Consider the following 226,349-nt stretch of genomic DNA (forward strand, 5'->3'; position numbering starts at 1 on the left):
AAAAATGCAGTTCCAAGGTTAAGCCCTGGGATTTCACATCTTTCTTTCCGAACCGCCTGCGCACGCTTTACGCCCAGTAATTCCGATTAACGCTTGCACCCTACGTATTACCGCGGCTGCTGGCACGTAGTTAGCCGGTGCTTATTCTGCAGGTACCGTCAGTTGCCCCAGGTATTAGCCAGAGCCGTTTCTTTCCTGCCAAAAGTGCTTTACAACCCGAAGGCCTTCATCGCACACGCGGGATGGCTGGATCAGGGTTGCCCCCATTGTCCAAAATTCCCCACTGCTGCCTCCCGTAGGAGTCTGGGCCGTGTCTCAGTCCCAGTGTGGCTGGTCGTCCTCTCAAACCAGCTACGGATCGTCGCCTTGGTAGGCCTTTACCCCACCAACTAGCTAATCCGATATCGGCCGCTCCAATAGTGCGAGGCCCGAAGGTCCCCCGCTTTCCCCCGTAGGGCGTATGCGGTATTAGCTACGCTTTCGCGTAGTTATCCCCCGCTACTGGGCACGTTCCGATACATTACTCACCCGTTCGCCACTCGCCGCCAGACCGAAGTCCGCGCTGCCGTTCGACTTGCATGTGTAAAGCATCCCGCTAGCGTTCAATCTGAGCCAGGATCAAACTCTTCAGTTCAATCTCTGTAGTTCGCGCACCACTGCCGAAGCAGCGGCACTTCGCTCAAAGAAAATGAGGTTCCTTGAATGATCCAACATCTCTGTTTGACATTCTTGGTACTTCACTTCTATGTGAGCGCCTGATTTCTCTTTGGCTCGCAGCCTTTCGAAAAAGACCGCGCGGCCGCATCACTCAAGCGCCCACACTTATCGGTTGTTTTGTTGTTAAAGAACGAGATACTGCGCTTGCCGATCGCTGCGGTGCAGTTCGATCAGCACAGAAACGAGATTATGAGGCCTTTTTTTGACCCTGTCAAACCGGCTTGCGCCGCACCTGACTGACCCGCTCCTGCTTTGCTTCGTGGCCCGGCAGCTTGCTGCCCGAACCGCGAAAGAGCGAGACTATACACGAAATTCTTACCCTTTGCCCAGTGTTGCAATTCGCATGCCGCGGCGCGGCCGGAACCTGTGTCGCAGCGCCGCCCTGCCGCAATTGCGCCCCTTGCCAGGCACACGTCACCGTTTACTATTCGGCTTGGACCACGATGCCCTACTGCTGCCCATGACCGAAGACATCCTGATCAATATCACCCCTTTTGAAACGCGGGTCGCGCTGGTTGAACAGGGCGCGGTTCAGGAACTACACGTCGAGCGCAGCATACAGCGCGGACACGTGGGCAATATCTATCTGGGGCGCGTGGTGCGCGTGCTGCCCGGCATGCAGAGCGCTTTCATCGACATCGGCCTGGAGCGCGCCGCCTTCATTCACATTGCCGACCTGCGCGAGAACCGCAGCGAGCGCAGCCAGGGCCTGACGCCTACCGCCATCGAAAAGTTGCTGTTCGAAGGCCAGACGCTGATGGTGCAGGTGATTAAAGACCCGCTGGGCACCAAGGGCGCGCGGCTGTCTACCCAGATCAGCATCGCCGGGCGCATGCTGGTGTACCTGCCGCACGATCCTCATATTGGCATTTCGCAGAAAATCGACTCTGAAGCCGAGCGCACGCAGTTGCGCGAACGCCTGCAGGCGCTGATTCCGGAAGATGAGAAAGGCGGCCTGATCGTGCGCACGCAGGCCGAAGGCGCCACCGACGAAGAGCTGAGCGCCGACCTGGAGTATTTGCGCAAGCTGTGGAGCCGGGTGCAGGCAGCCGCCCGCAGCCAGCCCGCGCCGGCGCTGCTGCACCAGGATCTGACACTGGCGCAGCGCGTGCTGCGCGACATGGTGGGCCCGAACACCGGGGTGATCCAGGTCGACTCGCGCACCACCACCACTGCCTTGACCGAATGGGCGCGGGTCTATACGCCGTCGGTGGCCGATCGCATCCAGCATTACAGCGGCGAGCGCCCGCTGTTCGACACTGCCAATGTCGATGAAGAAATAGCACGCGCGCTGTCGCGCAGGGTGGACCTGAAATCGGGCGGATACCTGATCATTGACCAGACCGAGGCGCTGACCACGGTGGACGTCAATACCGGCGGGTTCGTGGGCGGGCGCAATTTCGACGACACGATTTTCAAGACCAACCTGGAAGCGGCCCAGGCGATTGCCCGGCAGTTGCGGCTACGCAACCTGGGGGGGATAGTGATCCTGGACTTCATCGACATGGAAGACCCTGAACACCGCGAAACCGTGCTGGCCGAACTGAAGAAAGCTTTGGCGCGCGACCGTACCCGCATGACGGTGAACGGTTTCACGCAGCTGGGCCTGGTCGAGATGACCCGCAAGCGCACGCGGGACTCGCTGGCGCATCAATTGTGCGAACCCTGCCCCATGTGCGAGGCGCGGGGGACGGTGCGCACGGCGCGCACTGTCTGCTATGAGATTCTGCGCGAGATTCTGCGCGAGGCGCGCCAGTTCAATCCGCGAGAATTCCGTATCCTGGCTTCGCAGAGCGTGGTGGACCTGTTTCTGGAAGAAGAAAGCCAGCACCTGGCCATGCTGGGCGATTTTGTCGGCAAGCCCGTGTCGCTGGAAGTGGAAACCGCGTATTCGCAGGAACAGTACGACATTATCCTGACCTGACGCGCGGCGCTGATTGGCGCCCATTGGCCCCGACCAGCGCCGTCCGCGGCCGGCGTCACCTGAAAGCGGAGTCGCGCGCGCGGCGGCGCTCGGCCTGCTTGTAGGCGGCCAGCCGCTTGCCGACGGCCACGACCACGAACGCTCCCGCCAGCTCGGCGGCCAGCTTGGCCAGCAGGGTGGGCTCGCCCAGCCGCTCGACGAAATAGACGTCGGTAATCAGCATGCCGCCGGCGATCCAGCCCAACAGGCCCGCGCCGAATGCCACCACCAAGGGGAAGCGGTCCATGAGCTTCAGCACCAGCGTGCTGCCCCACACGATGATGGGCACGCTGACCATCAGGCCGAAAATGACGTAGAAGATCTGATGATCGGCATGGGTGTTCTCGGCGGCGCCGGCGATGGCGATGACGTTGTCGAGGCTCATGGCGAAGTCGGCCACGATGATGGTTTTGATGGCGGTCAGCACCGAGGCCGTGCTTTTGATGCCATCGTGCCCATCAGGTTCGGGCGCCATCAGCTTGATGCCGATCCACAGCAGCAGCAGGCAACCCATGACTTTCAGAAATGGGACTTCGAGCAGCACCAGCGCGAAGCTGATGAGCACGACGCGCAATGCGATGGCTCCCGCCGTACCCCAGAGAATTCCCTGCATGCGCTTGCCGGGCGCCAGTCCCCGACAGGCCAGCGCGATGACCACCGCGTTGTCTCCGCCCAGGAGGATATCGATGAGAACAATCTGAACGACGGCGCCCCAGTGGAGCGCCTGCAAGAATTCGAGCATCCGCGTGTCCGGTAAGCACGGGGGCTTGCAGCGCGACCGGCAACAGAGGCGCGGGGAAGTCCTCGGAGTGAATGAACGCGGAAATTCTAATTCAGTTTGTTGTCAGGAACATCAATTCCGGCTGTGCAAGTAGGGGGATTCAATCTTCGCGGAACTGCATGTTGTACAGCGAGGCGTACAAGCCCTGCGCGGCGAGAAGCTCGGCGTGCGGCCCGTGTTCGACGATTTGGCCGGCGTCGAGCACGATGATGCGGTCGGCGTTCTGCACCGTGGACAGGCGGTGCGCGATGACCAGCGTGGTACGTCCGCGCATCAGGCGTTCGAGCGAAGCCTGCACCTGGCGTTCGGATTCGTTGTCGAGCGCCGAAGTGGCTTCGTCGAGGATGAGAATGGGCGCGTTCTTGATGAGCGCGCGGGCAATGGCCAGGCGCTGGCGCTGGCCGCCCGACAGGCGCGCCGCGTTTTCACCCACCAGCGTATGCATGCCCTGCGGCAGGCCGTCGACGAAGTCGAGCAGGTTGGCCGCCGCCAGGGCTTCGCGCACCTGGTCGTCGGAAGCCTGGCCCAGCGCGCCATAGCCGACGTTGGCGGCAATGGTGTCGTCGAACAGCACGACGTCCTGGCTGACCAGCGACAGATGCGAACGCAGGCTGCGCAGGCTGAGTTCCTGGATGGGCACGTCGTCGACCAGGATGCTGCCGGAATCGGGCAGCACGAAGCGCGGCAGCATGTTGACCAGCGTGGTCTTGCCGCTGCCCGAACGGCCCACCAGCGCCACCGTCTGGCCGGGCTCGACCTGGAATGACACCTGGCTGACGGTATCGCGGTCGGCGTCGGGAAAGCGATGGGTGACGCCGCGGAACTCGATCTTGCCCCGCACCGGCTCGGGCAGCGTGCGCGTGCCCGTGTCGACTTCCGGCGTTTCGTCGATGAGAGCGAAAACGCTTTCGGCGGCGACCAGCATCTTCTGCATTTTGCCGGCCAGATTGGTCAGGCGTTTGATGGGGTCGAAAATCTGCGCCAGCGCGGCCATGAACGAGGCAAAGCTGCCGACGGTGAGCGAGCCGCTGTTGGCCTGGCTTAGCGCCACCGCGATGATGGCGCCCACCGAGATGGAAATACACACCTGGGTGAGCGGGGTCATGGCGGCATCGGCCGTGGCGGTGCGCATGGCGAAGCGCCGCAGCCGCGCGTTGACGAAGGCAAAACGGCCGCTCTCGGCCTCGTAGCCGTCGAACAGCTTGATGACCCGCTGGCCGTTGATGCCCTCGCTGGCCACGCGGGTCAGCTCGGCGTTCATGTTGACGGTTTCGCGGTTGATGCGGCGCAGCCGCCGGATGAACGTGCGGGCGATCAGGACCGACACCGGCAGCATGACCAGGATGATCAGCGTGAGCATCCAGGACATGTACAGCAGCACGCAGATCAGGGCGATGACCACCAGGGTTTCGCGCACCAGCACCGTGATGACGTCGGTGGCGTAGCCCGTGACGTTGCCGGCGTCGATGGTGAAACGGTTGAGCAGGCGGCCGGTGTCTCCGCGCTTGAAGTGCGCGTCGGGCAGGCCCAGCAGGCGGTCGAACATGTCGCGGCGGATGCCGAGCAGCACGTTGTTGGCCACCCAGGCCAGCAGGTAGTCGCTGAAGAAGTTGCACAGGCCGCGCAGGAAGATCAGGCCGACCACGGCCAGCGGCAGCGCCCATACGAAATACGGTTTGGCCCCGGTGAAGCCGTCGTCGAGCAGCGGCTTCATGATGATGGCCAGGGTCGGCTGGGTGGCGGCCGCGCCGGCCATCAGCAGAATGGCCAGCAGCAGCCCTTTCCAGTAGGAACCCACGCGGCTGTATACGCGCTTCCAGAGCTCGGCCTTGACCGGTTGGGACCCGGCGGGTGCGTGGCGTGCGGCAGAATTCAAGGGGCGACTCGCTTTAATACAATTGTGCCGGAATTGTACCGTTCGACTGACCCACAGCCTGCCGCCACCCATGCCCGAGATTTCCTGCCTGTATGTGAGACTACCCAACTGGGTAGGCGATGTGTGCATGAGCCTGCCCAGCCTGGCCCTGCTGCAAGATGCCGGCCTGCCCCTGGTCGTGTGCGCCCGCCCCTGGGCGCGTGACCTGCTCGATGGCGTCGCCAAGCACGGTTTCATCCCCATGCAAGGCCGGGTGTGGGATGACGCCCGCGCCGTGCGCGAGCACCGCCGTGCCCTGGCAGGCGCCGGCCGCGCCGTGCGCGGGCTGGCCTTGCCCGATTCGCTGTCGAGCGCGGCCGTGTTCCGGCTGGCGGGCGTGCCCAGCGCCGGCTACCGCGACGATGGCCGCAGTCTGCTGCTGCGCTGGCCCATCGCCAAGCCCGACGCCGGCCTGCACGCAGTGCAATCGTGGTATTACCTGACCCGCGCCGCCCTGCAGCGCTGGGGCCTGCCGGCGGCTGCCGAACAGCCCGGCCCGCTGCTGAACCTGCCCATCACCGAGGCGCACCGGCAGGCCGCCGACGCGCTGCTGGCCGGCGCAGGCCTGGCCGACCAGCCATTCGTGCTGATCGCGCCCACGGCGACGGGCCTGCACAAAGGCAAGATCAAGGTCTGGCCAGGCTTCGACGCCCTGGCGCGGGCATTGCAGGCGCGCGGCCATACCGTGGTAATGTGCCCTCCTCCGGCCGAAGCCGATGAAGCGATGCGCAACGCTCCCACGGCCCGCCTGCTGCCCGCCGTGCCGCTGGGCGCCTTCGCCGCACTGACGGCGCGCGCCGCGCTGGTGGTGTGCAATGATTCAGGGGTGTCGCACGTGGCCGCTGCCGCCGGGGCGCGGCAATTGACGTTGTTCGGCGTTACGAACCCCGGCCGCACGGGGCCGTGGTCGCCGCGCGCGGTGTGCGTGGGCTCTGACCGGAACTGGCCGGACACTGCGGAGGTCGAACGCCAGGCGTGCGCCCTGCTGCAACCGGCTTCGTGACCGCATCATCCAAGGACCTATGACGAATTACCTGGCCAACCTGATCATTCCTCAGAATCTGTGCGTGACCCTGGTCGTGCTGGGCCTGGTGCTGGGCCTGTTCCGCCTGCGCCGCACCGGCGCCGCCCTGGCCGCCTTCGGACTGGCCTGGGTGCTGGCCTGGTCGCTGCCGGCTACGTCGCTGTGGCTGGGCGGCGCCCTGGAATCGCGTTATCCGCACCTGCCCGTGGCCGAGCTGCCCACGGCCGACGCCATTGTGGTACTGGGCGGCAACACGGCCAACGGGCGCGCCAACTGGTTCCTGCCCTATGACAAGGAAACCGCCGTGGTGCGGGTCGATACGGCGATCAAGCTGTACCAGGCTCACCGTGCGCCCAAGGTGGTGCTGTCCGGCGGCGCGCTGGAAGGCGACGTCAGCGAAGCGCGCGGCATGGCCTTCCTGATGAAGCAGCAAGGGGTGCCGGAAGATGCCCTGCTGCTGGAGAACTCCAGCCGCACGACCTACGAAAACGCCATGCTGACCGAGGAAGAGTTGAAAGAACATGGCTTCGGCAAGATCTTGCTGGTGACCTCGGCGCTGCACATGCCGCGTGCCATGGCCGCGTTTTCCAAGCAAGGGGTGGCCGCCATCCCCGCCTCGACGCCGCCGCAGATCGTGCTGCCGCCCGATGGCTCGGTGTCGCCGTGGCTGCCTCACATGCGTACCCTGGATGCCAGCCGCTCGATCATCAAGGAATACGCGGGCCTGCTGGTGTACTGGCTGCGAGGCTGGGTATGAACGCGGCGCCCGCGGCCCGCGCGAGCGCGCCAGCATGCCGGCCGGGCTGCGGGGCCTGCTGTATTGCGCCATCGATTACCCGCCCCATACCGGGCATGCCGGATGGCAAACCCGCCGGAGTGCCCTGCGTGCAGTTGCTGCCCGACATGCGCTGCGCGATTTTCGGCCAGCCGTCGCGGCCGGATTTCTGCGGCGGCCTGCAGCCGCAAGCGGAAATGTGCGGCAACGACCGCGACGCGGCTATTGCCTGGCTGGCCCGGCTGGAAGCCGACACGGCACCGGCACGCTGAGTCCGGGCGCCCTCCCCGCTAAAACGAGGTAAACATCCACACGGTACGGGCGCTACTCAGCCGCCCAGGGCGCCCCGATACGCGTCCAGGGTCGCCTGGGTGAACGCCGCCAGCCCGAATTCTTCCACTGCCTTGTGGCGCGCGGCCGCCCCCATCGCGGCCAGCCGGGCGTTGTCGGCGAGCATGCCACGCAACACCTCGGCGATGGCCGGCACGTCGCGTACCGGCACCACCCAACCGTCGGCGCCATCGGCCACGTTTTCGGGCAGCCCACCCGCGTTGCTGACCAACGCGGGCAGGCCCAGGGACATCATTTCGCGGCAGGCGTACGACAGCGCTTCGCGGTACGACAGCACGAAGCCGGCATGGCAGCACGCCAGCGCGTCGCGCACGTCGTCCAGCAGACCGGGAAACACCACCTGGCCCAGCATGCCGGCCGCGCGCACGCGCGCCAGCTTGTCGTCATTGGGGGGGTCTCCTGCCACCAGGATCAGGATGCGCTCGCGCTGCGCGGCTGGCAGGCTGCCGGCAGCGTCGACCAGGTCGAGCCAGCCCTTGTCGTAGTCGGTGCCGCCGGCGCTGCCCAGCAGCAGCTTCCCGCGCCACGCCGCGCCGAAATGACGATCGCGCAAGGCGTCCAGCGCCTGGGGCGCCTGGGGCGCGAAATAATCGGTATCGATGCCGTGGCGGATGGTGTCGATGGGCAAACCCCGGTAAGGCGAATGGTCGAGCAGCCCCCGCACGTAATCGCTGACGGCGATGACGCGGTCGGTGGCCAGCCGCGCGCGCAGCCAGTGGCCCAGTGTGTCGAGCGGATGGTCGTTGTGTTTGGTGAACACTACGCGCGGGCGCCGCCGCAGGCCAGCCAGTGCCAGCATGACCTGCTTGTGGTCGGCCGAGCCGTTGACGTGGACGATGTCGTACTGCTGCTGGATGATCAGTTGCCGCAGCGCGGCGCGCTCGCCGAACCACGACGAAGGACGGGTGGAAAAACGCATGTCCACCGCCTGCACGCCGGGCAGCGCCCCGGCATAGCGAAACAGCCGGCTGGTGCCCGGAGTGGCCACGGCCACGTCGTGCGCGCCGGCCAGGGCGCGCGCCAGGCTGGTGATGTACGTGGCGTGCCCTCCGCCGTTGCGCGGGTGGAAATTGGTGTAGAGAATCTTCACTTGCGGCTGTCGGACAGGAAACAGAGCTTGGCGTAGCGGAAGAAGCTGCCGGCGGCCGCCGTTACGGCCAGCACCAGCCCGTGGCGGCCGTCGAGAAAGCCGCGGCGGATCAGGTAGATGCGCACGAACGTCCAGAACCCGTGGCCCAGCGCGCTGAATACGGTGGCGCGCTTGCCGCGCGCATGCATCATGGCCGCGGCGTCCGACGAATAGCGGTTGACCTTGTTGATCAGCGCCGCGAGATCGGGGTACGGATAATGCAGGAAGTGCCCTTTCAGGCGCAGCGGCGGGCGCTCGGGCACCACGCGCTCGTGCACGGCCGCATCGGTAAAGCGCGCGGTACCGCGCTTGAAAAGCCGCAGCACGTAGTCGGGCCACCAGCCGCTATGGCGGATGAGGCGACCGCAGAAATCGGACAGCCGCGCGATTTCGTAGGCGTCAGCCTGCGGCGCGGCCAGCACGGCCTGGATTTCGAGCGCCAGTTCGGGCGTGACGCGCTCGTCGGCGTCGATGGACAGGACCCAGTCGCCGGTCGCCAGGTCCAGGGCGCGGTTCTTCTGCGGCCCGAAACCGGGCCAGTCGGGCGTGACGTGGACCTGCGCGCCGAAGTCGCGCGCCAGCGCCACGGTATTGTCGGTGCTGCCGGAGTCGACCACGATGAACTCATCGGCAAACGCCACGGACTCGAGACAGCCGAGGATGTGCGCGGCTTCGTTCTTGGCGATGATAATGACGGAAAGCTTCATGCGCGGTTCCTCAGGCGCCTTTTCCAGGCCTTCCAGGCGTGATAGCGCGGACCCACTACAGGGTGGCGCGACATCCAGATGCGGCGGTTGAGCCATGTGCCGCCCAGGTTGCGGACGGCGAAACGGTAGATATGGCCGGGATCGTTGCCGGGCAGGTTCTGGCCCAGCGCGTCGGTGGTGTACAGGTGCCGGAACCCGGCCTCGCGCGCGGCCCGGACGTAGTCGTCGTCGAAGTAGCCTTGCGGCCAGCACAGATGGTCGCTGGCCGCCCCCAGATACTCTGTGAGCGCCGCGCGGGAATCGGCAAGCTCGCGCGCGATGTGGTCGCGCTTGGCGGCGACGTCGGCGCCGCACTGCTTGTCCCAGCGAGTATGGGTATGGGTGTGCGAATGGATTTCGAAGGTGCCGGCGGCCACCATGGCCTGGGCCTCGCTCCAGCGCACGATGACGTCGTCGGTGCGCCCTTCGGCCACCAGCCGCTTGGTCTCGTGGTGCTCGGGCGAAGCGGGCAGCGCCACACCCTGGCCGGCATGCGGGCGCACCGGCCCCTGCCCCGCCCAGCCGGTTACGAGGAACAGCACCGCCTTCATGCCGTAGCGCTGCAACACCGGATGCGCGTAGGTCCAGTTGTTGAGATAGCCGTCGTCGAAAGTGATCAGCACCGATTTTTCCGGCACGCGCCCGCCCGCCAGGTAGGCGGCCAGCTGCTCGGTGCCCAGCGAGGTGTAGCCAGCCCGCGCCAGGCCGGCGATCTGCTGCTCGAAGACCTTGGGGGTGACCGCGATCATGCCGCCCGACGGGGTGACATGGTGGTACATCAGTACCGGCACATTGGGTGCATTGTTCATGATTGCCTTTCCGCCAGCCATTTCCGGTAGACAGCCTCGGTGTTCTCCGCCAGCCGGGCTGGCGAGAAGATGCCTTCGTCCCAGACCATGCGGCGGCCCGCGTCGCCCATGGCGCGGCGCAGCGGCGCGTCGTCGATCAGGCGCCGCAGCGCGGCCAATAGAGCGGCGTGGTCTTTGACCGGCACCAGGATGCCCGTCACGCCGTCGCGCATCATTTCGGGTACGCCGCCGACATTCGTGCCGATGACCGGCAGGCCGGCCGCCTGGGCCTCGACGTACACCGTGCCGGAGGCTTCCTGCTGGGTGGCCAGCGCGAAGATGTCGAACCCCGCCAGCAGGTTGGGCACATCGCGCCGGGTGCCCATGAGATGGATACGGTCTTGCAGGCCCAACTCCTGCACGTAGGCCTGGGTCTGCTCGAAGGTGGGCGAACCCGAGCCGACGAACACCATGTGCAGCTTCGGGCGCTCGGCCATCAGCGGCCGGATGGCGTCGATAAGGTCTTTGTGACCCTTGGCAGCGCGCATTACCGCCACGCAGCCCACCACGATGTCGTCGTCGGCCAGCCCAAGCTCGCCGCGCAGCGTGGAATGCTCGACCGGCGGCGGCAACACCACCGGGGAATACAGCGTGGCGATGTGGTCCGCCGGCACGCCGCGACTGATCAGGTAGCGGCGCACGTAGTCGCTGACCGTGGTGACGCGGTGCGGCAACCACGTGTACGACAACATCGACCCGACCTTGCTGGCCAGGTGACGGGTGCGCACAATGAGCGGCACGCCGGCCAGCCGCCCGGCTGTGCCGGCGATGAGGGTATCGATGCGGCTGTGGGTGTTGACCACGTCATAGCGGCCTTCGCGCAGAATGCTACGCATGGCGGCCACGCCCTTCAGGTAATTGGCCAGCCCGCCCATGGGGATGGTGTGCACCGTGAAACCGGCATCGCGCAGCCGCGGCACCAGTTGCGCCTGCGGCTGGCAAACGGCTTCGAGATGATGGCCGCGCGCCCGCATGGCATGCATTTCTTTGAAAATGCGGTGTTCTTGCCCGCCGAACGCGACGGCGGCCTCGGAATGAAGAATTCGTAGCGGCTGCATCAGTAAGTGACCTCGACCCCGTCGGGCTTGGCCCAGGCAGACAAATTTTCGAGCAAGGCATCGGCCATGCGCACGCGCCATTCTTCGCCCAGGCGCACCGTGCACAGGAAATTGTCGCGGCCGTACACGATATCGACCGGCACGCCGGGCACGCCGTTTTCAGGCTCGGCGCGGAACGGATTGAGCAGTTGGCGCAGCCTGCCGGCATCGGCCTGGCCGTTGAGCCGCACGCGCAGCGACCGGGCGCGCGCTTCGCGCGCCAATTGCAAATCGTAGAGCTGTTCGGCGACGATGCGCATGCCGCCGGAATAGTCGTCGTTGCTGACCTTGCCCTGCACGATAAGTAGCTGGTCTTCGCGCAAGCGTGCACGGTGTTTTTCGTACAGCTCGTTGAACACCGAGATTTCGACCTGGGCGGTGCCATCGTCGAGCACGGCGAACACCATCTTGCCGCGCCGCGTCATCATGGTGCGCACGCCGGCCAGCACCCCGCACATCCATTGCAGGTCGCGTTGCGGTTCGACGCGCGCCAGCGGCATGGGCACGATGCGGCGCACTTCGTCGCGCCAGTGATCGAACAAGTGGCCGCTGAAGTAAAAGCCCAGCGCCGACTTTTCTTCGGTGAGCTTGGTGTGCAGGTTCCAGGGCGCGACCTTGCTGAGTTCGCCGGCGACCACGTCGCCGCTGTCGTCGCCGAACAGCGAGACCTGGTTGGCGCTGCGCGCCGCTTGCTCGGCGGCTTCCATGGCGGTGCCCACCGACGCCAGCATGGCCGCGCGATTGGGCTCGATGGTGTCGAACGCGCCGGCCTTGATCAGGGCTTCGATGGTGCGCCGGTTGACCGCATGTTTGTTGACGCGGCGGCAGAAATCGAACAGGTTGGCGAACGGGCCATCGGCCTCGCGCGCGCGCAGAATTTCTTCGACCGCGCCCTGCCCCGTGCCCTTGACCGCGCCCAGGCCGTAGCGCATGGTGCGCGGCGGCCGGCCCTCGCGGGTGTGCTCGTCGGCCACCGGCTCGAAGCGATAGCCCGAGGCGTTGACGTCGGGCGGCAGCACCAGCACGCCGTTGTCTTGCGCATCGCGGCAGAAGACCTGCACCTTATCGGTGTCGTCCATGTCGGACGAGATGGTGGCCGCCAGGAATTCGGTGGGATGGTAGGCTTTCAGCCAGGCGGTCTGGTACGCGATGAGCGCGTAGGCCGCCGAGTGCGACTTGTTGAAGCCATAGCCGGCGAACTTCTCCATCAGGTCGAAGAGCTTGACCGCCAGATTGGGATCGTGGCCTTTTTCCTTGGCGCCTTTCTCGAAGAGCTCACGGTGCTTGGCCATTTCCTCGGGCTTTTTCTTGCCCATGGCGCGGCGCAGCAGGTCGGCGCCGCCCAGCGAATAGCCGCCGATGATCTGCGAGATCAGCATCACCTGTTCTTGGTAGACGATGACCCCGTAGGTGCTCTTCAGGGTGGCTTCCAGGTCGGGGTGGAAGTAATCGACCGTAGCGCGCCCGTGCTTACGGTTGACGAAATCGTCGACCATGCCGGACTCGAGCGGCCCCGGGCGATACAGGGCCAGCATGGCGATGATGTCTTCGAAGGTGTTGGGCCGCAGCTTTTTCAGCAGCTCTTTCATGCCGCGCGATTCGAGCTGGAACACCGCGGTGGTGTTGGCGTCGCACAGCACCTTGTAGGCTGCCGGGTCGTCCAGCGGCAGCGCCATGATGTCAAAGTCGCGCTTGGACTCATTGAAGCGGCGCACATAGCGCACCGCCCAGTCCAGGATGGTGAGGTTGCGCAGTCCCAGGAAGTCGAACTTGACCAGGCCGGCGGCTTCGACGTCATCTTTGTCGAACTGCGACACCGCGCTGTTTTCCTGGCCAGGCTGGCAATACAGCGGGCAGAAGTCGGTAAGCTTGCCCGGGGCGATCAGCACCCCGCCCGCGTGCATGCCGATGTTGCGCGTCAGGCCTTCGAGCGGGCGCGCCAAGTCGACCAGCGCCCGGACTTCTTCCTCTTGCTCGTAGCGTTCCTTGAAAGCTGGCTCGTCCTTTAGCGTTCGATCGAGCGACCAGGGATCGGCCGGGTTGAACGGAATGAGCTTGGACAACCCGTCGCAGAACAGGTAGGGCATGTCGAGCACCCGTCCGGCATCGCGCACGACCGCCTTGGCGCCCAGCGTGCCGAAAGTGGCGATCTGGCTGACGGCCTCGCGGCCGTATTTCATCTTGACGTAGTCGATGACGCGTTCGCGGTTGTCCTGGCAGAAGTCGATATCGAAGTCGGGCATGGATACCCGCTCGGGATTCAGGAAGCGTTCGAACAGCAGGTCGTAGCGGATGGGATCGAGGTCGGTGATGCCCAGCGCGTACGCCACCAGCGAACCCGCCCCCGAGCCGCGGCCCGGGCCCACCGGCACGCCGTTGTTCTTGCCCCAGTTGATGAAGTCCTGCACGATCAGGAAGTAGCCGGGAAAGCCCATCTGGATGATGGTCTTGCATTCCCAGCGCAGCCGCTCGTAGTACTGGGCGCGTTTGGCGTCGCGTTCGGCCGGATCGGGAAACAGGAACTCCAGGCGTTTCTCCAGCCCTTCTTCGGAAAGCTGGACCAGGTAGTCGTCGAGCGAAATGCCGTCAGGCGTGGGGAAGTTGGGCAGGCGCGGCTTGCCCAGCACCAGCGTCAGGTTGCAGCGTTTGGCGATTTCCACCGTATTGGCCAGGGCCGATGGCACGTCGGCAAAGCGGCGGGCCATTTCTTCGGTGCTGAGCAGGTACTGGTCTTTGGTGAAGCGGCGCACCCGGCGCGGGTCGGCCAGGATTTCTCCCTGGGCGATACACACGCGCGCCTCGTGCGCCTGGTATTCGGATGCGTCGAGGAACTGCACCGGGTGGGTGGCCACCACCGGCAGGCCGGCCTCGGCGGCCAGCCGCATGGCAGCCTGGGTATAGGCCTCGTCGCCGTCGGCGCCGGCGCGCTGCAATTCAATGTAGAACGCGCCAGGGAACAGCGCGCCCCACTGCCGCGCCAGGGCCAGAGCCGTGACGGCGTTGCCGGCGTCCAGCGCGTGGCCGATGTCGCCGGCGCGGCCGCCCGACAGCACGATGAGGCCCTGCCGGCCCTGCAGCCATTCGCGGCGGATTTCGGCGCGCCCGCGCCCCTGGTTTTCGAGAAACGACCGGGTCAGCAGCTCGCACAGGTTCAGGTAGCCCTGATGGTTGCGCACCAGCAACAGCAGGCGAAACGGTTTTTCGGGATCGTCGTCGTTGGTCAGCCAGACGTCGCAGCCGGCGATCGGCTTCACGCCGGCCCCGCGCGCGCCCTTGTAGAACTTGATCAGGCCGAAAATGTTGGAAAGATCGGTCAGCGCCACGGCGGGCTGGCCCAGCTGGGCGACGCGCTTGATCAGGTCGGGAATGCGGACGATGCCGTCCACCACCGAAAACTCGGAATGGACGCGCAAATGGACAAAGGCAGGCGTGGGATTGACGGCTTCGGACATGGCCCGAATTGTACCCAGTCGGCCGGGCCGCCGCCGGCTTTTTACCCGGGTAGCGGCACGCGGCGCCCGGCTATGTAACAATAACGATTTACACCGAACGCGCCCCCCGTGGGCCTGTCAGTACCATGAAATGGCTGATTCCTGGCATATGGCTCGCCTCCATACTGTTCGCGCATTTCCGAGGCCGCGTGCGGCTGCGCCTGTCGCGCCAATTACTGGATCAATCCGTGCTGCTGGCGCCGGTCAATGCCCTGATGGTGTTGTGTTCGCGCGTGCCCACCACGCCCTACCTGCCGGCTCGCGAAATCCCCGAGCTTCAGGTGCTGGACGACCACTGGGAAACCATACGCGACGAAGCCCTGAAAATGGCCGAGCTGCGGCGCATCAAGGCCGCCGAGCGCCATGACGACATCGGCTTCAATTCGTTTTTCAAGTACGGCTGGAAGCGCTTCTACCTGAAATGGTACGACGCGCGCCACCCGTCGGCCGAGGAGCTGTGCCCGCGCACCGTCGAAATTCTGAAGCGCCTGCCCAAGGTGAAGGCAGCCATGTTCGCGGAGCTGCCGCCGGGCGGCAAGCTGAACCGCCACCGAGACCCGTTTGCCGGCTCGCTGCGCTACCACCTGGGGCTGGCCACGCCGAACGACGACGGCTGCCACATCATCGTCGACGGCGAAACCTACAGCTGGCGCGACGGCGAGAGCGTGGTGTTCGACGAAACCTACGTGCACGAGGCCTATAACAAGACCGAAGCCAACCGCATCATCCTGTTCTGCGACGTGGAGCGCCCCTTGAAATGGCGCTGGGCCGAAGCGTTCAACCGCTGGTTTGGCCGGGTGGTGATGTCGGCGGCCAGTTCGCCCAACGACGGTGGCGACCAGACCGGCGCCATCAACAAGCTGACCCACGCGCATTGGGTCATCGACCAGAAGCGCAAGCAGTTCAAAGCCTGGAACCGCACGGTGTACAAGGCCACCAAGTGGGGGCTGATCGTGCTGGCGGTCGTGGCCTTCCTGGCCTGGTAGGCGGAGCGCGCCGAGGGCGGGCTTGCCCTTAGCACTCGACGATGTTCACGGCCAAACCGCCGCGGGCGGTTTCCTTGTATTTGGTTTTCATGTCGGCGCCGGTTTCCCGCATGGTCTTGATGACTGAATCCAGCGACACATAATGATGGCCGTCGCCGCGCAGCGCCATGCGGGCGGCGTTCACGGCCTTGACCGACGCCATGGCGTTGCGCTCGATGCAGGGTATTTGCACCAGCCCGCCCACGGGGTCGCAGGTCAGGCCCAGGTTGTGCTCCATGCCGATTTCGGCGGCATTTTCCACCTGCTCGACCGAGCCGCCCAGTACGGCGGCCAGCGCGCCGGCCGCCATGGAACAGGCCACGCCCACCTCGCCCTGGCAACCGACCTCGGCCCCGGACAGCGACGCGTTGTATTTGTACAGCAGGCCGATGGCCGCGGCCGTGAGCAGGAAATCGCGCACGCCCTGCGGGCCGGCGCCGGGCACGAAGCGGTCGTAGTAGTGCAGCACCGCCGGAATGATGCCCGCCGCCCCGTTGGTGGGCGCCGTTACCACCCGGCCCCCCGCGGCGTTTTCTTCGTTGACCGCCATGGCATATAGATTGACCCAGTCCATGACCGACAGCGGGTCGGATAACGTGCGCTCGGCCCGCAGCGTGAGGCTGCGATAGAGTTCGGGCGCGCGGCGGCGCACTTTGAGCGGACCGGGCAGATCGCCGTCGGCCTCGGGGTGGCCGATGCCGCACCCGCGGCTGACGCAGTCTTGCATGACCTGCCAGATGCGGTCGAGCGTGGTTTCGACCTCGGACTGGCTGCGCCAGGTGAGTTCATTCTGCATCATGACCTGGGCTACGGTGTAGCCCCCCGCCCGGCACATGTCGACCAGCTCGCGCGCCGTGCGGAACGCGAACGGCAACTGGTCGTGGGCGGCAATGATCTGGGTGTTGGCGGCGCCGGCGGTGACCACGAAGCCGCCACCCACCGACAGGTAGCGGGATTCGCGCAGGCTGGCGCCAGCGGCGTCGAAGGCATGGAATTTCATGCCGTTGGGATGTTCGGCCAGCGCTTCGCGCCGGTAAAACAGAATATGCTCTTTTTCGACGAACGGCACCGCGAAATGCCCCAGCACCGGCAGCGACTTGTTGGTGCGCACGGCCTGCAACAACCCGGGAATAGCGGCCGGATCGACCGTGTCAGGGGCCTGGCCCATGAGGCCGAGCAGCACGCCCTTGTCGGTGCCATGCCCTTTACCGGTGGCCCCCAGCGAGCCGTACAGCTCGACCCGCAAGCCGGCCACGCGGGGCAGCAGCCCGTCGCGCTCGAGGCCCTGGGCGAACAACAGGGCCGCCCGCATGGGCCCCACGGTGTGCGAGCTGGACGGCCCGATGCCGATTTTGAACAGATCGAAAGCAGATACGGCCACGGCCAGCCCCACGGAATCAACAATGCTCGAGGCATCATACGCGGGCCGGACGCCCCTTCCAAGCCGGCCGATTTCCCCATGAACCGCGACCGTGCGATGATTGCTTCATGACACGTCATTTACACACCGCCGGCCACGCCGGCTGATCTTACTTTGCCAGGTCAGTCATGTCGGGATTGATTCCTCTGCTCGATTTTGCCGGATACGTCGCCCTGCTGCTGTGGGGCGTGCATATGGTGCAGACCGGCGTGCAACGCGCCTTCGGCGCCGCCCTGGGCGCCGCGCTGGGGCGCGCCCTGGGTACCCGGTTGCGCGCCTTCGCCACCGGCCTGGGCATAACCGCAGCGCTGCAGAGCAGCACCGCCACCGGGCTGATGATCACCGGCTTCGCGGCCGGCGGCGTGGTGGCCCTGGTGCCGGCGCTGGCCGCCATGCTGGGCGCCAACGTGGGCACGACGCTGATCGTGCAGGTGCTGTCGTTCGACCTGACGTCACTGGCCCCGATACTGATCCTGGCCGGGGTCTGGATGTTCCGCCGCTACCCGCCAGGCCGCACGCGCGACCTCGGGCGCGTGTTCATCGGCCTGGGGCTGCTGCTGCTGTCGCTGCACCAGTTGGTAGAACTGTTCGCCCCCCTGCAGCACGCGCCGCTGCTGGCCCAGGTGCTCGAGGCCCTCGCCACCCAGCCGGTCGCGGCCGTGATACTGGCGGCGGCGCTGGCGTGGGCGGCGCATTCCAGCGTGGCCATCGTGGTGCTGGTGATGTCGCTGGCCGCCCACCACCTGGTGGAGCCGGCGCTGGCATTCGCGCTCGTCATGGGCGCGAACCTGGGCACGGCGGTCAACCCCATGCTCGAAGGCGTCAGCGGCGACGACCCGGCCGCCCGCCGCCTGCCGCTGGGCAACCTGTTGACGCGCGTGGCCGGCGTGCTGGCCGGCCTGATGCTGCTACCCTGGCTGCCCGACTGGATGGCCATGCTCGACAGCGACAATGCGCGCGGCGTGGCGAACTTCCACACGGTGTTCAACCTGGTGATCGCGCTGGTGTTCCTGCCGCTGCTGGCCCCCTACGCCGCCCTGCTGACGCGCTGGCTGCCCAAGCGCACCGACCCGAACGACCCGGCTCGTCCGCAATACCTCGACGAAGCCGCCCACGACGTGCCTGCCGTGGCGCTGGGCAATGCCGCGCGCGAGGCGCTGCGCATGGCCGACATGCTGCAAACCCTGCTGCTGTACGCACGCGCCGGTTTCAAGCGCGACAATCGCCACCGCATGGTGCAGGCGCGCCAGCTCGACAACGCGCTGGACAAGATCGAGAACGCCATCACCACCTACCTGGCCCTGCTCGACCGCGAAAACATGACCACCGACGACGTTCAGCGGCTGGACGACATCCTGGCATTCGCCAGCAACATCGGCCATGCGGCCGACATCGCCTACCACGGTCTGCTCAACCACGTGGGGCGGCTGCGCAAGCAGGGTTGGACGCTGCCGCCGGAACAGCGCCAGCGGCTGGACGAAACCCTGGCACGCCTGATCGCCAACCAGCGCGAAGCCGCCGCACTGCTGGTCAACGACGATGTGCGGCAGGCGCGTGAGCTGGCCGGCGAAAAGGCGCGCTTTCGCACGCTGGAAGCCGAAGAGGCCGAGTCGCACCTGCACAAGATCAAGGCCGGCGAGGTCGACGCGGCCGAAGTGGGCGCGCTGTACCTGGACATTCTGCGCGACATGAAGAGCATCAACTCGCACCTGGTGGGCGCCTCGGCCTACCCGCTGCTGGCGCGCCACGGCGAGCTGCTGCCCAGCCGCCTGCGCGAATCGGGCAGTTGAGCCCTCGCAGGCGCCCCCCCGGGCCGCACTTCGGGCGGCCGGAAGACCGGCTTAGGCAATAAAAAATAGGCGATCGCGCCGGCCGGCCAGCACACTATGGCTCATAACGAAGCCGACGCGACGCCTGTCCGCGGACGCGGCCATCTTCCCACTGGCAGGAGACAACCATGCCATCTATCCGCAGCGCCGCTTGCGCGGCTGCCCTGCTTCTGTGCGCCTCGGCGCCCGCCCTGGCCGCCTGGCCGGAACGCCCCGTAACCATCATTGTGCCGGCCGCGCCCGGCGGCACAACCGACATTGCTACCCGCATCATCGCCGACAAGCTCGCCGGCAAGCTGGGCCAGTCGGTAGTGGTCGAGAACCGGGCCGGCGCGGCGGGCATCATCGGCACACAGCAGTTGGTGCGGGCCAACCCCGACGGCTACACGCTGATCATGGGCAACATAGGCCCCAATGCCATCAACTACAGCATGTACCGCGAGCTGCCGTACAAGGCAACGGACTTCGCCCCCATTACGCGGGTGATTTCAGTGCCCAATGTGCTGGTCGTGAACGCGCAATCGCCGGCCCGCAGCGCCGGCGAGCTGATCGAGATACTGCGCAAAGATCCCGGCAAGTCTTCGTTCGGCTCGTCCGGCACCGGGCAGTCGCCGCACTTGTCCGGCGAGCTTTTCAAGCAGCGCGCGGGCGTGCAGGCCACGCACGTTCCCTACAAGGGCGCGGGGCCGGCCGTGGCCGCCCTGCTGGCCGACCAGTTCACCTTCATGATCGACAACCTGCCCAGTTCGCTGCCGCACATCCAGGCGGGCAAATTCCGCGCCCTGGCCGTCACGAGCGCCAAACGCGTACCCGAACTGCCCGACGTTCCCACCATGGCCGAAGCGGGCATCAAAGACATGGTGGTGACCGCCTGGTTCGGCCTGCTGGCGCCGGCCGGCACGCCGGCCCCTGTCATCGACCGCCTGTCCTCGGCTGCCCGCGAGGTGCTGGCCATGCCCGAGGTGCAGCAGCGCTTCCACGCCATGGGCGGCCAGGCCGGCGATGACTCGCCCGCCGAATTCGCCGCCTACATCGAGCAGGAACGCAGCCGCTGGCACGACACCGTGCAGGCAGCCGGACTGGCGCCGAAGTAAACGCCACAGCCTCCCACCGATACGCAGACGGCGCCGCAAGGCGGCACGCCAGGCGCCGCACGGTTTCATCACCAGGAGTCGCGTCATGCAGAAAAGTTTGTTTCGCTGGATCGCGGTGCTTTCGATGCTGTCGGGTTGTGTAGGCCTGCTGGCCGGCACGACGGCGACGGTGGCCGAGCCCGCCTATCCCAACCGGCCCATTACCCTGCTGATTCCCTATCCGCCCGGCGGCAGCGCCGACATGCTGGGCAGGCCACTATCGGCCGCGCTGCAACAGCGGCTGGGCCAGCCAGTGGTACTGGAATACAAGCCGGGCGCGGGCGGCTCGATCGCCACCGCGCAGCTGGCGCGTTCCAAGCCGGACGGCCATACTGTGTTGATGGTGCTGGCCGCGCACGCCATCAACCCCAGCTTGTACAAGTCGCTGCCCTACGACACGCGCAAGGATTTCGCGCCAGTGTCGCTGGCGGCCACCTTGCCGATGCTGGTGGCCGCTCCGTTGTCGACCCCGGCCAACAGCATTCCGGAACTGATCGCCTATGCCCGGAAGAACCCGGGCAAACTGACGTTTGCATCGGCCGGGCCTGGCAACACGAGCCACCTGTCAGCCGAAATGTTCAAGAAAGCCACCGGCATCGACATGCTGCACGTGCCGTACAAAGGCAGCGGCCCCGCAGTGGTGGCCCTGCTGGCGGGCGAAGTGTCGCTGATGTTCGACAGCATCTCGACTTCGCTGCCGCAGGTGAAGGCCGGCAAGCTGAAAGCCCTGGCGGTTACCAGCGACACCCGCTCGCCGCTGCTGCCCGACGTGCCGACCATCCAGGAGTCGGGCGTGCCCGGTTTCGTGGTGAACGGCTGGTACGGCATCCTGGCCCCGGCCGGTACCCCGCCCGCCGTGGTGGACAAGCTCAGCGCCGCCATTGCCGACTCGCTGCGCGAGCCCGCGCTGCGCGAGCAGCTGACCGGCTACGGCTACACGCCGATAGGCAGCACGCCGCAGGCGTTCGGCGAGCTCATCGACAGCGAGCTCGAGCGCTGGAGCCAGGCGGTGAAAGACTCGGGCGCGACCATACAGCAGTAGCCGCGAGGCCGCGCTCCGCCGGGCGCGCCCGGCGGATCAGCCCAGGTAGCGCTGGAACCAGGCCAGCATGCGCTGCCAGCCGTCGCGGGCCTCGGCCTCGCAATACATGGGACGGTAATCGGCCAGGAAGCCGTGTCCGGCCTCCGGGTAGACCACGATTTCGGAAGCGCGCGCCGCGGCGTTGCCTTGGGCCAGCTTGGCCTTCAAGGCTTCCACATCGGCCAGCGGAATGCTGGCGTCCTTCGCGCCGTACAGGCCCAGTACCGGCGCGTGCAGGTCGCCCGCGACATCCAGCACCACCTTCTTGATGAGCGGGCCATGCCCGGCGCTGAGCTTGCCGTACCAGGCCACGCCGGCCTTGATGGCAGGGTTGTGGGCAGCGTACATCCAGGTCAGGCGGCCGCCCCAGCAGAAACCGGTGATGCCGGCGCGGGCGGTGTCTCCGCCATGCTGCGCGGCCCACTCCAGGCACGCGTCGAGGTCGGCATAGACCTGCTCGTCGGGCACCTTGGCTACGATTTCCTGGATCAGCTTGGGCACGTCGGTATAGGCGGCGGCATCGCCCTGACGTTGATACAGCTCGGGCGCGATCGCCAGGTAGCCGGCTTTAGCCAGGCGACGGCAGAGGTCCTTGATATGCTCGTGCACGCCGAAGATTTCCTGCACCACCAGCACCACGGGCAGCCCCGTCTTGCCTTGCGGCGCCGCATAATACGCGGCAATGGCGCCATCGTGCACGGGCAGGTCGAAATCGCCGTGGGCCAGGCCTTCGGTGTCGGTGTGGATAGCGGTGGCGGCGGGCTGGCCTGCGGCGGGGGCAAAACTCATGACGGGCTCTCCTGTGCGTGCGGGCCCGCGCGAGGGGCCCCTAGTGCGAATGAACGGTTGGCGCTGTCATTTCGTGCGCCGCTTCCTGGCTGTGCGCGGCGGCATGGCCATGCTCGTGCGCGGGGCCATGGTGCAGGAATGACGTGACGCCATAAATGACAATAACTCCCGCGCCCACCAGCAGCAACTGGGGGACGGCTTCGGCCAGCGAGCCCCGCTCATGCATTTGCGGGATCAGGTCGGCCACCGATATGTACAGGAAGCTGCTGGCGGCGATGACCAGCACGTACGGCACCCATTGCTGCGCCTGCTGCAGCACGAAGTAACCCGCCAGGCCGCCCAGCGCCGTGCACAGGCTGGTGAACAGGATCAGCATGAACGCCCGGCGGCGCGCCAGGCCGGCATTGATCAGCACGACGAAGTCGCCCAGCTTGTGGGGCACTTCGTGCACGATGATGGAGGCCGCGGTCAGCAAGCCCAGCAGGGGGTCGGCCAGGAATGCCGCAGCCACCAGCACCCCGTCGCAGAGGTTGTGCAGCGAGCTGCCCACCAGGATCAGCACGCCGCCGCGGCCGGCTTCGTGGCGGTCGTGGCCTTTGTGGTGATGATGGCCGTCGCCCTCATGGTGATGACTGTGGCGCAGCAGCGCGATTTTTTCCAGCACGAAAAAGCCCAGCAGGCCCGCCAGCATCAGCGCGAACAGCGTATGCGCATCGGCCTCGGCGTTCTCGAATGCCTCGGGCAGCAGGTGCAGCAGCGCCACCGACAGCAGCACCCCCACCGACAGGCTGACCATGTGGTGCAGGTATTTGCTGAAGACGCGAAACGCCAGCCAGCTGGCGATGGACACGGCGATCAGGCCGCCGGCCACCGTGGCCAGCAAGATCGAAAGGAGCAACATGGAGGTGCGACGGAAGGGGCGAAAGCAATATTATATCGTTACAGACCTGCCCTGCCCCGGGGTGTCAGTGCGCCTGTTCCCAGTTGGGCCCCACGCCTACCTCGGCCACCAGCGGCACCCGCAACCGCGCCACGCCGCACATGAGTTCCGGCAGGCGCGCGCGCACGGCGTCGAGTTCGCCGTCGGGCACTTCGAGTATCAGCTCATCGTGCACCTGCATGATCATGCGGGTGGCCAGGCGCTCGGCATCGAGCCAGTCTTGCACGGCGACCATGGCCATCTTGATGAGATCGGCCGCCGTGCCCTGCATGGGCGCGTTGATGGCGGCACGTTCAGCGCCCTGCCGGCGCGGCCCTGAAGCGGCACGGATGTCGGGCAGCTGCAGGCGGCGGCCGAACACGGTTTCCACGTACCCTTGCTGGCGCGCCAGCTGCCGGGTGTGTTCCATGTACTGCGCCACGCCCGGATAGCGGGCGAAGTAACGGTCGATATAGGCCTGCGCGGCGTCGCGCGTGATGCCCAGGTTCGAGGCCAGGCCGAACACCCCCATGCCGTAGATCAGACCAAAATTGATGGCCTTGGCGGCGCGGCGCTGGTCTGCCCCGACCTCGTCGAGTGCCACGCCGAAGATCTCGGACGCCGTGGCGCGGTGAATGTCTTTGCCGGCGGCAAAGGCCTGCTGCAAGTTGGCGTCATCGGACACATGCGCCATGATGCGCAGCTCGATCTGGGAGTAATCGGCCGACACCAGCACGCCATGTTCGGCCACGAAGGCTTCGCGCACGCGCCGCCCCGCCTCGGTGCGCACCGGGATGTTCTGCAGGTTCGGGTCGGACGAGGCCAGCCGCCCCGTGACGACCGCCGCCTGCGAATAATGCGTGTGCACGCGGCCTGTGCGCGCGTTGATCATGCGCGGCAGCTTGTCGGTGTACGTGGACTTGAGCTTGGACAGGCCGCGGTATTCCAGCAACACTTGCGGCAACGGGTAGTCTTGCGCCAGCCGCGTCAGCACTTCTTCGTCGGTGGACGGCGCGCCGCCGGCGGTCTTGCGCACCACCGGCAATTGCATGCGGCCGAACAGGATCTCGCCCAGTTGCTTGGGGGAATTCAGGTTGAAGGGCTGGCCCGCCAGTTCGTAGGCGCGCTGTTCGAGCTGCAGCATTTCCTGGCCCAGCCGGTGGCTCTGACGGCCCAGTTCGGCGGCGTCGACCTTGACCCCGTTGCGCTCGACCACGGTAAGCACGCGCGACACCTGGATCTCGAGCTGGTAAATGCGCTCAAGGCCCGCGTCCGCAGCCACGCGCGGACGCAGCGCGTGGTGCAGCTGCAGGGTGAAGTCGGCGTCTTCGCAGGCATAGTGGCCAGCCTGCTCGACCGCCACTTCGTCGAAGCCAATCTGCTTGGCGCCCTTGCCGCACAGCTCTTCGTAGGTGATGCCGCCACGCCCCAGGTAGCGCTGCGCCAGGTCGTTCAGGCCCACGCCGCGGTGCGATTCGAGCACGTAGGCCTGCAGCATGGTGTCGTCCTGGATGCCCGCGAGCGCGACGCCTTCGTTGGCGAACACATGGGCATCGTACTTGGCATGGTGCAGCAGCTTGGGGCGCGCCGGGTCTTGCAGCCAGGCGCGCATGCGTTCGAGCACTTCGCGCTTGGGTAGTTGCTCGGCGCTGTCGGGACCGCGGTGGGCCAACGGGATGTAGCAAGCCACGCCCGGCGCCAGCGCCATCGAAATGCCGACCAGGCTGGCCTGCATTTCGTCGAGTGAGGTGGTTTCGGTGTCGAGCGCCACCAGCGGCGTGTCTGCCGCCTGGGCCATCCATTCGTCGAACGCCGGCCAGCTCGAGATGATCAGGTAGCGCAGCTCGGCCGGCGCGGCGGGCGCCTCGGCAATGACCCGGGCATCGCCCTGCGGCACGCGTTGGGAATCGCCCGTGAGCTCGCGCAGCCAGGTGCGGAAACCGTAGCGCTCGTAGAGTGCCTGCAGCGTATCGGTATCGGGTTGGCGCGGCGCCAGGTCGTCGATGCCGCCGATGTGACCAGCCAGGTCGCAATCGCACTTCACGGTCAGCAACTGGCGCGTCAGGGGAAACTGGCCGATGGCCTCGCGCAGGTTGTTGCCGGCCACGCCCTTGATGCCATCGGCCTGTTCAACCAGCGAGTCGATCGAGCCGAATTCGGCCAGCCACTTGGCGGCCGTCTTGGGCCCTACCTTGGCCACGCCCGGCACGTTGTCGATGGCGTCGCCCACCAGCATGAGGTAGTCGACGATGCGATCGGGCGGCACGCCGAACTTGTTGCGTACGCCGGTCTCGTCGAGCACTTCGCCGCTCATGGTATTGACCAGCGTGACGTTCGCATCCACCAGCTGGGCAAGGTCTTTGTCGCCGGTAGACACGATGGTGCGTATGCCCATTCCCGACGCCTGGCATGCCAGGGTGCCGATGATGTCGTCGGCCTCGACTCCCTCGATGGCCAGCACCTGCCAGCCCAGCGCCCGCACCGCCTGGTGGATGGGCTCGATCTGGGCCGCCAAGTCTTCCGGCATGGGCGGCCGGTGCGATTTATAGTCAGGATACAGGTCGTCGCGGAAAGTCTTGCCGCGCGCGTCGAAAATACACGCTGCGTAATCTGCTTTGTGGTCCGAGACCAGCTTGCGCAGCATATTGACGACGCCGTACAGCGCGCCCGTAGGTTCACCTTGCGCATTGCGCAAATCGGGCATAGCGTGGAAGGCGCGGTACAAGTAGCTCGAACCGTCTACCAGCAATAAGGTTTTATTCATGGTTACAAAAGCAGAACAAGAAACGCCCGCCGGCAAGCAAATACCGGTGATTATGTCAGAGATACGGGCGGCGGCAGAGAAACTGGCCGATATCGGCCCCGCCGTCAGCGTGTTCGGCAGTGCGCGCATCAGCCGCGACTCGCCCCACTATGAAACCTGCGAAGCCATTGCGGCGGCCTTGGCCGAAGCGGGCTTCGCGGTCATCGCCGGCGGCGGCCCCGGCATCATGGAAGCCGCCAACAAGGGCGCCTTCGAGGCCGGAGGCACCAGCGTCGGGCTGAACATCAGCCTGCCCCACGAGGCGCACAACAACGAATACCAGACCATCAGCCTGTCGTTCGAGTATTTTTACTCGCGCAAGGCCACGTTCTTCATGCACAGTTTCGCCTACGTGTCGTTGCCGGGCGGCTTCGGCACCATGGACGAGCTGTTCGAGGCGCTGACGCTGATCCAGACCGGCAAGGTGCCGCCGGCGCCCATCATTCTGGTGGGCAGCGAATACTGGCACGGCCTGGTCGAATGGCTGGCCGACCAGATGCTGCCCAACGGCATGATCGCCGCGCACGACCTGGAACTGTTCACGGTGGAAGACGACCCGCGCAAAGTGGTGCGGCGAGTGGTTGAGTTTCATGCCCAGCGGCGCAGCGGCGCGCGGTACGCGCCGTCGCTGCCGGGTTGAGCGGGCGCCTCAGAGGCCGCGCGCCGGACGAGTCCGCGGCGTGGCGGCGTGCCCGGCCTGGCCAAGCGCCAGGCCGATGGCCGTGCGCGCCCGTTCGATGAACTCGTCTTCGCCGGGCCGGGGCGGCAGGATGCGGAATTCGACCTCGGGCAAGGCAGGCAAGCGCGCATCGGCCAGTCGCGCGATGCCGGGCGCCAGCGCTGATTCATTCAGGCAGGCCACGCCCAGCCCGGCAGCCAGGGCCGACTGCAGGCCGGCCACGCCAGACGCGACGTGCGCGGCCGAATAAGCCACGCCGGCGCGCGACAGCACGCGTTCGGTGAACTGGCGCAACGCGCAGGTCTCGGGCAAAGACAGCAGCGGCAACGGGCCGCCGGGCATGCAATAGCCTTCGGCGGCCATCCAGGCCAGCCGCTCCCGGCGCAACAGGGTGCCCTGCGCGCGGCCGCGCGCCACGCCGCGCTCTTTCACGACCATGGACACGCCAACATCGGCCTCGCCGCGCTGGTAGGCCTGCTCGATGGCGCCGCTTTTCATGATGGTGACATGCAGGCCCACTTGCGGATATTGCTCGCCCAGGCGGCGCAGCATATAAGCCAGGTCGCCTGGCCGGAAGTAGTCCGTAATGCACAACCTGAGCTCGCCCCGTAAAGCCACGCCGCGCAGATCGCGATAGGCCTCGTCGGCCAATGCCAGAATCGCGCCGGCGTGGGCACGCAGCCGCTCGCCAGCCGGGGTGGCCGTCACCCCGTGCTTGCCGCGCACCAGCAGCGCCTGCCCTGCCCGCTCTTCGAGCTTGCGCATCTGCTCGCTGACCGACGACTGCGACAGGAATACCCTGGGCGCCGCGGCAGTGAAACTGCCGGCATCGAGCACGGCAACCAGCGTGCGGAGTTGGTCGAGGTCGAATCCTGGCATTTTATCCAACGGTTTTTCCGATTGATCAGATCGTAAATTCCCGCTTTTCCGATGTCAACGGGGGGCCTAGACTGGCCGTACAGTCACTCACCAGGAGCCTCTCCATGCCGCATATCGTCGTTCATGTGTCCGGCGCGCCCAATGCCGCCACCAGTCGCCGGGTAGTCGATTCGGTTGCCCAATTGACCCAGTCGGTGTTGGGCAAGCAGCTGCCGGTCATCGCCATCACGCTGCAGTACATTCCTCACGACCAATGGTTCATTGGCGGGCAGGCGCTGTCCGAGCTGGGGCGCAACGCCTTCCACCTGGACATCAGCGTTACGGACGAAACCAATACCAAGGCCGAGAAGGCGCGCTTCATTCGCGAGACCTACCGCGCCTTCGAAGACATTCTGGGCGAACTGCACCCGTGCTGCTACGTGCACGTCATCGACGCGCGCGCGGCGGCCTACGGTTACGGCGGCGCCACACAGGAATACCGGCACCAGCACGGCTGAGCCCGACTCGCGCGCGCTGCCCATAAAACAGCAAAGCCCCGGATGGGGTTTTGCTGTTTCGCGGCGTTGCCGACGCGGCTGTAGCGGCCGGGCGCCCTGTGCGCCCGAAACCGGCGGACGCTTACGCGCCGCCTTCGCGGGCCGCGCGGCGGCGCTCGTGTTCCTGCAAGTGGCGCTTGCGCAGGCGGATCGACTTCGGCGTGATCTCGACCAGCTCATCATCGTCGATGAATTCCACCGCGTATTCCAGCGACAGCTGGATGGGCGGCACCAGGCGCACCGCTTCGTCGGTGCCCGAGGCGCGGATGTTGGTGAGCTGCTTGCCCTTGATGGGGTTGACCACCAGGTCGTTGTCGCGGCTGTGGATGCCGATGATCATGCCTTCGTACAGCGCCTCGCCAGGGCTGACGAACATGCGGCCGCGGTCTTGCAGCTTCCACAGCGCGTAGGCCACGGCCTCGCCGTTATCCTGGCTGATCAGCACACCGTTGCGGCGCTCGCCGATCGAGCCTTCGCGCACCGGCGCGTACTCGTGGAAAATGTGGCTCATCAGGCCCGTGCCGCGCGTGAGCGTCAGGAATTCGTTCTGGAAGCCGATCAGGCCGCGCGCGGGAATCAGGTATTCCAGGCGGGTACGGCCGCGGCCATCGGGTTGCATGTCCTGCAGGTCGCCCTTGCGGCGGCCCAGCTCTTCCATGACGCCGCCCTGGTGGGCGTCTTCGACGTCGATGGTCAGCGCCTCGAAAGGCTCGCACTTGACGCCGTCAATGTCCTTGAACACCACGCGCGGGCGCGACACGGCCAGTTCGTAGCCTTCGCGCCGCATGGTTTCCAGCAAGATGGTCAGGTGCAGCTCGCCGCGGCCCGACACTTCGAACACCGTGTCGTCGCCGGTATCGCGCACGCGCAGGGCCACGTTGGACTTCAGTTCACGATCGAGGCGGTCGCGCAGCTGGCGGCTGGTGACGAACTTGCCTTCGCGGCCGGCCAGCGGCGAGGTGTTCACCATGAAATTCATGGTGAGCGTGGGTTCGTCGATGCGCAGCATGGGGAAGGCTTCGGGCTGGGCCGGATCCATCACCGTGCAGCCAATGCCGATTTCTTCGATGCCGTTGATCAGCACGATGTCGCCTGCTTCGGCTTCGGACACGACTTCGCGTTCCAGGCCCTTGAATTTCAGCACCTGGTTGATGCGGCCCTTGCCCGACGCGCCCTCCGGCCCGAACTGGTACACCACGTCCATGCCGGGGCGAATGCGGCCGCGGTTGATGCGGCCCACGCCGATCTTGCCCACGTAGCTGTTGTAGTCCAGCGAGATGATCTGCATCTGCAGCGGGCCATTGGGATCGTCTTCGCGCTGCGGCACGTGCTGCAGGATGGCTTCGAACAGGGGCCGCATGTCGCCCTCGCGCACCTCGGCCGTCAGGCCCGCATAGCCCGACAGGCCCGAGGCGTACACCACCGGGAAATCCAGCTGTTCTTCGGTGGCGCCCAGCTTGTCGAAAAGATCGAACGTGGCGTTGATGACGTAGTCGGGGCGCGCGCCCGGACGGTCGATTTTGTTGACGACCACGATCGGCTTCAAGCCCAGCGCCAGCGCTTTGCGCGTCACGAAGATGGTCTGCGGCATGGGGCCTTCGACCGCGTCGACCAGCAGCAGCACGCCGTCTACCATGGACAGCACGCGCTCGACTTCGCCGCCGAAGTCGGCGTGTCCCGGGGTGTCGACGATGTTGATGTGGGTGCCCTGGTATTCGACGGCGCAGTTCTTGGCCAGGATGGTGATGCCGCGCTCTTTTTCCAGGTCGTTCGAGTCCATGACCCGTTCCGAGACCGCCTGGTTCTCGCGGAAGGTGCCGGATTGGCGCAGCAACTGGTCGACCAGGGTGGTCTTGCCGTGGTCGACGTGGGCGATGATGGCGACGTTGCGCAGGGCGCGAGTCATAGCGGGTCCTTTAAGGTCTGTTTGGCGGGCAGCAAGCCCGCCGGCAATTCGTTCAAAGCAAGCAGCGCCTGCTTGGGGTCTGTCATGGCCTGCAAGGCCTCCAGCGTGACGGCGCGGTCCAGCGAAAACGGCCCGACGTGCGTGCGCCTCAGCGCCGCCAGGTGGGCATAGCAGCCCAGCGCCCGCCCGATGTCCTGGGCCAGGGTGCGTATGTAGGTGCCCTTGCTGCAGGCCACGTCGATCTCGGCACGCGTGCCCGACAGCGACAGCAGGTCGATGCGGTGGATCGTGACCTGGCGGGGCGGGCGTTCGAGCTCGATGCCCTGGCGCGCGTATTCGTACAAGGGCTTGCCGTCGCGCTTGAGCGCCGAGTACATCGGCGGCACCTGCTCGATGACGCCCTGGAAACGCGCCAGCACCTCGCGCAGCGCGTCTTCGGTAACACTGTAACCCTCGGCCGCGCGCGCCACGACATGGCCCGTGAGATCGCCGGAGTCGGTTTCTTCACCGAACTGCAGCGTGGCGCGGTAGGCCTTGTCGGCATCGAGCATGGCCCCCGAGATTTTCGTGGCCCGGCCCATGCAGCAAACCAGCAGGCCGGTAGCGAACGGGTCCAGTGTACCCGTATGCCCCGCCTTGGCGGCATCCATGCTGCGCCGCGCGCGCTGCAGGGCGTGGTTACTGGACAAGCCCACGGGCTTATCCAGCAACAGGACACCGTCGAGCGCAAGCCCGCGTCGTTTGGCCATCGTCGAATCCGGGAAAGAAATTTGCAGCAGAGACGACAGCCGGTCAGCGTCGGTCTTCGGGCTCGTCAGGTTCGTCGGGCTCGTCCGCCGCGGGGCCAGGCCGGTTGGCGCGATCGATGAGGGCCGACATTTCGATGCCGCGCGCGATCTGTGCATCGTGCACGAAGCGCAGCGTGGGCACGGTATGGATGTGCAGCAACTTGTACAGCTGGGAATGCAGCCAGCCGGCCTTTTCGTTGAGCAACGCGGCGGCGGCGTCGGGCTCGGCGCCCAACACCGTGAAGTACACCTTCGCGTGCGCGTAGTCGGCCGACAGCTCCACTCCGGACAAGGTGATCAATCCGGCGCGGGACATGTCGAGCTCGCGCTGGATGAGGCCGGCCAGATCCTTCTGGATCTGGTCGGCCAGCCGCAGGTTGCGGCCGGGGATGGATTTGGACTTGTGACGGCTCATGAAAAATCCGGGATGCGTCGCGCCCTTACAGGGTGCGGGCGATCTCCTTGATTTCGAAGACTTCGAGCTGGTCGCCAACCTGGATGTCGTTGCTGCCGCGCAGCGTCAGGCCGCAATCGAAGCCCGACTTGACTTCCTTGACGTCGTCCTTGAAGCGGCGCAGCGAATCGAGATGGCCGGTCCAGTGAACGACGTTGTTGCGCAGCAGGCGGATTTGCGAATCGCGGCGCACCAGGCCGTCGAGCACCATGCAGCCGGCCACGTTGCCAATACGCGAGATGGAATAGACCTCGCGCACCTCGACCAGGCCGATGACCTCTTCTTTTTTCTCGGGCGCCAGCATGCCCGACATGGCTGCCTTCACTTCGTCTACGGCGTCGTAGATGATGTTGTAGTAGCGCACGTCGATGCCGTTGGACTCGGCCAGCTTCTTGGCGCTTTGCTCGGCGCGCACGTTGAAGCCGATGACGACCGCATTCGAGGCAATGGCCAGGTTGATGTCGCTTTCGGAAATACCGCCCACGGCCGCATGCACCACCTGTACCCGCACTTCGTCGGTGGACAGCTTGGTAAGGGAAGCCACCAGGGCTTCCTGCGAACCCTGCACGTCGGTCTTGACGATAAGCGGCAGCGTTTGCGTGCCTTCGCCCAGGTTGTCGAACATGGATTCGAGCTTGGCGGCCTGCTGGCGGGCCAGCTTGACGTCGCGGAACTTGCCTTGGCGGAACAGCGCGATTTCGCGCGCCTTGCGTTCGTCGGCCAGGGCGATGAGTTCGTCGCCGGCGGCGGGCACTTCGGTGAGGCCCTGGATTTCGACCGGAATGGACGGGCCGGCTTCCTGGATCTGCTTGCCGTTTTCGTCGACCATGGCGCGCACGCGGCCAAAGCTGGCGCCGGCCAGCACCACGTCGCCGCGCTTGAGCGTGCCGCTTTGCACCAGGATGGTGGCGACGGGGCCGCGCCCCTTGTCGAGACGGGCTTCGATGACCAGGCCCTTGGCCGGGGCCTCGACGGGCGCTGTCAGTTCGAGGATCTCGGCCTGCAGCAGCACGTTTTCGAGCAGGTCGTCGATGCCGGCGCCGGTCTTGGCGGACACCGGCACGAACGGCACGTCGCCGCCATACTCTTCAGGCACGACTTCTTCGGCCACGAGTTCCTGTTTGACGCGCTCGGGGTTGGCCTCGGGCTTGTCGATCTTGTTGACCGCCACAACCAGCGGCACGCCGCCCGCCTTGGCATGGTGGATGGCTTCGCGCGTTTGCGGCATGACGCCGTCGTCGGCCGCCACCACCAGGATGACGATGTCGGTGGCCTTGGCGCCGCGGGCACGCATGGCGGTAAACGCCTCGTGGCCCGGGGTGTCGAGGAAGGTGACCACGCCACGCGCGGTTTCGACGTGGTAGGCGCCAATGTGCTGCGTGATGCCGCCGGCTTCGCCCGACGCGACCTTGGCGCGGCGGATGTAGTCAAGCAGCGAGGTCTTGCCGTGGTCGACGTGGCCCATGACGGTAACCACCGGCGCGCGCGGCAGCGCTTCGGCCTCGCTGGCCACCGGGGTTTCGTCCAGGAAGGCTTCCGGGTCGTCGAGCTTGGCGGCGATGGCCACGTGGCCCAGTTCCTCGACCACGATCATGGCGGTTTCCTGGTCCAGCACCTGGTTGATGGTGACCATCTGGCCCAGTTTCATCAGTTGCTTGATGACTTCAGCGGCCTTGACGGACATCTTGTGGGCCAGGTCGGCCACGCTGATGGTTTCGGGCACGTGCACTTCGCGCGCGATGAATTCTTGCGGCGCGGGCTCGTGGCGGCGTTCGGCCTGCTGGTTGCGGCTGTTGCGCCCACCCTTGCCGCCCTTGCCGCCGGCACGCCAGCCGTCGCGGCTGGGCGCCGCCGACTTGGTATCGGCCGGCTTCTTGCGCGAGGCGTCGTCGCTCCAGGTGGAGGCGACTTCGGCGGTCTTGATGGTTTTCTTGGACCCGCCCGCCCCCGGCTTGGCGTCTTTCTTGGCGCCAGGCGCGGCGGCCTTGCCGGCCGGCTTGTGCAACGTGCCCGACAAGGCGCCAGCCTCGGGTTCGGGCGCGCGCAGCACCTTGCGCGGACGATTGAGCATTTCGCGCAGCGCGGCGGCTTCGGCTTCGGCGGCGCGGCGCGCTTCTTCGCGGCCGGCGGAGTCGACCGCGGGCGCGGCGACCGGGACGGGCGCGCCGCGGCGCCCTTCGGCGCGGGCCGGTTTGGAGGCGGCGGGCGCGGGCTCGGCCTTGGGAGTAACGGGCTCGGGACGGGCCGCCTGGGCGGACTCGGCGGCGGGCGCGGGAGCAGTTTCGATTTCAGCTTGCACAGCAGGTTCCGGCGGGGCCTGTTCGGCCTCGCGCTCGGCGTGGGCTTCGACTGCGGCAGGCGCGGCCGGCTCGGCGGGCGCTTCTGCCGGCTTGGCCACCGGTTCAGGTTGGGGTTCAGGCTCGGCCTGGGCCACGGGAGCGGGCTGCGGCTCGACGGCCGGCGGCTGGGACGGCGTCTCGGCGGCCGGCGCAGCCGTGTCGGGCGCGGCCGTGGCCGGCGCCTGAGGCGCGTCGGCGGCGGGCGCGTTAACAGGCGCGGTCACCGGTGCGCTCGCGGACGGCTCGGCGGCGGCGGGCGCGGGTTCGGCCGGCGCGGCGTCGGACGCGGCGGCATCGGCGCGTGCCTGCTCGAGGGCGATCTCGGACGGGTCGCGCTTGACGAACACGCGCTTCTTGCGGACTTCGACCTGGATAGTGCGCGAACGGCCGGTGGCATCGGCCTGGCGGATTTCGGAGGTCTGGCGACGCGTCAAGGTGATCTTCTTGCCCTCGGTCGCGCCATGGGCGCGGCGCAGCGAGTCGAGCAGCTTCGCCTTGTCGCTGTCGGTAACCGCGTCGTCCACCGAGTTGAGGTCAACACCGGCCGAACGCAGCTGCTCGAGCAGCACGTTGGCTGGCATTTTCAGCTCGGTGGCGAACTGGGCGACAGTATTACTCGACATTAGGCTATCTTCCCTCTATATGCAGCGATTACAACAACGGTGGACAAGCGGCGCCTGCCGTGAGCCCACCGGGTTCGGCATCCGCCTGGTCATTCTTCATCGAACCAGTGGGCCCGGGCACGCATGATCAGTTCGCTGGCCTGTTGTTCGTCGAGTCCGGAAATTTCCGCAAGCTCGTCGGTGGCCAGCTCGGCCAGATCGTCGCGCGTGAGCACTTGCCGTTCGGCCAGCTTGGCGGCCAGCTCCGGCGTCATGCCTTCGAGTTCGAGCAGGTCTTGCGCCGTTTCAAGGCGCTCTTCCTGGGCGATGGCCTCGGTCAGGAGCGCATTGCGGGCGCGAGCGCGCAGCTCGTTGATGGTGTCTTCGTCGAAAGCCTCGATTTCCAGCAGTTCCTGCATGGGCACGTAGGCGATTTCTTCGATGCCGGTGAACCCTTCATCGATGAGGATGTCGGCGACTTCTTCATCGACGTCGAGCTTGCTCATGAACGCCGCGCGCAGGCCGGCGCGTTCGGTTTCCTGGCGGCTGAGGCTTTCTTCCGGCGTCATGATGTTGATCTGCCAGCCGGTAAGCTCGGAAGCCAGGCGCACGTTCTGGCCCTTGGCGCCGATGGCCTTGGGCAGGTTTTCTTCGTCGACCACCACGTCCATGGCGTGCTTGTCTTCGTCGACCACGATCGACTCGACATTGGCCGGCGCCAGCGCGCCGATGACGAACTGGGCCGGGTCCTCGGACCACAGCACGATGTCGACTTGCTCGCCGCCCAGCTCGTTGCGCACGGCCGTGACGCGGGAACCGCGCATGCCCACGCAGGTGCCGATGGGATCGATGCGCTTGTCGTAGGCAACCACGGCAATCTTGGCGCGCACGCCCGGGTCGCGGGCGGCAGCCTTGATTTCGAGCAGCCCCTGCTCGATTTCGGGCACTTCGTTTTCGAACAGCTGGCGGATGAATTCGGGCGAGGTGCGCGACAGGATGACCTGCTGGCCCCGCGCGGCATGGTCGACGCGCAGCACGAACGCACGCAGGCGGTCGCCGACCCGGAAGTTTTCCTTCGGGATCATTTCGGAACGCGGCAGCCGGGCTTCGATCTTGCCGGTTTCGACGATGATGTCGCCCTTGTCCATGCGCTTGATCGTGCCCGAGATGATGGTCTCGCCACGATCGAGGAAGTCGTTCAGGACCTGCTCGCGCTCGGCGTCGCGGATTTTCTGCAAGATGGCCTGCTTGGCGGCCTGGGCGCCAATGCGGCCGAACTCGATGGGCTCAAGGGGTTCTTCGATGTATTCGCCAACCTGGATATTGGGCACCAGCTCGAGCGCATCGGACAGCATTTCTTGCTTGTCGGGCTCTTGCAGGCCTGCCTCGTCGGGCACCACCAGCCACCGGCGGAAGCCTTCATGGCTGCCGGTTTCGCGATCGATGGCAACACGGATTTCAGCGTCTTCCTTGAAACGCTTTTTCATGGCGGAAGCCAGCGCGCTTTCGAGCGCCCCGAAAACCACTTCGCGCGTGACATTCTTTTCGCGCGCCAAGGCATCGACCAACAGAAGAATTTCGCGACTCATCGCTTTTTGCCCTTGAAATCCAGAACGGGATCCAGTTTGGCACGCTCGACATCGCCGAGCGTGAAGTTCAACACCTGGATGTCGTCCTTCTTTGCCTCAAATTCGAGACCGAACACGGCCGGTTGCGCATCGGCCGCCGCGCCATCGTTGGCCGGAGCGGACAGGATGCCCGAGAAAACCTTGCGGCCGTCCAGCGGCTGCCGCAGCTTGATTTCGATGCGCTCGCCCGCGAAACGGCGCAGCTCGGCCTCGGTGCGCAACGGGCGATCGACGCCCGGCGAACCGACTTCGAGCCGCTTGTAGTCGATATTCTCGACTTCGTAGACGCGCGACAACTGCCGCGATACCTGTTCGCAGTCTTCGATGCGCACGCCGCCGGCCTTGTCGATGGTGACGCGCAGCAAACCCAGCGCGGCACGTTCGACGTCGACCAGTTCGACGTCCATGCCGGCAAGCGCCTGTTGGGTCAATGCGTATAAATCAGCCATACACTCAAAAAAAATGGGCTGCAAACCCAGCCCACCGTATTGCCCGGCCCCCGGGAAGGGCTTCAGGAGGGTGGCCCGCCTGGAAGCTCAACACCGGGCCCGAGCCCAAATATTGCGACCTTGTGTTCCCGCCCGGCAAGGCCGGACCCTGGGATTGCCACTGGGAACCCTGCGGCTGGCAACCTGCCAACCGCCCTGCCCCGCGGCACCTGGCGCGTGCGAAATTACCCGCATGTTTACCCATGTGCCACCCGCATGCGCCACCAACGCCCTGCATTGGCCTGCCCACGCGCGAACACCCGCGCCATGAAAACCAACAATTTTACCAGATAACCGGGAAAATTGCCTGATACGTCGCGGGTTTACGGCCAGGGCGCCACGCCGGCGCGGCGCGCATGCCAGCGCCGCCGCTCAGCGGCCGCCGCGCCCCCTGCCGCCACCGAGGAATCCCAGGCGGGACTCGTGGGCCGAAGCGCTCTTTGGCTGCCAGTCGTCGCCGCGCGGACCGCTGCGCTGGGAGCGCGACTTGCCGCCCTGGGATTTGGGGCCGGAACGTGCCGCCTGGCCGCCACGCGCGCCGCCTGGTGCGCCGGGAACGCCTGGTTTACCCGGCCGGCCGGAGCCTGCCTTGCGCGGCGCGCCCGTGCCCGGCGTGCCGGGTGTGCCTGCCGCGGCCCCGCCCGCAACCCCGGGCTTGGGACGGCGCGCCTTGGCATTCTTGGCTGGCTTGGCGCCACCCGGCTTGGCGCCCCCGGCCTTGGCGCCAGCGGCCTTGAACCCGCCCGGCTTGCCACCGCTTTTACCACCGGGCTTGCCGCCGCCCTTGCCTCGCCCGGCATCCTTGCCCAGCGGGTGGCCGTTGGCGTAACCGCCCGCGAACATCAGTCCGGTGCCGAACGGATCGGACGGAGAAGAAGCCACATGCCCCGCGCTGCCCGGGCCGCCACCCTGCAGCTTGCCACGACGGCCGATGCGCGCGCCGTTCATGCCATTGCGATCCATGGTGCCAAAGCCCGGCGGCAACGCGCTATCGTGAGAGCGGGGCTGGCGGGCATTGCGTCCGCCGTCGGCATCGTCGTCGTCGCGCAGCAAGCCAAGCTGCACCATCAGCGCGGTAACCAGGGACGAGTCGAGCTCTTCCCAACGGCCGCGACGCAGCGTGCGCGGCAACACCAGGTCGCCGAAACGGGTGCGGATGAGCCGGCTGACGGTAACGCCCACCGATTCGAACATGCGGCGCACTTCGCGGTTGCGGCCTTCTTGCAAGGTAACGCGATACCAGCGGTTGCTGCCATCGCCGCCCAGATAATCGAGCGCGCCGAAGGCGGCCTGCCCGTCTTCGAGCTCGATGCCCTCTACCAGCGACTTGCGGGTGGCGTCGTCCATTTCACCGAGCACGCGCACCGCGTATTCACGCTCGGTGCCGTAGCGAGGGTGCATGATGCGGTTGGCCATGTCGCCCGAGGTGGTGAAGATCAGCAGGCCTTCGGTATTGAGATCCAGGCGCCCCACCGACAGCCACTTGCCGGTGCGCAGCTTGGGCAGGCGGGCGAATACGCTGGCCCGGCCGCCCGGGTCGTCGTGGCTGACGATCTCGCCAGCCGGTTTGTGGTACAGGATGACGCGCGGAGGCTTCTTGGTGTTGGGGCGGGCGACCGGCTTGCCGTTGACACGCACCTGGTCGGACGGCGCGACGCGCTGCCCGATATGGGCCGGCTCGCCGTTAACTGACACGCGCCCGGCAGTGATCAATTCTTCCATTTCGCGGCGCGAGCCGATGCCGGCATCGGCCAGCACCTTATGCAGCTTGGGCATGGCCGCGTCGCTGTTCAGGTACTTGCCCAGGCGCTGCTCGCTGCGGGCGGCCTGGTCCAGGTAGGAGAGCGCCTGCTCGGCCTCCCGCTCGGCGCCGCGCGCATCGGCCGGCTCGGCGGCCGGCGCGGCGGATTCGCCCGCGGCCGCCTCGCCCGAACCGGCGGAACCGGCGGCGGCATCGCCGCGCCGCCGGCGAAACGGGGTGCGCAGCTTGCGGCCTCGGCCGCGGCCATTGCCAGGTTCGGCGCCCTCGCCCGCGGCGGCTTGCGCGGCGGGCGCCGCGCCGGCGGCTTCATCGGCCGCCGGCGCGGCCTCGGAGGCGCGAACCGCGACCTCGGGAACAGGAAATTCTTCTTCTTGCATCTTTGTATTCGTTGTCACGGAGACAGCTCCAGATTTCAAGCTTGCGACAAGCCGCCCTTGGCAGGCTGGTCTTCATCAGGGGTAGGCGGAACTTCGGGCGCGGGCGGCTCGACATCAGGGTCGGGCAGCCGGGGCTCGACCTCGGGTTCCGGAGTGGGCGGCTCGATCTCGGGCTGGGGATCGGCCGGCGTAATTTCAGGTTCGGGCGCCACCGGTTCAACTTCAGGTTGCGCCCCCGGTTGGGGGATGTGGTCGGGCGCAGGCGGCGGCATGTCGGGCTCGGCCGGCAGATCGCCGGTCTGGGCCACGGGCGCCGGGTCTTCCGCGACCGCGACGGCGTCCGCTTCTGCGGCAACGCCTTCCACTGCAGCGGCATCCGGTGCTGCGACGGCCTCTTCTACGACGGCTTCTTGTATTGCGGCTTCTTCTGCCGCTTCTGTTTCTGCGGCAGCATTCGCTTCTACTGAGACGCCTGCTTCTGCGGCGGCATCAGTGCCGTTGACGCCGCCGTCGGGCGTCAGGGTGACTTCGGAACCGCCCAGATCCAGGCCTTCCAGGGCAGCCGCAGCCTGCGCGGTATCGAGCGGCGGCAGTTCGTCGAGCGCGCGCAGCCCCAGGTCGTCGAGGAACTGGCGCGTGGTGCCGAACAGGGCCGGCCGGCCAGGCGCGTCGCGGTGACCGATGGTTTCGATCCAGCCACGGTCTTCGAGTGTCTTGACGATCTGGGACGACACCGTCACGCCGCGGATGTCTTCGATGTCGCCGCGCGTCACGGGTTGGCGCCAGGCCACGATAGCCAGCGTTTCCATGACGGCCCGCGAATATTTAGGAGGTTTTTCCGGATTCAGGCGCTCGAGATAGCGCTGCATCTGTGGCCGGCTCTGGAAGCGCCAGCCGGAAGCCAGCTGCACCAGATCCATGCCCCGGTCGGCCCAGTGGCCTTGCAGGTCTTGCAGCAGCGTGCGCAGCTTGTCGTTGTCGAACTCCGCATCATCGCCGAACAGCTTACGCATCTCGGCCAGTTGCATCGGCTGGCTCGCGCATAGCAGCGCGGTTTCCAGCACGCATGTTGCCTCGCTATCGTTCATCGATTTTCTGTCTGTAAAAAGGGGTCAATTTGCGTTAATTCTGAAAAAAGGATACGATCTTTCTTCTCAGACGCGGGGTGGAGCAGTCTGGCAGCTCGTCGGGCTCATAACCCGAAGGTCGTAGGTTCAAATCCTGCCCCCGCAACCAATATCCGAAGGCCTGGCGCATTGCCGGGCCTTTTTGCTGGGCGCCGCCGGCGCCGCTCGACACACCCAAAACACCCGAAGCTCCGTCTGCCGCCATAGCATGCGCGCGGCACGCCCCGGCCTGCCCGATAAGCGGGAAGGTCCATGCGGCAACACGGGCTTGCATAGCGTTCACGGTTTTCCTGCAGGCGCGGCGCCGTGCGGCATGCGCCATGATGCTGGCGCGTGGGACTCGCACAATGCCGCGCGTATCAGTGCGCAGCGCCGCCGTAGCGGCATTTGCTTAAAAATGAACCTGAACCGCCCGGCATCGGGACATAGGACGGAGACGCAGGATACCCCTTGCCCCGAAGCAGCAACCGCACCAAGCCGGAAAAGAGCCAAGCTGGCTTTGCGGCAACGCTGCGCCGACGATTCTTAGACGTATGGGACGACCATGCTGCCTTCACGAACGGCCGGCGCACAGGCGGCCTGCCAACTTCGCACGGCAACCCCTCGGCAAGCCCTGAAGCCGCTGTAGCGACCCCCGCTGCCGGGAAACCCGCCGCGGCGATACCCGCTGCGGTGTTGCCCGCGCCCCTGCCTGCTGGTGTGGCACATTGTGCCGCTGGCACCATGGCTGCCTGCGTAGGCTGCACTGGCTGGAGCGATGTTGGTCTTCATGAAGACAGTCAGCGGATTATACCCGCTAAACCCCAGGGGACAAAGCACCGGGCCGCCGCGCGGGCCGGATCATTGCCGCGACCAGGCGTCCCAGGGAGCCGGGCCGAAACGCTCGGCCAGGAAATCCAGCATGGTCCGCAAGATCAGCGGCATCTGGCGCCGCGACACGTACACCCCATAGATACCCAGCTCTTCGGGCGGCGTCGCCTGCAACAGCGCGGTCAGCCGTCCGGCGGCCAGCTCGGGCCCCGCCAGATAAGAGGGCAACAAGGCAATGCCGCTGCCTTGCGCGGCTGCCCGCGCCAGCAGCAGGGCATCGTTGGCGGTGATATTGCCGCTGACCGGCACGTCCACCCAGGCGTTGTCACGCCGGAAGCGCCACAGGCTCTTGCCGTAGTGCGAGTGCGTCAGGCAGTTGTGCTTGGCCAGGTCTTCTGGCCGGGAAGGCGAGCCGTACGCCTGCAAGTAGGACGGCGCGGCGCATACGACCGACCGGCAGGGCGCCAGCTTGCGTGCAATGAGATTCGGGTCGAGCTCGTTGGTAATGCGCACCGCCAGGTCAACACGCTCTTGCACCAGGTTGACCGTGCGGTCGATAAGTTGCAGGTCGATTGACGTGCCGGGATAGCGGACCACGAAATCGGCCACGGCGCAGCCAAGCTGGGCGGCGCCGAATGACAGACTGACCGTCATGCGCAACTCGCCGCGCGGCTCGGTATCGGGCGTGGCTACCGATTCATGCATTTCGCCCACCAGGTCAAGCATGCGGCGGCAGCGCGGCAGCGTTTCCGCGCCTGCCGGAGTCAGGCTCAGGCGCCGCGTGGTGCGATGCAACAGGCGCACGCCCACCCATTCTTCGAGTTCGGCAAGATAGCGCGACACCATCGCGCGGGACATGTCCAGCCGTTGCGCCGCGGCCGACAGGCTGCCGCGGTCGACGACTTCGACGAACACCTGCATGGCTTTCAGGCGATCCATAGTCCCCTTCTTGTTGTATGGCGGCGCGTATCGCGCGCCGTGCATGTTTTATACCGTATTTCCCGCCAGCCGCCGACCCCGGCGGGCAAGCTCAGGCGGGCTGGCGCAGGGCATGGCGCACCGCCGCGGCCACGACAGCGGGATCCGGGCCACGCACGATGAACACCAGACGCGATTGCCCTTCGCCGTCGGGCCAGGCCGCCAGCCGCTCGGGCGGGTACAGGTCGCGATGCACGCCATGCAACGCGCATGGCGCGTCTTCGCCCTGGAACTGCACCAGCCCCTTGATGCGCAGCAGACCCTGGTGATGAGCCTCTTGCACGCGCGCCATGCCGGCCAGGAAGGCGCCGCGGCTGATGGGCGCGGGCAGATCGACCACCACTTGCCGCACGCCCCCGTGGCGCCCGCCCGCAGAAAGCCCCCCGCGCGCGCCCAGCCAACTGCCCCAGCCTGCGCCCGCCACGCGGGCCGGCAGGGGCTCGCGCAATAGCAGCCGGCGATCGAGCGGCGCATCCTGGCGCTGCACGCACACCGTGGCGCCTGGGTTGACCTGCGCCACCGCGTCCAGCGCCTGAGCCAATGCGCCGGCCGTCACGAGATCGGATTTGGCGCATACGATGAGATCGGCCTGCGCGACCTGCTGCGCCGCTTCCGGCTGGGCAGGCAATTGCGTCACCACGTGGCTGGCATCCACGACGGTGATGGTGCCGTGGTGCACATAGCGCTCCGCCAGGAAATGTTCGTGGCGCAAGGTGAACAGGATGGCGGCGGGCGTGGCCAGGCCCGTGGTTTCGACCAGGACGCGGCGAAACGGCTTGATCTGCCGGCGCAGCGCCAGCATGAACAAATCGCGCAGCGTGTCGACCAGCCCTCCATTGACCGTACAGCAGATGCAACCGCCTTCGAGCAGCGCGATGCGGGCGTCGGCGTACCGCAGCAGATGATGGTCCACGCCCACGGCGCCGAACTCATTGACGACAACGGCGGCGTCGGCATAGGCCGGGTCTTGCACCAGCCGGTTCAGCAGCGTGGTCTTGCCGCTGCCCAGGAAGCCGGTCAGCACGACCACGCCGATGCGCCGGTCGGCGCCGCTGTCTGGGACGGAAGCATTCTGCATACAAGAAGCCGCTGGCGAACGCGGCGGTCAGGCGTAATATTGGCTGCGGCGGGCGGCCAGGCCGCCGCCGCGATTCTGACCAAGGAAACCTTATGGCGCTGCATCATGCCCGTTCGGGCGAGCTCATCGACATCAGGCCCCTGGGGCCGGCCCTGAAGGATACGCCTTCGCGGGCGCTAGTGCGATCCGACCAGCTGGAAATACTGCGTCTGACGCTGCCGGCGGGGCAAACGCTGCCTCCGCACGGCATCGACGCCAGCGCCATCACGCTGCAATGCCTGGAAGGCGTGGCCGAGCTGGGCGCCCACGGCACGACGCAGACGCTGGAACCCGGCACGCTGGTGTACCTGGCGCCGGGCGTGCAGCATGACGTGAAGGCCCTGCAAGACTGTTCGATACTGGTGACGCTGTTCCTGGACCGCGCGTAGACCGCCGACGCCGCATGCATGCCGCGCCGGCCCGGCTCAAGACTGGGGCACCCGGTAAGGAGCGCCGCGCAGCCGGCTCAGGCTGAGCCCGACCGCAAGCGCGGTGACCGCCACCGCGATCCACAGGCTCATCTGCACCGCCTGCCGCTCGTGCACGATGGCATCGCCTCGCGCATACACGGCCAGCAACAGGCCCACCAACGCCGTACCCAGGCATTGCCCCAACGTGCGCATGATGGCCAGCACCCCCGAGGCATAGCCGCTGTTTTCGCGCGAGACATTCGACAGCATTTCACGGTTGTTGGGACTCTGGAAGCAGCCGAAGCCGATCCCGCACAGCAAGCAGCGCATGCCTATCTGCCATACCTGGGGCTGCTCCGGCAGGAAGGCGAGCGACACCAGGCCGGCGGTCAGCAGGAACAGGCCGACGGTGGAGATCAGGGCGGGCGAATACCGGTCCGCAAGCCGCCCGGCATGAGGAGCCGCCAGCACGATGCCGACCGGCCATGGCGTGAACAACAGCGCCGTTTCAAACGCGTTGTATCCGTAGATGTTCTGGAACAGGAATGGCAACGCGACGAACGTCATGCCCTGCCCGACGAACGAGGCCATCGACGTCAGCGCCGCCAGCGTAAACCGGGCCGACGCAAAGATGACGGGCGGCAGCAGCGGCTGGCTGGCGCGCCGCATGCGCCAGATGAATCCCGCGCCCGCCAGCAGCGCGGCCAAGGCATACCAGCGCCCGTCCGGCATGGCGGCATGGGTAGCGGCCATGACCAGCGCGCCCACCAGCGCCGCGGACAATACCGCTCCGAGAGTATCGAAGGTTTCACGCGCGGCGGCCGGCCCCGCTGGAATGGCCCGCATGGCTATCGCCAGCGCCATCGCGCCCGGAACGATGTTCAGCGCGAACAGCCATCGCCAGCCCCAGGCGTCGAGCAGCGTGCCGCCGACAATGGGAGCAATGGCGGTGCTGGCGGCGATGAGCAACGCGTTCAGGCCCAGGATGCGCCCCAGCAGGCGGCTGGGAAACGCCGACCGCAGGATGGCCGGCCCGATGCTGACCACGGCCGCGCCGCCCAGGCCCTGCAGCACTCGCATCGCGATCAACGCGCCGGCATTGGGCGCCAGCGCGCAGCCGGCCGACGCCAGGGTGAACAGCGCCAGCCCTGACAGGAACACGCGCCGGAACCCCAGCCGGCGGGACAGCGCCGCGAAAATGGCCAGGGTCATGGCCACCGACAGCAAATAAGCATTGGCGAACCAGACCGCCACGGCCGCAGGCACTTGCAAGGCGCCGGACATTTTCGGCAATGCGATATTGATCACCGACCCGTCGAACACCACCATGACGGTTGCCGTCATCAGGGCAGCCATGACGGCGGCGCGCTCGCGCCCCGGTAAACCGTCGTCGCCCTGGCGGTCTGTAAACAATTCCATGAAATTTCACCTTGCTGTTGTTTAACCCGTCAAAAAAATATAATCACGGCAACAACAAGGCGGAAGACGCACCGATTGCACTCATATGTTGCACAAGACGCCTTATCTTGGTTTCATGGCATGGCCGACCCGGATTTCAACCTGCTGACAATGCTCGACATGCTGCTGGCCGAAGGCAGCGTGGCCGGCGCGGCGCGCCGCGCCGGCCTGAGCACATCGGCCATGAGCCGCACGCTAGGGCGGCTACGCGAAGTCACCGGCGACCCCCTGCTGGTGCGGGCAGGCCGCCGCATGGTGCTGACGCCGCATGCGCAGGCGATTCGCGAGCGCACCCGTAATGCGGTGCTTGAAACCCGCGCGCTATTGCAGCCCGCGGTTTCCGAACTGGAACTGGCGACCCTGGAACGGGTCTTCACCATTCGGGCCAACGAAGGCTTCGTCGAAGCGTTCGGCCCGACACTCATTGCCGCCGTGGCCGACATCGCGCCGCGCGTATGCCTGCGCTTCGCGCCCAAAATAGACAAGCATTCCCGCTATCTGCGCGAAGGGCTGGTCGACCTGGAAATCGGCGTGGTCGCCGACATGGGGCCGGAGATCCGCTTGCAGGCGCTGTTTCGCGACCGTTACGTGGGCGTGGTCAGGGCCGGCCATCCGCTGTTGTCCCTGCCGGCGATCACAGCCAGGGATTACGTTTCGTACGGACATGTGGCGACCTCGCGCGGCGGGAGCTCACGCGGGCCGGTCGACGAGGCGCTGGCCGATATTGGCCTGGCCCGCAACGTGGCCTGCATCGTGCCCGGTTTTCCAGCCGCGCTGGCGGTGGCCGTGGCATCGGACCTGATCGCGCTGCTTCCGGCGTCGTACCTGCCCGCTCGTGTTGCGGGCAGGCATGAAGCCGGCTTCCAGATGTTCGAGCTGCCGGTGCCGGTTCAGGTGATCACGATTTCACTGATGTGGCACCCGCGCCTGGACGCAGAGCCCGCGCATCGCTGGTTGCGGCAACTGATACGAAGCACGTGCCGGGAACGGACCGCCGCCCATGAGAGCCCGGCGTTGCGGGCACGGTAACGACAAAAGATAAAGGCCAGCCCGAAGGCTGGCCTTTACAAGAAAGATTCTGGTGCCGGCAAGAGGAGTCGAACCCCCGACCTTCGCATTACGAATGCGCTGCTCTACCAACTGAGCTATGCCGGCTTGCGCAGACATGCTTATGGCTGATGGCCTAAGCGTGCCTGGCACTGACGCCGCGCGCCTGAACGCGCCGCGACGAAAGACCGAGATAATATCAGAGTTTCCTACCGCACGCATGTAGCAGCGAGGCACCCACTGCCAGACAAAAAATTCTGAGGCCGACTTGCACAAGAAAAAAAGATGCGTCATAATCTCGCTTCTTTAGCAGATCCCCGATAGCTCAGTCGGTAGAGCGACGGACTGTTAATCCGCAGGTCGCTGGTTCGAGCCCAGCTCGGGGAGCCAAAGCTAAAGAAAAAAGAAACCGCCCATGTGGCGGTTTTTTTGTTTGCGGACGATTTCGTTTGCGGGCATTTTTTCGGCTTCAGCCGCGAAACCCACGCACAGCGAAACGGCTCTGGCCAGCGCGCCTGGCGGCTTCGATCAGGGCCGCGCTAACCGGGTTTTCATTGCCGGCAAACGCGTAGAAGCGCGCCGCCGGCAGTTCGGGCAGCCCGTCTTCGCCATCCAGCACGCGCAAGCCCGCGCCGCGCTGGCTGTCGGCAACAACCGTGACGGCAAAGCCCGCGCGGGCCGCCGCAAGGCACCCGGCCATGCTGCTGCTTTCGAAAACGATACGCCAGGCGCGATCGGTGCGGCCCAGTGCCGCGACGGCCGACTCTCGATAGACGCAAGGCTCGGGAAAGACGGCCAGCGGCAGGGGCTCGCCTGCCACCAGGAGCCGATCCGCCGCATAAGCCCACACCAGGGGTTCGTTCCATAGCAGCGTACCGCTGCGCTCGACGCGGCTGCATTGCTTGCCAAAGACCAGATCCAGATGACCGCGCTCTTGTTGGCGCAGCAGGTCGGCGGTAATGCCGACCTTCAGTTCGACCGTGGCGGCGGGATGCGATTGCCGGAAGCGCTGCAGCACCTGGGGCAACCAGGCGCCGGCAAAGTCTTCCGAGGCGCCAATGCGCAGCCGTCCGCGCAACGGCGTGCCCCGCAGCTTGGCGCGCGCCTCGCGCTCGAGGTCGAGAATGTTGCGGCCGTAGGCGTACAGGGTGTCGCCGGCCTGGGTGAGTTCCAGGCGGCGCGTGGTGCGCGCCAGCAGGCTGGCGCCGACGAGCTGTTCCAGCCGCCGCATGTGCCCGCTAACAGCAGATGGCGTCAAGGCCAGTCGCTCGGCGGCGGTAGCAAAGCTGCCGCTGTCCACGATTTCGAGGAAGGTGCGCAGCAGCACGGTATCTAGCGGCGGGCCATCGGCGGCGGAGTAATCATCCATAACCCATTCAACACGAAAAATCATCAATATGGCTCGATTATTCTTTAATTGAATAGAGTCGTCCAGCTACGCTAGAGCATCTTTACTTACTAAGAGGCCAGCGTATGCGCCGCTATCTTTTTGCCGCAACCGAACGGCTCGACATCGCCTACCTTGAATGGAACCCGCGGGGCGGCAAGACAGCCATCCTGCTGCACGGTTGGCCGGACAGCCCCGAGTGCTGGAAAACGGTGGCTCCTGTCCTGGCCGAGTCCGGCTACCGGGTGCTTGCCCCGGCGCTGCGCGGCTTTGCGCCCACGCGCTTGCGCAGCGCCGCCCTGCCCCGCAGCGGGCAGCTGTCCGCGTTGGGGCGCGATCTGCTCGAGTTCATCGACGCGCTCGGCGTGGAACGCCCTGCACTGATCGGCCACGACTGGGGCGCGCGCGCCGCCGCGAATGCGTGCGGCCTGCGCAATGGCGTGGCCTCGCACCTGGTGATGCTGTCAGTGGGTTACGGCACCAACGACCCGAACCAGGCACTGACGTTGCCGCAGGCGCGCAACTACTGGTACCACTGGTATATGGCCACGCCACGCGGCGCGCGAGTGGTGCGCGAGGAACGCGAGGCGTTCGCCCGCATGATGTGGGATACATGGGCGCCGCCGGGCTGGTATGACGACGCCGACTTCCACGAGGCGGCGCAGGCATTCCAGGGCGAGGACTGGGCCGAGATCGTGTTGCATTCCTATCGCCATCGCTGGGGCTACGCCGAGGGCGACCCAGCCTATGCCGAGGATGAGGCGCGCCTGAATCCGGCGCCGACGCTGTCGGTGCCGACACTGGTGCTGCATGGCGGCGCCGATACCTGCAACCATCCCGACAGTTCCAAGGGCCGGGAGGCATTTTTCAAGGGTGACTACGAACGGCAGGTGCTCGATGGCATCGGCCACTTTCCGCAGCGCGAAGCACCACGGCTTGTCGCGCAGGCGATCCTGAGGTTCTGCCGGCAATAAGTTGCAGGTTCCTTGGGCGCGCGGGACGCTGAGCGCGCGGCAACGCGGGCGCCACGCAACAGACTCCGCGGAAAACGGCCCGGACAGCACAAAGTGCTAAAGCATTGGCCAGCCGGCAAGGCATGCTGGCCAGGCGCCGGACATATACCCGTAGGCGCTGGCGCGGGAGAGCACAGCATGGCCTGGAATTTTTCTACCGTCATGGCGCACGCCGGCGCCGCGCGCGCACGATCGGACGACGAAGTGCAACGCGCGCCGGAATCGATGCGCATGCGGCTGGCGGCCGCGAAAATTGCCCTGCAGTATCCGGAACGCGTGGAACGGCTGGAGAACGGCCTGGGTTGGCGGGTCAAGCCTGCGGCCAGCCACGCCGGGCCTGGCTACCCGCCCGGCCCTGGCTAAGCGAGGCTGCGACGCGCCGTATCGTCCTGTTGCCCCCCCTTGCCCTATTGCTCTATTCCGCGTCGGGTTGCTTGTCGGGTTCGGCCAGGTCGAAGGCCGGCAGTTCGCGGCAAGCCGCATCGATACGTGCCAGCGTGGGCATGGCGGAAAGATCGCAGTCGAAGCGACGGGCGTTGTAGACCTGCGGCACCAGGCAGAGGTCGGCCAGGGTGGGCGTGTCGCCATGGCAGTAGCGGCCGGTGGCGGGCGAATTGGCCAGCATGGACTCGACCGCGGACAGGCCCAGCTGGACCCAGTGGCGGTACCACTCGTTCTTGGCGTCGTCGCTGACCTGCAGCGTGCGCTTCAGGTACTTGAGCACGCGCAGGTTGTTCAGCGGATGGGTATCGCAGGCGATGGCCTGGGCGATGGCGCGCACGCGCGCGCGGCCGGCGGGATCGGCCGGCAGCAGTGGCGGTTGCGGATGGGTTTCGTCGAGATATTCGATGATGGCCAGCGACTGCCCGATAGTGACGTCGCCATCGATCAGGGTGGGTACCAGCGCGGCAGGATTAAGCGCGCGATAGGAATCGGACAGCTGCTGCCCGCCGTCTTTCAGCAGGTGCACCCCCAGGTATTCGTAGGATATGCCCTTGAGATTCAGGGCAATGCGCACGCGATAGGCGGCCGAACTGCGGAAGTAGCTGTACAACTGCATGAGGTCTCCTTGGGGAATGGCGGCGCGCCCGATCGCGACTAGCGCGCCGCGTCGGCGTCGGGCGCGGACTTGCGCGACAAGCCCTTGGGCAGGGGGAACGCCACGCTTTCTTCGAGGCCGGGCATGGTGCGAACCGACACGGCGCCGAGTTCTTTCAAGCGCTGCACGACCTGCTCGACCAGGATTTCGGGCGCCGACGCGCCGGCCGTGATGCCGATACGCTGGCGGCCGACCAGCCAGGCCGGGTCGATGGCGTCGGCGCCGTCGACCAGGTGAGCATCGGTGCCGATGCGCTCGGCGACTTCACGCAGGCGGTTGGAATTGGAACTGTTGGGGCTGCCCACCACCAGCACCAGGTCGCAATCGGGGGCCAGCACCTTGACCGCGTCCTGGCGGTTTTGCGTGGCGTAGCAGATGTCGCTTTTCTTGGGTTCGACGATGCCGGGGAAACGCGCGCGCAACGCCGCCGAGACGGCGGCGGCGTCGTCGACCGACAGCGTGGTCTGGGTGACGAAGGCCAGGTTGGACGGGTCGGCCACTTGCAGGCTGGCGACGTCGTCGACGGTTTCGACCAGATACATGCCACCCTGGGCCTGGCCCAGCGTGCCTTCGACTTCCGGGTGGCCCTTGTGGCCGATCATGATGATTTCGCGGCCGGCGGCGCGCATGCGCGCGACTTCGATGTGCACCTTGGTGACGAGCGGGCAAGTGGCATCGAAGACTTGCAAGCCGCGCGCTTCGGCTTCCTGGCGCACCGCCTTGGACACGCCGTGCGCCGAGAACACCACGATGGCGCCGGACGGCGCCTGGTCGAGTTCGTCGATGAAGATGGCGCCCTTGCCGCGCAGGTCTTCGACCACGTAGCGGTTATGGACGATTTCGTGGCGCACGTAGATGGGCGCGCCGTGCAGTTCGAGGGCGCGTTCGACGATGTCGATGGCCCGGTCGACGCCGGCACAGAAGCCGCGCGGCTGGGCCAGCACGACTTCGGCATCGGCGGCGGTGACCGGGCGAACCATTACAGCACCCCCAGGATGTGGACGTCGACGCGCAGGCTCGTGCCCGCCAGCGGATGATTGAAATCGAACAGCGCCCAGTCGGGTTCGAGCTGCTTCAGCACGCCCGAATAACGGGCCCCGTTGGGCGCGGTGAATTCGACCAGGTCGCCGGGTTCGAAGGTGGCGTCGGCGCCGGCGTGCTCGGCCAGCATGGCGCGGGTGATTTTCTGGACGAGATCGGGGTTGCGGTCGCCGTAGGCCTGGGCGGGTTCGAGGGCGACGCTGAAATGCTCGCCTTCGGTGTGGCCCAGCAGCGCGGCCTCGAGGCCGGGCGCCCATTGGCCCAGCCCCAGCTGCAACGTGGCGGGGCGGCCGTCGAAGGTGTCGGCGAAGACCGAGCCTTGCCCGGGGCCGGAGGCCAGCACGATGCGATAGTGCAGGGTAAGGTAGGAATCGGCGCGGATGGGAGTGGCGGCCTGTTCGGCGGCGGTGCTGCTCAAGATGGATCACCGTGGAAAAAGTGGCGGTAGAACCTGATTTTAGAACGTCTTGGCCGGCGCCGCCGCGAGCGCGCCCGGACCCGGGCCGGCGTACATCTACATATAGACAAAACGGTTCACAGGCGGGCCGCTGGAAACCGGCCTGCGGCATCGTTGATAGCCCGCCATTTCCGCCCCCGCCCCGATGCCGCTGCCCGCTGACCTGCCGCCCCATGAACGCCCGCGCGAACGCCTGCTGCGCCACGGCCCGGCATCGCTGCGCGATGCCGAGCTGCTGGCCCTGGCCCTGCGCACCGGCACGCGGGGCCGCACCGCCATCGACATGGGCAGCCAGCTGCTGCACCGCTACGGCGGCCTGCGCGGCCTGTTCGCGGCCTCGCCCCAGGAACTGATGTCGCTGCCCGGACTAGGGGCGGCAAAAGCGGGCACGCTGGCGGCCATTCTGGAGCTGGCGCGCCGCGCCGCCGAAGAGCGGCTGATGCGGCAGCAAGCCATGTCCGAGCCGGGCAGTGTCAAGCGCTACTTCAAGACAGCACTGGCGAATTGCGCCGTCGAGCACTGCCTGGCCCTGTACCTGGACAGCCAGCTCAACCTCATCACCAGCGGCGAGCTGGCCCGCGGCACCCTGGCGCGCGCCTCGGTGTATCCGCGCGAAGTCGTGCGCGAGGCCCTGCGCCACCATGCGGCCGCCCTGATCCTGGCCCACAATCACCCGTCGGGCTCGGCCCAACCCAGCCAGGCCGACCGCGATTTCACCCGCCACATGCAACAGGCGCTGGCGCTGGTGGAAATCCGGCTGCTGGATCACTTGATCGTGGCGGGCGACACCGTGGTGTCCATGGCCGAACTGGGGTTGCTGTAGCCGCCGCCCGGCAGCGAACCGCGCGCAATTTCGTTAGACTGGAAGCCTGAACCGACCAACCGCCGCCCGACCGCCCCATCGATGAAGCGCCTGTGGGATATTTCTCCGCCAGTATCGGCCGCCTCGCCAGTGTTTCCGGGCGACACGCCATACCAGCAGCACTGGAAGTGGTCGCTGACGCCGGATTGCCCGGTCAATGTCAGCGAAATCCGCCTGTCGCCTCATATTGGCGCGCACGCCGATGCGCCGCTGCACTATAGCAACGGCGCCCCCGCCATCGGGGCGGTGCCGCTCGAACCGTTCCTGGGCCCATGCCGCGTCATTCACGCCCTGGACTGTGGCCCGCTGATTCTGCCCGAACACCTGCGGCACGCGGCCGACGGGCTGCCCCCGCGCGTGCTGGTGCGCACCGCCGAGCACGCCGCGCTGGACTGGTGGACCGACGACTTCAGCGCCTACGCGCCGCACACCATCGAATGGCTGGCCGAACGCGGCGTCGTGCTGATCGGGCTGGATACGCCCAGCATCGACCCCGCATCCAGCAAGACCCTGGACAGCCACCACGTCATCCTGCGGCGCGACATGCGCGTATTGGAAAACCTGCTGCTCGATGACGTCGCCGAAGGCGACTATGAACTGATCGCCCTGCCGCTGGCGCTGGCCCAGGCCGATGCCAGCCCGGTGCGCGCCATCCTGCGCGAACTGGGCTGATCCGCCCAAATAGGGCCGTTCGCTGCCGCGGCGGCCCGCCATCAGGCAAGACTGTCGATGAATACCTCACACCGCCCCGAAGACATCGTCCGCGACGAACAGGCGCAGCTGGACTACGCCAGCGACATGACCTACGGCGACTATCTGCACCTGGATGAGCTGCTGGGCGCGCAGCATCCGCTGTCGCCCGAACACAACGAAATGCTGTTCATCGTGCAGCACCAGACCAGCGAGCTCTGGATGAAGCTGATGCTGCACGAGCTGCGCGCCGCCATCGCCAACGTGGCGCAGGACCGGCTGCCGCCGGCCTTCAAGATGCTGGCGCGCGTCAGCAAGATCATGGAACAACTGGTGCACGCCTGGGACGTGCTGGCTACCATGACGCCGCCCGAGTATTCGGCGCTGCGCCCGTACCTGGCGCGCTCAAGCGGCTTCCAGAGCTACCAGTACCGCCAGATCGAGTTTCTGCTGGGCAACAAGAACGCCGCCATGCTGCGGCCGCACGCGCACCGCGCCGAACTGCTGGCCGAAGTGCAGGCCGCCTTCCAGGCGCCCTCGCTGTACGACGAGTCGCTGCGCCTGCTGGCGCGCAACGGCCTGGACGTGCCGGCCAGCCACCTGGAGCGCGACTGGACCCTGCCCTACCAGGCTGATCCGGCCGTCGAGGCGGCCTGGCTGCAGGTGTACCGCCAGCCAGAGCGCTACTGGGACCTGTATCAGCTCGGCGAGAAGCTCACCGACCTGGAAGACGCCTTCCGGCTGTGGCGCTTTCGCCACGTGACGACGGTGGAGCGCATCATCGGCTTCAAGCGCGGCACCGGCGGCACCTCCGGCGTGGCCTATCTGCGCAAGATGCTGGATGTCGTACTGTTTCCGGAAATCTGGGCGCTGCGCACCGACCTGTAGCCATGCGGCTCGCCAGGTCCGCCCACCCCGCCCGGCGCGCCAGCCGATGGGCAAGGCCTGGCAAAACACGGAAACCATGCTAGAATGCGGGGTTACTTCCTGGATACGTGGCTGCCAGGTTCGCTGCAAGGCAATTGCAAGCGGAACTGTTCGGCTGGCGACCCGCAAACCCCCGGCCAGACCGGAAGAACCGGAATTCATCATGAAAGAAGGCATTCACCCCGAATACCGCGAAGTGGTGTTCATGGACGTGCAAACGGGCAACAAGTTCGTAACGCGTTCCACCATCAACACCCGCGAAACCATCGACCTCGACGGCAAGACGTACCCGCTCTTCAAGTGCGACGTCACGTCTGAATCGCACCCCTTCTACACGGGCGCGCAGACCCGCATCGTCGAAACCGGCCGCGTCGAGAAATTCCGCGCCCGCTTCGCCCGCACGGCCGGCACGGTCAAGTCGGCGTCGTAAACTTGCTCCTCGGCGAGGCGCAGCAAAAAAGCAGCCTTCGGGCTGCTTTTTTTTCCGCGCCGGCCTCATCCCTCCCCGTTTCTGGGCCCCCGGCCCGCGCTGCTCGGTTACATTAGCCACGTGCCTTCTACAACGCGTTCCACCCCGGCCCGGCTGACTATCTCGGCCACCGCCAAATTGCCCCGTCTGGTGCTGCTGGGGCTGTCGCTGGCCTATATTCTGGCCGGTCTGTTCATGCGCGACCCCTGGAAGACCGACGACGCCGTGGGCCTGGCCACGATGATCACGGCCGTGCGCGAAGGCGGCTCGACCTGGCTGCTGCCGCAGGTAGGGCAACTGGCCTTCGCCGAGGAAGGCCCACTGATCACCTGGGCCGGCGCGCTATGCATGTGGCTGTTCGGGCCGCTGATCGGCGATATTCCCGCCGGCCGGCTGCCTAACCTGGCGTGGTTCGGTATTACCACCGTCAGCGTCTGGTACGGCACGTACTTGCTTGGGCGGCGCGCCGAGGCCCAACCGCTGGCCCTGCCGTTCGGCGGCGAGCCGGCCGCGCGCGATTACGGCCGCATGCTGGCCGACGCCGCCTTGCTGCTGCTGCTGGCCACGGTGGGCATTCTGCAGCGTACCCACGAAACCTCCGTCGTGCCGGCGATCATGGCGTGGCAGGCGCTGGCGTTCTATTCGCTGGCGCGCACGCTCGACCGCCCTGCCACCGGCGCCGCCACCCTGGGTGTCGCGCTGGCGGCCAGTTTTCTCACGCGCGGCTGGGTCGGGGCGCTGCCCATCATGCTGGGGGCCGCGCTGGCGTTTCATCCGCGCAGCGCCCTATGGGCGCGGCGCCGCTGGCTGCCCCTGGCCGCGGGCGTGGCCGCGGCGCTGATGCTGGCCTGGTGGATACCCGCCGCCCAGGGCAGCGATTACTGGATCAGCAACTGGAAAACCTGGAACGCAGCCTCGTTCGACTGGCCTGACCTGGCCGACGCCGGGCGCACGCTGCGCGACCTGCCCTGGTACCTGTGGCCCACCTGGCCGCTGGCCCTGCTGGCCGTGTGGCGCTGGCGCGACTGGCTGTACGCGCCGCACATCTGGCTGCCGCTGGTGCTGGCGGCGTTCGCCGGCGTGCAATTGTTCTTCCTGGAAGAGCCCACCGATTCCGAATTCATCCTGCTGGCGGTGCCTTGCTCCATCCTGGCCGCTTTCTCGCTGCCAACCTTGCGGCGCGGCGTGGTCAATACGCTGGACTGGTTCGCGGTCATGTGTTTTTCATTGACGGTTGCCACGGCCTGGCTGGGCTGGGTCGCGCTGCATTTCGGCTGGCCGGCGCAGATTGCCCGCAATATCGCCCGCCAGACCGCAGGCTACGAGCCGGTAATTTCCTGGATCGCGTTCGCGCTGGCGCTGCTGGTGACGGCGGCCTGGGTGGCGCTGGTGGCGTGGCGGCTGCGCTCTCACCCGGCCGCGCTGTGGCGCGGCACGGTCCTGTCGGCCAGCGGCCTGACCGCCACGTGGATACTGCTGGTGCTGCTGTGGCAGCCCGCCGTCAATTACGCGCGCAGCTATCGCGACATGTCGAGCGAACTGGCGGCCGCGCTGGCCCAGTACCGCCAGCCGGGCGAATGTGTTCGCGGGCTGAGCGTGGGCAGCGGCCAGCGCGCGTCGCTGCTGATTTTCGACAATCTCACGCTCAGCTACGACTCGAAATGCCCGCTGGTATTGCAGCAGACTACCCGCGAGCGCCTGCGCGAGGGCGCGGCCGCCTATAGCGAAGGCGCGCAAGAGCTGTGGCGCGGCGGCCGCCGCGCCGACCGGCACGAGATTTTCCGGCTGCTGCGCATCTCGCCGGCGCGATGAGCCCCCCCGCCCCACAGGCACGCGGCTTCGGCGCCGCGATGCTGGATATTGCCCGCCAGGCCTGGCCAGTGCTGGTCAGCCAATGGGCCGGCATCGCATTCGGCGTGCTCGACACCGCCATGACCGGCCACGCCAGCGCGGCCGACCTGGCAGCCATGTCGCTGTCCATGTCCGTCTACATCACGATCTTCGTCGGGCTGATGGGCGTGGTGCATGCCCTGATCCCCATTCTTGCCCAGCATTTCGGCGCCGGCCGCCTGGGCGACGTGGGCCGCACCTGGGGCCAGGGCGTGTGGCTGGCGCTGGGCCTGGCCGCGCTGGGCGCGGTACTGATGATGTTTCCCGACGTCTGGCTGTCGTTGTCGGGCGACGTGGCGCCAGAGGTGCGCGAACGGGTCACGGGCTATCTGCGGGCGCTCGCGCTGGCGCTGCCGGCCGCGCTGATGTTTCGCACCATCTATGCTTTGGGCACCGCCGTGTCGCGCCCCAAGGTAGTGATGACGATCAACCTGGCCGGCGTGGGCTTCAAGGCGTTCTTCAACTGGCTGCTGATCTACGGTCACTTTGGCCTGCCCGCCTTGGGCGCGACGGGCGCCGGGCTGGCCACCGCCATCGTGTCGTGGACGAGCCTGGCGGTGGGCCTGTGGTTCATTATGCGCCACCGCTATTTCCGCCGCTTCGGCCTGACGCTGGGGCGTCCGTCGTGGCACGCCCAGAAAGAACTGCTGCGGCTGGGCCTGCCCATGGGAGGCTCATACCTGGTGGAGGTGTCCGCATTCACGTTCATGGCCCTGCTGGTGGCGCGCGAGGGCACGTATGTCAGCGGCGGCCACCAGATCATGTCTAACCTGGCTGCCCTGTGCTACATGATGCCGATGGCGCTGGGGGTGGCCACGGCCTCGCTGACCGCGCAGGCTATTGGCGCCGGGCAGTTGGGCCTGGCGCAACGCACCGGCCTGGCCGGCATGGCGCTGGGCCTGCTGGGCGCGCTGCTGACGGCGTTAGCGCTGCTGGCCGGCCGCGACCTGATCCTGGCCGCCTATACCGACGACGCACAGGTGGCGGCGGTGGCCGGCGCGCTGTTGGCGATGATCCCGCTGTTCCACTTGTGCGATTCGATGCAGTGCATTAATTCGTACGTGCTGCGCGCCTACAAGGTGGCGGTGGTGCCGCTGCTGCTGCAGATTGTGGCGCTGGCCGGGGTGGGCCTGCTGGGCGGCTGGTGGCTGGGCTTCGGGCCCGGCCGCGGCGGGCTGGACTGGCTGCGCATGCTGGTGATTCCCGATTCGCCCGTGGGCGCCGGCACCATGTGGCTGATGGCCATGACCGGCCTGGCGTTATCGGCCCTGCTGCTGCACGTGTGGTACAGGAAGATCGTGCGCGACTACCGCTTGCGGGACCGCTGACCGGCCTGCGCGGCTTGCGCGGCCGGACGGGTGGCCTCGATGGTATCGGAGGACTCGCGCGCGGCGGGTTCGCGATCGCGCGTGAGCGTGTGCGCTTCGCGCTGGCCTTCGGCGTCGCGTCGCTCGGCGTGAGCTGGACCGCTGGCCAGCCCCAGGCACAGCGCCGACGTGGAAAGAAAGGCGGCGATACGGGCGGGTGTGGTCATGGGGTGCTCCTGAAACAAGCCGGGCAGAATGCCCGGTTCTATTGGAAAGCACTACGCCAGGAAGGTTCAACCGTACCGGAAAGTTTTGCGTGCGCTAACGAACGGTCATGAATGACCGGACACGGCCTTGTCATGCAGCCGAGTGAGGTTTTGGGGTCGTCCCGCGACGGCCACCCGACGCGGGACCGCGGCACAGTGCAATCACTCGATCGTCACAACACCCGCCTCTGCCTCAGGCTTCAAAGATCAGCAACAACACCGTGGCGAACAGCATGGCCGCGAAACAGGCGCGCAGCTTGCGCTCGGGCAGGCGGTAGGCCACGCGCACGCCCACCGGCACGAATAGCAGGCTGCCGGCCGCCAGCGGCAGGCCGATCCACCAGTTGGCCTGGCCTGCCCAGCTGTAGGTGGCCAGGGCGATGGTCGAGCCGGGAATGACCATGGTAAGCGCCAGCGCCTGGGCGGAAGTTTGAGGCAGCCGGAACACCGACGTCAGGATGGGCACGGCCATGACGGCGCCGCCCACGCCGAAGAACCCGCCCAGGGTGCCGCTGGCCACACCCAGCAGGGCGGCGCGCCCGCGTGTGAACGCCGGCGCGGGCCGGGCCTGGCGCGCCCGGCCCTTGGCCGCCGGGCGCGGCGCACGCGCGATTTTGTAAACGTAGAACACGGCCACGAAGAACAAGAACACCGCGAAACTCAGGCGCAGCGTGCCGGAGGGAATGCCCAGCGCCAGCCGCGCGCCCACCCAGGTGAACAGCACCGCGCCGATCGCGCCGGCAATGGCCGCCGGCCGATCGATGCGGGTGTGTTGGTTGTACTTGCGCACCGCCATGACGATGGTGGGCAGCACCATGATCAGGGCCGTGCCCTGGGCCAATTGCTGCGACATATCCATCAAGAGCACGAGCGCCGGAATGGCGATGAGGCCCCCGCCTATGCCCAGCACTCCGCCCAGGAATCCAATCAACGCGCCACATGCCAGGCAGATGCCCGTGACAATCCACAGGCTCATGCCTGATGCTCCTTGGTGATGATCATGTTCTGGAAAAACGTGCCCGGATGCCCTTGTCGCGGCTCATCGCAGCTTGTCCAGCGCGGCGTCCAGGCGGTCGACCGCCCAGATCTCCAGGCCCTCGATGGGCTGCCGCGGGGCATTGGCCTTGGGAATGAGCGCCGTGCTGAAGCCCAGCTTGGCGGCTTCGCGCAAGCGCTCCTGCCCGCGCGGCGCCGGACGGATCTCGCCGGCCAGGCCGACTTCGCCGAACGCGATCAATCCGCGCGGCAGGGGCCGGTCGCGCAGCGACGACATGATGGCCAGCAATACCGGCAGGTCGGCCGCGGGTTCGGTGATGCGCACCCCACCCACCGCGTTGACGAAGACATCCTGGTCGTAGGTGGATACGCCCGCGTGCCGGTGCAGCACGGCCAGCAGCATGGCCAGGCGATTGCCCTCCAGGCCCACCGTCAGGCGCTTGGGATTGGGCGCGTGCGAACTGTCGACCAGTGCTTGGATCTCGACCAGCAGCGGGCGCGTGCCTTCTTGCGTGGCCATGACACACGACCCCGCCACCTGTTGATCGTGCTGCGACAGGAACAGCGCCGACGGGTTGGCCACGCCGCGCAGGCCGCGATCGGTCATGGCGAACACGCCCAGTTCGTTGACGGCCCCGAAGCGGTTCTTGAAGGCCCGCACCAGGCGGAACGACGAATGGGTATCGCCCTCGAAATACAGCACGGTGTCGACGATGTGCTCGAGCACGCGCGGCCCGGCCAGCGCGCCGTCTTTGGTGACGTGCCCGATCATCACGATGGCGATGCCGGTCTGCTTGGCCAGGCGGGTGAGCTGGGCCGCGCATTCGCGCACCTGCGAGACCGAGCCGGGCGCGGCGGTGAGCTCGCCGCTGTACAGCGTCTGGATGGAATCGATGACCGCCACGGCCGGCTGTTGTTCGGACACCGCGGCCTGGATGGCTTCCAGGCGGATCTCGGCCAGCAGGTTCACATTGCCGGTCTGCAGGCCCAGGCGGCGAGCGCGCAGCGCCACCTGCTCGGCGGATTCTTCGCCGGTGACATACAGCACGCGGCTGTGGGCCGACATGGTGGCCAGGGCCTGCAGCAGCAGCGTGGACTTGCCGATGCCGGGGTCGCCGCCGATGAGAACCACGGCGCCGGCCACCAGGCCGCCGCCCAGCACGCGGTCGAACTCGTCGAGCCCCGTGGGCTGGCGCGGCGTTTCGCGGGCCTCGATGTCGGCCAGGCTGCGCACCGGGCTGGAGCTGGCCAGCGGCGCGTAGCGGTGCGCGGCGGCGGCCGGGCTGGCGGATTCAACGGTTTCTTCCAGGGTGTTCCAGGCGGCGCAATGCGGGCATTTGCCCTGCCATTTGGGGGTGGTGCCGCCGCATTCGGCGCAGACGTAGACGGTTCGAGGCTTGGCCATGGCGCAAGTTTACCGGCATTGGGCAGGCGGCCGCGGACGGCGCGCGCCCTCGCGGCGCGGATACGTTTCCTTGCAAAGCCACCAACAGATTTCAACCCCGTTTTACGTGGCGGTGCGTTTAACCGGAACGATCCCCAGACAAGGACCTGTTCCATGAGCCCGAACCAACGCCCTGCCCGCCTGATCTGCACCGCCCTGACCGCCGCCCTGCTGGCGGCGTGCTCGCCCCCCGCGCAAGACAGCGCGGCCGACGCCGCCCGCGCCCTGACTGGCGCCGGCAAGGCCGGCAATCCCGGCACTGTGCCGCCCGCGGTCCCCTCGGCCCCCCCGGCTCCACCGGCCGCCGAGGCCGATGCTGGGGCGCCGCGGGCGCGCCCGGGCGCCGCACTGACCCGGCAATACGCCCCCCAGGCCTACAGTGCGCAGCCTGCCGCGGTTTCGCTGCTGCCGGCGCCCTCGGGCTATTACGCGCCGCCGCAAGCCGAGGAACGCGAGAACTACGCGCGCTATCGCGACAACCCGGTGGTGGCCGCGCAAGAGCAGCCGGTGTCGACCTTCGGCGCGGATGTCGACACGGGGTCGTACACCAACGTGCGGCGCCTGCTCAACGAGGGCAGGCTGCCGCCGCCCGATGCGGTGCGCGCGGAAGAATTCATCAATTACTTCGACTACGGCTACGCCACGCCCGACTCGCGACAGCAACCGTTCAGCATCATCACCGAAGTGTCTGCCGCGCCGTGGAACCCACAACGCCAGCTGCTGAAGATCGGCATACAAGGCTACCGGGTGGCGCCACAAGACATACCGGCGGCCAACCTGGTGTTCCTGGTGGACACGTCGGGTTCGATGGCCGAGCGCGACAAGCTGCCGCTGATCAAGGGCGCGCTCAAGCAACTGGTGGCCCAGCTGCGTCCGCAGGACCGGGTGGCCATCGTGACCTATGCGGGTCAGGCGTCGATGACGCTGGATTCGACGCCCGGCGACCAGAAGGCCCGCATCAACGCCGCCATCGACGAGCTGCGCGCCGCGGGTTCGACCAATGGCGGCGCCGGCCTTGACCTGGCGTACGCGCAAGCCGCCAAAGGCTTCGTGAAGGGTGGCGTGAACCGCATCTTGCTGGCCAGCGACGGCGACTTCAACGTGGGCGCCACCGATCTCGAAGACCTGAAAGACAAGATTGCCCGCCAGCGCCAGGGCGGCATCGCGCTGACGACGCTGGGGGTGGGCGGCGGCAACTTTAATGACGCCCTGGCCATGCAACTGGCCGATGCGGGCAACGGCAGCTATCACTACCTGGACAGCTTGCGCGAAGCGCGCAAAGTGCTGGCCGCGCAGATGTCGTCCACCCTGCTGACCATTGCCCGCGACGTGAAAATACAGGTGGAATTCAACCCCGCCGTGGTGGCCGAGTACCGCCTGATCGGCTATGAAAAGCGCGCCCTGGCGCGCGAGGACTTCAACAACGACCGCGTCGATGCCGGCGAAATCGGCGCGGGCGCCAACGTGACGGCGCTGTACGAAATCACGCCGTTGGCGGCCGGCGGCGCCCGGCTCGATCCGCTGCGCTACGGTAAGCCGGCCGCGGACGCCGGACCCGCGGATGAACTGGCGTTCGTGCGCGTGCGCTACAAGCTGCCCGGCGCCAGCGACAGCCAGCTGGTGGAGCAGGCAGTGCCGCGCGCGGACGCGCGGGCCGCCGGCACGGACGGCATGCGGCGCGCGGCGGCGGCGGCGGCCTTCGCGCAATGGCTGCGCGGCGGCAAATACCTGGATGACTACTCCCCTGCCCAGATCGCCGCTCTGGCGCGCGGCGCCCGGGGCGACGACCCCCATGGGCTCAATGCCGAACTGGCGGCGCTGGTAGAAATGGCCGCCGGCCTGGGCACGCCTGCCGCACCATGAACATGACGGCCCCCTGGCCGGCGGCCGCGCCGCCGGCCAACAGGTGCGCGGGCGCAGCCGAAGGGATACACTCGGCCGCCATGGACATCCCGGGCGCCGACGACGAAACCCTGATGCAGGCCTACGGCGCCGGCAACCTGGCGGCATTCGACGCCCTGTATGCGCGCCATCGCGCCGGCCTGTATCGCTACATTCTGCGCAGCACGCGCAACCCGCACCAGGCCGACGACATTTTCCAGGAAACCTGGAGCCGGGTAATCGACGCCCGCGCCCGCTGGCAGCCGCGCGCCCGCTTCACCACCTGGCTGCTGCAGATCGCGCATAATCTGATCGTCGACGCCTACCGGCGCCAGCCCGCGCAGGCCGGTCCGCAAGAAACCGAGGCCGCGCTGGCCATGCTGGCAGCGGCCGAGCATGAGCAGCCCGAACAGCAGCTATCCGATTTCCAGACCCGGCGGCGCCTGCAGCTTGCCATCGAAAGCCTGCCGGACGAACAGCGTCATGCCATACTGCTGCGGCTGGAGCATGATCTGAGCCTGGAAGATATTGCCGACATTACCGGCGCGCCGCGCGAAACCGTGAAATCGCGCCTGCGCTATGCCACGCAGCGTATCCGTGAGGCCCTGAACGCATGACGGCCCATCCCCGCCCCCCACACGACGAAGACGACGACCTGGACTTGCGCGCCCTGTATCGCACGTTGCCGCGCGCCGAGCCTGGCCCGGCCCTGGATGCGTCGGTGCGCGACGCGGCCGCGCGCGCCACGGCGGCCGATCGCCGGGTGCAGCGCGAACGCCGGCTTTGGCATCCCGGCTGGGGCGTGGCGGCCTCGATCGTGCTGACCGCCTGCTTGTTTTTGTTGACTGATTTCGGCGACCAGGATGTGGCCGGCCTGGCCGATGCGCCGCCGGTGGATGCCGAACTGGCGCGGCCGCCACAGGCCATGCCGCCTAGGGCCGCGGCGCCCGTCCGGCCCGAGGCGCCAGCGGCGCTGCGCCGCTATGCCCCGGCCCGCCAAGCGGAACAAGCCGAGCCGGCCGCGCCGCCGGCGCCGGCTTATCGCGCACCGCCTGATGCCGCCGCGGGGGCCGCGCTGGCACCCGTGCCGCCCGCCCCCGATGTCCCGGCCGATGCCAACGCTGGCGCCGCGGGCGAAACCGAGGCGCGCATCGCGCATATTCGTGAACTGCTGCAGGATGGCCGGCGCGATGCCGCCCTGCGGGCCCTGCAAGACCTGCAGCGCGATGCGCCGGGCCTGGCCCTGCCGCCTGACCTGCAGGCGTTGCTGCCGCCGGCCCCCTAGGGCGGCCGCGCGCCACACTGGCCTTAGCGGCCCGCCAGGCTGCCGCCGCCGTCTACGCCCAGTACCTGGCCGGTGATGAAACCGGCTTCGTCGGACAGCAGGAAGGCGATGGCGGCCGCCACTTCGGCCGGCGTGCCCAGGCGCTTCATGGGAATGGAAGCCAGCGCGCGCTTTTCGCCATCGCTGCCGGCCGGCTGGGCCACGCGGAACAACTCGGTTTCGATCGGGCCGGGCGCCACGGCATTGACCGTGACGCCGTATTCGGCGAGCTCGAGCGCCCAGGTGCGCGTGCAGCCGATGAGGGCGCTCTTGGCGGCGGAGTAGCTGGTGCGATCGAGCCCGCCGTGGATGGCGCGGCTGGACACGTTGACGATGCGCCCGGTGCGCCGCACTTTCATGGACTCGACGAAGGCCTGGGTTACCTGCACCGCCACCCGCACGTTCAGGTCCATGACGTTATAGAGCGAGGCGAGGTCGATTTCGCCCAGCGGCTGGGGTCGCACGACGCCGACGTTGTTGACAATGGCGTCGACCGGGAATTTTTCGCGGATTTCACGCAGCACCTCTTCGGTGCGGCCAGCGTCGGCCAGGTCGCAGGCGTACAGGTAGCCCGGGAAATCGATGTGATCGGTATTGCGAGCGATACCCACGACATGACAGCCGAGGTCGGCCAGCTTCTGGGTCAGCGCCCAGCCGATGCCCTTGGTGGCGCCCGTCACCAGCACGCATTTGTCTTTCATGGAATTCCTCGCTTAAGAATGATCAGGAGTCGCGCTTGACCGGCACCCGGGGAGCCAGCGCGCACAGCAATTCATAGCCGATGGTGCCCGCCGCCTGGGCGACTTCGTCGACCGATGGGCCATCCTGGCCCCACAACGACACCGGGGTACCGATGCCCGCGGCAGGAACGGGGTCGAGATCGACCATGAGCATGTCCATGGACACGCGCCCCACCAGGCGGGTGCGCACGCCCCCCACCACGACGGGCGTGCCGGTGCCGGCGTGGCGCGGATAACCATCGGCATAGCCGCAGGCCACCACGCCGACCCGCATGGGGCGTTCGGCGCGGAAGGTGGCGCCATAACCGACTTCGGCGCCGGCGGGCAGGTCTTGCACGCCGATGATCTGCGAACGCAGCGACATGGCGGGCCGAAGGCCGAAACTGGCGGCATCGGCGTCGGCGAAAGGCGACGCGCCGTACAGGCAGATGCCCGGCCGCACCCAGTGCGCCTGCGCACCATGCGCCACGGCGATTTCGGGGTAGCGCAGCGTGGCCGCCGAGTTGCACACGCTGACCGGGCCGTCGGCCAGGCCCTGGGTGACGGACTGGAACACGCGCAGCTGCCCGGCCACGCCCGGCGTGCCGTCGGCGCAAGCGAAGTGAGTCATCCTGCCGACGGCCCCCACCACGCCCTGTTCGCGCAACTGCAGGGCGCGCGCATGCGCGCTGCCGTAGGCGTCGGGGTCGAAGCCCAGGCGGTTCATGCCGCTATTGAGCTTGAGCATGATGTCGACGCGCCGCGACAACCGGGCCTGCGCCAGCATGTCGAGCTGTTCGCGCGTGTGCACGGTGGCGCTGAGATGATAGCGGTCGATGAGGTCGAGATCGGCGGGCTGGAAGAAGCCTTCGAGCAGGAGAATGGGACCGCCCCACCCGGCCTCGCGGCAGCGCACGGCTTCGGCCAGGTCGAGCATGGCCAGGCCTTGCGCGGCCGAGAAGCCCGCCACGGCGGCTTCGATGCCATGGCCGTAGGCATTGGCCTTGATGACGGCCCAGATAGAGGGCGGCGCGCCACCGGCCGCCTGGGCGGCCTGGTCGAGATGACGGCGCACGACATCCAGATTGTGGGCCAGCGCGGCAAGCGAAATCGAAGCGTGAATGGGGCGTGGCATGGCAGCGATCCTGTGGCGCCTAGTCTAACTGATCTGCCCGCGAGCCGGCGACGCCGCCGCGCGCCGATACGGCGCGGGGACAAAGCGCCACTAAAATACCCGCACCGCGGCCATGGGGCCGCCGCCCGCATTTGTATGGCTGTCGATCATTACGAGAACTTTCCAGTTGCCTCGCTGTTGCTGCCTCGCCGGCTGCGCGGCCCGGTGACCGATATTTACCGCTATGCGCGCGCCGCCGACGATATCGCCGACGAAGGCGATGCCAGCGATGCCCAGCGCCTGGCCGGCCTGGCCGCCTTTCGCGCCGAACTGCATCGCATCGGCGCCGAGCCTGGCAGCGCGCCGGACGCCGCGCCCGAGCTGGCGCACATCTTCGCGCCGCTGGCGCGCACCATTGCGCGCCACCAATTGCCCATCACGCCGTTCTACGACCTGCTGTCGGCCTTCGAGCAGGACGTGACGGTCAAGCGCTATGATGACTACGCGGCGCTGCTCGATTACTGCACGCGGTCGGCCAACCCCGTGGGCCGCCTGATGCTGCATCTTTACGATGCCGCCACGCCAGATAACCTGGCCGAGTCCGACGCCATCTGCACCGGCCTGCAGCTCGTCAATTTCTGGCAAGACGTGCGGGTGGACTGGCGCAAGCAGCGCATTTACCTGCCACGCGCCGACATGCAACGCCACGGCGTCACCGAAGACGACCTGGCTGCCTGCCGGCTGACGCCCCAATGGCGCGCGCTGATGGCCTGCCAGGTCGAGCGCGCGCGGGCGCTGCTACACTCTGGCGCTCCACTGGCGCGCCGCCTGCCCGGCCGCATCGGCCTGGAATTGCGCATGGTCGTGCAGGGCGGACTGCGTATCCTGGAACGCATCGAGCACAACGGCTACGACGTCTTCCTGAATCGCCCCGAACTGCGCGCGCGCGACTGGCCCATCATTTTGTGGCGAGCCATCTAGGCCCCGACGGAACCACCAAGGAATACTCACCCCATTTATGACGCCTGACGATTACTGCCAGGAAAAGGCCGCCAAAAGCGGTTCGAGTTTCTATTATTCGTTCCTGTTCCTGCCACCCGAGCGCCGCCGCGCCATCACCGCGCTGTACGCCTTCTGCCGCGAGGTCGACGACGTGGTCGACGAATGCTCCGACCCGTCGGTGGCGCGCATCAAGCTGGCCTGGTGGCGCACGCAGGTCGACCACCTGTTTGCCGGCCAGGTGGAACACCCCGTGATGCGCGCGCTGCAGCCTCACCTGGAGTCCTGTGGCATTTCGCGCGAACGCATGCAGGCGGTGATCGACGGCATGGAAATGGACCTCGACCAGACCCGCTACCTGGACTGGCCGGGGTTGCGCAAGTACTGCTGGCATGCCGCCGGCGTGGTGGGCGAACTGTCGGCCGGCGTGTTCGGCTATGCCGATCCGCGCACCCTGGAATACGCCGGCAAGCTGGGGCTGGCGTTCCAGCTGACCAACATCATCCGCGACGTCGGCGACGACGCGCGGCGCGGCCGCATCTATTTGCCTGTAGACGACCTGCAGCGGTTCGACGTCAAGGCCGCCGAGATCCTGAACGGCACCTATTCCGACCGTTTCACCGCGCTGATGCGCTTTCAGACCGAGCGCGCCCGCCAGCTGTATGGCGAAGCCATGGCCAGCCTGCCCGAGACCGACCGCCGCGCGCAGCGCCCGGGCCTGATGATGGCGGCCATTTACCACGCCCTGCTCGATGAGATCGAACGCGACGAATGGCAGGTGCTGCATCAACGCATTTCGCTCACGCCCCTGCGCAAGCTGTGGCTGGCCTGGAAAACCTGGGTGGGCGGCGGCCGCGGCCTGGTGCGCCGCCTGGCACGATGAAAAAGGTCGCCGTCATCGGCGCCGGCTGGGCCGGCCTGGCCGCCTGCGCCGCCTTGCGCGAAGCCGATGCCCAGGTCACGGTCTTCGAAGCCGGGCGTACGCCGGGCGGACGGGCGCGGCGCGTGGTGCACCCCGAGTTCGGCGCACAGCTCGACAACGGCCAGCACATACTGCTGGGCGCCTATGACCAGACCCTGGACCTGATGCGGCGCGTGGGCCGCAATCCGGCCATGTTGCTGATGCGGCGATCGCTGCGGCTGGCCAGCCTGGACGGCACGTTCCGCCTGTCCGCGCCGGCCCTGCCCGCCCCGTGGCACGCGCTGGCGGCGCTGGCCACCGCGCGCGGGTTGCCATGGCGCGAACGCATGGATGCCCTGCGCATGATGCGGGGACTGAAAAACACCGGATGGCAGCCGCCGCGCGACTGGACCGTGGCGCAGTTGCTGGCCCATTACCGCCAGCCCGCCACCCTGACCCGCCTGGTCTGGGAACCGCTGTGCCTGGCCGCGCTGAACACGCCGCCGGCCGAGGCCAGCGCCGTCCTGTATGTCCGCATCCTGCGTGACAGCCTGGCGGGCAGCCGCCACGCCAGCGATCTGCTGCTGCCCTGCGTCGACCTGTCGGCGCTGTGGCCCGACGCGGTGGCCCTGCGGGCCAACATGCGCTATGGCGATACCGTGCGGCAACTGGTGCCGTCGGCCCGCGGCGTGGATGTGAATCGCGAACGCTTCGATGCCGCCGTGCTGGCGGTGCCTCCGTCAGTGGCCGCCCGGCTGCTGGGCAATGCCTTGCGCGAGGCCGGCTCACCCGGCCTGCTGAAGGCGCTGCAGGCGTTCGACTACCTGCCGATCGGCACGCTGAACCTGCGCCTGGCGGCCCCCTGGCCGCTGCCCGAGGCCATGATGCTGCTGCGCGAAGATGCGGCGCGCGGCCACGTGGGCCAATGGGTGTTCGATCGGTCGCGCCTGTCCGGGCGCGGCCCCGGCAGCGAACTGGCGGTCGTGACGAGCGCCGCGCGCGGCCTGGCCGAGGCCGACCGCGCCGCCGCCATCGCGGCGCTCACCGCCCAGGTAGCCGAGCAGGCGGCGCGTCATCCGGCGCGGCTGCCGCCCATGCCGGCCGTGCAGGCCGCTGAACTGTTCATCGAAAAACGCGCCACATTCGCCGCCGTGCCCGGGCTGGTGCGCCCGCTGAATACCACGCCATGGCCCACGCTGGCGCTCGCCGGCGACTGGACCGACACCGGGTATCCGGGCGTGCTCGAAGGCGCGGTGCGCAGCGGCCTGCAGGCCGCGCGCGTGCTGCTGGCGCGGCAAGGCCGCCAGGGCTGAACGCGGCGCGCAGCGCCTCGTTCAGCGCAGCGCGTGCGCGCTGGCCAGGCCCAGCGCCGTCAGCGCCAGCGACCCCACCAGGCTGAGCGCCGCATATCCCAAGGCAGTGGCGTAGGCGCCGCGTTCGAGCATGCCCACCGTTTCGGCGGAAAACGTGGAAAACGTGGTGAGTCCGCCCAGAAAACCCGTAACGGCCGCCAGGCGTATCCATTGCGGCCATTCAGGATGCGCCAGCAACACAGCCAGGGCCAGCCCGATCAGGTAGCCCCCCGCCAGGTTGACCAGCAAGGTGCCCCACGGCCACGCCGACGAATTCAGCCAGAGCCCGGCCAGCCAGCGCGCGCAGGCGCCCAGCGCGGCGCCGATCGCCACGGCGAGAAAGTTGAGCGGGATGAGTGTCTGCGTCATATTTTTTTGAGACTCATTCTCATTTAAGTGATAGAATCCGCAGCCTTGACCCGTAATGTCTCATGGACGGCAAACATTCCTCGCGTCGGCGGGCCTATTGGCTCAAGACACTGAGCTTGCCCGCAAAAAATGGATCCCTTGCTGAGTGTGTAAAACTCACGCAAGGAGGGAGGAAAGATGGGTAATCCGAGAGCTCGATATACGCAGGAATTCATGCTGGAAGCCGTGCGCATGGTCCGCGGCGGCCAGAGCATGGCGGCGGTGGCGAAGATACTGGGCATCAGCCCGAAGACGCTGCACAACTGGGTGAAGGCCGATGCCGCTGGGAAGCTGAACGGCGCAGGCAAACAGGTTTCTCCAGAACAGATGGAGATTGCCCGGCTGCGCGCGGAGTTGGCACGCGTGAAGATGGAGCGCGACATATTGGGAAAAGCCACGGCGTACTTTGCGAAGGTGTCGGCATGAAGTACGCCTGGATCGAGCTTCACAGCCGACAATGGCCGGTGTCCCTGAGCTGCCAGGTGCTGGGTGTCAGCCCCAGCGGTTACCACGCGCGCAAGGTGCGGGATGTCGATACTGACCGACCGCGCCGACGCATCAGCAACGACGCTCTGCTGGTGCACATCAAGGCCGTGCACGCTGAATCCAAAGGCGAGTACGGCTGGCCGCGCGTGTGGAAGCAACTGCTGGTCCAGGGCATTCGCGTCAGCAAGGATCGTGTCCAGCGGCTCATGAAGCTGCACGGCATCAAGGCGAAGACCAAACGCCGGTTCAAGGTCACGACCGACAGCAAACACAGCCTGCCGGTCGCACCGGACCTGCTGCAACGAGACTTCTCTCCCGCGCGTCCCGACCAGGTCTGGACTACGGACATCACGTACATCTGGACGGACGAGGGTTGGCTGTTTCTGACCGTCATTCTCGACCTGTTCAGCCGTCAGGTGGTGGGCTGGTCGATGCAGCCGCACATGCGCACGGAGCTGGTGTCTGATGCGCTGCGTATGGCGTGGTTTCGCCGCCGTCCGCAAGCGGGCCTGATCCTCCACAGTGACCGTGGCAGCCAGTATTGCAGTCATGACTTCCAGGACCTGCTCAAGGGCTACGGCATGCGCAGTTCGATGAGCCGTCGAGGCAATTGCTGGGACAACGCACCGACCGAGAGCCTGTGGGGATCGCTCAAGCGTGCACGCATCCTCGGCCAGCGCTTTGCAACGCGTCGCGAAGCGATGGACGAGGTAATCGACTGGTTGAGCTTCTACAATCATTCGCGCTTGCACTCGACGTTGGGCTACGTCAGCCCGATGCAATTCGAGCGGGACTGGTACGCCGCCCAGAACCAACGGGTGGCATAATCTCGCTCAGTTAAGGGATCCGAAATTCGCGGGCAACGTCACACTGCATCAATGGCACTGGATCAGTTCGGCATTATGCCTGCTGGGCATGCTGTTGTTCGCCGTTACCGGCCTGACTCTCAACAATGCCTCGCTGATCGAGGCGCGCCCCACGGTGACCAACCGCCAGGCGCAATTGCCGCCTGCGCTGCTCGGCCAGCTCAAGGCCGCCAATACCGGCGCCAGGCAAGCCGCCGTGCCAGCGCCCGTGGCCCAGTGGCTGGACAGTGAACTGGACGCGCAGGTGGCCGGCCGCGCGCCCGAGTGGTCGCCCGACGAACTGTATATCTCGCTGCCGCGCCCCGGCGGCGACGCCTGGCTGTCCATCGGCCTGGCCGACGGCGCCGTGGAATACGAGCGCACCGAACGCGGCTGGATCGCCTACTTGAACGACCTGCACAAGGGCCGCCACACAGGCACGGCGTGGAGCTGGTTCCTGGACGTATTCGCCGTGGCCTGTCTGGTGTTTTCGCTGACGGGCCTGGTGCTGCTGCAAATGCACGCCGGCCAGCGCGCCGCCACCTGGCCCATGGTCGGGTTGGGGCTGCTGATCCCGCTGGTGCTGGCCCTGCTGTACATCCACTGAAAACCGCGAGCCTGGAGATTCCATGCGCAAACTGCTGCTGTCGGCCCTGCTGGCCGGCCTGATCGCCCGGACGGCGCAGGCCGCCGACCTGGCCGTCAATATTGAAATACCCCGCCTGGACGTGGCCGAATACCACCGCCCGTATGTGGCCATCTGGCTCGAGCATTCCGACCAGAGCGTCGTGGCCGACCTGGCCGTGTGGTACGACGTTGCCAAGAAGAACAACGAAGGCGCGGAATGGTTGAAGGACATGCGCCAATGGTGGCGCCGCAGCGGCCGCAACCAGCAGTTTCCGGTGGATGGCGTCAGCGGCGCCACCCGCCCCGCCGGCAAGCACGAACTGGCTTTTGCCGGCGGCGGCAAGCCCTTGGCCAACCTGAAGCCCGGCCGCTATGCCGTGGTGGTGGAAGCCGCCCGCGAAGTAGGCGGGCGCGAGCTGGTGCGCGTGCCCTTCGCCTGGCCGCCCGAGCGGGCCGAACAACTGTCGGCCAGCGGCGAGCACGAGCTCGGCGCCATCGCCCTGACCCTGAAACCCTGACAGCCACCGATCTACCGGAGCCCCGATGAAACCTGCCGCCCGACTCGTTGCCACCCTGGCGCTCGCCCTGCCCGCCGTGGCCCATGCCCACGATGTGTGGATCGTGCCGTCTTCCACCGTGCTGTCCGGCACCGACAACTGGATCACGGTGGACGCCGCCGTCGGCAACGACAAGTTCTATTTCAACCACGCGCCGCTGCGCCTGGACAATCTCGTGATCCAGGCGCCGGACGGCAAGCCGGCGGAGGCCCGGAACCTCAACAAGGGCAAGCTGCGCAGCACCTTCGACGTGCAGCTCAATGAAGCCGGCACGTATCGCATCGCCGTGGTCAACGACGGCGTGTTCGCACGCTGGAAACAGGACGGCGCGCCGAAACGCTATTTTGGCAAGCCCGAGGGCCTGGCGGCAGCCGTGCCCGGCGATGCGCAAGACTTGGAAATCTCGCAGAGCCTGGGTCGGGTGGAAACCTTCGCCACGGCCGGCAAGCCCAGCGCGCTGCAACCGGCGGGCAAGGGCCTGGAGCTGGCGCCCGTCACGCACCCGAACGACCTGTACGCGGGTGAGACCGCCACGTTCCAGATGCTGCTCGACGGCAAGCCGGCGGCCGGGCTGGACGTGACCATCGTGCCTGGCGGCAGCCGCTATCGCGACAAGGTCGGCGAAATCGAAGCCAAGACGGGCCCGGACGGCAAGTTCCAGGTGCAATGGCCGCAGCCCGGCCTGTACTGGGTCGAAGCGCGCGCCGAAGACGACCAGACCAGCGTGCCGAAAGCCGCCAAGCGCCGCCTGTCGTATGCGGCAACCCTGGAAGTGCTGCAGCCGTAAGGCCGGCACGCAGGCGGTTTCATGGCGGTTTCTTCTACGTATGCGCCGGCCGGCGCGCCGCGCCCGGTTGCGCTGCCGCCCGGCTACGGCGCGATGCCGGCGCCGGCGGCGAGCGCCGTGCCGGCCGCGCTGGCCGGCGCCACCATGGGCACCACGTGGTCCGCGCGGCTGGCCTTGCCGCCCGGACTCGCGCCCGCGGTGGCGCGCGCCGCCATCCAGCAAGCGCTGGACGGCGTGGTCGCGCAGATGAGCACCTGGGACGACGCTTCGGATCTGTCGCGCTATAACCGCGCGGCGCAGGGCTGGCAGACGCTGCCGGCCGACTGTTTCCACGTGCTGCGGCACGCATTGCGGCTGGCCGCCGACACCGGCGGCGCCTACGATCCCACCGTGGGCCCGCTGGTGAACGCCTGGGGCTTCGGCCCGCCTCCGCACGCAAGCGAGCCGCCCGCCGCATCGGCCATTGACGCCTTGCGCCAACGCTGCGGCTGGCAGCGCATCCGCCTGGACGAACCCGCACGCCGCGCGTGGCAGCCCGGCGGCGCCTACCTGGATCTGTCGGCCATCGCCAAAGGCTACGGCGTCGACCGCGCGGCTCGCGCCCTGGACGACGCGGGCGTGACCCGTTACCTGGTAGAGGTGGGCGGCGAGCTGCGCGCGCGCGGCTGGCGACCCGACGGCCGGCCCTGGCGGGTCGCCATCGAAGTGCCCGACGGCAGCGATGACCATGCGCTGGCCCTGGCCTTGCAGGGCGGCGGCATCGCCACCTCGGGCGACTACCGGCGCTACCGGCACGCCGCCGGCGGCCGCTATGCGCACACGCTCGACCCGCGCACGGGCCGGCCCGTTGATAACGGCGTGGCCTCGGTCACCGTGGTGCATGACGAGGGCTGCATGCAGGCCGACGCGCTGGCCACCGCGCTGACCGTGCTGGGCGAGCGCGAGGGCCTGGCCTACGCGCGCCAGCACCGGCTGGCCGCGCTATTCATCGTGCGCGACGGAACGCGCCTGCGGCTCGCCGCCAGCGAGGCCTTCGCGGCCCTGGCCGCGGCCTGATCACCTTCATGGCACCCCGCCCGCTCGCCGCCTGCTGCGCCATTGTCCTGTGGCTGCTGCTGTGCCTGTGGGCATGGCGTCGGGCGCGGCGCCACGCGGCAATCCAGGCCCAGGCCGCGCGCGACCTGCGCGCGCCCGCCGACAGCCAGGCCATACTCGTGGCCCACGCCAGCCAGACAGGCCAGGCCGAGGCGCTGGCCCGCCAGACCGCCGAATCGCTGCGGCTGGGGGGCTTGCAAGCCCGCGTGGCGGCGCTGGGCCAACTGGACCTGGCCGCGTTGCGCGCCCACCCGCGCCTGCTGGTGGTGGCCAGCACCTACGGCGAAGGCGACCCACCCGACAATGCCGCCGCCTTCGCCGACCGGCTGATGGCCCTGGATGGCGCTGCCGCCCCGCTGCTGGGCGGCCTGACCTATGCGGTGCTGGCGCTGGGCGACAGCAGCTACCGGCACTTCTGCGGCTTCGGCCGCCGGCTCGATGCCTGGCTGCTCGAGCGCGGCGCCACGCCGCTATTTGATCGGGTCGAGGCGGACGACGCCGACCCGGCCGCCTTGCGCCACTGGCAGCATCACCTGGGCCTGCTGGCCGGGCGCGCGGACCTGCCCGACTGGGAAACGCCCGCCTACCAGCCATGGCGGCTGGCGCAGCGTACCCTGCTGAATCCGGGCAGCCAGGGCGGCCCATGCTTTCACCTGGTGCTGCAAGCGCCCGATGGCGGCGCGCCCGCCTGGCAGGCCGGCGATGTCGCCGAGATCGGCCCGCGCGAGCGGCGCGGCGGCGCGCTGCTGCCGCATCGCGAATACTCGGTGGCCTCGCTGCCCGCGGACGGCGGCGTGCATCTGCTGGTGCGGCAGATGCGTGGCGCCGACGGCAGCCTGGGCCTGGGCAGCGGCTGGCTGACCCACACCGCGCAAATCGGCGACCCGATCGACCTGCGTCTGCGCGCCAACTCCAATTTTCATCCACCGGCCGACGCGCGGCCACTGCTGCTCGTGGGCAACGGCACCGGGCTGGCCGGGCTGCGCGCCCTGCTCAAGGCGCGCATAACCGCGGGCCACTTCCGCAACTGGCTGGTGTTCGGCGAACGCCAGGCAGCGCACGATTGGTTTCTGCGCGAAGAAATCGCCGGCTGGCTGGCCCAGGGCCGCCTGCAGCGGCTGGACGCCGTGTTCTCGCGCGACACACCGGCACGGCGCTACGTGCAGCATGCGCTGCTGGACGCCGCCGACAGCGTGCGCGGCTGGGTGGACGAAGGCGCGAGCATTTATGTTTGCGGCAGCCTGCAAGGCATGGCCAGCGGCGTGGACGACGCGCTGGCGCAGATACTGGGCGCCGAACCACTGGCCGCGCTGCGCCGCGCCGGACGCTACCGGCGCGACGTGTATTGAACGCTGAACGCAACAAGTGTCAGGTTCCCGAAGATGTGCCAGGCGCCAGGCTCGCGAAGATTTAGCAGGTGTCAGGTTCCCGAAGATTTACCAGGTGTCAGGCTCCCGAAGATTTACCAGGTGTCAGGCTCCCAAAGGGTGCCTGACACCGTACAGCTGAGATCGGCTCTGCACACCTCGGTGTCTGACACCTTCGGAGTCAGACACCTGGCCTGATGCCGTTGCCAGGCTTGGGCCAGGCGGCAGGCTCGCCAACATATGCGAGGCGGCAGGCTCGCGAACATATGACAGGTGTCAGACTCCCGCAGATTTACCACGTGTCAGGCTCCCGCAGATTTGCCAGGTGTCAGGCTCCCGAAGGGTGCCTGACACCGTACTGCTGAGATCGGCTCTGCACACCTCGGTGTCTGACACCTTCGGAGTCAGACACCTGGCCTGATGCCGTTGCCGGGCTTGGGCCAGGCGGCAGGCTCGCGAACATATGACAGGCGTCAGGCTCCCGCAGATTTGCCAGGTGTCAGGCTCCCGAAGGGTGCCTGACACCGTACTGCTGAGATCGGCTCTGCACACCTCGGAGTCTGACACCTTCGGAGTCAGACACCTGACATGGCCTGACACCTGACATGAGCTGGCACCTGACATGGCCTGACACCTGACATGAGCTGGCACCTGACATGGTCTGACATCTGGCATGACCAAATACCAGGCATGCGAGACACCGTTACTGCAGCGTGCGGGTGAACACGAACTTGCCGTCGCGCCAATCCACCGGCACCACGTCGCGCGGCCCGAATTCGCCTTCCAGGATCAGCTTGGCGACCGGGTTCTCGATCTGCTGCTGGATGGCGCGCTTCAGCGGCCGGGCGCCGAACACCGGGTCGAACCCCGCGCGGGCCAGCTCGGCCAGCGCCGCGTCGGACACCTCGAGTCGCATTTCCTGGCGCTCGAGCCGCTCGGCCAGGCGCTTGAGTTGAATGCGCGCGATCGACTCGATGTGCTGCGCTTCCAGCCCGTGGAACACCACCACTTCGTCGATGCGGTTCAGGAATTCGGGGCGGAACGACTGCTTCAGCTCGTCCCACACCACTTCCTTGATCACCTCGTACGGCTGGCCCGCCATGCTCTGGATATGCTGCGACCCCAGGTTCGACGTCATCACGATGACCGTGTTGCGGAAGTCGACCGTGCGGCCCTGCCCGTCGGTCAGGCGGCCGTCGTCGAGCACCTGCAGCAGCACGTTGAAGACGTCGGGGTGGGCTTTCTCGACCTCGTCGAGCAGCACCACGCTGTACGGCTTGCGCCGCACCGCTTCGGTCAGGTAGCCGCCCTCTTCGTAGCCCACATATCCGGGCGGCGCGCCGATCAGGCGGGCCACCGAGTGCTTTTCCATGAACTCGCTCATGTCGATGCGGATCATGTGCTCTTCGGAATCGAACAGGAAATCGGCCAGCGCGCGGGTGAGTTCGGTCTTGCCCACGCCCGTGGGGCCCAGGAACAGGAACGACCCGTAAGGCCGCGACGGATCGGCCAGCCCGGCGCGCGAGCGCCGGATGGCGTCCGACACCAGCCGCACGGCTTCGTCCTGACCCACCACGCGCTTGTGCAGGTGGTCTTCCATCTGCAGCAGCTTTTCGCGTTCGCCCTGCATCATCTTGGCCACCGGAATGCCCGTGGCCCGCGACACGACTTCGGCGATTTCTTCTGCGCCGACCTGGGTACGCAACAGGCGCGGCTGGCCATCGGCCTTCTCGCCTTGCTGCTCCGCGGTGTCGGCCGCCTTCAGGCGTGCCTCGAGTTCGGGCAGCTTGCCGTATTGCAGCTCGGCCAGCTTGTCGAACTGGCCCTTGCGCTGCAGCTCGGCCATGTCGGCGCGCACGCGGTCGATTTCTTCCTTGATGGCCTGGGTGCCCTGCACCGACGCCTTCTCGGCCTTCCAGATTTCCTCGTAGTCGTTGTACTCGCGCTGCAGCTTCTCGAGCTCTTCCTCGATGACAGCCAGGCGGCGCTTGGACGCATCGTCAGACTCCTTGCGCACGGCCTCGCGCTCAATCTTGAGCTGGATGATGCGGCGGTCGAGCTTGTCCATCACTTCCGGCTTGGAATCGATTTCCATGCGGATACGCGCCGCGGCCTCGTCGATGAGGTCGATGGCCTTGTCGGGCAGGAAGCGGTCGGTAATGTAGCGATGCGACAGCTCGGCCGCCGCCACGATAGCCGGGTCGGTGATTTCCACGCCGTGGTGGATTTCATAGCGTTCCTGCAGCCCGCGCAGGATCGCGATGGTGGACTCGACATCGGGCTCGTTGACCAGCACCTTCTGGAAGCGGCGTTCGAGCGCCGCGTCTTTCTCGATGTACTTGCGGTATTCGTCGAGCGTGGTGGCGCCGATGCAGTGCAGCTCGCCACGTGCCAGCGCGGGCTTGAGCATGTTGCCCGCGTCCATGGCGCCTTCGGCCTTGCCGGCGCCCACCATGGTGTGCAGCTCGTCGATGAACACGATGTTCTGGCCGTCATCCTGCGCCAGTTCTTTCAGCACGGCCTTCAGGCGCTCTTCGAACTCGCCGCGGAACTTGGCGCCGGCCAGCAATGCCGCCAGGTCGAGCGACAGCACGCGCTTGCCGCGCAGGGTCTCGGGGACTTCATCGTTGACGATGCGCTGCGCCAAACCTTCCACGATGGCGGTCTTGCCCACGCCGGGCTCGCCGATCAGCACCGGGTTGTTCTTGGTGCGGCGCTGCAAAATCTGGATAGTGCGGCGAATTTCGTCGTCGCGGCCGATGACCGGATCGAGCTTGCCCTGGCGGGCGCGGTCAGTGAGGTCGAGCGTGTACTTGGCCAGCGCCTCGCGGTTGGACTCGCCTTCGGCGGCCGATACATTTTCGCCGCCGCGCACGGCGTCGATGGCCGCTTCCAGGGCCTTTTTCTGCAGGCCCGCGTCGCGCAGGATGATGCCGGCCGGGCCCTTATCGTCGGCCAGCGCCAGCAGAAACAGTTCGCTCGCGATGTAGGTGTCGCCGCGGCGGGCGGCTTCCTTGTCGGTGCGGGTCAGCACGGCCTGCAGGTCGCGGCCCACCTGAACGGTGTCAGTGCCCTGCACCTGCGGCAGGGCCTTCAGGGCCGCTTCGAGCGGCCCCCCGACACGGTTGACGGCCACGCCGGCGCGCGCCAGCAGGCTGGACGCGCCGCTGTCCGGGTCGGACAGCAACGCCGAGAGCACGTGCACGGGTTCAATGTAGGGGTGGTCGTTGCGGCCGGCCAAGCTTTGCGCGTCGGCCAGGGCTTGCTGGAACTTGGTGGTGAGTTTGTCGAATCGCATGGTGGTCGTTAGGCTGGATGGGGAGCCTGACCGGCGAGACGTCGCGGCTGGCTCGATGACTTGCATGTGCGGGCACAGCAGAGTTTTTCAAGACCTTGGCGCCATCAGGGGGATGCGTGGCGCGCGAGCAACAGTAGTATCACAACGAATGGCGCGATGCCATTACGGCAGCATAGCCCTATCGAACCTGCGGTGCTACCACAAACCGGGCGGCGCTACCACAAACCGTGGAAAAATGGGAAAACGGCTACAACGCACCTTATCTTCCAAGGAATACAATAGGGATTCATCATTATTTGTCGCCAAGCGCTGGCTCGCGTATAGGGCTTGAGCGGCATCAAGGTAAATCATGCAAAAACGTGTCCCCTTACCGCCGGAAGCCCCGAATTGCTCTACATGCATGCTGGGCCATGTATGCATTCCGGTGGGCATGGCGGCCGCCGACGTCGAACAGCTGGACGAACTCGTGCAAGAGCGCGTCCGGGTCGAAAAAGGCAAGCCGCTCTATACCCTGCAAGACCCGCTCGATGCGGTGTACAGCGTGCGTTATGGCAGTATGAAAACGCAAATCGAAGACGCCGCTGGCCATGTGCAGATCACCGGCTTTCACCTGCCCGGCGAAGTGGTGGGTCTGGACGGCATGCTCGAGGGCAAGCACGTATCCACCGCGCTGGCCATGGAAGACTCCGAAGTCTGTGTCATCCGCCTGTCGCAAATCGACCAGGTCGCCAGTCACCTGCCCTCGCTGCAGCACCAGATGCGCCGCCTGATGAGCCGCGAACTGGGACGGTCGTACCAGATGCTGGCTTCGCTGGGCGGCATGCGCTCCGAACAACGGCTGGCCGCGTTCCTGCTGAACCTGTCGCAGCGCTATGCGGCGCTGGGCTATTCGTCTACCGAATTCGTGCTGCGCATGAGCCGCGAAGAAATCGGCAATTACCTGGGTCTGACGCTGGAAACCGCCAGCCGGCTGTTTTCAAGATTTGCACGCGAAGGTTTGATTCGCATCAACCAACGTGAAGTTCGTTTGCTCGACCTGCCGGCCCTGAAGCAACTGCTGGGCCAAGAGAACTGCTGAGCGCTTCGCCGCCCATGCCGATGCGCCGTTCCTGCCTGCGTCCGCCCTGCCGCGCCGCAGCTGGCCTGGCGCTGGCCTGGGCGCTGTCGGCGGGCTGCGCGCGCGCACAGACGCCGTTGCCGCCCCCCTATAATTACGACGAACCGCTGCCCGCGGCGCCTCGCCCGGCCCCACCCTGGCAAGACCTGGCCCTGGGCGATGCCCGGCACGCCTACCGCATGCCGGTGTACGCCAACCGCAAGCTCGCCGGCCCGCTGGACGATATCCGGCGCGTCATTGTCGTGCTGCATGGCAGCCGTCGCGACGCGCGCCGCTCGTACCAGGACATCGACGCCGTCGTGCAGCGCGACGCCGCGCGCCGGGCCGACACCCTGATCCTGGCGCTGGAGTTCCCCACCCCCATCGACGCCGCCTACGCCGGACGGCCCGCGTGGCGCAAGGCCAGTTGGGAAAGCGGCGCCGCCAGCGTGCGGGCATCGGGCCGGCCGGCGCCGGTCAGCGCCTTCCAGGTGCTGGACGATGTGCTGCGCGTGCTGGCCGACCGCAAGCGCCTGCCGGCGCTGGCCGACATCGTGCTGGCCGGGCATTCCGGCGGGGCCCAGCTGCTGCAACGCTATGCCGTGCTCAACGACGTGGACGGCGCCATCCGGCGCGGCGGGCTGACGCTGCGCTACGTCATCGCCAACGCCCCCTCGTACCTGTACCTGACCAACGAGCGGCCACGCCGCCGCGGCGCGGGCTTCGAGCCCTACGAACGGGGCATCTGCCCCACCTACAACCAGTATCCGTACGGCCCCCAGAACCTGCCCGCCTACGCCGCCGATTCCGATCCGGCCAGCCTGTATGTGCGCTACGCGGCGCGCGAGGTGGTCTATCTGCTGGGCAGCGCCGACAACAACCCGGAAGACCACGGCCTGGACAAGCATTGCGGCGCCGAGGCCGAGGGCGCCACGCGGTTATCGCGCGGCATGGGCTATCTGCGCTACGACCGGCTGCTGGCCGGCCGCGGCGCCCGGCCGGTAACGCTGCGCCATGAGCGCCAGCAAGTCATGGGCGTGGGGCACGAAGCCGCCGCCATGTTCGGCTCGCTGTGCGGTGCGCGCGCATTGCTGGGCGACGGCGCCAGCACCGCCGTCGGCGCGGCGGCCTGCCAACTTATCGAGTAAGCAACGCTCAGGCCCCGCCTTGCCGCAGGGGCAGCAACAGGCTCGCCAGCCCGTTGTGATCCAGCTCGTGCATCAGGGCCAGCAGCCGGCCTATTTCGCCGGGAGGAAAGCCCTTGCGCGCGAACCATGCCAGGTACGGCCCCGGCAGGTCGGCAATCAGGCGGCCCTGGTACTTGCCAAACGGCATCTCGCGCGTCACCAGTCGTTCAAGGTCTTGCGGGTTCATCCCGCGTTCTGCCATTCGAGCGGCCATTGGCCAGCCAGCACGTTCTGCAGCCACAGCGTGCAGGTCAGCGTCTTGGCGTCGGTGACGAGACCGCCGCGGCAGGCTTCGGCCAGCTCTTGCGGCGTGGCGCTGCGCACTTCCAGGAATTCGTCCTGGTCGAGCCGGGCCTGGCCCGCCACCAGTTGGCGCGCGAAGAAAATATGGATGATCTCGGTGGAATACGCGATGGCGAGATGCATGGCGCCGGCGTAAGCCCATTGTCCGGCGGTATATCCGGTTTCTTCGAGCAGTTCGCGCTGCGCGCAGCCCAGCGGGTCTTCGCCCGGATCGAGCTTGCCGGCCGGAAATTCGGTCATGACGCGGCCGACCGGATAGCGGAACTGGCGCTCGAGCAGCACGCGCCCGTCGTCCAGCATGGGAATGATGACCACCGCGCCCGGATGCACGATGTACTCGCGCCGGGCCTGGCGGCCGTCGGGCAGGCGCACGGTGTCACAGCGCGCCTTCAGGAAACTGCCATCGCACAGCGCCTGGCTGTCGATCCGGGTTTCGGTCAGGTGGGCATCGTCGGAAGCATTCATGGCGGCAGCGGCGGGCGTGTCGAAACAGCCAGGCAGCTTACCATTCGCCGCCTGCAGGCCTATTGGCCGCGCCGTGCCTCGAGCTCTTTCAGGCATCCGGCCACGCCGGCCTGCAGCTCGGTGTTGCTGACGGCCTCGCGGTCGACCTTGTTGCGGCAACGCTGGTATTGCGCCACGCTTTCCGGCGTGTCGCGCACCACGGGCGCGGGCGCCGCGCTCCCCTGCTCGGTGATGCGCAACGTGGAAGGCGGCGACTTGCTGCCGTCGTGCGACGGGAAGCTGTATTCGCGGGCCTGTTGCGCCTGGGCGGTGCCCAATGCGCCCAGCAGGCACGCCAGGACAGCCAGGCTGGAAAGCGCGGTCTTTTTCATGGGGTGCATCCTTGCAATGGCTGGCGGACCGCCGGACAGGCGGCCCGCGAGCGGTTATCGTAACGTCGCCCGTGGGACCGCGGCACAGCGCGATGGTTCCAAACGGCAACAAAAGCTACCATCCGGCCCGCCCCAAGGACTGCCATGATCTTGCTGGACACCACCTTCGAACGCACCCTGCACGCCTGGGAACGCCAATACGGCGGCGCCGACTGGCGCGGGGCCACGCTGGAAGGCTGGTTGTTCGAGGGATGCGCCGCGCGCCGCGCCGCCGAAGCCCGGCTGGCGAGCGCCGGTATTTCGGCGCGGCTGCGCAGCGCCTACAAGCCCCTGCTGCACTTCTTCCTGGAAGAGGCCGACCTGGACGGCCTTGCGGCGGCAACGGTGCGCTACCCAGTACACCCGCTGACGCGGCCCAACCGCTACACACTGGAAGCATATCCGTTGGCCGACCTGCTGGGTGCGGCGGCGCTGCGCTTCGAGGCCGGCACGGCCGAGCTGCACTACCAGGTCGAACTGCAGTACAGCGACGGCCGGCAGCGGCAGGCCCGGGTGTTCGCGCCCAACGCCACCGTTCGCGCCGAAGACGGTACGCCGCTGCTGGCGCCCACCGGCTGGTTGCGCGTGCGCGATGCCGCGGGCGCGCTGGCAGCCGACGCGCCATGCCGCACCGAATACCAGGCAGCCTTCGAAGCCGCCGTGCAGACCGTGCGCGACCACGACTGGGGCGAACGGACCCCGCATTTCGAGCGCCTGGACATCCGCGTCGACCTGCCCGGCATGGAATTCGACGCTGGCGGCGACGCGGGCCTGGTAAGCACCTACGAAGCCCTGCACGAAGATCTGTACTTCACCCTGATCGAATTTTTTCAGCGCCATGCCGGGCTGCCGCCGGGCGACCGCCGCCTGCAGCCCGGCCAGATCGTGCCCGACGTGCGCCCGGCCGACGGGCCTGCGCGCGTACGTGTCGCGACCCGGGCGTTCGACGCGCCGCAACCCGTGCCTGCCGAACCGCCGCTGCCGCTGGACAACGTCGAGGCGCCGCTCGCGCCGGCGCAAATCGCCGCCCACCTGTTGGCGCTGGGCGGCGAACCGCTGCAAGCCGAGTCGCGCCAGGGCCGGCCAGTGCAGGGCGCGTATCTGCAAGGTCCGGGTCCGGCAGTGTTCATTTCGGGCGGACAGCATGCCAACGAAACCTCGGGCGTGGTGGGCGCGCTGCGCGCGGCGCAGACCCTGCGCGCGGCGGGCAGCGCGCATTTCGCGCTGGTGGCCTGCGAGAACCCCGATGGCTACGCCCTGCACCGCGAGCTGTGCGCCCACCATCCCCGCCACATGCACCATGCCGCGCGCTACAGCGCCCTGGGCGACGACGTGGCCTACCGCGCCGGCGAGCCGATGCTCGAGCAGCAGGCCCGCCGCGCGGCGCTGGCCCGCAGCGGCGCGCGGCTGCACATCAACCTGCATGGCTATCCCGCGCACGAATGGACGCGCCCTTTGTCCGGCTACCTGCCGCGCCAGTTCGAATCGTGGACGCTACCCAAGGGCTTTTTCCTGCTGCTGCGCCATCACCCCGGTTGGAGCGATGCCGCGGGGCAGTTGATCGACGGCGTCAGCGCGCGGCTGGCACGGGTGCCGGGCCTGGCGGACTTCCATGCGCGCCAGGCCGCCAGCTACGAGGCGCACGCGCTGGAAAAAGGTTTCGACACGCGGCATGGCATTGCCTGCGTCGTGGCCGAAAGCGAGCAGGAAATGGCGCCGCTGTCGTTGATATCCGAGTTTCCCGACGAAACCCTGTACGGCCCCGCATTCCGCTACGCGCATACGGTGCAGATGGAAACCGTGCTGGCGGCCGTGGCCGTGTATCGCGAGATGGTTCGCGAGCGCCCGGATCTGGCGGCGGCGCCGTACGCCCGGTAACACCTGGATCGCGGCGATCGCGCTATTTTTGAAGGCGCCTTTTGCGTTCAGGAACCCGCATGAAATCCATCGCGCCGCTTTCTCTGCTTGTCGCCACCCTGCTGGCCGGCTGTGCCGCCACCGACGCCTGCGGGCCCTCTCCCGCCAAAGAAGGCCCCGCCCTGACCGACGCGCACAATGCGCGCAATTCGCTAGACTGGGCCGGCGCCTACGAAGGCACGCTGCCGTGCGCCGACTGTCCCGGCATCCAGACTCGCCTGGTGCTGACGGCGCATGGCGGCTACGAACTGCAAACCCGCTACCTGGATCGCCAGCCGCATCCCAATGTGGTGCGCGGCACGTTCAGTTGGCAGCCCGACGGCAGCACCATCCGCCTGGACAAGGCCGGGGACGGGCAGCGGTACTTCGTGGCCGAGGGCCGGTTGATCCAGCTGTACCAGGACGGCTCGCGCCCCACCGGGCCATTGGCGCCGCATTACGAACTGACGCAGGTACGCTAGCGGCCCGCGCGGCCTCATTGCCCCTGAGGCGGCAGGCCGTGGCGCGCGCGCCACGCGCGCAATTGTTCGCGATAGCGCTCCATGGCCTCGTCGTACACGTCGTAGACGCACGGAATACACCCGCTCTGGCAGCAGTCGCCCGGCGCTGGCGCCTCGGGCGGCACGGGTTCGGGGTCGGCTGCCGCTGGCGTGCCGGAAGGTTTCTTGGCGGAAGTCATCAGCCCTATTATCGCGCCGCCCCCCGGTGGTAATCTGCCTACCGGTTTCCACTCAGCCCTGTTCCATGCCCGACACCGAGTTCTGGCGCGACGCGCGATTGCCCTACGCGGAAAGCCGCCGCGCCGTGCACAGCCGCGCTTGCTACGTATCGCACACGCACGACACCGTGTCGATCGGCGCCGTGGACGCCGGCGGCAGCGTGTTCTGCAGCGGCGGCCAGCGGCGCCGGCTGCGGCCCGGCAGCCTGGTCATGGTGCCGGCGCATTGCGCGCACGCCTGCAACCCGGATGCCGACGCCGCCTGGAGCTACCAGATGCTGCACCTGGACGCCGGCTGGACCGCCGAGCTGCTGCGCGAAACCGCGCCCAGCGCAGGCCTGCCCGAACAGGCCTGCATCAGCGCCGCGCCCTCGGCCTATCACCGCTTCTGCCAGTTGAACGCGCTGCTGTTCTCCGACGCCGCTCCCGCCGACAAAGAAGCGGCGCTGGTGCTGTATATCGGCGGCCGCTCGTGGCTGGGCCGGCCGCCACGCACCGCGGCGCCGCGCCTGCCCGCGGCGCGCCTGCAGCACATCTTGGCCGTGTTGCGCGAGCCCGGCAGCCAGGCGCTGCCCCTGGCCGACCTGGCGGCCAGGGCCGGCATGAGCCGCTATCAGTTCATACGCGCCTGCCGCCAGGCCACCGGCATGACGCCGCACGCCTACCAGCTCGACCTGCGTATCGTGCAGGCCCGCCGCCTGCTGCGCGCTGGCCATAGCCTGAGCCGCATCGCGCAAGACCTGGGCTTCGCGGACCAAAGCCACTTCCAGCGCGCCTTCAAAGAGCGCGTGGCGGCAACGCCGGGCGCCTACCGGCGCGCCGGCGGCTGACGCGCGGCCCCCGGCACACCCGGTCGTTACATCCCATTCGCACTTTTCTTCAATACGCGCCGCCCGCCAGCGGCCAGAATGCCTGCCGACATTCAGAGAGGCAGCATGGCGTTTTCGTGGCAACAATTCATTCTGGTGGCGGGCGCGCACTTCCTGGCGCTGCTCAGCCCTGGCCCGGATTTTTTCCTGGTCGTGCGCGGCGCGCTGCTGCACGGCTGGCGCAAGGCGGCCGCGCTATGCCTGGGCATTGCCGCCGCCAATGGCGTCTTCATCGCCCTGGCCATCGGCGGGTTCTCCGCGCTGCGGCCCCACAGCCCACTCTTTTACGCGCTGCAGGCGGGCGGCTGTGTGTACCTGGCCTACCTGGGCGTATTGCTGATCCGCCACGCCCGACCGGCGGATACGGCCTTGCGCGCCGCCAGCCGCCCCGGCACAGCGGCCGCGCCCGCGTGGCACCGGCGCTTTGCCACCGGCTTCGCGTCGGGAATACTGAATCCCAAGAACGCCCTGTTCTATGCCAGCCTGTTTTCGCTGCTGGCCGGTGAGCACACCGGGATTGGCGCGCAGCTGGCCTACGGCCTGTGGATGTTCGGCGTGGTGCTGGGCTGGGACCTGCTGGTGGCGGCCGGCGTCGGCCACCCCGCCGCCGTGGCCTGGTTCGCCCGCTACAATGCCGCCGTGGAACGAGTCACCGGCGCCGTGCTGCTGCTGATCGCGGCGGGCGGCTGGTGGTTGCTGGCCGATGCCGCCATGTCGTCCTGGGCGGGGTTGGTCACCCAGTAGCCGCTGACCAGCACCGCCGGCGGGACGCTGGCGCTGACCCGCGCCGAGACTTCCCAGGCATCCATGCGCACACGCAGCCCGGCATATACGCCATGCCCGGGGCCGGCCAAAATGCGGCCGCCGGCCTCGATGCCCTCGCCCACCCGGATGGCCCCGTCCGCGATCACGTCGCCGCCGGCCTTGATGCCCCAGCCTGCCTCAAGGTGATCGCCGCACACGATCTCGCCAGCCGCCTGGATGCCGCGCGCGGCCATGACCGCGGCCTGCGCGCGCAGGTCGCCGCCGGTCTTGATGCCCTGCCCGCCGCGCAGCGCACCGCCGATGTCCAGCCCTTGCCCGGCCAGCACCGCCCCGGCGGCATGCGCGTCTTGCCCGGTGCGGATGTCCCAGGCGGCGCGCAGCACGCCGCCGCAATCCAGCCTGGCGCCGGCGGCGATGCCCCAACCGGCCTGGACGTCGCCGCCAGCGCGGATGTCGCCATCGCAGACGATACTGCCCTGCGCTTCGATGTTGCCGCCGGCCACGATGGCGCCGCCAGCCCGCACGCCTGCGCCGCTGACAATGCGCGCGCCCGCGCGCACCACCGTATCGACGCAGATGCCGCGCCGCGCCACCAGGGTGCCGGCGAACACGATGGCGGCGGCGTCGATGGAATCCAGCACCAGCACGTTGTCGGTAGGGCCGAATTGGTCGAGCAGCCAGCAGGCGTCGTCGACGCGCCCGTCGGCCACCAGGGCATCCAGCACGGCCTGGTAATCGCCCTGGCCGTGGTGGTCGCGCAGGAACCACTTATAACCGCTGGCGCAGGGATTCTTGGCTTTGACGAAATTCTTGGTAAGTTGCATGACACTACGCGTGAAAAATGGCTATGGACCCTGTGCCGCGACGCCGCCGGCGGCAGTGTGGCCAGGCCCGCGCGCGTGCAGCGGGCGGGCCTGGAAGACCGAAAACAGGGAATCGAGAGAGAGGCTGCGGCCGGAAGGGCCGCGCCGATTAGCCGGGTTTGGCTCGCGCGTAGGCCGAGCGCACGGCCACGTCGTGCGAGCCCACCGGCGTGGGCCGCAACGCGGCAATCGCTGCGCGCAATGCAAAAGAAGTAGAAACGAGCCTGATCATGACGCCGGCATCCTACCATCCACGCAGCCCGCGTCAAGCCGCGGCTGGCGCGCAGCCACGGCTATTACAGCAGCCAGCGGAACGCGCGGCGCAACTCCGCCGCTCCGTTGTCGGTGTACCAGCGGCCATGCGCCAGAATGACGCGCCGTGGATCCCATTCGATCATCTGCCGCACGGCGGCGCGCAGTTCGGCGCGGCCCCGGGCGAAGGTCAGCCGCAAATCGCGCGGCATCTGGCCGTCGGGGTCCTGCACGCCGCCCAGGCGGGTCAGCCAGCGGGCGAAGGCCGAGCCCAGGCGGTCCGGCTCGAAATTCTCGATCAGGTCGGTCAGAATCAAGGTGCGGCTGCGGTAGTGAAAGAACTCCACCTCCGTCAGGTAGCTGCCGGCGACGGGCAGCGTGGCCAGTTCAGCATCCCACGGATAGCCGCCCGCCTCGCACAGCGGCCTCACAGGAAAATCGATGCGCCCGGCGGCTTGTTCGCGCACGCGCGGCGCGGCATACACCACGGCCTGTCCGAACGCGCGATGCCAGTCGGGCACCCACCAGTAATGAATGCGGCTGGGGGCCACGATCCAGCGCGGCTCGCCCAGGCGCTCGATGGCGCTGCGCAGCTCGGGGGTGAGCGTCGTGGGCGAATGAATGAACAGGCCGCCGCTTTCGAGCCGCAGCACCGTCATGCGCGTGGGAAAGCGCATTTTGGGCCAGGCCGGCCCATAGCGGATGAGCGGGCCGTCCACCACCCACACATCGGCGTCGACCGGCTTCAGCGTATTGAGGGGGGCATACTGCAGGCGGCTATCGTCCACGCCAGGCTCCCTGCCCGGCGCGGCAAGCCGCGCCGGGTTGCGCGAGGCGGATCAGACCACCGTGAGCGTCACGTCGATATTGTTGCGCGTGGCATTCGAGTACGGGCACACGATGTGGGCGCGCTGGACCAGGTCTTCGGCCTGTTCGCGCGCCATGCCGGGCAGCGAGATCTTCAGTTCGACTTCAATGCCGAAGCCATTGGGGATGGGGCCGATGCCCACCGAGCCGTCCACCGACACATCGGCCGGAATGGCGATCTTGTCGCGGTTGGCCACGAATTTCATGGCGCCCAGGAAGCACGCCGAATAGCCGGCGGCAAACAGTTGTTCGGGGTTGGTGCCGTTGCCGCCGGCCCCACCCAGCTCGCGCGGGGTGGTCAGTTTGACGTCGAGCACGTTGTCGGACGACACGGCACGGCCGTCGCGGCCGCCGGTGGCCTTGGCATAAGCACGATAAGCAACTTTTTCGAGAGACATGGCAATTCCTTTCAAGAGAGGTTCAGAGACAACGGCGATTCCACCAAAGTACGGCTCGCCGGGGCCGGATACAAGTTGCAAGCGATTAAATAGTGCACTACTTATTTGGCAGCATCAAAAACTCCACAAACATTCAACCGTTCGCCATCAGGCGGCCGCGCAGGTGATCCAGCTGCGCCTTGAGCGCGGCAAGATCGTCGGGCGCGCATTCCGTGGCACACAGCACCGACACCGGCACTTGCGCGGCCTTTTGCTTCAGGTCGCGCCCGGCGCGCGTCAGGCTGACGATGACCTGGCGCTCGTCCTGCTCGGCCCGCAGCCGCGTCACCAGCCCCGCGGCCTCCATGCGCTTGAGCAGCGGCGTGAGCGTGGCCGAATCAAGGAACAGCTTGCGGCCGATGTCCGACAACGTGAGCTGGTCTTGTTCCCACAGCACCATCATCACCAGGTACTGAGGGTACGTCAGGCCCAGCGAACGCAGCAGCTTGCGGTATACCTTGTTCATGGCCAGGGTGGTGGAATGCAAGGCAAAGCAGAGCTGCTCGTCGAGCAGCAGCGACGGGGCAGTGGCGGAGGAAGAACGTCGGCGAGTCATGATGGAAGCCATAATACATAGCGCACTATTTAATTGCAAGCGATTTTTTAAGCTACCCTGCTACCTCCCACCGCCCGCCGCACCCAAGCGCCTGCCTCAGGCGGGCGGCGTATCGAAGGCCCGGTGATATCGCACGGTGCCGCGCGCGCGGCCGCGCCAGGCTTGCACCAGGAAGTACTCGGGCGGCACGTCCGGCAGCACCAGCGCCGCCTCCGGCTGGAAACCGAAGCGGCTGTAGTAATGCGGCCGGCCCAGCACCACGCAGCCCGCCGCGCCGCGCCCGCGCAGGCGCGCCAACCCTTCGATGACCAGCATCGAACCGATACCGCGCCCCTGGCAGTCGGGCGCCACAGCGATAGGGCCAAGACCGTACCAGCCGGCCGTGGTGCCGCCTGGCCCCGCGATGCTGACCGGCGAGAAGGCCACGTGGCCCACCACCCGGCCTTGCGCTTCGGCCACCAGCGACAGGGCCAGCGCGCCAGCGGCGCGCAGGGCGTCGATGACCGGGCCTTCGGTGTGCTCGCTGTAAGGCTCGTGGCGGAAAGCGTCTTGGGTGACGGAGAAAATGGCGGCGACATCGGCGTCGGTTTCGGGGCGTAGCAGCATGGCATGGACCTTAGCATGACGCGGCAGTCCGTAGAATGGGCGCCTTTACCCCTCTTTTACCCTACAGGCACCGCATGGAAACCGAACTCGACGGCCGTTTGCTGGCGCTGCGCCAGACCGTGGCATTGGCCCTGGCGCTGTCCACGCGCAGCAACCCGCAAGCGACTGAACTGGCGCTGGATATCCTGGCCGACCTGAAGGCCCACGCCGCGCCGGCGCCCGCCGACAGCCCGTTCGAAACGCCGCCCTGGGCCAGCGGCGCGCAATCGGAGCTGGACGACATTGCCCGGCTGGTGCGCGTATTCACCCAGCAGCCCGGCGACGATTCAGGCCAGTAGCGCTTCGCGCGCCGCGCGGCGCAGGGCCTGCGGCGGCTGCCCGTAGCGCCGCACGAACGCTCGACGCATGCGCTCGGCATCGGCGAAGCCGGTGACGCGGGCTATGGCGTCGATGCTCATGCCGCCGGCCTCGACGTGCGCGCGCGCCGCTTCGGCGCGGATGCGCTCGACCGCCTTGGCCGGCGTCTGGCCGGTCTCGGCCTTGAAACTGCGAATGAACTGGCGCGGGCTCAGGCAGGCCGCCGTGGCGAGCTCTTCAATACTGAGCGGCGCGGTAAGGTGCTGCCTGATGTAGCCCAGCACCCGGCGCATGCGCTCGCTTTGAGGCGCCAGGTCTTGCAGCGCCGAAAACTGCGATTGCCCGCCCGCGCGCCGGTGGTACACCACCATATCGCGCGCGACCTGGCGCGCGACGTCGGCGCCCAGGTCCTCTTCCACCATGGCCAGGGCCAGGTCGATGCCGGCGGTAATACCGGCCGACGTCCATACGTGTTCATCGCGCAGATAGATTCTGTCGCTGTCGACCTTGATATCCGGGTAGCGGCGCTGCAGCTCGGCCGCATGGCGCCAATGGGTGGTGGCGCGGCGGCCGTCCAGCAGCCCCGCCGCGGCCAGCACGAATGCGCCGGTGCACACGCTGGCCAGGCGCGCGCGACGCGCCTGCGCGTCCATGAGAAATGCGCGCGCGCCCGGCGTGGCGCCGGTCTGGCGCGGGCCTGTGCCGCCCGGCACCAGCACAATGTCGGGGCGCACATCGCGCCACGGGCGGGTAAGCACCTCGACGCCGGCCGAGCTGGCCACCCGCCCGCCGCGCGCCGACACCAGCAGCGGCGCATACGCCGGGCCGCGCGGCCCGGCCGCCACTTCGGCGGCAACCTGGAACACTGACAGCGGGCCGGCCATGTCAAGCAGCTGGAAGCCGGGGGTCATCACGAAAGCGATCTGGATAGGCATGGCAATTTTCAAGGGAAATACGTCATTCATGCCATAGCATCGTTCGCTACAGTGAGGCCTGTCAACCTCTGCACCTGTTTCCATGACTGCTCTTGCCCGCCTGCATGCCGGCCGCCGCAACGCCCGTGTCCTGGCCATCTGCCAGGGCCTGTACATTGCCGCCATCTCCATTGACCTGACCCTGACCGCGCTGACCGGCCACATGCTGGCGCCGGACAAGGCGCTGGCCACGCTGCCGTTTGCCCTGATCACCGTGGCCGGCGCGGCCGTGACCTGGTTTGCCTCGCTGCTGATGCAGCGCATCGGACGGCGCGCCGGCTTCGCGCTGGGCGGCCTGGCGGGCACCGCGGGCGGCCTGCTGTCGGTGTGGGCGGTTTTCCATGCCGATTTCTGGCTGTTCTGCGCCGGCACCGCGCTGGTGGGCGTGTTCCAGGCCTTTGCCCAGTATTACCGCCTGGCCGCGGCCGACGCCGTAGAGGCAGCGGCCAAGGCGCGGGCAATCGCCGTGGTGATGGCCGGCGGCGTCATCGCCGCCGTGGCCGGCCCCGCGCTGGCGGCCTGGAGCCGTGACCTGTTCCCGCTTGCCACCTTCGCCGGCGCCTACCTGATGGTGGCCTTGCTGGGCGCGGCCACCGTCGCGCTGCTGCTGGCGGCCTACCGCGACCTGCCCGACGTGCCGGCCGACCCCGCCAGCCCGCGGGAAGCATCCGCGCCGGCCCGGCCCTTGCGCGTCGTGGCGCGCCAGCCCATTTTCGTGGCGGCGCTGGCCAACAACGTGGTCGGGTCGGTATCGATGATGTTCGTGATGACCGCCGCGCCGCTGGCGGCGGTTGCCTGCCACCACAGCATCGACGACGGCGCCAACATCATGCAGTGGCACCTGATCGGCATGTACGGCCCCGCATTCTTCGCCGGCGCACTGGTCAAGCGCTGGGGCCTGCCCACCATGCTGGGCCTGGGCATGGCCATCAACGTCGCCTCGGCAGGGGTGGCCATCGCCTCGACCAGCCTGCCCGCGTTCTACGCCGCGCTGTTCTTCCTGGGCGTGGGTTGGAACTTCATGTTCGTGGGCGGCACCACCCTGCTGGCCCAATCGTACCGGCCCGCCGAACGCGGCCGGGCGCAGGGCGCCGCCGAGATGCTGCGCTACGCCGCCACCGCGCTGGCCACACTGGCCGCCGGCCCCGCGCTGGACCGGTACGGCTGGCAGGCGGTCAACACCGCCATGCTGCCGGTGGTGGGCCTGGCCGCCCTGATGACGGCCTGGTGGGTGCGCAGCGAACGGCGCGGGCGCGGCAACCCGGCGCGCGCCGCGGCATGACACGCTGGCCGTGGGCGCCGCGGGCCTTGAAGGCGTGCTGCCCGCGCCGCGCCCTGCGCCAACCGCACAGGTAAGGCTCGCGTCGCCCGGCAGCAATGCGGCTTATTGCGCTGCAATCTGTCGTTTAGAATTGCAACATCATGCGTTTCTCCGCTCGCGCCCTCTCGCCGATACGCTGCCGCGCCGCCATCTGGGTGGCGCTGTGCGTATTCGCGCTGAAAGCGCTGGTGCCGCAGGGCTTCATGCCCAGCACCGACCCGGGCGCCACCCTGATCCAGTTGTGTTCGGCGGCGGGCCCCATCTGGGTGGAAGGCCCCCACAAGACCGGCCACCATCAAGACGCCCAGCACGCTGAGCAATCCGCCGTCTGCCCGGTGGGCGCGGCGCTGGCCGCGCTGCCGCTGCTGGCGGCGCCGGCCGCGGTCGTGCCGGTGGCCACCATCACCCTGCGCATCGCCGCGCGCGCTCCGCCCGCGCCGGCCGTCCGCACCCCGCCTGGCGCCCCGCTCGGGGCGCGCGCCCCACCCCTCCTGCTCGGTTAGCGACTGCCATCCCGTCGCCCATGGCGACGGCCATGCCTTTCTACCGAGAGATTCCATGCCTACCCTTTCCGCCAGGACATCCGTCCTGTCGCGGCGCACGGCCGTTTCCACGGCGCTGGCCCTGTTGCTGGCGCCCGCGGCCGCGCGCGCACAAAACACCGGCAGCCCGCCCGTGGCCACCCTGCCCGCCGTCTCTGTTTCCGGCGACACGCCGCCCTCGAGCCTGCTCGACACCGCGGCCACCGGCTCGTTTCTGCGCCTGACGCCATTCGAAACGCCCGCCAGCCTCGACATCATCACCAATGAACAACTGCGCGAACGCGGCGACGTAAGCGTCATGGACGCCATCACGCAGGCGCCGGGCATCAGCGCTTTCCGCCATCCCGGCAACGGCGGCTCGTCGCTGTCGTCGCGCGGCTTTACCGATTCGAACTCAGTGGCCATTCTGTACGACGGCCTGCGTCAATACGGCGGCCTGGGCCAGACATTCGTGTACGACCCCTGGGCGGTGGACCGCATCGAAGTGCTGCGCGGACCCGCCTCGGTACTGTATGGCGAAGGCGCCATCGGCGGCGTGGTCAACGTGATTCCCAAGAAGCCCACGCGCGGCCCCATCGAAAACGAGATCCAGGCCACCGTGGGCACGCACGACACCCAGCGCCTGGGCTTCGGCAGCGGCGGCGCGCTGGACGACCGCTGGTCGTACCGGCTGGACGTCAGCGGCAACCGCAGCAACGCCGACATGAGCCTGGGCGACTCGCAAAACGCCGCCGTCACGGCCGCGCTGCGGCTGGACGTGTCGCCTGAACTGAACTTCACGCTGACGCAGGCCTATGCCTGGCAAGAGCCTGCCCGCTACTTCGGCACCCCGCTGATCGACGGCGAAATCGATTATTCGCTGCGGCACAAGAACTACAACGTGGCCGACAGCAAGATCATCTATCGCGACAGCCGCAGCGAACTGCAGGCCGAATGGACGCCGAACGCGGCCACGACCGTGCGCGGCCGCGTGTACTACATAGGCAGCGACCGCGACTACCGCAACGTCGAGAACTACATCTGGCAGCCCGCCAGCGGCCTGATCGAGCGCAGCGCGTACACCGCCATCCAGCACGACCAGTCACAGGTGGGCGCGCGCACCGACGCGGCGTTCGACGGCCACCTGTTCGGCCTGCGCAACCAGGTGTCGGTGGGAGCCGAAGTGAACCGCAGCAAGCTCAAGCACACCAACAACTCGCCGTATGGCGGCGTCTCGCTGGTGGATCCGTACGATTTCGGCCACGGCGAATTCATCAACGAAGCCGGCACCACGCCGCGCTACCGCAACACCGCCGACCAGTACGCCCTGTTCGCCGAAGACCGCCTGTCGCTGACAGAGCGTTGGTCGGTGCTGGGCGGCGTGCGCTACGACCACATCGACCTCGAGCGCGAAGACCTGGTGGCCGGCACCACGGCGTACCGGCGCACCTACACCAACGTGGGCTGGCGCATCGGCACGGTGTACGACCTGCTGCCCACGCTGGCGGTGTACGGCCAGTATTCGCAGGCCGCCGATCCGGTCGGCAGCCTGCTGCTGCTGTCGCCGGCCAACAAAGACTTCGACCTGTCGCAGGGCCGCCAGGTCGAGGTGGGCATCAAGCAGACCTTCTGGGGCGACAAGGGCGAATGGACCCTGGCGGCTTATCACATCCGCAAGAAGAACCTGGTCACGCGCGACCCCGACGATCCGTCGCTGCGCGAGCAGGTGGGCAGCCAATCCAGCCGCGGCTTGGAACTGACTGTGGGCGTGGAGCTGGCGCGCGACTGGCGGGTGGATTTCAACGGCGCCATCCTGGATGCCCGCTACGACGACTACACCGACAGCTCGGGCGGCGCCGCCGTATCGCGGCGCGGCAACGTGCCGCCCGACGTGCCCGAACGCCTGGCCAACCTGTGGATCAGCTGGAAATTCGCGCCGCGCTGGACCGCCAGCGCCGGCCTGCGCTACGTGGGCAAGCGCTATGCGGACAGCGCCAACGAACTGGAAATGGCGGCTTACACCACCACCAACCTGGCCCTGCAATGGGAAGCCCGGCCCGACTTGAGCCTGGCGCTGCGCGCCTACAACGTGTTCGACAAGCAGTACGCCGAAACCGCCTACTACAACCAGACGCAATGGCTGCTGGGCGCGGGGCGTCGCGTCGAGCTGTCGGCCAACTACCGGTTCTGACGGCCGGCTTGCAACCATCGAGACACCATGAGCCAAGACAACACTTCCGAACCCGACATCGCGCGCCGCGCCGACGTGTACCGCGCCGTGTGGCGGTGGCACTTCTATGCCGGCCTGCTGGTATTGCCTTTCATGATCCTGCTGGCCGTCACCGGCGGCCTGTATCTGTTCCACAATGAAATCGAGAATGCGTGGTACCGCGACCTGCGCCACGTAGAGCCCGTCGCCGCACCCGCCCTGGCGCCCTCGGCGCTGGCCGGCGCCGCGCTGCGCGCCCATCCGGGCACGCTGGCAAAATACCTGCCGCCCGCCGCGCCCGACGCCGCCGCGCAAGTGGTGATCAAGCCGCCCGGCGGCGACAGCCTGAGCGTGTACGTCAACCCGTACAGCGGCCAGGTGCTGGGCGCGCTGCCCGAGCGCGGCACGCTGATGTGGACGATCCGGCGCCTGCACAGCCTGGACTACTTCGGACCCATCGCCAACGGCGCCATCGAAATCGCCGCCGGCTGGTCCATCCTGCTGGTGCTCACCGGCATTTACCTGTGGTGGCCGCGCGGGCGCAAACAAGGCGTGGTCAGCGTGCGCGGCACGCCGCGCAAGCGCGTATTCTGGCGCGACATCCATGCCGTGACCGGCGCCGCCGTGGGGCTGTTCATCCTGTTCCTGGCCGTGACCGGCATGCCCTGGTCGGTCGTCTGGGGCGCCAAGGTCAACCAATGGGCCAATGGCAGCAACTTCGGCTACCCGCCCGGCGTGCGGGTGGCACTGCCGATGTCGGACGAGCACCTGGGCCACACGGGCCCCACCACCTGGTCGCTGGAGCAGGCGCGCATGCCCGAATCCGCGTATGCGCATGCCATGGGCCAGCCGAGCCAGCCCATCGGGCTGGACGCGGCCGTGGCCGCCTTCGATCGCCTGGGCCTGGCGCCGGGCTACGCCATCAACGTCCCGCATGGCGCGGCCGGCGTCTACACCGGATCGGTATACCCGTCCGACCTGGCGCGCCAGCGCGTGGTGCACCTGGACCAGTACAGCGGCAAGCCGCTGCTCGACATGAGCTACGCCGATTACGGCCCGCTCGGCAAGACGCTGGAGTGGGGCATCAACGTGCACATGGGACAGGAATTCGGGCTGGCCAACCAGTTGATACTGCTGGCCGCCTGCCTGGGCATCGTGCTGCTCAGCGTGGCCGGCGGCGTCATGTGGTGGAAGCGGCGGCCCGCCGGCGGACTGGGTATCCCGCCCATGCCGGCGGCGCGCGGCGCGCTGCGCGGCGTGCTCGCCTTGATGATCGTGGGCGGCATCATCTTCCCGTTGGTGGGTGCGTCGCTGCTGGTCATGCTGCTGCTCGACCAGCTGGCGCTGCGCTGGACGCGCGTTGACACTGCCCCGGGCCGCGTGTAATTTCTATACCCATCATGCCACGACGCGCACCGCAACCTTCCCGCCACCATGCCCCGGCTCTCGCCGGCACGGCGCGCGCGTCGCGTCTCATCGCCACCCCCGTCGCCCCGCCGCCGGGCGTCGTCGCGGGCCGGGCGGCCCCGCCGCCGCCCTCCGCCGCCGTCCTGGGCTGATCCCAGCCCTTCCCTGGCGGTTCCAGCACTTTCCCAACCGGGTCCTCCGGCGCTCTGCGCGCCGGCCGCTGGAGCCTGTGCGTTTCCCTGACGGGTGAAATCCGATGAATCAAGCAAGAACGGCCTATACGGCCTATGGCGCCACGGCGCTGTTCGTGCTGCTGTGGAGCAGCGGCGCGATCTTCTCGAAATGGGGGCTGGCGCACGCCACGCCCTTTGCCTTCCTGGTGCTGCGCTTCGCGCTCGCGCTGGCGGCGCTGCTGGCGCTGGCCGGCGCGGCCCGGCAACCCTGGCTGCCGCCGCATGGCGCGCGCGGACGCGTGGCGGCCACCGGCCTGACGATGATAGGCGGCTATTCCATCTGCTATTTCCTGGCGCTGGACCACGGCATCACGCCGGGCGTGCTGGCCACCACGCTTGGCGCCCAGCCCCTGCTGACCCTGGCGTTGCTGGAACGCCGCTACCCGCTGCCGCGCGTAATGGGGCTGGCGCTGGCGCTGGGCGGCCTGGCGCTGGTGGTGTGGGACAGCATCGGGCTGGCGCGCTATTCGGCCGCGGGCATGCTGTATGCGCTGGGCGCGTTGCTGTGCATGACGGGCGGCGCCATCCTGCAAAAAAGCCTGCGCCAGCCGCCGCTACAGGCCCTGCCGCTGCAGTACGCCACGGCCCTGCTGCTGTGCGTGGCCTGCGTGCCGCTGCAACCCTGGCAGCTGTCTGGCGGCATGGCGCTATGGGCGCCGTTGCTATGGCTGGGCCTGGTCATTTCAGTGGGCGCCACGCTGCTGCTGTACCGGCTGATCCAGGCCGGCAACCTGGTCAACGTCACCAGTCTGTTCTACCTGGTGCCAGGCGTGACCGCGCTGCTGGACTACCTGCTGCTGGGCAACCGCCTGGCCCCGCTCAGCCTGGCGGGCATGGCGGCCATCCTGGCCGGCCTGGCGCTGGTGTTCCGCGCCGCGCCGCGCGCCTAGCCCCTCGCGCTACGAAGGTGAAAAACGCGTCCGACCGCAGCAACGGGCCGCTTTCAGCGATTCGTACGCCGCATTGCGTTACCCTATTAAGCAGGCACGACGCCGCAGCCCTTGCAAGGGGGCTGCGGCGTTGTGTCTTGTACCCCTTCAACTCAACGGAGATCCCATCCATGAAAAAGACGCTGCTCGCCGCTGCCCTGCTGGCCGGTTTCGCAGGTGCTGCCCAGGCTGAGACGTCGGTCACTCTCTATGGTGTCATTGACACCGGCATCGGCTACAACAAAATCAAGGGCGATGGATACGACGGCAGCCGCATCGGCATGATCAACGGCATCCAGGCCGGCTCGCGCTGGGGCCTGCGTGGCTCGGAAGACCTGGGCGACGGCCTGCGCGCGGTGTTCCAGCTCGAAAGCGGCTTCGACTCCGGCAACGGCAATCGCGCCCAGGGCGGCCGCCTGTTCGGCCGGCAAGCCACCATCGGCCTGGCCAACGACAGCTGGGGCATTCTGGAATTCGGCCGCCAGACCAACATGGCCTCGAAGTACCTGGCCGACATCGATCCTTTCTACACCAGCTACACGCAGGCCAACCTGGGCCTGGGCGCGAGTTCGGCCAACACCAGCCGCTGGGACAACATGGTGATGTACCGCACGCCCTCGGTGAACGGTTTCGAACTGGGCGTAGGCTATTCGTTCAATGTGGATGACGGCAATGCCGACCAGACCGGCTTTCGCACCGCCGACAACACCCGCGGCATCACCGCCGGCCTGCGTTACCTGAACGGCCCGTTGAACATCACGCTGACCTACGACCAGCTCAACGGCAGCAACAGCAGCTCGCAGATCGATCACGACGCCACGCCGCGCCAATACGCCGCCGGCGTGTCGTACGACTTCGAAGTGGTGAAGCTGGCGGCCGCCTACGCGCGCACCACCGACGGCTGGTTCACCGGCCAGGACCTGCCGTCCGGCACGCCCTACAGCAATGAATTCGGCAGCAACCGCTTCGTGGACGGCTTCAAGGCCAACGCCTACATGGTGGGCGGCACCGTGCCCATCGGCGGCGCCAGCAGCGTGTTCGCCTCGTGGCAGCGCGTCGACCCCTCCAACGACCGGCTGACTGGCGGCGATTCCACCATGAACGTCTGGAGCCTCGGCTACACCTACGACCTGTCCAAGCGCACCAACCTGTACGCTTACGGCTCGTACGGTAAAGACTATGCCTTCATCGATGGCCTGAAGAGCACGGCCGCAGGCGTGGGCATCCGCCACCAGTTCTAAAGGCGGCCCGGCCGGCGGCGGACCGCCGCCGGCCGGGGCTTCAATACTGGTATTTCAACGTCAGCATCGCATTGCGCGGCGCGCCGTAGAAGCCCTGGTTGTAGAAGCCCATCTGCGTGTAGTACTTCTTGTCGGCCAGGTTGTTGATATGCAACGTGGCCGACAACTGCCGGTCGAACTCATAGCGCGCCATCAGGTTGATCAGCGCATACGAGCCCTGCCCCACTTCGGTCTCGCCTTGGGGGCCGATCGCGTCCGAGAACGTGCGGCTCTGCCAGCTCACGCCGCCCCCCACCATCAGGCGCCGCCATGCGCCGGGCAGCCGGTAGGTGGTGAACAGCTTGAACATCGAGCGCGGCGCGGTAGTGTTCACAGGCTTGCCGTCGGCGTCTTCGGCAATGTAATGGGTATAGCCGGCGAACATGTTCCAGCCGCGCGCCACCTCGCCCGCCAGCTCGAGCTCGAAACCGCGGGTGCGGGTGCCCTGCGCGGCATAGTAGGCCTGCGAGCCATCGGGCAACAGCCGGCCCACGTCCACCTGCGCCAGGTTGTCCTGCTTCACCTCGAACACGGCGGCCGATGCGTTCAGGCGTCCCTGCATGAACTCGCCCTTCAAGCCCACCTCGTAGTTCTTGCCCTCGACCGGGTCCAGGTACTTGCCGCTCGCGTCGCGGTAGCTTTGCGGCTTGAAGATCTCGGTATAGCTTGCGTAGACTGAGTATGTGTCGTTCAGGTCGTAGATCAGGCCCACATACGGCGTGACCACGTTGTCGTGGTCGTAGCTGTATTCGGCGCCCCATGAATATTGGTCTGTCTTCCAGTTGCTCACGCGCGCGCCGGCAATCAACGTCAGGGGGTCGGCCAGCGAAAAGCGCGCCGCCGCGTAAGCCCCGGTCTGGCGGGTCTTGGCGCGGTCGCCGCCGGTGGCGGTGTCCGACCAGCGCGGCTCGGGGTAAGAGCCGTTCCAATCGTAAAAGTTGCCCACCGGCACGGCCGCGTCCAGCGGCGGGTAATTGTCGTTAACCACGCGCTGGTGGTTGCCGGTAAAGCCCAGCACCAGTTCATGACGCCGCCCCGCCAACTGGAACGGGCCGGTGGCGTACAGGTCGACCGTGTTCTGCTGGCGGTTGCCCACATAATGCGCCAGCGCGCCGCCCTTCATGCCCAGGCCGGTGGCGCGGTCGGGATACCCGGTCAGCCACAGCAGCCTGGCGTCGTAGTCGTTCTCCGCATGAGAAAACGTGCCGCGTGCCATCCAGCCGTTGGCGAAGCGGTGCTCCAGCGTGGCGAACAGGGTCCTGGATTCGGTTTCCCACTCCGACCAGTCGGCCGCCGTGGTGACCGACCGCCGGAAATCGGTGCGCGAGCCATCGCTGTAGAACAACGGGAAGCCGCCCCAGGTCGTGCCGGTGGGCCGGGTTTGCTGGTAGTCCGTACCCAGCGTCAGCAGCGTGTTAGACGTAATGTCGGCCTCGATCACGCCATAGAACACATTGCGCTTTTGCTGGTACAGGTCGATATACGATTTCTTGTCTTGATAGGCGGCCGACACCCGGCCGCGGATACGGCCATCCGCCGTCAGCGGCGTGGATATGTCGGCCTCGCCACGGTAGAAATCCCACGAGCCCACCGTGACGCCGGCCGAGGCCGCAAACCCCTGCAAGGGCCGCTTGCGCACGAGATTGATGGCGGCCGACGGTTCGCCCGCACCGGTCATCAGGCCCGTGGCGCCGCGAACCACTTCGACGCGATCGTAAATTGCCGTGTCCAGAGCGCTGTCGCCAAAAGCGTAAGCGCCCTCGATATTGGTGGGCACGCCGTCATACATGAAATTGTCGATCGCGAATCCGCGCGCCGAAAAGCTGACGCGGTCGCTGTCCAGCTGGCGCGACGAAATCCCCGGCGTGGCATCCAGCACATCGCGCACCGACAGCAGGGCCTGGTCGTCCATGTGCTGGCGTGTGATCACCGAGAACGACTGTGGCGTCTCGCGCGGGGACAGCCGCAGTTTGGTGGCGGTGCTGGTCACGCCGACGGTGTACGAGTCAGTGCCTTCGGTGACGCTACTCAGCCCCTCACCGGTGACAGTGACTGCCGGCAGGGCTTGCACCGGCTCGTTGTTTGGCGTGGCGTCAGCCGGCGCCTCGGCGGCGAGCGCCGCCGCAGGCAGGTTGCCCAGAGCCAGGGCCAGCGCGGCGGCCGGCAGGCGGGCGCGGCCCGTGGCCCGGCCAGCGGGAAAAGCTTGCAACATGATGACGGGTTCCTCGTTCTTTGAGCGTTGTTCTGGGCGCGGGCAGGCCCGCGCCTACAGAAAAACGCCCGGCGCGCAGCCCGGCCAGGAGGGGCCGGCAGGCGGGTTCCGGTCATCGTGGAGGTTGTCATCTACTGATACGGCAACCATTAAATGATAATGGTTTTCATTATATGTTGAAACAATAGCGCCCGCACATTATTGACAATGTTATTGACGATATAAGCCGGGCAGGCGTAACCTCGCCCCACTCAACGACCAAGCGAGCCCGCCCCCATGACGCAACCCACGGAAACCCCGCCGATCGACCACACGCTCTGCCTGGGCCCCCTGCCCGACGTCGCTGCCGCCACGTTTAAGGTGCCGGACGGCGCCTGCGATACGCATGCCCACGTCATCGGCGACGGCGTGCGCTATCCGTACGTGGAAAACCGCAGCTACACGCCGCCGCCCGCGCCCGAAGAAAAATACCTGGCGATGCTGGCCGCCTGCGGCATGAGCCGCGGCGTGCTGGTGCAGGTCAGCGTGCACGGCACCGACAACCGCTACATGCTGGACGTACTGGGCCGGCACCCCGACACTTTGCGCGGCGTGGCGGTGGTGAACCCGGACGTCACCGACCGCGAGCTGGGCGCCATGCATGCCGCCGGCGTGCGCGGCGTGCGCTTTAACGTGCTGTTTGGCGGCGGTGTCGGCCTGGACGCGCTCGACCATCTGGCCCCGCGCATCGCGCGGCTGGGCTGGCATGCGCAGTTCCTGATGGACGTGCGTCAACTGCCCGCCCTGATGCCGCGCCTGGCCAGGCTGCCCGTGCCCTGCGTGTTCGATCACATGGGGCACATGCCCGTGGCCGAAGGCCAGCAGCATCCCGGCTTCCAGGCCCTGCTGCATGGCGTCAAGGAATACGGATGGTGGGCCAAGCTGTCCGGCGCCTACCGCATCAGCGACCAGTTCGACCATTTCGACGACGTCACGCCGTGGGCGCAGGCGCTGATCGAAGCCGCGCCGGACCGCATGGTGTGGGGCAGCGACTGGCCCCACGTCGCCATTTCCCGCATGCCCGACACCGGCGTGCTGCGCAACCTGCTGCCCAAATGGGCGCCCACCGAGGCCATGCGCCGGCGCATCCTGGTAGACAACCCGCAAGCCCTGTACGACTTCCCCAAGTGAAACGTTACCCCCGCGGCGCCGCGCGCGCCCGCGCGGCAAAACACTGACAACAACATCGTCAACGGAGACACGACATGAGCTGGTTCCGCGAGCTTACGCCTACGGGCAAGCGCACTTTCTACGCCTCGTTCCTGGGCTGGACCATCGATGCACTGGACTACATGGTGTTCACCTTCGTGATCTCCACGCTGGTGACGCTGTGGGGCATAGACCGGGGCCAGGCCGGCATGCTGGGCACCGTCACGCTGCTGTTCTCGGCCATCGGGGGCTGGGGCGCCGGCATTCTGGCCGACCGCTACGGCCGCGTGCGCATCCTGCAGATCACCATTCTGTGGTTCTCGGTGTGCACGGTTGGCATTGGCTTCACCCAGAACTTCGAGCAGATATTCATTCTGCGCGCGTTGCAGGGCCTGGGTTTCGGCGGCGAATGGGCGGTGGGCTCGGTGCTGATGGGCGAAATCATCAAGTCGCAGCATCGCGCCCGCGCCGTGGGCACTGTGCAGAGCGGCTGGGCGGTGGGCTGGGGCGTCGCCGCCCTGCTGTACACCATTGCCTTCTCGGTGCTGCCCGAGCAATGGGCCTGGCGCAGCCTGTTCTGGGTGGGCGTGCTGCCCGCGCTGCTGGTGCTGTATATCCGCAAGCACGTGCCTGAACCCGAAGTGTTCTCGCACGCGCGCAAACAGCCAACCGCCGACCGGCCCAAGGTATCGCCCTGGCTGATTTTCTCGCCCGCGCTGCTCAAGACCACGCTGCTGTCGGCCCTGCTGTGCACCGGCATCCAGGGTGGCTACTACGCGGTCACCACGTGGCTGCCCACCTACCTGAAAGTGGAACGGCACCTGTCGGTGCTGAACACCGGCGGCTACCTGCTGGTGATCATCCTGGGGTCATTCTGCGGCTATATCGCCGGCGCGCACATGGCTGACCGCCTGGGGCGACGCATCAATTTCGTTATTTATTCGGTGCTGTCGGGCGTGTGCGTGTACGTGTACACCCAGGTGCCGCTGACTGATGAACAGATGCTGTTTCTGGGCTTTCCGCTGGGCTTTGCCGCCTCGGGGATTTTCGGCGGCCTGGGCGCCTACCTGACCGAACTGTTCCCGTCGGAGATCCGCGCCAACGGCCAGGGCTTTGCCTACAACTTCGGCCGCGGCATCGGCGCGCTGTTTCCCAGCCTGGTGGGCTACCTGAGCAACAGCATGGGCCTGGCCATGGCTATTGGCATCTTCGCGGGCGGCGCCTATACGGTCGTGCTGATCGCCACCCTGCTGCTGCCCGAGACCCGCGGCCGTGAACTGGCGAACCTGGCCACGGCCGACTGAAAACGCGCTCCCGACCCGCGCGCGCTCAGCCGCGCGGGTACAGGTGGCGGTTCATGGCCAGGTAGGCATCGCGCGACGGCGCCAGGTGCTCGCGGCACAGGCGGATCAGCGCGTCGCGCTCGCCGGCTTCCAGCGCCGCGATCATGGCCCAGTGTTCTTGCCGCGCGCGCTCACGGTACGAAGCATCGACCAGCGAGCTGAAACGGATGGCGTGCGTCTGGCGCGCATATTCCTGGATGGCTTTCTGCAACACGCCGTTCGCGCAGAAACCGAACAGCGCCTGGTGAAAGCGCTGGTTGGCATGGAACACCTCGCGCGGGTCGCCGGCCGCCACGGCGCGGTCGTGTTCGCGCTGGATATCGACCAGCTCGCGCAGCGACTGCGCCGGCAACGGGCACGGCAGCGTGCGCGCGGCCTCGGCTTCGAGCAGTTCGCGCAATTGATATAGCTCGGCCACTTCACGCGGCTCGAAGGCCCTGACCTCGCAGCCGATGTTCTTGCGCCGCTCGACCAGGCCCCGTCGCGCCAGTTCTGCCAGCACCTCGCGCGCCGCATGGCGCTTGAAGCCGAAACGGCGGATCAGGTCGTCTTCGATCAGGCGTTCGCGCGGATGCAGGCTGCCCAGGACGATGTCTTCTTCGAGCACGCGCACGGCGTCCGCGATGCCGGAGGCTTCGGCGGGCATGGTGGGCGGCGGATCGGACAAGACCTGGGACATCGATGGCAAATAGGGCGGCAGGCCCGCGGCGGGGCCGAGACAGCCACTATATCAACAATCGATTCAGCGTTGGGCCAGGGCCGCGGCGGCTGGCGCAGGCACGGTGGCGCGATCGTCGATGGGAAAATGCAGCAGCGCCGCCACCAGGCCGGCCAGCGCCGTGGCCGCCCATACCGGGGTATACGAGCCGGTCAGGTCGAACACCAGGCCGCCCAGCCAGGCGCCCAGGAACGAGCCCACCTGGTGACTGAGAAAGCAGACGCCGAACAACGTGCCCAGGTGGCGCGTGCCGAACACCTTGGCCACCAGGCCGCTGGTCAAGGGCACCGTGCCCAGCCAGGTCAGCCCCATGACCGCCGCAAACAGCACTACCGACAGCGTGCTCTTGGGCAGCAGGAAAAAGGCCGCGATGGCCGCGCCGCGTATCAGGTACAACCAGCCCAGCACGAACTGCTGGCGATACTGCCCGCCCAGCCAGCCGCAGGCCCAACTGCCCGCCATGTTGAACAGGCCGATCAGCGCCAGGGCAGTCGCCCCCAGCCCGACCGGCATATGGCAAAGCAGCAGGTAGCCCGGCAGGTGCGTGGCAATGAATGCCAGTTGGAACCCGCACGTAAAAAAGCCCAGCGTCAACAGGCAATAACCACGGTGCCGGCAGGCATGCAGCACAGCCTGCTTCAACGATAATGCCGGCTCTTGCGCGGTCGGCGCGCCCCCTTGCGCGGCCGGCCGGTCTAGCAGCATGCCCAGCGGCGCCACCAGCAGCATCAGCGCGGCCAGCCCCAACAACGAGGCCGACACGCCCGCGCTTTCGCGCAGCACTTGCGCAAAGGGCACCAGCGCCACCTGCCCCACCGAACCGCCCGCGCTGGCCAGGCCCAGCGCCATGCTGCGCCGCTGCGGCGTGGCGGCGCGCCCCACCGCGGCCAGCACCACGCCGAAGCTGGTGCAGCTGATACCTATGCCCACCAGCACGCCCATGCCGATGACCAGCAATACCGGCGATTGCGCGGCCGTGGCCAGCGCCAGCCCCGCCGCGAAGGCCGCGGCGCCGAAGGCCACCACCGGCGCCGATCCGTAGCGGTCGGCCGCCGCGCCGGCAAAGGGCTGCGCCGCGCCCCACACCAGGTTGTGCACGGCGATGGCGAATGCGATCTGCGTCACCGGCAGGCCGCGGTCGAACGAAAAGGGATTGATGAACAGCCCGAATGTCTGCCGCGCGCCCATCGCGGCACTCAGTATCAGCGCCGCCGCGATGACCACCCCGACGACAGGGCGCGCCAGCGGATGCGCGGGATTTGCGGTTTGCATGATGAGGCGACCTCCTTTGCCGGCATGGTGGCAGCGCGCGCCCGCGCCGGCAAAGGAAAAGATTTTGACGGCAGGTGAAATTGCTTCACCTGCCGCCTACCCCGCGAACGCCCTCGCCTCATCCACCACCCAATCGCGAAACGCCAGCAGCTCGCTGCGCCGCGCCACGCTTTCCGAGCCCACCAGCCAGTAGGCCGTCTCCGCCGGGATTGCCGGCAGATCCAACGCCACCAGCGTACCGGCCGCCAGATCGCGGTTTACCAGCGGACGCCGGCCCAGCGCCACGCCCAGGCCCGCGGCCGCGGCTTCGAACGCCAGCTGGATCGTGTCAAAGCGCAGCCCGCCCGCCAGCGCAAGATCGTGCGGCGCCGCCGCGCCCGCCGCGTCCAGCCAGGCCTGCCAGTCTTCACTGGCCAGATCGACGTGGATCAGCGTGGCCTGGCGCAAATCGATGCGCCCGTCCGCCTGCGGCAGGGCGGCGCGGTACGCCGGGCTGCACACCGGCACCAGCTCTTCGCTGAACAAGCGCGTCCAGCTTGCCGACGGCACCACGCCGCGCGCCATGCGGATGGCGAAATCGAAGCCATCCACCGGAAAACCCACGTGCCGCTGGGACGTATCAAGCGAGATATGCACGTCGGGCCACCGCGCGCGAAACCCGTGCAGGCGCGGCAGCAGCCAGCGCGAGGCCAGCGTCGGCGCGCAGCTCACGGAAATGCCGCGGCCGTCCGGCCCGCCCGGCAGGCGCTGCGTGGCCGTGGCGATCAGCGACAACGCCTCGGATACGTACAGCAGGTAATCGGCGCCTTCGGGCGTCAGCGACAACCCGCGCGGCCCGCGCACGAACAGGTCGACCCCCAGCGTCTGCTCCAGCCCCACGATGCCATGGCTGACCGCGCTGGGCGTCACGTTAAGTTCGGCGGCAGCCAGCTTGAAGCTGCACAGCCGGCCGGCAGCTTCGAAAAAACGCAGGGCGGACAAAGGAGGAAGACGGCGCGGCATGGCGTAGCCTTTGAACGAAGCCGGCGTCACTGACCGGCAATGGCGCTTAATGTAGCGGACCCGGACAAACGCCGCGCGGCGGACGCGGCGGCGCCGGCCTCAATAACTGACCCCCGCTGCCCGCAATTGCGAGGCGGTGTGCCGCAACTCGGGCAGGAACTGACGCAATGCCGTGGCTTCGTCGAACGCGCCCGCCGGCAGGCTGACGTTGATGGCGGCCACGATGGCGCCGTCTTTGTCGCGCACCGGCACGCCCAACCCGGCGATGGACTCGTCCAGTTCGCCGTCGACCCAGGCATAGCCTTGTTCGCGCACCTGCTCGACCGCCGCCTTCAGGCGCGCCCGGTCTACCACGGTAGCGCCGGTCAGTTTCTTCAGGGTGGCGGTTTGCAGGTAAGCATCCAGCGCCGCATCGTCCAGCCCCGACAGCAACACCCGCCCCATCGACACCGCGTGCGCGGGCAGCCGGCTGCCCAGCGACGGACTCATGGGCAGGATGCGGCGCGTGTGCAGGCGCTGCACGTACACGATGTCTTCTTCATCGAGCACCGACACCGCGCACGACTGCCCGATGCGCGCGCATAGTTCTTCCAGCGCCAATTGCGCCTGCCGCCAGTACGGCAGCGAATACAGGTACGACAGCCCCAGGCGCAACACCTTGGGCGTCAGCCAGTAGTACTTGCCGTCGGTCTTTACGAACGACAGGTCGATCAGGGTGAGCAGAAAACGGCGCACCGCGGTGCGCGGCAGGTCGACTGCTTCAGCCACGTCGCCCAGGGTCTGGCGTTCGGCGCCCTGCCCCATGGCCTCGATGATTTTCAGCCCGCGCGCAAAGGTGCGAACGAACGATTCGCTTTCTGGTGTAGCCATGCGTATCTCCGCCATGTGCTTGACACAGCAAATTTCGGCCCGCAAAATGACCGTATAGCGGATTGCAATATCCGCTAAGCGGTCATTGTAGCACAATGCCCAGGCCAATCAACCCTTCTACCCAGCCGCAGCCATGACAGAACCCAGCTTCGAAACCGATTTCTGGAAAGACGCGCAGGCGCGCAAAATCTGGGACGACATCGTCCCCGGCGAGCCGCGCAAGACCATTCCCTACACCCTGACGCTGGACGCCATCCAGAAGTACTGCCGCGTGGTGGGCGACATGCACCCGCTGTATTTCGACGAGGAATACGCGCGCAACTCGCCCTACAAGGGCCTGATCGCCCCGCCCGCCATCCACATCCTGCTGATGTTCGCCTGCACGCCCGCCGACGACTGGATGCGCAGCCCCGGCACGGTCAATGCAGGCCAGTCCTGGAGCTACAACATCCCGGCCCGGCCCGGCGACGTCATCCGCCTGCAGGCGCGCGCGCTCGACAAGTTCATCAAGAAAGACCGCCTGTTCGCCGTGCACGACAACGTGTTCTTCAACCAGCACGACGAAGTGATCTGCTCCGGCCGCGGCTGGACCATCCGCCCCATGTAATCGCGCCGCGCCCAAGGAACCGCCCCCATGACCCACGCATTCGACACCCTGAAAACCGGCCAGCAGATCGACGGCACGCCGTTTTCCCCCACCCGCGAATCGATCCGCGAGTTCTGCGAAGCCTCGCTCGACTTCAACCCCCTGCACCTGGATGACAACTACATGCAGGGCAATTTCGGCAAGACCCACTTCGGCGGAATCATCATGCACGGCATGAATAATTTCGGCGTCATCAGCAAGATGCTGACCGACTGGCTGTACCCGCAAGGCGGCGTGCAGCGGCGCCTGGAAACGCGCTGGAAAGCCCCGGTGAAGCCGGGCGACACCATCACGCCGCGCGCCACCGTCACCGCCACCCGCAAAACCGAAAAAAGCCGTTGGGCCACGCTGGACGTGCAAGTCACCAACCAGCGCGGCGAAACCGTGGCCACCGGCGAAGCCATGGTCGAGTTCCCCGCCTGACCGTTCTTTGCCAGGCGTGGCCAGGCGCCAGGCTCCCGCAGGGGGCCTGACGCCGAACACCAGAGACTGCCGACAACAACAAGCATCGGAGACAAATCATGAAAGCATGGACCCAGGCGGCCGCGGCCGCCACCCTGGCCCTGGCCACCGTGCTGGCGCCGCCCGCCAGCCAGGCTCAACCCGCCTATCCCACGCGCAGCGTCACCCTGGTCGTGCCCTTTCCACCCGGCGGCACCACCGACATCCTGGCGCGCCTGCTGGCCAACGAACTCGGCCAGCAATGGAAGCAGACCGTTGTCGTCGAAAACAAGCCCGGCGCCAGCGGCACCATTTTTTCCGAGCAGCTGGCCCGTGCCGAACCCGACGGCTACACGTTGATGCTGACCGCCACGCATCACGTCATCAATCCCAGCCTGTACAAGAATCTGCGCTACGACACCCGCAAAGACTTCACTCCTATTGCCGAAGTGGCCGCGGTGCCCAATGTCCTGGTTGTGAACCCCTCGTTTCCCGCCCAGGACGCGCAGCAGCTGATCGCCTATGCCAAGGCGCACCCGGGCCAGGTGAACTTCGGCTCGGCCGGCACGGGCGGCGCCAATCACCTGTCGGGCGAGCTGTTCAAATCCATGACCGGCATCGACATGGTCCACATCCCGTATAAAGGCGCGGCGCCAGCCCTGAATGATCTGCTGGGCGGGCAGATTCCGGTGATGTTCGACTCCGTGCCCGGCGTGCTGCAGCACATCCAGGCGGGTAAGCTGCGCGCCCTGGGCGTTACTTCGCTGAAGCGCTCGGCGGCCCTGCCCGACGTGCCCACGCTGGATGAAGCCGGCGTCAAGGGCTTCGAAGCCATGGCTTGGTTCGGCCTGTATGCGCCCGGCAACATGCCGCCCGCTTTGTCAAAACAGATTTCCACCGCCGTGCTGGCCGCCCTGCAAAGCCCGCAGATCAAGCAGCAATTCGCAAAACAGGGCGCCGAGCCCGGCACCATGAGCCAACCGGAATTCGCCGGGTTCGTGAATGCCGAAATCGACAAATGGGCCAAGGTCATTGCCGACGCCCACATCAGCATCCAGTAAGAAGGGACGCCGCATCATGCCGGACGCAGCAACCGCCGCCACCGCCGGCGCCCTGTCGCACATCAGGGTGCTGGACCTCTCGCGCATTCTGGCAGGGCCCTGGTGCACCCAGAACCTGGCCGACCTGGGCGCCGAAGTCATCAAGGTCGAACGCCCCGGCAGCGGCGACGACACCCGCGCCTGGGGGCCGCCCTGGACCAAGGACGCCCACGGCAACGACGCCGCCGACTCCACCTACTATGCAGCCGCCAACCGCGGCAAGAAGTCGGTCACCATCGACATTGCCAGCGCCGATGGCCAGCGCCTGGTGCGCGAACTGGCGGCGCGCAGCGACGTGGTGGTGGAAAACTACAAAATCGGCGACCTCAAGCGCTACGGCCTCGACTACGACAGCCTGCGCGCCGTGAACCCAGGCCTGGTGTATTGCTCCATCACGGGCTACGGGCAAAGCGGCCCCAGCGCCCGCAAGCCCGGCTACGACTTCGTGTTCCAGGCCATCGGCGGCCTGATGAGCATCACCGGCGAGCACGACAGCCTGCCGGGCGGCGGCCCCCAGAAAACCGGCATCGCCATCGCCGACGTCATCACCGGCATGTACGCCACGATCGCCATCCTGGCTGCCCTGAACCACCGCACCGAGTCCGGCCGGGGCCAGTACATCGACATGGCTCTGCTCGACTGCATCGTGGCCCTGGGCGGCAACCAGGTCACCGGCTACTTCGCCAACGGCAAGATCCCGCACCGCTACGGCAATGCGCACGCCAGCCTGGTGCCCTACCAGGTATTCGCCGTGGCCGACGGCGAAATCGTCGTGGCGGTGGGCAACGACGTGCAATGGCAACGCTATTGCCAGGCCATCGATCGCCCCGACCTGGCGGCCGACGACCGCTGGGCCAAGGTCAAGGGCCGCATCGTCGGCCGCGGCGAGCTTGTGCCCGAACTGGCGCGCACCATGCTCACGCGCGGAGCCGATGACTGGATCGCCCGCCTGGAAGCCGCGGACGTGCCCTGCGGGCGCATCAACAACTACGAACAGGTGTTCCAAGACCCGCAAGTGCAATACCGTGGCCTGCGGGTCGACATGCCCAAGCCCGACGGCGGCGTCGTCTCCACCATCGCCAGCCCGCTGCGCCTGTGCGGCACCCCGGTCAAGTACGAACTGCCCCCGCCGTCCGTGGGCGACAGCACCGACTACGTACTGCAACAATTGCTGGGCTATGGGCCGGAAGAAATCCAGGCGCTCAAGCAGAGCAAGGTGGTCTGAGCAGCATTCGAGTGATGACGCCTGTGTCTGACACCCCAACCCCATACCCAGGTGTCTGACTCCCGAAGGGTGTCAGACACCGCACCCCGCAATAACTTCATCCCCAGGTGTCTGACTCCCAAAGGGTGTCAGACACCGAAACCCGCAATGACTTCCGCAGGATATGATGTGCCATCCCCATCCGGCACGCCTTCCATGTCCCGCATCCGCCAGCTTCCCGCCCTGCTCCTGGCCTGCGCCGCCCTGCTGCATCCCGATGCCGACGCCGCCCCCCGGCTGCTGCACAGCGAGCCTTCCCAATTCGGCACGATTCTGGTCTTTGAAGAAAACGGCGAGCGCTGCATGAATTTCAACAGCATGGTCGACTTCGGCCGCCAGACTTGCATGAGCCTGGAGCAGCCCGGCGCGTTGGTGTTTTCCTACACGCGCATGATGATCGGCGCGCTGTATGCCAGGCCCGAGCCCAAGACCATCCTGATCGTCGGGCTGGGCGGCGCGACCTTACAGAAGACCCTGGCCGGGTTGCTGCCCGGCGCAAGCATCGACACGGTAGAGATCGACCCCGCGGTCGGCACGGTCGCACGCGAGTACTTCGGCTACCAACCAGGCCCGACGCAGCGCCTGTTCATCGAAGACGGCCGCGCCTACATCGAGCGCGCCCATCGCGCAGGCCTGCAGTACGACATGGTAATGCTGGATGCCTTCGACGTGGACTACATCCCGGAACACCTGATGACGCTGGAATTCCTGCAGCATGTAAAAGGAATACTCGCGCCCGGCGGCATCGTGGTGGCCAACACATTTACGAACAGCCAGCTGTACCAGCGCGAGTCGGCCACCTATGCGGCCGTGTTCGGCGCGTTTTTCAATCTGAAAGAAGGCAACCGGGTCATCATCGCCGCAAACGGCGCCTTGCCCGACGACGAAACATTGGCCCGCAACAGCAAAGCGCTGGCCGGCAAGCTGAAGCCGCTGGGCATCGATCGCGAACATACCCTGGACCAGTTCGTGCGCATTGACGGCGTCGGCAGCGATATTGCCGTCTTGAAAGACTGAGCGTTCACGTCATCTACAATGCCTGGCCATATCGATTGCCTGAAAACGCAGCCGATCAGCAGCCACAGGTAGCATGACACGCGCGAAGAAACCCGTTTCCCGAAAAAGAAAACCCGCGGCAAGAAGCCGCAGCCAGCCGGCCCACAGCCTGACACGATTCCTGCGGGCATTCGTGGTTTCATCCCTGGCCAGCTTTGGCGCCGCCACCCACATGCTGAATCCGCAATGGCGGATTCCCGTCCCGGTAGAAAATATTCTTGCGCGGTTGCAATGGCCGCCGCGCGAACAAGCCGCCCCGGTAGCCGTGCCCACCGGGGCAAGCATCCAGACCCGGTTCGCGGCCTGCCCCCAGTTCTTTCCGGGCGGACAATCGCCCGCCGTGCCCGCCGCCCCAAAACTGCGCGAAATATGCTTTTCCAGCTTCGCAGTGCTGCATAACGGGCAAACCAAAACGCCGGTATTCGTGGCGGAACGCCTGAACCGCAAGATGCTGATCCAGGCCCAGGGGCTGCAGCGCACCGACCGCTTCTATGCCGAGGGCAGGATTCCGCGCGCCGAGCGCGCCGAACTGCAAGACTATCAGGGGTCGGGCTATTCGCGCGGGCACATGGCGCCGGCGGCGGATATGGCCACGCCCGAAGCCATGGCGCAGAGTTTTTCACTGGCGAATATGGTGCCGCAGGATCAGCGCCAGAATGCCGGGCCCTGGAGCCGCATTGAGCAGGACACGCGGAAATACGTCATGCGGGCCGCGGGAGATGTGTATGTCTTTACCGGCCCGGTGTATGGCGAGCGGCCGGAAACCATTGGCAACGGCGTCGCGGTGCCCAGCTATGTTTACAAACTCGTGTATGACGCGACGACCGGGCGGTCCTGGGTGCATTGGCAGGCGAACAGCGGCAACGCCAGAGTTGGCGCGCCAATAGGATACGGGGAGTTCGTGAACAGGACGGGGATCAGGATGTTGCCCAGCGAGCCGTGACAGGGTCCGGGGGGCAGGCGTGCAAAGCTTCAATGTCCGGCGCAACCGCCGCGACAGCCTGCCGGAAGGGGCGATTTTGTCTGGCACGCGGATAGGGATACCGACGAAGCCGTCATCGTGCTGGAAGGCGAATCGCGCAGCGACGTGCGCGGCGTGGCCGGCAGCCAAGATCCGATCATCCTGCGCGCGGGCCAGATGGGCGTCGTGCCGAAAGGCGTGGAACACAAACCCCGTGCGGATGGCGAGGTGAAGCTTCTGCTCTCCTGCAACAAATACTCCCCGCCCTCGCTTGCCCCGTTAAACAAGCCTATCATTAATCCACACGTCCCCGTGGGAGGCTCACCATGCGCCCCACCCTAGCCATTGCCTCCACTACCCTGCTAGGCACTTTCTTCTACCTGGCCCTGGCGGTCATTGCCTACGGCGGTATTACCCCCTTCTTTTCCCACCCCGCCCGCATCGCCCTCACCGTCGTCCTCTTCGCTCTGTCCATCGCCGCCCTCTTCAGCGGCGGCAACCTGAATCCCGGCGTGCGCGAAGACCGCGACAACCGCTGGGTGCTGACCGCTTTCGCGATCATCGGCCTGCTGAGCGGCACCCTTCCCCCGTATACCGACCGGGCCGGCCTCTGGACCATCGATGGCGACACGGCGCGCTGGCTCGGCGTGCTGCTGTTTGCCATGGGTGGCGCACTGCGGCTGTGGCCGGCCTACGTGCTGGGCAGCCGCTTCAGCGGGCTGGTGGCCATTCAGGCGGGCCACGAGCTCGTCACCACCGGCATCTACGCGAAGATCCGCAACCCCAGCTACCTGGGCCTGTTGATCAGCATGCTGGGGTGGGCGCTGGCGTTTCGGTCGGTCGTGGGAGTGCTGCTGACGCTATGCATGTTGCCGCCCCTGATCGCCCGGATGCGCAGCGAAGAAAAACTGCTGCGCGCGTACTTCGGCGTGCAGTACGAGGCTTATCGCAAGCGGACCTGGCGGTTGGTGCCGGGGGTGTACTAGGGGGAAGGCCCGGCGTCAGACACGCCAGGTGTCTGCCGCCTGACGAAAGTTGGCGCCGCGGACTTACTCTGGTTCATCCAGCGTGTACAAGAAGGCGGCGATGTCGCGGGCATCCTGTTCACTGATTCCCAGGTTCGGCATGGCCGTCGCGGGATCGATGGCGGGGGGGTCGCGCAGCCACCGCACCATATTGGCGGGCGTATTCGGCAGTATCCCGGCAATGTACCGTTGCTGGGCAACGCCGCCCAACGGCGGGCCGACATGGTAATTGGCGCCGACCACGCCCGGGATGGCGTGGCAGGTAACGCACAGGTACTGCTGCAGGGCCTGCCGGCCGGCCTGGGCGTCGCCCAGCCTTGGCTCAGCGGCAGGTGATGCCGCTGCAGGGGCAGGAGCAGAAGCAACCGCAGGCGCGGGCTCTGACGATGCCTCCGGCCGGACATAGCGGCTGTCCCACACCTGGTAATCCGCGGGCGACAAGGTCGGCAGCACCCGCATGAAGGCCACCACGTTCCAGATGTCTTCGTCGCTGATGCGGTATTGCCATGCAGGCATGCCCGTCATTTTGATGCCCTGCCGCACCACCCAATAGACCTCGGCCGCGGGCCAATGCCGGGCGGTGTCCACCAGCGACGCGGGCGGCGGCATGAGGCCCATGGCGAAAGGCTCGGGCGGCACGCCGGGCGCGCCGTGACATTGCACGCAATGCGCGCGGAACAACCGGAAGCCATCGATGGCCTGCTGCGGATCGTCCAGGGGCGGCACGCTCACCCGGGCCGCGCGCACGCTGATCGAGCGCTGCAGCGCGACGTCCATTACGCTGTTCATCGGCGCGGTGTGCGGGTGCGTGGCGCTGCTGTCGTACCAGCCGCTGTAGACCAGCGCCAGCGCGCCCGCCAGCGCCGCCGCGGCTGCCGTTGCCAGGGTGATGCCGGCGGTGCGCATCCAGGGTTTCATGGCAACGTTCCGTCAATGCAAGGTAAGTAGATACGCGGCGATGTCGCGGGCGTCGGCCTCGCTCAACCCCATATCGGGCATGGCAGTGCGGGGCGCGATGGCCGGCGGGTCGCGCAGCCAGCGCACCAGGTTGGCTGGCGTATTGGGCAGCACGCCGGCCAGGTAGGCACGGCTGGCCAGGTGGCGCAAGGGAGGGCCCACGCGCGCACCCGGCCCGCGCACGCCGGGAATGGCGTGGCAACTGACACAACCATATTCCGCAATGCGCTCGCGGCCGCGTCCCGCGTCGGCCCCGGGCAGCGCATCGCCTCGCGCTGGGGCGGCGAGCGGCTCGGCCGGCTCGCCGCATCCGGTCAACAAGGCCAGGGCCAGGGCCGCCAGGCCAGGGAATATCCCCGCATAGCATGATCGAGGCATGGGCATCCTTTTTCCAGAACGCCCAGCAATTTCTTTGCCAGGCCCGTGCCGGCAGACGTCGCGCGCACGCCGGGCACGGGGCTTGCGTCCTGCTGGCGCGCTTTCCGGTAAATTTTTCCGATCCTTTCCCATATGGCCGCTTCCTCCGCCTGTGCAACCCTGGCCGCGCTGCTCGCAACGGTGTGGGCCGACCGGCAATCGGCGCTGCACCCGCAGGCCGATCAGGCGGGCTTCAGCGCGGAAGTCAGCTGGGTGCTGTTTGCGGGCGGCGCCGCGATTTTCGTGCTGGTGCTGGCAATCCTGGCGCTGGCCCTGTATGGCCCCGCGGGTGTCCGCCGCCATTTCGCCAGCCGCGCCTGGCTGCTGGGCGCCGGCGCCGTATTCCCGGTGATTGTCTTGTCGGCCCTGCTTGTGTACGGCCTGGTAGTGGCGGCGGCCATGCAGCGCGCTGCCGAGCCCGCCGCCGCGCGCATCGAGGTCATGGGCGAGATGTGGTGGTGGCGCGTGCGCTACCTGGACGAGCACGGCCGGACGCTGTTCGAGACGGCCAACGAGATCCGCATTCCGGCGGGCCAGCCGGTGGACTTGCTGCTGGGGTCGCGCAACGTGGTGCACAGCTTCTGGGTGCCCAACCTGGCCGGCAAGCTCGACATGGTGCCCGGCCATATCAACCGCCTGCGCATCCAAGCGCGGCAACCCGGCGTGCTGCGCGGGCAGTGCGCGGAATACTGCGGCGCGCAGCATGCCAACATGATGTTCGACGTGCAGGTGCTGGCCCCGCCGCAATTCCAGGACTGGCTGCGGGCGCAGCAGCAGCCGGCCGCCACGCCTGGCGGCAATGCCTGGCTGCTGGCGGGCCGCCAGGCCTTTCTGCAAGCCTGCGCGCAATGCCACACGGTGCGCGGCACGCCGGCCGCCGGCACGCTGGGCCCCGACCTGACGCACGTGGGCAGCCGTCCGTCGCTGGCGGCGGGCATGTTGCGCAACAACCCGGGCTCGCTCGCCGGCTGGATCGCCGGCAGCCAGCACATCAAGCCGGGCAACGGCATGCCGTCGTTCGATCGATTGTCCGGCGAACAGTTGCGCGCCGTCACCCATTACCTGGAAAGCCTGCAATGACGCCAGACACGCCAACGGATACCCTGCCCAGCGCGCTGCCTCGCCCCGCTGGCGAACGCGAGCAACTGGAACGCGTCTGGCAGCGCCCCCGTGGGTGGCGCGCCATCACGGTAGTCAACAACAACTATGTCGGGCTGCTTTATATCGGAACCGCGCTGCTGTTCTTTCTGCTGGCCGGCATCCTGGCGCTGCTGATGCGCGCCCAACTGGCGGTTCCCGACAACGACCTGATCGGCCACGCGCTCTACAACCAGTTGTTCACCATGCACGGCACGGTAATGATGTTCCTGTTCGCGGTGCCGGCGGTGGAAGCAATGGCGGTGCTGCTGCTGCCCAACATGCTGGGCGCGCGCGACCTGCCGTTTCCGCGCCTGTCTTCTTACGCCTACTGGGCCTACGCCATTGGCGGCCTGGTGTTCTTCTGCAGCATCTTCGTGGGCCTGGCGCCGGATGGCGGCTGGTTCATGTATCCGCCGCTGACCAGTTCGGCCTATTCGCCCGCGCTCAACGCCGATCTGTGGCTGCTGGGCATAGGCTTCATCGAAATCTCCGCGATTGCCGGGGCCATCGAGCTGGCGGTGGGCATCCTGCGCACCCGTGCGCCCGGCATGTCGCTGGACAAACTGCCGGTCTTTGCCTGGATCATGCTGGCGTTCTCGGGCATGGTCATCGTGGCCTTTCCGGCGGTCATCGTGGCCACCGCGCTGCTGGAACTGGAGCGGGCCTTCGGGCTGCCTTTCTTCATTGCCGACAAGGGCGGCGACTCATTGCTGTGGCAGCACCTGTTCTGGCTGTTCGGCCATCCCGAGGTCTACATCATCTTCCTGCCGGCGGCTGGCATGGTGTCGATGATCATTCCCGCCATGGCGGGGCGTCCGCTGGTGGGCTACCGGGCGGTGGTGGCCGCCATTGTGGCCACCAGCTTCGTCAGCTTCGGCCTGTGGGTGCACCATATGTTCGCCACCGGCATTCCGCAGTTGTCGTTGAGCTTTGCCTCGGCGGCCAGCATGGCGGTGTCGATTCCCACCGGCATACAAGTGTTCGCGTGGATCGCCACGATCGCGGCGGCGCCGCGCCTGCGGCCACTGAAAACGCCCATGCTGTTCATCCTGGGCTTCTTCTTTATTTTCGTGCTGGGCGGGCTGACGGGCGTGATGGTGGCCGTGATTCCCTTCGACTGGCAGGCGCACGACACCTACTTCATCGTGGCGCACCTGCATTACGTGCTGGTGGGCGGCATGGTGTTCCCGCTCTTTGCCGCGTTTTATTACTGGATGCCCTTTGTCAGCAGCCGGCCACTGTCCGAACGCCTGGGGCGCTGGGCATTCTGGCTGATGTTCATCGGCTTCAATGCGGGCTTCTTCCCCATGCACCTGACCGGGCTGGCAGGCATGCCGCGCCGCGTGTACACCTACGCCGACGGCTACGGGTGGGGCGCGCTGAATATGCTGTCGACCGTGGGCGCGTATGTATTGGCGGCCGGCGTGCTGGTGTTCCTGGTCGACCTGGCGCGCAATTTCCGGCCGTCGGTGGCGCGCAACGCCGGCAACGTATGGCGGGCCGGCACGCTGGAATGGCTGCCGGCCGGTGTCTCGGGCCCCCGCAGCGTGCCGCACGTGCACAGCCGCGAACCGCTGTGGGACCAGCCCGGCCTGGCCGACGATGTCGACGCGGGGCGCTATTACCTGCCGGGCGCGCCCACTGGCGAACGCACCACGCTGGTGACCAGCGCCCTCGACGCGCGGCCGCAGTATGTGCTGCGCCTGCCGGGCCCCGGCTGGCCGCCGGTGCTGGCCGCGCTGGGCACGGCCGGCTTCTTTTTGCTGCTGACCGTCAAACTGATGGTGCCGGCCGCGTTGTTCGGCGTGCTTGCCATCGGCATGATCCTGCGCTGGCTCTGGGATGCCGACCCCGCGCCTCTGGGCGCGCCGGTCGAGATAGGCGGCGGACTGCGGCTGCCCGCGTCATGCCAGGGCAGCGCCTCGCATTCATGGTGGGCAATGGTCATGCTGCTCATGGTGTGCGCCAGCATATTCAGCGCGATGCTGTTCGCCTACCTGTTCCTGTGGACCACCTCGCCCGGGCAATGGCCGGCCGCAGCGCTGCTTGCACCTTTGCGGTGGCCGCTGGCCTGCGTGGCGCTGTTGCTGGCCAGCAGCGTGCTGGCATGGATCGCTGGCCGCGCGCTGCGGCGCGAGCGGCAGGCGTGGCTGCGCGCCGCCCTGCCGCTGGGCTGCGTGATGTTGTTCGCGGCCCTGGGGCTGGAGGCCGCCGCGCAATGGCGCAGTGGCCTGCGCCCGCAAGACAGCGCCTATGCCGCGGCCGTCTGCGCGGTGGTCGGCCTGCAGGCGCTGCTGGTGGTGGCGGTAGGTTTCATGGGCCTATTCACCACGGCACGCTCATGGGCCGGCCGGCTGAAGGCCAGCCGGCGCGCGTGTTTCGACAACACGGCCCTGCTGTGGCACTACACCGTGGCGCAAGGCGTAGCGGGCGCATGCGTGTTGCATGGCTTTCCCCGCTGGGTGGGCTAGCCCGTTCACGCCCAAGGAGCCGCGCATGAACCGACGAATGCATTCTGTCTCGGTATTCCTGCCCCTCTTGGCCGGCCCGCTGGCCTGGGCGGCGCACTTCGTCATCATCTACGCAGCCAACGGCGTGTTCTGCGCGCGCCCGGCACTGCATCGCCTGTGGGTGGACGACGGCCTGGCGGCCGGCGTAATGATTGCCGCCGCATTGCTGGCGGTGGGCGCCATCGCCCTGGTCTACTGGCGCCAATGGCGGCACTGGCCGCGCGCAGGCAATGCAGGCTTTCTACGCTGGGTGGCGGGCGCGCTGGGCCTGTTGGCCAGCATCGCCATCGTGTGGCAGACCCTGCCCGTCGTGCTGGTGCCGGCCTGCCCGGGCGCATGATCCCGCGGCAGACAGCCTGCCGCCAGGTATGCCATACTGCGCGACAGCACACGCATCGGCAGACCTATCCTCATGGCCAGTTCCCTGCTTCGTCTTGCGCTATGGCTCTTGCTCTGGGCGGCTCTCTACGCCGCCAGCGGTTACGTGTCGCTACAGCTCGATGATCCCATCACCCGCGTCGCCTTCATATGGCTGGCCGCCGGCGTGGCCGTGTCGGCCTTCCTGCTGACGCCCCTGCGCCGCTGGCCGGCGCTGTTCATTGCCTTCATGGCCGCGCGCCTGCTGCTCGACGCCTGGGAACACCACGACTTCCTGCATTCGGTGGGCATCGGCTGCATTTCATTGGCCAGCGACGCGGGCGTGGCCTGGCTGATACGCCGCTACGCGCGCCGCGGCGATGACCTGCACGGCGTCATGGTGCTGATCGGCGCAACAGTGCTGGTCAGCGCATCGGCCGCGACGCTGGGCGTGGGTTGGCTGGCCTACGAAAAGGGGCTGCCGTTCTGGAACACGGTATGGATCTGGTGGGCGGCCAATGTCACCGGCGTGCTGCTGCCCGCCATTGCGATACTCAGCTGGACGGATGTGGCCGGCAAGGCGCGCCGCCCGGGCGGCGCCGCGCTGCTGTGCGGGCTGGCGGCCTGGGCGCTGCTGTGCGCAAGCGCCTGGTACGTGTTCGCCGAAATCACGCCGCACCCACATCGGCCCTCAGTGGTGTTTCCGCTGGCCTGCGCGCCCATCCTGCTGGCCGCGGTGATGTCGATGGCCTGGGGCAGCCGTGGCGGGGCGCTGGGGCTGGTCAGCCTGAGCGCCATCGCCCTGTATTACGCGGCCGCCGAAAGCGGGCCGTTCTTTCCGCGAGGCCTGCGACCGGGCGAATCACTGCTGCTGGCGCAATGCTATCTGTGCGTGACGGCGCTGCTGCTGGCGTTTCTATGGGTGTACACCAACGGACGCCGGCCCGGCGGCGCAATGGCCAGCGTGGATGCGGGCATCATGTACCAATACGATCCGGCCACCGGGCGGCTGGCCTGGGACGGCGACCCGCGGGCCGTGCTCGGCGTGGACGCGGGGTGCCTAGACACGCTGGACGAACTACTGCAACGCGTACACCCGGATGACCGCGGCGCGCTGAAGGCGCGCTGGGCGGCCGCGGCGGCGGGGCCGGTGGACGCGGCGCTGGCGCTGCGCGTAGCGGCGGGCGACCGCTGGGTGCGCGTGACCGACCACAGCCCCACCGCCATCGGCGGAGCGGCGGGCGTGGCCGTGGTGGGAACATGGCAGGCCCAAGCGCGGTGGGCCTGGCGATGAAGGCGGCGCGCGGAACTTTCTCAGCCATGGCGGTGTCTGGCACCTGCGGAGCCAGCCTCCTGGCCATGCAGCACCGCAACCCGCGTCAGATGTCTGGCTCCTGCGGGGCCAGCCTCCTGGCCATGCAGCATCGCAACCCGCCTCAGGTGTCTGGCTCCTGCGGGGCCACGCGCCTGGCCGTGGCGCATCGCAAACTCCCCCAGGTGTCTGGCTCCGCAGGTGCCAGACACCGAATGCAGGGCAAGGGCCGCGCGCACCGGAGGCACCGATGATCCAGATCGCGCTGCTGTTGTTCGGCGCAGATTTCGTGCGGCGCCAGGCGGGAATCCTGGCCTGGCTAGGCGCCGGCTGGGCAGCCCTGGGCCTGTTCATCCTGGCCGACGGAATGGACGGGGTACGCTATTTCCCGGCGCATGTGTTCGGCGCCTTCCTGCTGCTGGAAAGTCTGGTCACGCTCGCCGTGGCGTCCGGCGGGATAGGCGCGCAGAAGGCCGTGCTGTATTTCAAGGGCGGGCTGTTCCTGTTCATTGCGGTGCTGATCCTGTCCGGCCGCCACACCAGCAACCTGATGCTGGCCATTGTGTTCGGGCTGGCGTACTTCGTCATGGGCACGCTGCAGATGGCCTCGTCCTGGGTCGTGCGGTTTCCGCACTGGAAGCAGGCCTTCCTGGGCGGGCTGGCGCAGATGGCGTTCGCCATTTTCCTGTTCCAGCCCTACCCTACGCACTACCGCGGCACGCTGTCCGCTTTCGTGGGCGTGACCCTGCTGGTGGGCGGCATCAACACCTGGCGCATTGCCCGGCGCGCGCGCAAAATGCCCGATGGCCGCTCGGTGTTCGACCTGCTTGCCCCGCGCGACCTCCTCCCGCACCGGCATCGCGAATCCGCGCGCGATGCCGCCGCCGCCGCCCCCGCGCCAGCGGCCACGGACGCGGTGCAGTCGCCGCTGGTAGTGCATGTATGGACGCCGGAAGGCTCCTCCAAGCACGAGCCGGTGCCGCGGCCGCTCATCAACCGCTACATCGCGGCCGTGGACGCCAAGGGAGTGATCTCGACCGGACACGCGGCGCTGGAGCTGCCGCCAGCCACCTACATCAGCCTGTACCCGGCGGTGGAAATCGACCGCTCTCCGTCGGAATTCTTCCGCCTGCTCAAAGCCACGCGCGACAATGACGTGCCGGGCGAATTCCAGCCCGACTACCCCACCGAATCGGCCGCATGGTGCCCGTCCACCCGGCAGGTGCTGTTCCACAGCTACAACGCGGCCGGCCTGCAGCGTTTCTGGCAGGCTTACCGGCAGCGTGAAATCTACAACCTGACGTACCGCAACTGCTCCAGCACCGTTTCGTTCGCCCTCGAGGCGGCGCTGGATGGCGCACTGCAACACGAAGCCGGCGCCTGGCGGCGCGTGCTGCGCACGCTGCTGATGCCGGAACTGTGGATCGCCGCCCAGGTGCGCAAGCGCGCCACCACCATGGCCTGGACGCCAGGGCTGGTGCTGGACTACGCCCGCGCGCTGCGCGCTATCGTGCATCCGGCTCAGGCGTCATGGCTGCACAGCCTGCGCTGGGCCGCGCGCCAGCAATCGCGCGCGGCGCCGCCCGATTTGGTAGATTGACGCCATTGCGGCTTGTTGCCGCGCCGCCCGCATTCCCCCATTCAACTGCCTGAAAGGAATTTCTGCCATGCGACCCATGCGTAGCCTATGCCTCGCCCTGGCCGCGGCCGGCCTGCTTGCCAGCGCCGCCGCCGCCGCGCAATCCACCATGCGTATCGGGCTGCAGGACGACCCCGACGTGCTCGACCCGGCGCGCGCCCGCACGTTCGTGGGCCGCATCGTGTTCGCCTCGCTGTGCGACAAGCTGGTGGACATCTCGCCCGACCTGAAGTTCGTGCCGCAACTGGCGGAAACCTGGAAAACCAGCGACGATGGCCTGGCCCTGACGTTCACGCTGCGCTCGGGCGCCTTCTACCACGACGGCACCCCCATCGACGCCGCCTCGGTGAAAGCCAACCTCGATCGCGCCATTACGCTGCCCGACAGCAACCGCAAGAGCGAGCTGGCGTCCGTGGCCAGCGTGGAAGCGCCCGACGCGCGCACGGTGGTGCTGCACCTGAAGCAGCCCGACGCTTCGCTGCTGTCGCAGCTGTCCGACCGCGCCGGCATGATGCTGTCGCCGGCCACATTCGACCAGGATCCCGGCCGCAACCCGGTATGCTCCGGCCCGTACAAATTCAAGGAACGGGTGCAGAACGACCGCATCGTGCTGGAAAAGTTCGACAAGTACTGGGACAAGGACAACTACCACTTCGACCAGGTCGTCTTCACGCCCATGCCCGACACCACGGTGCGCCTGAATAACCTGCGCTCGGGCGGACTGGACATCATCGAGCGCGTGGCCCCCAGCGACGTCAAGACGGTGAAAGAAGATTCGAATCTCAGACTAGCGCCCGTCACTGGCCTGGGCTACCAGGCCATCTCGGTCAATATCGCCAACGGCGCGCGCGCCGACAACCCGCTGGCCAAGGACAAACGCGTGCGCCAGGCGCTCGACCTGGCCATCGACCGCGACGTGATCAACCAGGTGGTGGGCGAAGGCATGTACCAGCCGGCCTACCAGCCCTTCCCGCCAGCCAGCTTCGCGTACGACAAGAGCGTCGAACGCACCGGCCGCGACCCGAAAAAGGCGCAGGAACTCCTGAAGCAGGCGGGCTACGACCGCGTGAAATTCGAGCTGACCTTCGGCAACAACACCACCATGCAACAGGTGTTCGAACTGGTCCAGGCCATGGGCGCGGAAGCCGGATTCGACATCTCGCTGCGGCCCATGGAATTCGCCGCCCTGCAATCGGCGCTGCCGCGCGGCGACTTCGTGGTGGGCCAGACCGGTTGGTCGGGCCGGGTGGACCCCAGCGGCAATATTTACCAGTACATCACCTGCAAAGGCAGCCTGAATGACGGCAAGTACTGCGACGCCGAGATGGACAAGCTGATGAACGAGGCGCGCAGCGTGGCCGACGAAGGCAAGCGCCGAGCGCTGTACGCCCAGGCCATGCAGAAAATGCAGGAAGACGATCCGCGCATCTACCTGTTCTACCTGCCGTGGATCTTCGGCACCCAGGCCAAGGTGCAGGGTTTCGTGCCGTATCCCGATGGCCTGATCCGCCTGAAGGGCGTCACGGTGGCCAAACAATGAGCATCGATTCCGGCTACCGCATGTTCACCACCCGGCCCGAGATCCTGGGCACTTTCGGGGTGGTGACCTCGACCCACTGGCTGGCCAGCAGCGCCGGCATGTCGCTGCTGGAACGCGGCGGCAACGCGTTCGACGCCGCCGTCGCCGCGGGCTTCGTGCTGCAGGTCGTCGAGCCGCACCTAGTGGGCCCGGCCGGCGAAGTGCCGGTGGTGTTCCATTCGGTGCGCACCGGCCGCACCGAAGTGCTGTGCGGGCAAGGCCCCACGCCGGCCGGCGCCACACTGGAACATTACCGTTCGCTGGGCCTCTCCCTGATCCCGGGCAATGGCTTGCTGCCGGCGGTGATTCCCGGCGCGTTCGACGCGTGGATGCTGCTGCTGCGCGACCACGGCACCCTGCGCGTGCGCGACGTGCTCGAACCCGCCATTTATTACGCCGACCACGGGCACGCGCTGATGCCGCGTATCGCCAACACCATTGCCGGCCTGAAAGACTTCTTCACCACGCACTGGCCCACGACGGCCCAGGTATACCTGCCCGGCGGCACGGCCCCGCAGGCCCGCAAGCTGTTCCGCAACCCGTGGCTGGCCGAAACCTGGCGCCGCGTGCTGCGCGAGGCCGAAGCGGTGGGCGGCGACCGCGAGCGCCAGATCGACGCGGCGCGCGATGCCTTCTACCGGGGCTTCGTGGCGCAGGCCATCGACCAGTACACGCGCAACACCGAAGTCATGGACGAAAGCGGCGCCCCGCACCGCGGCGTGCTCACCGCGCACGACATGGCCGGCTGGTCGGCCAGCTACGACGGGCCCGCCACTTATGACTACCACGGCTACACCGTAGCCAAGGCCGGCGCCTGGAGCCAGGGGCCCGTATTCCTGCAGACCCTGGCGCTGCTCAAGGGCCTGGACCTGCAAAGCCCCGGCCCCAATGGCGCCGAATTCGTGCACCTGGTCACCGAGGCCATGAAGCTGGCTTTCGCCGACCGCGAGGCCTACTACGGCGACCCGTCCTTCGTGCGTGTGCCGCTGCAGCACCTGCTGTCGGACGCCTACAGCGACGAGCGCCGCGCCCTCATCGGCCGGCTGGCCTCGCATGACCTGCAGCCCGGCCGGGTGCCGGGCTTCGAGGCGCAAGTCGACCGCGTCATGGACGTGCTGGCGCGGCTGTCCAAGGTCACGCCAGTGGGCGCGGCCGGCAGCGAGCCCACGCTGGCCGACATGCGCGCTTCGGCCAAGCGGGGCGACACCACGCACGTGGACGTGATCGACCGTTGGGGCAACATGGTTTCGGCCACGCCCTCGGGCGGCTGGCTGCAATCGTCGCCGGTCATTCCCGGCCTGGGCTTCCCGCTGAATACGCGTGCCCAGATGTTCTGGCTGGAACCCGGCCTGCCCGGCACCCTGGCGCCCGGCAAGCGGCCCCGCACCACGCTCACGCCATCGCTGGCGCTGCGCGACGGGCAACCCTATATGGTGTTCGGCACGCCCGGCGGCGACCAACAGGAACAATGGCAGCTGCTGCTGTTCCTGCGCCACGTGCATCATAGACTGAATCTGCAGGAAGCCATCGACCAGCCCATGTCGCACACCATGCACTTCCCTTCGTCGTTCTACCCGCGCGACCGCAAACCGGGGCACCTGGCGCTTGAGGCTTCATTCGGCCCCGACGTCATTGCCGATCTACGCGCGCGCGGCCACGTGATCGAAGAAGAGCCCGAATGGTCTACTGGTCGCCTGACCGCCGCCGCCCGCGACCCCGACGGCCTGCTGCACGCCGCGGCCACGCCCAGGTTGATGCAGGCGTACGCGGTGGGAAGGTAGCAGCCATGCGCGTCGAGATCTCCCGCGTGACGCACGCCGACGATGTGCTGGCGCAGGCCTTCGCGCGCCTGCTGCAGCAACTGTCGCGCACGGCGCCCGTCCTGACGCGGGCCGACCTGCAGGCCATCGTCGATGCTCCCGGCACCGAAGTATTCATTGCAAAATCCCTGGCGGATGGCCGTGTCGTGGGCACCCTGACCCTGGTGCACTTCCGCATTCCCACCGGAGTGCGCGCCTGGATCGAAGATGTCGTGGTGGACGGCGAAGCGCGCGGGCTGGGCGCGGGCGCGGCGCTGACGCACGCCGCGATCACCCGCAGCCGGGAGCTGGGCGCCAAAACGCTGGACCTCACCTCCAACCCCAGCCGGCAGGCCGCGCACCGACTGTATGAATCCTGCGGCTTTGCGCTACGCGACACGCGGGTGTACCGCCATCAGGGGCGTGCCTGAAAATCTCATCCACGCGCCGGCCACACGGGCCGGCTCACCCTTTGCGCACGTAATCCGGATAGCACTCGCAGATCTCGTCCACCTGGCTCAGCGTGCCCGACAGGTGTTCGCGCAGCGCTTCCTGCGCGCCGGCGGCGTCTTGCCGCGCGATTGCATCCACGATCCGCTGGTGGTCGCGCAAGATGCGGTCCGCCTTGCCCGCTTCGGGCAGGTGCAGCCTGCGCAGCCGGTCTACATGGCCACTGTAGCGCTGTTCCAGTTCCCATAGTCCCGCCACGCCGGCCGCCTCGTGCATCTCGCGGTGAAAGGCCCGGTCGGCATCCAGGAAGCCCTGGTAGCGGTCGGCGCCACGGTTGGCGCGCTGCCTGTCGATGTGGGCGCGCAGCCGCTCGACCAATGCCGGGTCGTGTCGCCCGGCCAGCACTCGCACGATTTCCAGCTCGAGCGAGCGGCGCAGAAAATGCGCCTGGCGCGCCGCCGCGATGTCGATGCGGCTCACCGCCGTCGTGTGCTGGGGGTAGATATCCACCAGCCCTTCGTCGCGCAACTGGCTCAGCGCGTCGCGAATGGGCGTCTGGCTGAGTCCGAAGGCTTCGGCCAGCTCGCCGCGCGCCAGGGGCTCGCCGGGCTTGAGATCCAGCGACACGATCAGGTCGCGCAGTTTTTCAAAGACCTGGGGCGCGGCATGGCGCGAACGGTCCAGGCGCAGGTCGACAGGCAGGGCTTGCAGCGTAGACATAGGCGAATCGGACAACAGCGATGACCCCCGATTGTACCGGCCACCGCGCCATTGACGTACTAATATATTAGTGTTTTAATCCTTCAACCCTGTCACGAATAGCGCTTATGACCCGCTCTTACAACGACCTGCGCAGCGCCCGCTGGATGGCGCATGACGACCTGCGCTCTTTCGGCCATCGCTCGCGCATGATGCAAATGGGCTATGGCCCGCAAGACTGGGCAGGCCGTCCGGTAATCGCCATCATCAACACGTGGTCCGACCTGAACCCCTGCCATAGCCACTTCAAGCAGCGGGTCGACGACGTCAAGCGCGGCGTCTTGCAAGCGGGCGGCTTTCCGGTGGAACTGCCGGCCATTTCGGTGTCGGAGTCGTTCGTCAAGCCCACCACCATGCTGTACCGCAACTTCCTGGCGATGGAAACCGAAGAGCTGCTGCGCAGCCACCCGGTCGATGGCGCGGTGCTGATGGGCGGCTGCGACAAGACCACGCCCGGCCTGATCATGGGCGCCATCAGCGCCAACCTGCCCTGCATCTACCTGCCCGCCGGCCCCATGCTGCGCGGCAACTGGAAAGGCAAGGTGCTGGGCTCGGGCTCCGATGCCTGGAAGCTGTGGGACGAACGCCGCGCCGGCAACATCACCAAACAAGACTGGACCGAAGTCGAAGGCGGCATCGCGCGCAGCTACGGCACCTGCATGACCATGGGCACGGCCAGCACCATGACCGCCATCGCCGAAGCCATCGGCCTGACGCTGCCAGGCGCCTCGTCGATCCCGGCGGCCGACGTCAACCACATGCGCATGTCGGCAGAATGCGGCCGGCGCGTGGTCGAGATGGTCTGGGAAAACCTCGCCCCCCAAAAGATACTGACGCACGCCTCGTTCAAGAACGCCATCAACGTAGCCATGGCCATGGGCTGTTCCACCAATGCCATCGTGCACCTGGTGGCCATGTCGCGCCGCGCCGGTTGCGCCGTGGACCTGGAAGACTTCGACGCGGCCAGCCGCGAAGTGCCCGTTATCGCCAACATCCGGCCCAGCGGCGACACCTACCTGATGGAAGACTTCTATTACGCCGGCGGCCTGCCCGGCCTCATGTCGCGGTTGGCCGGCAGCCACCTGGACCTGTCGGCGGCCACGGTCACCGGTCGCAGCTTGGGCGAGAACATCGCCGGCGCCCAGGTCTACAACGACGATGTGATCCGCCCGCTGGAGCAGGCCATATACCAGGAAGGCGCGCTCGCGGTATTGAAAGGCAACCTGGCGCCCGATGGCTGCGTGATCAAGCCCAGCGCCTGTGCGCCGCGCTACCTGCGGCACACTGGCCCGGCGCTGGTGTTCGACGACTACCCCAGCATGAAAGCCGCCGTCGAAGACGAGAGCCTCGACGTCACGGCCGACCACATCCTGATCCTGCGCAACGCCGGCCCGCAAGGCGGGCCCGGCATGCCCGAATGGGGCATGCTGCCAATTCCAGTGAAGCTGGTGAAACAGGGCGTGCGCGACATGCTGCGCCTGTCCGACGCCCGCATGAGCGGCACCAGCTATGGCGCCTGCATTCTGCACGCCGCCCCCGAGGCATATGTGGGCGGACCGCTGGCGCTGGTGCGCACCGGCGACCTCATCACCGTCGATGTACCCGCGCGCCGCATCCACCTGAACGTCAGCGACGCCGAGCTGGCCGAGCGCCGCGCCGCCTGGGTGGCGCCGCCCAGGCGCTACGAGCGCGGCTACGGATGGATGTATGCCCAGCACATCCTGCAGGCCAACGAAGGCTGCGACTTCGATTTCCTGGGAACCGGCTTCGGCGCGCCTGTGGCCGAGCCCGACATTTTTTGAACCGCGACATCGCCCGTCTCCACCACGACATCGCCATGACCACCCTGTCCGACACCACCCGCGCCCGCCTGGCCGCGGTCAGCACCGCCACGCTGTGCACCGCCCTGTTCAAGCGCGGCCTGCGCAACCAGTTCATCCAGGACGTGCGTCCGCTGCGCCCCGGCGTGCCCAACATGGTGGGCCCCGCCTATACGCTGCGCTACATTCCGGCCCGCGAAGACCTGAATCCCATCCAGGTTTTCGAAAACCCGCGGCACCCTCAGCGCGTGGCGGTCGAATCCTGCCCTGCCGGCGCGGTGCTGGTAATGGACAGCCGCAAAGACGCCCGCGCGGCGTCGGCCGGCTCGATCCTGGTGACGCGCCTGATGAAGCGTGGCGTGGCCGGCGTGGTTACCGACGGCGGTTTTCGCGATTCGCCCGAGATCGCCCAGCTGGACATCCCCGCCTATCACCAGCGCCCCTCGGCGCCCACCAACCTGACGCTGCACCAGGCCCTGGACCTGAACGTGCCCATTGGGTGCGGCGACGTGGCGGTGTTCCCGGGTGACATCGTGGTAGGCGACAGCGAAGGCGTGGTGGTGATTCCCGCCGGCATCGCCGACGACGTCGCGCGCGAGGCCGAGGAAATGACCGCATTCGAAGACTTCGTCACCAGCGAAGTACTGGCCGGCCGCAGCATCGTCGGCCTGTACCCGCCCACCGATCCCGTTACGCGCGAACGCTATGCCGCGTGGCGCGCACAGCACGGGCGCTGAGACGCGCCGTCATCGTTCCATACCTACACCCACAACACGGAGACAACTCATGAACCTGATCCGACGCCGCCGTCTGGCGCTGACCCTGGCGGCGGCCGCGCTGGCCGCCGCCGGGCTGCCCGCCCACGCCGCCGATTGGCCCAACGACAAAGCCATTTCGTATGTCGTGCCGTTTACGGTGGGCGGCTCCACCGACGTGGTGGGCCGCCTGCTGGCGCAGAAGCTGGGCGAACGCCTGCACCAGAGCGTGGTGGTGGAAAACAAGCCGGGCGCGGCCGGCGCCATTGGCGCGGCCTATGTGGCCAAGGCGCCGGCCGACGGCTATACCCTGTTCGGCGGCACCATCAGCACCCACGCCATCAACGCCAGCCTGTACAAAAACCTGCGGTACGACCCGGTCAAGGATTTCGAGCCGATCGCGCTGGTGGCCACGCTGCCCAACGTGCTACTGGTGGATCCAAACCTGGGCGTGAATTCAGTGGCCGAGCTGATCGCATTGCTCAAGCGCGAGCCGGCCAAGCGCACGTTCGCCTCGTCCGGCCCGGGCACCTCCACGCACCTGGCCGGCGAACTCTTCGCCGACACTATCGGCGTGCCGCTGACACACGTGCCTTACAAGGGCACCCCGCCCGCCATGGTGGATGTCTCGTCAGGCGCCGTGACCTTCATGTTCGACCAGATGACGGCCGCCCTACCCTTACTGCAGAACGGCAAACTGAAACTGCTGGCCGTGACCACGCCCAGGCGCATCGCGCTGTCCCCCGATACGCCCACCATGGAAGAAGCCGGCGTGGCGGGCTTCCAGATGGCGTCGTGGCAGGCGGTGTACGCCCCCAAAGGCACGCCCAAGCCCATCGTCGACCGCCTGTCGAAAGAAATCGCCGCCATCCTGAAAGAACCCGACGTGCAGGAAAAACTGGGCAAGACCATGGGAATGGAACTGGTGGGCAGCACACCCGAACAACTGCGCGACCTGATGGCCAGCGAGATTCCCCGCTGGGCCGAAGTGGTGAAGAAGTCGGGCGCGAGCGTGGATTGAAGCGCGCAACCGAAGACGCCCACCTTTACAGGTACCGCTCCCGATACCCCACGGGCGACATTCCGCAGTATTTGCTGAAAATATCGCGGAACGCCTTGGTGTCGCTGTAGCCGACTTCGTACATGACCTCGGCCACGGTTTTCCGGGAGCTTTCCAGCTGTTTCTTCGCCGCCTCGACGCGTATGCGCTGCAGGTACTCGACGATGCTGTTGCCGGTAGCCTGGCGGAACCGCCGTTCCAGCGTGCGGCGCCCCAACGCGTAGCGTTCGGCCAGCGCCTCGACCGTCAGGCGCTCGGCATAGCGGGTTTCGATATGCTGCTGCACAGCCAGCACGGTGTCGTCGGCATGCGCCTTGTGGCCCACGAACACTGAAAACGGCAACTGGCTCTGGCGGCTCCAGTCCAGCTGGAAAAACTTGGCGCACCAGATGGCGGTATCTCGGTCGGTGTGCTTTTCTATCAGGTGCAGCACCAGGTGCGCGGCCGAGAATGCGCCGCCGCTGGTGTACAGTCCCTGCTCGGCCATGACGATGCGATCGCAAACCCATTGCACCGCCGGAAACCATTGGGCATACAGCGACTGCGCCGCCCAGTGCACCACCGCGCGGCGGCCGTCCAGCAGGCCCGCCGCCGCCGGCAACGCTGCGCCCAGGCACAGGCAGGCCAGCTCGCCCCCGTTCTTGTAATACTGCGCCACCCAGTCGACCAGTTCCTGGTTGTCGGCCACGGCGCCCGGCCCGGGAGCCAGCAGCGGCGGCACGATGCAGATGTCCACCGCCCCCGCGTCGGCCAGCGTGGCGTCGGCCCGCACCTGGATGCGGCCCTCGTCCAGCAGCACCTGCGGCGCGGCCGCCACCAGGCGCACGGCAAAGCGCGGCTCGCGCCCTTGCGCCCGCAGGTACTCGTTCGCCGCCATGAAACCATGGCGGGCAGTTTCCAGCGACGCAATATTGGCCCCGGCGGGCAACAGGAAGGCGACGTTTTTCATGGCGCCAGCATACTGCCGCATGGCTGTCGCAATCCACCCGCAAGATTGTCGCAATTCCCCATCTGCGGCGGCCCGTTTTCCCGATACAGTACTCATTCGGCCTCGCGGGCCTAACCAGAACCAGGAGCATTGCCATGCAAGAACAGTACGTCGACGGTTTCCTGCTTGCTATCCCGAAAGACAAGCTGGATACCTATCAGGCCATGGCCTCGACCGCAGGCGCCGTCTGGAAAGAACACGGCGCGCTCGATTACCGCGAATGCGTGGGCGACGAGCTGCACGCAGACCCGAATTGCGCGTCGTTCGCCCAGGCCGCCGGCGCGGGCGAAGACGAGGTCGTCGTCTTTGCCTGGATTCTGTACCCCAGCAAAGCCGACCGCGACCGCACCAACGCCGCCGTCATGGCCGACCCGCGCCTGGCCCATTGCGAAGAAGGCGTGTTCGACATGAAACGCATGGCCTGGGGCGGCTTTCGCACGCTGGTCGCGGCATAGCGCCGCGGTTAAAAAAAAAGGCCCGGCTGTCGATCCGGCGCCGCGCCAATCGTCGTACTCACACAAGCGGCCTGCCATCCCGGCGCCGCCCCCTCTGGAGCCCAACATGGCCACCGTGAAACCCATTCCCGCCGATATGCACGCCGTGACGCCGCACCTGATTTGCGACGGCGCCGCCCGCGCCATCGATTTCTACGTCCAGGCCTTCGACGCAATCGAACTGGCGCGCCTGCCCGGCCCCGAAGGCAAGATCATGCACGCCAGCGTGCGCATCGGCGACTCCACGCTGATGCTGGCCGATGCCTTTCCCAATTGTGGCCCGAACGACCCCACCGCCCTGAACGGCTCGCCGGTGATCCTGCACCTGTACGTCGAAGACGTCGACGCCACCATGGCCCGCGCCCAGGCAGCCGGCGCCACCATCACCATGCCGGCGCAAGATATGTTCTGGGGCGACCGCTACGGCCAGCTGACCGACCCGCTGGGGCACCGGTGGTCGGTGGCCACGCACCAGCACGACTACACGCCCGAGCAGATCCAGGAAAACATGCGCGCCGCGTTTCCTGACGGTTGCGGCCAATCGTAATCGCGACGGCCGCGGGGCCGCGCAGCGGCAGTCCCGCGGCCCTATGGCCAGCCTAGAACACCTTGCGGTAAACAATAAAGCCCGACTGCTCGGCCACTTGGTCGTACAGGCGGCGCGCCGTGGCATTGCCTTCCTGGGTCTGCCAGTACACTCGTCCGCAATGCGCGGCGCGCGCCTGCTCGTAGACGGCTTCGATCAGCGCCCGTCCCACGCCACGGCCGCGCGCGGCTGGCAGGGTGTACAGATCCTGCAGGTAGCAATTGGGGCCCAGCGCGGTGGTGCTGCGGTGAAACAGGTAATGCACCAGCCCCAGCAGCGAACCTTCCGCCTCGGCCACCAGGGCATGCATGGGTTCGTAGCCATCGAAGAAGCGCGCCCATGTCGTGCGCGTGATCTCGTCGGGCAGCGCGGTGACGCCGGTACGGCCGTAAAAGGCGTTGTAGCCGTCCCAGAGCGGCTTCCAGGCAGCGAAGTCGTCTTGACGCACAGGGCGGATGGATACAGCGGCAGGCATGTCCGGCCTCCGGGCAAAGTGGCGGATAAAGGGAATTCTACAAGCCGCCCGCTATCCACCCCAACTACCCACCCCACCACCCGCCGCACCACCTGCCGCACCACCCGCTCCCCCATCGCGCGGCATTGTGCGCAATCAAGCGCGCCGCGCGAGTCTTCTTGAACTGCCAGGCGCAAACGCCTAAGGTGTGTTAATTGCACACCCCGTGCGTCCTGCCGCGCAACCTGCCTTCACATGTCCCGCACCGACCGCCCCCAGACTTTCGGCGAAGAAATCGCCAACAGCGTCAGCCACGGCCTGGGCGCGCTGGGCGCCCTGCTGGCGGCGCCGCTACTGATCGTGGGCGCCACCCGCCAGGGCGACGCCGCCCTGATCGCCGGCACGGCGGTCTTTGCCGCCTCCATGTGCCTGCTGTATCTGGCCTCCGCGCTGTACCATGCCCTGCCGCGCGGCCGCGCCAAGCGGCTGTTCAACGTGCTCGATCACTCCGCCATCTATCTGCTCATCGCCGGCACCTACACGCCGTTCACCCTGGGGCCGCTGCGCGGCCCGTGGGGCTGGACCTTGCTGGCGCTGGTGTGGGGCCTGGCGGCGCTGGGCGTCACGCTGAAGGCCAGCCGGCGGCTCGACCGTCCGCTGCTGTCCACCGGCCTGTACCTGGCCATGGGCTGGCTGGTGGCCATCGCGGTCGACCCCGTGCTCGAACACGTGCCCGCCGGCGGGCTGTGGCTGCTGCTGGCCGGCGGCCTGGCCTACACGGCAGGGGTCGTGTTCTTCGTGCTCGATTCGCGCTGGCGCTACGCCCACTTTGTTTGGCACTTGTTCGTGCTGGCGGGCACGGCATGCCATTTTTTTGCCGCGCTCTGGTACGCCATGCCGGTGGCGGCGTAGCCCTGGCGCCGGTCCGGTTTCAACTACGGTCCGGCACGAACGGATACGCCTGCACCCGGCCGCCGCCAGCCACGATGGCGGTGGCCTCGGGCACGTCTTCCCACGCGCCGGGCAACTCCACCAAAGGCTCGGACAGCAGCATGTAGGCGTCGTCGTCCAGCGCCGCGATGCGCGGCTCGTCGGGATACAACTGCTTCAGGTGCCGCACGTCGGTGCTATGGAACAGCGAGCGCGAATTCGCCTCGCTAGAGTACCGCACCGCGATCAGGCGCTGCCCGTCCAGCGCGCACACCGTCATGTTCAGCGGATGCTCGATGCCATGCCGGTGCCCGACATCTTCCACTACGGCCACCATGCGCTGCAGGGCCGGCACGGGGTCGGACTCCAGGCCCAGGCTCAGCGCCAGCAGGAACATCACTTCTGAATCGGTAGAGCCCTCGAGCGACGCGAAGTACCGCGGCGCGATCTGCATCATCAGTTCGCGCCGCAGCAACGGATAGCCGCGGATCAGGCCGTTGTGCACGAACAGCCAGCGGCCATGACGAAACGGGTGGCAGTTGGTTTCCTGGGCTGGCGTGTCGGTGGCGGCGCGGATGTGCGCCACGAACAGCGGCGCCCGGATGGCGCGCGCCGCCTCGCGCAGGTTGCGGTCGTTCCAGGCCGGATGAATGCTGCGGTAGCGGTATGGAAGCTCGTCCGGATCGGCGCCATACCAGCCCAGCCCGAAGCCGTCGCCATTGGTGGTGGTGGCGCCCAGCCGCGAGTGCAGGCTCTGGTCGATAAGCGAGTGCCGAGCCTTGAAAATGACAGTCTCGAGTTGCAGGGGACTACCGGTATAAGCCATCCAACGGCACATGGAAACGCTCCTCGAATTCGGGTCGACAGGGTTTTATACGCTTTTTGATAAAAGCCGCCGCATTCTTACAACCCGTTGACATATAGACAGGCATTGCCGATCATGACAGCCAGCCGTTGCCAAGGCGGCAAGGCCGCCGCCTGGCGGCCAACCACAAGCACCATAAACACAATACCGCGCCTGCCCTCGGCAATGCGCGGCAACCGGAGAGGCTTGTCATGGAGACTACACCCCTTAATCCCGCGCGCCGCCGCCTGCTGGCGGGCAGCGCCGGCGCACTGACCGTGGCCGGGCTCGCCACCTCTGGCGTGGCGCGCGCCAGCGAACAGGCGGGCAGCAAGGCCGCCGCCGCTCCGGCGGCCTCCGCGGCCAAGCCGCTGCCGGCCTACGCCGCCTGGAAAGACCCCGACAGCGTCATCGTGCACAGCGCCAATACCATCGAAACCCGGCGCGGCGCTTTCGGCGACGGCGTCATCACGCCGGCGCGCGAACTGTACGTGCGTAACAACCTGCCGCCGCCCGATGCATCGATTCTCGACGACCGCGATGCGTGGGCGGTCGAGATCCAGGGCGTGAAGCAACCCCGCACGCTGACGCTGGGCGAACTCAAGACCCTGGGCGTGGAGACCATGGCCACCGTGCTGCAATGCTCCGGCAATGGCCGGGGGTTCTTCCCGCACCAGCCCAGCGGCACGAAATGGCAGGTCGGCGCGGCCGGCTGCGTCATGTGGACCGGCATCCCGGTGCGCACGCTGGTCGAATACCTGGGCGGCCTGGAAGGCGACCCTGCCTACATGACCGGCACCGGTGGCGAGAAGCTGCCCGACGGCCTGGACCCGAAAACCCTCATGGTCGAACGCTCGGTGCCGCGCGACACCATGCAGGACGCCATGCTGGCCTGGGAAATGAACAATGAGCCGCTGTCGCTGGCGCACGGCGGCCCGCTGAGGCTGATCGTTCCGGGCTATACGGGCGTGAACAACGTCAAGTACATCAAGCGCCTGGCGTTCACCACCGAGCAAAGCCCCGTGAAAATCCAGCAGACCAGCTACCGGCTGGCGCCGCTGGACGCCAAGCCCGGCCCCGAACACCCCTCTGCCTGGGCCATGACGCCGAAGTCGTGGGTAACCGCGCCCGGCGCCGACGGCGAGCCCGTCAAGGCCGGACGGCAACTGGTGCGCGGCGTGGCGTTTTGCGGCATCCATGCCGTCAAGCGCGTGGACGTATCGCTCGATGGCGGCAAGACTTGGAAACAGGCCACGCTGGTGGGCCCTGACCTGGGCAAATACGCCTGGCGCCAGTTTGCCCTGGCGGTCGAGCTGCCCGCCGGCGAACACGTGCTGGCCAGCCGGGTCGAAGACACCGAAGGCAACGTGCAAGTGGAAGAGCGCGTCGAGAACGTACGTGGCTACTTGAACGCCAGCTGGCGCGACCATGCCTTGAAGATCACCGTGTCATGACCATGGTGGCATCGATGCATCGTCATACGCTGTTGCGCCGCCGCGCCGGCGGCTTGCGCCTGGGCCTGGCCGCGCTGGCGGCAGGCCTGTGCGCGGCGGCCGCGCCCGCGGCGGCCGATCCGGCCAACGCCGAGGCCGGCCGCGCCCTTTTCACCAAGACGGCCGCGCCAGCCTGCGCCGTGTGCCACACCCTGGCCGATGCCGGCGCGGCCGGGGCCATCGGGCCGAATCTGGACGAACTCAAGCCCGATGCCCATCGGGTTGCACAGGCGGTGCGCAATGGCATCGGCGTGATGCCGGCATTTGAATCCCTCAGCGACGCCGAGGTGCAGATACTGGCCGAATACGTCTCCAGCGCCACCGGCGCCGCGCAATAGCGCCACTGAAATAGGCGCCCCAGGGCTGCCCCGGCCTTGGGCTCCACAGTGGCTGGCCCACAGCGGCTGCCCCATAGCGGCTACACAGTGGCTGCCCTATAGCGGCTACCCATAGCGGCTACCCACAGCGGCTGGCCCCACAGGTGTCTGGCTCCGCAGGTGCCAGACACCACAACGAGCATCACCGGCGCCGCGCGCCAGCCCTGATTTTTAATCGGCAGGCAGCATGTTCGGATTCCATGCCACTTCCCACAGGTGCCCGTCCGGGTCCTGGAAATACCCCGCGTAGCCGCCCCAGAACGTGTCCGCGGCGGGCTTGGTGATGGTAGCGCCCGCCGCGCGCGCTTGCTGCATGACGAAGTCGACTTCGTTCTTATCGGCCACATTGTGCGCCAGCGAGCATTCGGTGGCGCTGCGGGGCCCGGCCGGCAGGCCGCTGTCGTGCGCCAGGCTGGCGCGCGGCCACAGCGCCAGTTTCAAGCCGGGCTGCAAGTCGAAGAACGCCACGGCGCCATGCTCGAACTCGGTGCCGATGATGCCGGGCGTTGCCAGGCCCAGGCCATCGCGGTAGAACTCCACGGCGCGCGCCAGGTCGTCCACGCCAAGCGTGATCAGGGTAATGCGGGGCTTCATGTCGGGCTCCAGGCAGGCGGGTGACGGGCGGTTATTGAATCATCGCCCCGGGCCGGTAGTAACATCAACCCCGAATTTCATTTCTACCGGAGTCTCACCCTTGAAATACCGCAAACTCGGCCGCACCGATACCGAAGTCAGCCTGATCGGCCTGGGCACCATGACCTGGGGCGAACAGAATTCCGAAGCCGATGCCCATCGGCAGCTCGACTACGCGCTGTCGCGCGGGGTGAACCTGGTCGACACCGCGGAAATGTACCCAGTGCCGCCCAAGCCCGACACGCAAGGCCGCACCGAAACCTACATCGGCACCTGGCTGGCCAAGACCGGCCGCCGCCACGACATTGTGCTGGCCAGCAAGGCCGCCGGGCCGGTGCGCGATGCCAAGCGCCCCAGCCACATCCGCGACGGCAAGACGTTCCTTGACCGCAAAAACCTCACCGCCGCGCTGGACGCCAGCCTCAAGCGCCTGCAAACCGACTACCTGGACCTGTACCAGCTGCACTGGCCCGACCGCAGCACGGCCACCTTCGGCCGCGAGTACCCGTGGATCGACGACGACTACACCGTTCCCGTGCAGGAAACCCTGGAAGTGCTGCAAGACTTCGTGCGCGCCGGCAAGGTGCGGCACATCGGGGTCTCGAATGAAACCCCGTGGGGGGTGGCGCAGTTCCTCAAGCACGCTGACACGCTGGGTCTGCCGCGCATCGACACCATCCAGAACCCGTACAGCCTGCTCAACCGCACCTACGAAAGCGGCCTGTCCGAATTCAGCCACCGCGAACAGGTCAGCCTGCTGGCCTACTCGCCGCTCGCGATGGGCGTGCTGTCGGGCAAGTACCTGGACGGCGCCCGCCCCGAAGGCGCGCGCCTGACGTTGTTCACGCGCTTTACCCGCTACAGTAACGAACGCACCGAGGCCGCCACCCGGCAATACGTACAACTGGCGCGCGACCATGGGTTGTCGCCCACCCACCTTGCGCTGGCCTGGGTGAACCAGCAGCCTTCGGTGGCCAGCAACCTGATCGGCGCCACTACGCTCGACCAGTTGAAAGAAGACATCGACAGCGTCGATGTGAGCTTGCCGCCGGAACTGCTGGAGCAGATCGACAAAATCCACGCCGGCAACCCGAACCCGGCGCCATAGCGGCGGGCCGCGCGGGGTGCCGGGGACAGGTAGCCCTAGCCTCTAGCCCAGCAGCTGCTCGGCCAGGCCGTTGAAATCGTCGGCCACCGCATCCCAGTCTTGCTCGGGGTGCAGGTCGATGGCCTGACCCGGCCCGTGCTCGGTGGGCCGGCGCACGAAGGCTGTCTTGAGCCCGCACTGGCGCGCGGCCGCCAGGTCGCCATTGTGCGCCGCCACCATGCACACCTGCGATGGGCTCAGCCCCAGCACCTCGGCGGTGCGCAAATAGGCTTGCGGCATGGGTTTGTAGGCCTGCGCCACCTCGGCGCCCAGAATGGCATCCCAGGGCAGGCCCGCGCGCTTGGCCATGTCCAGCATCAGACGGATATTGCCGTTTGACAGCGGCGCGATGATGTAGCGGGTTTTCAGGCGGGCCAGCCCGGCCACCGAATCGGGCCAGGGGTCCAGGCGATGCCAGGCCAGGTTCAGCGCATCCAGCTCGGCGGCGGGCACGCCCGCCAGGTCGATACCGGCATCGCGCAGGGCGGCTTCCAGGTTTTCGCGGTGCAGGACATCCAGCCGCACAAAGGGCCGCTGCCCGCTGCGCACCGCCTGCATCGACGGGCCGTAATGGCTGCGCCACGCATCGGCGAAGGCCAACGGCTCGATCCTGCCCTGGCCGTGCCGGGCCAGGAATGGCTCGGCCTCGCGGGCCACGCCGGTGCGCCAGTCGACCACCGTGCCGAACACATCAAATACCAGTGCCTGCACCTCGTTCCACGCCATGACCGCCTCCGTTTGCGAACCGGCTAGGTCTTGAGCCGGTAACCCGTCTTGAAGATCCAGCGAACGCCCACCAGGCATGCCGCCAGGAACGCCAGTGTCATGCCCAGGCTGATGGCCACACTGACATCCGATACGCCATAGAAGCTCCAGCGAAAACCGCTGACCAGATACACCACCGGATTGAACAGGGTGACGCCCTGCCAGAACGGCGGCAGCATCTTGATGGAATAAAAAGTGCCGCCCAGGAAGGTCAGCGGCGTGATGATCATCAGGGGGATGATCTGCAGCTTCTCGAAGCCGTCGGCCCACACACCGATAATGAACCCGAACAGGCTGAACGTGACCGAGGTGAGCACCAGGAAACCGATCATCCAGAACGGATGCGCGATCTGGAAGTCGACGAACAGGCGCGCGGTGGCCAGCGTGATGAGCCCCAGAATGATGGATTTGCTGGCCGCGGCGCCCACGTAGCCGGTGACGATCTCGATGTACGAGATCGGCGCCGAATGGATTTCGTAGATGGTGCCCGAAAAGCGCGGCATGTAGATGCCGAATGAAGCATTGGCCACGCTCTGCGTCAGCAGCGACAGCATGATCATGCCGGGCACGATGAACGCCCCGTAGCTGACGCCTTCGATCTCGACCATGTGCGACCCGATGGCCGAGCCGAACACCACGAAGTACAGCGCCGTGGACACCACCGGCGAGGCCACGCTCTGCATCAGCGTGCGCCAGGCACGGGCCATTTCAAACAGGTAGATGGCGCGGATGGCATAGAAATTCATGATTGGGCACTCACCAGGCTGACGAAGATTTCCTCCAGCGAGCTCTCGGAGGAACTGAGGTCGGTGAATTCGATACCCGCCTCGTCCAGTTGGCGCAGCAGGCGCGCGACCTCGCCCCCGCCCTGTTCGTTGTCGTACGAATACACCAGCCGGTGGCCATCGTCGGCCAGCTCCAGGCCGTACCCGCCCAGCGCCGCCGGCACGGCCGGCAGGGCCGTTTTCAAGGTAAGCGCGAGCTGGCGCTTGCCCAGTTTTTTCATCAGGGCGTGCTTTTCTTCCACCAGGATGATCTCGCCCTTGCGGATCACGCCGATGCGGTCGGCCATTTCCTGGGCTTCTTCAATGTAGTGGGTGGTAAGAATGATGGTGACGCCGCTTTCGCGCAGGCGCCGCACCATGTCCCACATGCCGCGGCGCAGTTCGACGTCGACGCCGGCCGTGGGTTCGTCCAGGAACAGGATCTGCGGCTCGTGCGACAGCGCCTTGGCGATCATCACGCGGCGCTTCATGCCGCCCGACAGAGCCATAATGCGCGAATCTTTCTTGTCCCATAGCGACAGGTCGCGCAGCACCTTTTCCACGTACGCCGGATCGGCCGGCTTGCCGAACAGCCCGCGGCTGAAGGTAACCGTGTTCCAGACGCTTTCGAAGGCGTCGGTGGAGATTTCCTGCGGCACCAGGCCGATACGCGAGCGCGCCTTCCGGTAATCGGCCACGATGTCGTAGCCATCGGCCAGCACCCGGCCCTGGCCGGGGTTGACGATGCCACAGATGATGCTGATCAGGGTGGTCTTGCCGGCCCCGTTGGGGCCCAGCAGCGCGAATATCTCGCCGCGCTGAATGTCGAGATTGATGTTCTTCAAGGCCTGATGTCCGGACGCGTACGTCTTGGACAGGCCTTGTACGGAAATGACGGGCTGCACGCGGACCTCGGTTTGGCGGTTTAAGCCATTGATTCTACTTGGTCAGCTCGCGGGTATCGTTCCGCTGGGACTACAACATTGTTCCACCCGGCCACCGCCCGGCGCCCCGCTGCCCCGCCCTCCCAGCGCTATCCAGGTGCGTGCGATGGCGTCCTGGAAGCGCTCGCCCCCTCCAGGTGTCTGACTCCCGGAGGGTGTCAGACACCGTTCGCTTGAGACGCAGACTGCCCGCTTCGGGGTCAGGCACCTGCGGCGCTTGAGACGCAAACTGCCCGCTTCGGGGTCAGGCACCTGCGGAGCCTGACCCCTGCAAGAACAACGCCGGCACGAACAGCAGCTGCACGAACGACAGCTGCAAGAACAACAGCGGCAAGAACGACATCAACAAGGGCGCCACCTGCGAAGGTGTCCCGCAAGCGCTCGCCCCGTCCAGGTGTCTGACTCCCGGAGGGTGTCAGACACCGTCCGCTTGAGACACAGACTGCCCGCTTCGGGGTCAGGCACCTGCGGAGCCTGACCCCTGCAAGAACCACGCCGGCACGAACAGCAGCTGCAAGAACAGCAGCGGCAAGAACGACAGCGGCAAGAACGACAGCGGCAAATACAACAGCGGCAAGAACGACATCAACAAGGGCGCCACCTGCGAAGGTGTCCCGCAAGCGCTCGCCCCGTCCAGGTGTCTGACTCCCGGAGGGTGTCAGACACCGTCCGCTTGAGACACAGACTGCACACTTCGGGGTCAGGCACCTGCGGCGCTTGACCCCTGCAAGAACAACGCCGGCACGAACAGCACTTGCAGGTACAACATCGGCACGGAAGACTCCCGCAAGCGCGGCGCCGGCAAGGGCGTCGCCCGTAATGGCGCCTAGAAGCTGTCGCCGCCGTCCGGGGTGTCGCGCGGCACCAGCCAGGCCGTCAGGGCACTGGCAAATGCGGCGATCAGCCACAGCACGAAGAACGACACCGTGTAGAAACCCAGGCGGCTGGGCTGCCAGCGGCCCAGCACCAGCACGTCCAGCGGATCGATCAGGGCGAAGATCAGCGCGCTGCCCACGCCAGCCGCCAGAAACGACGGCCACAGTACTCCCATCAGCAGGCGCCAGTGCATAGACGGCTCCATCAGGGCCGCGCGGCGGTTTGGCCCGCTGCACCGGCGGCCGGGGCGGCGTTTACCACAGCGGGCGCGGCGGCGGGCGCGCGTTCAACCACGAGGCCGCGCTTGACCGCGCCATCGGCGATGGGCTGGTCGGCAAAGCGCGTGACGGCCAGGTAGATGGTGATGATGCAGCCCATCATGGCCAGCAGCGGGCCTGCCATCAGGAACCACGGCCACGGTTCGCGATACCAGGGATCGGACGTTGCGGATTTCGTCATGGGTGGGCTCCAAAGCGGGGGTCAGTCGGGCACATAAAAACTCGAGGCCTCGTCACGAGCCAGCGCCTGGCCATCGCGTCCTTGGGCGCGGGCCTGCACGGTGATGGGGTGCGAGCCCGGCCCGGCAGCGCCGGCCGGCGCCCGGATGACGACCGGCACCAGCTTGTTGGCGTAGGGCTCCAGCGCGATGGCCTGATCATCCTGGCGCTCGATGCGCAGGTTCAGCCCTGGCAGACCGGTGGCCTGCAGCTGCAGCACCATGGGAGATTCGGAGGTGTTGATGAGCTGCAGGCGGTAGACGTTCTCGATCATGCCGCCCGGCGCCTCGCGGGCCAGTACGCCGCGGTCGCGAATCACGTCGAGCCGCAGCGGGTTGCGCAGCGCCAGCGTGGCCACGAAGGCCGCCGCCAGCGCCAGGATGACGCCACCATACACCAGCACCCGCGGGCGCAGCAGCCGCGCCCGCGCCTGGGGCGCCGTCCAGCCCTGCTCGACCGCGCGCTGCGACGCATAGCGGATGAGGCCGGTGGGATACTGCATTTTGTCCATGACCTGGTCGCAGGCATCGATACAGGCGCCGCAGCCAATGCACATGTATTGCAGCCCGTCGCGGATGTCGATACCCGTGGGGCACACCTGCACGCACAGGCTGCAATCGACGCAGTCGCCCATTCCAGCGGCCTTGTGGTCGATTTTGCGCGAACGCCCGCCGCGCGGGTCGCCACGCCCCTTGTCGTAAGTGACCACGAAGGTGTCCGGGTCTACCATCACGCTCTGGAAGCGCGCGTACGGGCACATGTACTTGCACACCGACTCGCGCATGAACCCGGCGTTGCCCCAGGTGGCGAACCCGTAGAACAGCATCCAGAACCACTGCCACGGCCCCAGCTGCAAGGCCAGCAAGTCATGGCCCAGGCCGCGGATGGGCGCGAAATAGCCGATGAAGGTGTAGCCGGTCCAGCCAGCCACGATGATCCACAGCGCGTGCTTGGCCGCTTTCAGGCGTAGTTTGCGCAGCGTCCAGGGCGATTCGTCGAGGCGGATGCGCGCCAGGCGGTCGCCTTCGACCTTGCGCTCGATCCACATGAAGATCTCGGTGTAGACGGTCTGCGGACAGGCGTAGCCGCAGAACAACCGCCCGGCCACCGCGGTAAACAGGAACAGCGCCAGGGCCGAAATTACCAGCAGCACGGCCAGGTACACGACGTCTTGCGGCCACAGCACCAGCCCGAACAGATAGAACTTGCGCGCCCCCAGGTCGAACAGCACGGCCTGCCGGCCGTTCCATTGCAGCCATGGCAGGCCATAGAACACCAGCTGGGTCAGGAAAACGAACACCACACGCCAGCTCGCGAAGACGCCATTGACCGAACGCGGGTAGATCTTGCCGCGCACGTCGGCCAGGGTCTGTTCCAGGGTTTCGGTGGCCGCGCCCGGCCGCGCGGGGCCGGGGTGCGGGCGCCACCCGGGCGCCGCGTCCGCCGCGCCGCTCGGGCCGGCGGCCACCGGCCCTCGTTGCCCGGGTATGTCAGGCTGCTCCATTACTGCTCATCCTCATTGCGGCGCTCCGGCGCCAGCCTGCGTCGAGTTTGACAACCCCCAGACCCAGGCCGTCAGAATCCGGATCTGCTCCGGCGTCAGCACCGCGTCGTGCGCGGGCATGCGGTTGTCGCGCCCTTCCAGGATGGTCTGCACGATGGTGGCCTCGGAGCTGCCGTACAGCCAGGTGCCGTCGGTCAGGTTGGGCGCGCCCAGCGCCTGGTTGCCCTTGCCGTCCACGCCGTGGCAGGCCACACAGTAGGTCTCGAAGGTGCGCTGGCCGCGCAAGACCTTCAGAGGATCTGCCGCCAGCTTCGACAGCGAACGCACATAGTGCGCCGTATCGCTCGCGGCGGCCGGGTCGATGCTGCCTTTCCAGGGCGGCATGATGCCGTGCCGGCCGTGTGTGATGGTCTGTTCGATGGTTTCGGGCGAACCGCCGTAGAGCCAGTCGCCATCGGTCAGGTTGGGAAAGCTGCGGCCGCCACGGGCGTCGGAGCCATGGCACTGCGCGCAGGTGTTCAGGAACAGGCGCTCGCCGATCTGGCGCGCGGCCGCGTCGGCGGCGATTTCGGGCACCGACATGGCGGCGTAGCGCGCGTATACCGGCTTGACCTGCTCGGCCTGCTGAGCCTGGTGGCGCTGCACTTCGTCGGCAGTGGTGTAGCCCAGCACGCCCTTGAACATGCCCAGGCCCGGCATCAGCACCAGGTAGCCCAGCGCGAACAGGCACAGCAGCAGGTACATCCAGGTCCACCAGCGCGGCACCGGATTGTTCAGTTCGGTAAGGTCTTCATCCCATACGTGGCCGGTGTCGTCGACCGGGCCGGCGGACGGCTGGTTGCCCAGCCAGCGCCGCTGCGTGTACAGCAGCCACAGACACCAGGCGATGCCGCCCAGGGCGATGAAGGCGATGAAGTAGCCGAAGAAAGAATAGCTGAAATCGCTCATGGCCGCGTTGCTCCTTGTGCGATTCCGTCTTCGTCGGGCAGCGCGAACGGCAACAGGGCCGATTCAAGGTTGGCGCGCTGGCGGCCGCGCGAATACGCCCACCAGACAATGCCCAGAAAAGTAGCCAGCGAAATGGCTGTCATGATTCCCGTGAATATCAACATGTTCAGTTTCCTTGTGCCGCCGCCGCGCCCTGCCCGGCCGCCTGGCGGGCCTGCTCGGCCTCGGCCTGGCGCGCCTTGCGCAGACCTACGCCCAGGCCCTGCAAGTAGGCCACCAGCGCGTCTTCTTCGGTCTTGCCAGCGATTTCCTGCGGCGCCGCCTGGATCTGCGCGTCGGCGTAAGGCACGCCCAGCTTGCGCAGCGCGCGCATGCGTTCCTGCACGTTCTGGCCGTCGAGCAGCGCATGCTGCAGCCAGGGGTAGGAAGGCATGTTCGACTCGGGCACCACCAGGCGCGGGTCGCGCAGGTGGATGCGATGCCACTCGTCGGAATAGCGTTCGCCCACGCGGGCCAGGTCGGGACCGGTACGCTTGGAACCCCACAGGAAGGGGTGGTCGTACACCGACTCGGTGGCTTCGGAATACAAGCCGTAGCGCTGCACCTCGGCCTGCAGCATGCGCACCTGCTGCGAATGACAGCCCACGCAGCCTTCGCGGATGTACACGTCGCGGCCCATCAGGCGCAGCGCGCTGTAGGGCTCGATGCCAGGCGCGGCCTGGGTGGTGGAATGCTGGAAGAACAAGGGGATGATCTGGACCAGCCCCGCGAACGACACCACCAGGATGCTGGCGATGATCATCAGGCCGATGTTCTTTTCAAGGGTCTGATGCGAGAAAAAACCGTGTTGCTTGTTGGCCATGAAAACCTCGTCAGACAGTAGCGGGCGTGGCGATGGCGGCGCGCGGCTGCGGCTCGCCGGACGGAATCGCCGGGTTGACGGCGCGTTGACCGCGCAGCGTCATCCAGACGTTCCAGGCCATGATGAACACGCCCGCCAGGTACATGGCGCCCCCCGTGAACCGGATCACGTAGTACGGCAGGCGCGTCTTGAGTTCTTCGACGAAGCTGTAGACCAGCGTGCCGTCGGTTGCCGTGTCGCGCCACATCAGGCCCTGCTGGACGCCGGCGATCCACATCGAGGCGATGTACAACACCACGCCGATGGTGGCCACCCAGAAATGCAGCTCGACGGCCCGCATGCTGTGCATGGCCGTGCGGCCGTACAACCGCGGGATCAGGTAGTACAGCGAACCGAAGGTGATCATTGCCACCCAACCCAGCGCGCCGGAATGCACGTGGCCGATCGTCCAGTCGGTGTAGTGCGACAGGGCGTTGACCGTGCGGATCGACATCATCGAGCCTTCGAAGGTGGACATGCCGTAGAACGACAGCGCGGTCACCATGAATTTCAGAATAGGGTCGGTGCGCAGGCGGTGCCAGGCGCCCTGCAGGGTCATGATGCCGTTGATCATGCCGCCCCACGACGGCGCCAACAGGATCAGCGAGAAGGTCATGCCCAGCGACTGTGTCCAGTCGGGCAGCGAGGTGTACAGCAGGTGGTGCGGCCCGGCCCACATGTAGGTAAAGGCCAGCGCCCAGAAGTGCACGATGGACAGGCGGTACGAGTAAATGGGCCGGCCCGCCTGCTTGGGCACGAAGTAATACATCATGCCCAGGAAGCTGGTGGTCAGGAAGAAGCCCACGGCGTTGTGGCCGTACCACCATTGCACCATGGCGTCCTGTACACCGGCGTAGGCCGAGTACGACTTCCACAGCGACACCGGCATCTCAATGTTGTTAAAGATATGCAGGATGGCGATGGTGAGGATGTACGAGCCGAAGAACCAGTTGGCCACGTAAATGTGCCGCACCCGGCGCTTGACGATAGTGCCGAAGAACACCACGGCATAGGCCACCCACACCAGCGTGATGAGGATGTCGATGGGCCATTCGAGCTCGGCGTACTCTTTGCTGCTGGTGTAGCCCAGCGGCAGCGTGATGGCGGCCGCCACAATGACCGCCTGCCAGCCCCAGAAGGTGAACGCCGCCAGCTTGTCGCTGAACAGGCGCGCCTGACAGGTGCGCTGCACCACATAGTAAGACGTGGCGAACAGGCCGCTGCCGCCGAAGGCGAAGATCACGGCATTGGTGTGCAACGGCCTTAGGCGGCCGTAGCTGAGCCATGGAATATCGAAGTTGAGCTGCGGCCAGATGAGTTGCGCGGCGATCAGTACGCCGACCGCCATGCCCACAATGCCCCAGACGACCGTCATGACAGCAAACTGCCTGACGACCTTGTAATTAAATGTTGCTTGTCGATCGGCAGTTGTACTGCTATCAATCATGGTCTGTCCCCCAGTTGATACGGAGATAGGATGATCGACCGAGCAGCATTAGTCCGTCTTGATTTTGATCAAGACTAGGACAAGTCTTAGGTATCGGGCTCCTGAAAAATGGAACTTCCGGCGTCGTCGGGGTCGTCGAACTGGCCATTGAACACCGCCCAACCCAGCGCCAACCCGATAACCAGCACGAACAGCAGCGATAGCGGCAACAGCAGGTACAGGATGTTCATGGCGCCACCGAGGCCCCGTTGACGACGACCAGGGCTGGAGGGGCCAGCGCCCGGTAGCGGCGGTACAGGTGCCAGGCATTAGCCGCCACCGCCAGCGACGACAACAGCATGGTGATGGCCGCCAGCCACGGCGCCACCCAGCCGGCCAGGGCCAGCGGCACCATGAGCAGGTGCCAGGCCAGCGAGCCATACAGGCTCAGGCGCGCCGTCTTGCGCGTGGCGGCCAGCAGATCGTGGAACCGCGGGGCATCCAGGCCCGGCGCGGCGGCGTGCGCGGCAGCCAGGGCGGTGGGCACCGCCATGGCCATGGCGCAGGGGCAACTGATGACCAGAAGCGCCACCATGACCGGTACGGCGTGGCCCGGGGCCAGCCAGGCCCAGACCGCGCCGGCAGCCAGCGCCAAGCCCACCTGGGCCGCCGCGAAACGGGTGGCCACGCGGTCGGCGGCCGCACCGAGCGCGCGGCGGCGGATTTCCAGGCGCGCATGTCGCCGGGCGGCGGCCGGCCCGGCCTGCGGCGCGACCGACTGGCGCGCGCACAGCGCCAGGTAACGCGCGGTGAGCAGGAAGGCCACGAACATGGTGACCGAATCGAAATAGACTTCGCCCTGGCGCGTCCAGGTGGCGTGGACGCTGGGCAGGAAGGCCGCGACTATACCCAGCGCCACGGGCACGTCCATGCCGCCCCGGCCGCGCCGCAGGCTGCGCGCCGCGCCTTGCCAGACGGGCCAGGCCGAATACAGCACTACCGGCACGGTCAGGACCAGGCTGGCCCAGTTCATGAGCACGATGGCCCAGTCGAGCGTGGCCAGGGCATCGGCCGGGATGCCGTCGTGGCGCACGTAGCCCGGCCAGGCGAACATCATTACCTGCATCATGGCCAGCCAGGCCCAGCCCAGGCGCAACAAGGCGTGCCGCCGCGCCTGCCGGGCAGCGAGCGGCAAGGAAGCAGGCACCGAGAAAATAGAGGAGGGCATGCGGCCGATCGTAGCCAGGGGCCGCCGCAGCAGATTTGATAAAAATCAAACCAATAGCAAACCGGACCGTTTAACGGACTACGGCGTCGCCTTGGCTTTTTGCCCGCCGCCGCAGCGCGCAACATGGCAGGTTCATGAGTTTTATCAAACAAGCGGCCGGGCACCTATATTAGGATTTTCTAAATTAGATTTTCCTTATATAGACGGCTCCCCGCCCTGCCCCCGACCATATGGCCCCGCCCCGGAAAGATCAACTATTCATGCAGCAAGGCGCGGCCAAAGCGGCTGCCATGCTGCGCGCGGTCGGCAACCCGAACCGGCTGCTGATTCTGTGCCTGCTGATCGAGCACCAGGAACTCACCGTCGGAACGCTGCGGGAATACGTCGGACTGAGCCAGTCGGCCCTGTCCCAGCACCTGGCCAGAATGCGCGACGAGGGCCTGGTGGCTTTCCGGCGTGAATCGCAGGCCCTGCACTACCGCATTGCCAACCCCGACGTCGCCAGACTCATCGCCACCCTGAAGTCCATTTACTGCCCCTGACCCTTGCAGCCATCACACTCATGACACTGCTTTCTCTGTCGCCGCAGGCGGCGCACAGCCTGGTTGCCCAGGGCGCCCTGCTCATCGATATCCGCAGCGCCGCCGAATACGCCGGCGAACGCATTGAACAGGCCCGGCACATACCGCTGGACCAGCTGGCCGGCGTCCGCCTCGATGCGAGCGGCGCCGCCGTGATCTTTCACTGCCGCTCAGGCCACCGTACCCAGGCAAACGCCGCCGCCCTTGTCGCATGCGTGGGCGGCGAGGCCTACGTGCTGGACGGCGGGCTGGCTGCCTGGAAAAAAGCCGGGCTGCCCACCCTGCGCACCGCCGGCCCACGCCTGGACGTGCAGCGCCAGACAATGATCGCAGCCGGCTCGCTGGTATTACTGGGCGCCCTGCTGGGCGCCGCCGTGTCACCCTGGTTCTATCTCGTGCCGGGCGTCGTCGGCACGGGCCTGGTGCTGGCCGGTCTGTCGGGTTTCTGCGGTCTGGCCCGGCTACTGATGAAAATGCCCTGGAACCGGCCCGCCCCCTGAGCACGCAGGTTTCCCACGATTTCGCTCACCATAGGAGAAAACCATGAAATTCAACGTAGGAGGCCTGGACCGCGCGCTGCGGATCGTCATTGGCCTGGCGCTCATGGCGCTGGCGGCCACCGGCGTGGTCGGCTGGTGGGGCTGGCTGGGCGCATTGCCGCTGCTTACGGGCCTGTTCCGCTTCTGCCCGGCCTATTCGCTGCTGGGGCTAAACAGTTGCCCGCTGCGCGCCAAAGGCAGGTCCTGACCCGCCTGGCAAAAAAAAAGTGGGGTGCCCACAGGCACCCCGAACCACCCTACAGCAACAACCCTTTACTCATTCATATAGTTGGGCGCGGCCGGCCAGCGGCCGTGCCCGCACCCATCAGGCGGCGCACGCCTGCGCTTTTTCGCCTTGCTCGAACTGCGCCTCTTCGGTCGAGCCGGTCAACGCCGTGGTGGACGACTGTCCGCCTTCGATGGTCTGGGTGACCGCATCGAAATAACCCGTGCCGACTTCGCGCTGGTGCTTGACCGCGGTGAAGCCCAGTTCGGCCGCCGCGAATTCCTTCTGCTGCAGTTCGACGAACGCGCTCATCTGGCGGCGCGCGTAGCCGTGCGCCAGTTCGAACATGCCGTAGTTCAGCGCGTGGAAGCCTGCCAGCGTGATGAACTGGAACTTGTAGCCCATGGCGCCCAGCTCGCGCTGGAACTTGGCCACCGTGGCGTCGTCCAGGTTCTTCTTCCAGTTGAACGACGGCGAGCAGTTATAGGCCAGCAGCTTGCCGGGAAACTGGCGATGAATGGCTTCGGCGAACTTGCGCGCGTATTCCAGGTTGGGCGTCGAGGTTTCGCACCAGATCAGGTCGGCATAAGGCGCGTAGGCCAGACCGCGCGAGATGGCCTGGTCGATGCCGGCCCGGGTGCGGAAGAAGCCCTCGACCGTGCGCTCGCCCGTGATGAAGGGGCGGTCGTTGGCGTCGACGTCGCTGGTGACCAGGTCGGCCGCGTCGGCGTCGGTGCGCGCCAGCAGCACGGTGGGCGTACCCATGACGTCGGCCGCCAGGCGCGCCGACACCAGCTTAGACACGGCTTCCCGGGTGGGCACCAGCACTTTGCCGCCCATGTGGCCGCACTTCTTCACAGACGCCAGCTGGTCTTCGAAATGCACGCCGGCCGCGCCCGCCTCGATCATGGCTTTCATGAGCTCGAAGGCGTTGAGCACGCCGCCGAAGCCGGCCTCGGCATCGGCCACGATGGGCGCGTAGTAATCGATGTAGCCTTCGTCGCCCGGATTCTTGCCTTCCATCCATTGGATCTGGTCGCAGCGCGACAGGGCGTTGTTGATGCGGCGGACCACCTGCGGCACCGAATTGGCCGGGTACAGCGACTGGTCGGGGTACATTTCGCCCGCCAGGTTGGCGTCGCCCGCCACCTGCCAGCCCGACAGGTAGATGGCCTTCAGGCCGGCCTTGACCTGCTGCATGGCCTGGTTGCCGGTCAGCGCACCCAGCGAATTGACGAAGGGTTCGCTGTGCATCAGTTCCCACAGACGAGTGGCGCCGCGGCGCGCCAGGGTGTGCTCGACGGCGACCGAACCGCGCAGGCGGATCACGTCTTCGGCGCTGTAGGCGCGCTTGATGCCCTGCCACCGGGTGTTTTCAGCCCAGTCTTTCTGCAGATTGCGGATTTCGGTTTCGCGATTGCTCATGAAGTGCTCCTGTAAGTGAGGAAAAGACGGTGATCCGGTTGCTGGCGCGAGGGGCGCCGCGTTGGATAAAAGTCTATGCCTGTGTTGCGGAGCAATGAGGCCACTTCTCTTATATAAGACTAAAAAATTTCTTCTTTAATTTCATATATTTATGAAATTCATTTTGTATTGTGGAATGAAATTTCCATTTATGAAATGGGCGGACATTGCTGTGCAGCACCCGCTTTCATATGGCGACCACTGGCTTTCACCATGTGGAATTATGGGCCCGGCTCAAGCCCTACAATGCAAGGCTTGAATCCTGCCTGTCATGTGTGCGCCATGTCTTTGTCGAATGCCCCGCTGGGCCAGAACGTTGCCTATCCCGCCCATTACGACCCCAGCCTGCTGTTTCCCATTGCCCGTGCCCAGAACCGCGCCAGCCTGAACCTGTCCGGCCCCCTGCCTTTCGTGGGCGTGGATATCTGGAACGCCTATGAGCTGTCCTGGCTCGACCGCAAGGGCAAGCCCCAGGTTGCCATGGCGCGCTTCACGGTGCGGGCCGACAGCCCCAACATCATCGAATCGAAGTCGTTCAAGCTGTACTTGAATTCGTACAACCAGACGCGCCTGGACAACGCAGAGGTACTGGGCGAACGGCTGGCTAACGACTTGTCGGCGGCGGCCGGCGCGCCGGTAGAGGTAGACCTGATTCTGCCCGCGCGCTTCGGCACACTGGCCATGGCTGAACTGGACGGCATCGATCTCGATAGCCTGGACATTGCCATCGACACCTACTTGCCGGATGCCGGGCTGCTGCGCTGCGCGGCGGGCGAACCGGTAGCCGAAACACTGGCCTCGCGCCTGCTGAAGTCGAATTGCCCGGTTACCGGTCAACCTGACTGGGCCAGCGTGCAGATCAGCTATCGCGGCCGGCCGCTGGACCGCGCCGCGCTGCTGCGCTACCTGGTGTCGTTCCGCGACCATGCGGAATTCCACGAGCACTGCGTGGAGCGCATCTACACCGACATCATGGCGGCCTGCCGGCCCGAGCAACTGACTGTCTATGCCCGCTACACGCGGCGCGGCGGCCTGGACATCAACCCCTGGCGCAGCAACTTCGAGGCAGCACCGCCCGCCGACGTGCGCACGGCCAGACAATAGGGCCGTGCGCGCGGCGGCCCGCGCCGCTACGGATTGAAGGGCTGCGGCCGCGGGGTGGCGTCCGAGGAAGGCGGCAACGCGGGCAGCTTGATGACGGGCTGTTCGCCGGTAAGGGTCTTCAGGAATGCCACGATCTGGCCGTTTTCTTCGGGCAAAAAGGTGCGCCCGAGCTGCAGCCGGCCCATGACGTCGACGGCCTCGGCCAGGGTGGCGGCCTCGCCATCGTGGAAGTACGGATAAGTCAGCGCCACGTTGCGCAGCGTGGGCACCTTGAACATGAAACGGTCGGCGTCCTGGCCCGTGACGGCCGCGCGGCCTTCGGCCGGGTTGGCCGTCTGGTAAGGCGTGACCAGCCCCATTTTCTGGAACGAGTTGCCGCCGGCCGCGGGGCCATTGTGACAGGCCACGCAGCCGCTGCTCTTGAACAGGTTGTATCCGGCCAATTCTTGCACGGTAAGAGCCTTGGCGTCGCCACGCAGCCATTGGTCGAAACGCGCGTTGGGCGTGACCAGGGTTTCTTCGAAGGCGGCCAGCGCTTGCGTGACTTCGTCGATGGTGATGGCATCGGTGCCGAAGGCCTGTTTGAATTCAGCCCGGTAGCCAGGAATGGAGCTCAGCACCTGGATGGCCAGTTCGTGCGACGATGCCATTTCGGCAGGGTTGGCGATGGGGCCGCCGGCCTGCTCGCGCAGGTCTTTGGCGCGGCCGTCCCAGAATTGCGCGATGTTCAGGCTGGAATTGAGCACTGTGGGTGAATTGATGCCGCCCTGCTGCCAGTTGTGTCCGATGGATGCCTTGAGGTTGTCGGCCCCCCCCATGCTGAGGTTGTGGCACGAGTTGCACGAGATGGCGCCAGACTTCGACAGGCGCGGATCGAAAAACAGCTTCTTGCCCAACTCGACCTTGGCGGGCTCGGTAATGACGGCCGGCTCGATAGGCTGGATGGGCTCCTGCTGCTGCGCCGGCGCCGGTTGCGCCCACAATCCAGCCATGATCGCGGTAACCCAAAGAATTTGCTGCTTGCTCATGTTGCTTTCCTGACGTATGACCACTTGGTCTTCATGGTTATTACAACGTAGCGGCGCTCCGCGAGCGTTGCTCGGCATCAAACGGTCGAGCGGTGGGAATGAACTACAGGGCAACGGCGCGGGGGGCGTCCCGCGCCGGGCGTCATTTGTGCGTACCGTACTGTGCGGCGGCTGAGGCCGGCGCCAGGCGCGCCTGCACGGCAATCCATTGCGCCAGCAGCGCGGCCACGGCGAACGCCACGCCGGCGCCCACCCACGGCCCCTGGCTGATGCCGGCGTCAAGCAACAGGCCGAAGGCCAGCGGCCCCAGGGCCGAGCCGACGTCCATGCCGGAATACACCAGGCCGTACACCGAGCCGATAGTGCCCTTGGGCGTGACGCGCCGGATCAGCATGTCGCGCGACGGAGCCGCCACGCCGGAGCAGAACCCGGCCAGCCCCACCACCGCGGCCGCCAGGCCTGCGGGCACGAGGCCCAGCGCCAGCACCACCAGCGTCAGGCCAGCCAGGATCAGGGCGACGGTGACCGTGCGTTCGGTGCGGGGGTTGGCCGACACCAGGAAGCCGCCCGCCGCCATGCCCACGGCCGAAGCCACCATGTAGCCCGACAGCGCCGAGCTGGCGGCCACCTTGGACAGGTCATAGAGCTGGCCGAGCAGCGGAATGGTGTAGTTCTGCACGGACGACAGCGCGATGGACGTGCAGGCAAAGAAGAGGAAAGCGCCCCACAGGGCCGGTTTGGCCAGCAGCGCCGACAACGTGGCCAGCACGCCGTCCTGGGCGGGCGCGGCAACGGGAGCGGGAGCGCCGCCCGCCACGGGTTCGGGAAGATGCGCGGCGCCGCCAATCAGGTGGCGGCCCAGGATGGTCAGCAACAGCACCAGCGCCACCAGGCCGGCCGCGCTGAAGGCGGCCACGCGCCAGTCGGACAGCAAGGTAATGGACGTGATGAATACCGGCGTCAAGGCCCAGCCCAGGTTGCCTGTCAGGCCATGGGTGCTGAACGCATGCCCCAGGCGCGGGGCGCTGACGCGGTTGTTCATGATGGAATAGTCGGCCGGATGGAACACGGAATTGCCTACGCCGCCCACCACGGCCGCCAGCATCAGCATGGCGTAGCCGTTGGCCGACCCGATCAGTATGCCCGAGAGCACGAAGCTGGACAGGCCGAACCATAGCACCGGACGCGCGCCGATGCGGTCCACCACGAAGCCGGACGAAGCCTGGCCCACGCCGGACACCACATAGAAGGTGGACACCAGCAGGCCCAGCCGCGCGAAATCGAGATCGAACGCCGTGCCCAGCGATACATACAGCGACGGCAACACCAGCTGGAAGAAGTGCGACGAGGCGTGGGCAATGCCGATCAGCAGGATGGTGAGCCAGTCGCGGCGGCGCAAGTCGGGGGAATCCAGCGTGGCGGTATCTGCGGCAGAAGACATGTCAGCGACGGCCGGTGGGGCCGCGGAAAGCGCGGGCGCGGCAGGCCCGCGTGGGTATGCAGGGTTCGGACGTGCGGGCCTATTGAGATTTCTCGCGGATGGCGGGCCAGGCTCGCCGCAGGTAATAAAACATGGACCAGACCGTGAGCACGGCCGCGATGATGATCAGCACATCGCCGAGCAGGCGGCTGGACAGCCCGAACAACTGCTGGTTGTACAGCAGGCAGGGAATGGCGACCATCTGGGCGGCGGTCTTGAACTTGCCCAGCCGGTGCACCGCGACGCTGGCGCTGGCGCCGATCTTGGCCATCCATTCGCGCAGGGCCGAAATGGTGATTTCACGCCCGATGATGATCAGCGAGATGAAGGCGTCGACCCGCCCCAGGTCGAGCAGCACGATCAGGGCGGCGCACACCATGAGCTTGTCGGCCACCGGATCGAGAAATGCGCCGAAGGCCGAAGTCTGGTTCCAGCGGCGGGCCAGCCAGCCATCGAACCAATCGGTCAGGGCGGCAATGATGAACGCCCAGGCAGCCAGGGTGTCGCGAGCGGGCTCGGCCATCCAGGTGCCGGGGATGTAGAACAGCCCCACCACCAGCGGGATCATGGCGATGCGCAGCCACGTCAGGATAATAGGCACGTTGATTGGCATAATGCTCGTATGCTACATCACTGAGTAGAAAAGAACCCTCAGTTGTGCAGCGCGTCATAGATGCGCTCGGCCAGGTCGTGCGAAATGCCGTCGACGGACGCCAGGTCTTCGATGCTGGCGGACGCCACCCCGGAAAATCCGCCGAAGCGCGCCAGCAGGCGCTGGCGGCGGCGGGCGCCGACGCCTTCGATTTCTTCCAGGCGCGATACGTTGCGGGCCTTGGCGCGGCGCGCGCGCATACCGGTGATGGCGAAGCGGTGGGCCTCGTCGCGCACCTGGGCGATCAGCATCAGGGCGGCCGACTCGCCCCCCAGGGCCACCGGCGGACGCCCATCGGCGAACACCAGGGTTTCCAGGCCGACCTTGCGCCCTTCCCCCTTGGCCACCCCTACCAGTGTCTGGATGTCGAGCCCCAGTTCGGCGAACACCTGCCGCGCCACCTCGACCTGGCCCTTGCCCCCGTCGATGAGCACCAGCCCCGGCATGGGCGCTTCGCCGTCGGCGACCTTGCCGAAGCGGCGCGTCAGCACCTGGCGCATGGCGGCGTAGTCGTCGCCCGGCGTGATGCCGGCGATGTTGTACCGGCGATACTGCGCCGGCTGCATGTCGTGATGCAGGAATACCACGCACGAAGCCTGGGTGGCCTCGCCGGCGGTATGGCTGATGTCGAAGCACTCGATGCGCAGCGCGTCAAGCGCGGCCTCGTCGGTATCGAGGTCGAGCGCCTCGGCCAGCGCCAGCGTGCGCGCGGCGCGCGCGCCGGACTCGGTCAGGGCCCGGGCCAGCGCCATGTCGGCATTCTTGGCTGCTTGTTCGAGCCAGGCCCGGCGCACCCCTTGCGGACGGGTCAACACACGCGCTGGACGCGCGTTGGCCTGTTCGGCCAGCAAGGCCATCAGCCCGGCGTCAGGCAAGGCGTGCGAACACACCAGCACGGGCGGCAGCGGATTGTCGGTGTAGTGCTGCGCGATGAAGGCTTCGAGCACCTGCGGCGCATCCTGGCCGTCGACGTGCACCGGAAAGAACGGTTTGTCGCCCAGATGGCGGCCAGCCCGCACCATTGCCAGGTTGACGCAGGTTTTGCCGCCCGCGGCGGCCACGGCGATGATGTCGGTGTCTTCGCCGCTTGTATCTTCCATGGTCTGCTGGTGCAGCACGCGCGCCAGCGAGCCCATCTGGTCGCGCAGCGCGGCGGCTTCTTCGAAGCGCAGCTCGCTGGATGCCTGCAGCATGCGTTGTTCGATTTCACCCATGACTTCGCGCGCCTCGCCATTCAAGAAGCGGGCGGCCCGGGCGACGTCGCGCGCGTAGTCATCGGCTCCGATGGCGCCGACACAGGGCGCCGAGCAACGGCCGATCTGGTGCAGCAGACAGGGCCGCGAGCGGTTGGCGAACACGGTGTCTTCGCAGGTGCGCAGGCGGAATACCTTCTGCAGGATCTGGATGGTCTCGCGCACCGCCCAGGCATTGGGAAACGGCCCGAAGAACTGGCCGCGCTTGTTGGTGGCGCCGCGGTAGTAGGCAATGCGCGGCCACTCGTGGCCGGTGATCAGCAGGTACGGATACGACTTGTCGTCGCGGAACAGGATGTTGTAGCGCGGCCGCAGGCTCTTGATGAGGTTGTTTTCGAGCAGCAGCGCCTCGGCCTCGGAACGCGTAACCGTGACCTCGACGCGCGCCACCTTCGCCACCATCTGGGCGATGCGCGGGCTGGCCAGATTTTTCTGGAAGTACGACGAGACGCGCTTTTTCAGGTCGCGCGCCTTGCCCACGTACATGACGACGCCTTCGGCATCGACATGGCGGTAGACACCGGGCAGGTGCGGCAGGTCAGCCAGGAACGATTTGAGATTGAATTCGTCGGGCATGCTGGTAGCGGGTCTCGGCTTGCAAGGCGTCCCAGTCGGGCGCGGCGAAGCGCGGCATCAGGCGGCGGATGCGGGCCACGGATTCGGGCGGATGCGCCACGTCCAGGCGCTGCAGCAGGTCGTCGGCCAGGTCGGGCCGGTTGCATACCAGCACCATGTCGCAGCCAGCGCCCAGCGCGGCCTGGGCTCGCGCCAGGATGTCGCCAGCCACCGTCGCGCCTTCCATGGTGAGATCGTCGGAAAACACCACGCCGTCGTAGCCCAGCTTGCCGCGCAGGATGTCCTGCACCCAGCGGCGCGAGAATCCCGCCGGTTGCTTGTCGACTTTGGGATAGATCACGTGGGCCGGCATTACCGCCGGCAGCACCGCATCGCCCAGCCAGGCGTAGGGCGCGGCGTCGTCTTTCAGGATGCGTTCGAGCGGGCGCGGGTCGACCGGTATTTCGTGATGCGAGTCGGCGCCTACGAAGCCGTGGCCGGGGAAATGCTTGCCGCAGGCCGCCATGCCCGCCTGCGCCAGGCCTTGCGCCAAGGCACGGGCCAGCATGGCCACCACGCGCGGGTCGCGATGGAAGGCGCGGTTGCCAATGACCTTGCTGACGCCGTAGTCCAGATCGAGCACGGGCGTGAAGCTGAGGTCGACGCCGCAGGCGCGCAGCTCGGCCGCCAGCACATAGCCGGCCTCGGTGGCCAGGCGCATGGCGGCCAGCGGGTCGCGGTCCCAGGCCTTGCCCAGATCTTGCATGGCGGGCAGCGGCGTGAAGCCGTCGTCGCGAAAGCGCTGCACGCGGCCGCCCTCGTGGTCGACCGCGATCAGCAGCGGTTCGCCGCGGGCGCGGTGAATTTTGCGGGTAAGCGCGCACAGCTGCTTGCGGCTTTCAAAATTGCGGGCAAACAGAATCACCCCGCCCACCAGCGGATGCCGCAGACGGCGCTTTTCTTCTTTGGTGAGCGTGGCGCCGGCCACATCGACCATGACCGGGCCGGGCGGCAGCGGGGCTTTGCTTTTCTTGGCCATATGGGGCTTGTCCTTCGATAAACGGAACGGGCGAACCGGCCTCAGGGCTTGCGCTCGACCACCACATAGGCGGCGGCCAGGTCGGATTCGTCGGTAATGGAAACGTGGGCGGCGCCGAAGCGCGGCTGGTACCACTGGAGCAGGCTGGGCGCCAGCACCAGCACCGGCCGCCCGCCCGGCGCATTGAGGGTCTGCACGCGCGTCCAGGTCATGGGCATGCGCATGCCCAGGCCGATGGCCTTGGAGAAAGCCTCTTTGGCGGCGAAGCGCGTGGCCAAAAAGCGCACCCCTCGGGCGGCGTCGCGGGCACGGCGCGCGTGGAATTTCTGCAGTTCTTCCGGACCCAGGATCTTTTCGGCGAAGCGGTCGCCATGGCGCGCCAGGGCGCGCTCGACGCGGTCGATGCGCAGCAGGTCCATGCCGATGCCGGCAATGCCTCCGGATGGCGGGAACGAGGAAGTGACGGGCGTATCGGACATCGGGTTCGGGATCGGCACACGGAATGCGGGGCGGCAGCCGCCCCGCACCTGGAATGATACGCGACCGGAACGCGGTTCAGCGGCCCCGCAGCGCCTGCTGGCGGGCCTGCACCATCAAGGCCTTCATGTCGCGCACGGCCTTTTCCCAGCCGTCGAACACGGCCTGGGCCACGATGGCATGGCCGATGTTGAGCTCGGCGATGCCGTCGAGCGCCGCGATGGGCGCCACATTGCCGTAATGCAGGCCGTGTCCGGCATTGACCCGCATGCCGTGGCGCAGGCCCTCGGCCAGCGCGGCGCGCAGGCGGTCGAGTTCAGGGCCGGCCTGGCCGTCGGGCGCCTCGGCATAGGCGCCGGTATGCAGCTCGATGACCGTGGCGCCGGCCTGGGCGGCCGCCTGGATCTGCGCGATGTCAGGGTCGATGAACAGCGACACCCGAATGCCTGCATCGTGCAGGCGCGCCACCGCATCGCGCACGGCGTCCAGCGCGCCGGCAACCTCCAGGCCGCCTTCGGTGGTGAGCTCGGTGCGCTTTTCGGGCACCAGGCAGACATCGCTGGGGCGCACGGCGCAGGCGATGTCGAGCATTTCCGGCGTGATGGCGCACTCCAGGTTCATGCGGGTGCGCAACAGCGGCCGGATGGCGTGCACGTCGGCATCCAGGATGTGGCGGCGGTCTTCGCGCAGGTGCAAGGTGATCAGGTCGGCGCCCGCGTCTTCGGCGCGCAGCGCGGCCTGTACCGGATCGGGGTAAACCGTGTGGCGTTGCTGCCGCAGCGTCGCCACGTGATCGATATTGACGCCCAGTTCTATCATGGTGCCTTCGCGGAAGAGACTTGGGTGGCTTCGTTCCAGCCGCCGCCCAGGGCCTTGTACAGCTCGACGCGGTTGTTCAGGGCTTCGAGCCCGGCTTGCACCAGACCCAGCTGCGCGCTGAAGAAATCGACCTGGGCCGTCTGCACCTGCAGGTAGCTGTCGATGCCGCTGGTGTAGCGCAGGTTGGACAATTCCAGCGTGCGCGCGGTAGACGCCTGCAACGAACGCAGCGCATCGAGCTGCGCGCCGTAGGTGGCTTCGCCCGCCAACGCGTCCGACACTTCCCGGAACGCCTGCTGGATGGTCTGCTCGTATTGCGCCACCGCGATGTTGTCGCGCGCCTTGGCCAGATTCAGGCCTTCGCGGATGCTGCCGCCGGCAAAGATGGGCGTGGTGATCGACGGCGTGAAATTCCAGGCCCGTTGCCCGCCCTCGAACAGCGACCCCATCGACGTGCTGGCAAAGCCCAGCATGCCGGTCAGGGAGATGGTCGGAAAGAACGCCGCGCGGGCCGCGCCGATATTGGCATTGGCGGCCTTGAGCTGGTTCTCGGCCGCCATGATGTCGGGCCGGCGCTCGAGCAGGTCGGACGGCAGGCCGGCCGGCACGGTGGCCAGCAGCTGGTCGCGGCCGAACTCGGCGGGCGCCGGCAGGTCGGCCGGCAGCGGCACGCCCACCAGCACGGTCAGCGCGTTGATCGACTGCGCCCGCACCCGCGCCAGTTGCGCCAGGTCGGCCGAGGCGGAATCGAGCAGTGCCTTGGACTGGTTCAGTTCCAGCTCGGAGGCCACGCCGCCGTCGAAGCGGCGCTTGACGAGGTTGTACGACTCTTGGCGCGAGGCCAGCGTCTTGCGGGTGAGGTCCAGTTGCACCTCGGCCGCGCGCTGCGTGAAATAGGCCTGCGCCACCGCGCCCACCAGGGTGATGTGCACGCTGCGCTGCGCCTGCTCGGTGGCCAGGTACTGCTGGTACGCGGCTTCGGACAAATTGCGCAGGCGGCCGAACAGGTCGATTTCGAACGAGGTCAGGCCGATGCCGGCCTGGAACGTGTTGCCGACCGTGTCCGAGCCCGTGGGACTCATATTGGCCGGCACGCGCTGGCGCGTGCCTTCGATGCCGGCGCCAATGCTGGGCCACTGGGCGCCGCGCTGCACGCCGTACTGGGCGCGCGCTTCTTCGACTCGTTGCACGGCCATGCGCAGATCGCGGTTGTTGACCAGCGACAGCTCGATCAGGGCCTGCAGGCGCGGATCGCGGAAGAAGTCGCGCCAGCCGATGTCGGCTGCCGGCACGGCGCCTTGCGGCGCCACGGCCTGGGCGGACTGCTCGGACAACGACGTGGGCTGGTCGTAGCCGCCGTACTGCACCTTGGGCTGCGCCGGCCAGTCGCCCGGCACGGGCGACTCGGGACGGTGGTAATCAGGCGCCAGCGAGCAGCCGGCCAGCACTGCCGCCACGCAGGCCGACAGCGCGGTTCGTTTGTACATCAGGGCTGTCATTCCTTGCCCTCCTGGCCAGGGGCCGCGGACGGCCCGTCGCCGGATTGGTCGGACTGCGCCTCGCGGGCGCGCTTGGCGGCCTGCTCGGCCTCGAATTCTTTGAGCTCGTTGCCCAGCAGGCGCGGCTTGGTCTTAAAGAGGCTCAACACCACCACGAAGAAGGTCGGCACGAAGATCACGGCGAACGGCGTGGCCGCCAGCATGCCGCCCAGCACGCCGATACCCACCGCGCGCTGGCTGGCCGCGCCCGCGCCCGTGGCGATGGCCAAGGGGATGACCCCCAGGATGAAAGCCAGCGAGGTCATCAGGATGGGGCGGAAACGCAGCCGCGCCGCCTCGACCGTGGCCTCGTACAGCCCCATGCCACGGGCGTACTGGTCTTTGGCGAACTCGACGATCAGGATGGCGTTCTTGGCGGCCAGGCCGATCACGGTCACCATGCCCACCTGGAAGTACACGTCGTTGGACATGCCCAGCACAGACACCAGCGCCACCGCGCCCAGCATGCCCAGCGGCACCACCAGCATCACCGACAGCGGGATGGCCCAGCTTTCGTACAGGGCCGCCAGCACCAGGAACACCACCAGCAGCGACAGCCCCATCAGGATGGGAGCCTGGCTGCCCGCCTGGCGTTCCTGGTACGACAGGCCGTTCCATTCGTAGCCAAAGCCGGAGGGGAGCTGGCCCACCAGGCGTTCCATTTCGGCCATGGCTTCGCCTGTGGTGTAGCCGGGCGCCGCATCGCCGCCGATGCGCATCGACTCATAGCTGTTGTAGCGCACCACCTGCACCGGCCCCTGGGTCCATTTTGCCGACACGAAGCTCGACAAAGGCACCATGCCGCCCTGGTTGTTATTGACGTTCATCTTGAGGATGTCGTCGACCTGCATGCGATGGCGCGCCTCGGCCTGCACCCAGATGTTCTGCATGCGGCCCATGTTGGGGAACTTGTCGATGTAGGCCGAGCCCAGCGCAGTGGAAAGCAGCGTGGCGGCCGCATCGAAGTCCACGCCCAGGGCGGCGGCCTTGTCGCGGTCGATGGTCAGGTTCAGCTGCGGGCCTTCTCCCAGGCCGGTGATGCGCACCTGCGACAGCACCGGGCTCTTCATGGCCATGCCCATCAGCTGGGCAGTGGCCTGGGCCAGCGCCGCGCTGCCCGCGTTGGCGCGGTCCTGCAGCCGGAAATCGAAGCCGCTGGCGTTGCCCAGCGAAGAAATGGCGGGCGGCACCAGGTGAACACCTGCGCGTCATGGATGCCCATCAGCTGCTTCTGGAACGCGTTGAACGCGATCGCGCCGGCCGAATCCTTGCGGTCCTTGCGCTCCGAGAAGTCTTTCAGGGTCGAGAACGCGATGGCGGCGTTCAGGCCGTTGCCGTTGAAGCTGTAGCCCTGCACGGTGATCACGTTTTCGACGGCGGGCAGCGACATGAAGTAGCTTTCGACCTGCTCAAGAACGTCGACCGTGCGGTTGGCGCTGGCGCCGGTGGGCAGCTCGATGTTGCTGACCACGTAGCCCTGGTCTTCTTCAGGCAGGAACGACGACGGCAGGCGCAGGTACAGCCAGCCCAGCAACACCACCAGCACGACGAAGAACAGCATCATGCGGCCGCCCTTGTGCAGGATGCGCGCCACCCAGTTCTGGTAGCGGTGCGTGGTGGCGTCGAAACGGCGGTTGAACCAACCGAAGAACCCTTTCTTGTCGACGTGGTGGCCTTTGGGAATGGGCTTCAGGATGGTGGCGCACAGGGCAGGCGTGAAAGTCAGCGCCAGGAAGGCCGAAAAGAAGATCGACACGGCCATTGCCACCGAGAACTGGCGGTAGATGACGCCCACCGAGCCGCTCATGAATGCCAGTGGCAGGAACACCGTGACCAGCACCAGCGTAATGCCCACGATGGCGCCGCTGATCTGCGGCATGGCCTTCTTGGTGGCCTCTTTGGGGGGCAGCCCCTCGGCCGCCATGATGCGCTCGACGTTCTCGACCACCACGATGGCGTCGTCGACCAGGATGCCGATGGCCAGCACCATGGCGAACATGGTGAGCACGTTGATGGAAAAACCCAGCGCCAGCATCACCGCGAAGGCGCCCAGCATGGCCACCGGCACCACCAGGGCCGGAATCAGCGTGTAGCGCACGTTCTGCAGGAACAGGAACATCACCAGGAACACCAGCACCATGGCTTCGCCCAGCGTGTGCACCACCTGCTCGATGGAGATCTTGACGTAGGGCGCGGTATCGTACGGGATGTCGTACTTGATGTTGCCCGGGAAATACTTGGACAGCGACTCCATCTGCTCGCGCACGCCCTCGGCGGTGGCCAGGGCGTTGGCGTCGGGCGACAGCACAATGGCGAAGGCGGCGGTCGGCTTGCCGTTCAGGCGCGCGCCGAACTGGTAGTTGTCGGCGCCGACCTCGATGCGCGCCACGTCGCGCAGCCGCACCGACGAGCCGTCGGTGTTGGCGCGCAGCACGATGTTGCCAAAGGCCTCGACCGAAGACAGCTGCCCGTTGACGATGACCGTGGCGGTCGAGCGCTGGCTATCGGGGTTGGGCGGCGCACCCATGCTGCCGGCCGAGATCAGTACGTTCTGCCGGCTGATGGCGGCGTTGACCTGGGCCGCGCTGAGATTGAAGCCCACCAGCTTGTCCGGGTCGATCCAGATACGCATGGCGCGCGGTGCGGCGAACAGCTGGAACTGCCCCACGCCGGGCACGCGCGACACCGGGTTCTGCACGTTGCGGGTGATGTAGTCGGCCAACGCCGTCTGGTCCAGGCTGCCGTCGGTGGACGACAGCGTGACGATCATCAGGAAGCCGGCGCTGGTCTGCTCGTACTGGATGCCCTGCTGGTTCACGGCCACCGGCAACTGCGCCGACACGTTGGACACGCGGTTCTGCACGTCGACCTGCGCCAGGTCCGGGTCGGTGCCGGGCGCGAACGTGGCGGTGATCTGCGACTGGCCGTACGAGTCACTGACCGACTCGTAATACAGCAGGCCCTTGGCGCCGTTGAGCTGGTCCTCGATGATGCTGGTGACCGACTCGGCCACTTCTTTGGCCGAGGCCCCGGGATACGTGGCCGTGATGGTGATGGCCGGCGGCGCCACGTCGGGATACTGCGCGACCGGCATATTGGGAATCGCCAACAACCCGGCCAGCAGGATGAACAGGGCGACTACCCAGGCGAAAATCGGTCGTTCGATAAAAAATTGCGGCATGTGGGCTGACTCTGGAAGTGCTCACGAAAACAGGCACGCGGCGCCAGGCGCCGCGTGCCGTTCAGGACTGCTGCCCCGAGGCCGGCTGCTCCGGCTTGGCGCCGCCGGCTGGCTGGTCGCCCGGCGCCGGCTTGTCTGCTGGCTTGCCGGGCTGGGAAGCGGCCTTGCCGGCGCCCCCCGGCTGCCAAGGCGACGCCTGGACGGGCGCCCCCGGACGGATCTTCTGGAAGCCCTCGACCACGACCACGTCGCCGGCCTTCAGGCCGCTGGTAATGAGCCACTGGTTGTCGATCACCGAGCCGGTAGTAACGGGAACCTGCTCGATCTTGTTGTCTTTCACCAGCATCAGGCTCTGCATGCCATCGGCGGTGCGCTGCAACGATTGCTGGGGCACCAGCAGGGCCTGCTGGTCGGTGCCTTCGTTGACCCGCACCCGCACGTACATGCCGGGCAGCAGGATGTTGTCGGGGTTGGGCACTTCGGCCCGCAGATTGACCTGGCCGGTGGTCGGGTCGACCGTGATGCCCGTGAACAACAGCTTGCCGGGATGCGCGTAGACCGAGCCGTCTTCCAGCACGACGTCTACGCGGGCGGCGTTCTCGCCCTCGCGCTGCATCTGGCCGCTGGCGAATGCCTTGCGCAGCTTGGCAAGGTCGACCGTGCTCTGGGTGAAATCGATGTAGACCGGATCGAGCTGCTGCACCAGCGCCATCTGGGTGGCCGAGGTCGCCTCGACCAGCGCGCCCTCGGTGACCAGCGGCTTGCCGATGCGGCCCGTGATGGGCGAAGTGACATCGGTGTAGCCAAGGTTGATCGAGGCGTTGTCCAGGTTGGCCTTGGCCGCGGCGACCGACGCTTCGGCCTGGCGGTAGTTGGCTACCGCGTTGTCGTATTCCTGTTTGCTCACCGCATTGGCCTTGACCAACGGCGCATAGCGGTTGGCCAGCGCCTTGGCGCTATACAGGTCGGCCTGCGCCTGCTTGAGCTGGGCGGCCGCCTGGTTGCGCGCGGCGACGTACGGAGCCGGATCGATCTTGAACAGCAGCTGCCCTTCCTTGACGTCGCCGCCCTGTTCGAATTCGATTTTCTGCACGATGCCGGTCACGCGCGCGCGAATCTGCGCATCGCGCACGGCGTCTACCCGGCCGGGCAGATCGGACACTATGGAAGCTGGTTTGGGCTGGACCGTAACGACGCTGACCTGCGGCATGCCCGGATTCATTTGCGGACGCTCGTTGCAGCCCGCCAAAGCCAGAACGGCAAGCGCGGCGACACCGAATCCCGAGACACGATGAGGCGAAAAACGCATGGATTCCTCACGGAGTAGAACCGTGGCGCGCGAGCCTGCGCACACGGGACCGAACGCACAACAATGCGTCCGGGAAGCCCGTTAATGTACCGTATTTTTGTCTTAAAACTACAGTTTTTCGCGCATTCTTACTGTATTGCGCGCTGTATGCTGCCTAAGACGTGACGCCTTCCGCGGCCAGGTGGCCCAAAAATACGTACCCCATGCCATGCACTGTATGCAACGGCAAGGTTGCTCCCACGGCCCGCACTTTTTTGCGCAGCCGGCTGATAGATACATTGACGGTGCGCAGGCTGGTTTGCGGCAGCATCTGCGCCAGCGCTTCACGCGTGAGTTCGCGCTGCGGACTGGCCAGCAGGCATAGGAAGCACGCGCGCTCGGTGGCGGTCAGGCTCAGGCGCCGCCCCTCGGGCGTGGCCAGCATCCAGCCCTGGTACAGCAGGCTCCACCACCCATCGCGACCGCTGTGGGGTGCATGAACAGAAGGCCCGGCGGAATCGGGGGCGGCAGGGGCAGGCAAGGACAGGGTCATGAGTAGCTCAAGGGTGTGACGCGTTGCAAGATGGCGATACTGGAACAATCAGACCGGAGCATTGGATTGCCGGTATGCGCCAAAGGCTACTTCACATGGGGCATTTGCTGCGCGCCGCTACGCGGCGGCAGGTCAGAAATCAGACGGGTCTTATGTGTGCCATTTTCGCGGGGAGAGGTGGCAGCACCCGCGCCGCCGGCCCCGCCCTGCCCGCGGATCAGGATTGGGCGCGATGGATGTCGTGCGCCACGAAGCTCTGATCGGCTGGCGGGCGCTCCAGCACAGAGGGGTTGGCCAGCGTGCGGCGAATATCGGCCAGCCCGCTGTTCCAATGGTCGCGCATGGCCTCCAGGCCGAACTCGTAGTCTTTCGAGTTGCGCTCGTAGTGCTTGGCTTCGTAGATCAGGTTAATAACGTTGACGGCCGGCGTACAGGCCTGTTCGCGGATGTCGGCGAGTTCGGGACTGTTGCGCTCATGCTCGGGCAGGCGCTCGAGCAGGCGTTGCAGGCCGCGCCGCAACTTGAGTACCCGCTGGTACGTGTTCGTGACGGTGCGGGTGCGGCTGGAATACTGGATGTCTTTCTGCCGCTCGGCCACCTCTTCGAGGTTGGTGGGTAACGGCCCGCGCGCCGGCCAAAGGTCGACCTGGAATGCCAGCGTGTCGCGCATGGGATGTGCCGACAATACATGCGCCAGCGGCGTGTTCGAGACCACGCCGCCGTCCCAGTAGTATTCGCCATCGATCTCCACGGCAGGAAAACCGGGGGGCAGCGCGCCCGAAGCCATGATGTGCTCGGCGCGCAAGCGTGTGCGGGTGCTGTCGAAATAGGCGAAATTGCCGGTGCGCACATTGACTGCGCCGAAGCTCGCCCGTACCTCGCCCCGATTGAGCAGGTCGAAATCCACGTACTGGCGCAAGGTATCGGCCAGCGCGCTGGTGTCGTAGAAGCTGGTGGCGGCCGGCCCGCCGCCCTGCAGCCAGTACGGCGGAGGAAAGCGCGGCTTGAAGAAACCCGGCTGCCCGGATACCAGCGCCTGAAAAGCGGCGAGCTGCCCGTTCACGGCCGGCGAGCCAAATCCGAAGGGCACGCCCTGGAACATGCGGGCCAGGGTATCGCCCCAGGGCAGCGCCGCGAAACCGGTGGGGCGGCAGATACTCTCCCAGAAGCCTCGCAAGCGCTCGATGCGCTCGTCCGGCGGCGAGCCCGCGATGATGGCGGCGTTGATGGCCCCGATGGAAATGCCGGCGACCCAGTTCGGCTGGATGCCGGCCTCGTGCAAGCCCTGGTACACTCCCGCCTGGTACGACCCCAGCGCCCCGCCGCCCTGCAACACCAGCGCCACGGTGTCGTAACGGACGGCCGGCGGCTGGCGCCGGCCGCGCCGGGGCGACGCGGCGGTCATTTGGCGGGCGCGGGCTGCTGGGGCGTGCCGTTGCCTGCGCGGAAGGGATAGCGGCTGAAGATTTGCGCAACACTTGCGTCGACGTGCTGCGGCGAGGTGGCCGCGGCCACGTCGTCAACGACGCCCTGGCTGATGCCTTCCCAGACCAGTTGCTTGCGCCTGGCGTCGATCAGGTCGATGTTGAGCGTGCCTTCGTGATACTGGTAGACGTCGTCGGCCCAGCCGTAGCCGGGCCAGCCGCCATAGAAACCCATGCGGTACCCGTAGTACGGGCCGGGCGCCGGCATGACTTCGGCCTTCTGCTGCAGCTTGGCGTTGAAGTTGACCAGCAGGTCGGGCGATTGCGCATCGTAGGTATAGCCGCGCATTTCCATCTGGCCGCGCGTGGCGGTCTTCAGGCGCTCGGTGAGCAATGAACTGTAGCCGGACTTGTCGGTGCCCAGGGGCGACATGAAGCCGAAGCTGCGATAACGGGCGAAATCGGCGCCGTGGTCGTAGTCGCTGCGGATATCGGGCCCGGAGGCGCAGGCCGACAACAGGCTGGCGACGGCCAGGGCGGGCAAGAGCGCGATGCGTTTCATTAGAGTCTCCGCGAGAAGATCGCGCAGGCATCATGCCGCGAAGCCCGCAAACTTGCAACACTATCTCATTCGCATTGTGACCCGTCCAGGCCGGCCGCTACACTATGCGCTGCCCTCTTATCCGATTGCCATGCCCTCTGCTCCGCTTGAACTCGACGGCTCGATCTGGCTGCGCGCCGGCGCCCAGACCTGGGGCGGCAAAAGCCGCATCGACCTGCTGGCGCAGATCGCCGCCACGGGCTCGATCAGCGCCGCGGCGCGCGCGGTGGGCATGAGTTACAAGGGCGCGTGGGACGCCATCGACACCATGAACAACCTGGCCGGCGAGCCCCTGGTGCTGCGCGCCACCGGCGGCCGGGGCGGCGGCGGCGCCCGCCTGACCGAGCGGGCGCACAAGCTGGTGGCCACGTTCCGCGCGCTGGAAGCCGAACACCGGCGCGTCATGGCCCACCTGGCGCAGGCCGGCCTGGACGCCGCCGGCGACCTGAATCTGATGAGACGCATCATGCTGAAGACCAGCGCCCGCAACAAGCTGCTGGGCACCGTCAGCGCCATTCGCGCGGGCGCGGTGAACGACGAGATCTGCCTGCGCCTGGCCGGCGGCCAGCATATCGTAGCCACCATCACGCGCGAAAGCACGGCCGAGCTGGCCCTGGACGTCGGCGCGCAAGCCATCGCGCTGATAAAGGCGCCCTCGGTGCTGATCGCCCTGCCCGGCGACGGCGTACGGCTGTCGGCCAGCAACCAGCTGTCCGGCAAGGTGGCCGAAGTGCGTGCCGGGGCGGTCAATAGCGAAGTGATCCTGGAGCTGGACGGGGGCGGCACCATCGTCGCCATCGTCACGCAGGACAGCGCCCGCGCCCTGGGCCTGGCGCCGGGCGTGCCGGCGCTGGCCGCATTCAACGCGTCGAGCGTGATCCTGGGCGTGCTGGCGTAGCTTGCATCCAGGTGCGACCCTGGCGTTGCCCAGGCATTGCCGTGGCGCCCAAGCATTGCCCAGGCATTGCCCAGGCATTGCCCAATGCATTGCCCAAACATTGCCCAAACATTGCCCAGGCATTGCCCAGGCATTGCCAGGTGTCAGGCTCCCGCAGGGTGCCTGACACCGATGTGCGCAACGGCTGTCTCAACAAAACGGTGTCAGGCACCCTGCGGGAGCCTGACACCTGGGTATAAGCAATGTCCGGCCAGGCCCGGCGTCAGCCCAGCAGCAGCGCGTCGTCCGACAGTTTCTCGCCGCGCACGCGTTCGAACATGGCGAGCAGGTCGGGCACGTCCATGCCCTTGCGCTCGTCGCCCGACACGTCCAGCACCACCTGCCCCTGGTGCAGCATGACCGTGCGTTCGCCGACGTCCAGCGCCTGGCGCATGCTGTGGGTGACCATCATGGTGGTCAGCCCCGCTTCGGCCACGATGCGCGCCGTGAGCTGCAGCACGAAATCGGCCGTGCGGGGGTCCAGGGCCGCCGTATGTTCGTCGAGCAACAGGATGCGCGACGGCTGCAGGGCCGCCATCAGCAGGCTGACCGCCTGGCGTTGGCCGCCGGACAGCAGGCCGATGCGGTCGGTCAGGCGGTTTTCCAGTCCCAGGCCAAGCGTGGCCAGACGCTCGCGGAAACCTTCGCGCATGGACGCCTTGACCGCGCGGCTGAAGCCGCGGCGCGTGCCGCGCAGCTGGGCCAGCGCCATGTTTTCTTCGATGGTGAGGTCTTCACAGGTGCCCGCCATGGGGTCCTGGAATACTCGTGCCACGCGTCCGGCGCGCTGCCAGACGGGCTCGCGGGTGACGTCGGCGCCTTCGATATCGATGCGCCCGGAATCGACCGGCAGGTCGCCCGACACGGCATTCAGGAAGGTAGACTTGCCGGCCCCGTTGGAGCCGATGACCGTCACGAACTGCCCACTGGGGATTTCCAGCGACAGCCCGCGCAGCGCCCGCGTCTCGATGGGCGTGCCGGCGTTGAAGGTGATTTTCAGGTCTTGTGCGCGCAGCATGGTCAGGCTCCTTTCTTGCCGAGCAGGCGGCGCTTCATCATGGGAATGACCAGGGCAATGGTGACCAGCACCGCGGTGACCAGGTTCAGGTCCTGGGCCTGCAGGCCGATGAAATCGCTGTTGAGCGCCAGCGCGATGAAGAAGCGGTAGACAATCGCGCCCAGAATGACGGCCAGCGTGGCCAGCACCATCTTGCGCGACGGCAGGATGCTTTCGCCCACGATGACGGCGGCCAGCCCGATGACGATGGTGCCGATGCCCATCGAGATGTCCGCGCCGCCCTGGGTCTGGGCGAACAGCGCCCCGGCCAGGCCCACCAGCGCGTTGGACAGGGCCATGCCGGCCAGGATCATGCCGCCGGTGTTGACGCCCTGGGCGCGCGCCATGCGGCCATTGGAACCGGTGGCGCGCATGGCCAGGCCGGTCTGGGTGGCCAGGAACCAGTCGAGCAGCAGCTTCACCGCCACCACCACGCCCACCAGGATCAGGGGCCGCGCCACATAGTCGCTGAGCCATGCGGGCTGCAGGATGGTGAACACCGTGGGTTCGGTGATCAGGGGCACATTGGGCCGGCCCATGATGCGCAGGTTGACGGAATACAGCGCGATCATCATCAGGATGCTGGCCAGCAGGTCCATGATGCGCAGCCTGACGTTGAGCCACCCGGTGATCAGCCCCGCCACGGCGCCCGCCGCGGTGGCGGCCACCGTGGCCGAAAAGGGATCCATGCCGCCCGAGATAAGCGTGGCGGCCACGGCGCCGCCCAGCGGAAAGCTGCCGTCAACAGTGAGGTCGGGAAAGCGCAGCAGGCGGAAGGAAATCAGCACGCCCAGCGCGACCAGGCTGAAAATCAGGCCGATTTCCAGGGCGCCGAGCAAAGAGAACAGGGACATGAATCGAGTCGGGCCGGCCGCGTCTTTTGAACCCGGCCGGCGCTGCCTTGAATTTTGTGCGGAGAATGAAAGCACGCGCCGCCGGCCCGGGCCGGCGGCGCGCGGGATTACTTGATGACCTCGGCGGCCGATTTCAGCAGCGCGTCGGACAGGGTGACGCCCTGCTTGGCGGCGGCGCCCGGGTTGACGAACAAGCGCAGGTTGGAGCTGGTTTCGGAGGGAATGGCGCCGGGTTTTTCGCCCTTCAGGATACGCACGACGATCTTGCCGGTCTGCACGCCCAGGTCGTGGTAGTCGATGCCCAGGGCGGCGATGGCGCCGCGCTTGACGCTGTCGGTGTCGGACGCCACCAGCGGGATCTTGGCGTCGTTGCCCACTTTGACCAGGGACTCATAGGCCGACACGACGTTGTTGTCGGTATTGGTGTAGATGACGTCGACCTTGCCGATCAGGCTGCGCGCGGCCGAGGCGACGTCTACCGTGCGCGGCGCGGCGGCTTCCACCAGGGTCATGCCGGCCTTGGGCAACAGGTCTTGCAGCTGCTTGACCACCACCACCGAGTTGGCTTCGCCGGGGTTGTACACCATGCCCACGCGCTTGGCGCCGGGCACGACCTTCTTGATCAGTTCGATTTGCTTGTCGAGCGCCAGCAGGTCGGACACGCCTGTGACGTTGGTGCCCGAGGCTTCCATGCTGGGCACCAGCTGTGCCGCCACCGGATCGGTAACAGCCGAATACACCACGGGCACGTCTTTGGTGGCCGCCACCACGGACTGGGCCGACGGCGTGGCGATGGCCACGATGGCGTCGGGGCGGTCGCCCACGAACTTGCGGGCGATCTGCGCGGCGGTGCCGGTATTGCCCTGCGCGCTCTGGTATTGCCACTTGAGATTCTTGCCGGATTCATAACCGGCTTGTTTCAGGGCATCTTGCACGCCGTCGCGGACGGCGTCGAGGGCGGGGTGTTCGACGATGGCCGTGACGGCCACCGATTTTTGCTGCGCCGCAGCAGGAGCGGCCTGGATAGCCAGCGCCGCCGCCAGTGCGCCCACCGTCAGAAAATGTTTTTTTCCGATCAGCATAGGGTCAACTCCTTGCACCGTTTGGGTATTGTTTATTGTCACACGGCCGGCGCCGGCGGCTTCCCGCCAGCCTGCCGGCCCGTGAAACCGCTAAGTCTAACGTGTCAGGCCAGGCTTTGCGGCGCGGGAAATCCCTACGATGGTGCATGGCCCCCCATTACGCCGCCGGCCCCATGACGAGTTCGGGCAGCCAGGTGACGATTTCGGGGAAGATGCACAGCAGCACAATACCCGCCAGCATCACCAGTACATACGGCAGCGAGCCCCACAATACCTCTTTGGTGGGCACCTGTGGCGCGATTGAATTGAGCACGAACAAGTTCAGGCCGATGGGCGGGGTGATCAGGCCGATTTCCATATTGATGGTCAGCACCACGGCGAACCAGTACGGGTCGAAGCCGGCCTGGACGACGATGGGATACAGCAGCGGCGCGGCCATGACAATAACGGCCACCGGCGGCAGGAACATGCCCGACACCAGCAGGAAAACGTTGATCATGCCCATCAGCACCCAGCGGTTGACTTCCAGCGCGGCAATGGCCTGCGCCACGGTCTGGGTGATGAACATCGACGACAAGGCGAAGGCGAACAATTCGGCTGAGGCCATGATCATCATGATCATCACGCTTTCGCGCATGGCCGAACTGAAGATGCCGGTGTAGGTCTTCATCCGCACGAGCCGGTACACCACCGCCACGACCAGCAGGGTCAGCATGGCGCCGGCGCCGGCCGCTTCGGACGGGGTGGCGACGCCGCCATACAGCACGAACAGCAGGCCCACCACGATCATCAGCAACGGCAGCACGCGCGGCAGCGTGGCCAGCTTGTCGCGCAACGAGTACGACACCTTTCCCACGTCGAAGCTGAACCCCTGGCGGCGCGCGTCCAGCAGCGCCCAGGCCATGAACATGCAGGTCAGCATCAGGCCCGGCAGCACGCCCGCCAGGAACAGCCGGCCGATCGAGGTCTGGGTGGATATCCCGTAGACGATCATGGTGACCGAAGGCGGGATCAGGATGCCCAGGGTGCCGCCGGCCGCAATGGAGCCGGTGGCGACCGAGGCCGGATAGCCGCGGTTCATCATCTCGGGAATGCCCATCTTGCCGATGGCGGCGCAGGTGGCCGGGCTGGAGCCCGTCATGCCGGCGAAGATCGCGCAGGCGCCGATGTTGGACAGCACCAGCCCGCCCGGCACCTTGTACAGCCAGCGGTCCAGCGCCTTGTACAGATCGCCCCCGGCGGGCGTGCCAGCCACGATGGCGCCCATGAGCACGAACATGGGAATGGAGACATAAGCCAGGTTGGCGATGCCGGCAAACATGGTTTCGGCCAGGACCTCGACCACGGACGGTCCCATGTCGAGAAACAGCCCGCCCACGGCGGCCAGGCCCAGCGCGAAGGCGATGGGCATGCCGGTGCCCAGGAAGACGAACAGCGCGGCAATGATGGTGACAGCGGCCCAGGTCGGACTCATGCGTATTCTCCCGGCGAGCATATCTTGAGAATCTCAACCAGGTATTGGAGGCTGAGCAGAATGAAACCCAGCACCATGGGAGCCAGGGGAATCCACAATGAAATGGCGTCGATGGTGGGCGTGGTCCAGCCGCCGTCCCAGGCGGCATACCAGTACATGGCGCTGGCCACGGCCATGACCAGGCAGAATGCCAGGCCGAGCACGGAGGCCACCAGGTTGAGCCGCCGCAGGGCGGCGCCGCGCAGCAGCAGCTCGATGACTTCGACGCCGACGTGACCACGCGTCAGCAGCACATAGGGCGCGCCGATGAAGATGGCGGCGGTTGCCGAAAACACCACCACCTCTGTCTGCCAACTGGTGGGCGCGCGGAATACATAGCGCATGAAGATCATCTGGCAGACCACCACCATGGCCACTATCAGCAAAAACGCGGCCAGCACGCCGGCACCGCGCGACAAGCGCTCTACCGCCGCTACAAAACATCGAAGCATGGCTTCCCCTTCTTGTGAAATCGGCGGCGGGTCGCCCCGCCGCCCTGTCGTGACGCGCTTATTGCACCGCCAGCGCTTTCTGCAGCAGCTCTTGGCCGCCCTTCACCTTGTCGGCGAAGTTCTTGTAGGAAGATTTTTTGGCCACTTCCATCCAGGCATCGAAGTCGGCCTTGCTCATGCTGACGACCTCGACGCCAGCCTTGCTGAAAGCATCGACCATTTTCTTCTCGCCCTTGCGCGCCTCTTCGGTGAAATAGTCCTGGGCCTTCTGGGCGGCGGCCATGATGGCCTTCTGCTGCTCGGGATTGAGCTTGTCGTAGGTGCGCTTGGACATCACCACCGGCTCGTACATGAACCACAGCGCGTTCTCGCCCGGCGCGGTCAGGCACTTGGCCTGCTCGTACAGCCGGTACGACACGAAACTGTCGTTCGACGTGTTCGCCGCGTCCAGCACGCCCGTCTGCATGCCCGTGTAGACTTCGGACGAAGGCATCGAGGCGATCGAGGCGCCGGCCGCGGCCAGCATCTGCTCGAAGGCCGGGCCGGCAGCCCGGATGACCTGGCCCTTGATGGTGTCGGGCGAAGTGATGCAGTGCTTCTTCGACGCGAAGCCGCCGGCCAGCCAGGCATCGGCGATCACCACCACGCCGTTCTTTTCCGTCAGGGCGTGGATTTCTTTCATGAAATCCGACTTGTTCAGGCGTAGCGCGTGATCGAAGTTGCGCACCAGGCCAGGCATCAGCGTGGCCGAAAACTGCGGAACCCGGCCCGAAGCGTAGTCAAGCGGGAAAGCGGACATGTCGAGCTGGCCGCGCGTGAGCGCCCCCCATTGCTCGGTGGCCTTGTACAGCGACGAGCCGGGGAAGACCTGGATTTTCAGGCCGACATTGGCGGCAGCCACTTCGCGGGCAATGATCTGCACCATTTCATCGCGCGGATCGCCCTGGCCGCCCGGAAACTGGTGCGAGGCGCGCAGCGTGATGTCCTGCGCCGTGGCCGCCCCCGCGGCGACCAGCGCCGCCCCGAGGACGGCGATGCGAATTGCGTTCTTCATGATTGTCTCCATGTTCAGATAATTCTTTCGTGAAGGAACTGCAGCTGCGAACGGGGCGCCAGTACTTGGCCGGCGCCTTGCGTGGAAAATATCGTGGGTTGTGCGATTCTCCTGCTTGAACGAAATAGAAGATCGGCGCGCGCTCAGCGGCCGGCGTATTCGGTGCGCAGTACGTTTTTCTGTACCTTGCCCATGGTGTTGCGCGGCAATTGCTCGATCAGGTGGATCTGCTTGGGCACCTTGAAATTGGCAATGCGTGTTTTCAGTTCGGCCTGCATGGCGGCGGTGTCCACAGAGGCGCCCGCGCGCGGCACCACCACGGCCACCACGGCCTCGCCGAAATCCGGGTGCGGCACGCCGATGACGGCCGATTCCGACACGCCCGGCATCTCGTCGATGAGCAGCTCGATTTCCTTGGGGTAGACGTTGTAGCCGCCCGAGATGATCAGGTCTTTGCTGCGGCCGACGATGGACAGGTAGTCGCCGGGCACTTCGCGCCCGCCCGAGTCGCCCCCCCAGCGGCCCACGTCGCCGGTGCGGAACCAGCCGTCGGCGGTGAATTCTTCGCGGGTTTTCTCGGGCATGCGCCAATAGCCGGCAAACACATTGGGACCGCGCACCTGCACGTTGCCGATTTCGCCCGCGCCCAGGGCGGCGCCGGCATCGTCGACCACGCGCACCTGCACTCCGGGCAATGCCTTGCCCACGGTGCCGCCCAGCCGCTCGCCGTCGGCAGGATCGTACGGGTTGGAAGTAAGCATGACCGTTTCGCTCATGCCGTAGCGCTCGAGAATGGTGTGGCCGGTGCGGTCGCGGAATTCGTTGAAGGTTTCCATCAGCAGCGGCGCCGAACCGGAAATGAACAACCGCATCCGCGCGCAGGCCTTGCGGCCGAAGCGCGCGTCGGCCAGCAGGCGTACGTAATACGTGGGCACGCCCATCATTACCGTGCAGCGCGGCAGGTAATGCAGGGCCTGCTCGACGTCGAGCCTTGGCAGCCAGATCATGCGCGCGCCCGCCAGCAGCGCGCCGTGCGAGGCCACGAACAGGCCGTGCACGTGGAAAATCGGCAGCATGTGCAGCAGCACGTCGTCGGCGCGCCAGCCCCAGTAGCGGTGCAGCACCTGGGCGTTCGAGGCCAGGTTGCCGTGCGTCAGCATGGCGCCCTTGCTGCGTCCGGTGGTTCCAGAGGTGTACAGAATGGCGGCAAGGTCGTCGGCGCGGCGCGCCACGGTGTCGAACGACTGGCTCATGCCGCCAGCGGCATCCAGCAGCGTGCCGCTGCGGTTTTCATCCAGCGTATACACATGGCGGGTGCCGGCCTGGTCGGCCACGCGGCGCACCCATTCCAGGTTCTTGCTGGCGCACACCACCACCGCGGGCTCGGCATCGCCCAGGAAGTACGCCACTTCGCTTTCGCGATACGCCGTGTTCAGGGGCAGGTACACATAGCCGGCGCGCAGCGTCGCCAGGTACAGCAGCAGCGCCTCGGGCGATTTCTCGACCTGCACGGCCACGCGCGCGCCCTCGGGCAGGCCCAGCGATGCCAGCAGGTTGGCCAGGCAGGCGCTGGCGCGATCGATGTCGTCCCAGGTGTACAGCAGCTCGGGCGTCTCCAGCGCGATCTTGCTGCGGTCGGCGGGAAAGCCGCCCGCCAGAATGGTGTACAGATTGGCGTTGCTCACCTTGTCTAGTCTCCAGTGAATACGGGCGGCCGGCCCGCCAGGAAGGCGCCGACGCCTTCGCGGTGGTCGCGGCTCTCTGCGTATGAAAAAAAATCCTGATAGTCGGCTTCGCCCAGCGGCTCGCCCTGCAACAGCCGGCGCGCCTGGCGTTTGTTGATGCGGGCGGCCAGAGGCGCGCCCCGCATGATGCGCTCGGCGCTGGCGCGCGCCTGCGCGGCCACGTCGGCATCGGGCACCACGCGGGTCAGCAGGCCCAGCGACTGCGCCTCGGCGCTGTCGAACACCCGGCCTTCGAGCAGGATGGCCAGCGTGGCGGCGCGGCCCGCCAGTGCCAGCAGGCCGCGCATTTCATCGGGCGCCATGGGAAAACCCAGCCGGTTGATGGGCACGCCGAAGCGCGACGATGCGCCGGCGATGCGCAGGTCGCACTGGCAGGCGACCTCCAGGCCGCCCCCCACGCACACGCCCTCGATCTGCGCCACCACCGGGTGCGGGCAGTTCGCCACGGCAGCCAGCGCCGGCGCCAGCACTTGCTGGTGATAGTGGCGCACGCGCTGCAGATCGCCGCGCGCCATTGGAAACTCGCGGATATCGGCCCCGGCCGCGAACTGCCCGTCGGCGCCTCGCACGATCACGCAGCGCACCGAATCGTCGGCGGCCAGCGCCTCGAAGATGCCGCGCAGTTGCTCCCACATGGCGACGGTGATGGCGTTCAGGCGACCGGGATGCGACAGCGTGACCACGGCCAGCGCGTCTTCGCGCTGCAGCCGCACCTGCCCTGTAGATGGCGTTTCGTACATGGCTGCCCTACCCGATCCGCGCAATGCCGCGGCTCACGCGCGGCTTGCCTTCGCCCAGCTGGACCAGGTTCGCGTCCAGGTCGTCCAGGTCGTACAGATAATTGACCATCATGCCGCACGACTGCGCCAGGCCCTTGGGCGACGTATCGGCCGCCCAGTTCAGGCGCTCGATGCGCGCGCCGTTGCCCAGGTGAAAGCGCGCCACCGGGTCCAGCGGCTGGCCGTTCTTCATGGACAGCAGGTAGTGTGCCGCCAGCCTGAGGCCCGCGCGCTGCACCACTTCGGACGGCTTGCCTGTGGCGGCCTTGGCCAGCCGCGCCACCCAGCGGGCGCCATCGGGCGCGCCAGCGCGGGTGCGGGCCTTGTCGCGCACAATGGCTTCGACCTCTTGCGCGCTCAGGCGCGACAGCCAATCGGCCAGGCCGGGAATGGGCGACAGCGTGGCGAACGAGCGCAGCTTGGGCACTTCTTCGAGCAGGCGTTCGATGACGCGCTTGAGCAGGAAGTTGCCGAAGCTGATGCCGCGCAGGCCCGGCTGCGTGTTCGATATGGAATAGAAGATCGCCCAACGCGCCTTGTCCAGGTCCTGCGGCGGCGCCCCCATGTCGAGCAGCGCCTGCACGTTGTCGGCCATCTGCGTGGCGAAGGCCACCTCGACGAAAATCAGCGGCACGTCGGGCATCTGCGGATGGAAATAGGCGTAGCAGCGGCGGTCGGACGCTACCCGGTGGCGCAGGTCGTCCCACGAGCGGATCTCGTGCACGGCTTCGTAGATGATCAGCTTTTCCAGCAACGAGGCCGGCGAATCCCAGGTCAGCGGACGCAGTTCCAGCAGGCCCACGTCGAACCAGGCCGACAGCAGGCCTTCCAGGTCTTTGTCCAGAGCCTGCAGCCCCGCTACCTGCTTGCGCCAGCGCAGCATGTCGGCGCGCAGGGCCACCAGGAAGCGCAGGCCGTCGGGCAAGGCATTGAAGCGCTTGAACAGCCTTTGCCCCTGGTCGCCGCGCGGCTCCAGGCCGGCGCTTACCTGCGCCAGGCCGGCCAGCAGTTCGCGGCGGCGCTTGCTGTCGGCCGCGGCGTAGGCGCCGCACCAGCTGCGCGCCAGTTTGTTGGCGGCCACGTCGGTCAGGCGGGCCTGGAACAGCGGCAGAATCTCGGCGGTGCCGGGCAGCCGGCCGCTGTTCCACAGGCGGCTCAGCCGGGCCATGAGGCCGGCGTGTTCGGCGGCGGCCTCGCCTTCCGGCGCGGCATCGCCCTCAGGCGGCCGGGCGCCGCGCGCGAGCGGGCTGGAGTCTAGGGCGGTCATGGGCAGGCTCCTGGGTAAGAGACGGGGAAGAGGGGGACGGCGCATCGGCCTCGCCAGCCTCGCTGGCCAGCAGGCGCAGGGCGTCGAGCTGGCGCAGCAGGTGCTTGCGCGCCAGGGCTTCGGCGGCATCCGGGTCGCGCGCCCTGAGCGCGGCGTAGATCGCCAGGTGCTCGGCGCAAGATTCGGCGATGCGGCCGGGCACGCTCAGGCTCTTGTGGCGGAACAGGCTGAGCACCTTGCGCAGGTTGCCCACCATGTCCGACAACCAACGGTTGTCGGCCAGCCCCTGGACCGCTTCATGAATAAGGAAGTTGGTGTCGTAATAGGCGTCGATGCGGCCGGCGGCGGCGTGGTCGGCCAGCGCCTGGTGCAACGGCTCGAGCGCGGCCAGGTCGGCGTCGGACGCCTTCAGGGCGGCCTCGTGGGCGCAGCGCCCCTCGAGCATGGCCATCAACGGGAAAATGTCTTCCAGGTCGCGCAGCGACAGCTCGTTGACGAAGCAGCCGCGACGCGGTTCAAGGCGCACCAGGCCTTCGGTGGCCAGCACCTTGAGGGCTTCGCGCAATGGCGTGCGCGAAATGCCCAGCAGGCCCGTCAGGCGCGTTTCGTCGATCCATTCGCCGCTGGCCAGCGCCCGCGAGCGGATCATGGCGCGCAGGCGGTCGGCGACCTCGAGATATAGCGCTTGCCTGACGATGGGAGCAGTCATGGAAGGCCCGCGAGCGGTTCCTGTAATTCATAATTATAGGAAAGCCCATCATACCCCCCGCCACTGACACGCGATAGCCCCACCCCACCCCGGGGAAACCCGGGCCCGCCGGCGGATCAGAGGTGCAGCACGCCCGCCACGGCGTGGCGGACCAGCGACCGCGCCCAGCGGCGCGCCGGCAGGCCGTAGCGGCTTTCGACCTCTTCGGCGCGGGCCAGCAGCCGGGCCGGCGTAATAGCCAGGGGCGGGCCGCTGAAAGCCAGCACGATCTGGTTGCCCGCGTCGATTTCGGGCAGCAGCACGATGCGGTCGTCGAAGGCGCGCCGCAGGTTTTCGATGTTGCGGTCGAAGCTCTCGTGCTGGCCGAACAAGTTGACCGACAGCACCCCCACGTCGCCCAGAACGCGCCGGCAGTCGCGGTAGAACGCTTCCGAGTCGCGCACCGGCCCGCGGGCCGAGGCATCGTACAAATCCACCATCAGCACCGGACAACGGCCGGCGTGGCGAGGGTCGGCCACCCAGGCCGCCGCGTCGTCGTGGTCGATCGACAGGCGGGCAGCGGCCGGCAGGCGAAAGAACATCTGGCACACCGCCGTGACCTGAGGGTTCCATTCCACGACAGCCACCGGGCTGCGGGTGTGCTTCAGGCAGAACCGGGCCAGCGAGCCCGCGCCCAACCCGAGCAGGCCGATGGCCTCGTCTTTGGGGGGGTCGAGGAACAGCAGCCAGGCCATCATCTGGCCGGTGTATTCCAGCACCAGTTCGGCCGGGGCCTTGATGCGCATGGCACCTTGGATCCATTCGGTGCCGAAATGCAGGTAGCGGATGCCGTCGGCTTCGGAAAGCGTGGGCTGGTCGTGGACAGGAGAGGACGATCGTGCGGGCATCGCGCGATTGTAGCCAGCGCGGTACCCTGTGGCCTGGCCCGTCACCAAGGAACGCCGATGTCCGACCAGTTCTCGACCACACAGATCGTACGCAAGACTGTCATCCGCACCGCTGGCGGGCTGGTGGCGTCGCAACACCGCAAGGCCGCCGAGGCCGGCGCCCAGGTGCTGGCAGCCGGCGGCGACGCCGTGGACGCCGCGGTTGCCGTGTCATTTGCCGCGGGCGTGGTCGAACCCTGGATGAGCGGTCCCATGGGCGGCGGCGCCATGACCCTGTACCGCGCCGACGAAGACCGGGCCAAGGTGGTGTATTTCGGCATGCGCTCACCCGCGGGGCTGGACCCGGCCCACTACCCCCTTGCCGGCGGCGGCGCGGTGTCGTCCGACCTGTTCCCTTGGCCCGCGGTGCAAGACGATCGCAACGCGCGCGGCGCCACGGCGGTGGCCGTGCCCGGCACGGTGGCGGGCATGGAACTGGCCCATGCCACCTATGGCCGGCTGCCCTGGCGCGAGCTGCTGCAACCGGCCGTGGCGCTGGCGCGCGAAGGCCTGCTGATCGACTGGTACACCACCCTGATGATCGCCGGCTCGGCGCGCTGGCTGGCGCGCGACCCCGACGCCGCGCAAATGTTCCTGGACGATGGCGCCTGGCCCAAGGCCAGCGGCTGGTCGGCGGCGGCCGGGCTGCGCATTGCGATGCCGCGCGCCGCCGACATGCTGGCCAGCCTGGCCGAGCAAGGCCCGCGCGCGTTCTACGACGGCGACATCGGCGCCGAACTCGCGCGCGACGTGCAAGCCAAGGGCGGCTGCCTCAGCCACCAGGACCTGCGCGACTATCGCGCCCTGCTCCAGGAGCCGCTATCTATTCCCTATCGGGGCGGACGTATCCACGCCACGCCGGAAATGACGGCCGGCCCCAGCCTGGCGCGCTGCCTGCAGCGCTTGCAAAGCCGGCTGCAGCCTGGCCGCGCGCCGGGCGCGGATGCCTACACGGCCTACGCCGAGGTATTGCGTGACGAATACCGCTGGCGCCTGTCGAACATGGGCGACAACGAAGACCCGCGCACCCCCGCCTGCACCACGCACTTCAGCGTGGTCGATCGCCACGGCAACCAGTGCGCGGTGACCCAGACTTTGTTGTCGGCCTTCGGATCGCACGTGGTGTCGCCTTCCACCGGCATGCTGCTCAACAATGGGATCATGTGGTTCGACCCCGAGCCGGGAAAGGCCAATTCACTGGCGCCGGCGCGCCGCTGCCTGATGAATATCTGCCCCGTGGTGGGCGAGGCCGGCGGGCGCCGCTTCGCGCTGGGCGCCTCGGGCGGCCGCAAGATCCTGCCCGCGGTCATGCAGTTGGTCTCGTTCCTGGTCGACTACGGCATGAGCCTGGAAGACGCATTCCACCATGCCCGCCTCGACGCCAGCACCGACGTGCTCCTGCTGGACCCGAAACTGCCGCGCGACGCCTATGAGGCCCTGGCGGCGGCCCACCCGCACGCCGCCGCGCCGCGCACTTTGTACGCGTACGCCTACGCCTGCCCGTCCGGCGTGCTGCGTGAAGACGGGCACAACGAAGGCTGCACCGAAATCATGTCGCCGTGGGGCGACGTGGCGCTGTCAGAGACTTACGCGGCGGCCGGCTGAGCGCCACTGTCCCACAGTAGGTCCAGCAGTTCTGTCTGGCGGCGCCCGCCGCCCAGCATCGCGGCAATATGCAGCACGCGCTTCAGGTACAGGTGCAGCCCGCTTTCCCAGGCGATGCCCAGCGCCCCATGCACCTGGATGGCATGCTGGGCGGCGCGCGGCGCACTTTCCAACGCCAGCAGCTCGGCCACCGCGCAGGCATGTGCGGCCGCCCCGGCGTCCGCGCGCTCGAGCAGGCACAGCGCCTCTTTGCCCGCCAGCATGGCATCGTCCAGTGCCATCCAGTGGTCGGCCAGGCGATGCTTGATCGCCTGGTTGGCGCCGATGGGGCGGCCGAATTGCTGGCGCTCGCCAGCATGCGCCACCGCCGCGTCCAGGGCGGCCGACGCGGCGCCCAGCATCTCGGCCGCGCGCAACAGGCGATAGCCCTGCTGCCAGCCGGCCCAGGCGCGTTCATCGAGCGCTATTTCAATGGCGTCGACGGGCGCGGCGGCGGGCAAACGGGCCGTGCCGATCGTGGGGTCGACCCCGACGCCGACGGGCGCATCGGCCAAGTCGTGCAATTCCAGCCGCAGGCCCTGGCCGCCGGCGCGCCGCCACGCCAGCGCGCGCCGGCCGGGCAGCGCGTACTCCACCAGCAGGCTGCCGTCGGCCTGCCAGGCGGCGGGCGCGTGGCAAGCGTCGCCGGCCAGCACCGGCGCCAGCCAGGCGGCCAACGGACCATCAGTCTGCCGCGCCGCGGGCAAGCCCGGCAAAAGCGCCATGTTGGCCACGAGCGGCGCTGCCAGCAAATGGCGCCCGGCCTGGACAGCCAATGGCCACGCCGCGCGCAAGCCCAGCCCGGAGCCGCCGGCCGCCTCGGGCAACAGCACGGCGAGCCATCCCAAGCTTGCCAGTTCGCGCCACCAGTCGGCCTGCCAGCCGGCATCGTTGACGCGCGCCGGCGCGCCGGCGGCCGGATGCCTTTCATCCAGGAAGCGCCGCGCGGCGTCTTCCATCATGCTTTCGATGTCGTCCGCTTCGGCTGTTTCCGCCACGTTCATTCTCTGCATTTGTCCTTGTTTGTTCTTGCGTTCAGCCCTTGGGCAGGCCAAGCACGTGCTCGGCGATGATGTTGCGCTGGATTTCCGAGGTGCCGGCCAGAATGGTTTCGGCGCGCGACCACAGGTAAGCGCGCAACAGGCCCGCGTCAGTACCGTGCGGCATGGCGGGCGCCAGGCAGGCGTCCAGGCCCAGCAGGTCGAGCCCCAGTTCAAGCAGGCGCTGGTGCGCCTCGCTCCAGTGGATCTTGGTCGATGACCCCTCCGGGCCCGGCGGATCGCCGCGCTGCGCGCGCAACAAGGCGCGCCGTGACTTCAACGCAAGCACGTGGCTGTCGGCCGCCAGCCGGGCCCAGCGATGCCGCACCGACACGTCCCGCGACCGGCTGTCGCCGTCGGCATCGGCGCGGCAGGCCAGCGCCCTTACCTGCACGAGCTCTTGCGCAAAGCGCACCAGCCGCGGAATGAAGTACGTGCCGCGTTCAAAACTGGCGGCCGCCATGGCGATCTTCCAGCCCTGGTTCTGCTCGCCCAGCAGGCAATCGGCCGGCACGCGCACGTTGTCGAAGAAAACCTCGCAGAATTCCGCCTCGCCGGTCAGTTGGCGGATCGGCTCGACACGCACGCCGGGGTCGCGCATATCGACCAGCAGAAAACTCAGGCCACGGTGCCGTGGCGCCTGCGCGTCGGTACGGGCCAGCACGAAGCACCAGCGCGCGCGATCGGCGAACGAGGTCCATATCTTGTGGCCGTCGAGCAAATAGCCGCCGCCCGGCGCGGGCTCGGCGCGAGTGCGCAGCGCGGCCAGGTCCGACCCCGCGCCCGGCTCGGAATAGCCCTGGCACCACACGTCGCGATTGGACAGAATGCCGGGCAGGAAGCGGCGCTTCTGTGCCTCGGTGCCAAAATGCAGCAGCGTGGGGGCCAGAATGCCATGACCGATCAGGTTCACGCCCAGCGGTGCGCCGCAGCGCGCGTGCTCTTCATGGAAAATGGCCTGGCGCTGCAGAGGCAGCGCACGCCCCCCATACGCGCGCGGCCAGCCCAGCCCCGACCATCCGTCCGCGCACAGCGCGTCTTCCCAAGCCTGGCGAAAATCCAGGTCCGCCGGGTCGGCGACGCCGGGCCACTGAGCGGCGAAGCGGGCGTAGCGCGCGCCCAGCCAGGCGCGCAGGCCCGCGCGGAACGCGGCGTCGTCGGCCTGGGCGTCGAGAGCGCGGGCGTCTATATGGGCGTGGCTCATTGCAGGCGAATGTTCGAATCGCGGGCCACCTTCGCCCAGGTTCCGATGTCCTGCTTGATGAAAGCCGCGAAGGCCCGCGGGTCGCTGCCGATGATGTCCAGCCCCAGGTCGGCAAACTTGCGCTTGACGTCCTCGCGCTTGAGGGTCTTGGCCAGCGCCTGGTAGATGGTATCGATGGCGGCGGACGGCGTGCCGGCCGGCGCCACCAGCCCCAGCCACGGCATTGCCGAATACCCCGGCAGCCCGGAGGCGGCCACCGTAGGCAATTCGGGCACCGAGGCCGACGGCTGCGCGGTCGTCACCGCCAGCGCGCGCAGCTTGCCGTCTTTCACGAAGGGGCCCGACGATGCCCAGGCATCGAACATCACCTGCAGCCGGCCGGCCACCAGGTCGGTCAGGGCGGGCGAACTACCCTTGTAGGGAATGTGCTCCATCTCGACACCGGCCATGTGCTTGAACAGTTCGGCCTCCAGGTGCGTGGAACTGCCCGTGCCCACGGAGCCATAGCTGACCTTGCCCGGATTGGCCTTCAGGTAGGCCACCAGTTCGCCCACCGTCTTCACCGGCACGGACGGATGCACTTCCAGAATATGCACCACCGACGCCACCTGACTGACCGGCACGAAATCCTTGACGGGGTCGTAGTTCACCTTGCTGTAGATGCTGGGCGCGATGCCCAGCGACGAGGCCGCCATCAACAGCGTGTAGCCGTCGGGCTGGGCGCGCGCCACGTAATCCGAGGCGATCAGCGTGCCGCCGCCCGGCTTGTTCTCCACGATGACGGGCTGGCCCAGCTCGGTGCCCAGGTGCTCGGCGATCAGGCGCGTCATGATGTCGGTGGCGCCGCCCGGCGAGAACGGCACCACGATGCGCACAGGCTGCGTGGGATAGTCGCCCTGCGCCCAGGCCGTGCCGCTGGCGGCCGATGCGGCCAGTGCGATGCCGGCCAGTATTTTTTTCAACATGATGTCTCCTCCTTGTGGGTCGATGGACTACTGTGATGACGGCAGGATCAGCGCGTCCAGCACGGCGACGCCCTGCCCCGCCTCTTTGACGAGCAGCGGATTGACTTCGATCTCTGCCGCGGCGGGCGTGGCGAGCAAGGCCTCGCCCACCGCGACAATGGCCTCGCAAGCCGCGGCCAGGTCGGCCTTGGGTTTGCCCCGGTAGCCGTCCAACAGCGGAAACACTTTCAGCTCGCGCAGCATGGCTTCAGCCTCGGCCGCATCGATCGGCAGCACGCGATGGCTGGTATCGCCGTACAGCTCGGTCAGCACGCCGCCCAGGCCCACCGTCAGCACCGGGCCGAACACCGGGTCGCGCGTGGCGCCCACGATCAGTTCGGCCACGCCCTGTTCCATGCGCTGTACCAGCACGCCGTCCAGGCGCGCCTGCGGCGCATGGGCGGCGGCGGCCTCTTGAACGCGGGCATGCGCGGCGCGCACCGCGGCGGCGTCGGACAAGTGCAGCGCCACCCCGCCCGCCTCGGTCTTGTGCGCGATGTCCGCGCTGAGAATCTTCAAGGCCACCGGGTAGCCCAGCACATCGGCCTGCGCCACCGCCTGGTCTGCGTCGCGCGCCTGGCGCGCCGTGTCGCGCAAGCCGAAGCGCCGCAGATAGTCGCGGGCCTGCGCCTCGTGGCAGGGCAGCGCGGGCGCCTTGCCCTCTTGCCGCGGCCCGGGCGTGGCGGCAACGGTCGCGCGGCCACGCTGTCGCGCATCGCACCACGACAGAAACGGCGCCAGCGCCGACACGGCGCGCCCCAGGTCATCGAACACGGCCACGCCTGCTTCGCGCAAGGCCTGCCGGCACTGGGCCGCGCCGGTGTCGATGGCGGCGAACAGGCGCGGATGCGCGCGCGCCACCTCGCCCAGCGCGTCAGCCATGCGGTCCAGCATGTAGCCCGGGGCGTAGACCACCACCGCGTCCACCGCGTCCGAGGTGGCCAGCGCCTGCAGCGCCGCGCGCACGAAACCGGGGTTGTTCACCACATTGCCGGTGAGGTCCACCGGATTGCCCACCATGCCGTAGTCGGGAATGCCGTCGCGCAACACCTGTTGCAGCTGCGCCGGCAGTTCGGGCAGGTCGAGGCCGGCGCCGATGAAGCGGTCAGCCAGGATGGCGCCCAGGGCGCCCGACATCGTCAGCACGGCCACGCGCCGGCCGGCGGTGCGCTGCCGCAATGTGGCCAGGCATGCCAACTGCGCCATCTGCGCGAAATCGTGCGCCTCGATCACGCCCAGCTGGCGGAACGCGGCGCTGTAGATGCGGCGGTCGCCGGCCAGCGCCGATGTATGCGAGCGCACCGCCTGTGCGCCCTTGTCGGTGGCCCCGGCCTTCAAGGCGATCAGCAGCTTGCCGCGCCGTTGCAGTTCGCGGCAGGCGCGCACGAAGCGCGGGCCGTCGCGCAGTTGCTCCAGATAGCCCAGCACGATCTCGGTGTGCGGGTCCTGCGCCAGGTATTCCAGGTAGGCGGAAAAATCAATGCAGGCCTCGTTGCCCGTATTGATGAACTGGGAAAATGGCAGGCCTTCCCTGCGCGCCAGAGCATAGACGGCAGCGCACACGTTGCCGCTTTGCGTCAGCAGGCTGACCTGGCCTGGCCCTTGCTGCATGGGCGCGGTCTTGAAAACCGACGCGAACGCCGTGTGGGCTTGCGTGTTCAGGTTGGCGAAGCCCATGCAGTTGGGGCCGGCCACCAGCATACCCGATTCGGCGGCAAAGGCCTCCAGCTCGTGTTGCAGGCGCAGCCCGTCGCCACCCGCTTCGGCAAAGCCGGCCGCATACACGATAGCGGCTCGCACGCCATGCGCATGGCAGCGCTTCAGCATGGGCGTGACCTCGGCGGCGCCGATGGCCAGCACGGCCAGATCGACCGGCTGGGGCACCGATTCAATATCGGGCCAGCAGCGCAGGCCAAACACTTCCTGGTACTTGGGATTCACGGGGTAGACGTGCCCGGCATAGCCGAAGCGCGTCAGGAGCTCCAGCGGCATGCCGCCGATGCGGCCGGCGTTGTCGCTGGCGCCGATCAACGCGATCGACCCCGGGTTCAGCAATGGTTCCAGGCGGTGCGTCATGCGGACTCGCCCGACTTGTTGCGCTGAATGGCCTGGGCCAGACCGCGCTCGCGAACCACGCGGTATTCCTCGGTCAGGTGCGACAACTGGTGCGTGTCGAAGTGCGCGGCCAGCGCGGTGCGAAAACCCTGGGCGTCGGCACTGCGGTTCAGCGAGCGCTTGAGCAGCTTCAGCCCGAAAGGAGGCGCCTGGGCGATGCGCTGCGCCAGCGCCAGCGTGGCCGCGTCCAGTTCGGCCAGCGGCACGACGCGGTTGACCATGCCGATGCGCAGCGCCTCTTGGGCGTCGATTTTCTCGCCGGTGTAGAGCATTTCCTTGGCTTTGCGCAGGCCCATCACCCACGGGTGAATCAGCACTTCGGTGGCGGCCGCGGCCAGCGTGTGGCCGACCGGATCGGAAAAATAGGCGTCGTCGGCGCAAACGACCAGGTCGCACATATTGGCGACCATGAACCCGCCGGCCACGCAGGCGCCCTGCACCTGGGCGACGGTGGGCTTGGGAAAATCCCAGATACGCAGGCAGTAGCCGTAGTAGCGGCGCGACTCGTATTCCCAACGCTCTTCAACCGTGAAATCCGCGCGCTTGGCCTGCGCCTCTTTCAGGTCGTGGCCGGCCGAGAAATGCGCGCCCTGGCCGGCCAGCACCACGACCCGCGTCTGTTCGTCGGCGGCGGCCCGGTCCAGCGCCTGGTCCAGTTCGTCCAGCATCTGCTGGCTCTGCGCGTTGCGCGCCGCGGGGCGCGCCAGGCTGATGCGGCAGACCGCGCCATGCTGCTCCACGGCCAGGGTCGCGTAATCCATGATGTCTCCTTGGGTGCTTGTGCCGGATTGAATTTACGCCGCGACATTCCTAGAATACAAAATCTAAATTCAAAATTTCCCACAATATGAACACCAAGCACACGGCAGGAGCGCAGAGCATGCGCCGGGCCTTGACCTTGCTGCGGGTGCTGGCGCAGCACCAGGAAGCCGGCATAGACCTGCAGGGCGTCATGGCCAGCACCGGCCTGGAACGCTCCACCGCGCATCGCCTGCTCAGCTGCCTGCTGGAAGAGCGCTTCGCCGAGCGCAATCCGGCCAGCCGCAAGTACCGGCTGGGCGTCGATGCCATGCAGTTGGGCTTTGCCTCACTGCGCCACACGCCGCTGCTGGACACGCTGCGGCCATTCACCCAGAAGCTGGCGCGCCTGTCGGGCGACACGGTGTTCCTGGTGATACGCCAGGGCGACTACGCCTTCTGCCTGCTGCGCGAAGCCGGCAGTTTTCCGGTCAAGGTGTTCACCATCGACCAGGGCGAGCGGCGGCTGTTGGGGGTGGGAGCGGGCGGCCTGGCCCTGCTGGCCAGCCTGCCCGATGACGAGATCGCGCAGCTGTACCAGCGCCACGCGCCGCTGTACGAGCAGGCAGGGTTCAGCCACGCGGGCATGATGAAAATGGTGCGCCGCACGCGCCAGGCAGGCTATTCCACCATCGTGGACACCATCACGCCCGGGGTATCGGGCGTGGGCGTGGCGTTCCCGGTATCGGCGCTGACCTGGGTCGCGGTGAGCTTCGGCGCCATCAGCAGCCGGCTCGACGCGCGGCGGCGTGTAGAAATGGGGGAGCTGCTGCGGCGCGAATGCCAGGCCTGGGCAGAAGAATATGCGGGGCAGCGAGCCCCTGGTCGTCTCGAAAGGCCGGGCGCCTGAAGCACTTGCGTGCCAGGCGCCCGGCCATGCGCCGGCTTACAGCCGCTCGAACACGGCCGCAATGCCCTGCCCGCCGCCGATGCACATGGTGACCAGCGCGTAGCGTCCCTGGACGCGCTGCAGTTCATACAGCGCCTTGACGGTAATGATGGCGCCGGTGGCGCCGATGGGGTGGCCCAGGCTGATGCCGCTGCCGTTGGGGTTGACCTTGACCGGGTCGAAACCCAGTTCGCGCGCGACCGCGCAGGCCTGGGCGGCAAAGGCCTCGTTGGCCTCGATTACATCGAGCTGGTCTACCGTGAGGCCGGCCCGCTTGAGCGCGGCCTGGGTGGCGGGCACCGGCCCGATACCCATGATTTCGGGGTCGACGCCCGCGTGCGCGTACGCCACCAGGCGCGCCAGCGGCTTGACGCCCCGGCGCTCGGCCGCGGCGGCGCTCATCAGCACCACGGCGCCCGCGCCGTCGTTCAAGCCCGAGGCATTGCCGGCGGTGACCGTGCCGTTTTCTTTCTTGAACACGGGCTTCAGGCCAGCCAGGCTTTCGGCCGTGACATCGCGCCGCACGTGCTCGTCGGTGTCGAACGTGACCTCGCCCTTGCGCGTTTTCATGACGATGGGCACGATCTGTTCGCGGAAATAGCCGGCCTCGATGGCGGCGGCAGCGCGGCGATGCGACTCGGCGGCCAGCGCGTCCTGGTCGGCGCGGCTGATGTCGAACTTGGCGGCCACGTTCTCGGCGGTGACGCCCATGTGCATGCGACCGAACGGATCGGACAGCGCGCCCGTCATCATGTCGAGCAGGGCCGCGTCGCCCATGCGCGCGCCCCAGCGCTGCGCCGGCGCGATGTACGGAGCGCGGCTCATGCTTTCGGCGCCGCCGCCCACGGCGATCTCGGTGTCGCCCAGCATGATGGTCTGCGCGGCCGACACGATGGCCTGCAGCCCGGAGCCGCACAGGCGGTTCACGTTGAACGCCGGCGTTTCCTTGCCGATGCCCGCGTTCATGGCGGCCACGCGCGACAAATACATATCGCGCGGCTCGGTGTTGATGACATGGCCCATGGCCACGTGGCCGACTTCGGCGCCAGCCACGCCGGCGCGGGTCAGGGCTTCTTTGATGACAGCGGCCCCCAGGTCGATGGGCGGCACGTCTTTCAGGGCGCCGCCGAAGTCACCGATGGCGGTGCGGGCGGCGGCGGTGACGACGACTTCATTCATGGTGTTTCTCCAGTCCGGCATGCCGGCACGATACCGGCAAGAACAAGATCCATCATAACGCCCTGGCCGCTCGCGGGCCGGCGGCCGGATCAGCCCTTGCGGGCGGCGCGCCGCGCGGCGAAATCGGCAACGGCCTGGGCGTGTTCCGGCGTTTTGTGGGCCAGCGACTGATAGGCCGCCGACAATTCCAGCAAAGTGTCCAGGCGGGCGTGCTGGCCTTCGCGCAACAGGCGCTTGGTGAGTCGCACCGCGTCGGGCGAATTGGCGGCAATGCGCCGCGCCAGCGCCCGCGCCTGTGGCAGCAATTCGTCCGCGGTCACCACGCGCGACACCAGTCCCCATTCGAGCGCCGTGGCCGCGTCGATGGCGTCGCCGGTCAGCGACATCTCGGCCGCGCGCGCCATGCCGATCAGGCGCGGCAGGAACCACGCGCCGCCGTCGCCGGGCACGATGCCCAGCTTGACGAAGCTCTCGGCAAAGCTGGCCTGCTCGGCGGCGATGCGCAGATCGCACATGCAGGCGAGATCGCAGCCCGCCCCGATGGCCGGGCCGTTGACGGCGGCGATGGTCGGCACCTCCAGCGCGTGAAAAGCCAGCGGCAGCCGCTGGATACCATGACGGTATTCCTGGCGCAATGCGGTTCCCCCCACCCCGGGGCCGATCTGGCGCTGCATGTCGTTGATGTTGCCGCCTGACGAAAACACGCGCCCGTTGGCGGTAAGAATGACGACGCGCACCGTGGCGTCGGATTCGATGCGCGCGCACGCCTGCAGCAGGGCGTCGACCATGCCGCTGCCAGTCAGGGCGTTGCGGGTTTCTTGATGATCCAGCGTCAATACGACGATACCGTCGTCGTCCTGTTCGTAATGCAGTAAGTCGCTCATGCCAGCAGTGGCCTCGTGTAAAGAAAAAAATGATCAGGCCCCAGTGACGTTGCCCGCGAATTTCGGATCCCTTAACTGAGCGAGATTATGCCACCCGTTGGTTCTGGGCGGCGTACCAGTCCCGCTCGAATTGCATCGGGCTGACGTAGCCCAACGTCGAGTGCAAGCGCGAATGATTGTAGAAGCTCAACCAGTCGATTACCTCGTCCATCGCTTCGCGACGCGTTGCAAAGCGCTGGCCGAGGATGCGTGCACGCTTGAGCGATCCCCACAGGCTCTCGGTCGGTGCGTTGTCCCAGCAATTGCCTCGACGGCTCATCGAACTGCGCATGCCGTAGCCCTTGAGCAGGTCCTGGAAGTCATGACTGCAATACTGGCTGCCACGGTCACTGTGGAGGATCAGGCCCGCTTGCGGACGGCGGCGAAACCACGCCATACGCAGCGCATCAGACACCAGCTCCGTGCGCATGTGCGGCTGCATCGACCAGCCCACCACCTGACGGCTGAACAGGTCGAGAATGACGGTCAGAAACAGCCAACCCTCGTCCGTCCAGATGTACGTGATGTCCGTAGTCCAGACCTGGTCGGGACGCGCGGGAGAGAAGTCTCGTTGCAGCAGGTCCGGTGCGACCGGCAGGCTGTGTTTGCTGTCGGTCGTGACCTTGAACCGGCGTTTGGTCTTCGCCTTGATGCCGTGCAGCTTCATGAGCCGCTGGACACGATCCTTGCTGACGCGAATGCCCTGGACCAGCAGTTGCTTCCACACGCGCGGCCAGCCGTACTCGCCTTTGGATTCAGCGTGCACGGCCTTGATGTGCACCAGCAGAGCGTCGTTGCTGATGCGTCGGCGCGGTCGGTCAGTATCGACATCCCGCACCTTGCGCGCGTGGTAACCGCTGGGGCTGACACCCAGCACCTGGCAGCTCAGGGACACCGGCCATTGTCGGCTGTGAAGCTCGATCCAGGCGTACTTCATGCCGACACCTTCGCAAAGTACGCCGTGGCTTTTCCCAATATGTCGCGCTCCATCTTCACGCGTGCCAACTCCGCGCGCAGCCGGGCAATCTCCATCTGTTCTGGAGAAACCTGTTTGCCTGCGCCGTTCAGCTTCCCAGCGGCATCGGCCTTCACCCAGTTGTGCAGCGTCTTCGGGCTGATGCCCAGTATCTTCGCCACCGCCGCCATGCTCTGGCCGCCGCGGACCATGCGCACGGCTTCCAGCATGAATTCCTGCGTATATCGAGCTCTCGGATTACCCATCTTTCCTCCCTCCTTGCGTGAGTTTTACACACTCAGCAAGGGATCCATTTTTTGCGGGCAAGCTCACAGCGTATGCGCGCCGCATGCGGCGAGTCCAATACCGTTTGGGGGCCGGCCGATACCGCAACGGTATCACTGCCTGGCAACGAAGGGCCGCTGGGCTATGCCGATACGAAAAGAGTATGGATCAGCCAAAAAAAAATATTAGACAAGTCTCAGCCCCAGGGGGGATAGTCCTTCGCAAAGAGAAGGGACACGGAGACATGATCGATACCCTTGAGCTGACCGCCATACCCGCCGCCGACGAGGCGCTGCGCAACGATATACGCGAATTTCTGGCCAGCGCCATGGCGGGCATTCCGGCCGACCAGCGGGCGCGCTCGTGGATGGGCTTCGATGCCGGCTTCAGCCGCGCCCTGGCGGCGCGCGGCTGGCTGGGCATGACGCTGCCGCGTGAATATGGCGGCGCCGACCGCGGCCATTTCGCGCGCTTCGTACTGTCCGAAGAATTGCTTTGCGCCGGCGCGCCGGTGTCGGCGCACTGGATCGCCGACCGCCAGAGCGCTCCGCTCATTCTCAAGTACGGCACCGAAGCGCAGCGCCAGTTCTACCTGCCGCGCATCTGCCGCGCCGAAGCCTTTTTCTGCATCGGCATGAGCGAGCCGAATTCGGGGTCCGACCTGGCCAGCATCCGCACCCGCGCCGAGCCGCGCGACGGCGGCTGGCTGCTCAACGGCAGCAAGATCTGGACCACCAACGCCCATCGCTCGCATTACATGATCGCGCTGGTGCGCACGTCGGGCACCGCCGCCGACCGCCACCAGGGGCTGTCGCAAATGATCATCGACCTGACGCTGCCCGGCGTCACGGTACGGCCCATCGAAGACCTGGCCGGCGACGCGCACTTCTCGGAGGTATTTTTCGATAACGTCGCGCTCGACGCCCAGGCCCTGATCGGCACCGAAGGCGACGGCTGGCAGCAGGTCAACGCCGAACTGGCATTCGAGCGCAGCGGCCCGGAACGCATCTATTCCAGCATGGCGCTGGTGGAATGCTGGCTGGCGCACTGCCGCGCCGCGGGCATCGACGACGCGGCCACCGCCGCTACGCTGGGCGACATCCTGACGCAACTGGCCACGCTGCGAGCGATGTCGCTGGCCGTGGCGGGCCAACTGGCGCGCGGGCGCAGCCCCGCTACCGAAGCCGCGTTGGTCAAAGACCTGGGCACCGAGCTCGAACAACGCATTCCGGACCTGATCGCACAGACGGCGGACCGGCGCCCCGACATCCCCGCCACGCCCGAACTGCTGCGCACGCTGGCCTACGTGGAACAGGTCAGCCCCACGTATTCGCTGCGCGGCGGCACGCGCGAGATTCTGCGCGGCATCATCGCACGCGGCCTGGGCCTCAGATAGGAAGGAACACGATGGATTCTCTGTTCGGCGACTCCGCCCACCGCCTGTTTGCCCAGGCCTACCCAGCCGACGTGCTGCGCGCCGCCGAGCGCGGGCAGGCCGACGCGGCCTGGCAGGCGGTGGAAGACTCCGGCTTCCTGGACGCATTGCTGCCCGAAGATGCCGGCGGCGCCGGCCTGTGCCTGGCCGACGTGGCGCCGCTGGCCCAGGCCGCGGGCTGGCACGGCGTGGGCGCGCCTGTCATCCAGACCATGCTGGCGCGCGCCTGGCTGCAAGCCGCCGGGCACGCGCCGCGGCCTGGCCCGATCGCGCTGGCGCCCTGGTCGGCCCGTACGGACGCCGGCGGCATCGAGGCCCGCTCGGTCGGCGCCGCGCGCGCCGCCCAGTGGATTCTGATCGCCGCCCCGGACACGAGCGGCGCCCGCCTGCTGGCGCGGGCCGATGCCCAGGAAACGGCGTCAGGCGGATACGGCAGCCTGGACGCCGACCTGTGCTGGCCCGCGGCCGCGCTGGCGGCGGCCACGCCGCTGAACGTGCCCGGCGCCGCGCTGGCCGACCTGGCCGCCACCGCCTACGCCGGGCTCATCGCGGGCGGCCTGGAACGCATCCTGCAACTGACCGTGGAATACGCCAGCCAGCGCACGCAGTTCGGCAAGCCCATCGGCCGCTTCCAGGCCGTGCAGCAGCAACTCAGCGTGCTGGCCGAACACGTGTGGGCCGTGCGCGCGGCCGCCCAGCTGGCCTTCCAGGGCCGGGGCTGGATGCCGCAGCCGCTATTGGCCGCCCAGGGCAAGGCCCGCGCCAGCGCCGCCGTGGCGCGCGCCGCCGACATCGCCCACGCCGTGCATGGCGCCATCGGCATCACGGCCGAATGCGACCTGCAATGCTATACGCGCCGGCTGCGCGAATGGCGTCACGCCGCGGGCGGCGAACAGTACTGGAACCTGCGCATCGGCAGCCACGCGCTGGCGGCGCGGGGCCTGTCGGCGCTGGACTACGTGCGTACCCACCTGTACGCGGCAGCCGAATGAGCGCGCCCGGCCATTCCAACCCGCTGCCCCTGGCCGGCGTGCGTGTGCTCGATCTCAGCCGCGTGCTGGCTGGCCCCTGGTGCACGCAGACCCTGGCCGACCTGGGCGCCGATGTCTGGAAAATCGAGGCTCCCGGGCGCGGCGACGATACCCGCAGCTGGACGCCGCCCGACGTGGGCGGCGAGTCTACGTATTTCATGTGCGCCAACCGCAGCAAGCGTTCGCTGGCCGTCGATCTGCGCCACCCTGAAGGGCGCGCGCTGGTGCAGCGCCTGGCCGCCCAGGCCGATGTGCTGGTGGAAAACTACCGGCTCGGCGCGCTCGCCAAGTTCGGACTCGACTACGACACGCTGTCGCGGGCGCACCCCCGGCTGATCTACTGCTCGATTTCCGGTTATGGCCGCACGGGTCCGCGCGCGGCCGAACCCGGCTACGACTTCGTGATCCAGGCGGAAAGCGGACTGATGTCGATCACCGGCGAGCCTGACGGCGCGCCCATGAAACTGGGCGTGGCCATTACCGACCTGGTTACCGGCATGAATGCCACGCAGGCGATTCTTGCCGCGCTGCTGGCGCGCCACCAAAGCGGCAAGGGGCAACTGATCGACCTGGCGCTGCTCGACAGCGCGGTCAGCGTGCTGGCCAATGTCGGCGCGGGCTACCTGGCGGCGGGACACGCGCCCCAGCGCTTCGGCAACGGACACCCCACGGTGGTGCCTTACCAGATTTTCGCCACCGCCGATGGCGCATTCGCGCTGGGTGTGGGCAACGACACGCAGTTCGCCGCGCTGTGCGCCGCGCTGGGCCAGCCACAGTGGGCCCAGGACGAACGCTATCGCACCAACCGGGCTCGCGCGCTGAACCGCGCCACGCTGGTGCCCGAGCTGCGGCGCATTTTGCTGACGCAGTCGAGCGCATACTGGCTGGCGCGCATCCGCGCCGCCGGCATTCCGGCCGGCCCGGTACGCACGGTGCCGCAGGCGCTGGACGCGCCGGAAATCGCCGCGCGCGGCCTGCTGGCCGACACCGCCGACGCCGTGCACGGCTCGCTGCGCCTCATGCGCTCGCCCCTGCACCTGCGCGGCACGCCGCCGCGCGAGCCGGCCGCGCCGCCGCGCCTGGGCGAACATACCGACGAGGTGCTGGCCCAGGTGCTGGGCGCCAGCGCCGCCGACATCCAGGGCTGGCGCGATGCCGGCGCCGTGGCCTGAGGCGCGCGCCGTGAACCAGGCCGTCATCCTCGATACGCACGGCGGGCCGGAAGTCCTGCGCGTGACCGACCGCCCCCTGCCCGCGCCGGCGGCGGGCGAGGTAACGGTGGCGCATCGCGCCGTGGGCGTCAACTGCATCGACCTGTACTACCGCGGCGGCCGGTACCCGCACCCCTTGCCGCACGGGCTGGGCTTCGAGGGCGCGGGCGTGGTCGAAGCCGTGGGCAGCGGCGTGGCGGGCCTGCGGCCTGGCGACCGCGTGGCCTACGCCACCGGTCCCCTGGGCGCCTACGCCCAGGCCCGCAACCTGCCAGCCAGCCACATCATCAAGCTGCCGCCCGACATCGGTTTCGACACCGCCATGGCCATTCTGTATAAAGGTCTGACAGTGCAATACCTGTTCCGCCAGGTCTATCGCCCGCAGGCCGGCGAAATCGTGCTGTTTCATGCCGCGGCCAGCGGCGTTGGCCTGATCGCCTGCCAATGGGCGCGCCTGCTCGGCGTGCGGCTGATCGGCACTGTCAGCGACAGCGCACGCGGCGCCCTGGCGCGCGAGCATGGCGCCTGGCGCACCATCGACACCCGTCATGAAGACGTGGCGGCGCGCGTCATGGCGCTTACCGATGGCGCCGGCGTGGCGGCGGTATACGACGGCGTGGGCCGCGACACCTGGCTGGATTCGCTCGCCAGCCTGCGTCCGCGCGGCCTGCTGATCAACTTCGGCGACGCCTCGGGCCCTGTCGCCGGCGTGGCGCTGTCGGCGCTGCAGAAAAAATCGCTGTACCTGACCGTCACCAGCCTGGCCGCCTACATGAATACGCCGGCCCGCCTGCTGGCGGCGGCTTCCGAATTGTTCAGGCACGTGCGCGCCAAGGCGCTGCACGCACACATTCCACGCCACTACCCGCTGGCGCAGGCAGCCCGCGCCCACGCCGCGCTGGAAAAGCGCAGCATCGCCGCCGCCGTCCTCATACCCAGCTAACCCCACGGATCCGGAGAGCACTCCATGTCGAACGCCGTACGCATTACCGCCCTGCACACCCGGCTTGCCAGGATTCCCCTGCCGCGCCCGCTGAAGACCTCGATCCATGAAATTGCCGACGTCTGCTGCCTGCTGGTCTCGCTGGAAACCGACGCGGGCGTCACCGGCGAGGGCTACGGCTTCTGCTTCAATGCAGACAGGCTGGGGGCCATCGCGCAGTTCACACAGTCGCTCGCCCCGTTGGTGGTGGGACGCGACCCGCACGATGTCGAGGCGCTGTGGACGGATTTCCTGCGCGGGTGCAACTTCTACGGCCAGAGCGGGGTATCGATACTGGCCTACAACCCCATCGACATCGCCTGCTGGGACATTGTCGGCAAGCTGGCCGGGCGGCCGCTGTACAAGCTGTTCGGCGCGCACCGCGAACGCGTGCCGGTATACGCCAGCGCGGGCCTGTGGCTGTCGTCCAGCCGCGACGAGCTGCGCGACGAGGCGCGGCAGTTTCTCGCGCAGGGTTTCAAGGCCATGAAGATGCGGCTGGGCTCGCCCGACTGGAAAGAAGACATCGCGCGGGTGGAAGTCGTGCGCGATGCCATCGGCGAACAGGTCACCCTGATGGCCGACGCCAACCAGGGTCTGGACCTCACCCGCGCCCTGCGCCTGGGCCGCGAGCTGGCCCGCTTCGACCTGGCGTGGTTCGAAGAGCCCGTGCCCACCTGGGACGACGACAGCGCCGCCGAAATCGTGCGCCGGCTGCCCATGCCCATCGCCAGCGGCGAAACCGAATACACCCGCTACGGCATCCGCCGCATGGCGCGCGAGCGCGCGGCCGGCGTATTCATGCCCGACCTGCAGCGCATGGGCGGCTATACCGAAATGCTCAAGGCGGTGCGCTACCTGGCCGCCCACGACCTGCCGGTAGCGCCGCACATCTTCACCGAACACAGCCTGCATATCGTGGCAGCGGCCGGCAACGCCACCTGGGCCGAGCACATGCCCTGGTTCGAGCCGTTGTTCCACGAGCGCATGGAAATTGGCGCCGACGGCTGTATCGCGGCGCCCGACCGCCCCGGCACCGGCTTCACATTCGACTGGCAGCGCATCGACCCCTACCTGATTTCGCCACGCACGGCCGGCGGCAGCTGAGCGTGGACAGGCGCGCCCGCCATGGGCGCGCGCCTTGCCGCAGAACACCACCCATTGAAGTGGATAGAACATACGGAGACGAGCATGATCAAGAAATTCGCAGCACCCTTGTTTTGCCTGTCCGCCCTGGCGGCGGGTGTCCTGCCTGCCCACGCGGCCGATGCGCAAGGCGAACCCATACGCATCGGCTGGCTGTCGTCGCTGACCGGGCCGCTGTCGTCGGCCGCCATCGCCGAGAACCAGGGCGTGCAGTTCGCCGTGGAAGAAATCAACAAAGCCGGCGGCATCAAGGGCCGCAAGCTCGAATTGCTGACGCGCGACACCGCCGGCGATCCCACCAAAGCGGTCAACTACGCCAAGCAGCTTGCGTACGAAGACAAGGTCGCCTACGTGATCGGGCCGGTGAACTCGGGCGAGTCGCTGGCGACGGTGCCCATCCTGGCCCGCGCCGGCATCCCCAACCTGATCATCGGCACGGTCGACACACTGACCGACCCCAAGAAATATCCCCTGGCGTTCCGCGTGATCAACACCAACGAGCAATGGATCAGCTCTGCTAACAAGTATGCGCTTGAAACGCTCAAGCGCAAGAAGATCGCCGTGATCGGCGACACCACCGGCTATGGCGCGTCCTCGGCCAAGCGTGCCGCCGCCCTGCTCGAAGACGCCGGCATCAAGCCGGTGTATTCAGTGCTGATCGATCCCAACAAGACCAGCGTCACCGATGAAATCCAGAAAGCGCGCGATGCCGGCGCGGACGTGATCATGCCCTGGTCGGCCGCCACCGGCCTGCTGGCCCGCATCCTGAATGCGCGCGGCAACCTGCAGTGGGACGTGCCCGTGGTGGGCCACCCCGCGCTGATGGGGCTGCCGATCCGCGACCTGCTCAACAAGCCGGAGTACTGGGACAATACTTACGCGGCAGGCTACGCCAGCACCACGTACGACGCCAACGGCAAGCTGCCCGAGCGCACCCAGGCGCTGATGGACGCCATCAGCCCCAAGCTGGGCGGCAAGATCGACTTCACGTTCTGGTGGGTGGCGCTGGGCTACGACACGGTCAAGATCATCGAGCACGCCGTGCAGCAGACTGGCGGCACCGACGCGCAGGCTTTCCGCAAGACGCTCGAAGGCACGCGCAACATGCCCGGCGTATATGCCGACTACACCTGGACCCCGGACGACCACAACGGTTTCCCCGACTCGGCCATGGTGCTGAACCGCGCCAACACCTTCAAGGACGGCAGCTTCCAGCTCGCCCCCCAGTGACACGGCATTCATTTCAGGAGTCTTCTCCATGCTGACCGTCCTCGTGACCGGGCTGGCGATCGGCGCGCTATACGCGGCCGCTGCGCTCGCCTACAACGTGATGTACTCCACCTCAAAGGTGCTCAGCATCACCACGGGCCACCTGTTCATGCTGAGCAGCATCGTCGGCGCCTGGCTGATCGGCGACCTGGGCCTGCCCATCGTCGTCGGCCTGGCCGGCGCGGTGGCGGCCGCCGTGGTGTTCGGCCTGGTCACCGAGGCCGTGGCGATCCGCCGCATCCTGGCGCGCTCGGACGAACACCTGTGGCTGCTCAGCACCCTGGCCCTGGCCACCATCGTGCAGCAGTCGGTGGGGCTATGGTGGGGCACCGAGCCGCGCGCCTTTCCGCGCCTGATCCCGCAGGACTTCACCGCCGGCGTCTGGGACCAGAAGTACTGGCTGCCGATCGGCTGCGTGGCGCTCCTGGCGCTGGGGCTCGACCTCTTCTACCGCCGCACCCTGTTCGGCAAGGTGTTCCTGGCCGTGGCCGAAGACGCCTACGCCGCCCGCGCGCGCGGCATCTCGACCGAGCGGGTGCGCGCGTTCTCGTATGGCCTGGCGGGCCTGCTGGGCGGGTTGGTGGGCTTCGCCGCCGGGCAGCTCACGTTCGCGTTCTTCGCGCTGGGCCTGACGCTGACGCTGTACGGCTTCATCGCGCTGGCCGCGGGCGGGCTGGGCAGTAATGCCGGCGCCATCGTGGGGGGCTTGACGCTGGGCCTGCTGAGCACATTCGCCACCTACTTCTTCGGCGGCGAATACCAGCAAACCATCGCGGTCGGGCTGCTCATGGCCTTTCTCCTGATCAAGCCCGAAGGCTTGTTCGGCAACAAGCAGGTGCGCCAAGTATGAAAACTCAACGCAAGATCCACTGGCCGCTGGCCATCGGCGTGGCGGCGCTGGCCACCCTGCCCTTCTGGGCCGGCAACCCCTACCAACTGCACGTGGCCACCTTGATAGGCACGTACTGGATCCTCATCGCCAGCCTTAACCTGGTGGTGGGCTATACCGGCCTGCTGTCGATCGGGCACGTCGGCCTGCTGGCGATCGGGGCCTATACCTTCGCCATTCTCACAGGCGCCTACGACACCAGCCCCTGGGTCGCCATGGCGGCGGCGGCGGTGCTGTGCGGAGCCTGCGGCTTTCTGCTGGGCCTGCCATCGTTGCGGTTGCCGGGCTTTTATTTCGCCATGGCCACCATGGCCTTCGCGCTGATGGTGACCGAGTTCTCGCTGGCCAGCGACGAGCTTACCGGCGGCGGCGCGGGCCTGAGCGTGGCCTCGTTCGACGCGCCGTTCGACAGCCCTTCCGGCCTGTACTGGCTGGTGGCGGCGGTGGCCGGGATCGTCAGCTGGCTGGTCTGGAACCTGGCGCGCTACTCATGGGGCCGCGCCATGATCGCCCTGCGCGACAGCACGGTCACCGCCGCGGCCACCGGAATACCCGTGTTCCGCGTCAAGCTGGCGGTGTTCACCTTCAGCGGCGTGACGGCCGGCATCGCGGGCGCGCTGTTCGCCTCGCTGCAAAGCTACATCACGCCCGAGACCTTTGTCTTCGAACTCAGCCTGTTCTTCTTCGTGTGCATCGTGATCGGCGGGCGGGGCGTCATCATGGGCCCGTTCGTGGGCACCATCGTGCTGGCCGCCCTGCCCGAGCTGGTCGCGCCGCTGGCGCGCTGGGGCCAGCTGTTCTACGGCATCCTGCTTCTGCTGGTGGTGTTGCTGGTGCCGGAAGGCATCGGCAGCATCGTGCGCGTGCTGCGCGACAAGTTCCGGCCGCGTCGTCCGGAAAAGCACGTGGTCTCGCCCGACCTGCCTCGGCTGGCCGCGGCCATACGCGGAGGACGCGAATCATGATGCAGCTCTGCGCCAAGGGCGTCACCAAGCGGTTCGGCGGCATCACCGCCGTCGACGACGTCACCCTCACACTGGCCGAAGGCGAAATCCACGGCCTCATCGGCCCCAACGGCAGCGGCAAGACCACGTTGCTGAACCTGCTGTCGGGCTACTACCCCATCGACGGCGGCACGCTGCTGCTGGGCGATGCCCCCATCACCCAGGAGTCGGTGCAGCGGCGCGCGCTGCGAGGCATCGCGCGCACCTTCCAGAAACCGCGCCTGCTGGGCAGCCTGAGCGCCTGGCAGAACGTCATGCTGGGCAGCTGGAAGCACAGCAACGCGGGCTTCCTGCCCACCGCGCTGGCGCTGCCCGGCATGCGCCGGCTCGAACGCCAGGCCCGCGACCTGGCCTACGAAATGCTGTGCGGCGTGGGCCTGGAGCGTGTAGCGGAACGGCCTGCCAACATGCTCGATCATGCCGAGCAGCGCTTCCTGGAAATCGCGCGCGGCCTGGCCATGCGGCCGCGCTTCATCCTGCTGGACGAGCCGGCCGGCGGCCTGACCGAACACGAGATCGAGCAACTGGCCCGCATCGTGACCACACTGCGCGAGGCCGGGCTGGGCGTGCTGATCGTCGAGCACCACACCGACTTCGTGTTCCGCTTGTGCGACCGCGTCACCACGCTGAACCTGGGGCGCATGATCGCGCATGGCACGCCTGGCGAAGTCCGTGACAACGCCGAAGTCATTCGGGTTTACCTGGGAGCCTGACCATGCAGAACCCTCAACGTACTCATGGCTCGGCCCCGGTGCTGCTGGAAGTGTCGGGCCTGCAGGTGGCCTACGGCAAGGCGCAGGTAGTGCATGGCGTGGACCTGCGCGTGCACCAGGGCGAATTCGTGGTCATGCTGGGCCGCAATGGCGCGGGCAAGACCTCGATGCTGCATGCGGTGGCCGGCCTGATCCCCAAGCGCGCCGGCCGGGTCACGTTCCGGGGCCGGGACATTACGGCGGCCGACGCGCGCGCCGCGGTGCGGGCCGGCATCAACGTCGTACTGGAAGGGCATCGCGTTTTCACCGGCCTGACCGTAGAAGACAACCTGCTGCTGGGCACCTACGCCACGCATCGCCACGGCGACCGCAAGCGCCTGCCGCGCATCTACGATCTGTTCCCCGAACTGGCTGAAAAACGCCTGCAACCGGCCTCGCGGCTGAGCGGCGGGCAGCAGCAGATCCTGGCCGTGGCGCAGGGCGTGATTGCCGAACCGGAGCTGCTGATCCTGGACGAGCCTTCCGGCGGGCTGGCCCCGCTGGTGGTAGACCGTATCCTGACGGTGGCCAAGGACCTGACCCGCGGCGGCATGGCCGTGCTGCTGGTCGAACAGCTGGTCAAGGAAGCCCTGCGTTTTGCCGACTACTGCTACCTGGTCGAGACCGGCCATATCGGCGGAGAAGGCACGCCCGCCGAAGTCCAGGCCGGTGAACTGATCCAGCGCATTTACCTGGGCGGCGGGCATGCGCCCGCCGCCCCTTCCGGAGCCGCATCATGAAAATCACCTCCATCGAGCCCATCGTCGTCTCGATACCGTACGGCCACGACGGGCCGCCCACCGGATTCGGCGGCACCGTGTGGTCGAAGCTGAACTATCTGCTGGTCAAGGTGCAAACCGACGACGGCCTGGTCGGCTGGGGCGAGGCATTCGGCTATAACGCGATTCCCGCCACCGTGGCGGCGCTGGAACAGATTGTCGGCCCGCTGGCCATCGGCCGCGAGGCGGGCGACATCATGCAGCTGATGGAAGACCTGAAACGGCCGCTGCATATTTTTGGCCGCAACGGCCCGGTCATGTACGCGCTGTCGGGACTGGATATCGCGCTATGGGACCTGGCCGGCAAGCGCGCCGGCATGCCGGTGTGCCAATTGCTGGGCGCGGGCTCGCGCCGCTCGGTCACGGCCTACACCAGCCTGATGCGGCTGCATGAGCCCGCCACCGTGGCCACCGCCTGCGAGCGCGCGCTGGAACGCGGCTTTCGCCGGCTGAAGCTGCACGAAATCACCGTACCCGCGGTCGCGGCGGCCCGCCAGGCGCTGGGCGGCGACGTGGACCTGATGCTGGACGTGAATTGCGCCTGGCCCGCCGACGAGGCGCTGCGCATGGCGCGCCGGCTGGAACCCTATCAGCTGAAATGGCTGGAAGAGCCGGTCTGGCCGCCCGAAGACGTGGCCGGCCTGGCGCGCCTGCACCGCGAAGCGCGCGTGCCGCTGGCCGCGGGCGAGAACGTCGGCAACGCATGGGCCTTCCAGCCGCTGGCCGATTCCGGCGCGCTGGATTATTTCCAACCCAGCATCACCAAGGTCGGCGGCATCACCGAGTTTCGCGCCGTGGCCGAACTGGCGCGGCGCCACGGGCGCGCGGTGGCGCCCCACTCGCCCTACTTCGGCCCGGGCTTGCTGGCTACGCTGCAGATGGCGGGCGTGTACGCCCATATCGACGGCATCGAGATCTTCGGCGTGCAGCTCGAATCGGGCCTGTTCGGCGCGGTCGGCATGCCCGGCCCGGACGGCGAGATCGCCATTCCGCAAGGTCCGGGCCTGGGTTGCGACCCCGATCCGGCCATCGTCGCGCGCTACCGGATCTGAACACGACGCGCACACCGCCGGCATCCGCCGGCCCGCCGCGGGTTGCTATGATTGCCCGCATCCGTCCCCCCGGGCGGGCCACGGCCCGCCCCAACCAGGAACTGCCATGCCCATACTGAATATCCAGATCATGCAAGGCCACAGCGCAGCCCAGAAGGCCAGCCTGCTGAAGAACTGTTCGCAGGCCGTCGTCGACAGCATCGCCGCGCCGCTGCATTCGGTGCGCATCGTGCTCGACGAAGCCGCGCCCGAGCACGTGATCGTGGCAGGCGAAATCGGCAAGCCCATGGCTCTGGTGCTGGCCCGCCTGATCGTCGGCCGCAGCGACGAGAAAAAAGCCGCCCTGATTGCCGCCTTGAACCAGGCCGTGCATGAAAGCATCGGAATCTCGGGCGAAGATGTCCGCGTCATCATCACCGACGTGCCCAAGAGCGACATGGGCGTGGCTGGCGGCCTTACTGCGCAGGCCGCGGGCCGCTGAAGCGAAAACCATCCGCGCGCCTGGCGATGATCAAGGCTTGAACGCCTGGGTCGCCACGTCCAGGAAATTGCGCACGGCCGCGCTTTCGGCCGATGGTTTCCACGCCAGCGATATCCCGATGGATGCGCTGGCGGGAAAATCCATCAGCTTCTTGTAGATGACGTGCCGGCTGTTGAAGCGGCGCGACACCGACGGCACCAGCGCCACGCCGAAACCGGCCTCGACCAGGCTGAGCACGGTCTGCACCTGGATCGCTTCCTGCGTCACCCGGGGCATGAAGCCGCGCAACTGGCAGGCGTGGATGGCGGCCGTGCGCAGGCCAAGAGCGTCCGCGCCCGAATACAAAATGAAGCCTTCGTCCGACAGGTCTTTCAGCCGGACCGTGGCGCGCTGCGCCAGCGGGTTGCTCTTGGGCACGGCCAGCACGAAGGTCTCGGTGAACAACGTCGCCAGGCGTGTGTTCGAGCCAATGGCCACCGGCACGCGCACCACGCCGATGTCGAAAGCCTCTTCTTCGATGCCCTGCATGAGGCGGATGGAAATCGCCTCGCGCAGTTCTAGCTCCACGCCGGGATAAAGCGCGCGAAAACGCGGCAGGATGCGCGGCAGCACCTCGTGCGTGGCCGAGCCCACGAAGCCGATGCGCAGGGTGCCCAGGTCGCCGGTCGAGGCGGCTCGCGCGGCCTGGCGAAACTGCGCCGCATGAAACAACGCGCGCCGCGCCTCGGCCAATGCCGCTTCGCCGCTTTCGGTCAGCTTGACGCCGTCTTTGCCGCGCGTGAACAGCGTCACGCCAACCTCGGCCTCCAGCTTGCGTATCGACACCGATAGCGGCGGTTGCGCCATGTGCAGTTTTTCGGCGGCGCGACGAAAATTGAGAGTTTCGGCCAGCGTCAGGAACTGCTGGAAATGCTTGAAATCCATGGTCTCCCCCAAAGGCCGGTGATACCGGCAGCGTATCGGTTTTTCGAAAAATAATATTGGAACAGTTGACCCGCGCGCAATATCCTGCCTTATCAATGGCGCCACGCGCCACCCCCAGAAGAACATCGGAGACCCCCATGACCCACACCTCCGCGCCGCGCGCCGGCGGGCAGCTGCTTGCCGACGCGCTGGCCATCAATGGCGCCGACATGGTTTTCTGCGTGCCCGGCGAAAGCTATCTGGCCGTGCTCGACGGCCTTTACGAACATCGCGACCGCGTGCGCGTGATCACCTGCCGGCACGAAGCCGCCGCCGCCAACATGGCCGAGGCGCACGGCAAGCTGACCGGCCGTCCCGGCATCTGCTTTGTCACGCGCGGCCCCGGCGCCACTCATGGCAGCACCGGCGTGCACACCGCCCGCCAGGACTCCACGCCGATGATCATGTTCGTCGGGCAGGTGGGCCGCGACGCCGCGCAACGCGAGACGTTCCAGGAGGTTGACTACCGGCAGATGTTCGGCGGCCTGGCCAAGGGAGTCATCCAGATCGAAGATGCTCGGCGCGTGCCGGAACTGGTGGGCTATGCCTTCCAGCTGGCCGTGGCGGGACGGCCGGGCCCGGTGGTGGTGGCCTTGCCGGAAGACATGCTGACCGATGTCGTGCAGGTGGCCGATTCGCCGGCCTGGCAGCCCGTGCAGGCCGCGCCCGATGGCGCGCAGATGCGGCAGCTGGGCACGATGCTTGGGCAAGCCGAGCGGCCGCTGATGATTGTGGGAGGCAGCGGCTGGACCGCACAAGCCGCGCAAGACATCGCCGGCTTCGCGCAAGCCCACGGCATGCCGGTGGCCTGCGCATTCCGCCGCCAGGACATCGTGAACAACGACCACCCCTGCTATGCGGGCGACCTCAGCCTGGCGCCCAGCCCCGCATTGGCGCAGCGCGTGCGCGACAGCGATTTCCTGTTGGTGGTCGGCACACGGTTGGGCGAGGCATCCACCCAGGGCTATACGCTCATCGCCAACCCCGACCCGGGCAAGCCGATGGCGCATGTGCTGGCGGGCGCCGAGGAACTGGGCCGGGTCTACCGTCCGGCGCTGGCCATCAATGCCGCGCCAGCCGCCTTCGCCGCCGCCGCGCTGCAACTGCCCGCCACGGGCTCGCCCGCGCGAACAACCTGGGCGCGGCAGGCGCACGACGACTACTTGCAATGGCAGGCAGTGACCGACGTGCCCGGCAAGGTCAACATGGGCCACATCGTGCGCCACGTGCGCGAACGCGTGGCCGGCGACGCCATCATCACCAATGGCGCCGGCAACTATGCCATCTGGGTGCATCGGTACTACACCTACCGGCGCCGCGGCACACAACTGGCGCCCACCTGCGGCGCCATGGGCTATGGCGTACCGGCGGCGATCGCCGCGCAACTTGCCCATCCGCAACGCCAGGTGGTGTGCTTTGCCGGCGATGGCTGCTTCCTGATGAGCGGTCAGGAGCTGGCCACGGTGACGCGCTATGCGCTGCCCATCGTGTTCATTGTGGTCAACAACGGCATGTACGGCACCATCCGCATGCACCAGGAAAAAACCTATCCGGCGCGCGTCATCGGCACCGAGCTCACCAATCCGGATTTCGCCGCCTATGCCCGCTCGTTCGGCCTGCACGGCGTCACCGTGACCGACACGGCGCAGTTCGCGCCGGCCTTCGATGCCGCGGTGCGCGAACGGCGCGCCACGCTGATCGAGATACAGGTCGACCCGCAGGCCATCACGCCGGCCGCCACGCTGGACCAGCTTCGGCGGCAGGCCGCGACGGCCGCCTCGCATTGAGCGGCGGCCGGACGGCCGCAAGACTCATCTTCCCGAAGCGCCCGCGCCCCCCTTGCGTGCCCCGGCCCGCCGATGCGCGGCCGGGTGGTTCGCCAACAGCATCACGTCGCGCAGCTTCAAGACCGGCGCGCAGGACGTGTCGCGATGCGCCACCAGCGACAAGGCCAGCGCGTCGCGCGCATCCGCGTCCAGCAGATCCGCGAACACGACGTGGGGGGTAGAGTACGCGCGCGTCACGCCCGGCACCAGCGCCACGCCCAGGCCGCTGGCCACCAGGCTCACCAGCGTCTGCACCTGAATCGCTTCCTGGCTGATGCGCGGTGAAAAACCGGCCTTGCGGCATAGGGCCTGGGCCACGCCATACAACCCCGGCACTTTGTCCGGCGCGTACATCACGAACGGTTCGGACCGCACCGCCTGCAGCGACACCGGGCCGCCGGCCAACGGATGCGCCGCCGGCAGCGCCAGGATCAGGCTGTCACGCTCGACCACCCAGGCCGACAGCGACGTATCTTCGGCCAGCGGGCCGCGCACCAGCCCGGCATCGAGCTCGTTGGCCCGCAGCATCTCGGCCAGGCGCACGGTGCTGTCTTCGCGCAACTCCAGTTCCACATCGGGATAGCGATGCCGGAAGGCCGGCAGGCAGCGCGGCAGCAGCATGTAGGTGGCCGACCCCACGAACCCCAGCCGCAGCCGGCCCAGTTCGCCCAGCGCGACCCGGCGGGCCGACTGCCGCGCCTGGTCGGCATGGAACAGCGCCCGCCGGGCGTCGTCCATCAGTGCCGCGCCGGCGGGCGTCAGCGACACGCCCTTGGCGCCGCGCTCCAGCAGCAGGACGCCCACGCTGTGCTCCAGCTTCTGTATGGACACCGACAGCGCGGGCTGGGCAATGTGCAGCGCCTCGGCGGCGCGCCGGTAGCTGCCGAGCTCGGCGATGGTGACGAATTGGCGCAGCTGGCGCAGGTCGATAGCCATAACAAATTCCATATCACGCTATACGAACGCCATATTAGACGCTTATGCGCCGGATGATTAGGATTTGCTCCATGCCGTCATCCACCCTCCTAGAAAACAGCGCCCTGGCCGGCGTGCGCGTGCTGGATCTGACCTCGATCGTGTTCGGTCCCTACGCCTCGCAGATTCTTGCCGACTACGGCGCCGATGTCATCAAGATCGAACCGCCCGAGGGCGACTCCACGCGCCGCACCGGCCCGCAGCAGGAGCCAGGCCTGGCGGCCATCTTCCTGGGCATCAACCGCAACAAGCGCAGCGTCTCGCTCGACCTGAAGCAGGCTGGCGCGCGCGACGCCCTGCTTGCCCTGGTGGACGACGCCGACGTGCTGATGCACAGCATGCGGCCCGCCAAGATGGCGCGCCTGGGCCTGGACCCCCAGACCCTGTGCGCGCGCAATCCGCGCCTGGTCTATGCCGGCCTGTACGGCTTTGGCGAAGGCGGCGCATATGCCGGCCAGCCCGCTTACGACGACATCGTTCAGGGCTTGAGCGGCGTGGCCGACATCGCGCAGCGCCAAGGCGGCACGGCGCGCTACCTGCCCACCATCGCGGCCGACAAGACCTGCGGGCTGGTGGCCGCGCACGCCATCCTGGCTGCGCTGTTCCAGCGCGAGCGCACCGGCCTGGGGCAGCAGGTGGAAGTGCCCATGTTCGAGTCGATGGCGTCCTACCTGCTGGTAGAACATTTCTACGGCCGCCATCTGCAAGACACCCCCGGGCCGGCCGGCTACCCGCGCGTGCTGGCGCCCTGGCGCCGCCCGTACCAGACGGCCGACGGCCTGCTCTGCATGATGCCCTACACCGACGCGCACTGGCGGCGCTTCTTCACCGAGACCGGCCACGCCGACCTGGCCGACGATGCGCGCTTTGCCGACATCGGCGCGCGCACCCGCCACATCGACGCCTTGTACGAGCAGGTCGGCGCCATCGTGGCCGGCCACGACACCGCGTACTGGCTGGCGCTGTGCCAGCGCCTGGAAATACCCGCCGCGCCCGTCAACCGCCTGGAAGACCTGGAACACGATCCGCACCTGAGTAGCGTGGATTTCTTTGTGCCGCTGCAAAGCGCCGCGGGCCACCGCTACTGCTTCCCGCGCAGCCCGGTGCGGCTGCAACGCTCGCGCGTCGAGCCTTCCATGCCGCCGCGGCTTGGCGAACACACCCGCGAAGTGCTGCGCCAGGCCGGTCTGGACCCTGCCCGGATCGAACGCCTGCTCGCCAGCGGCGCGGCCCTGGACCACGGCAATCCCGATCCGCTTTCGCTCACCAAGGACACAGCATGACCGAAAACCAAGCCCCCCTGCTGGGCCAAGGCTACTACTGGCAAGACCTGCAGGTCGGCCAGCGTTTTCGCACCTTTCGGCGCACCGTCACCGAAACCGACATCGTCAATTTCATCAGCGTCACGGGCATGCTCGAGACCATATTTATCGATGCCACGTACGAGCACGGCGCCATCCGCGGACGCCCCGCGCCCGGCGCGCTGACCTACGGCCTGATCGAAGGCCTGCTGATGCAGGGCATGGTGCAGGGCACGGGCCTGGCGCTGCTGGAAGTGCACAAGAAAATGCTGGCGCCCGTGGTCGCGGGCGACACCGTGTGGGCCGAAGTCGAAGTCACCGGCATCCGCCCCACGTCGAAACACAACCGCGCCGTGGTCGACTCTGCGATCGAGGTGCGCAACCAGCACGGTACCCCTGTCATGTCATACACCGCCACCCGCATGCTGGCCGGCCGCCCAGGCTGAACGCACGGCGCCGGCAAGCCCAGAAGCAACAACGACAAAAGGAGACAACATGAAAACTTGCCTGAAGATCCTCGCCACGCTGGCCATTGCCAGCTCCACCACAATCGCCCTGCCCGCAGGCGCGGCCTGGCCGGAACGCCCCGTCACGGTGGTGGTGCCGTTCCCGCCTGGCGGCCCCACTGACCTGGTCGCGCGCGTGCTGGCCAAGCAACTGGCCGACCAGACCGGCCAGAGTTTCGTGGTCGAGAACAAGGGCGGCGCCAACGGCAACATCGGCATGCAATACGCCGCGTCGGCCAAGCCTGACGGCTATACCGTGCTGTACAACACTTCGTCGATCGCGCTCAGCCCGAATCTGTACCGCGACCTGCCGTTCGATCCGGTCAAGGATTTCGCCGCCGTGTCCTCCACCGCTGTGATCCCGCTGGTGCTGCTGACGCACCCGTCGGTGCCGGTGAGCAATGTGCGCGAGTTCGTGGACTACGCCCGCGCGCACCCCGGCAAACTGTCGTACGGTTCGGCGGGCGCCGGCAACGTCACGCACCTGGGCGCCCTGCTGTTCCTGCGCTCGGCAGGCGTGCAAGCGGTGCACGTGCCCTACCGCGGCAGCGCGCCGGCCATGACCGATCTGGTCGGCGGCCAGGTGCAGTTCATGACCAACACGTTGAACGATTCGCTGGGCTTCGTGCGCGAAGGCAAGCTGAAAGCGCTGGCGGTCAGCAGCAAGGTGCGCAGCCCCCAATTGCCCGACACGCCCACCCTGGCCGAAACCGTGGTGCCCGATTTCGAGATGGGCGCGTGGCAAGGCATGGTGGTGCCCGCCGGCACGCCGCAGGAAATTGTCGATGCGCTCAATGCGCAGATCCGCAAGGCCCTGCAATCGCCCGCCGTGCTCAAGCAACTGGCGGCCCAGGGCGCGCAGCCGCTGGGCGCCACGCCACGCGAATACGGCGACTATATCCGCGCCGAAATCGCGCGCTGGCGCGACGTGGTGCAGGCCGCCAACGTGCGGCTCGACTAAAACAAATAGTGAAACGTCAGGCGCCAGGCGCCTGACCGTCCACCATCACGCCGCGGACCGGCTCGGGACCGTTTCCTCGTGGCCGGCTTCGGCCTCGGGCTGCGGCTCGACCGACGCGGGCGTGACCAGGTCCACGACCTTCTTGCGTGACAGCATACCGATGAACTCGTCGTCCTCGCCCGTTACGGCCACGGGCTGGTCGCTGTGCACCAGGCGGGCCAGCACTTCATCCAGGCCGGCAGTGGCCGGCACCGAAGCCAGGTCTTCGACGAACGCCGACACATCGCGCGCGCCGGCCTCGACAGCGCGCTGCGCCACGTCGGCCGTCAGCACGCCGGCCAACCGCTTGCCATCGAGCACCGGGGCGTATTCGAAGCTGAGCGCACGCATGCGGTCCAGCGCGTGGGCCGGGCGCGAGCGCATGGTCAGCGTCAGGCGCGGAGGGTTGACCGCGTGCGCCGCGTTCAGCACCTTGGTGCGGTTGACGTCCTGCAGGAACGCCTGCACATAGTCATTGGCCGGATTCAGCAGAATGTCTTCCGGCGTGCCTTCCTGCACCAGTTCGCCGTCTTTCAGGATGGCGATGCGGTTGCCCAGGCGCAGGGCCTCGTCCAGGTCGTGCGTGATGAACACGATGGTCTTGTTCAGCTTGGCCTGCAATTGCAGCAGGTGGTCCTGCATCTCGCGGCGAATCAGCGGATCCAGCGCCGAGAAGGCCTCGTCCATGAGCAGAATTTCGGCATCGGTGGCCAGCGCGCGGGCCAGGCCCACGCGCTGCTGCATGCCGCCCGACAGCTGGTGCGGATACTGCGCCTCGAAGCCGTTCAGGCCGACCTGGTCCAGCCAGCGGCGCGCGCGCTGCTCGCGCTCGGCCTTGGGCACGCCTTGCACGGTCAGGCCGTAGGCAGCGTTGTCCAGCACCGAACGATGCGGAAACAGCCCGAAGCGCTGGAACACCATACTCATTTTCTTCTGGCGGAAGGTCTCCAGCTCGCGCTTGCCCAGGCTGACGACGTCGACGCCGTCCACCAGGATGTGGCCCGCGCTGGGTTCGATCAGCCGGTTGAAATGGCGGATCAGCGTCGACTTGCCCGAGCCCGACAGGCCCATGATCACATAAATGCTGCCTTCTTCGATCGACAGGCTGATGTCGCGCAGGCCCAGCGTATGGCCGCTCTTGGCCAGCAGGTCTTCCTTGCTCATGCCTTGCTGCGCCGCCGCCAGCCATTTGCCGGGGTTGGGACCGAAGACCTTGTAAATGTTCTTGACCTCGATCTTGCTCATCGGTGGCCTCCTTTGCGTACGCGATGCCCATAGGACTGCGTGATGCGATCGAACAGCACGGCCAGCACCACGATGCCCAGGCCTGCCAGCAGGCCGCGGCCGACTTCCAGGCGGTTGATGCCCAACAGCACTTCATAGCCCAGGCCGCGCGCGCCGATCATCGAAGCGATCACCACCATCGACAGGGCCATCATGGTGGTCTGGTTGATGCCGGCCATGATGTTGGGCAGGGCCAGCGGCAGCTGCACGCCGAACAGCTGCTGGCGCGGCGAGGCGCCGAACGCGCGCGAGGCTTCCAGCACTTCGCGGTCGACCAGGCGGATGCCCAGGTCGGTCAGCCGGATCAGCGGCGGCACGGCGTAGATCACGGTGGCGATGATGGCCGGGATCTTGCCCAGCCCGAACAGCATCACCACGGGAATCAGGTAAACGAAGCTCGGCATGGTCTGCATGACGTCGAGCAGCGGCAGCATGATGGAGCGCAGCCAGTTGGCGCGGGCCATCAGCACGCCCACCGGGATGCCGATAATGACCGACAGGCCGGCGGCCATGATCATCAGCGCCAGCGTCTGCATGCCGGCATCCCACAGGCCCAGCAGGCCGATGACGCACAGCAGCGCGCCCATGGCCACGCTCAGGCCGATGCGGCGGCTCACGCCCCAGGCGATGGCGATGGTGGCCGCCACCACGATCCACCAGGGCGTGCTGCGCAGCAGGTGCTCCAGCCACACAAGTACGTCCAGGAACGGGCGCGACATCGCTTCCAGCGTGTCGGCATAGCGCGTTACGAGGTGATCGACGAATGTGTCGATGGCGCCGCGCACGGCGCGCGGCGGGATAATTTCAGGAAACATAGGCAACTCCTTACGAGCGTGCCGCGGGCGATACGGCCGGACGGTTGCCGGCCAGCCGCATCGCCCCCGGCGCGCGGGCCCGGGGCGCGCGGCCTTGGCCGCGCACGGGCAAAACGCCGGACAGGCCGGCGGCGCGCGCCATCACGGCGCGGCGCGGCGGCCTGCTTGCCGCTTACAGCGCGGCCTGGACGCGCGTCGCGACCTCGGCGGGCACCCACTTGGTCCAGACATCGGACTTGTTCTTCAGGAACCACTGGGCAACGGCGGACGAATCGTCGCCGGACTCTTCCATGTGCGCCAGGGTCTGGTCGACCTCGGGCAGCGGGATGCTGACTTTGGACAGGAACTCGGTCAGCTTGGGGGCCTGCTTCGAGAATTCGGTATTGACGGCGGTGAACACCGGGTTCTCGGGGTAGGCGCTGGGCTGCGGGTTCGCGCACTTGGGCGCGGTCAGGCACTTATGCTTTTCCGCATCGTAGGGCGGCAGTTCCAGCTTGACCAGATCCAGCGCGCCCACCAGCGGGGTGGGATACCAATAGTAGAACACCACGTTCTGCTTGCGCTTGTAGGCCGACATCAGGGCGGCCTTCTGGGCTGCGCCGGTGCCGGGCGAATACAGCGTATAGGTGTCGTCGAGCTTGAGCGCATGGAACAGGTTGGTGCTGACGACTTCGCAGCCCCAGCCGGCCGGACAACCATAGAAGCGGCCCTTGGAGGGCTCTTCCGGGTCCTTGAATTCGTCCTTGAACTTGGGCAGGTCGGCGGCCGACTTCAGTTCCGGCAGGCGCTCGGCGGTATAGCGCGGAATGAACCATGCCTCGCCGCCCATGTAGACGTCGCCGATACGCTTGACCTTGCCGGTCTTCTCGGCCTTGTCCCAGGGGGCCGACACGCTGTTCAGCCAGATTTCGGTGTTGATGTCTAGATCGCCGCGCTCCAGCGCGGCCAGCGCGGGCAGGGTCTCGGTGGGCAGGGTTTCGGTCTTGCAGCCGTAGCCCTTTTCCATGATGAAGCGTTCGATATCGACCAGCACCAGGTTGGACTCCCAGTTCATGCCGCCGAACTTCACGGCGCGATCGAGCTCGCACTGGGGAGCGTCGGCCGCCTGGGCGGTGCCGGCAAACGCAAGAAACACCGCCGCGGCGGCCAGGGTTTTAATAGGGGTGAAACGCATTGGCTTTTGCCTCCATAGGTTCAGGGACACAACGGCAGCGGACAGCGCTGTGTTATGCCGTGGAGCTAAGGGGGTTGTGCGGAAGACGGGCAGAACCGCCAATACAAACCGACACTAGCAGCAAGACGCGAGGCCGGTGGCGGCGACGGTCTTGTTCAGACAGCAGGGCCGACGCATAGCCAGAATGGCTGGCATCGGACTGACAGTAAATTGAATGAAACTGAATGAAGAAGCCGGCATCTTAGCCGATTTTGCCCTGGACACCAAGCTTGTATCAGAAAAGATCAGATACAAATAGCCAAGAATTGCCTAGGGAAACCACTGACGAACCGGCGCTACAGCCCCAATTCACGCGGTATTGCGGCGCAACATAACGTTGAAATATTTAGTTTCTTATAGTTTCTAACAGACAACGTTTGCCCCGATGCCCCGCCCTTCGCGGGCCGGGCATCGGGCCGGGCCGGGTCAGGCCTGAGCGTATATATAGTCACGCCGCCACGGGTAGGCCAGGTCGGGCGGATTGTCGAGCTCGTCGGGCCGGCCAATGGCCGGCGGGCTGGCGGCCAGGATCTGGTGCAACGCGATCCAACCGTGCTCGAACGCCATGGCGCAGCCGGCCAGGTACAGCCGGTAGGCGCGCAGCGAGCGGGCGCCCTGCTCGCCCTGCAGCACCTGGGACGCCTCGGCCAGCCGGGCTTCCAGGGCGTCGCTCCAGGCCCACAAGGTGCGGGCGTAGTGCGGCCGCAGGTTTTCCACATCGAGCCCTTCCAGGCCGCCGTTGGTGACGGCCTCCATGACGCTGCTGACGTGCGTAAGCTCGCCGCCCGGGAAAATGTACTTTTCGATGAACTCGCCCATGCCGCTGCCCAGCTCGGCGTTGTACAGGCCCGCAGCCGTGATGCCATGGTTCATGATCAGCCCGCCCGGCTTGACCAGCCGGCGCAGCTTGGCGAAATAGCCCGGCAGCTGCGCCCTGCCCACGTGTTCGAACATGCCCACCGACGCCAGCTTGTCGTAGGGTTGCGATTCGTCGAGCTTGCGATAGTCGAGCAGCTCCATGCGCACCCGGCCCGCCAGGCCTTTTTCCTGGATGAGCTTATTGACGTAGGCATGCTGGTTGCGCGACAGGGTAATGCCGGTGGCGTCGACCCCGTAGTTCTCGGCCGCCCACAGCAGCAGCCCGCCCCAGCCGGCGCCCACATCCAGGAACCGCTCGCCGGCCCGCAGGCGCAACTTGCGGCAGATGTGGTCGAGCTTGGCCTCTTGCGCCTGCGCCAGGCTCATGTCCGGCGTGCGGTAGTAGGCGCAGGAATAGACCCGGCGCGGGTCGAGCCACAGGGCGTAGAAGTCATCGGACAGGTCATAATGGAATTCGATCTGCTTGGCGTCGCGCTCGATCGAATGGCGCCAGACCGAAATCACCTTGCGCACCAGTTCGGTCAGCCAGCCGCCGCGCGCGGCGTCGACCGGCGATCCCGGCAGCAGCGCCGAGGCCGCTTGCATGACGTGGCGCATGTTGCCCTGTATATCGATGCGGCCTTCGACGTAGTCTTGGCCCAGCACCCCGACGGCCCCTTCGGCCAGATGAGCCAGGGCGGCCTTGTCGCGGGCCACGAAGCGAACCTGCGGGTCGGCCTGGCCGAGCGTGGTGCCATCGGGCAGTTCCATCTGCACGGAAACCGGCAAGGACTGCAATTTGCGTTCTACAACAGACAGCAAAGGATTCACAGCTTCTCCCCGACATACATGAAAGAACCCGGCAACTTTATCGGAAACGCCCGCAGACCGTAAGAGCCTGCAACCCGTGATACAGTCGTCGGCTTGCCGCTCGTCCCCGTTTCCTCGGGCGGCAGTTATCCATCCCCCGCCTCATGCTACCGCAATCCCTGTCGCGCAGCCTGCCCGGCTGGCTCATCCTGATGGGCACGCTGACGGCCATCGGACCGTTCTCCATCGACATGTACCTGCCGGCTTTTCCGGCCATGGCCGACAGCCTGCAGGTGTCGCGCGGCGAGGTCGAGCGCACGCTGGCGGCCTACCTGATCGGGCTGGCCCTGGCCCAGGTGGTGTACGGCCCGCTGGCCGACCGCTACGGGCGCAAGAAACCGGTACTGGCGGGCCTGGCGCTGTATACCGTTGCCTCGCTGGGTTGCGCGCTGGCCGGCAGCGTGCAGATGCTGATCCTCTGGCGGGTGCTGCAGGCGCTGGGCGGGGCCGCGGGGGTGGTGATCCCGCGCGCGGTGATCCGCGACCACTACGAAACCCAGGATGCCGCGCGCGCCATGTCGCTGCTGATGCTCATCATGGGGCTCGCGCCGATCCTGGCGCCGCTGGCGGGCGGCCAACTGCTGGCGGTGATGGGCTGGCGCAGCCTGTTCTGGCTGATGGCGGCCGGGGCGCTGGCCCTGATGGCCGCCACCGCCCTGATCATGCAGGAATCGCTGGCGCCGGAGCGCGTCCAGCCGCTCAGCGCCTCGTCCATCGCCCGCAATTACGCCGCGTTGCTGTGCCACCGCGGCTTTATGGCGCACAGCCTGGCGGGCGGCTTCGGCCAGGCCGGCATGTTCGCCTACATCATCAGTTCGCCGCGCCTGTTCATCGAGCTGTATGGCGTCGATCCGCAGCACTACGGCCTGCTGTTCGGCGCCAATGCCGCGGGTCTGATCATCGGCTCGCAGGTCAGCGCGCGGCTGCTGCGCACCTACACTCCGCTGCAGCTGCAGCGCGGCGCCCTGACCGCGCTGGCCGTGGCCAGCCTGGCGGCCCTGGCCCTGGCCCTGGCCGGCCTCATGACCCTGCCCCTGCTGATGGCCTGCCTGATCGGCTACATGTTCAGCCAAGGCTTCGTCAACCCGAACTCAGCCGCGCTGGCCCTGTCCGAACAGGGCGCGCGGCTGGGCGCGGGATCGGCGCTGCTGGGCACTCTGCAGCTGTCATGCGGGGCCGCGGCCGGCTTCGTGGTCAGCGCCTGGCAGGCCGCCGGCCCCCTGCCGCTGGCCACCGTTCTGGCCTGCTGCGCCACCCTGTCGTGGCTGGCTGGCCGCGTCGCCCGCAACCTGAAGCGCCCTTTGGCTTGATTTCTTTGGTTTTTTTGTATTAGAATGGCGAGCTTCACATGAAGTTTTCCCGTGAGTAGTCGCTATGCTTTGCGGCTGCCACTTTCGACCACCACCCAACCCGTGTATAGGGGGGCGGCAGGCAGCGGGTATAAGCACGGGCCTCGGCCCATCTACCTGTCTTTCCTTTCCCCATGCGCGGCCAGAATTAGAGGTAAAAACCATGGCACGCGTATGCCAAGTTACTGGCAAAGGCCCGATGACGGGCAACAACGTCTCGCACGCCAACAACAAGACCAAGCGTCGTTTCCTGCCCAACCTGCAATCGCGCCGGTTCTGGGTTGAAAGCGAAAACCGCTGGGTTCGCCTGCGTGTTTCCGCCAAGGCCATCCGCATCATCGACAAGAACGGCATCGACGCCGTCCTGGCCGACCTGCGCGCCCGTGGCGAACTGGCCTGATCGGCCCGCCCTCATCACCATCTAGGAGCACGACATGGCCAAAGGTATCCGCGAAAAAATCAAGCTCGAGTCCACCGCCGGCACGGGCCACTTCTACACCACCACCAAAAACAAGCGCAACATGCCCGAAAAGATGCTGATCAAGAAATTTGATCCGGTCGCTCGCAAGCATGTCGACTACAAAGAAACCAAGCTGAAGTAATTTCGCTGGTTTTGAGTATAGTTATACGGCCCTGCCTGTCGCGGGGCCGTTTTTTTTCGGCTGTCCCCCGTCACTTTACCCGCACTGCCTCACCGCCATGTTCCGAATCCCGACTCTGTTGCGCTGCGCCGCGTTCGCGGCCGCGCTGGCCATGCTGCCCGCGGCCCACGCCAAGAACGCAGCCCCGCCCATCCGCATCGGCGAAATCAACAGCTACAAGGCAATTCCCGCCTTTCTCGCCCCCTACAAGAAGGGCTGGCAACTGGCGCTGGAACAGATCAACGCCCAAGGCGGTGTGCTGGGGCGCCCCTTGCAGGTCATCTGGCGCGACGACAACGGCAATCCGGGCGATTCGGTGCGCGCCGCACAGGAGCTGATCACCCGCGAAAAAGTCGACCTGCTGTTCGGCGGCTTTCTGTCGCACACCGGCCTGGCGCTGGCCGATTTCGCCAAGCAACGCAAAGTGTTCTTCCTGGCGGCCGAACCCCTGACCGACAAGATCACGTGGCATGACGGCAACCGCTACACCTACCGGCTGCGCCCCTCCACCTGGATGCACGTGGCGGCGCTGGCGCCCAAGGCCCTGGCGCTGCGCAAGCAGCGCTGGGCGCTGGTGTACCCGAACTACGAATACGGGCAGTCCGCCGTGGCCACCTTCAAGGCCATGATGACCTCGTTCCAGCCGAACATCGAATTCGTCGCCGAACAAGCGGTGCCGCTGGGCAAGATCGACGCCGGCGCGGTCGTGCAGGCGCTGGCCGACGCCAAGCCCGATGCCATATTCAACGTGCTGTTCGCCGCCGACCTGACCCGCTTCGTGCGCGAAGGCAATACGCGCGGCCTGTTCGAAAACCGCGCGGTGGTGTCGCTGCTGACCGGCGAACCCGAATACCTCGAGCCCCTGGGCGCCGACAGCCCCACGGACTGGATCGTCACCGGCTACCCCTGGTACGCCATCGACACGCCCGAGCACAAAGCCTTCGCCGAGGCCTACCGCAAGCGCTACAACGAAACGCCCAAGGTCGGTTCGGTGGTGGGCTATGCCTCGCTGATGTCGATCGCGGCAGGCCTGAAGCGGGCCGGCAGCACCGACACCGAGAAACTGGTCGACGCGTTCGCCGGCCTGCAGGTCGACACGCCCTTCGGCCCGGTCACTTACCGCGCCATCGACCACCAGTCGACCATGGGCGTGTTCGTGGGCGTAACCGCGCTGCAAGACGGCCAGGGCATCATGAAAGACTTCTCTTACCTTGATGGCAGCCGCCTGCAGCCGCCCGACCAGTACGTGCGGCAACTGCGCCCCGCGCCCTGATGAACCTCACCGGCCTGCTGCTGCAGCTGCTCAACGGGCTGGCCGACGCCAGCGCGTTGTTCCTGGTGGCCGCCGGGTTGTCGCTGATCTTCGGCGTCACCCGGATCGTCAACTTCGCCCACGGGTCTTTCTACATGCTGGGCGTGTACCTGGCCTGCACGCTCACCGCGTGGCTGGGCGGCTCGGCGCTGGGTTATTGGGCCGCGCTGCCGCTGGCGGCCCTGGCCGTGGGCGGACTGGGCGCCGCCATCGAAATACTGGTCCTGCGGCGCATCTACCACGCGCCCGAGCTTTTCCAGCTGCTGGCCACGTTCGCGCTGGTCCTGATCATCGGCGACGCGGCCCTCGCGCTGTGGGGCCCCGCCGATCTGTTCGCCGCGCGCGCCCCCGGGCTGGGCGGCGCCGTCGAGATCCTGGGCCGGCGCTTTCCGCAGTATGACCTGTTGCTGATCGCGCTGGGCCCGCTGGTGCTGGGCCTGCTGTGGCTGCTGCTGATGCGCACCCGCTGGGGCCGGCTGCTGCGGGCCGCGGCCGAAAACCGCAGCATGCTGGCGGCGCTGGGCGTGAACCAGGCATGGCTGTTCACCTCGGCGTTCGCGCTGGGCGCGTTCCTGGCCGGGCTGGGCGGCGCCATGGCGGCGCCGCGCACGCCCGCCACGCTCGGACTCGACCTCGAAATCATAGCCAGCGCCTTCGTGGTCGTGGTGGTGGGCGGGCTGGGCTCGGTGCCCGGCGCATTCCTGGCCGCCCTGCTGATCTGCCTGGCCAAGGCCGTGTTCGTATATGCCGGCCAAACCCAGATCGGCCCCTGGACGTTCAACCTGTCCAAGCTCACGCTGGTGGCCGAGTTCGCGGTCATGGCGGTCGTGCTGGTGCTGCGGCCCTGGGGCCTGCTCGGCAAGCCGCCCGAGCCCGCCGGCGCGGCCGCGGCCGTCGCGCGGCCATTGGCGCCCGCCTCGCGGCGCGTGCGGCTGGCCTACGGCGCGCTGCTGCTCGCCTTGCTGGCCCTGCCGCTCGCCACGGCCGCCTGGCCCTACCTGACCGTGCTATTCACTGAAATCCTGATCGCCGCGTTGTTCGCGGCCAGCCTGCACTTCCTGATCGGCCCGGCCGGCATGACCTCGTTCGGACATGCCGCCTGGTTCGGGCTGGGCGCTTACGGCGCGGCCTTGTTGCTGAAGCTGGCGGCGCTGCCCATGGAGGCCGCGCTGCTGGCCGGCCCGCTGGCGGCCGCACTGGGCGCCCTGTTGTTCGGCTGGTTCTGCGTGCGGCTGTCGGGCGTCTACCTGGCCATGCTGACGCTGGCGGTGGCGCAGATCCTGTGGGCTCTGGTCTACCAATGGGACAGCGTCACTGGCGGCAGCAACGGGCTCATCGGCCTGTGGCCCTCCGACTGGCTGAGCAGCGGCCTGGCCTATTACTACGCCAGCCTGGCCCTGTGCGCAGCCGGCATCGCCTGGCTGCGGCGTCTGGTGTTCTCGCCGCTGGGCTATGCTCTGCGCGGCGCGCGCGACTCGGCGCTGCGCGCACAGGCCATTGGCATCGACGTGCAGCGCGTGCAATGGGCCGGCTTCACCGCCGCCGCCATGGCCGCCGGCCTGGCCGGCTCGCTGTACGCGTTTTCCAAGGGCAGCATCGCGCCCGACGTGCTGGGCGTGGGCCGCTCGGTCGACGGGCTGGTCATGGTGCTGCTGGGCGGCGTGCAGGCGCTGGCCGGCCCGTTGGCTGGCGCGGCCGCCTACACCTGGCTGCAAGACACCGCCGCGCGCCTGACCGAATACTGGCACGCCGTACTGGGCCTGGCGGTGCTGGCGCTCGTGATGGCGCGGCCTGACGGCCTGGCCGGCATCGCACGGCGCAATCCCGCAGGTGCGCCATGAACCCGTCCGGCCTTTCCTCGTCCGGCCTTCCCATTAACGCGCGCGCGCGGCGCGACGGCACGCCTGGCAGGCCGCCGCTGCTGCAAGTGCGCGGGCTGCGCAAGTCATTCGGCGGCATCCAGGCGCTGGACGGCGTTTCGTTCACCTTGCCGGCCGGCCACATGCTGGCGCTCATCGGCCCCAACGGCGCCGGCAAGTCCACCTGCTTCAATGCACTGAGCGGGCAGATGCGCCCCGACGCCGGCTCGGTGCTGCTCGGCGGACGCGAACTGGTCGGGCTGCGCCCCCAGCAGATATGGCGCCAGGGCGTGGGCCGCACTTTCCAGACAGCGGCCACCTTTCGTTCGATGAGCGCCCGGGAAAACGTGCAGACTGCCCTGTTGGCGCGTGATCGCCGCCTGTTCGACGGCTGGCGCCGCGCCGACCGCCACGGCGCCGACGAAGCCCTGGCGCTGCTGGAACAGGTCGGCATGGCCAGCCAGGCGCAACGCCCGTGTGGGGAACTGGCCTATGGCGACGTCAAGCGCGTCGAACTGGCAATGGCCCTGGCGCACGCGCCGCGCCTGCTGCTCATGGACGAGCCCACCGCGGGCATGGCCGCCGCCGAGCGCCACGCGCTGATGCGCCTGACCCGCAGCCTGGCCGACACGCGCGGCATCGCCGTACTGTTTACCGAGCACAGCCTGGACGTGGTGTTCCAGCATGCCGACCGCATCGTGGTGCTGGTGCGCGGCCAGGTGCTGGCCGACGACGCGCCAGCCGCCATTGCCGCCGACGCCCGCGTCAAGGCCGCTTACCTGGGCAGCGAACCGGTCGACGCGGGCGCCTGATTGCCGCACGCGCGCTGCCCCGCGTGGCCCAGCGGCCCGCATTCGCGGAAAATGCGCGCGGTGCAGCCGGCGCAGACGTCCGGGTCCAGGCGCATGTAGATATCGGCTATGGCCGTGTGCTTGTCCGGAAATATGTGGTCTTCGCCCAGCCGCTCGATGAACCCCAGCCGCCGCCACATTTGCACGACCTCGGGGCGGGGCCGGTGAAAATACAGGTCGCCACCGGCTTCGCGCCGCTTGCGCAACTCGTCTTCCCAGAGCAGCGCGCCGGCGTGGTCAATGAAGTTCATGCTCTTGGCCATTATCAGCAGGTGACGCGGCGCATCCGGCGCCGCGCGCAACGTCTGCAGCCGGTCGGCCACGTGCGCCACCGCCCCGAAGTAAACAGACCCCTCCATACGCAGCAGTTTCAGTTGCGGGCATTCGGGCAAGGCATCGGGCCGGCCTTCCAGCACGGCGAAATGGCGATCCGGATCGTGCGCGTCGAAACCCATGGTGCGCATGGCGGGGCGCGAGGTCCGGTGCAGATAGGCCAGCAGCGACAGCAGCGTGCCCAGCAAGATGGCGATTTCCATGCGGATGGTCACTGTGGCCACCAGTGTGGCCAGCGCAATCATGCATTCGCTGCGCTGCACGCGCGCCACATGCCGCCAGCGCGGCAGCTCCAGCAAGTTCCAGGCCACCAGCATCAGCAGGCCGGCGATCGCGGCGTGGGGAATCAAGGCCAGCAGCGGCGCGCTGGCCATCACCAACGCTACCAGCAGCACCGCCGCGAATACCGCCGCCATGGGCGTGCGCGCGCCGGATTCGAAATTCGGTATGGAACGGTTCAGCGAGCCGCAGGACAGATACGAAGAAAAAAATCCGCCGACAATATTCGACAGGCCCTGCCCGATGAATTCGCGGTTGGCATCGATGATCTGACCCGAGCGCGCCGCCACCGCCTTGGCGATAGATATGGACTGCGCCAGCGCCACGATGGACAGCGCGAATGCCAGGCCCAGCAGGTCGGGCAGCTTGCCCCACTCGATATCCGGCACATGGAACGGCGGCCAGGGTTGCGCCAGCGCGCCAAGCACCGAAATCGGCCGGCCGGCCGCTTCGAACACCCAGGCATTCAGCCCCGCCGCCAGCGCCGTGCCGACGGCCAGCCCGATCAGCATATAGGGTTTGCGGCGGTCCCAGCGGCGCGCCAGCGCCGAGGCCGCGATGGTGGCCGCCGCCACCAGCAGCGCCCCCCAGTGCAGCGAGCCCAGTCCGCGCGCCACGCCCAGCAGCACCGCGCCGGCGGCGTGTGCGTGGATGCCGTCCAGGCCCAGCGCGTCTTTCAGGGCATGCACCGCGATCAGCAGCGCGGCGCCGCTGGTAAAGCCGAACAGCGCCGATGGAGAAATGAAATTGGCCAGCGAGCCCAGCCGCAACGTGCCCACCAGCCACTGCAAAATGCCCACCAGGATGGTGACGGCCAGCGCCAGCTGTATGTAGGCCGAGCTGCCGGCCGCGGCCAAAGGCGCCAGCACCGCGTACAGCGCCAGCGAATTGGCGTTAGTGGGGCCCGACATGACATGGCGGCTGGAACCGAACAGCGCCGCCACCACACAGGGCACGATGGCCGAGTACAGGCCATATTCGGGCGGCAGGCCCGCCAGCGTGGCGAAGGCCACGCCCTGCGGCAACACGAGCAAGGCGCCCAGCAGGCCTGCCAGTGCGTCGGCACGCAGCGTGGCGGGCCCGATATCATCGACCCACGTGCCGAATAACCTGCTTGCCAGCTTGCTCACGCGCCGCGCCGCCCCCATTGTTTACATATCTGATGTACCGGGCGACCGCCCGGCGGGGCCTAAGCGTAAACCCTTCGCCTGGCGCGCGCAATGCGCCGCCCGCGGGCCCGTCGGCTCAGCCTGCCTCGCCGCCGCGCCGGGCGCGCATGGCGCGGCCTATGTCGGCCAGCGCATGGTCGTCGAGCAAGCGCGCGGCCATGGGCAACAACTCGTCTTCTTCACGCTGGATGTGCGCGGCGTACAAATTGCAGAATGCCTCGACGCGGTCCGCGTCCAGCTCGGCCGGCTGTCCGGCGCTTACTGCCTGCAGCGGGCCGTGCAGTCCGCGCCACGCGGCTTCGAGCTGGCGATGTTCCTGTGTCAGGCCGTCGACCAGCGCGTGCAGGCAATAGGCATCAGAGCCCGCCATGGATTCGATCAGCGCGGGAAACAGGTCTTCTTCTTCGTCGCTGTGATGATGCACGGCCGCGGTGTCGAAGTACCGCAGCACGCTGCCCGCCGCGGTCTGGGCGGCAGCATCCGCGCCGTGCGCGGCGACGTGGGCCGCCAGGCGCCGCAGCGTGGCGCACTGGCGGCCCACGCGTTCATGGCAGGCGGACAGCAGCGCCAGCGGCGCTTCCGGCCCGACGGCCGGCGATGAAAATCCAGGAATGCCCACTGCCATGATTCTGCCCTCGTCAGGCGCCGCGCGCCGTTATCCCATATGCTCGTGCCACCAGAGCCGCACGGAGTCCCAGGCGCGGCCCACCAGGCCGGCCTGCGGCACGGCGTCCAGCGCCACCACCGGCCATTGCATCGCGGGCTTGCCATCGACCAGCACCTGCAGCGAGCCAACCTGGTCCTGTGCGGCGATCGGCGCCACCAGTGGCTGGCGGCGGGTCACCACCGGCTTTACTTCGGCCGACACCGGCGCGGTAATGTAGGCATCGTTGGCTACGCCGATGCGCACCGTGTCGCGCTCGCCCTTCCAGACCTGTGGCGACTCTACGGCCTGCCCCTTAGCATACAACTTGATCGTCTTGAAGTTCTGGAAACCCCAGTTCAGCAAGACCCGGCTTTCTTCGGTGCGCAGCTTGTCCGACGCCGTGCCCATCACCACCGAAATCAGGCGCCGGCGCGACTGGCCGTCGGGCCGCTCGGCCGAGGCGATCAGGCAGTAGCCGGCGGCATCGGTATGGCCCGTTTTCAGGCCGTCGACGCTGGGGTCCAGCCACAGCAACCGGTTGCGGTTAGGCTGCGAGATATTGTTGTACGTGAAGGTGCGCGCCGAATCGTAAGTCTTGTACAGATCCGGGTAGTCGCGCACCAGGCGGCGGGCCAGCAGCGCCAGGTCGCGCGCGGTGGAATACGTGCCCGGATCGGGCAGGCCGTGCGGGCTGGCAAAGTGCGTGTCTCGCAGGCCCATCTGGGCAGCCTGCTGGTTCATGCGCTGCACGAAGGCCTCGACCGAGCCCGACACTGCCTCGGCCAGCACAATGGCCGCGTCATTGCCCGACTGCACCAGCAGCCCGAACAACAGGTCGTTCACCGAAACGCGCTTGCCGGGTTCCAGGAACATCTTGGAACTGCCGGGCGCCACCTTCCAGGCACGCGTCGACACAGTCACCAGCTGCTGGGTGGACAGTCGCCCGTCGCGCAGCGCCTGGAACACCAGGTAAGCCGTCATTACCTTGGTCAGCGACGCCGGCTCGACCCGGGTGTCGGCATTGAACGACGCCATTTCCTGGCCGCTCGTGGCATCCAGCAGCATCCACGCCTTGGCGGTGACCGGCGGCGCCACTTGCGCCTGCGCGCTGGCCAGGCTGGCCACGGCCAGCAACAGGCTCGCGCAAATTTTCTTGATCAAGGGAACTCCTACAGGGTATCGGCCGGACGGCGGCGCGCGCTGCGCCAACGGAAGTATGCGGTGCGCTCGCGCTCGTCGCGCAGCCGGCCGGCCCGCACGCGCAGCAGGTCTTTGCGGCCCACCAGCCCCACCAGGCGGCCGGTCGCGCGCTCGACGATAGGCAGGCGGCCCACCCCCGTCAAGGCCATGCGGTCGGCCGCCTGGCTGGCAAGTTCGTCCGGATAGCCGACGAAAAGTTCACGATGCGCCACCATCTCGCCCAGCAGCCGCGCATTATCTTCGTCTTCCAGCGTCCACGCCAGGCTGTCGGCGCGCGTGATCTCGCCCACCACCACGCCCTGCCCGTCCACCACCGGATACGACGTGTGACGCCGCTCGGCCGTGGTGAAATGCGCCACGGCGTCAGCCACGCGCATTGAAGCCGGCAGCGTCTCGACCTTCGTGGTCATGACCGCCGACACCCGCACCAGGTCGAACGGGTCCACATGGTATTCGCGCGTAATGTGATGACCGCGGCGCGCAATCTTCTCGGTCAGGATCGAGCGCTTGAGCAACAGCACCGTCAGGCCGTAGGCGAACGCGCAGGCCGTCAACACCGGCAGCAGCACGCTGAAATTACCAGTCAGCTCTACCGCGAAAAGGGTCGCGGTGAGCGGCGCGCGCATGGTGCCGCCCATCATGGCGGCCATGCCCAGCAGCGCCCAGAATCCGGGGTCGGCATGTGGCAACGCGGGCGTAGCCAGCGCGCCCAGCGCGCCACCGAAAATCAGCAGTGGCGCCAGCACGCCGCCCGAGGTGCCGGAACCCAGCGCCACCGACCAGATCACCACCTTCACCACCAGCAGCAACAACACGGCCTGCAACGCCAGCTTGCCCGCCAGCAGGTCGATGATGTTGTCGTAGCCCACGCCCAGCGCCGCGGGCTCGATCAGGCCGCCCAGCCCGATGACCAGGCCGCCGATGGCGGGCCACCACATCCAGTGGATCGGCAGCTTCTCGAACAGATCTTCGGCCGCGTACACCAGCGCGGTCAGCACGCCCGATCCCAGCCCGGCCATGATTCCCACCGCGGCCCAGGCGACCACATGATGCAGCGACGGCTGGCCCACGCCTGAATAAGGAAAGATGGGCGCCGCGTCGAACAATAGCGGACGGGCCGCGGCCGCCACCACGGCGGCCACCGCCACCGGCAAGAAGCTGCGCGGCTTCCATTCGAACAGCAGCAGCTCCACCGCCAGCAGAATGGCGGCCACCGGCGTGCCGAACACGGCGGTCATGCCGGCGGCGGCGCCGGCCACCAGCAGCGTCTTGCGCTCGCTGGAACTCATGTGCACCATCTGCGCGAGCAGCGAACCAATGGCGCCGCCGGTCATGATGATCGGCCCTTCCGCTCCAAACGGGCCGCCAGTGCCGATCGACACCGCCGACGACAGCGGCTTGAGCACCGCCACCTTGGGCTGGATGCGGCTCTTGCCGATCAAAATGGCCTCCATGGCCTCGGGAATGCCGTGGCCGCGGATCTTCTCCGAACCATAGCGCGCCATAAAGCCAATGATGATGCATCCCACCACCGGCACCGCCACGGCGGCCCAGCCCAGCGTATTGCCGGCGATCGGCAGGTTCTCGAACGAAAAGCGTCCGTAGTAGGCCAGGTTGGTGCACAGCGCGATCAGGCGCAGCAGTACCCAGGCGGCACCGACGCCGGCCAGGCCGACCAGCACGGCCATGCACATCAACAGCAGGACACGGCGGTCCGTCGTGAAATCGCCCAGGCGGGCCGAACTGGGAGGTCGGGCGGAAGACAAAGGTGCAGGGGGAGCCATACGAAGGGAGCGGACGAAAAGAAACAGGACCGGCGGCATGCCAGTCCTGTGGGGAAAGTATCGTAGCACGATACAAATTACATTCACCTGACTCGCCGCACGCGCACCGAGCCGCTTTGGCCCGTGGCACGGCCGCGGCGATGCCGACCTGCACGACATGCAAAAACGCATCGTATTGTCGGGAAAACAACATGTTTTGCGGCGACAACGCGCCGAAATACTCGCGAGAATGCGAAGTTCCGCTATCAT

Annotated in this window: 213 protein-coding genes, 3 tRNA genes, 1 rRNA gene and 2 pseudogenes (1 of these 219 cut by a window edge); 104 read left to right on the forward strand and 115 right to left on the reverse strand. The window is 67.3% G+C overall.

All coding sequences use genetic code 11. From position 1 onward, the window contains the following. A 16S ribosomal RNA gene (locus BPET_RS15750) occupies positions 1-634 on the reverse strand (it extends 897 nt beyond the left edge of the window). Positions 635-698: 64 nt separating this feature from the next. Here BPET_RS15750 and BPET_RS26660 point away from each other — a divergent pair. Together BPET_RS26660 and rng are read left to right on the forward strand one after the other, a co-directional pair. Then, the gene (locus tag BPET_RS26660) at positions 699-923 is read left to right on the forward strand and encodes a hypothetical protein (protein WP_151208934.1); all 225 of its coding nucleotides are present in this window, start codon (positions 699-701) and stop codon (positions 921-923) included. Between the two features lie 254 nt (positions 924-1,177). After that, positions 1,178-2,641 carry a ribonuclease G gene (gene rng, locus BPET_RS15755; RefSeq protein WP_041864037.1) on the forward strand — a complete coding sequence of 488 codons (1,464 nt, stop codon included), beginning with the start codon at positions 1,178-1,180 and terminating at the stop codon, positions 2,639-2,641. A 55-nt stretch (positions 2,642-2,696) separates the two neighbouring features. Here rng and BPET_RS15760 read toward each other — a convergent pair whose 3' ends face one another. Further along, entirely contained in the window at positions 2,697-3,422 is a 726-nt protein-coding gene (locus BPET_RS15760) for a TerC family protein (RefSeq protein WP_012250013.1), read from the reverse strand. A 139-nt stretch (positions 3,423-3,561) separates the two neighbouring features. Then, complete coding sequence (gene msbA, locus BPET_RS15765) at positions 3,562-5,337, reverse strand: lipid A export permease/ATP-binding protein MsbA (protein ID WP_050978251.1); 1,776 nt, start codon at positions 5,335-5,337, stop codon at positions 3,562-3,564. A 70-nt stretch (positions 5,338-5,407) separates the two neighbouring features. Here msbA and BPET_RS15770 point away from each other — a divergent pair, with 70 nt between their 5' ends. The 3 genes from BPET_RS15770 to BPET_RS26665 are packed head-to-tail and all read left to right on the forward strand — an operon-like array spanning position 5,408 to position 7,447. Then, entirely contained in the window at positions 5,408-6,379 is a 972-nt protein-coding gene (locus tag BPET_RS15770; protein WP_012250014.1) for a glycosyltransferase family 9 protein, read from the forward strand. A 19-nt stretch (positions 6,380-6,398) separates the two neighbouring features. Next, complete coding sequence (locus BPET_RS15775) at positions 6,399-7,157, forward strand: YdcF family protein (RefSeq protein ID WP_012250016.1); 759 nt, start codon at positions 6,399-6,401, stop codon at positions 7,155-7,157. Further along, positions 7,154-7,447, forward strand: coding sequence for a YkgJ family cysteine cluster protein (locus BPET_RS26665; protein WP_012250017.1), 294 nt, complete (start codon positions 7,154-7,156; stop codon positions 7,445-7,447). The genes BPET_RS15775 and BPET_RS26665 overlap by 4 nt, the downstream gene beginning before the upstream one ends. Positions 7,448-7,503: 56 nt before the next feature. Here BPET_RS26665 and BPET_RS15785 read toward each other — a convergent pair whose 3' ends face one another. Genes BPET_RS15785 through dnaE form a run of 5 tightly spaced genes read right to left on the reverse strand, consistent with a single transcriptional unit; the run spans position 7,504 to position 14,798 of the window. Next, positions 7,504-8,616 carry a glycosyltransferase gene (locus BPET_RS15785; RefSeq protein WP_012250018.1) on the reverse strand — a complete coding sequence of 371 codons (1,113 nt, stop codon included), beginning with the start codon at positions 8,614-8,616 and terminating at the stop codon, positions 7,504-7,506. Continuing rightward, entirely contained in the window at positions 8,613-9,362 is a 750-nt protein-coding gene (locus tag BPET_RS15790) for a glycosyltransferase family 2 protein (protein WP_012250019.1), read from the reverse strand. The genes BPET_RS15785 and BPET_RS15790 overlap by 4 nt, the downstream gene beginning before the upstream one ends. After that, on the reverse strand, positions 9,359-10,210 hold the full coding sequence (locus tag BPET_RS15795) for a polysaccharide deacetylase family protein (RefSeq protein ID WP_012250020.1): 852 nt from the start codon (positions 10,208-10,210) through the stop codon (positions 9,359-9,361). Before BPET_RS15795 ends, BPET_RS15790 begins: the two co-directional genes overlap by 4 nt. Then, positions 10,207-11,307 carry a glycosyltransferase family 4 protein gene (locus BPET_RS15800; RefSeq protein WP_012250021.1) on the reverse strand — a complete coding sequence of 367 codons (1,101 nt, stop codon included), beginning with the start codon at positions 11,305-11,307 and terminating at the stop codon, positions 10,207-10,209. Before BPET_RS15800 ends, BPET_RS15795 begins: the two co-directional genes overlap by 4 nt. Continuing rightward, on the reverse strand, positions 11,307-14,798 hold the full coding sequence (gene dnaE, locus BPET_RS15805) for a DNA polymerase III subunit alpha (protein WP_012250022.1): 3,492 nt from the start codon (positions 14,796-14,798) through the stop codon (positions 11,307-11,309). The genes BPET_RS15800 and dnaE overlap by 1 nt, the downstream gene beginning before the upstream one ends. 125 nt (positions 14,799-14,923) lie before the next feature. Here dnaE and lpxO point away from each other — a divergent pair, with 125 nt between their 5' ends. Continuing rightward, positions 14,924-15,823, forward strand: a complete 900-nt coding sequence (gene lpxO / locus BPET_RS15810; protein ID WP_012250023.1) for a lipid A hydroxylase LpxO — start codon at positions 14,924-14,926, stop codon at positions 15,821-15,823. Between the two features lie 28 nt (positions 15,824-15,851). On the opposite strand, the gene BPET_RS15815 is transcribed toward lpxO, so the two are convergent. Next, the gene (locus BPET_RS15815; protein WP_012250024.1) at positions 15,852-17,243 is read right to left on the reverse strand and encodes an L-serine ammonia-lyase; all 1,392 of its coding nucleotides are present in this window, start codon (positions 17,241-17,243) and stop codon (positions 15,852-15,854) included. A gap of 167 nt (positions 17,244-17,410) precedes the next feature. Between BPET_RS15815 and BPET_RS15820 the strand changes: the two genes are divergently transcribed. The 3 genes from BPET_RS15820 (at position 17,411) to BPET_RS15830 (ending at position 21,286) form a co-directional block, all read left to right on the forward strand. Next, a complete protein-coding gene (locus tag BPET_RS15820) occupies positions 17,411-19,072 on the forward strand; it encodes a Na/Pi cotransporter family protein (protein WP_012250025.1) in 1,662 nt (553 codons plus the stop codon). Positions 19,073-19,239: 167 nt separating this feature from the next. Beyond that, positions 19,240-20,205, forward strand: a complete 966-nt coding sequence (locus BPET_RS15825) for a Bug family tripartite tricarboxylate transporter substrate binding protein (protein WP_012250026.1) — start codon at positions 19,240-19,242, stop codon at positions 20,203-20,205. Between the two features lie 85 nt (positions 20,206-20,290). Then, positions 20,291-21,286, forward strand: coding sequence for a tripartite tricarboxylate transporter substrate binding protein (locus BPET_RS15830; protein WP_012250027.1), 996 nt, complete (start codon positions 20,291-20,293; stop codon positions 21,284-21,286). A 36-nt stretch (positions 21,287-21,322) separates the two neighbouring features. On the opposite strand, the gene BPET_RS15835 is transcribed toward BPET_RS15830, so the two are convergent. The 3 genes from BPET_RS15835 to polA all read right to left on the reverse strand — a co-directional run bounded on the left by BPET_RS15835 (position 21,323) and on the right by polA (position 25,797). Beyond that, entirely contained in the window at positions 21,323-22,114 is a 792-nt protein-coding gene (locus BPET_RS15835) for a dienelactone hydrolase family protein (RefSeq protein ID WP_012250028.1), read from the reverse strand. A 40-nt stretch (positions 22,115-22,154) separates the two neighbouring features. Further along, positions 22,155-23,015 (reverse strand): ZIP family metal transporter, encoded by an 861-nt coding sequence (locus BPET_RS15840; RefSeq protein ID WP_012250029.1) that lies wholly within the window; start codon positions 23,013-23,015, stop codon positions 22,155-22,157. A 64-nt stretch (positions 23,016-23,079) separates the two neighbouring features. Further along, the gene (gene polA, locus BPET_RS15845; protein ID WP_041862979.1) at positions 23,080-25,797 is read right to left on the reverse strand and encodes a DNA polymerase I; all 2,718 of its coding nucleotides are present in this window, start codon (positions 25,795-25,797) and stop codon (positions 23,080-23,082) included. On the opposite strand from polA, the gene BPET_RS15850 reads away from it, so the two are divergent. Further along, on the forward strand, positions 25,796-26,476 hold the full coding sequence (locus BPET_RS15850; protein WP_012250030.1) for an LOG family protein: 681 nt from the start codon (positions 25,796-25,798) through the stop codon (positions 26,474-26,476). The two genes, polA and BPET_RS15850, sit on opposite strands and share 2 nt — an antisense overlap. Before the next feature lie 9 nt (positions 26,477-26,485). Here the strand turns inward: BPET_RS15850 and BPET_RS15855 are convergent, their stop codons facing one another. Next, positions 26,486-27,394 carry a LysR family transcriptional regulator gene (locus tag BPET_RS15855; protein ID WP_012250032.1) on the reverse strand — a complete coding sequence of 303 codons (909 nt, stop codon included), beginning with the start codon at positions 27,392-27,394 and terminating at the stop codon, positions 26,486-26,488. Between the two features lie 104 nt (positions 27,395-27,498). Between BPET_RS15855 and BPET_RS15860 the strand changes: the two genes are divergently transcribed. Further along, entirely contained in the window at positions 27,499-27,891 is a 393-nt protein-coding gene (locus tag BPET_RS15860) for a tautomerase family protein (protein ID WP_012250033.1), read from the forward strand. A gap of 121 nt (positions 27,892-28,012) precedes the next feature. On the opposite strand, the gene typA is transcribed toward BPET_RS15860, so the two are convergent. From typA to scpB, 8 genes are all read right to left on the reverse strand, one after another. After that, the gene (gene typA / locus BPET_RS15865; RefSeq protein WP_012250034.1) at positions 28,013-29,836 is read right to left on the reverse strand and encodes a translational GTPase TypA; all 1,824 of its coding nucleotides are present in this window, start codon (positions 29,834-29,836) and stop codon (positions 28,013-28,015) included. Then, the gene (gene truB, locus BPET_RS15870; RefSeq protein ID WP_012250035.1) at positions 29,833-30,585 is read right to left on the reverse strand and encodes a tRNA pseudouridine(55) synthase TruB; all 753 of its coding nucleotides are present in this window, start codon (positions 30,583-30,585) and stop codon (positions 29,833-29,835) included. Before truB ends, typA begins: the two co-directional genes overlap by 4 nt. Before the next feature lie 43 nt (positions 30,586-30,628). Further along, positions 30,629-31,039: a 30S ribosome-binding factor RbfA gene (gene rbfA, locus BPET_RS15875; RefSeq protein WP_012250036.1), complete on the reverse strand. Its 411-nt coding sequence runs from the start codon at positions 31,037-31,039 to the stop codon at positions 30,629-30,631. 25 nt (positions 31,040-31,064) lie between these two features. Next, complete coding sequence (infB, locus tag BPET_RS15880) at positions 31,065-34,040, reverse strand: translation initiation factor IF-2 (protein ID WP_012250037.1); 2,976 nt, start codon at positions 34,038-34,040, stop codon at positions 31,065-31,067. An 89-nt stretch (positions 34,041-34,129) separates the two neighbouring features. Further along, positions 34,130-35,608, reverse strand: coding sequence for a transcription termination factor NusA (gene nusA / locus BPET_RS15885; protein ID WP_012250038.1), 1,479 nt, complete (start codon positions 35,606-35,608; stop codon positions 34,130-34,132). Next, complete coding sequence (gene rimP, locus BPET_RS15890) at positions 35,605-36,096, reverse strand: ribosome maturation factor RimP (RefSeq protein ID WP_012250039.1); 492 nt, start codon at positions 36,094-36,096, stop codon at positions 35,605-35,607. The genes nusA and rimP overlap by 4 nt, the downstream gene beginning before the upstream one ends. 411 nt (positions 36,097-36,507) lie before the next feature. Continuing rightward, on the reverse strand, positions 36,508-38,274 hold the full coding sequence (rluB, locus tag BPET_RS15895) for a 23S rRNA pseudouridine(2605) synthase RluB (protein WP_012250040.1): 1,767 nt from the start codon (positions 38,272-38,274) through the stop codon (positions 36,508-36,510). 35 nt (positions 38,275-38,309) lie between these two features. Continuing rightward, on the reverse strand, positions 38,310-39,362 hold the full coding sequence (scpB, locus tag BPET_RS15900) for an SMC-Scp complex subunit ScpB (protein WP_012250041.1): 1,053 nt from the start codon (positions 39,360-39,362) through the stop codon (positions 38,310-38,312). Positions 39,363-39,433: 71 nt separating this feature from the next. Here scpB and BPET_RS15905 point away from each other — a divergent pair. After that, positions 39,434-39,510 (forward strand) — tRNA-Met (locus BPET_RS15905). 731 nt (positions 39,511-40,241) lie between these two features. On the opposite strand, the gene BPET_RS15910 is transcribed toward BPET_RS15905, so the two are convergent. After that, entirely contained in the window at positions 40,242-41,150 is a 909-nt protein-coding gene (locus BPET_RS15910; protein WP_085970218.1) for a LysR family transcriptional regulator, read from the reverse strand. A 91-nt stretch (positions 41,151-41,241) separates the two neighbouring features. After that, the gene (locus BPET_RS15915; protein ID WP_012250043.1) at positions 41,242-42,267 is read right to left on the reverse strand and encodes a CobW family GTP-binding protein; all 1,026 of its coding nucleotides are present in this window, start codon (positions 42,265-42,267) and stop codon (positions 41,242-41,244) included. A gap of 92 nt (positions 42,268-42,359) precedes the next feature. Between BPET_RS15915 and BPET_RS15920 the strand changes: the two genes are divergently transcribed. Continuing rightward, positions 42,360-42,695, forward strand: a complete 336-nt coding sequence (locus BPET_RS15920) for a cupin domain-containing protein (RefSeq protein WP_012250044.1) — start codon at positions 42,360-42,362, stop codon at positions 42,693-42,695. Positions 42,696-42,731: 36 nt separating this feature from the next. On the opposite strand, the gene BPET_RS15925 is transcribed toward BPET_RS15920, so the two are convergent. Next, positions 42,732-44,135 (reverse strand): MFS transporter, encoded by a 1,404-nt coding sequence (locus BPET_RS15925; RefSeq protein ID WP_012250045.1) that lies wholly within the window; start codon positions 44,133-44,135, stop codon positions 42,732-42,734. Between the two features lie 120 nt (positions 44,136-44,255). Here BPET_RS15925 and BPET_RS15930 point away from each other — a divergent pair, with 120 nt between their 5' ends. Continuing rightward, positions 44,256-45,203: a LysR family transcriptional regulator gene (locus BPET_RS15930; RefSeq protein ID WP_012250046.1), complete on the forward strand. Its 948-nt coding sequence runs from the start codon at positions 44,256-44,258 to the stop codon at positions 45,201-45,203. A gap of 50 nt (positions 45,204-45,253) precedes the next feature. On the opposite strand, the gene BPET_RS15935 is transcribed toward BPET_RS15930, so the two are convergent. Beyond that, a tRNA-Thr gene (locus tag BPET_RS15935) sits at positions 45,254-45,329 on the reverse strand. Between the two features lie 206 nt (positions 45,330-45,535). Between BPET_RS15935 and BPET_RS15940 the strand changes: the two genes are divergently transcribed. Beyond that, positions 45,536-45,611, forward strand: a tRNA-Asn gene (locus tag BPET_RS15940). A 79-nt stretch (positions 45,612-45,690) separates the two neighbouring features. Here the strand turns inward: BPET_RS15940 and BPET_RS15945 are convergent. Then, a complete protein-coding gene (locus BPET_RS15945) occupies positions 45,691-46,590 on the reverse strand; it encodes a LysR substrate-binding domain-containing protein (RefSeq protein WP_050978252.1) in 900 nt (299 codons plus the stop codon). A gap of 104 nt (positions 46,591-46,694) precedes the next feature. Between BPET_RS15945 and BPET_RS15950 the strand changes: the two genes are divergently transcribed. Beyond that, positions 46,695-47,582, forward strand: a complete 888-nt coding sequence (locus tag BPET_RS15950) for an alpha/beta fold hydrolase (protein WP_012250048.1) — start codon at positions 46,695-46,697, stop codon at positions 47,580-47,582. Between the two features lie 177 nt (positions 47,583-47,759). Further along, complete coding sequence (locus BPET_RS15955) at positions 47,760-47,984, forward strand: hypothetical protein (protein ID WP_041862983.1); 225 nt, start codon at positions 47,760-47,762, stop codon at positions 47,982-47,984. A 52-nt stretch (positions 47,985-48,036) separates the two neighbouring features. Here BPET_RS15955 and maiA read toward each other — a convergent pair whose 3' ends face one another. From maiA to BPET_RS15970, 3 genes are read right to left on the reverse strand one after another with little or no spacing between them, the layout of a single operon-like run. Beyond that, positions 48,037-48,681 (reverse strand): maleylacetoacetate isomerase, encoded by a 645-nt coding sequence (maiA, locus tag BPET_RS15960; protein WP_012250050.1) that lies wholly within the window; start codon positions 48,679-48,681, stop codon positions 48,037-48,039. A gap of 38 nt (positions 48,682-48,719) precedes the next feature. Beyond that, positions 48,720-49,700: a 4-hydroxy-3-methylbut-2-enyl diphosphate reductase gene (gene ispH / locus BPET_RS15965; RefSeq protein WP_012250051.1), complete on the reverse strand. Its 981-nt coding sequence runs from the start codon at positions 49,698-49,700 to the stop codon at positions 48,720-48,722. Beyond that, positions 49,700-50,179: an FKBP-type peptidyl-prolyl cis-trans isomerase gene (locus tag BPET_RS15970; RefSeq protein WP_012250052.1), complete on the reverse strand. Its 480-nt coding sequence runs from the start codon at positions 50,177-50,179 to the stop codon at positions 49,700-49,702. The genes ispH and BPET_RS15970 overlap by 1 nt, the downstream gene beginning before the upstream one ends. A gap of 184 nt (positions 50,180-50,363) precedes the next feature. Here BPET_RS15970 and radC point away from each other — a divergent pair, with 184 nt between their 5' ends. The 6 genes from radC (at position 50,364) to BPET_RS16000 (ending at position 56,384) form a co-directional block, all read left to right on the forward strand. Next, on the forward strand, positions 50,364-51,041 hold the full coding sequence (gene radC / locus BPET_RS15975) for a RadC family protein (RefSeq protein ID WP_012250053.1): 678 nt from the start codon (positions 50,364-50,366) through the stop codon (positions 51,039-51,041). A gap of 81 nt (positions 51,042-51,122) precedes the next feature. Beyond that, positions 51,123-51,752 carry an arylformamidase gene (gene kynB, locus BPET_RS15980; protein ID WP_012250054.1) on the forward strand — a complete coding sequence of 210 codons (630 nt, stop codon included), beginning with the start codon at positions 51,123-51,125 and terminating at the stop codon, positions 51,750-51,752. Between the two features lie 57 nt (positions 51,753-51,809). After that, positions 51,810-52,658 carry a tryptophan 2,3-dioxygenase gene (gene kynA, locus BPET_RS15985; protein ID WP_012250055.1) on the forward strand — a complete coding sequence of 283 codons (849 nt, stop codon included), beginning with the start codon at positions 51,810-51,812 and terminating at the stop codon, positions 52,656-52,658. A 202-nt stretch (positions 52,659-52,860) separates the two neighbouring features. Beyond that, positions 52,861-53,127 carry a type B 50S ribosomal protein L31 gene (locus tag BPET_RS15990; protein ID WP_041862984.1) on the forward strand — a complete coding sequence of 89 codons (267 nt, stop codon included), beginning with the start codon at positions 52,861-52,863 and terminating at the stop codon, positions 53,125-53,127. Positions 53,128-53,247: 120 nt separating this feature from the next. Continuing rightward, a complete protein-coding gene (locus BPET_RS15995) occupies positions 53,248-54,978 on the forward strand; it encodes an ArnT family glycosyltransferase (RefSeq protein WP_012250057.1) in 1,731 nt (576 codons plus the stop codon). Beyond that, the gene (locus tag BPET_RS16000) at positions 54,975-56,384 is read left to right on the forward strand and encodes an MATE family efflux transporter (protein ID WP_012250058.1); all 1,410 of its coding nucleotides are present in this window, start codon (positions 54,975-54,977) and stop codon (positions 56,382-56,384) included. Before BPET_RS15995 ends, BPET_RS16000 begins: the two co-directional genes overlap by 4 nt. Here BPET_RS16000 and BPET_RS16005 read toward each other — a convergent pair. From BPET_RS16005 to radA, 3 genes are all read right to left on the reverse strand, one after another. Further along, the gene (locus tag BPET_RS16005; protein WP_012250059.1) at positions 56,363-56,590 is read right to left on the reverse strand and encodes a hypothetical protein; all 228 of its coding nucleotides are present in this window, start codon (positions 56,588-56,590) and stop codon (positions 56,363-56,365) included. The genes BPET_RS16000 and BPET_RS16005 overlap by 22 nt on opposite strands. 232 nt (positions 56,591-56,822) lie before the next feature. Continuing rightward, positions 56,823-57,605: a sulfite exporter TauE/SafE family protein gene (locus tag BPET_RS16010; RefSeq protein ID WP_012250060.1), complete on the reverse strand. Its 783-nt coding sequence runs from the start codon at positions 57,603-57,605 to the stop codon at positions 56,823-56,825. 63 nt (positions 57,606-57,668) lie between these two features. Then, entirely contained in the window at positions 57,669-59,030 is a 1,362-nt protein-coding gene (radA, locus tag BPET_RS16015; RefSeq protein WP_012250061.1) for a DNA repair protein RadA, read from the reverse strand. Positions 59,031-59,183: 153 nt separating this feature from the next. On the opposite strand from radA, the gene BPET_RS16020 reads away from it, so the two are divergent. Genes BPET_RS16020 through BPET_RS16030 form a run of 3 tightly spaced genes read left to right on the forward strand, consistent with a single transcriptional unit; the run spans position 59,184 to position 62,235 of the window. After that, positions 59,184-60,932, forward strand: coding sequence for a vWA domain-containing protein (locus BPET_RS16020; protein ID WP_012250062.1), 1,749 nt, complete (start codon positions 59,184-59,186; stop codon positions 60,930-60,932). Between the two features lie 2 nt (positions 60,933-60,934). Beyond that, positions 60,935-61,567 (forward strand): RNA polymerase sigma factor, encoded by a 633-nt coding sequence (locus BPET_RS16025; protein WP_231852602.1) that lies wholly within the window; start codon positions 60,935-60,937, stop codon positions 61,565-61,567. After that, complete coding sequence (locus BPET_RS16030) at positions 61,564-62,235, forward strand: hypothetical protein (protein WP_012250064.1); 672 nt, start codon at positions 61,564-61,566, stop codon at positions 62,233-62,235. The genes BPET_RS16025 and BPET_RS16030 overlap by 4 nt, the downstream gene beginning before the upstream one ends. A 23-nt stretch (positions 62,236-62,258) precedes the next feature. On the opposite strand, the gene BPET_RS16035 is transcribed toward BPET_RS16030, so the two are convergent. Together BPET_RS16035 and alr are read right to left on the reverse strand one after the other, a co-directional pair. Beyond that, the gene (locus tag BPET_RS16035) at positions 62,259-62,975 is read right to left on the reverse strand and encodes an SDR family oxidoreductase (protein ID WP_012250065.1); all 717 of its coding nucleotides are present in this window, start codon (positions 62,973-62,975) and stop codon (positions 62,259-62,261) included. Between the two features lie 22 nt (positions 62,976-62,997). After that, a complete protein-coding gene (gene alr, locus BPET_RS16040; RefSeq protein WP_012250066.1) occupies positions 62,998-64,128 on the reverse strand; it encodes an alanine racemase in 1,131 nt (376 codons plus the stop codon). 135 nt (positions 64,129-64,263) lie between these two features. On the opposite strand from alr, the gene hpnC reads away from it, so the two are divergent. The 3 genes from hpnC to hpnE are packed head-to-tail and all read left to right on the forward strand — an operon-like array spanning position 64,264 to position 67,320. Continuing rightward, complete coding sequence (gene hpnC / locus BPET_RS16045; protein ID WP_012250067.1) at positions 64,264-65,088, forward strand: squalene synthase HpnC; 825 nt, start codon at positions 64,264-64,266, stop codon at positions 65,086-65,088. A gap of 37 nt (positions 65,089-65,125) precedes the next feature. Beyond that, positions 65,126-65,989, forward strand: coding sequence for a presqualene diphosphate synthase HpnD (hpnD, locus tag BPET_RS16050; protein WP_012250068.1), 864 nt, complete (start codon positions 65,126-65,128; stop codon positions 65,987-65,989). Further along, complete coding sequence (gene hpnE, locus BPET_RS16055; RefSeq protein WP_012250069.1) at positions 65,986-67,320, forward strand: hydroxysqualene dehydroxylase HpnE; 1,335 nt, start codon at positions 65,986-65,988, stop codon at positions 67,318-67,320. The genes hpnD and hpnE overlap by 4 nt, the downstream gene beginning before the upstream one ends. Before the next feature lie 21 nt (positions 67,321-67,341). Here the strand turns inward: hpnE and crcB are convergent, their stop codons facing one another. Continuing rightward, positions 67,342-67,728: a fluoride efflux transporter CrcB gene (crcB, locus tag BPET_RS16060; RefSeq protein ID WP_012250070.1), complete on the reverse strand. Its 387-nt coding sequence runs from the start codon at positions 67,726-67,728 to the stop codon at positions 67,342-67,344. Between the two features lie 177 nt (positions 67,729-67,905). Here crcB and BPET_RS16070 point away from each other — a divergent pair. The 6 genes from BPET_RS16070 (at position 67,906) to BPET_RS16095 (ending at position 73,513) form a co-directional block, all read left to right on the forward strand. Next, positions 67,906-69,080 (forward strand): IS3 family transposase gene (locus BPET_RS16070; protein ID WP_085970191.1). Its coding sequence is split into 2 segments (ribosomal slippage): positions 67,906-68,155 and positions 68,155-69,080, totalling 1,176 coding nucleotides; the frame shifts between segments, so codons are not numbered across the junction. An 88-nt stretch (positions 69,081-69,168) separates the two neighbouring features. Continuing rightward, complete coding sequence (locus tag BPET_RS16075; protein WP_012250071.1) at positions 69,169-69,705, forward strand: PepSY-associated TM helix domain-containing protein; 537 nt, start codon at positions 69,169-69,171, stop codon at positions 69,703-69,705. A gap of 22 nt (positions 69,706-69,727) precedes the next feature. After that, positions 69,728-70,243, forward strand: a complete 516-nt coding sequence (locus BPET_RS16080) for a DUF2271 domain-containing protein (protein ID WP_012250072.1) — start codon at positions 69,728-69,730, stop codon at positions 70,241-70,243. A 25-nt stretch (positions 70,244-70,268) separates the two neighbouring features. Beyond that, the gene (locus tag BPET_RS16085; protein WP_012250073.1) at positions 70,269-71,069 is read left to right on the forward strand and encodes a DUF4198 domain-containing protein; all 801 of its coding nucleotides are present in this window, start codon (positions 70,269-70,271) and stop codon (positions 71,067-71,069) included. Between the two features lie 21 nt (positions 71,070-71,090). Continuing rightward, a complete protein-coding gene (locus tag BPET_RS16090; protein WP_012250074.1) occupies positions 71,091-72,125 on the forward strand; it encodes an FAD:protein FMN transferase in 1,035 nt (344 codons plus the stop codon). A gap of 8 nt (positions 72,126-72,133) precedes the next feature. After that, complete coding sequence (locus BPET_RS16095) at positions 72,134-73,513, forward strand: sulfite reductase subunit alpha (RefSeq protein ID WP_012250075.1); 1,380 nt, start codon at positions 72,134-72,136, stop codon at positions 73,511-73,513. 721 nt (positions 73,514-74,234) lie between these two features. Here the strand turns inward: BPET_RS16095 and clpB are convergent. Then, complete coding sequence (clpB, locus tag BPET_RS16100; protein WP_041862986.1) at positions 74,235-76,829, reverse strand: ATP-dependent chaperone ClpB; 2,595 nt, start codon at positions 76,827-76,829, stop codon at positions 74,235-74,237. Between the two features lie 349 nt (positions 76,830-77,178). Between clpB and BPET_RS16105 the strand changes: the two genes are divergently transcribed. Then, the gene (locus tag BPET_RS16105) at positions 77,179-77,907 is read left to right on the forward strand and encodes a helix-turn-helix domain-containing protein (protein ID WP_012250077.1); all 729 of its coding nucleotides are present in this window, start codon (positions 77,179-77,181) and stop codon (positions 77,905-77,907) included. 14 nt (positions 77,908-77,921) lie between these two features. After that, a complete protein-coding gene (locus BPET_RS16110; RefSeq protein ID WP_012250078.1) occupies positions 77,922-79,073 on the forward strand; it encodes a hypothetical protein in 1,152 nt (383 codons plus the stop codon). 7 nt (positions 79,074-79,080) lie between these two features. Here the strand turns inward: BPET_RS16110 and BPET_RS16115 are convergent, their stop codons facing one another. Genes BPET_RS16115 through BPET_RS16125 form a run of 3 tightly spaced genes read right to left on the reverse strand, consistent with a single transcriptional unit; the run spans position 79,081 to position 80,251 of the window. Continuing rightward, on the reverse strand, positions 79,081-79,299 hold the full coding sequence (locus BPET_RS16115) for a DUF3820 family protein (RefSeq protein WP_041862987.1): 219 nt from the start codon (positions 79,297-79,299) through the stop codon (positions 79,081-79,083). After that, positions 79,296-79,880 carry an NUDIX domain-containing protein gene (locus BPET_RS16120; protein ID WP_012250080.1) on the reverse strand — a complete coding sequence of 195 codons (585 nt, stop codon included), beginning with the start codon at positions 79,878-79,880 and terminating at the stop codon, positions 79,296-79,298. The genes BPET_RS16115 and BPET_RS16120 overlap by 4 nt, the downstream gene beginning before the upstream one ends. A 59-nt stretch (positions 79,881-79,939) precedes the next feature. Continuing rightward, the gene (locus BPET_RS16125) at positions 79,940-80,251 is read right to left on the reverse strand and encodes a hypothetical protein (protein WP_012250081.1); all 312 of its coding nucleotides are present in this window, start codon (positions 80,249-80,251) and stop codon (positions 79,940-79,942) included. A gap of 144 nt (positions 80,252-80,395) precedes the next feature. Here BPET_RS16125 and BPET_RS16130 point away from each other — a divergent pair, with 144 nt between their 5' ends. Next, positions 80,396-82,168 (forward strand): M14 family metallopeptidase, encoded by a 1,773-nt coding sequence (locus BPET_RS16130; RefSeq protein ID WP_012250082.1) that lies wholly within the window; start codon positions 80,396-80,398, stop codon positions 82,166-82,168. Between the two features lie 59 nt (positions 82,169-82,227). Continuing rightward, positions 82,228-82,668 (forward strand): copper resistance protein NlpE, encoded by a 441-nt coding sequence (locus BPET_RS16135; protein WP_012250083.1) that lies wholly within the window; start codon positions 82,228-82,230, stop codon positions 82,666-82,668. Between the two features lie 14 nt (positions 82,669-82,682). On the opposite strand, the gene BPET_RS16140 is transcribed toward BPET_RS16135, so the two are convergent. Then, entirely contained in the window at positions 82,683-82,886 is a 204-nt protein-coding gene (locus BPET_RS16140; RefSeq protein WP_012250084.1) for an oxidoreductase-like domain-containing protein, read from the reverse strand. 65 nt (positions 82,887-82,951) lie between these two features. Between BPET_RS16140 and BPET_RS16145 the strand changes: the two genes are divergently transcribed. Together BPET_RS16145 and BPET_RS16150 are read left to right on the forward strand one after the other, a co-directional pair. Beyond that, positions 82,952-83,755, forward strand: a complete 804-nt coding sequence (locus BPET_RS16145; RefSeq protein WP_012250085.1) for an AraC family transcriptional regulator — start codon at positions 82,952-82,954, stop codon at positions 83,753-83,755. A 105-nt stretch (positions 83,756-83,860) separates the two neighbouring features. Then, entirely contained in the window at positions 83,861-84,538 is a 678-nt protein-coding gene (locus BPET_RS16150) for a LysE family translocator (protein WP_012250086.1), read from the forward strand. On the opposite strand, the gene BPET_RS16155 is transcribed toward BPET_RS16150, so the two are convergent. From BPET_RS16155 to BPET_RS16175, 6 genes are all read right to left on the reverse strand, one after another. Next, entirely contained in the window at positions 84,421-85,383 is a 963-nt protein-coding gene (locus BPET_RS16155; RefSeq protein WP_012250087.1) for a hypothetical protein, read from the reverse strand. The genes BPET_RS16150 and BPET_RS16155 overlap by 118 nt on opposite strands. A 148-nt stretch (positions 85,384-85,531) precedes the next feature. Beyond that, positions 85,532-85,654: a hypothetical protein gene (locus BPET_RS27455; protein WP_269446923.1), complete on the reverse strand. Its 123-nt coding sequence runs from the start codon at positions 85,652-85,654 to the stop codon at positions 85,532-85,534. A 64-nt stretch (positions 85,655-85,718) separates the two neighbouring features. After that, complete coding sequence (locus BPET_RS16160; protein WP_012250088.1) at positions 85,719-86,462, reverse strand: DUF4336 domain-containing protein; 744 nt, start codon at positions 86,460-86,462, stop codon at positions 85,719-85,721. A gap of 51 nt (positions 86,463-86,513) precedes the next feature. Next, positions 86,514-86,939: an organic hydroperoxide resistance protein gene (locus BPET_RS16165; protein WP_012250089.1), complete on the reverse strand. Its 426-nt coding sequence runs from the start codon at positions 86,937-86,939 to the stop codon at positions 86,514-86,516. 133 nt (positions 86,940-87,072) lie between these two features. Beyond that, positions 87,073-87,534, reverse strand: a complete 462-nt coding sequence (locus tag BPET_RS16170) for a MarR family winged helix-turn-helix transcriptional regulator (protein WP_041864059.1) — start codon at positions 87,532-87,534, stop codon at positions 87,073-87,075. Between the two features lie 96 nt (positions 87,535-87,630). Continuing rightward, positions 87,631-88,140, reverse strand: a complete 510-nt coding sequence (locus BPET_RS16175; protein ID WP_012250091.1) for a GNAT family N-acetyltransferase — start codon at positions 88,138-88,140, stop codon at positions 87,631-87,633. A gap of 74 nt (positions 88,141-88,214) precedes the next feature. Here BPET_RS16175 and BPET_RS16180 point away from each other — a divergent pair, with 74 nt between their 5' ends. Then, positions 88,215-88,478 carry a hypothetical protein gene (locus BPET_RS16180; RefSeq protein WP_041862988.1) on the forward strand — a complete coding sequence of 88 codons (264 nt, stop codon included), beginning with the start codon at positions 88,215-88,217 and terminating at the stop codon, positions 88,476-88,478. On the opposite strand, the gene BPET_RS16185 is transcribed toward BPET_RS16180, so the two are convergent. Next, the gene (locus BPET_RS16185; RefSeq protein ID WP_231852603.1) at positions 88,467-89,462 is read right to left on the reverse strand and encodes a GlxA family transcriptional regulator; all 996 of its coding nucleotides are present in this window, start codon (positions 89,460-89,462) and stop codon (positions 88,467-88,469) included. The genes BPET_RS16180 and BPET_RS16185 overlap by 12 nt on opposite strands. 52 nt (positions 89,463-89,514) lie before the next feature. On the opposite strand from BPET_RS16185, the gene BPET_RS16190 reads away from it, so the two are divergent. The 6 genes from BPET_RS16190 to BPET_RS16215 all read left to right on the forward strand — a co-directional run bounded on the left by BPET_RS16190 (position 89,515) and on the right by BPET_RS16215 (position 97,332). After that, on the forward strand, positions 89,515-90,753 hold the full coding sequence (locus tag BPET_RS16190; RefSeq protein WP_012250093.1) for an MFS transporter: 1,239 nt from the start codon (positions 89,515-89,517) through the stop codon (positions 90,751-90,753). Between the two features lie 140 nt (positions 90,754-90,893). Next, positions 90,894-91,295 (forward strand): DUF2946 family protein, encoded by a 402-nt coding sequence (locus tag BPET_RS16195; protein ID WP_012250095.1) that lies wholly within the window; start codon positions 90,894-90,896, stop codon positions 91,293-91,295. Positions 91,296-91,350: 55 nt separating this feature from the next. Next, on the forward strand, positions 91,351-93,504 hold the full coding sequence (locus BPET_RS16200) for a TonB-dependent receptor (RefSeq protein WP_012250096.1): 2,154 nt from the start codon (positions 91,351-91,353) through the stop codon (positions 93,502-93,504). Positions 93,505-93,531: 27 nt separating this feature from the next. Further along, the gene (locus BPET_RS16205; RefSeq protein WP_012250097.1) at positions 93,532-94,908 is read left to right on the forward strand and encodes a PepSY-associated TM helix domain-containing protein; all 1,377 of its coding nucleotides are present in this window, start codon (positions 93,532-93,534) and stop codon (positions 94,906-94,908) included. Positions 94,909-95,185: 277 nt separating this feature from the next. Further along, positions 95,186-96,052: a DMT family transporter gene (locus tag BPET_RS16210; RefSeq protein ID WP_012250098.1), complete on the forward strand. Its 867-nt coding sequence runs from the start codon at positions 95,186-95,188 to the stop codon at positions 96,050-96,052. 170 nt (positions 96,053-96,222) lie between these two features. Beyond that, complete coding sequence (locus BPET_RS16215; protein WP_012250099.1) at positions 96,223-97,332, forward strand: porin; 1,110 nt, start codon at positions 96,223-96,225, stop codon at positions 97,330-97,332. Between the two features lie 40 nt (positions 97,333-97,372). On the opposite strand, the gene fauA is transcribed toward BPET_RS16215, so the two are convergent. Then, positions 97,373-99,583: a TonB-dependent alcaligin siderophore receptor FauA gene (gene fauA / locus BPET_RS16220; RefSeq protein ID WP_012250100.1), complete on the reverse strand. Its 2,211-nt coding sequence runs from the start codon at positions 99,581-99,583 to the stop codon at positions 97,373-97,375. 276 nt (positions 99,584-99,859) lie between these two features. On the opposite strand from fauA, the gene BPET_RS16225 reads away from it, so the two are divergent. Together BPET_RS16225 and BPET_RS16230 are read left to right on the forward strand one after the other, a co-directional pair. Beyond that, positions 99,860-100,753 carry an amidohydrolase family protein gene (locus tag BPET_RS16225; protein WP_012250101.1) on the forward strand — a complete coding sequence of 298 codons (894 nt, stop codon included), beginning with the start codon at positions 99,860-99,862 and terminating at the stop codon, positions 100,751-100,753. Between the two features lie 74 nt (positions 100,754-100,827). Beyond that, a complete protein-coding gene (locus BPET_RS16230; RefSeq protein WP_012250102.1) occupies positions 100,828-102,075 on the forward strand; it encodes an MFS transporter in 1,248 nt (415 codons plus the stop codon). 25 nt (positions 102,076-102,100) lie between these two features. Here BPET_RS16230 and BPET_RS16235 read toward each other — a convergent pair whose 3' ends face one another. The 4 genes from BPET_RS16235 to BPET_RS16250 form a co-directional block, all read right to left on the reverse strand. Next, the gene (locus tag BPET_RS16235; RefSeq protein WP_012250103.1) at positions 102,101-102,793 is read right to left on the reverse strand and encodes a GntR family transcriptional regulator; all 693 of its coding nucleotides are present in this window, start codon (positions 102,791-102,793) and stop codon (positions 102,101-102,103) included. Between the two features lie 63 nt (positions 102,794-102,856). Further along, positions 102,857-104,104: an MFS transporter gene (locus tag BPET_RS16240; protein ID WP_012250104.1), complete on the reverse strand. Its 1,248-nt coding sequence runs from the start codon at positions 104,102-104,104 to the stop codon at positions 102,857-102,859. Positions 104,105-104,200: 96 nt separating this feature from the next. Further along, on the reverse strand, positions 104,201-105,106 hold the full coding sequence (locus tag BPET_RS16245; protein ID WP_012250105.1) for a LysR substrate-binding domain-containing protein: 906 nt from the start codon (positions 105,104-105,106) through the stop codon (positions 104,201-104,203). 99 nt (positions 105,107-105,205) lie between these two features. Next, positions 105,206-105,976, reverse strand: coding sequence for an IclR family transcriptional regulator domain-containing protein (locus tag BPET_RS16250; RefSeq protein WP_041862989.1), 771 nt, complete (start codon positions 105,974-105,976; stop codon positions 105,206-105,208). 133 nt (positions 105,977-106,109) lie between these two features. Here BPET_RS16250 and BPET_RS16255 point away from each other — a divergent pair, with 133 nt between their 5' ends. The 8 genes and pseudogenes from BPET_RS16255 to BPET_RS16285 all read left to right on the forward strand — a co-directional run bounded on the left by BPET_RS16255 (position 106,110) and on the right by BPET_RS16285 (position 112,430). Continuing rightward, entirely contained in the window at positions 106,110-106,583 is a 474-nt protein-coding gene (locus BPET_RS16255) for a MaoC family dehydratase (RefSeq protein ID WP_012250107.1), read from the forward strand. A 27-nt stretch (positions 106,584-106,610) separates the two neighbouring features. Next, on the forward strand, positions 106,611-107,045 hold the full coding sequence (locus tag BPET_RS16260) for a MaoC family dehydratase (RefSeq protein WP_012250108.1): 435 nt from the start codon (positions 106,611-106,613) through the stop codon (positions 107,043-107,045). Between the two features lie 98 nt (positions 107,046-107,143). Next, on the forward strand, positions 107,144-108,124 hold the full coding sequence (locus BPET_RS16265) for a tripartite tricarboxylate transporter substrate binding protein (protein ID WP_012250109.1): 981 nt from the start codon (positions 107,144-107,146) through the stop codon (positions 108,122-108,124). Between the two features lie 16 nt (positions 108,125-108,140). After that, positions 108,141-109,388: a CaiB/BaiF CoA transferase family protein gene (locus BPET_RS16270; protein ID WP_012250110.1), complete on the forward strand. Its 1,248-nt coding sequence runs from the start codon at positions 108,141-108,143 to the stop codon at positions 109,386-109,388. Between the two features lie 195 nt (positions 109,389-109,583). Next, entirely contained in the window at positions 109,584-110,444 is an 861-nt protein-coding gene (locus tag BPET_RS16275; protein WP_041862990.1) for a spermidine synthase, read from the forward strand. 73 nt (positions 110,445-110,517) lie between these two features. Continuing rightward, entirely contained in the window at positions 110,518-111,426 is a 909-nt protein-coding gene (locus BPET_RS16280) for a DNA/RNA non-specific endonuclease (protein ID WP_081483011.1), read from the forward strand. Positions 111,427-111,495: 69 nt separating this feature from the next. Continuing rightward, a pseudogene (locus BPET_RS26040) lies at positions 111,496-111,687 on the forward strand (cupin domain-containing protein); the annotation flags it as partial. Positions 111,688-111,770: 83 nt separating this feature from the next. After that, positions 111,771-112,430 carry a methyltransferase family protein gene (locus BPET_RS16285; protein WP_012250113.1) on the forward strand — a complete coding sequence of 220 codons (660 nt, stop codon included), beginning with the start codon at positions 111,771-111,773 and terminating at the stop codon, positions 112,428-112,430. A 63-nt stretch (positions 112,431-112,493) separates the two neighbouring features. Here the strand turns inward: BPET_RS16285 and BPET_RS16290 are convergent, their stop codons facing one another. Then, positions 112,494-113,387 carry a c-type cytochrome gene (locus BPET_RS16290; RefSeq protein ID WP_012250114.1) on the reverse strand — a complete coding sequence of 298 codons (894 nt, stop codon included), beginning with the start codon at positions 113,385-113,387 and terminating at the stop codon, positions 112,494-112,496. A 12-nt stretch (positions 113,388-113,399) separates the two neighbouring features. Next, a complete protein-coding gene (locus tag BPET_RS16295; protein WP_012250115.1) occupies positions 113,400-113,804 on the reverse strand; it encodes a c-type cytochrome in 405 nt (134 codons plus the stop codon). 132 nt (positions 113,805-113,936) lie between these two features. Here BPET_RS16295 and BPET_RS16300 point away from each other — a divergent pair, with 132 nt between their 5' ends. The 8 genes from BPET_RS16300 (at position 113,937) to BPET_RS16335 (ending at position 124,610) form a co-directional block, all read left to right on the forward strand. After that, positions 113,937-114,923 (forward strand): cytochrome c oxidase subunit II, encoded by a 987-nt coding sequence (locus BPET_RS16300; RefSeq protein ID WP_012250116.1) that lies wholly within the window; start codon positions 113,937-113,939, stop codon positions 114,921-114,923. After that, complete coding sequence (locus BPET_RS16305) at positions 114,920-117,454, forward strand: cbb3-type cytochrome c oxidase subunit I (protein ID WP_012250117.1); 2,535 nt, start codon at positions 114,920-114,922, stop codon at positions 117,452-117,454. Before BPET_RS16300 ends, BPET_RS16305 begins: the two co-directional genes overlap by 4 nt. 25 nt (positions 117,455-117,479) lie before the next feature. Beyond that, positions 117,480-117,833 (forward strand): hypothetical protein, encoded by a 354-nt coding sequence (locus BPET_RS16310; RefSeq protein ID WP_012250118.1) that lies wholly within the window; start codon positions 117,480-117,482, stop codon positions 117,831-117,833. Between the two features lie 72 nt (positions 117,834-117,905). After that, positions 117,906-119,144, forward strand: a complete 1,239-nt coding sequence (locus BPET_RS16315; RefSeq protein ID WP_012250119.1) for an MASE1 domain-containing protein — start codon at positions 117,906-117,908, stop codon at positions 119,142-119,144. Between the two features lie 268 nt (positions 119,145-119,412). Then, entirely contained in the window at positions 119,413-120,762 is a 1,350-nt protein-coding gene (locus BPET_RS16320) for an HdeD family acid-resistance protein (RefSeq protein ID WP_012250120.1), read from the forward strand. Positions 120,763-120,838: 76 nt separating this feature from the next. Continuing rightward, on the forward strand, positions 120,839-122,341 hold the full coding sequence (locus tag BPET_RS16325; RefSeq protein ID WP_041864071.1) for an ABC transporter substrate-binding protein: 1,503 nt from the start codon (positions 120,839-120,841) through the stop codon (positions 122,339-122,341). Between the two features lie 20 nt (positions 122,342-122,361). Next, positions 122,362-124,161: a gamma-glutamyltransferase family protein gene (locus BPET_RS16330; protein ID WP_012250122.1), complete on the forward strand. Its 1,800-nt coding sequence runs from the start codon at positions 122,362-122,364 to the stop codon at positions 124,159-124,161. Between the two features lie 5 nt (positions 124,162-124,166). Continuing rightward, on the forward strand, positions 124,167-124,610 hold the full coding sequence (locus tag BPET_RS16335) for a GNAT family N-acetyltransferase (RefSeq protein ID WP_012250123.1): 444 nt from the start codon (positions 124,167-124,169) through the stop codon (positions 124,608-124,610). A gap of 34 nt (positions 124,611-124,644) precedes the next feature. Here the strand turns inward: BPET_RS16335 and BPET_RS16340 are convergent, their stop codons facing one another. After that, positions 124,645-125,349: a GntR family transcriptional regulator gene (locus BPET_RS16340; protein ID WP_012250124.1), complete on the reverse strand. Its 705-nt coding sequence runs from the start codon at positions 125,347-125,349 to the stop codon at positions 124,645-124,647. Positions 125,350-125,456: 107 nt separating this feature from the next. On the opposite strand from BPET_RS16340, the gene araD reads away from it, so the two are divergent. The 3 genes from araD to BPET_RS16355 are packed head-to-tail and all read left to right on the forward strand — an operon-like array spanning position 125,457 to position 128,984. Then, positions 125,457-127,190 (forward strand): L-arabinonate dehydratase, encoded by a 1,734-nt coding sequence (gene araD, locus BPET_RS16345; protein ID WP_041862997.1) that lies wholly within the window; start codon positions 125,457-125,459, stop codon positions 127,188-127,190. Positions 127,191-127,225: 35 nt separating this feature from the next. Next, positions 127,226-127,945 carry a ribonuclease activity regulator RraA gene (locus tag BPET_RS16350; protein ID WP_012250126.1) on the forward strand — a complete coding sequence of 240 codons (720 nt, stop codon included), beginning with the start codon at positions 127,226-127,228 and terminating at the stop codon, positions 127,943-127,945. A 49-nt stretch (positions 127,946-127,994) separates the two neighbouring features. Continuing rightward, positions 127,995-128,984 (forward strand): Bug family tripartite tricarboxylate transporter substrate binding protein, encoded by a 990-nt coding sequence (locus BPET_RS16355; RefSeq protein ID WP_012250127.1) that lies wholly within the window; start codon positions 127,995-127,997, stop codon positions 128,982-128,984. Positions 128,985-129,009: 25 nt separating this feature from the next. On the opposite strand, the gene BPET_RS16360 is transcribed toward BPET_RS16355, so the two are convergent. Beyond that, on the reverse strand, positions 129,010-129,972 hold the full coding sequence (locus BPET_RS16360) for a GlxA family transcriptional regulator (RefSeq protein WP_085970262.1): 963 nt from the start codon (positions 129,970-129,972) through the stop codon (positions 129,010-129,012). Between the two features lie 134 nt (positions 129,973-130,106). On the opposite strand from BPET_RS16360, the gene BPET_RS16365 reads away from it, so the two are divergent. Both BPET_RS16365 and BPET_RS16370 read left to right on the forward strand, forming a co-directional pair. Continuing rightward, complete coding sequence (locus BPET_RS16365; protein ID WP_012250129.1) at positions 130,107-130,466, forward strand: DUF1428 domain-containing protein; 360 nt, start codon at positions 130,107-130,109, stop codon at positions 130,464-130,466. Between the two features lie 106 nt (positions 130,467-130,572). Next, positions 130,573-131,052, forward strand: coding sequence for a VOC family protein (locus BPET_RS16370; RefSeq protein ID WP_012250130.1), 480 nt, complete (start codon positions 130,573-130,575; stop codon positions 131,050-131,052). Between the two features lie 52 nt (positions 131,053-131,104). On the opposite strand, the gene BPET_RS16375 is transcribed toward BPET_RS16370, so the two are convergent. Beyond that, positions 131,105-131,566: a GNAT family N-acetyltransferase gene (locus BPET_RS16375; RefSeq protein ID WP_012250131.1), complete on the reverse strand. Its 462-nt coding sequence runs from the start codon at positions 131,564-131,566 to the stop codon at positions 131,105-131,107. A gap of 234 nt (positions 131,567-131,800) precedes the next feature. Here BPET_RS16375 and trhA point away from each other — a divergent pair, with 234 nt between their 5' ends. Beyond that, positions 131,801-132,457 carry a PAQR family membrane homeostasis protein TrhA gene (gene trhA / locus BPET_RS16380; RefSeq protein WP_012250132.1) on the forward strand — a complete coding sequence of 219 codons (657 nt, stop codon included), beginning with the start codon at positions 131,801-131,803 and terminating at the stop codon, positions 132,455-132,457. Between the two features lie 19 nt (positions 132,458-132,476). On the opposite strand, the gene BPET_RS16385 is transcribed toward trhA, so the two are convergent. Further along, positions 132,477-133,313 (reverse strand): class II glutamine amidotransferase, encoded by an 837-nt coding sequence (locus BPET_RS16385; protein ID WP_012250133.1) that lies wholly within the window; start codon positions 133,311-133,313, stop codon positions 132,477-132,479. A 218-nt stretch (positions 133,314-133,531) separates the two neighbouring features. Between BPET_RS16385 and sorT the strand changes: the two genes are divergently transcribed. After that, on the forward strand, positions 133,532-134,773 hold the full coding sequence (gene sorT / locus BPET_RS16390) for a SorT family sulfite dehydrogenase catalytic subunit (protein ID WP_012250134.1): 1,242 nt from the start codon (positions 133,532-133,534) through the stop codon (positions 134,771-134,773). Between the two features lie 14 nt (positions 134,774-134,787). Continuing rightward, positions 134,788-135,150 (forward strand): SorU family sulfite dehydrogenase c-type cytochrome subunit, encoded by a 363-nt coding sequence (gene sorU / locus BPET_RS16395; RefSeq protein WP_012250135.1) that lies wholly within the window; start codon positions 134,788-134,790, stop codon positions 135,148-135,150. Positions 135,151-135,360: 210 nt separating this feature from the next. Here the strand turns inward: sorU and BPET_RS16400 are convergent, their stop codons facing one another. Then, positions 135,361-135,783: a VOC family protein gene (locus BPET_RS16400; protein ID WP_012250137.1), complete on the reverse strand. Its 423-nt coding sequence runs from the start codon at positions 135,781-135,783 to the stop codon at positions 135,361-135,363. 100 nt (positions 135,784-135,883) lie between these two features. Between BPET_RS16400 and BPET_RS16405 the strand changes: the two genes are divergently transcribed. Next, entirely contained in the window at positions 135,884-136,930 is a 1,047-nt protein-coding gene (locus tag BPET_RS16405) for an NADP(H)-dependent aldo-keto reductase (RefSeq protein ID WP_041863001.1), read from the forward strand. 42 nt (positions 136,931-136,972) lie between these two features. Here the strand turns inward: BPET_RS16405 and BPET_RS16410 are convergent, their stop codons facing one another. The 13 genes from BPET_RS16410 to BPET_RS16465 all read right to left on the reverse strand — a co-directional run bounded on the left by BPET_RS16410 (position 136,973) and on the right by BPET_RS16465 (position 146,822). After that, a complete protein-coding gene (locus BPET_RS16410; protein WP_041863002.1) occupies positions 136,973-137,695 on the reverse strand; it encodes a haloacid dehalogenase type II in 723 nt (240 codons plus the stop codon). A 23-nt stretch (positions 137,696-137,718) separates the two neighbouring features. After that, positions 137,719-138,480, reverse strand: a complete 762-nt coding sequence (locus tag BPET_RS16415; protein ID WP_012250139.1) for an ABC transporter permease — start codon at positions 138,478-138,480, stop codon at positions 137,719-137,721. After that, entirely contained in the window at positions 138,477-139,403 is a 927-nt protein-coding gene (locus tag BPET_RS16420) for an ABC transporter ATP-binding protein (protein WP_012250140.1), read from the reverse strand. Before BPET_RS16420 ends, BPET_RS16415 begins: the two co-directional genes overlap by 4 nt. Positions 139,404-139,899: 496 nt before the next feature. Further along, entirely contained in the window at positions 139,900-140,034 is a 135-nt protein-coding gene (locus BPET_RS27460) for a hypothetical protein (protein WP_269446924.1), read from the reverse strand. 234 nt (positions 140,035-140,268) lie between these two features. Continuing rightward, positions 140,269-140,511 carry a hypothetical protein gene (locus tag BPET_RS16425; RefSeq protein ID WP_012250141.1) on the reverse strand — a complete coding sequence of 81 codons (243 nt, stop codon included), beginning with the start codon at positions 140,509-140,511 and terminating at the stop codon, positions 140,269-140,271. An 11-nt stretch (positions 140,512-140,522) separates the two neighbouring features. Further along, positions 140,523-140,777: a FixH family protein gene (locus tag BPET_RS16430; RefSeq protein ID WP_012250142.1), complete on the reverse strand. Its 255-nt coding sequence runs from the start codon at positions 140,775-140,777 to the stop codon at positions 140,523-140,525. 21 nt (positions 140,778-140,798) lie between these two features. Beyond that, complete coding sequence (gene ccoG, locus BPET_RS16435; protein ID WP_012250143.1) at positions 140,799-142,319, reverse strand: cytochrome c oxidase accessory protein CcoG; 1,521 nt, start codon at positions 142,317-142,319, stop codon at positions 140,799-140,801. Between the two features lie 12 nt (positions 142,320-142,331). Further along, on the reverse strand, positions 142,332-143,267 hold the full coding sequence (ccoP, locus tag BPET_RS16440; protein WP_012250144.1) for a cytochrome-c oxidase, cbb3-type subunit III: 936 nt from the start codon (positions 143,265-143,267) through the stop codon (positions 142,332-142,334). Then, positions 143,264-143,431, reverse strand: coding sequence for a cbb3-type cytochrome oxidase subunit 3 (locus tag BPET_RS16445; protein ID WP_012250145.1), 168 nt, complete (start codon positions 143,429-143,431; stop codon positions 143,264-143,266). Before BPET_RS16445 ends, ccoP begins: the two co-directional genes overlap by 4 nt. A gap of 2 nt (positions 143,432-143,433) precedes the next feature. Next, positions 143,434-144,129, reverse strand: a complete 696-nt coding sequence (gene ccoO / locus BPET_RS16450; protein WP_012250146.1) for a cytochrome-c oxidase, cbb3-type subunit II — start codon at positions 144,127-144,129, stop codon at positions 143,434-143,436. 10 nt (positions 144,130-144,139) lie between these two features. Continuing rightward, the gene (gene ccoN / locus BPET_RS16455) at positions 144,140-145,615 is read right to left on the reverse strand and encodes a cytochrome-c oxidase, cbb3-type subunit I (RefSeq protein ID WP_012250147.1); all 1,476 of its coding nucleotides are present in this window, start codon (positions 145,613-145,615) and stop codon (positions 144,140-144,142) included. Positions 145,616-145,701: 86 nt separating this feature from the next. After that, the gene (gene ccoS, locus BPET_RS26045; RefSeq protein ID WP_012250148.1) at positions 145,702-145,845 is read right to left on the reverse strand and encodes a cbb3-type cytochrome oxidase assembly protein CcoS; all 144 of its coding nucleotides are present in this window, start codon (positions 145,843-145,845) and stop codon (positions 145,702-145,704) included. Next, a complete protein-coding gene (locus BPET_RS16465; RefSeq protein ID WP_012250149.1) occupies positions 145,842-146,822 on the reverse strand; it encodes a P-type ATPase in 981 nt (326 codons plus the stop codon). The genes ccoS and BPET_RS16465 overlap by 4 nt, the downstream gene beginning before the upstream one ends. Positions 146,823-147,052: 230 nt before the next feature. Here BPET_RS16465 and BPET_RS16470 point away from each other — a divergent pair, with 230 nt between their 5' ends. Genes BPET_RS16470 through BPET_RS16480 form a run of 3 tightly spaced genes read left to right on the forward strand, consistent with a single transcriptional unit; the run spans position 147,053 to position 148,150 of the window. Further along, the gene (locus BPET_RS16470) at positions 147,053-147,364 is read left to right on the forward strand and encodes an ArsR/SmtB family transcription factor (RefSeq protein WP_012250150.1); all 312 of its coding nucleotides are present in this window, start codon (positions 147,053-147,055) and stop codon (positions 147,362-147,364) included. A gap of 20 nt (positions 147,365-147,384) precedes the next feature. Beyond that, entirely contained in the window at positions 147,385-147,903 is a 519-nt protein-coding gene (locus BPET_RS16475) for a rhodanese-like domain-containing protein (RefSeq protein ID WP_012250151.1), read from the forward strand. A gap of 43 nt (positions 147,904-147,946) precedes the next feature. Further along, positions 147,947-148,150, forward strand: a complete 204-nt coding sequence (locus BPET_RS16480) for a YgaP family membrane protein (protein ID WP_012250152.1) — start codon at positions 147,947-147,949, stop codon at positions 148,148-148,150. Positions 148,151-148,267: 117 nt separating this feature from the next. Here BPET_RS16480 and aceA read toward each other — a convergent pair whose 3' ends face one another. Further along, positions 148,268-149,593, reverse strand: coding sequence for an isocitrate lyase (aceA, locus tag BPET_RS16485; RefSeq protein ID WP_012250153.1), 1,326 nt, complete (start codon positions 149,591-149,593; stop codon positions 148,268-148,270). Between the two features lie 321 nt (positions 149,594-149,914). Here aceA and queF point away from each other — a divergent pair, with 321 nt between their 5' ends. Next, complete coding sequence (gene queF / locus BPET_RS16490) at positions 149,915-150,736, forward strand: NADPH-dependent 7-cyano-7-deazaguanine reductase QueF (RefSeq protein ID WP_041863005.1); 822 nt, start codon at positions 149,915-149,917, stop codon at positions 150,734-150,736. Between the two features lie 26 nt (positions 150,737-150,762). Here queF and BPET_RS16495 read toward each other — a convergent pair whose 3' ends face one another. The 13 genes and pseudogenes from BPET_RS16495 to BPET_RS16555 all read right to left on the reverse strand — a co-directional run bounded on the left by BPET_RS16495 (position 150,763) and on the right by BPET_RS16555 (position 166,585). After that, entirely contained in the window at positions 150,763-151,764 is a 1,002-nt protein-coding gene (locus tag BPET_RS16495; RefSeq protein WP_012250155.1) for a cytochrome-c peroxidase, read from the reverse strand. Positions 151,765-151,906: 142 nt separating this feature from the next. Next, positions 151,907-153,205: an MFS transporter gene (locus BPET_RS16500; protein ID WP_012250156.1), complete on the reverse strand. Its 1,299-nt coding sequence runs from the start codon at positions 153,203-153,205 to the stop codon at positions 151,907-151,909. Between the two features lie 79 nt (positions 153,206-153,284). Next, positions 153,285-153,857, reverse strand: a complete 573-nt coding sequence (gene pgsA, locus BPET_RS16505) for a CDP-diacylglycerol--glycerol-3-phosphate 3-phosphatidyltransferase (RefSeq protein WP_012250157.1) — start codon at positions 153,855-153,857, stop codon at positions 153,285-153,287. A gap of 38 nt (positions 153,858-153,895) precedes the next feature. Then, entirely contained in the window at positions 153,896-155,725 is a 1,830-nt protein-coding gene (uvrC, locus tag BPET_RS16510) for an excinuclease ABC subunit UvrC (RefSeq protein WP_041863007.1), read from the reverse strand. Further along, positions 155,688-156,743 (reverse strand): beta-N-acetylhexosaminidase, encoded by a 1,056-nt coding sequence (gene nagZ, locus BPET_RS16515; RefSeq protein ID WP_012250159.1) that lies wholly within the window; start codon positions 156,741-156,743, stop codon positions 155,688-155,690. The genes uvrC and nagZ overlap by 38 nt, the downstream gene beginning before the upstream one ends. A 41-nt stretch (positions 156,744-156,784) precedes the next feature. Further along, positions 156,785-157,222, reverse strand: coding sequence for a holo-ACP synthase (gene acpS, locus BPET_RS16520; RefSeq protein WP_012250160.1), 438 nt, complete (start codon positions 157,220-157,222; stop codon positions 156,785-156,787). Positions 157,223-157,298: 76 nt separating this feature from the next. Next, positions 157,299-158,039 (reverse strand): pyridoxine 5'-phosphate synthase, encoded by a 741-nt coding sequence (locus BPET_RS16525; protein ID WP_012250161.1) that lies wholly within the window; start codon positions 158,037-158,039, stop codon positions 157,299-157,301. After that, positions 158,036-159,538 carry an efflux transporter outer membrane subunit gene (locus tag BPET_RS16530; RefSeq protein ID WP_012250162.1) on the reverse strand — a complete coding sequence of 501 codons (1,503 nt, stop codon included), beginning with the start codon at positions 159,536-159,538 and terminating at the stop codon, positions 158,036-158,038. Before BPET_RS16530 ends, BPET_RS16525 begins: the two co-directional genes overlap by 4 nt. Beyond that, positions 159,535-162,758: pseudogene (locus BPET_RS16535) on the reverse strand (multidrug efflux RND transporter permease subunit). Before BPET_RS16535 ends, BPET_RS16530 begins: the two are co-directional and overlap by 4 nt. Positions 162,759-162,819: 61 nt before the next feature. Further along, on the reverse strand, positions 162,820-164,067 hold the full coding sequence (locus tag BPET_RS16540; protein WP_012250165.1) for an efflux RND transporter periplasmic adaptor subunit: 1,248 nt from the start codon (positions 164,065-164,067) through the stop codon (positions 162,820-162,822). Positions 164,068-164,221: 154 nt separating this feature from the next. Next, entirely contained in the window at positions 164,222-164,599 is a 378-nt protein-coding gene (locus tag BPET_RS16545; RefSeq protein ID WP_012250166.1) for a helix-turn-helix domain-containing protein, read from the reverse strand. Positions 164,600-164,816: 217 nt separating this feature from the next. Next, complete coding sequence (locus BPET_RS16550) at positions 164,817-166,004, reverse strand: DUF3734 domain-containing protein (protein ID WP_012250167.1); 1,188 nt, start codon at positions 166,002-166,004, stop codon at positions 164,817-164,819. After that, entirely contained in the window at positions 166,001-166,585 is a 585-nt protein-coding gene (locus BPET_RS16555) for a DUF4136 domain-containing protein (RefSeq protein ID WP_012250169.1), read from the reverse strand. Before BPET_RS16555 ends, BPET_RS16550 begins: the two co-directional genes overlap by 4 nt. Before the next feature lie 130 nt (positions 166,586-166,715). Here BPET_RS16555 and BPET_RS16560 point away from each other — a divergent pair, with 130 nt between their 5' ends. Further along, positions 166,716-167,522 carry a TOBE domain-containing protein gene (locus BPET_RS16560; protein WP_041863009.1) on the forward strand — a complete coding sequence of 269 codons (807 nt, stop codon included), beginning with the start codon at positions 166,716-166,718 and terminating at the stop codon, positions 167,520-167,522. Positions 167,523-167,784: 262 nt separating this feature from the next. Here the strand turns inward: BPET_RS16560 and BPET_RS16565 are convergent, their stop codons facing one another. The 11 genes from BPET_RS16565 to BPET_RS16615 all read right to left on the reverse strand — a co-directional run bounded on the left by BPET_RS16565 (position 167,785) and on the right by BPET_RS16615 (position 178,960). Then, a complete protein-coding gene (locus tag BPET_RS16565) occupies positions 167,785-168,579 on the reverse strand; it encodes an ABC transporter ATP-binding protein (RefSeq protein WP_012250170.1) in 795 nt (264 codons plus the stop codon). 2 nt (positions 168,580-168,581) lie between these two features. Beyond that, the gene (locus tag BPET_RS16570; protein WP_012250171.1) at positions 168,582-169,472 is read right to left on the reverse strand and encodes an ABC transporter permease; all 891 of its coding nucleotides are present in this window, start codon (positions 169,470-169,472) and stop codon (positions 168,582-168,584) included. 107 nt (positions 169,473-169,579) lie between these two features. Further along, positions 169,580-170,554 carry an ABC transporter substrate-binding protein gene (locus tag BPET_RS16575; RefSeq protein WP_012250172.1) on the reverse strand — a complete coding sequence of 325 codons (975 nt, stop codon included), beginning with the start codon at positions 170,552-170,554 and terminating at the stop codon, positions 169,580-169,582. A 157-nt stretch (positions 170,555-170,711) separates the two neighbouring features. Beyond that, entirely contained in the window at positions 170,712-172,028 is a 1,317-nt protein-coding gene (locus BPET_RS16580) for a TRAP transporter large permease (RefSeq protein WP_012250173.1), read from the reverse strand. Continuing rightward, entirely contained in the window at positions 172,025-172,519 is a 495-nt protein-coding gene (locus BPET_RS16585; RefSeq protein WP_012250174.1) for a TRAP transporter small permease subunit, read from the reverse strand. Before BPET_RS16585 ends, BPET_RS16580 begins: the two co-directional genes overlap by 4 nt. Positions 172,520-172,577: 58 nt before the next feature. Beyond that, positions 172,578-173,573: a TRAP transporter substrate-binding protein gene (locus BPET_RS16590; RefSeq protein ID WP_012250175.1), complete on the reverse strand. Its 996-nt coding sequence runs from the start codon at positions 173,571-173,573 to the stop codon at positions 172,578-172,580. A 143-nt stretch (positions 173,574-173,716) separates the two neighbouring features. Then, complete coding sequence (locus BPET_RS16595; protein WP_012250176.1) at positions 173,717-175,258, reverse strand: malonate--CoA ligase; 1,542 nt, start codon at positions 175,256-175,258, stop codon at positions 173,717-173,719. 5 nt (positions 175,259-175,263) lie between these two features. After that, positions 175,264-176,058, reverse strand: coding sequence for an enoyl-CoA hydratase/isomerase family protein (locus BPET_RS16600; protein WP_012250177.1), 795 nt, complete (start codon positions 176,056-176,058; stop codon positions 175,264-175,266). A 7-nt stretch (positions 176,059-176,065) separates the two neighbouring features. Next, on the reverse strand, positions 176,066-177,364 hold the full coding sequence (locus BPET_RS16605) for a malonyl-CoA decarboxylase domain-containing protein (protein WP_041863010.1): 1,299 nt from the start codon (positions 177,362-177,364) through the stop codon (positions 176,066-176,068). After that, the gene (locus BPET_RS16610) at positions 177,315-178,073 is read right to left on the reverse strand and encodes a GntR family transcriptional regulator (RefSeq protein WP_012250179.1); all 759 of its coding nucleotides are present in this window, start codon (positions 178,071-178,073) and stop codon (positions 177,315-177,317) included. The genes BPET_RS16605 and BPET_RS16610 overlap by 50 nt, the downstream gene beginning before the upstream one ends. Before the next feature lie 116 nt (positions 178,074-178,189). Further along, positions 178,190-178,960 (reverse strand): class I SAM-dependent methyltransferase, encoded by a 771-nt coding sequence (locus tag BPET_RS16615; RefSeq protein ID WP_012250180.1) that lies wholly within the window; start codon positions 178,958-178,960, stop codon positions 178,190-178,192. A 57-nt stretch (positions 178,961-179,017) separates the two neighbouring features. Here BPET_RS16615 and BPET_RS16620 point away from each other — a divergent pair, with 57 nt between their 5' ends. Continuing rightward, positions 179,018-180,604 (forward strand): gamma-glutamyltransferase, encoded by a 1,587-nt coding sequence (locus BPET_RS16620; protein ID WP_012250181.1) that lies wholly within the window; start codon positions 179,018-179,020, stop codon positions 180,602-180,604. Here the strand turns inward: BPET_RS16620 and BPET_RS16625 are convergent. Genes BPET_RS16625 through BPET_RS16645 form a run of 5 tightly spaced genes read right to left on the reverse strand, consistent with a single transcriptional unit; the run spans position 180,586 to position 186,767 of the window. Then, positions 180,586-181,656: an acyl-CoA dehydrogenase family protein gene (locus BPET_RS16625; protein ID WP_231852605.1), complete on the reverse strand. Its 1,071-nt coding sequence runs from the start codon at positions 181,654-181,656 to the stop codon at positions 180,586-180,588. The two genes, BPET_RS16620 and BPET_RS16625, sit on opposite strands and share 19 nt — an antisense overlap. Before the next feature lie 22 nt (positions 181,657-181,678). Continuing rightward, positions 181,679-182,887 (reverse strand): acyl-CoA dehydrogenase family protein, encoded by a 1,209-nt coding sequence (locus tag BPET_RS16630; RefSeq protein ID WP_012250183.1) that lies wholly within the window; start codon positions 182,885-182,887, stop codon positions 181,679-181,681. Continuing rightward, the gene (locus tag BPET_RS16635) at positions 182,884-183,852 is read right to left on the reverse strand and encodes a tripartite tricarboxylate transporter substrate binding protein (RefSeq protein ID WP_012250184.1); all 969 of its coding nucleotides are present in this window, start codon (positions 183,850-183,852) and stop codon (positions 182,884-182,886) included. Before BPET_RS16635 ends, BPET_RS16630 begins: the two co-directional genes overlap by 4 nt. Before the next feature lie 27 nt (positions 183,853-183,879). Then, on the reverse strand, positions 183,880-185,967 hold the full coding sequence (locus tag BPET_RS16640) for an acetate--CoA ligase family protein (RefSeq protein ID WP_012250185.1): 2,088 nt from the start codon (positions 185,965-185,967) through the stop codon (positions 183,880-183,882). After that, the gene (locus tag BPET_RS16645) at positions 185,964-186,767 is read right to left on the reverse strand and encodes an enoyl-CoA hydratase (protein WP_012250186.1); all 804 of its coding nucleotides are present in this window, start codon (positions 186,765-186,767) and stop codon (positions 185,964-185,966) included. Before BPET_RS16645 ends, BPET_RS16640 begins: the two co-directional genes overlap by 4 nt. A 119-nt stretch (positions 186,768-186,886) precedes the next feature. On the opposite strand from BPET_RS16645, the gene BPET_RS16650 reads away from it, so the two are divergent. Continuing rightward, positions 186,887-187,654 carry an IclR family transcriptional regulator gene (locus BPET_RS16650; RefSeq protein ID WP_012250187.1) on the forward strand — a complete coding sequence of 256 codons (768 nt, stop codon included), beginning with the start codon at positions 186,887-186,889 and terminating at the stop codon, positions 187,652-187,654. A 36-nt stretch (positions 187,655-187,690) separates the two neighbouring features. Here the strand turns inward: BPET_RS16650 and bktB are convergent, their stop codons facing one another. From bktB to BPET_RS16665, 3 genes are all read right to left on the reverse strand, one after another. Beyond that, positions 187,691-188,872, reverse strand: a complete 1,182-nt coding sequence (bktB, locus tag BPET_RS16655; RefSeq protein ID WP_012250188.1) for a beta-ketothiolase BktB — start codon at positions 188,870-188,872, stop codon at positions 187,691-187,693. A gap of 89 nt (positions 188,873-188,961) precedes the next feature. Further along, positions 188,962-189,756 carry a crotonase/enoyl-CoA hydratase family protein gene (locus BPET_RS16660; RefSeq protein WP_012250189.1) on the reverse strand — a complete coding sequence of 265 codons (795 nt, stop codon included), beginning with the start codon at positions 189,754-189,756 and terminating at the stop codon, positions 188,962-188,964. An 85-nt stretch (positions 189,757-189,841) separates the two neighbouring features. Next, positions 189,842-191,016, reverse strand: a protein-coding gene (locus BPET_RS16665) for an IS3 family transposase (protein ID WP_085970191.1) whose coding sequence is annotated in 2 segments (ribosomal slippage) — positions 189,842-190,767 and positions 190,767-191,016 — 1,176 coding nt in all. Because the reading frame shifts where the segments join, the coding sequence is not laid out codon by codon here. A 263-nt stretch (positions 191,017-191,279) separates the two neighbouring features. Between BPET_RS16665 and BPET_RS16675 the strand changes: the two genes are divergently transcribed. The 12 genes from BPET_RS16675 to BPET_RS16730 all read left to right on the forward strand — a co-directional run bounded on the left by BPET_RS16675 (position 191,280) and on the right by BPET_RS16730 (position 203,066). After that, entirely contained in the window at positions 191,280-192,431 is a 1,152-nt protein-coding gene (locus BPET_RS16675; RefSeq protein WP_012250190.1) for an acyl-CoA dehydrogenase family protein, read from the forward strand. 11 nt (positions 192,432-192,442) lie between these two features. Beyond that, complete coding sequence (locus BPET_RS16680) at positions 192,443-193,462, forward strand: acyl-CoA dehydrogenase family protein (protein WP_012250191.1); 1,020 nt, start codon at positions 192,443-192,445, stop codon at positions 193,460-193,462. Next, a complete protein-coding gene (locus BPET_RS16685) occupies positions 193,459-194,673 on the forward strand; it encodes a CaiB/BaiF CoA transferase family protein (RefSeq protein ID WP_012250192.1) in 1,215 nt (404 codons plus the stop codon). The genes BPET_RS16680 and BPET_RS16685 overlap by 4 nt, the downstream gene beginning before the upstream one ends. Next, positions 194,654-195,655, forward strand: coding sequence for a quinone oxidoreductase family protein (locus BPET_RS16690; RefSeq protein WP_041863014.1), 1,002 nt, complete (start codon positions 194,654-194,656; stop codon positions 195,653-195,655). Before BPET_RS16685 ends, BPET_RS16690 begins: the two co-directional genes overlap by 20 nt. Positions 195,656-195,679: 24 nt before the next feature. Then, positions 195,680-196,801: a mandelate racemase/muconate lactonizing enzyme family protein gene (locus tag BPET_RS16695; RefSeq protein ID WP_012250194.1), complete on the forward strand. Its 1,122-nt coding sequence runs from the start codon at positions 195,680-195,682 to the stop codon at positions 196,799-196,801. 84 nt (positions 196,802-196,885) lie between these two features. Beyond that, a complete protein-coding gene (locus tag BPET_RS16700) occupies positions 196,886-198,070 on the forward strand; it encodes an ABC transporter substrate-binding protein (protein WP_012250195.1) in 1,185 nt (394 codons plus the stop codon). 28 nt (positions 198,071-198,098) lie between these two features. Beyond that, on the forward strand, positions 198,099-198,959 hold the full coding sequence (locus BPET_RS16705; RefSeq protein WP_012250196.1) for a branched-chain amino acid ABC transporter permease: 861 nt from the start codon (positions 198,099-198,101) through the stop codon (positions 198,957-198,959). Continuing rightward, positions 198,956-199,963 (forward strand): branched-chain amino acid ABC transporter permease, encoded by a 1,008-nt coding sequence (locus BPET_RS16710; protein ID WP_012250197.1) that lies wholly within the window; start codon positions 198,956-198,958, stop codon positions 199,961-199,963. Before BPET_RS16705 ends, BPET_RS16710 begins: the two co-directional genes overlap by 4 nt. Then, the gene (locus BPET_RS16715) at positions 199,960-200,715 is read left to right on the forward strand and encodes an ABC transporter ATP-binding protein (RefSeq protein ID WP_012250198.1); all 756 of its coding nucleotides are present in this window, start codon (positions 199,960-199,962) and stop codon (positions 200,713-200,715) included. Before BPET_RS16710 ends, BPET_RS16715 begins: the two co-directional genes overlap by 4 nt. 2 nt (positions 200,716-200,717) lie before the next feature. Beyond that, positions 200,718-201,494: an ABC transporter ATP-binding protein gene (locus BPET_RS16720; RefSeq protein ID WP_012250199.1), complete on the forward strand. Its 777-nt coding sequence runs from the start codon at positions 200,718-200,720 to the stop codon at positions 201,492-201,494. Then, positions 201,491-202,585: a mandelate racemase/muconate lactonizing enzyme family protein gene (locus BPET_RS16725; RefSeq protein WP_012250200.1), complete on the forward strand. Its 1,095-nt coding sequence runs from the start codon at positions 201,491-201,493 to the stop codon at positions 202,583-202,585. Before BPET_RS16720 ends, BPET_RS16725 begins: the two co-directional genes overlap by 4 nt. A 106-nt stretch (positions 202,586-202,691) precedes the next feature. Then, a complete protein-coding gene (locus tag BPET_RS16730; RefSeq protein ID WP_012250201.1) occupies positions 202,692-203,066 on the forward strand; it encodes a tautomerase family protein in 375 nt (124 codons plus the stop codon). A 30-nt stretch (positions 203,067-203,096) separates the two neighbouring features. On the opposite strand, the gene BPET_RS16735 is transcribed toward BPET_RS16730, so the two are convergent. Then, on the reverse strand, positions 203,097-203,990 hold the full coding sequence (locus tag BPET_RS16735) for a LysR family transcriptional regulator (RefSeq protein ID WP_041863016.1): 894 nt from the start codon (positions 203,988-203,990) through the stop codon (positions 203,097-203,099). 137 nt (positions 203,991-204,127) lie between these two features. Here BPET_RS16735 and BPET_RS16740 point away from each other — a divergent pair, with 137 nt between their 5' ends. Continuing rightward, positions 204,128-205,816 carry a thiamine pyrophosphate-binding protein gene (locus BPET_RS16740; protein WP_012250203.1) on the forward strand — a complete coding sequence of 563 codons (1,689 nt, stop codon included), beginning with the start codon at positions 204,128-204,130 and terminating at the stop codon, positions 205,814-205,816. 24 nt (positions 205,817-205,840) lie between these two features. Here the strand turns inward: BPET_RS16740 and BPET_RS16745 are convergent, their stop codons facing one another. After that, positions 205,841-206,791: a LysR family transcriptional regulator gene (locus tag BPET_RS16745; RefSeq protein ID WP_231852606.1), complete on the reverse strand. Its 951-nt coding sequence runs from the start codon at positions 206,789-206,791 to the stop codon at positions 205,841-205,843. Between the two features lie 71 nt (positions 206,792-206,862). Between BPET_RS16745 and BPET_RS16750 the strand changes: the two genes are divergently transcribed. From BPET_RS16750 to BPET_RS16760, 3 genes are read left to right on the forward strand one after another with little or no spacing between them, the layout of a single operon-like run. Beyond that, a complete protein-coding gene (locus tag BPET_RS16750; protein ID WP_012250205.1) occupies positions 206,863-208,113 on the forward strand; it encodes a CaiB/BaiF CoA transferase family protein in 1,251 nt (416 codons plus the stop codon). Continuing rightward, complete coding sequence (locus BPET_RS16755; RefSeq protein ID WP_012250206.1) at positions 208,110-208,577, forward strand: MaoC family dehydratase; 468 nt, start codon at positions 208,110-208,112, stop codon at positions 208,575-208,577. Before BPET_RS16750 ends, BPET_RS16755 begins: the two co-directional genes overlap by 4 nt. 49 nt (positions 208,578-208,626) lie before the next feature. After that, positions 208,627-209,598: a Bug family tripartite tricarboxylate transporter substrate binding protein gene (locus BPET_RS16760; protein ID WP_012250207.1), complete on the forward strand. Its 972-nt coding sequence runs from the start codon at positions 208,627-208,629 to the stop codon at positions 209,596-209,598. A gap of 45 nt (positions 209,599-209,643) precedes the next feature. Here BPET_RS16760 and BPET_RS16765 read toward each other — a convergent pair whose 3' ends face one another. From BPET_RS16765 to BPET_RS16780, 4 genes are all read right to left on the reverse strand, one after another. Continuing rightward, positions 209,644-210,882, reverse strand: coding sequence for a quaternary amine ABC transporter ATP-binding protein (locus BPET_RS16765; protein WP_012250208.1), 1,239 nt, complete (start codon positions 210,880-210,882; stop codon positions 209,644-209,646). Then, positions 210,879-211,736, reverse strand: a complete 858-nt coding sequence (locus BPET_RS16770) for an ABC transporter permease (protein WP_012250209.1) — start codon at positions 211,734-211,736, stop codon at positions 210,879-210,881. The genes BPET_RS16765 and BPET_RS16770 overlap by 4 nt, the downstream gene beginning before the upstream one ends. Positions 211,737-211,908: 172 nt before the next feature. Next, positions 211,909-212,910 carry an ABC transporter substrate-binding protein gene (locus tag BPET_RS16775; RefSeq protein ID WP_012250210.1) on the reverse strand — a complete coding sequence of 334 codons (1,002 nt, stop codon included), beginning with the start codon at positions 212,908-212,910 and terminating at the stop codon, positions 211,909-211,911. A gap of 465 nt (positions 212,911-213,375) precedes the next feature. Further along, positions 213,376-214,638 carry a class I SAM-dependent methyltransferase gene (locus BPET_RS16780; RefSeq protein WP_085970219.1) on the reverse strand — a complete coding sequence of 421 codons (1,263 nt, stop codon included), beginning with the start codon at positions 214,636-214,638 and terminating at the stop codon, positions 213,376-213,378. A gap of 143 nt (positions 214,639-214,781) precedes the next feature. On the opposite strand from BPET_RS16780, the gene BPET_RS16785 reads away from it, so the two are divergent. The 6 genes from BPET_RS16785 (at position 214,782) to BPET_RS16810 (ending at position 220,650) form a co-directional block, all read left to right on the forward strand. Beyond that, positions 214,782-215,987: a multidrug effflux MFS transporter gene (locus BPET_RS16785; RefSeq protein ID WP_012250212.1), complete on the forward strand. Its 1,206-nt coding sequence runs from the start codon at positions 214,782-214,784 to the stop codon at positions 215,985-215,987. A gap of 202 nt (positions 215,988-216,189) precedes the next feature. After that, positions 216,190-216,426: a 50S ribosomal protein L28 gene (gene rpmB, locus BPET_RS16790; protein ID WP_012250213.1), complete on the forward strand. Its 237-nt coding sequence runs from the start codon at positions 216,190-216,192 to the stop codon at positions 216,424-216,426. 34 nt (positions 216,427-216,460) lie between these two features. After that, entirely contained in the window at positions 216,461-216,628 is a 168-nt protein-coding gene (gene rpmG / locus BPET_RS16795; RefSeq protein WP_003810296.1) for a 50S ribosomal protein L33, read from the forward strand. A 151-nt stretch (positions 216,629-216,779) separates the two neighbouring features. After that, positions 216,780-217,940, forward strand: coding sequence for an ABC transporter substrate-binding protein (locus BPET_RS16800; RefSeq protein WP_041864086.1), 1,161 nt, complete (start codon positions 216,780-216,782; stop codon positions 217,938-217,940). After that, positions 217,940-219,820, forward strand: coding sequence for an ABC transporter permease (locus tag BPET_RS16805; RefSeq protein WP_012250215.1), 1,881 nt, complete (start codon positions 217,940-217,942; stop codon positions 219,818-219,820). Before BPET_RS16800 ends, BPET_RS16805 begins: the two co-directional genes overlap by 1 nt. After that, positions 219,817-220,650, forward strand: a complete 834-nt coding sequence (locus BPET_RS16810) for an ABC transporter ATP-binding protein (RefSeq protein ID WP_012250216.1) — start codon at positions 219,817-219,819, stop codon at positions 220,648-220,650. The genes BPET_RS16805 and BPET_RS16810 overlap by 4 nt, the downstream gene beginning before the upstream one ends. Here BPET_RS16810 and BPET_RS16815 read toward each other — a convergent pair. From BPET_RS16815 to BPET_RS16830, 4 genes are all read right to left on the reverse strand, one after another. Continuing rightward, positions 220,614-222,449 carry a SulP family inorganic anion transporter gene (locus BPET_RS16815; RefSeq protein ID WP_012250217.1) on the reverse strand — a complete coding sequence of 612 codons (1,836 nt, stop codon included), beginning with the start codon at positions 222,447-222,449 and terminating at the stop codon, positions 220,614-220,616. The two genes, BPET_RS16810 and BPET_RS16815, sit on opposite strands and share 37 nt — an antisense overlap. Before the next feature lie 97 nt (positions 222,450-222,546). Then, positions 222,547-223,095, reverse strand: coding sequence for a hemerythrin domain-containing protein (locus tag BPET_RS16820; protein WP_012250218.1), 549 nt, complete (start codon positions 223,093-223,095; stop codon positions 222,547-222,549). A 30-nt stretch (positions 223,096-223,125) separates the two neighbouring features. Continuing rightward, a complete protein-coding gene (locus BPET_RS16825) occupies positions 223,126-224,274 on the reverse strand; it encodes a D-alanyl-D-alanine carboxypeptidase family protein (RefSeq protein WP_041864092.1) in 1,149 nt (382 codons plus the stop codon). Positions 224,275-224,285: 11 nt separating this feature from the next. Next, positions 224,286-226,100 (reverse strand): chloride channel protein, encoded by a 1,815-nt coding sequence (locus BPET_RS16830; RefSeq protein WP_041863019.1) that lies wholly within the window; start codon positions 226,098-226,100, stop codon positions 224,286-224,288. Positions 226,101-226,349 lie beyond the last annotated feature (249 nt).

It is taken from the genome of Bordetella petrii, assembly GCF_000067205.1.
Lineage (GTDB): Bacteria > Pseudomonadota > Gammaproteobacteria > Burkholderiales > Burkholderiaceae_B > Bordetella_A > Bordetella_A petrii.

Coding starts and splice junctions, on each gene's coding strand:
- BPET_RS16255 (WP_012250107.1), top strand. CDS start 106,110: ATGACAGAACCCAGCTTCGAAACCGATTTCTGGAAAGACGCGCAGGCG.
- BPET_RS16105 (WP_012250077.1), top strand. CDS start 77,179: ATGCAAAAACGTGTCCCCTTACCGCCGGAAGCCCCGAATTGCTCTACA.
- BPET_RS16770 (WP_012250209.1), bottom strand. CDS start 211,736: ATGTTTCCTGAAATTATCCCGCCGCGCGCCGTGCGCGGCGCCATCGAC.
- BPET_RS15835 (WP_012250028.1), bottom strand. CDS start 22,114: ATGAGTTTTGCCCCCGCCGCAGGCCAGCCCGCCGCCACCGCTATCCAC.
- sorT (WP_012250134.1), top strand. CDS start 133,532: ATGGAGACTACACCCCTTAATCCCGCGCGCCGCCGCCTGCTGGCGGGC.
- rng (WP_041864037.1), top strand. CDS start 1,178: ATGACCGAAGACATCCTGATCAATATCACCCCTTTTGAAACGCGGGTC.
- BPET_RS16620 (WP_012250181.1), top strand. CDS start 179,018: ATGTCCGACCAGTTCTCGACCACACAGATCGTACGCAAGACTGTCATC.
- BPET_RS16340 (WP_012250124.1), bottom strand. CDS start 125,349: ATGTCTACGCTGCAAGCCCTGCCTGTCGACCTGCGCCTGGACCGTTCG.
- araD (WP_041862997.1), top strand. CDS start 125,457: ATGACCCGCTCTTACAACGACCTGCGCAGCGCCCGCTGGATGGCGCAT.
- BPET_RS16020 (WP_012250062.1), top strand. CDS start 59,184: ATGAGCCCGAACCAACGCCCTGCCCGCCTGATCTGCACCGCCCTGACC.
- BPET_RS16275 (WP_041862990.1), top strand. CDS start 109,584: ATGTCCCGCATCCGCCAGCTTCCCGCCCTGCTCCTGGCCTGCGCCGCC.
- BPET_RS16525 (WP_012250161.1), bottom strand. CDS start 158,039: ATGATAGAACTGGGCGTCAATATCGATCACGTGGCGACGCTGCGGCAG.
- bktB (WP_012250188.1), bottom strand. CDS start 188,872: ATGAATGAAGTCGTCGTCACCGCCGCCGCCCGCACCGCCATCGGTGAC.
- BPET_RS16745 (WP_231852606.1), bottom strand. CDS start 206,791: ATGGCTATCGACCTGCGCCAGCTGCGCCAATTCGTCACCATCGCCGAG.
- BPET_RS16180 (WP_041862988.1), top strand. CDS start 88,215: ATGGAAACCGAACTCGACGGCCGTTTGCTGGCGCTGCGCCAGACCGTG.
- BPET_RS16335 (WP_012250123.1), top strand. CDS start 124,167: ATGCGCGTCGAGATCTCCCGCGTGACGCACGCCGACGATGTGCTGGCG.
- BPET_RS16530 (WP_012250162.1), bottom strand. CDS start 159,538: ATGACAGCCCTGATGTACAAACGAACCGCGCTGTCGGCCTGCGTGGCG.
- typA (WP_012250034.1), bottom strand. CDS start 29,836: ATGACTCGCGCCCTGCGCAACGTCGCCATCATCGCCCACGTCGACCAC.
- BPET_RS16165 (WP_012250089.1), bottom strand. CDS start 86,939: ATGTCTCTCGAAAAAGTTGCTTATCGTGCTTATGCCAAGGCCACCGGC.
- BPET_RS16140 (WP_012250084.1), bottom strand. CDS start 82,886: ATGACTTCCGCCAAGAAACCTTCCGGCACGCCAGCGGCAGCCGACCCC.
- BPET_RS16425 (WP_012250141.1), bottom strand. CDS start 140,511: ATGCACTGGCGCCTGCTGATGGGAGTACTGTGGCCGTCGTTTCTGGCG.
- BPET_RS16185 (WP_231852603.1), bottom strand. CDS start 89,462: ATGAATGACGTATTTCCCTTGAAAATTGCCATGCCTATCCAGATCGCT.
- BPET_RS16475 (WP_012250151.1), top strand. CDS start 147,385: ATGACACTGCTTTCTCTGTCGCCGCAGGCGGCGCACAGCCTGGTTGCC.
- rpmB (WP_012250213.1), top strand. CDS start 216,190: ATGGCACGCGTATGCCAAGTTACTGGCAAAGGCCCGATGACGGGCAAC.
- radA (WP_012250061.1), bottom strand. CDS start 59,030: ATGGCCAAGCCTCGAACCGTCTACGTCTGCGCCGAATGCGGCGGCACC.
- BPET_RS16645 (WP_012250186.1), bottom strand. CDS start 186,767: ATGGATTACGCGACCCTGGCCGTGGAGCAGCATGGCGCGGTCTGCCGC.
- BPET_RS16090 (WP_012250074.1), top strand. CDS start 71,091: ATGGCGGTTTCTTCTACGTATGCGCCGGCCGGCGCGCCGCGCCCGGTT.
- BPET_RS16700 (WP_012250195.1), top strand. CDS start 196,886: ATGATCAAGAAATTCGCAGCACCCTTGTTTTGCCTGTCCGCCCTGGCG.
- pgsA (WP_012250157.1), bottom strand. CDS start 153,857: ATGCCAATCAACGTGCCTATTATCCTGACGTGGCTGCGCATCGCCATG.
- BPET_RS16570 (WP_012250171.1), bottom strand. CDS start 169,472: ATGTCCCTGTTCTCTTTGCTCGGCGCCCTGGAAATCGGCCTGATTTTC.
- BPET_RS16305 (WP_012250117.1), top strand. CDS start 114,920: ATGACGCCAGACACGCCAACGGATACCCTGCCCAGCGCGCTGCCTCGC.
- BPET_RS16250 (WP_041862989.1), bottom strand. CDS start 105,976: ATGGCTACACCAGAAAGCGAATCGTTCGTTCGCACCTTTGCGCGCGGG.
- BPET_RS15925 (WP_012250045.1), bottom strand. CDS start 44,135: ATGGAATTGTTTACAGACCGCCAGGGCGACGACGGTTTACCGGGGCGC.
- BPET_RS16240 (WP_012250104.1), bottom strand. CDS start 104,104: ATGCAAACCGCAAATCCCGCGCATCCGCTGGCGCGCCCTGTCGTCGGG.
- BPET_RS15860 (WP_012250033.1), top strand. CDS start 27,499: ATGCCGCATATCGTCGTTCATGTGTCCGGCGCGCCCAATGCCGCCACC.
- BPET_RS16630 (WP_012250183.1), bottom strand. CDS start 182,887: ATGAGCCACGCCCATATAGACGCCCGCGCTCTCGACGCCCAGGCCGAC.
- BPET_RS16215 (WP_012250099.1), top strand. CDS start 96,223: ATGAAAAAGACGCTGCTCGCCGCTGCCCTGCTGGCCGGTTTCGCAGGT.
- ccoS (WP_012250148.1), bottom strand. CDS start 145,845: ATGAACATCCTGTACCTGCTGTTGCCGCTATCGCTGCTGTTCGTGCTG.
- BPET_RS15825 (WP_012250026.1), top strand. CDS start 19,240: ATGCCATCTATCCGCAGCGCCGCTTGCGCGGCTGCCCTGCTTCTGTGC.
- BPET_RS16695 (WP_012250194.1), top strand. CDS start 195,680: ATGTCGAACGCCGTACGCATTACCGCCCTGCACACCCGGCTTGCCAGG.
- BPET_RS16245 (WP_012250105.1), bottom strand. CDS start 105,106: ATGCCGCGCCGTCTTCCTCCTTTGTCCGCCCTGCGTTTTTTCGAAGCT.
- BPET_RS16800 (WP_041864086.1), top strand. CDS start 216,780: ATGCTGCCCGCGGCCCACGCCAAGAACGCAGCCCCGCCCATCCGCATC.
- BPET_RS16080 (WP_012250072.1), top strand. CDS start 69,728: ATGCGCAAACTGCTGCTGTCGGCCCTGCTGGCCGGCCTGATCGCCCGG.
- BPET_RS16085 (WP_012250073.1), top strand. CDS start 70,269: ATGAAACCTGCCGCCCGACTCGTTGCCACCCTGGCGCTCGCCCTGCCC.
- BPET_RS15820 (WP_012250025.1), top strand. CDS start 17,411: ATGTCGGGATTGATTCCTCTGCTCGATTTTGCCGGATACGTCGCCCTG.
- alr (WP_012250066.1), bottom strand. CDS start 64,128: ATGCCACGCCCCATTCACGCTTCGATTTCGCTTGCCGCGCTGGCCCAC.
- BPET_RS16680 (WP_012250191.1), top strand. CDS start 192,443: ATGGATTCTCTGTTCGGCGACTCCGCCCACCGCCTGTTTGCCCAGGCC.
- BPET_RS15945 (WP_050978252.1), bottom strand. CDS start 46,590: ATGGATGATTACTCCGCCGCCGATGGCCCGCCGCTAGATACCGTGCTG.
- BPET_RS16145 (WP_012250085.1), top strand. CDS start 82,952: ATGCCCGACACCGAGTTCTGGCGCGACGCGCGATTGCCCTACGCGGAA.
- BPET_RS16150 (WP_012250086.1), top strand. CDS start 83,861: ATGGCGTTTTCGTGGCAACAATTCATTCTGGTGGCGGGCGCGCACTTC.
- BPET_RS16690 (WP_041863014.1), top strand. CDS start 194,654: ATGCCGGCGCCGTGGCCTGAGGCGCGCGCCGTGAACCAGGCCGTCATC.
- BPET_RS16030 (WP_012250064.1), top strand. CDS start 61,564: ATGACGGCCCATCCCCGCCCCCCACACGACGAAGACGACGACCTGGAC.
- BPET_RS16120 (WP_012250080.1), bottom strand. CDS start 79,880: ATGAATGCTTCCGACGATGCCCACCTGACCGAAACCCGGATCGACAGC.
- BPET_RS16225 (WP_012250101.1), top strand. CDS start 99,860: ATGACGCAACCCACGGAAACCCCGCCGATCGACCACACGCTCTGCCTG.
- BPET_RS16375 (WP_012250131.1), bottom strand. CDS start 131,566: ATGCCTGCCGCTGTATCCATCCGCCCTGTGCGTCAAGACGACTTCGCT.
- BPET_RS16035 (WP_012250065.1), bottom strand. CDS start 62,975: ATGAAAGACAAATGCGTGCTGGTGACGGGCGCCACCAAGGGCATCGGC.
- kynB (WP_012250054.1), top strand. CDS start 51,123: ATGAAGCGCCTGTGGGATATTTCTCCGCCAGTATCGGCCGCCTCGCCA.
- BPET_RS16370 (WP_012250130.1), top strand. CDS start 130,573: ATGGCCACCGTGAAACCCATTCCCGCCGATATGCACGCCGTGACGCCG.
- BPET_RS15770 (WP_012250014.1), top strand. CDS start 5,408: ATGCCCGAGATTTCCTGCCTGTATGTGAGACTACCCAACTGGGTAGGC.
- BPET_RS16625 (WP_231852605.1), bottom strand. CDS start 181,656: ATGCAGAGAATGAACGTGGCGGAAACAGCCGAAGCGGACGACATCGAA.
- nusA (WP_012250038.1), bottom strand. CDS start 35,608: ATGAGTCGCGAAATTCTTCTGTTGGTCGATGCCTTGGCGCGCGAAAAG.
- BPET_RS15795 (WP_012250020.1), bottom strand. CDS start 10,210: ATGAACAATGCACCCAATGTGCCGGTACTGATGTACCACCATGTCACC.
- BPET_RS16815 (WP_012250217.1), bottom strand. CDS start 222,449: ATGGGGGCGGCGCGGCGCGTGAGCAAGCTGGCAAGCAGGTTATTCGGC.
- BPET_RS16575 (WP_012250172.1), bottom strand. CDS start 170,554: ATGCTGATCGGAAAAAAACATTTTCTGACGGTGGGCGCACTGGCGGCG.
- maiA (WP_012250050.1), bottom strand. CDS start 48,681: ATGCAGTTGTACAGCTACTTCCGCAGTTCGGCCGCCTATCGCGTGCGC.
- hpnE (WP_012250069.1), top strand. CDS start 65,986: ATGAAAAAGGTCGCCGTCATCGGCGCCGGCTGGGCCGGCCTGGCCGCC.
- rluB (WP_012250040.1), bottom strand. CDS start 38,274: ATGCAAGAAGAAGAATTTCCTGTTCCCGAGGTCGCGGTTCGCGCCTCC.
- BPET_RS16310 (WP_012250118.1), top strand. CDS start 117,480: ATGAACCGACGAATGCATTCTGTCTCGGTATTCCTGCCCCTCTTGGCC.
- BPET_RS16610 (WP_012250179.1), bottom strand. CDS start 178,073: ATGACTGCTCCCATCGTCAGGCAAGCGCTATATCTCGAGGTCGCCGAC.
- BPET_RS16755 (WP_012250206.1), top strand. CDS start 208,110: ATGACCGAAAACCAAGCCCCCCTGCTGGGCCAAGGCTACTACTGGCAA.
- BPET_RS15950 (WP_012250048.1), top strand. CDS start 46,695: ATGCGCCGCTATCTTTTTGCCGCAACCGAACGGCTCGACATCGCCTAC.
- BPET_RS16715 (WP_012250198.1), top strand. CDS start 199,960: ATGATGCAGCTCTGCGCCAAGGGCGTCACCAAGCGGTTCGGCGGCATC.
- BPET_RS16075 (WP_012250071.1), top strand. CDS start 69,169: ATGCTGTTGTTCGCCGTTACCGGCCTGACTCTCAACAATGCCTCGCTG.
- ccoO (WP_012250146.1), bottom strand. CDS start 144,129: ATGGCCAACAAGCAACACGGTTTTTTCTCGCATCAGACCCTTGAAAAG.
- BPET_RS16365 (WP_012250129.1), top strand. CDS start 130,107: ATGCAAGAACAGTACGTCGACGGTTTCCTGCTTGCTATCCCGAAAGAC.
- uvrC (WP_041863007.1), bottom strand. CDS start 155,725: ATGCCCGACGAATTCAATCTCAAATCGTTCCTGGCTGACCTGCCGCAC.
- truB (WP_012250035.1), bottom strand. CDS start 30,585: ATGGCCAAACGACGCGGGCTTGCGCTCGACGGTGTCCTGTTGCTGGAT.
- BPET_RS16360 (WP_085970262.1), bottom strand. CDS start 129,972: ATGAAAAACGTCGCCTTCCTGTTGCCCGCCGGGGCCAATATTGCGTCG.
- queF (WP_041863005.1), top strand. CDS start 149,915: ATGTCTTTGTCGAATGCCCCGCTGGGCCAGAACGTTGCCTATCCCGCC.
- BPET_RS15760 (WP_012250013.1), bottom strand. CDS start 3,422: ATGCTCGAATTCTTGCAGGCGCTCCACTGGGGCGCCGTCGTTCAGATT.
- BPET_RS16480 (WP_012250152.1), top strand. CDS start 147,947: ATGAAATTCAACGTAGGAGGCCTGGACCGCGCGCTGCGGATCGTCATT.
- crcB (WP_012250070.1), bottom strand. CDS start 67,728: ATGACGCAGACACTCATCCCGCTCAACTTTCTCGCCGTGGCGATCGGC.
- infB (WP_012250037.1), bottom strand. CDS start 34,040: ATGTCGAGTAATACTGTCGCCCAGTTCGCCACCGAGCTGAAAATGCCA.
- BPET_RS16685 (WP_012250192.1), top strand. CDS start 193,459: ATGAGCGCGCCCGGCCATTCCAACCCGCTGCCCCTGGCCGGCGTGCGT.
- BPET_RS16585 (WP_012250174.1), bottom strand. CDS start 172,519: ATGCTTCGATGTTTTGTAGCGGCGGTAGAGCGCTTGTCGCGCGGTGCC.
- BPET_RS16445 (WP_012250145.1), bottom strand. CDS start 143,431: ATGTTGATATTCACGGGAATCATGACAGCCATTTCGCTGGCTACTTTT.
- BPET_RS16115 (WP_041862987.1), bottom strand. CDS start 79,299: ATGAACCCGCAAGACCTTGAACGACTGGTGACGCGCGAGATGCCGTTT.
- rbfA (WP_012250036.1), bottom strand. CDS start 31,039: ATGAGCCGTCACAAGTCCAAATCCATCCCCGGCCGCAACCTGCGGCTG.
- BPET_RS15850 (WP_012250030.1), top strand. CDS start 25,796: ATGGTTACAAAAGCAGAACAAGAAACGCCCGCCGGCAAGCAAATACCG.
- BPET_RS15915 (WP_012250043.1), bottom strand. CDS start 42,267: ATGCAGAATGCTTCCGTCCCAGACAGCGGCGCCGACCGGCGCATCGGC.
- BPET_RS16810 (WP_012250216.1), top strand. CDS start 219,817: ATGAACCCGTCCGGCCTTTCCTCGTCCGGCCTTCCCATTAACGCGCGC.
- BPET_RS16285 (WP_012250113.1), top strand. CDS start 111,771: ATGCGCCCCACCCTAGCCATTGCCTCCACTACCCTGCTAGGCACTTTC.
- BPET_RS16550 (WP_012250167.1), bottom strand. CDS start 166,004: ATGACCGCCGCGTCGCCCCGGCGCGGCCGGCGCCAGCCGCCGGCCGTC.
- kynA (WP_012250055.1), top strand. CDS start 51,810: ATGAATACCTCACACCGCCCCGAAGACATCGTCCGCGACGAACAGGCG.
- BPET_RS16760 (WP_012250207.1), top strand. CDS start 208,627: ATGAAAACTTGCCTGAAGATCCTCGCCACGCTGGCCATTGCCAGCTCC.
- BPET_RS16330 (WP_012250122.1), top strand. CDS start 122,362: ATGTTCACCACCCGGCCCGAGATCCTGGGCACTTTCGGGGTGGTGACC.
- BPET_RS16775 (WP_012250210.1), bottom strand. CDS start 212,910: ATGCGTTTCACCCCTATTAAAACCCTGGCCGCCGCGGCGGTGTTTCTT.
- BPET_RS16720 (WP_012250199.1), top strand. CDS start 200,718: ATGCAGAACCCTCAACGTACTCATGGCTCGGCCCCGGTGCTGCTGGAA.
- BPET_RS16730 (WP_012250201.1), top strand. CDS start 202,692: ATGCCCATACTGAATATCCAGATCATGCAAGGCCACAGCGCAGCCCAG.
- radC (WP_012250053.1), top strand. CDS start 50,364: ATGCCGCTGCCCGCTGACCTGCCGCCCCATGAACGCCCGCGCGAACGC.
- BPET_RS16555 (WP_012250169.1), bottom strand. CDS start 166,585: ATGAAACGCATCGCGCTCTTGCCCGCCCTGGCCGTCGCCAGCCTGTTG.
- ccoP (WP_012250144.1), bottom strand. CDS start 143,267: ATGAGCGATTTCAGCTATTCTTTCTTCGGCTACTTCATCGCCTTCATC.
- BPET_RS16675 (WP_012250190.1), top strand. CDS start 191,280: ATGATCGATACCCTTGAGCTGACCGCCATACCCGCCGCCGACGAGGCG.
- BPET_RS16495 (WP_012250155.1), bottom strand. CDS start 151,764: ATGAGCAAGCAGCAAATTCTTTGGGTTACCGCGATCATGGCTGGATTG.
- BPET_RS16540 (WP_012250165.1), bottom strand. CDS start 164,067: ATGCGTTTTTCGCCTCATCGTGTCTCGGGATTCGGTGTCGCCGCGCTT.
- BPET_RS16640 (WP_012250185.1), bottom strand. CDS start 185,967: ATGACGCACCGCCTGGAACCATTGCTGAACCCGGGGTCGATCGCGTTG.
- hpnD (WP_012250068.1), top strand. CDS start 65,126: ATGACGCCTGACGATTACTGCCAGGAAAAGGCCGCCAAAAGCGGTTCG.
- BPET_RS16290 (WP_012250114.1), bottom strand. CDS start 113,387: ATGAAACCCTGGATGCGCACCGCCGGCATCACCCTGGCAACGGCAGCC.
- BPET_RS16125 (WP_012250081.1), bottom strand. CDS start 80,251: ATGAAAAAGACCGCGCTTTCCAGCCTGGCTGTCCTGGCGTGCCTGCTG.
- BPET_RS16830 (WP_041863019.1), bottom strand. CDS start 226,100: ATGGCTCCCCCTGCACCTTTGTCTTCCGCCCGACCTCCCAGTTCGGCC.
- BPET_RS16465 (WP_012250149.1), bottom strand. CDS start 146,822: ATGCCCTCCTCTATTTTCTCGGTGCCTGCTTCCTTGCCGCTCGCTGCC.
- BPET_RS16350 (WP_012250126.1), top strand. CDS start 127,226: ATGACCACCCTGTCCGACACCACCCGCGCCCGCCTGGCCGCGGTCAGC.
- BPET_RS15800 (WP_012250021.1), bottom strand. CDS start 11,307: ATGCAGCCGCTACGAATTCTTCATTCCGAGGCCGCCGTCGCGTTCGGC.
- BPET_RS16470 (WP_012250150.1), top strand. CDS start 147,053: ATGGCCCCGCCCCGGAAAGATCAACTATTCATGCAGCAAGGCGCGGCC.
- ccoG (WP_012250143.1), bottom strand. CDS start 142,319: ATGGAGCAGCCTGACATACCCGGGCAACGAGGGCCGGTGGCCGCCGGC.
- BPET_RS16740 (WP_012250203.1), top strand. CDS start 204,128: ATGACCCACACCTCCGCGCCGCGCGCCGGCGGGCAGCTGCTTGCCGAC.
- BPET_RS15955 (WP_041862983.1), top strand. CDS start 47,760: ATGGCCTGGAATTTTTCTACCGTCATGGCGCACGCCGGCGCCGCGCGC.
- BPET_RS16230 (WP_012250102.1), top strand. CDS start 100,828: ATGAGCTGGTTCCGCGAGCTTACGCCTACGGGCAAGCGCACTTTCTAC.
- BPET_RS16325 (WP_041864071.1), top strand. CDS start 120,839: ATGCGTAGCCTATGCCTCGCCCTGGCCGCGGCCGGCCTGCTTGCCAGC.
- BPET_RS16725 (WP_012250200.1), top strand. CDS start 201,491: ATGAAAATCACCTCCATCGAGCCCATCGTCGTCTCGATACCGTACGGC.
- BPET_RS16170 (WP_041864059.1), bottom strand. CDS start 87,534: ATGACTCGCCGACGTTCTTCCTCCGCCACTGCCCCGTCGCTGCTGCTC.
- clpB (WP_041862986.1), bottom strand. CDS start 76,829: ATGCGATTCGACAAACTCACCACCAAGTTCCAGCAAGCCCTGGCCGAC.
- rimP (WP_012250039.1), bottom strand. CDS start 36,096: ATGGCTGATTTATACGCATTGACCCAACAGGCGCTTGCCGGCATGGAC.
- BPET_RS16560 (WP_041863009.1), top strand. CDS start 166,716: ATGCCCTCTGCTCCGCTTGAACTCGACGGCTCGATCTGGCTGCGCGCC.
- BPET_RS16820 (WP_012250218.1), bottom strand. CDS start 223,095: ATGGCAGTGGGCATTCCTGGATTTTCATCGCCGGCCGTCGGGCCGGAA.
- BPET_RS16175 (WP_012250091.1), bottom strand. CDS start 88,140: ATGCTGCTACGCCCCGAAACCGACGCCGATGTCGCCGCCATTTTCTCC.
- BPET_RS16355 (WP_012250127.1), top strand. CDS start 127,995: ATGAACCTGATCCGACGCCGCCGTCTGGCGCTGACCCTGGCGGCGGCC.
- BPET_RS16260 (WP_012250108.1), top strand. CDS start 106,611: ATGACCCACGCATTCGACACCCTGAAAACCGGCCAGCAGATCGACGGC.
- BPET_RS16410 (WP_041863002.1), bottom strand. CDS start 137,695: ATGGCGTGGAACGAGGTGCAGGCACTGGTATTTGATGTGTTCGGCACG.
- BPET_RS16415 (WP_012250139.1), bottom strand. CDS start 138,480: ATGAATTTCTATGCCATCCGCGCCATCTACCTGTTTGAAATGGCCCGT.
- BPET_RS16200 (WP_012250096.1), top strand. CDS start 91,351: ATGCCTACCCTTTCCGCCAGGACATCCGTCCTGTCGCGGCGCACGGCC.
- BPET_RS16565 (WP_012250170.1), bottom strand. CDS start 168,579: ATGCTGCGCGCACAAGACCTGAAAATCACCTTCAACGCCGGCACGCCC.
- BPET_RS16600 (WP_012250177.1), bottom strand. CDS start 176,058: ATGTACGAAACGCCATCTACAGGGCAGGTGCGGCTGCAGCGCGAAGAC.
- BPET_RS16095 (WP_012250075.1), top strand. CDS start 72,134: ATGGCACCCCGCCCGCTCGCCGCCTGCTGCGCCATTGTCCTGTGGCTG.
- BPET_RS16785 (WP_012250212.1), top strand. CDS start 214,782: ATGCTACCGCAATCCCTGTCGCGCAGCCTGCCCGGCTGGCTCATCCTG.
- BPET_RS16005 (WP_012250059.1), bottom strand. CDS start 56,590: ATGACCACACCCGCCCGTATCGCCGCCTTTCTTTCCACGTCGGCGCTG.
- BPET_RS26665 (WP_012250017.1), top strand. CDS start 7,154: ATGAACGCGGCGCCCGCGGCCCGCGCGAGCGCGCCAGCATGCCGGCCG.
- polA (WP_041862979.1), bottom strand. CDS start 25,797: ATGAATAAAACCTTATTGCTGGTAGACGGTTCGAGCTACTTGTACCGC.
- fauA (WP_012250100.1), bottom strand. CDS start 99,583: ATGTTGCAAGCTTTTCCCGCTGGCCGGGCCACGGGCCGCGCCCGCCTG.
- BPET_RS16710 (WP_012250197.1), top strand. CDS start 198,956: ATGAAAACTCAACGCAAGATCCACTGGCCGCTGGCCATCGGCGTGGCG.
- BPET_RS27455 (WP_269446923.1), bottom strand. CDS start 85,654: ATGATCAGGCTCGTTTCTACTTCTTTTGCATTGCGCGCAGCGATTGCC.
- BPET_RS16385 (WP_012250133.1), bottom strand. CDS start 133,313: ATGTGCCGTTGGATGGCTTATACCGGTAGTCCCCTGCAACTCGAGACT.
- dnaE (WP_012250022.1), bottom strand. CDS start 14,798: ATGTCCGAAGCCGTCAATCCCACGCCTGCCTTTGTCCATTTGCGCGTC.
- BPET_RS15790 (WP_012250019.1), bottom strand. CDS start 9,362: ATGAAGCTTTCCGTCATTATCATCGCCAAGAACGAAGCCGCGCACATC.
- BPET_RS15910 (WP_085970218.1), bottom strand. CDS start 41,150: ATGGATCGCCTGAAAGCCATGCAGGTGTTCGTCGAAGTCGTCGACCGC.
- BPET_RS16270 (WP_012250110.1), top strand. CDS start 108,141: ATGCCGGACGCAGCAACCGCCGCCACCGCCGGCGCCCTGTCGCACATC.
- BPET_RS16635 (WP_012250184.1), bottom strand. CDS start 183,852: ATGTTGAAAAAAATACTGGCCGGCATCGCACTGGCCGCATCGGCCGCC.
- BPET_RS16155 (WP_012250087.1), bottom strand. CDS start 85,383: ATGCAACTTACCAAGAATTTCGTCAAAGCCAAGAATCCCTGCGCCAGC.
- BPET_RS16130 (WP_012250082.1), top strand. CDS start 80,396: ATGATCTTGCTGGACACCACCTTCGAACGCACCCTGCACGCCTGGGAA.
- BPET_RS15920 (WP_012250044.1), top strand. CDS start 42,360: ATGGCGCTGCATCATGCCCGTTCGGGCGAGCTCATCGACATCAGGCCC.
- ispH (WP_012250051.1), bottom strand. CDS start 49,700: ATGGTTCGCCCGGTCACCGCCGCCGATGCCGAAGTCGTGCTGGCCCAG.
- BPET_RS16430 (WP_012250142.1), bottom strand. CDS start 140,777: ATGACGAAATCCGCAACGTCCGATCCCTGGTATCGCGAACCGTGGCCG.
- sorU (WP_012250135.1), top strand. CDS start 134,788: ATGCATCGTCATACGCTGTTGCGCCGCCGCGCCGGCGGCTTGCGCCTG.
- BPET_RS16300 (WP_012250116.1), top strand. CDS start 113,937: ATGGCCGCTTCCTCCGCCTGTGCAACCCTGGCCGCGCTGCTCGCAACG.
- BPET_RS16320 (WP_012250120.1), top strand. CDS start 119,413: ATGATCCAGATCGCGCTGCTGTTGTTCGGCGCAGATTTCGTGCGGCGC.
- BPET_RS16580 (WP_012250173.1), bottom strand. CDS start 172,028: ATGAGTCCGACCTGGGCCGCTGTCACCATCATTGCCGCGCTGTTCGTC.
- BPET_RS16210 (WP_012250098.1), top strand. CDS start 95,186: ATGAATCAAGCAAGAACGGCCTATACGGCCTATGGCGCCACGGCGCTG.
- BPET_RS16605 (WP_041863010.1), bottom strand. CDS start 177,364: ATGACCGCCCTAGACTCCAGCCCGCTCGCGCGCGGCGCCCGGCCGCCT.
- BPET_RS16750 (WP_012250205.1), top strand. CDS start 206,863: ATGCCGTCATCCACCCTCCTAGAAAACAGCGCCCTGGCCGGCGTGCGC.
- BPET_RS16805 (WP_012250215.1), top strand. CDS start 217,940: ATGAACCTCACCGGCCTGCTGCTGCAGCTGCTCAACGGGCTGGCCGAC.
- hpnC (WP_012250067.1), top strand. CDS start 64,264: ATGGCTGTCGATCATTACGAGAACTTTCCAGTTGCCTCGCTGTTGCTG.
- BPET_RS16765 (WP_012250208.1), bottom strand. CDS start 210,882: ATGAGCAAGATCGAGGTCAAGAACATTTACAAGGTCTTCGGTCCCAAC.
- BPET_RS16295 (WP_012250115.1), bottom strand. CDS start 113,804: ATGCCTCGATCATGCTATGCGGGGATATTCCCTGGCCTGGCGGCCCTG.
- BPET_RS16195 (WP_012250095.1), top strand. CDS start 90,894: ATGCGTTTCTCCGCTCGCGCCCTCTCGCCGATACGCTGCCGCGCCGCC.
- lpxO (WP_012250023.1), top strand. CDS start 14,924: ATGAAATGGCTGATTCCTGGCATATGGCTCGCCTCCATACTGTTCGCG.
- BPET_RS16735 (WP_041863016.1), bottom strand. CDS start 203,990: ATGGATTTCAAGCATTTCCAGCAGTTCCTGACGCTGGCCGAAACTCTC.
- BPET_RS15775 (WP_012250016.1), top strand. CDS start 6,399: ATGACGAATTACCTGGCCAACCTGATCATTCCTCAGAATCTGTGCGTG.
- BPET_RS16615 (WP_012250180.1), bottom strand. CDS start 178,960: ATGCCCGCACGATCGTCCTCTCCTGTCCACGACCAGCCCACGCTTTCC.
- BPET_RS15840 (WP_012250029.1), bottom strand. CDS start 23,015: ATGTTGCTCCTTTCGATCTTGCTGGCCACGGTGGCCGGCGGCCTGATC.
- ccoN (WP_012250147.1), bottom strand. CDS start 145,615: ATGATTGATAGCAGTACAACTGCCGATCGACAAGCAACATTTAATTAC.
- acpS (WP_012250160.1), bottom strand. CDS start 157,222: ATGTCCGATACGCCCGTCACTTCCTCGTTCCCGCCATCCGGAGGCATT.
- BPET_RS16660 (WP_012250189.1), bottom strand. CDS start 189,756: ATGAGCGACTTACTGCATTACGAACAGGACGACGACGGTATCGTCGTA.
- aceA (WP_012250153.1), bottom strand. CDS start 149,593: ATGAGCAATCGCGAAACCGAAATCCGCAATCTGCAGAAAGACTGGGCT.
- BPET_RS15830 (WP_012250027.1), top strand. CDS start 20,291: ATGCAGAAAAGTTTGTTTCGCTGGATCGCGGTGCTTTCGATGCTGTCG.
- BPET_RS16265 (WP_012250109.1), top strand. CDS start 107,144: ATGAAAGCATGGACCCAGGCGGCCGCGGCCGCCACCCTGGCCCTGGCC.
- BPET_RS16235 (WP_012250103.1), bottom strand. CDS start 102,793: ATGTCCCAGGTCTTGTCCGATCCGCCGCCCACCATGCCCGCCGAAGCC.
- trhA (WP_012250132.1), top strand. CDS start 131,801: ATGTCCCGCACCGACCGCCCCCAGACTTTCGGCGAAGAAATCGCCAAC.
- BPET_RS16110 (WP_012250078.1), top strand. CDS start 77,922: ATGCCGATGCGCCGTTCCTGCCTGCGTCCGCCCTGCCGCGCCGCAGCT.
- BPET_RS15930 (WP_012250046.1), top strand. CDS start 44,256: ATGGCCGACCCGGATTTCAACCTGCTGACAATGCTCGACATGCTGCTG.
- nagZ (WP_012250159.1), bottom strand. CDS start 156,743: ATGGCCAAGAAAAGCAAAGCCCCGCTGCCGCCCGGCCCGGTCATGGTC.
- BPET_RS16315 (WP_012250119.1), top strand. CDS start 117,906: ATGGCCAGTTCCCTGCTTCGTCTTGCGCTATGGCTCTTGCTCTGGGCG.
- BPET_RS16590 (WP_012250175.1), bottom strand. CDS start 173,573: ATGAAGAACGCAATTCGCATCGCCGTCCTCGGGGCGGCGCTGGTCGCC.
- BPET_RS16650 (WP_012250187.1), top strand. CDS start 186,887: ATGCGCCGGGCCTTGACCTTGCTGCGGGTGCTGGCGCAGCACCAGGAA.
- BPET_RS16545 (WP_012250166.1), bottom strand. CDS start 164,599: ATGACCCTGTCCTTGCCTGCCCCTGCCGCCCCCGATTCCGCCGGGCCT.
- scpB (WP_012250041.1), bottom strand. CDS start 39,362: ATGAACGATAGCGAGGCAACATGCGTGCTGGAAACCGCGCTGCTATGC.
- BPET_RS15990 (WP_041862984.1), top strand. CDS start 52,861: ATGAAAGAAGGCATTCACCCCGAATACCGCGAAGTGGTGTTCATGGAC.
- BPET_RS16400 (WP_012250137.1), bottom strand. CDS start 135,783: ATGAAGCCCCGCATTACCCTGATCACGCTTGGCGTGGACGACCTGGCG.
- BPET_RS16280 (WP_081483011.1), top strand. CDS start 110,518: ATGACACGCGCGAAGAAACCCGTTTCCCGAAAAAGAAAACCCGCGGCA.
- BPET_RS16705 (WP_012250196.1), top strand. CDS start 198,099: ATGCTGACCGTCCTCGTGACCGGGCTGGCGATCGGCGCGCTATACGCG.
- BPET_RS16135 (WP_012250083.1), top strand. CDS start 82,228: ATGAAATCCATCGCGCCGCTTTCTCTGCTTGTCGCCACCCTGCTGGCC.
- BPET_RS16010 (WP_012250060.1), bottom strand. CDS start 57,605: ATGAGCCTGTGGATTGTCACGGGCATCTGCCTGGCATGTGGCGCGTTG.
- BPET_RS16000 (WP_012250058.1), top strand. CDS start 54,975: ATGAGCCCCCCCGCCCCACAGGCACGCGGCTTCGGCGCCGCGATGCTG.
- BPET_RS15855 (WP_012250032.1), bottom strand. CDS start 27,394: ATGCCAGGATTCGACCTCGACCAACTCCGCACGCTGGTTGCCGTGCTC.
- BPET_RS16500 (WP_012250156.1), bottom strand. CDS start 153,205: ATGTCTTCTGCCGCAGATACCGCCACGCTGGATTCCCCCGACTTGCGC.
- BPET_RS16025 (WP_231852602.1), top strand. CDS start 60,935: ATGACGGCCCCCTGGCCGGCGGCCGCGCCGCCGGCCAACAGGTGCGCG.
- BPET_RS16190 (WP_012250093.1), top strand. CDS start 89,515: ATGACTGCTCTTGCCCGCCTGCATGCCGGCCGCCGCAACGCCCGTGTC.
- BPET_RS16205 (WP_012250097.1), top strand. CDS start 93,532: ATGAGCCAAGACAACACTTCCGAACCCGACATCGCGCGCCGCGCCGAC.
- rpmG (WP_003810296.1), top strand. CDS start 216,461: ATGGCCAAAGGTATCCGCGAAAAAATCAAGCTCGAGTCCACCGCCGGC.